This is a genomic window from Mycobacterium sp. FW102-FHT13B02 (genome assembly GCF_058790275.1).
This window is the reverse complement of the sequence record NZ_JBYTCM010000001.1, coordinates 173015-401031: the sequence shown is the minus strand read 5'-3', so window position 1 is coordinate 401031 and position 228017 is coordinate 173015. Positions and strand designations below refer to the sequence as shown.

Annotated in this window: 219 protein-coding genes and 2 tRNA genes (2 of these 221 running past the window's edge); 76 read left to right on the top strand and 145 right to left on the bottom strand. The window is 67.3% G+C overall.

Translation table 11 applies throughout. The features are described 5' to 3' along the window. The 7 genes from AC3WTE_RS01920 to rimP all read right to left on the bottom strand — a co-directional run. Window positions 1-695, bottom strand: the 5' portion of a protein-coding gene (locus AC3WTE_RS01920) for an MATE family efflux transporter (protein WP_492435173.1). The gene continues 604 nt to the left of window position 1, outside the view; 695 of the gene's 1299 nt are visible here — the first part of the coding sequence; it begins with the start codon at window positions 693-695; its stop codon lies off the left edge, out of view. An 85-nt stretch (window positions 696-780) separates the two neighbouring features. Next, a complete protein-coding gene (locus AC3WTE_RS01915) occupies window positions 781-1788 on the bottom strand; it encodes a DHH family phosphoesterase (protein WP_492435171.1) in 1008 nt (335 codons plus the stop codon). Then, window positions 1757-2233, bottom strand: coding sequence for a 30S ribosome-binding factor RbfA (gene rbfA, locus AC3WTE_RS01910; protein WP_459369688.1), 477 nt, complete (start codon window positions 2231-2233; stop codon window positions 1757-1759). The genes AC3WTE_RS01915 and rbfA overlap by 32 nt, the downstream gene beginning before the upstream one ends. Further along, window positions 2234-5098 (bottom strand): translation initiation factor IF-2, encoded by a 2865-nt coding sequence (gene infB, locus AC3WTE_RS01905; protein WP_492435168.1) that lies wholly within the window; start codon window positions 5096-5098, stop codon window positions 2234-2236. Window positions 5099-5231: 133 nt separating this feature from the next. Beyond that, a complete protein-coding gene (locus AC3WTE_RS01900; protein ID WP_492435166.1) occupies window positions 5232-5438 on the bottom strand; it encodes a DUF448 domain-containing protein in 207 nt (68 codons plus the stop codon). A 167-nt stretch (window positions 5439-5605) separates the two neighbouring features. Further along, a complete protein-coding gene (nusA, locus tag AC3WTE_RS01895; protein ID WP_492435164.1) occupies window positions 5606-6670 on the bottom strand; it encodes a transcription termination factor NusA in 1065 nt (354 codons plus the stop codon). Continuing rightward, window positions 6667-7221 carry a ribosome maturation factor RimP gene (gene rimP / locus AC3WTE_RS01890; protein WP_492435162.1) on the bottom strand — a complete coding sequence of 185 codons (555 nt, stop codon included), beginning with the start codon at window positions 7219-7221 and terminating at the stop codon, window positions 6667-6669. Before rimP ends, nusA begins: the two co-directional genes overlap by 4 nt. A 181-nt stretch (window positions 7222-7402) precedes the next feature. Here rimP and AC3WTE_RS01885 point away from each other — a divergent pair, with 181 nt between their 5' ends. From AC3WTE_RS01885 to AC3WTE_RS01875, 3 genes are all read left to right on the top strand, one after another. Next, entirely contained in the window at window positions 7403-7939 is a 537-nt protein-coding gene (locus AC3WTE_RS01885; RefSeq protein ID WP_492435160.1) for a hypothetical protein, read from the top strand. Beyond that, window positions 7936-8403 (top strand): ferritin-like domain-containing protein, encoded by a 468-nt coding sequence (locus AC3WTE_RS01880; RefSeq protein ID WP_492435158.1) that lies wholly within the window; start codon window positions 7936-7938, stop codon window positions 8401-8403. Before AC3WTE_RS01885 ends, AC3WTE_RS01880 begins: the two co-directional genes overlap by 4 nt. Before the next feature lie 120 nt (window positions 8404-8523). Next, window positions 8524-9228, top strand: a complete 705-nt coding sequence (locus AC3WTE_RS01875; RefSeq protein ID WP_492435156.1) for a putative endonuclease domain-containing protein — start codon at window positions 8524-8526, stop codon at window positions 9226-9228. A 116-nt stretch (window positions 9229-9344) separates the two neighbouring features. On the opposite strand, the gene AC3WTE_RS01870 is transcribed toward AC3WTE_RS01875, so the two are convergent. The 10 genes from AC3WTE_RS01870 to mqo all read right to left on the bottom strand — a co-directional run bounded on the left by AC3WTE_RS01870 (window position 9345) and on the right by mqo (window position 21850). Beyond that, window positions 9345-11090: a proline--tRNA ligase gene (locus tag AC3WTE_RS01870; RefSeq protein WP_492435154.1), complete on the bottom strand. Its 1746-nt coding sequence runs from the start codon at window positions 11088-11090 to the stop codon at window positions 9345-9347. Between the two features lie 79 nt (window positions 11091-11169). Further along, complete coding sequence (locus tag AC3WTE_RS01865; protein WP_492435152.1) at window positions 11170-11586, bottom strand: hypothetical protein; 417 nt, start codon at window positions 11584-11586, stop codon at window positions 11170-11172. Window positions 11587-11644: 58 nt separating this feature from the next. Next, on the bottom strand, window positions 11645-13069 hold the full coding sequence (locus tag AC3WTE_RS01860) for an alpha/beta hydrolase (RefSeq protein ID WP_492435150.1): 1425 nt from the start codon (window positions 13067-13069) through the stop codon (window positions 11645-11647). Window positions 13070-13131: 62 nt separating this feature from the next. Further along, window positions 13132-14667, bottom strand: a complete 1536-nt coding sequence (locus AC3WTE_RS01855; RefSeq protein ID WP_492435478.1) for an MFS transporter — start codon at window positions 14665-14667, stop codon at window positions 13132-13134. A gap of 55 nt (window positions 14668-14722) precedes the next feature. Then, entirely contained in the window at window positions 14723-15952 is a 1230-nt protein-coding gene (gene cobA, locus AC3WTE_RS01850; RefSeq protein WP_459369677.1) for a uroporphyrinogen-III C-methyltransferase, read from the bottom strand. Window positions 15953-15974: 22 nt separating this feature from the next. Continuing rightward, complete coding sequence (locus AC3WTE_RS01845; RefSeq protein ID WP_492435148.1) at window positions 15975-17381, bottom strand: cobyrinic acid a,c-diamide synthase CobB; 1407 nt, start codon at window positions 17379-17381, stop codon at window positions 15975-15977. 7 nt (window positions 17382-17388) lie between these two features. Beyond that, a complete protein-coding gene (gene cobO, locus AC3WTE_RS01840) occupies window positions 17389-18003 on the bottom strand; it encodes a cob(I)yrinic acid a,c-diamide adenosyltransferase (RefSeq protein WP_492435146.1) in 615 nt (204 codons plus the stop codon). A gap of 11 nt (window positions 18004-18014) precedes the next feature. Then, window positions 18015-19868 carry a magnesium chelatase subunit D family protein gene (locus AC3WTE_RS01835; RefSeq protein ID WP_492435144.1) on the bottom strand — a complete coding sequence of 618 codons (1854 nt, stop codon included), beginning with the start codon at window positions 19866-19868 and terminating at the stop codon, window positions 18015-18017. Further along, the gene (locus tag AC3WTE_RS01830; RefSeq protein WP_492435142.1) at window positions 19868-20335 is read right to left on the bottom strand and encodes a GNAT family N-acetyltransferase; all 468 of its coding nucleotides are present in this window, start codon (window positions 20333-20335) and stop codon (window positions 19868-19870) included. Before AC3WTE_RS01830 ends, AC3WTE_RS01835 begins: the two co-directional genes overlap by 1 nt. Before the next feature lie 18 nt (window positions 20336-20353). Beyond that, window positions 20354-21850 carry a malate dehydrogenase (quinone) gene (mqo, locus tag AC3WTE_RS01825; RefSeq protein ID WP_492435140.1) on the bottom strand — a complete coding sequence of 499 codons (1497 nt, stop codon included), beginning with the start codon at window positions 21848-21850 and terminating at the stop codon, window positions 20354-20356. Window positions 21851-21991: 141 nt separating this feature from the next. Here mqo and AC3WTE_RS01820 point away from each other — a divergent pair, with 141 nt between their 5' ends. Together AC3WTE_RS01820 and mtr are read left to right on the top strand one after the other, a co-directional pair. After that, window positions 21992-23023, top strand: a complete 1032-nt coding sequence (locus AC3WTE_RS01820; protein WP_492435138.1) for an alpha/beta hydrolase — start codon at window positions 21992-21994, stop codon at window positions 23021-23023. 4 nt (window positions 23024-23027) lie between these two features. Beyond that, complete coding sequence (mtr, locus tag AC3WTE_RS01815; protein WP_492435136.1) at window positions 23028-24404, top strand: mycothione reductase; 1377 nt, start codon at window positions 23028-23030, stop codon at window positions 24402-24404. Here mtr and nicT read toward each other — a convergent pair. The 3 genes from nicT to AC3WTE_RS01800 all read right to left on the bottom strand — a co-directional run bounded on the left by nicT (window position 24401) and on the right by AC3WTE_RS01800 (window position 29359). Then, the gene (gene nicT, locus AC3WTE_RS01810; protein WP_492435134.1) at window positions 24401-25504 is read right to left on the bottom strand and encodes a Nickel transporter NicT; all 1104 of its coding nucleotides are present in this window, start codon (window positions 25502-25504) and stop codon (window positions 24401-24403) included. The two genes, mtr and nicT, sit on opposite strands and share 4 nt — an antisense overlap. A gap of 15 nt (window positions 25505-25519) precedes the next feature. Further along, the gene (locus AC3WTE_RS01805) at window positions 25520-28756 is read right to left on the bottom strand and encodes a DEAD/DEAH box helicase (protein WP_492435132.1); all 3237 of its coding nucleotides are present in this window, start codon (window positions 28754-28756) and stop codon (window positions 25520-25522) included. Window positions 28757-28822: 66 nt separating this feature from the next. Then, window positions 28823-29359, bottom strand: coding sequence for an alpha/beta hydrolase (locus AC3WTE_RS01800; RefSeq protein ID WP_492435130.1), 537 nt, complete (start codon window positions 29357-29359; stop codon window positions 28823-28825). Window positions 29360-29495: 136 nt separating this feature from the next. Between AC3WTE_RS01800 and AC3WTE_RS01795 the strand changes: the two genes are divergently transcribed. Beyond that, window positions 29496-31076: an amino acid permease gene (locus AC3WTE_RS01795; RefSeq protein ID WP_492435128.1), complete on the top strand. Its 1581-nt coding sequence runs from the start codon at window positions 29496-29498 to the stop codon at window positions 31074-31076. Here the strand turns inward: AC3WTE_RS01795 and AC3WTE_RS01790 are convergent, their stop codons facing one another. From AC3WTE_RS01790 to dxr, 8 genes are all read right to left on the bottom strand, one after another. Next, window positions 31077-32567 carry a cobyric acid synthase gene (locus AC3WTE_RS01790; protein WP_492435126.1) on the bottom strand — a complete coding sequence of 497 codons (1491 nt, stop codon included), beginning with the start codon at window positions 32565-32567 and terminating at the stop codon, window positions 31077-31079. Window position 32568: 1 nt separating this feature from the next. Continuing rightward, window positions 32569-33426 (bottom strand): type I methionyl aminopeptidase, encoded by an 858-nt coding sequence (gene map, locus AC3WTE_RS01785; protein ID WP_492435124.1) that lies wholly within the window; start codon window positions 33424-33426, stop codon window positions 32569-32571. A 22-nt stretch (window positions 33427-33448) separates the two neighbouring features. Then, window positions 33449-34033, bottom strand: a complete 585-nt coding sequence (locus AC3WTE_RS01780) for a DUF1707 SHOCT-like domain-containing protein (protein ID WP_459369662.1) — start codon at window positions 34031-34033, stop codon at window positions 33449-33451. Between the two features lie 13 nt (window positions 34034-34046). After that, window positions 34047-35861, bottom strand: coding sequence for a penicillin-binding transpeptidase domain-containing protein (locus tag AC3WTE_RS01775; RefSeq protein ID WP_492435122.1), 1815 nt, complete (start codon window positions 35859-35861; stop codon window positions 34047-34049). 124 nt (window positions 35862-35985) lie between these two features. Further along, on the bottom strand, window positions 35986-36840 hold the full coding sequence (locus tag AC3WTE_RS01770; RefSeq protein WP_492435120.1) for a GNAT family N-acetyltransferase: 855 nt from the start codon (window positions 36838-36840) through the stop codon (window positions 35986-35988). 77 nt (window positions 36841-36917) lie between these two features. Next, complete coding sequence (gene ispG / locus AC3WTE_RS01765; protein WP_492435118.1) at window positions 36918-38084, bottom strand: flavodoxin-dependent (E)-4-hydroxy-3-methylbut-2-enyl-diphosphate synthase; 1167 nt, start codon at window positions 38082-38084, stop codon at window positions 36918-36920. A gap of 9 nt (window positions 38085-38093) precedes the next feature. Continuing rightward, window positions 38094-39329, bottom strand: coding sequence for a M50 family metallopeptidase (locus tag AC3WTE_RS01760; protein WP_492435116.1), 1236 nt, complete (start codon window positions 39327-39329; stop codon window positions 38094-38096). Next, window positions 39326-40525, bottom strand: a complete 1200-nt coding sequence (dxr, locus tag AC3WTE_RS01755; RefSeq protein ID WP_492435114.1) for a 1-deoxy-D-xylulose-5-phosphate reductoisomerase — start codon at window positions 40523-40525, stop codon at window positions 39326-39328. The genes AC3WTE_RS01760 and dxr overlap by 4 nt, the downstream gene beginning before the upstream one ends. 106 nt (window positions 40526-40631) lie before the next feature. Between dxr and AC3WTE_RS01750 the strand changes: the two genes are divergently transcribed. After that, entirely contained in the window at window positions 40632-40886 is a 255-nt protein-coding gene (locus AC3WTE_RS01750; protein WP_043393662.1) for a DUF2631 domain-containing protein, read from the top strand. Between the two features lie 63 nt (window positions 40887-40949). On the opposite strand, the gene AC3WTE_RS01745 is transcribed toward AC3WTE_RS01750, so the two are convergent. The 3 genes from AC3WTE_RS01745 to AC3WTE_RS01735 all read right to left on the bottom strand — a co-directional run bounded on the left by AC3WTE_RS01745 (window position 40950) and on the right by AC3WTE_RS01735 (window position 43911). After that, entirely contained in the window at window positions 40950-41690 is a 741-nt protein-coding gene (locus AC3WTE_RS01745) for a YoaK family protein (protein ID WP_492435112.1), read from the bottom strand. A gap of 209 nt (window positions 41691-41899) precedes the next feature. Continuing rightward, a complete protein-coding gene (locus AC3WTE_RS01740; RefSeq protein WP_492435110.1) occupies window positions 41900-43537 on the bottom strand; it encodes a SulP family inorganic anion transporter in 1638 nt (545 codons plus the stop codon). Continuing rightward, window positions 43534-43911, bottom strand: coding sequence for an ArsR/SmtB family transcription factor (locus AC3WTE_RS01735; RefSeq protein ID WP_492435108.1), 378 nt, complete (start codon window positions 43909-43911; stop codon window positions 43534-43536). The genes AC3WTE_RS01740 and AC3WTE_RS01735 overlap by 4 nt, the downstream gene beginning before the upstream one ends. Window positions 43912-44058: 147 nt before the next feature. Here AC3WTE_RS01735 and AC3WTE_RS01730 point away from each other — a divergent pair, with 147 nt between their 5' ends. Then, window positions 44059-45399, top strand: coding sequence for a wax ester/triacylglycerol synthase domain-containing protein (locus AC3WTE_RS01730; protein WP_492435105.1), 1341 nt, complete (start codon window positions 44059-44061; stop codon window positions 45397-45399). Window positions 45400-45424: 25 nt separating this feature from the next. Further along, entirely contained in the window at window positions 45425-45964 is a 540-nt protein-coding gene (locus tag AC3WTE_RS01725; protein ID WP_492435103.1) for a TetR/AcrR family transcriptional regulator, read from the top strand. A gap of 6 nt (window positions 45965-45970) precedes the next feature. Here the strand turns inward: AC3WTE_RS01725 and rlmN are convergent, their stop codons facing one another. After that, the gene (gene rlmN / locus AC3WTE_RS01720; protein WP_492435101.1) at window positions 45971-47068 is read right to left on the bottom strand and encodes a dual-specificity RNA methyltransferase RlmN; all 1098 of its coding nucleotides are present in this window, start codon (window positions 47066-47068) and stop codon (window positions 45971-45973) included. Window positions 47069-47162: 94 nt separating this feature from the next. Here rlmN and AC3WTE_RS01715 point away from each other — a divergent pair, with 94 nt between their 5' ends. Further along, window positions 47163-48128 (top strand): DMT family transporter, encoded by a 966-nt coding sequence (locus tag AC3WTE_RS01715; RefSeq protein ID WP_492435099.1) that lies wholly within the window; start codon window positions 47163-47165, stop codon window positions 48126-48128. On the opposite strand, the gene AC3WTE_RS01710 is transcribed toward AC3WTE_RS01715, so the two are convergent. From AC3WTE_RS01710 to AC3WTE_RS01695, 4 genes are all read right to left on the bottom strand, one after another. Further along, a complete protein-coding gene (locus AC3WTE_RS01710) occupies window positions 48019-48891 on the bottom strand; it encodes a phosphatidate cytidylyltransferase (RefSeq protein WP_492435476.1) in 873 nt (290 codons plus the stop codon). The two genes, AC3WTE_RS01715 and AC3WTE_RS01710, sit on opposite strands and share 110 nt — an antisense overlap. A gap of 21 nt (window positions 48892-48912) precedes the next feature. Further along, entirely contained in the window at window positions 48913-49470 is a 558-nt protein-coding gene (frr, locus tag AC3WTE_RS01705; RefSeq protein ID WP_492435097.1) for a ribosome recycling factor, read from the bottom strand. Window positions 49471-49511: 41 nt separating this feature from the next. Beyond that, a complete protein-coding gene (gene pyrH, locus AC3WTE_RS01700) occupies window positions 49512-50267 on the bottom strand; it encodes a UMP kinase (protein WP_492435095.1) in 756 nt (251 codons plus the stop codon). Between the two features lie 128 nt (window positions 50268-50395). Beyond that, the gene (locus AC3WTE_RS01695) at window positions 50396-51085 is read right to left on the bottom strand and encodes a class I SAM-dependent methyltransferase (protein WP_492435093.1); all 690 of its coding nucleotides are present in this window, start codon (window positions 51083-51085) and stop codon (window positions 50396-50398) included. Between the two features lie 45 nt (window positions 51086-51130). Between AC3WTE_RS01695 and AC3WTE_RS01690 the strand changes: the two genes are divergently transcribed. Continuing rightward, a complete protein-coding gene (locus AC3WTE_RS01690; protein WP_492435091.1) occupies window positions 51131-51559 on the top strand; it encodes a MarR family winged helix-turn-helix transcriptional regulator in 429 nt (142 codons plus the stop codon). 4 nt (window positions 51560-51563) lie between these two features. On the opposite strand, the gene AC3WTE_RS01685 is transcribed toward AC3WTE_RS01690, so the two are convergent. From AC3WTE_RS01685 to AC3WTE_RS01670, 4 genes are all read right to left on the bottom strand, one after another. Next, window positions 51564-52013 (bottom strand): DUF350 domain-containing protein, encoded by a 450-nt coding sequence (locus AC3WTE_RS01685; protein WP_492435089.1) that lies wholly within the window; start codon window positions 52011-52013, stop codon window positions 51564-51566. Window positions 52014-52031: 18 nt separating this feature from the next. Further along, window positions 52032-53195, bottom strand: a complete 1164-nt coding sequence (locus AC3WTE_RS01680) for a glutathionylspermidine synthase family protein (protein ID WP_492435087.1) — start codon at window positions 53193-53195, stop codon at window positions 52032-52034. Continuing rightward, window positions 53195-53776, bottom strand: coding sequence for a hypothetical protein (locus AC3WTE_RS01675; protein WP_492435475.1), 582 nt, complete (start codon window positions 53774-53776; stop codon window positions 53195-53197). Before AC3WTE_RS01675 ends, AC3WTE_RS01680 begins: the two co-directional genes overlap by 1 nt. Window positions 53777-54012: 236 nt before the next feature. Next, window positions 54013-55431, bottom strand: a complete 1419-nt coding sequence (locus AC3WTE_RS01670) for an amidase (protein ID WP_492435085.1) — start codon at window positions 55429-55431, stop codon at window positions 54013-54015. 302 nt (window positions 55432-55733) lie between these two features. On the opposite strand from AC3WTE_RS01670, the gene AC3WTE_RS01665 reads away from it, so the two are divergent. Further along, window positions 55734-57467, top strand: coding sequence for a purine-cytosine permease family protein (locus AC3WTE_RS01665; protein WP_492435083.1), 1734 nt, complete (start codon window positions 55734-55736; stop codon window positions 57465-57467). 50 nt (window positions 57468-57517) lie between these two features. Here the strand turns inward: AC3WTE_RS01665 and AC3WTE_RS01660 are convergent, their stop codons facing one another. Beyond that, entirely contained in the window at window positions 57518-58612 is a 1095-nt protein-coding gene (locus AC3WTE_RS01660; protein WP_492435081.1) for a substrate-binding domain-containing protein, read from the bottom strand. Between the two features lie 158 nt (window positions 58613-58770). Here AC3WTE_RS01660 and AC3WTE_RS01655 point away from each other — a divergent pair, with 158 nt between their 5' ends. Beyond that, window positions 58771-59229 carry a MarR family winged helix-turn-helix transcriptional regulator gene (locus AC3WTE_RS01655; protein WP_492435079.1) on the top strand — a complete coding sequence of 153 codons (459 nt, stop codon included), beginning with the start codon at window positions 58771-58773 and terminating at the stop codon, window positions 59227-59229. A gap of 64 nt (window positions 59230-59293) precedes the next feature. Here the strand turns inward: AC3WTE_RS01655 and fmdA are convergent, their stop codons facing one another. The 3 genes from fmdA to rpsB form a co-directional block, all read right to left on the bottom strand. Then, the gene (gene fmdA, locus AC3WTE_RS01650; RefSeq protein ID WP_459369638.1) at window positions 59294-60547 is read right to left on the bottom strand and encodes a formamidase; all 1254 of its coding nucleotides are present in this window, start codon (window positions 60545-60547) and stop codon (window positions 59294-59296) included. Between the two features lie 503 nt (window positions 60548-61050). Continuing rightward, the gene (gene tsf, locus AC3WTE_RS01645) at window positions 61051-61866 is read right to left on the bottom strand and encodes a translation elongation factor Ts (protein ID WP_492435077.1); all 816 of its coding nucleotides are present in this window, start codon (window positions 61864-61866) and stop codon (window positions 61051-61053) included. Between the two features lies 1 nt (window position 61867). Continuing rightward, on the bottom strand, window positions 61868-62698 hold the full coding sequence (gene rpsB, locus AC3WTE_RS01640) for a 30S ribosomal protein S2 (protein WP_492435075.1): 831 nt from the start codon (window positions 62696-62698) through the stop codon (window positions 61868-61870). A gap of 288 nt (window positions 62699-62986) precedes the next feature. Here rpsB and AC3WTE_RS01635 point away from each other — a divergent pair, with 288 nt between their 5' ends. Continuing rightward, a complete protein-coding gene (locus AC3WTE_RS01635; protein WP_492435073.1) occupies window positions 62987-63478 on the top strand; it encodes a M23 family metallopeptidase in 492 nt (163 codons plus the stop codon). A gap of 137 nt (window positions 63479-63615) precedes the next feature. Here AC3WTE_RS01635 and AC3WTE_RS01630 read toward each other — a convergent pair whose 3' ends face one another. The 5 genes from AC3WTE_RS01630 to AC3WTE_RS01610 form a co-directional block, all read right to left on the bottom strand. Continuing rightward, a complete protein-coding gene (locus AC3WTE_RS01630) occupies window positions 63616-64512 on the bottom strand; it encodes a tyrosine recombinase XerC (RefSeq protein WP_492435071.1) in 897 nt (298 codons plus the stop codon). A 250-nt stretch (window positions 64513-64762) separates the two neighbouring features. Beyond that, entirely contained in the window at window positions 64763-65929 is a 1167-nt protein-coding gene (locus AC3WTE_RS01625; protein ID WP_492435069.1) for a lactate 2-monooxygenase, read from the bottom strand. A 73-nt stretch (window positions 65930-66002) separates the two neighbouring features. Then, window positions 66003-66848 carry a siderophore-interacting protein gene (locus AC3WTE_RS01620; protein ID WP_492435067.1) on the bottom strand — a complete coding sequence of 282 codons (846 nt, stop codon included), beginning with the start codon at window positions 66846-66848 and terminating at the stop codon, window positions 66003-66005. Window positions 66849-66885: 37 nt separating this feature from the next. Next, entirely contained in the window at window positions 66886-67929 is a 1044-nt protein-coding gene (locus AC3WTE_RS01615; protein ID WP_492435065.1) for a cellulase family glycosylhydrolase, read from the bottom strand. A gap of 105 nt (window positions 67930-68034) precedes the next feature. Next, on the bottom strand, window positions 68035-68688 hold the full coding sequence (locus AC3WTE_RS01610; protein WP_492435063.1) for a TetR/AcrR family transcriptional regulator: 654 nt from the start codon (window positions 68686-68688) through the stop codon (window positions 68035-68037). A 106-nt stretch (window positions 68689-68794) separates the two neighbouring features. Between AC3WTE_RS01610 and AC3WTE_RS01605 the strand changes: the two genes are divergently transcribed. The 9 genes from AC3WTE_RS01605 (at window position 68795) to AC3WTE_RS01565 (ending at window position 78737) form a co-directional block, all read left to right on the top strand. Continuing rightward, a complete protein-coding gene (locus AC3WTE_RS01605) occupies window positions 68795-69925 on the top strand; it encodes a VOC family protein (protein WP_492435061.1) in 1131 nt (376 codons plus the stop codon). Beyond that, window positions 69922-70866: a fumarylacetoacetate hydrolase family protein gene (locus AC3WTE_RS01600; protein WP_492435059.1), complete on the top strand. Its 945-nt coding sequence runs from the start codon at window positions 69922-69924 to the stop codon at window positions 70864-70866. The genes AC3WTE_RS01605 and AC3WTE_RS01600 overlap by 4 nt, the downstream gene beginning before the upstream one ends. Then, a complete protein-coding gene (locus AC3WTE_RS01595) occupies window positions 70863-72752 on the top strand; it encodes an acyl-CoA synthetase (RefSeq protein WP_492435057.1) in 1890 nt (629 codons plus the stop codon). The genes AC3WTE_RS01600 and AC3WTE_RS01595 overlap by 4 nt, the downstream gene beginning before the upstream one ends. Then, the gene (locus AC3WTE_RS01590; protein WP_492435055.1) at window positions 72749-73525 is read left to right on the top strand and encodes a 1-acyl-sn-glycerol-3-phosphate acyltransferase; all 777 of its coding nucleotides are present in this window, start codon (window positions 72749-72751) and stop codon (window positions 73523-73525) included. Before AC3WTE_RS01595 ends, AC3WTE_RS01590 begins: the two co-directional genes overlap by 4 nt. An 18-nt stretch (window positions 73526-73543) precedes the next feature. Then, window positions 73544-75109 (top strand): bifunctional 3-(3-hydroxy-phenyl)propionate/3-hydroxycinnamic acid hydroxylase MhpA, encoded by a 1566-nt coding sequence (gene mhpA, locus AC3WTE_RS01585; protein WP_492435053.1) that lies wholly within the window; start codon window positions 73544-73546, stop codon window positions 75107-75109. 10 nt (window positions 75110-75119) lie between these two features. Beyond that, window positions 75120-76073, top strand: coding sequence for an amidohydrolase family protein (locus AC3WTE_RS01580; protein WP_492435051.1), 954 nt, complete (start codon window positions 75120-75122; stop codon window positions 76071-76073). Between the two features lie 77 nt (window positions 76074-76150). Beyond that, window positions 76151-77341, top strand: coding sequence for a cytochrome P450 (locus AC3WTE_RS01575; RefSeq protein WP_492435049.1), 1191 nt, complete (start codon window positions 76151-76153; stop codon window positions 77339-77341). A gap of 111 nt (window positions 77342-77452) precedes the next feature. Next, window positions 77453-77650, top strand: a complete 198-nt coding sequence (locus AC3WTE_RS01570) for a ferredoxin (RefSeq protein WP_492435047.1) — start codon at window positions 77453-77455, stop codon at window positions 77648-77650. Between the two features lies 1 nt (window position 77651). Then, window positions 77652-78737, top strand: coding sequence for an S-(hydroxymethyl)mycothiol dehydrogenase (locus tag AC3WTE_RS01565; RefSeq protein WP_492435045.1), 1086 nt, complete (start codon window positions 77652-77654; stop codon window positions 78735-78737). A 67-nt stretch (window positions 78738-78804) separates the two neighbouring features. On the opposite strand, the gene dprA is transcribed toward AC3WTE_RS01565, so the two are convergent. From dprA to AC3WTE_RS01545, 4 genes are all read right to left on the bottom strand, one after another. Next, window positions 78805-79938: a DNA-processing protein DprA gene (dprA, locus tag AC3WTE_RS01560; protein WP_492435043.1), complete on the bottom strand. Its 1134-nt coding sequence runs from the start codon at window positions 79936-79938 to the stop codon at window positions 78805-78807. Then, the gene (locus AC3WTE_RS01555; protein WP_492435041.1) at window positions 79935-81443 is read right to left on the bottom strand and encodes a YifB family Mg chelatase-like AAA ATPase; all 1509 of its coding nucleotides are present in this window, start codon (window positions 81441-81443) and stop codon (window positions 79935-79937) included. Before AC3WTE_RS01555 ends, dprA begins: the two co-directional genes overlap by 4 nt. Beyond that, window positions 81443-81799 (bottom strand): YraN family protein, encoded by a 357-nt coding sequence (locus AC3WTE_RS01550; RefSeq protein ID WP_492435473.1) that lies wholly within the window; start codon window positions 81797-81799, stop codon window positions 81443-81445. The genes AC3WTE_RS01555 and AC3WTE_RS01550 overlap by 1 nt, the downstream gene beginning before the upstream one ends. Before the next feature lie 255 nt (window positions 81800-82054). Next, window positions 82055-82459 (bottom strand): MerR family transcriptional regulator, encoded by a 405-nt coding sequence (locus AC3WTE_RS01545; RefSeq protein WP_492435039.1) that lies wholly within the window; start codon window positions 82457-82459, stop codon window positions 82055-82057. A 57-nt stretch (window positions 82460-82516) separates the two neighbouring features. Here AC3WTE_RS01545 and AC3WTE_RS01540 point away from each other — a divergent pair, with 57 nt between their 5' ends. The 4 genes from AC3WTE_RS01540 (at window position 82517) to AC3WTE_RS01525 (ending at window position 84676) form a co-directional block, all read left to right on the top strand. After that, window positions 82517-82984: an SDR family NAD(P)-dependent oxidoreductase gene (locus AC3WTE_RS01540; RefSeq protein WP_492435037.1), complete on the top strand. Its 468-nt coding sequence runs from the start codon at window positions 82517-82519 to the stop codon at window positions 82982-82984. Then, entirely contained in the window at window positions 82981-83472 is a 492-nt protein-coding gene (locus AC3WTE_RS01535; protein WP_492435035.1) for an SDR family NAD(P)-dependent oxidoreductase, read from the top strand. The genes AC3WTE_RS01540 and AC3WTE_RS01535 overlap by 4 nt, the downstream gene beginning before the upstream one ends. A 163-nt stretch (window positions 83473-83635) precedes the next feature. Further along, complete coding sequence (locus tag AC3WTE_RS01530) at window positions 83636-83803, top strand: hypothetical protein (protein WP_492435033.1); 168 nt, start codon at window positions 83636-83638, stop codon at window positions 83801-83803. A 105-nt stretch (window positions 83804-83908) separates the two neighbouring features. Further along, window positions 83909-84676: a maleylpyruvate isomerase N-terminal domain-containing protein gene (locus AC3WTE_RS01525; protein WP_492435031.1), complete on the top strand. Its 768-nt coding sequence runs from the start codon at window positions 83909-83911 to the stop codon at window positions 84674-84676. Between the two features lies 1 nt (window position 84677). Here the strand turns inward: AC3WTE_RS01525 and AC3WTE_RS01520 are convergent, their stop codons facing one another. Genes AC3WTE_RS01520 through AC3WTE_RS01510 form a run of 3 tightly spaced genes read right to left on the bottom strand, consistent with a single transcriptional unit; the run spans window position 84678 to window position 88301 of the window. Beyond that, entirely contained in the window at window positions 84678-86252 is a 1575-nt protein-coding gene (locus AC3WTE_RS01520; RefSeq protein ID WP_492435029.1) for an acetolactate synthase large subunit, read from the bottom strand. A gap of 43 nt (window positions 86253-86295) precedes the next feature. Next, complete coding sequence (locus AC3WTE_RS01515) at window positions 86296-87096, bottom strand: acyl-CoA thioesterase (protein ID WP_492435027.1); 801 nt, start codon at window positions 87094-87096, stop codon at window positions 86296-86298. Continuing rightward, window positions 87093-88301, bottom strand: coding sequence for a CoA transferase (locus AC3WTE_RS01510; protein ID WP_492435025.1), 1209 nt, complete (start codon window positions 88299-88301; stop codon window positions 87093-87095). The genes AC3WTE_RS01515 and AC3WTE_RS01510 overlap by 4 nt, the downstream gene beginning before the upstream one ends. Before the next feature lie 113 nt (window positions 88302-88414). On the opposite strand from AC3WTE_RS01510, the gene AC3WTE_RS01505 reads away from it, so the two are divergent. Further along, window positions 88415-89254: an alpha/beta fold hydrolase gene (locus AC3WTE_RS01505; RefSeq protein WP_459369618.1), complete on the top strand. Its 840-nt coding sequence runs from the start codon at window positions 88415-88417 to the stop codon at window positions 89252-89254. A 177-nt stretch (window positions 89255-89431) separates the two neighbouring features. After that, window positions 89432-90829 carry a WS/DGAT/MGAT family O-acyltransferase gene (locus tag AC3WTE_RS01500; RefSeq protein ID WP_492435022.1) on the top strand — a complete coding sequence of 466 codons (1398 nt, stop codon included), beginning with the start codon at window positions 89432-89434 and terminating at the stop codon, window positions 90827-90829. A gap of 7 nt (window positions 90830-90836) precedes the next feature. Here AC3WTE_RS01500 and AC3WTE_RS01495 read toward each other — a convergent pair whose 3' ends face one another. The 3 genes from AC3WTE_RS01495 to AC3WTE_RS01485 all read right to left on the bottom strand — a co-directional run bounded on the left by AC3WTE_RS01495 (window position 90837) and on the right by AC3WTE_RS01485 (window position 93620). Beyond that, window positions 90837-91637, bottom strand: coding sequence for a mycofactocin-coupled SDR family oxidoreductase (locus AC3WTE_RS01495; protein ID WP_492435021.1), 801 nt, complete (start codon window positions 91635-91637; stop codon window positions 90837-90839). Continuing rightward, window positions 91637-93244: a flavin-containing monooxygenase gene (locus AC3WTE_RS01490; protein WP_492435019.1), complete on the bottom strand. Its 1608-nt coding sequence runs from the start codon at window positions 93242-93244 to the stop codon at window positions 91637-91639. The genes AC3WTE_RS01495 and AC3WTE_RS01490 overlap by 1 nt, the downstream gene beginning before the upstream one ends. Window positions 93245-93320: 76 nt before the next feature. Further along, on the bottom strand, window positions 93321-93620 hold the full coding sequence (locus AC3WTE_RS01485; RefSeq protein WP_492435017.1) for a hypothetical protein: 300 nt from the start codon (window positions 93618-93620) through the stop codon (window positions 93321-93323). 365 nt (window positions 93621-93985) lie between these two features. Between AC3WTE_RS01485 and AC3WTE_RS01480 the strand changes: the two genes are divergently transcribed. The 6 genes from AC3WTE_RS01480 to AC3WTE_RS01455 all read left to right on the top strand — a co-directional run bounded on the left by AC3WTE_RS01480 (window position 93986) and on the right by AC3WTE_RS01455 (window position 100317). After that, the gene (locus AC3WTE_RS01480; RefSeq protein ID WP_492435016.1) at window positions 93986-95167 is read left to right on the top strand and encodes an acyl-CoA dehydrogenase family protein; all 1182 of its coding nucleotides are present in this window, start codon (window positions 93986-93988) and stop codon (window positions 95165-95167) included. 1 nt (window position 95168) lies between these two features. Beyond that, the gene (bphC, locus tag AC3WTE_RS01475) at window positions 95169-96077 is read left to right on the top strand and encodes a biphenyl-2,3-diol 1,2-dioxygenase (RefSeq protein WP_492435014.1); all 909 of its coding nucleotides are present in this window, start codon (window positions 95169-95171) and stop codon (window positions 96075-96077) included. Continuing rightward, entirely contained in the window at window positions 96074-97537 is a 1464-nt protein-coding gene (locus AC3WTE_RS01470; RefSeq protein ID WP_492435013.1) for an FAD-dependent oxidoreductase, read from the top strand. Before bphC ends, AC3WTE_RS01470 begins: the two co-directional genes overlap by 4 nt. A 179-nt stretch (window positions 97538-97716) precedes the next feature. Continuing rightward, complete coding sequence (locus tag AC3WTE_RS01465) at window positions 97717-98517, top strand: IclR family transcriptional regulator (RefSeq protein WP_492435012.1); 801 nt, start codon at window positions 97717-97719, stop codon at window positions 98515-98517. Continuing rightward, window positions 98514-99431, top strand: a complete 918-nt coding sequence (gene lipP1, locus AC3WTE_RS01460) for a LipP1 family hormone-sensitive lipase (RefSeq protein ID WP_492435010.1) — start codon at window positions 98514-98516, stop codon at window positions 99429-99431. Before AC3WTE_RS01465 ends, lipP1 begins: the two co-directional genes overlap by 4 nt. Before the next feature lie 31 nt (window positions 99432-99462). Beyond that, window positions 99463-100317 carry an SDR family oxidoreductase gene (locus AC3WTE_RS01455; RefSeq protein ID WP_492435472.1) on the top strand — a complete coding sequence of 285 codons (855 nt, stop codon included), beginning with the start codon at window positions 99463-99465 and terminating at the stop codon, window positions 100315-100317. On the opposite strand, the gene AC3WTE_RS01450 is transcribed toward AC3WTE_RS01455, so the two are convergent. Further along, window positions 100314-101255, bottom strand: a complete 942-nt coding sequence (locus AC3WTE_RS01450; protein WP_492435471.1) for an AraC family transcriptional regulator — start codon at window positions 101253-101255, stop codon at window positions 100314-100316. The two genes, AC3WTE_RS01455 and AC3WTE_RS01450, sit on opposite strands and share 4 nt — an antisense overlap. An 80-nt stretch (window positions 101256-101335) precedes the next feature. Between AC3WTE_RS01450 and AC3WTE_RS01445 the strand changes: the two genes are divergently transcribed. Then, the gene (locus AC3WTE_RS01445) at window positions 101336-101848 is read left to right on the top strand and encodes an anthrone oxygenase family protein (RefSeq protein ID WP_492435009.1); all 513 of its coding nucleotides are present in this window, start codon (window positions 101336-101338) and stop codon (window positions 101846-101848) included. A 69-nt stretch (window positions 101849-101917) separates the two neighbouring features. Beyond that, entirely contained in the window at window positions 101918-103345 is a 1428-nt protein-coding gene (locus AC3WTE_RS01440) for an amino acid permease (RefSeq protein WP_492435469.1), read from the top strand. A gap of 51 nt (window positions 103346-103396) precedes the next feature. Here the strand turns inward: AC3WTE_RS01440 and AC3WTE_RS01435 are convergent, their stop codons facing one another. Genes AC3WTE_RS01435 through AC3WTE_RS01425 form a run of 3 tightly spaced genes read right to left on the bottom strand, consistent with a single transcriptional unit; the run spans window position 103397 to window position 105623 of the window. After that, window positions 103397-104197, bottom strand: a complete 801-nt coding sequence (locus AC3WTE_RS01435; RefSeq protein WP_492435008.1) for an SDR family NAD(P)-dependent oxidoreductase — start codon at window positions 104195-104197, stop codon at window positions 103397-103399. Between the two features lie 26 nt (window positions 104198-104223). Next, window positions 104224-104493 (bottom strand): ferredoxin, encoded by a 270-nt coding sequence (locus AC3WTE_RS01430; protein WP_492435007.1) that lies wholly within the window; start codon window positions 104491-104493, stop codon window positions 104224-104226. Continuing rightward, window positions 104490-105623, bottom strand: a complete 1134-nt coding sequence (locus AC3WTE_RS01425; protein ID WP_492435006.1) for a 3-ketosteroid-9-alpha-monooxygenase, oxygenase component — start codon at window positions 105621-105623, stop codon at window positions 104490-104492. Before AC3WTE_RS01425 ends, AC3WTE_RS01430 begins: the two co-directional genes overlap by 4 nt. Before the next feature lie 145 nt (window positions 105624-105768). Here AC3WTE_RS01425 and AC3WTE_RS01420 point away from each other — a divergent pair, with 145 nt between their 5' ends. Beyond that, complete coding sequence (locus AC3WTE_RS01420; protein ID WP_492435005.1) at window positions 105769-107475, top strand: 3-ketosteroid-delta-1-dehydrogenase; 1707 nt, start codon at window positions 105769-105771, stop codon at window positions 107473-107475. A gap of 3 nt (window positions 107476-107478) precedes the next feature. On the opposite strand, the gene AC3WTE_RS01415 is transcribed toward AC3WTE_RS01420, so the two are convergent. The 3 genes from AC3WTE_RS01415 to AC3WTE_RS01405 all read right to left on the bottom strand — a co-directional run bounded on the left by AC3WTE_RS01415 (window position 107479) and on the right by AC3WTE_RS01405 (window position 109209). Next, window positions 107479-107865: a DUF2237 family protein gene (locus tag AC3WTE_RS01415; protein WP_492435004.1), complete on the bottom strand. Its 387-nt coding sequence runs from the start codon at window positions 107863-107865 to the stop codon at window positions 107479-107481. An 84-nt stretch (window positions 107866-107949) separates the two neighbouring features. Then, window positions 107950-108615, bottom strand: coding sequence for a PadR family transcriptional regulator (locus AC3WTE_RS01410; protein ID WP_492435003.1), 666 nt, complete (start codon window positions 108613-108615; stop codon window positions 107950-107952). Window positions 108616-108675: 60 nt separating this feature from the next. Then, a complete protein-coding gene (locus AC3WTE_RS01405; protein WP_492435002.1) occupies window positions 108676-109209 on the bottom strand; it encodes a TetR/AcrR family transcriptional regulator in 534 nt (177 codons plus the stop codon). 141 nt (window positions 109210-109350) lie between these two features. On the opposite strand from AC3WTE_RS01405, the gene AC3WTE_RS01400 reads away from it, so the two are divergent. Further along, the gene (locus AC3WTE_RS01400) at window positions 109351-110550 is read left to right on the top strand and encodes a cytochrome P450 (protein ID WP_492435001.1); all 1200 of its coding nucleotides are present in this window, start codon (window positions 109351-109353) and stop codon (window positions 110548-110550) included. On the opposite strand, the gene AC3WTE_RS01395 is transcribed toward AC3WTE_RS01400, so the two are convergent. The 5 genes from AC3WTE_RS01395 to rplS all read right to left on the bottom strand — a co-directional run bounded on the left by AC3WTE_RS01395 (window position 110541) and on the right by rplS (window position 113589). Then, complete coding sequence (locus AC3WTE_RS01395) at window positions 110541-111269, bottom strand: trimeric intracellular cation channel family protein (RefSeq protein WP_492435000.1); 729 nt, start codon at window positions 111267-111269, stop codon at window positions 110541-110543. The genes AC3WTE_RS01400 and AC3WTE_RS01395 overlap by 10 nt on opposite strands. Window positions 111270-111272: 3 nt before the next feature. Then, window positions 111273-111578, bottom strand: a complete 306-nt coding sequence (locus tag AC3WTE_RS01390; RefSeq protein WP_003893809.1) for a DUF2469 domain-containing protein — start codon at window positions 111576-111578, stop codon at window positions 111273-111275. A gap of 82 nt (window positions 111579-111660) precedes the next feature. Beyond that, a complete protein-coding gene (locus AC3WTE_RS01385) occupies window positions 111661-112344 on the bottom strand; it encodes a ribonuclease HII (protein ID WP_459369598.1) in 684 nt (227 codons plus the stop codon). Between the two features lie 8 nt (window positions 112345-112352). Further along, complete coding sequence (gene lepB / locus AC3WTE_RS01380) at window positions 112353-113204, bottom strand: signal peptidase I (RefSeq protein ID WP_492434999.1); 852 nt, start codon at window positions 113202-113204, stop codon at window positions 112353-112355. Window positions 113205-113247: 43 nt separating this feature from the next. Next, window positions 113248-113589, bottom strand: coding sequence for a 50S ribosomal protein L19 (gene rplS / locus AC3WTE_RS01375; protein WP_020103768.1), 342 nt, complete (start codon window positions 113587-113589; stop codon window positions 113248-113250). A 336-nt stretch (window positions 113590-113925) separates the two neighbouring features. Between rplS and AC3WTE_RS01370 the strand changes: the two genes are divergently transcribed. Continuing rightward, a complete protein-coding gene (locus tag AC3WTE_RS01370) occupies window positions 113926-114849 on the top strand; it encodes a serine hydrolase (RefSeq protein ID WP_492434998.1) in 924 nt (307 codons plus the stop codon). Here AC3WTE_RS01370 and trmD read toward each other — a convergent pair. The 5 genes from trmD to AC3WTE_RS01345 all read right to left on the bottom strand — a co-directional run bounded on the left by trmD (window position 114846) and on the right by AC3WTE_RS01345 (window position 117399). Beyond that, window positions 114846-115550, bottom strand: a complete 705-nt coding sequence (trmD, locus tag AC3WTE_RS01365) for a tRNA (guanosine(37)-N1)-methyltransferase TrmD (RefSeq protein ID WP_492434996.1) — start codon at window positions 115548-115550, stop codon at window positions 114846-114848. The two genes, AC3WTE_RS01370 and trmD, sit on opposite strands and share 4 nt — an antisense overlap. Window positions 115551-115555: 5 nt before the next feature. Further along, a complete protein-coding gene (gene rimM, locus AC3WTE_RS01360) occupies window positions 115556-116083 on the bottom strand; it encodes a ribosome maturation factor RimM (protein WP_455983373.1) in 528 nt (175 codons plus the stop codon). Window positions 116084-116085: 2 nt separating this feature from the next. Then, the gene (locus AC3WTE_RS01355) at window positions 116086-116328 is read right to left on the bottom strand and encodes an RNA-binding protein (RefSeq protein WP_003881089.1); all 243 of its coding nucleotides are present in this window, start codon (window positions 116326-116328) and stop codon (window positions 116086-116088) included. Beyond that, window positions 116325-116801, bottom strand: coding sequence for a 30S ribosomal protein S16 (gene rpsP, locus AC3WTE_RS01350; protein ID WP_492434994.1), 477 nt, complete (start codon window positions 116799-116801; stop codon window positions 116325-116327). The genes AC3WTE_RS01355 and rpsP overlap by 4 nt, the downstream gene beginning before the upstream one ends. Window positions 116802-116976: 175 nt before the next feature. Beyond that, on the bottom strand, window positions 116977-117399 hold the full coding sequence (locus tag AC3WTE_RS01345) for a nuclear transport factor 2 family protein (protein ID WP_492434993.1): 423 nt from the start codon (window positions 117397-117399) through the stop codon (window positions 116977-116979). Between the two features lie 72 nt (window positions 117400-117471). On the opposite strand from AC3WTE_RS01345, the gene AC3WTE_RS01340 reads away from it, so the two are divergent. Further along, window positions 117472-118350: a D-alanyl-D-alanine carboxypeptidase family protein gene (locus AC3WTE_RS01340; RefSeq protein ID WP_492434991.1), complete on the top strand. Its 879-nt coding sequence runs from the start codon at window positions 117472-117474 to the stop codon at window positions 118348-118350. A gap of 64 nt (window positions 118351-118414) precedes the next feature. Further along, on the top strand, window positions 118415-119272 hold the full coding sequence (locus AC3WTE_RS01335) for a D-alanyl-D-alanine carboxypeptidase family protein (RefSeq protein WP_492434990.1): 858 nt from the start codon (window positions 118415-118417) through the stop codon (window positions 119270-119272). On the opposite strand, the gene AC3WTE_RS01330 is transcribed toward AC3WTE_RS01335, so the two are convergent. Both AC3WTE_RS01330 and ffh read right to left on the bottom strand, forming a co-directional pair. Next, window positions 119266-120330, bottom strand: coding sequence for an amidohydrolase family protein (locus tag AC3WTE_RS01330; protein WP_492434988.1), 1065 nt, complete (start codon window positions 120328-120330; stop codon window positions 119266-119268). The genes AC3WTE_RS01335 and AC3WTE_RS01330 overlap by 7 nt on opposite strands. 4 nt (window positions 120331-120334) lie before the next feature. Then, complete coding sequence (gene ffh, locus AC3WTE_RS01325) at window positions 120335-121909, bottom strand: signal recognition particle protein (protein ID WP_492434987.1); 1575 nt, start codon at window positions 121907-121909, stop codon at window positions 120335-120337. Window positions 121910-122016: 107 nt separating this feature from the next. Here ffh and AC3WTE_RS01320 point away from each other — a divergent pair, with 107 nt between their 5' ends. After that, window positions 122017-124191 (top strand): molybdopterin-dependent oxidoreductase, encoded by a 2175-nt coding sequence (locus AC3WTE_RS01320; RefSeq protein ID WP_492435467.1) that lies wholly within the window; start codon window positions 122017-122019, stop codon window positions 124189-124191. Window positions 124192-124198: 7 nt separating this feature from the next. Here AC3WTE_RS01320 and AC3WTE_RS01315 read toward each other — a convergent pair whose 3' ends face one another. The 9 genes from AC3WTE_RS01315 to AC3WTE_RS01275 all read right to left on the bottom strand — a co-directional run bounded on the left by AC3WTE_RS01315 (window position 124199) and on the right by AC3WTE_RS01275 (window position 136288). Continuing rightward, on the bottom strand, window positions 124199-126688 hold the full coding sequence (locus AC3WTE_RS01315; protein ID WP_492434986.1) for a [protein-PII] uridylyltransferase: 2490 nt from the start codon (window positions 126686-126688) through the stop codon (window positions 124199-124201). Between the two features lie 17 nt (window positions 126689-126705). Then, window positions 126706-127044, bottom strand: coding sequence for a P-II family nitrogen regulator (locus tag AC3WTE_RS01310; protein ID WP_043393419.1), 339 nt, complete (start codon window positions 127042-127044; stop codon window positions 126706-126708). 51 nt (window positions 127045-127095) lie between these two features. Continuing rightward, a complete protein-coding gene (locus tag AC3WTE_RS01305) occupies window positions 127096-128415 on the bottom strand; it encodes an ammonium transporter (RefSeq protein WP_459369587.1) in 1320 nt (439 codons plus the stop codon). Between the two features lie 217 nt (window positions 128416-128632). Further along, window positions 128633-129967 carry a signal recognition particle-docking protein FtsY gene (ftsY, locus tag AC3WTE_RS01300; RefSeq protein ID WP_492434984.1) on the bottom strand — a complete coding sequence of 445 codons (1335 nt, stop codon included), beginning with the start codon at window positions 129965-129967 and terminating at the stop codon, window positions 128633-128635. A gap of 113 nt (window positions 129968-130080) precedes the next feature. Continuing rightward, window positions 130081-130425 (bottom strand): hypothetical protein, encoded by a 345-nt coding sequence (locus AC3WTE_RS01295; RefSeq protein ID WP_492434983.1) that lies wholly within the window; start codon window positions 130423-130425, stop codon window positions 130081-130083. A gap of 125 nt (window positions 130426-130550) precedes the next feature. Continuing rightward, a complete protein-coding gene (locus AC3WTE_RS01290) occupies window positions 130551-131834 on the bottom strand; it encodes a DUF222 domain-containing protein (RefSeq protein ID WP_492434982.1) in 1284 nt (427 codons plus the stop codon). Window positions 131835-131939: 105 nt separating this feature from the next. Then, complete coding sequence (gene smc / locus AC3WTE_RS01285; protein WP_492434981.1) at window positions 131940-135527, bottom strand: chromosome segregation protein SMC; 3588 nt, start codon at window positions 135525-135527, stop codon at window positions 131940-131942. A gap of 51 nt (window positions 135528-135578) precedes the next feature. After that, window positions 135579-135884, bottom strand: a complete 306-nt coding sequence (locus AC3WTE_RS01280) for an acylphosphatase (RefSeq protein WP_492434980.1) — start codon at window positions 135882-135884, stop codon at window positions 135579-135581. After that, the gene (locus AC3WTE_RS01275; protein WP_492434979.1) at window positions 135881-136288 is read right to left on the bottom strand and encodes an OsmC family protein; all 408 of its coding nucleotides are present in this window, start codon (window positions 136286-136288) and stop codon (window positions 135881-135883) included. The genes AC3WTE_RS01280 and AC3WTE_RS01275 overlap by 4 nt, the downstream gene beginning before the upstream one ends. A 185-nt stretch (window positions 136289-136473) precedes the next feature. Here AC3WTE_RS01275 and AC3WTE_RS01270 point away from each other — a divergent pair, with 185 nt between their 5' ends. Together AC3WTE_RS01270 and AC3WTE_RS01265 are read left to right on the top strand one after the other, a co-directional pair. Further along, window positions 136474-137187, top strand: coding sequence for an Rv0361 family membrane protein (locus AC3WTE_RS01270; protein ID WP_492434977.1), 714 nt, complete (start codon window positions 136474-136476; stop codon window positions 137185-137187). A gap of 95 nt (window positions 137188-137282) precedes the next feature. Further along, window positions 137283-138020 carry an Rv0361 family membrane protein gene (locus AC3WTE_RS01265; protein WP_492434975.1) on the top strand — a complete coding sequence of 246 codons (738 nt, stop codon included), beginning with the start codon at window positions 137283-137285 and terminating at the stop codon, window positions 138018-138020. Between the two features lie 9 nt (window positions 138021-138029). Here the strand turns inward: AC3WTE_RS01265 and mutM are convergent, their stop codons facing one another. The 10 genes from mutM to AC3WTE_RS01215 form a co-directional block, all read right to left on the bottom strand. Further along, window positions 138030-138890 carry a bifunctional DNA-formamidopyrimidine glycosylase/DNA-(apurinic or apyrimidinic site) lyase gene (gene mutM, locus AC3WTE_RS01260; protein WP_492434974.1) on the bottom strand — a complete coding sequence of 287 codons (861 nt, stop codon included), beginning with the start codon at window positions 138888-138890 and terminating at the stop codon, window positions 138030-138032. Next, window positions 138883-139614: a ribonuclease III gene (rnc, locus tag AC3WTE_RS01255; protein WP_492434972.1), complete on the bottom strand. Its 732-nt coding sequence runs from the start codon at window positions 139612-139614 to the stop codon at window positions 138883-138885. Before rnc ends, mutM begins: the two co-directional genes overlap by 8 nt. Beyond that, complete coding sequence (locus AC3WTE_RS01250) at window positions 139611-140183, bottom strand: YceD family protein (protein WP_492434970.1); 573 nt, start codon at window positions 140181-140183, stop codon at window positions 139611-139613. Before AC3WTE_RS01250 ends, rnc begins: the two co-directional genes overlap by 4 nt. Before the next feature lie 56 nt (window positions 140184-140239). Then, window positions 140240-140977, bottom strand: a complete 738-nt coding sequence (gene sepIVA / locus AC3WTE_RS01245) for a cell division protein SepIVA (RefSeq protein WP_492434969.1) — start codon at window positions 140975-140977, stop codon at window positions 140240-140242. 89 nt (window positions 140978-141066) lie between these two features. Then, window positions 141067-141543, bottom strand: coding sequence for a pantetheine-phosphate adenylyltransferase (gene coaD, locus AC3WTE_RS01240; RefSeq protein ID WP_492434967.1), 477 nt, complete (start codon window positions 141541-141543; stop codon window positions 141067-141069). 36 nt (window positions 141544-141579) lie between these two features. Next, on the bottom strand, window positions 141580-142137 hold the full coding sequence (rsmD, locus tag AC3WTE_RS01235; RefSeq protein ID WP_492435465.1) for a 16S rRNA (guanine(966)-N(2))-methyltransferase RsmD: 558 nt from the start codon (window positions 142135-142137) through the stop codon (window positions 141580-141582). Next, window positions 142134-145517 (bottom strand): pyruvate carboxylase, encoded by a 3384-nt coding sequence (locus AC3WTE_RS01230; RefSeq protein ID WP_492434965.1) that lies wholly within the window; start codon window positions 145515-145517, stop codon window positions 142134-142136. The genes rsmD and AC3WTE_RS01230 overlap by 4 nt, the downstream gene beginning before the upstream one ends. Before the next feature lie 34 nt (window positions 145518-145551). Continuing rightward, complete coding sequence (locus tag AC3WTE_RS01225; RefSeq protein WP_492434963.1) at window positions 145552-146157, bottom strand: vitamin K epoxide reductase family protein; 606 nt, start codon at window positions 146155-146157, stop codon at window positions 145552-145554. Further along, window positions 146154-146969 carry a DsbA family protein gene (locus tag AC3WTE_RS01220; protein ID WP_492434961.1) on the bottom strand — a complete coding sequence of 272 codons (816 nt, stop codon included), beginning with the start codon at window positions 146967-146969 and terminating at the stop codon, window positions 146154-146156. Before AC3WTE_RS01220 ends, AC3WTE_RS01225 begins: the two co-directional genes overlap by 4 nt. 49 nt (window positions 146970-147018) lie before the next feature. Continuing rightward, entirely contained in the window at window positions 147019-148170 is a 1152-nt protein-coding gene (locus tag AC3WTE_RS01215; protein WP_492434959.1) for an alpha/beta hydrolase, read from the bottom strand. Here AC3WTE_RS01215 and AC3WTE_RS01210 point away from each other — a divergent pair. Both AC3WTE_RS01210 and AC3WTE_RS01205 read left to right on the top strand, forming a co-directional pair. Continuing rightward, the gene (locus tag AC3WTE_RS01210; protein WP_492434958.1) at window positions 148169-149017 is read left to right on the top strand and encodes an aldo/keto reductase; all 849 of its coding nucleotides are present in this window, start codon (window positions 148169-148171) and stop codon (window positions 149015-149017) included. The genes AC3WTE_RS01215 and AC3WTE_RS01210 overlap by 2 nt on opposite strands. 5 nt (window positions 149018-149022) lie before the next feature. Beyond that, entirely contained in the window at window positions 149023-149859 is an 837-nt protein-coding gene (locus AC3WTE_RS01205) for an aldo/keto reductase (RefSeq protein ID WP_492434957.1), read from the top strand. Window positions 149860-150267: 408 nt separating this feature from the next. Here the strand turns inward: AC3WTE_RS01205 and AC3WTE_RS01200 are convergent, their stop codons facing one another. Further along, on the bottom strand, window positions 150268-150462 hold the full coding sequence (locus AC3WTE_RS01200; protein WP_492434956.1) for a hypothetical protein: 195 nt from the start codon (window positions 150460-150462) through the stop codon (window positions 150268-150270). A 10-nt stretch (window positions 150463-150472) separates the two neighbouring features. Between AC3WTE_RS01200 and AC3WTE_RS01195 the strand changes: the two genes are divergently transcribed. Further along, on the top strand, window positions 150473-150730 hold the full coding sequence (locus AC3WTE_RS01195) for a hypothetical protein (RefSeq protein ID WP_492434954.1): 258 nt from the start codon (window positions 150473-150475) through the stop codon (window positions 150728-150730). Window positions 150731-151149: 419 nt separating this feature from the next. Here AC3WTE_RS01195 and AC3WTE_RS01190 read toward each other — a convergent pair whose 3' ends face one another. From AC3WTE_RS01190 to AC3WTE_RS01180, 3 genes are read right to left on the bottom strand one after another with little or no spacing between them, the layout of a single operon-like run. Beyond that, window positions 151150-151857 (bottom strand): HNH endonuclease family protein, encoded by a 708-nt coding sequence (locus tag AC3WTE_RS01190; protein WP_492434952.1) that lies wholly within the window; start codon window positions 151855-151857, stop codon window positions 151150-151152. Between the two features lie 28 nt (window positions 151858-151885). Further along, entirely contained in the window at window positions 151886-154105 is a 2220-nt protein-coding gene (gene recG, locus AC3WTE_RS01185) for an ATP-dependent DNA helicase RecG (protein WP_492434951.1), read from the bottom strand. A 2-nt stretch (window positions 154106-154107) separates the two neighbouring features. Next, window positions 154108-155781, bottom strand: coding sequence for a DAK2 domain-containing protein (locus AC3WTE_RS01180; RefSeq protein ID WP_492434949.1), 1674 nt, complete (start codon window positions 155779-155781; stop codon window positions 154108-154110). A 250-nt stretch (window positions 155782-156031) separates the two neighbouring features. Between AC3WTE_RS01180 and rpmB the strand changes: the two genes are divergently transcribed. After that, window positions 156032-156226, top strand: a complete 195-nt coding sequence (gene rpmB / locus AC3WTE_RS01175; protein ID WP_459369564.1) for a 50S ribosomal protein L28 — start codon at window positions 156032-156034, stop codon at window positions 156224-156226. Between the two features lie 139 nt (window positions 156227-156365). Here rpmB and AC3WTE_RS01170 read toward each other — a convergent pair whose 3' ends face one another. Together AC3WTE_RS01170 and AC3WTE_RS01165 are read right to left on the bottom strand one after the other, a co-directional pair. Continuing rightward, a complete protein-coding gene (locus AC3WTE_RS01170) occupies window positions 156366-157049 on the bottom strand; it encodes a uracil-DNA glycosylase (protein ID WP_492434947.1) in 684 nt (227 codons plus the stop codon). A 31-nt stretch (window positions 157050-157080) separates the two neighbouring features. Beyond that, window positions 157081-158043, bottom strand: a complete 963-nt coding sequence (locus tag AC3WTE_RS01165; protein WP_492434946.1) for a thiamine-phosphate kinase — start codon at window positions 158041-158043, stop codon at window positions 157081-157083. A gap of 130 nt (window positions 158044-158173) precedes the next feature. Here AC3WTE_RS01165 and AC3WTE_RS01160 point away from each other — a divergent pair, with 130 nt between their 5' ends. Beyond that, window positions 158174-158752, top strand: a complete 579-nt coding sequence (locus AC3WTE_RS01160; protein WP_492434944.1) for a DUF3515 domain-containing protein — start codon at window positions 158174-158176, stop codon at window positions 158750-158752. On the opposite strand, the gene AC3WTE_RS01155 is transcribed toward AC3WTE_RS01160, so the two are convergent. Genes AC3WTE_RS01155 through AC3WTE_RS01145 form a run of 3 tightly spaced genes read right to left on the bottom strand, consistent with a single transcriptional unit; the run spans window position 158749 to window position 161975 of the window. Further along, window positions 158749-159858: a D-alanine--D-alanine ligase family protein gene (locus AC3WTE_RS01155; RefSeq protein ID WP_492434943.1), complete on the bottom strand. Its 1110-nt coding sequence runs from the start codon at window positions 159856-159858 to the stop codon at window positions 158749-158751. The genes AC3WTE_RS01160 and AC3WTE_RS01155 overlap by 4 nt on opposite strands. Window positions 159859-159878: 20 nt before the next feature. Beyond that, window positions 159879-160991: a cystathionine gamma-lyase gene (locus tag AC3WTE_RS01150; RefSeq protein ID WP_492434941.1), complete on the bottom strand. Its 1113-nt coding sequence runs from the start codon at window positions 160989-160991 to the stop codon at window positions 159879-159881. 3 nt (window positions 160992-160994) lie between these two features. Beyond that, window positions 160995-161975: an NAD(P)H-dependent glycerol-3-phosphate dehydrogenase gene (locus tag AC3WTE_RS01145; protein WP_492435463.1), complete on the bottom strand. Its 981-nt coding sequence runs from the start codon at window positions 161973-161975 to the stop codon at window positions 160995-160997. A gap of 62 nt (window positions 161976-162037) precedes the next feature. Here AC3WTE_RS01145 and cofC point away from each other — a divergent pair, with 62 nt between their 5' ends. The 3 genes from cofC to mutT1 all read left to right on the top strand — a co-directional run bounded on the left by cofC (window position 162038) and on the right by mutT1 (window position 165968). Next, window positions 162038-162703 carry a 2-phospho-L-lactate guanylyltransferase gene (cofC, locus tag AC3WTE_RS01140; RefSeq protein ID WP_492434939.1) on the top strand — a complete coding sequence of 222 codons (666 nt, stop codon included), beginning with the start codon at window positions 162038-162040 and terminating at the stop codon, window positions 162701-162703. 78 nt (window positions 162704-162781) lie between these two features. Further along, window positions 162782-164974, top strand: coding sequence for an RNA degradosome polyphosphate kinase (locus tag AC3WTE_RS01135; RefSeq protein ID WP_492434937.1), 2193 nt, complete (start codon window positions 162782-162784; stop codon window positions 164972-164974). A 64-nt stretch (window positions 164975-165038) separates the two neighbouring features. Next, complete coding sequence (gene mutT1 / locus AC3WTE_RS01130) at window positions 165039-165968, top strand: 8-oxo-(d)GTP phosphatase MutT1 (RefSeq protein WP_492434935.1); 930 nt, start codon at window positions 165039-165041, stop codon at window positions 165966-165968. Between the two features lie 92 nt (window positions 165969-166060). On the opposite strand, the gene AC3WTE_RS01125 is transcribed toward mutT1, so the two are convergent. The 3 genes from AC3WTE_RS01125 to leuC all read right to left on the bottom strand — a co-directional run bounded on the left by AC3WTE_RS01125 (window position 166061) and on the right by leuC (window position 168963). Further along, window positions 166061-166672, bottom strand: a complete 612-nt coding sequence (locus AC3WTE_RS01125) for an HU family DNA-binding protein (protein WP_492434934.1) — start codon at window positions 166670-166672, stop codon at window positions 166061-166063. Window positions 166673-166920: 248 nt separating this feature from the next. Next, window positions 166921-167514, bottom strand: a complete 594-nt coding sequence (gene leuD, locus AC3WTE_RS01120; protein ID WP_138229916.1) for a 3-isopropylmalate dehydratase small subunit — start codon at window positions 167512-167514, stop codon at window positions 166921-166923. Between the two features lie 12 nt (window positions 167515-167526). Then, window positions 167527-168963, bottom strand: a complete 1437-nt coding sequence (gene leuC / locus AC3WTE_RS01115) for a 3-isopropylmalate dehydratase large subunit (protein ID WP_492434932.1) — start codon at window positions 168961-168963, stop codon at window positions 167527-167529. A 74-nt stretch (window positions 168964-169037) separates the two neighbouring features. Between leuC and AC3WTE_RS01110 the strand changes: the two genes are divergently transcribed. From AC3WTE_RS01110 to AC3WTE_RS01100, 3 genes are all read left to right on the top strand, one after another. Continuing rightward, window positions 169038-169739, top strand: a complete 702-nt coding sequence (locus AC3WTE_RS01110; protein WP_492434930.1) for an IclR family transcriptional regulator — start codon at window positions 169038-169040, stop codon at window positions 169737-169739. A 115-nt stretch (window positions 169740-169854) separates the two neighbouring features. Next, window positions 169855-171171, top strand: coding sequence for a DUF1800 domain-containing protein (locus AC3WTE_RS01105; protein ID WP_492435461.1), 1317 nt, complete (start codon window positions 169855-169857; stop codon window positions 171169-171171). Window positions 171172-171189: 18 nt separating this feature from the next. Continuing rightward, window positions 171190-172404: a DUF1501 domain-containing protein gene (locus tag AC3WTE_RS01100; protein ID WP_492434929.1), complete on the top strand. Its 1215-nt coding sequence runs from the start codon at window positions 171190-171192 to the stop codon at window positions 172402-172404. 53 nt (window positions 172405-172457) lie between these two features. Here AC3WTE_RS01100 and AC3WTE_RS01095 read toward each other — a convergent pair. The 5 genes from AC3WTE_RS01095 to AC3WTE_RS01075 all read right to left on the bottom strand — a co-directional run bounded on the left by AC3WTE_RS01095 (window position 172458) and on the right by AC3WTE_RS01075 (window position 176254). Further along, window positions 172458-172530 (bottom strand) — tRNA-Glu (locus tag AC3WTE_RS01095). 60 nt (window positions 172531-172590) lie between these two features. Continuing rightward, a tRNA-Gln gene (locus AC3WTE_RS01090) sits at window positions 172591-172662 on the bottom strand. A 127-nt stretch (window positions 172663-172789) separates the two neighbouring features. After that, on the bottom strand, window positions 172790-174247 hold the full coding sequence (gltX, locus tag AC3WTE_RS01085; protein WP_492434928.1) for a glutamate--tRNA ligase: 1458 nt from the start codon (window positions 174245-174247) through the stop codon (window positions 172790-172792). 1 nt (window position 174248) lies between these two features. Further along, complete coding sequence (locus AC3WTE_RS01080; protein ID WP_492434926.1) at window positions 174249-175031, bottom strand: fumarylacetoacetate hydrolase family protein; 783 nt, start codon at window positions 175029-175031, stop codon at window positions 174249-174251. 26 nt (window positions 175032-175057) lie between these two features. After that, entirely contained in the window at window positions 175058-176254 is a 1197-nt protein-coding gene (locus AC3WTE_RS01075) for an alpha/beta hydrolase family protein (RefSeq protein WP_492434924.1), read from the bottom strand. Window positions 176255-176328: 74 nt separating this feature from the next. On the opposite strand from AC3WTE_RS01075, the gene AC3WTE_RS01070 reads away from it, so the two are divergent. Beyond that, window positions 176329-177549 carry an MFS transporter gene (locus tag AC3WTE_RS01070; protein WP_492434923.1) on the top strand — a complete coding sequence of 407 codons (1221 nt, stop codon included), beginning with the start codon at window positions 176329-176331 and terminating at the stop codon, window positions 177547-177549. Between the two features lie 28 nt (window positions 177550-177577). Here the strand turns inward: AC3WTE_RS01070 and AC3WTE_RS01065 are convergent, their stop codons facing one another. From AC3WTE_RS01065 to serA, 8 genes are all read right to left on the bottom strand, one after another. Next, window positions 177578-179656: a hypothetical protein gene (locus AC3WTE_RS01065; RefSeq protein ID WP_492434922.1), complete on the bottom strand. Its 2079-nt coding sequence runs from the start codon at window positions 179654-179656 to the stop codon at window positions 177578-177580. 268 nt (window positions 179657-179924) lie between these two features. Continuing rightward, entirely contained in the window at window positions 179925-180209 is a 285-nt protein-coding gene (locus AC3WTE_RS01060; RefSeq protein WP_492434920.1) for a hypothetical protein, read from the bottom strand. Window positions 180210-180433: 224 nt separating this feature from the next. Further along, the gene (locus tag AC3WTE_RS01055) at window positions 180434-181060 is read right to left on the bottom strand and encodes a dihydrofolate reductase family protein (protein WP_492434919.1); all 627 of its coding nucleotides are present in this window, start codon (window positions 181058-181060) and stop codon (window positions 180434-180436) included. Between the two features lie 79 nt (window positions 181061-181139). After that, a complete protein-coding gene (locus tag AC3WTE_RS01050) occupies window positions 181140-182414 on the bottom strand; it encodes a DUF7373 family lipoprotein (protein ID WP_492434917.1) in 1275 nt (424 codons plus the stop codon). Window positions 182415-182423: 9 nt separating this feature from the next. Then, entirely contained in the window at window positions 182424-183326 is a 903-nt protein-coding gene (gene bla / locus AC3WTE_RS01045) for a class A beta-lactamase (RefSeq protein ID WP_492434916.1), read from the bottom strand. Further along, a complete protein-coding gene (locus AC3WTE_RS01040) occupies window positions 183319-183921 on the bottom strand; it encodes a hypothetical protein (protein ID WP_492434915.1) in 603 nt (200 codons plus the stop codon). The genes bla and AC3WTE_RS01040 overlap by 8 nt, the downstream gene beginning before the upstream one ends. 4 nt (window positions 183922-183925) lie before the next feature. Next, the gene (locus tag AC3WTE_RS01035) at window positions 183926-184939 is read right to left on the bottom strand and encodes a 3-isopropylmalate dehydrogenase (protein WP_492434914.1); all 1014 of its coding nucleotides are present in this window, start codon (window positions 184937-184939) and stop codon (window positions 183926-183928) included. After that, on the bottom strand, window positions 184936-186522 hold the full coding sequence (serA, locus tag AC3WTE_RS01030; RefSeq protein WP_492434913.1) for a phosphoglycerate dehydrogenase: 1587 nt from the start codon (window positions 186520-186522) through the stop codon (window positions 184936-184938). Before serA ends, AC3WTE_RS01035 begins: the two co-directional genes overlap by 4 nt. 87 nt (window positions 186523-186609) lie before the next feature. Between serA and AC3WTE_RS01025 the strand changes: the two genes are divergently transcribed. Further along, window positions 186610-188070 (top strand): phytoene desaturase family protein, encoded by a 1461-nt coding sequence (locus AC3WTE_RS01025; RefSeq protein ID WP_492434912.1) that lies wholly within the window; start codon window positions 186610-186612, stop codon window positions 188068-188070. Between the two features lie 14 nt (window positions 188071-188084). After that, complete coding sequence (gene wrbA, locus AC3WTE_RS01020; RefSeq protein ID WP_492434911.1) at window positions 188085-188684, top strand: NAD(P)H:quinone oxidoreductase; 600 nt, start codon at window positions 188085-188087, stop codon at window positions 188682-188684. 96 nt (window positions 188685-188780) lie between these two features. Here the strand turns inward: wrbA and ilvC are convergent, their stop codons facing one another. The 3 genes from ilvC to AC3WTE_RS01005 form a co-directional block, all read right to left on the bottom strand. After that, window positions 188781-189782, bottom strand: coding sequence for a ketol-acid reductoisomerase (ilvC, locus tag AC3WTE_RS01015; RefSeq protein ID WP_171024507.1), 1002 nt, complete (start codon window positions 189780-189782; stop codon window positions 188781-188783). Between the two features lie 83 nt (window positions 189783-189865). Further along, window positions 189866-190369 (bottom strand): acetolactate synthase small subunit, encoded by a 504-nt coding sequence (ilvN, locus tag AC3WTE_RS01010; RefSeq protein ID WP_459369536.1) that lies wholly within the window; start codon window positions 190367-190369, stop codon window positions 189866-189868. 6 nt (window positions 190370-190375) lie between these two features. Beyond that, entirely contained in the window at window positions 190376-192154 is a 1779-nt protein-coding gene (locus tag AC3WTE_RS01005; protein ID WP_492435459.1) for an acetolactate synthase large subunit, read from the bottom strand. Between the two features lie 332 nt (window positions 192155-192486). Here AC3WTE_RS01005 and AC3WTE_RS01000 point away from each other — a divergent pair, with 332 nt between their 5' ends. Continuing rightward, window positions 192487-192897: a PH domain-containing protein gene (locus tag AC3WTE_RS01000; RefSeq protein ID WP_492434910.1), complete on the top strand. Its 411-nt coding sequence runs from the start codon at window positions 192487-192489 to the stop codon at window positions 192895-192897. Window positions 192898-192932: 35 nt separating this feature from the next. Here the strand turns inward: AC3WTE_RS01000 and AC3WTE_RS00995 are convergent, their stop codons facing one another. Next, window positions 192933-193841, bottom strand: coding sequence for a DoxX family protein (locus tag AC3WTE_RS00995; RefSeq protein WP_492434909.1), 909 nt, complete (start codon window positions 193839-193841; stop codon window positions 192933-192935). Between the two features lie 139 nt (window positions 193842-193980). Here AC3WTE_RS00995 and AC3WTE_RS00990 point away from each other — a divergent pair, with 139 nt between their 5' ends. Then, complete coding sequence (locus AC3WTE_RS00990; protein ID WP_492434908.1) at window positions 193981-195156, top strand: PQQ-dependent sugar dehydrogenase; 1176 nt, start codon at window positions 193981-193983, stop codon at window positions 195154-195156. Between the two features lie 29 nt (window positions 195157-195185). Further along, window positions 195186-196295, top strand: a complete 1110-nt coding sequence (locus AC3WTE_RS00985; RefSeq protein WP_492434907.1) for a hypothetical protein — start codon at window positions 195186-195188, stop codon at window positions 196293-196295. Here the strand turns inward: AC3WTE_RS00985 and gatB are convergent. After that, complete coding sequence (gene gatB / locus AC3WTE_RS00980) at window positions 196292-197788, bottom strand: Asp-tRNA(Asn)/Glu-tRNA(Gln) amidotransferase subunit GatB (RefSeq protein WP_492434905.1); 1497 nt, start codon at window positions 197786-197788, stop codon at window positions 196292-196294. The two genes, AC3WTE_RS00985 and gatB, sit on opposite strands and share 4 nt — an antisense overlap. Window positions 197789-197846: 58 nt before the next feature. On the opposite strand from gatB, the gene AC3WTE_RS00975 reads away from it, so the two are divergent. Continuing rightward, window positions 197847-198848: a glycerophosphodiester phosphodiesterase family protein gene (locus AC3WTE_RS00975; RefSeq protein WP_492434903.1), complete on the top strand. Its 1002-nt coding sequence runs from the start codon at window positions 197847-197849 to the stop codon at window positions 198846-198848. Here the strand turns inward: AC3WTE_RS00975 and AC3WTE_RS00970 are convergent. Genes AC3WTE_RS00970 through gatC form a run of 3 tightly spaced genes read right to left on the bottom strand, consistent with a single transcriptional unit; the run spans window position 198845 to window position 201713 of the window. Continuing rightward, window positions 198845-199876 (bottom strand): ATP-dependent 6-phosphofructokinase, encoded by a 1032-nt coding sequence (locus tag AC3WTE_RS00970; RefSeq protein WP_492434901.1) that lies wholly within the window; start codon window positions 199874-199876, stop codon window positions 198845-198847. The genes AC3WTE_RS00975 and AC3WTE_RS00970 overlap by 4 nt on opposite strands. Window positions 199877-199932: 56 nt before the next feature. Continuing rightward, the gene (gene gatA / locus AC3WTE_RS00965) at window positions 199933-201417 is read right to left on the bottom strand and encodes an Asp-tRNA(Asn)/Glu-tRNA(Gln) amidotransferase subunit GatA (protein WP_492434899.1); all 1485 of its coding nucleotides are present in this window, start codon (window positions 201415-201417) and stop codon (window positions 199933-199935) included. Then, window positions 201414-201713, bottom strand: a complete 300-nt coding sequence (gene gatC / locus AC3WTE_RS00960; RefSeq protein ID WP_492434897.1) for an Asp-tRNA(Asn)/Glu-tRNA(Gln) amidotransferase subunit GatC — start codon at window positions 201711-201713, stop codon at window positions 201414-201416. The genes gatA and gatC overlap by 4 nt, the downstream gene beginning before the upstream one ends. 173 nt (window positions 201714-201886) lie before the next feature. Between gatC and AC3WTE_RS00955 the strand changes: the two genes are divergently transcribed. The 5 genes from AC3WTE_RS00955 (at window position 201887) to AC3WTE_RS00935 (ending at window position 205752) form a co-directional block, all read left to right on the top strand. Next, complete coding sequence (locus AC3WTE_RS00955; protein WP_492434896.1) at window positions 201887-202552, top strand: ACT domain-containing protein; 666 nt, start codon at window positions 201887-201889, stop codon at window positions 202550-202552. Between the two features lie 90 nt (window positions 202553-202642). Next, complete coding sequence (locus AC3WTE_RS00950; RefSeq protein WP_492434894.1) at window positions 202643-203254, top strand: DUF4178 domain-containing protein; 612 nt, start codon at window positions 202643-202645, stop codon at window positions 203252-203254. 5 nt (window positions 203255-203259) lie between these two features. Then, the gene (locus AC3WTE_RS00945) at window positions 203260-203676 is read left to right on the top strand and encodes a DUF4247 domain-containing protein (protein ID WP_492434893.1); all 417 of its coding nucleotides are present in this window, start codon (window positions 203260-203262) and stop codon (window positions 203674-203676) included. Window positions 203677-203713: 37 nt separating this feature from the next. Next, window positions 203714-204172 (top strand): DUF350 domain-containing protein, encoded by a 459-nt coding sequence (locus tag AC3WTE_RS00940; protein ID WP_492435457.1) that lies wholly within the window; start codon window positions 203714-203716, stop codon window positions 204170-204172. After that, window positions 204172-205752, top strand: coding sequence for a polyamine aminopropyltransferase (locus tag AC3WTE_RS00935; protein WP_492434891.1), 1581 nt, complete (start codon window positions 204172-204174; stop codon window positions 205750-205752). The genes AC3WTE_RS00940 and AC3WTE_RS00935 overlap by 1 nt, the downstream gene beginning before the upstream one ends. Here the strand turns inward: AC3WTE_RS00935 and AC3WTE_RS00930 are convergent. Then, window positions 205743-206459, bottom strand: a complete 717-nt coding sequence (locus tag AC3WTE_RS00930) for a hypothetical protein (protein WP_492434889.1) — start codon at window positions 206457-206459, stop codon at window positions 205743-205745. The genes AC3WTE_RS00935 and AC3WTE_RS00930 overlap by 10 nt on opposite strands. A gap of 5 nt (window positions 206460-206464) precedes the next feature. Beyond that, on the bottom strand, window positions 206465-208522 hold the full coding sequence (gene ligA, locus AC3WTE_RS00925; RefSeq protein ID WP_492434888.1) for an NAD-dependent DNA ligase LigA: 2058 nt from the start codon (window positions 208520-208522) through the stop codon (window positions 206465-206467). A 53-nt stretch (window positions 208523-208575) separates the two neighbouring features. On the opposite strand from ligA, the gene AC3WTE_RS00920 reads away from it, so the two are divergent. Next, window positions 208576-208971, top strand: coding sequence for an MmcQ/YjbR family DNA-binding protein (locus AC3WTE_RS00920; protein WP_492434887.1), 396 nt, complete (start codon window positions 208576-208578; stop codon window positions 208969-208971). Here AC3WTE_RS00920 and AC3WTE_RS00915 read toward each other — a convergent pair. Together AC3WTE_RS00915 and AC3WTE_RS00910 are read right to left on the bottom strand one after the other, a co-directional pair. Beyond that, on the bottom strand, window positions 208949-209608 hold the full coding sequence (locus AC3WTE_RS00915; RefSeq protein ID WP_492434885.1) for a class I SAM-dependent methyltransferase: 660 nt from the start codon (window positions 209606-209608) through the stop codon (window positions 208949-208951). The genes AC3WTE_RS00920 and AC3WTE_RS00915 overlap by 23 nt on opposite strands. Before the next feature lie 27 nt (window positions 209609-209635). After that, window positions 209636-210058, bottom strand: coding sequence for a hypothetical protein (locus tag AC3WTE_RS00910; RefSeq protein WP_492434883.1), 423 nt, complete (start codon window positions 210056-210058; stop codon window positions 209636-209638). Window positions 210059-210155: 97 nt separating this feature from the next. Between AC3WTE_RS00910 and AC3WTE_RS00905 the strand changes: the two genes are divergently transcribed. From AC3WTE_RS00905 to AC3WTE_RS00890, 4 genes are read left to right on the top strand one after another with little or no spacing between them, the layout of a single operon-like run. Continuing rightward, window positions 210156-210986: an SDR family NAD(P)-dependent oxidoreductase gene (locus AC3WTE_RS00905; protein WP_492434882.1), complete on the top strand. Its 831-nt coding sequence runs from the start codon at window positions 210156-210158 to the stop codon at window positions 210984-210986. Further along, window positions 210983-211645, top strand: coding sequence for a VOC family protein (locus tag AC3WTE_RS00900; RefSeq protein WP_492434881.1), 663 nt, complete (start codon window positions 210983-210985; stop codon window positions 211643-211645). Before AC3WTE_RS00905 ends, AC3WTE_RS00900 begins: the two co-directional genes overlap by 4 nt. A gap of 8 nt (window positions 211646-211653) precedes the next feature. Continuing rightward, entirely contained in the window at window positions 211654-212574 is a 921-nt protein-coding gene (locus tag AC3WTE_RS00895) for a fumarylacetoacetate hydrolase family protein (protein ID WP_492434879.1), read from the top strand. Continuing rightward, window positions 212574-213239 carry a TetR/AcrR family transcriptional regulator gene (locus AC3WTE_RS00890; RefSeq protein WP_492434878.1) on the top strand — a complete coding sequence of 222 codons (666 nt, stop codon included), beginning with the start codon at window positions 212574-212576 and terminating at the stop codon, window positions 213237-213239. The genes AC3WTE_RS00895 and AC3WTE_RS00890 overlap by 1 nt, the downstream gene beginning before the upstream one ends. A gap of 37 nt (window positions 213240-213276) precedes the next feature. Here AC3WTE_RS00890 and AC3WTE_RS00885 read toward each other — a convergent pair whose 3' ends face one another. Together AC3WTE_RS00885 and AC3WTE_RS00880 are read right to left on the bottom strand one after the other, a co-directional pair. After that, entirely contained in the window at window positions 213277-214602 is a 1326-nt protein-coding gene (locus AC3WTE_RS00885) for an ABC1 kinase family protein (RefSeq protein WP_492434877.1), read from the bottom strand. Between the two features lie 53 nt (window positions 214603-214655). Beyond that, window positions 214656-215780 (bottom strand): M24 family metallopeptidase, encoded by a 1125-nt coding sequence (locus AC3WTE_RS00880; RefSeq protein WP_492434876.1) that lies wholly within the window; start codon window positions 215778-215780, stop codon window positions 214656-214658. Between the two features lie 67 nt (window positions 215781-215847). Between AC3WTE_RS00880 and AC3WTE_RS00875 the strand changes: the two genes are divergently transcribed. After that, a complete protein-coding gene (locus tag AC3WTE_RS00875) occupies window positions 215848-216798 on the top strand; it encodes a 5'-3' exonuclease (RefSeq protein WP_492434874.1) in 951 nt (316 codons plus the stop codon). A gap of 69 nt (window positions 216799-216867) precedes the next feature. Here the strand turns inward: AC3WTE_RS00875 and AC3WTE_RS00870 are convergent, their stop codons facing one another. Then, entirely contained in the window at window positions 216868-217608 is a 741-nt protein-coding gene (locus tag AC3WTE_RS00870; protein WP_492434873.1) for a DUF4333 domain-containing protein, read from the bottom strand. 141 nt (window positions 217609-217749) lie between these two features. Here AC3WTE_RS00870 and AC3WTE_RS00865 point away from each other — a divergent pair, with 141 nt between their 5' ends. Beyond that, window positions 217750-218628, top strand: a complete 879-nt coding sequence (locus AC3WTE_RS00865) for an MBL fold metallo-hydrolase (protein ID WP_492434872.1) — start codon at window positions 217750-217752, stop codon at window positions 218626-218628. Window positions 218629-218657: 29 nt separating this feature from the next. Here AC3WTE_RS00865 and AC3WTE_RS00860 read toward each other — a convergent pair whose 3' ends face one another. From AC3WTE_RS00860 to AC3WTE_RS00830, 7 genes are all read right to left on the bottom strand, one after another. After that, window positions 218658-221528 carry a DEAD/DEAH box helicase gene (locus AC3WTE_RS00860; protein ID WP_492434870.1) on the bottom strand — a complete coding sequence of 957 codons (2871 nt, stop codon included), beginning with the start codon at window positions 221526-221528 and terminating at the stop codon, window positions 218658-218660. Then, entirely contained in the window at window positions 221512-222459 is a 948-nt protein-coding gene (gene tatC, locus AC3WTE_RS00855) for a twin-arginine translocase subunit TatC (RefSeq protein ID WP_492434868.1), read from the bottom strand. The genes AC3WTE_RS00860 and tatC overlap by 17 nt, the downstream gene beginning before the upstream one ends. A 60-nt stretch (window positions 222460-222519) precedes the next feature. Beyond that, window positions 222520-222795 (bottom strand): Sec-independent protein translocase subunit TatA, encoded by a 276-nt coding sequence (tatA, locus tag AC3WTE_RS00850; protein WP_459369505.1) that lies wholly within the window; start codon window positions 222793-222795, stop codon window positions 222520-222522. Window positions 222796-222826: 31 nt separating this feature from the next. Then, on the bottom strand, window positions 222827-223807 hold the full coding sequence (locus AC3WTE_RS00845; protein WP_492434866.1) for a helix-turn-helix transcriptional regulator: 981 nt from the start codon (window positions 223805-223807) through the stop codon (window positions 222827-222829). Next, on the bottom strand, window positions 223804-224799 hold the full coding sequence (locus AC3WTE_RS00840; RefSeq protein WP_492434865.1) for a helix-turn-helix transcriptional regulator: 996 nt from the start codon (window positions 224797-224799) through the stop codon (window positions 223804-223806). Before AC3WTE_RS00840 ends, AC3WTE_RS00845 begins: the two co-directional genes overlap by 4 nt. Window positions 224800-224868: 69 nt before the next feature. Further along, a complete protein-coding gene (pafA, locus tag AC3WTE_RS00835) occupies window positions 224869-226227 on the bottom strand; it encodes a Pup--protein ligase (RefSeq protein WP_459369502.1) in 1359 nt (452 codons plus the stop codon). Between the two features lie 30 nt (window positions 226228-226257). Beyond that, window positions 226258-226848, bottom strand: a complete 591-nt coding sequence (locus AC3WTE_RS00830) for a TetR/AcrR family transcriptional regulator (protein WP_492434863.1) — start codon at window positions 226846-226848, stop codon at window positions 226258-226260. A 115-nt stretch (window positions 226849-226963) separates the two neighbouring features. Between AC3WTE_RS00830 and AC3WTE_RS00825 the strand changes: the two genes are divergently transcribed. Further along, window positions 226964-227806 carry an alpha/beta hydrolase gene (locus tag AC3WTE_RS00825; protein ID WP_492434861.1) on the top strand — a complete coding sequence of 281 codons (843 nt, stop codon included), beginning with the start codon at window positions 226964-226966 and terminating at the stop codon, window positions 227804-227806. A 64-nt stretch (window positions 227807-227870) separates the two neighbouring features. On the opposite strand, the gene AC3WTE_RS00820 is transcribed toward AC3WTE_RS00825, so the two are convergent. After that, a protein-coding gene (locus AC3WTE_RS00820) for a hypothetical protein (protein WP_492434859.1) crosses the window boundary here: on the bottom strand, window positions 227871-228017 show its 3' portion. Its footprint extends 60 nt past the window's final position; 147 of the gene's 207 nt are visible here — the last part of the coding sequence; its start codon lies off the right edge, out of view — the gene reads right to left on this strand; it ends in the stop codon at window positions 227871-227873.

Sequence of the window (228017 nt, the reverse complement as noted above, 5' to 3'; positions counted from 1 at the left end):
ATGGTCAGTTGTGCGCGCAGCACATCGGGCCGTAGCCGCAGCGAAACCCGTTCGGAAAGCAGCGCATACCCGAACAACGCCGCGGCGACCCACTGCCCCACCAGGTTGGCCACCGCCGAACCCGCCAGCCCGAGCCGCGGCAACCCGAGCCACCCGAAGACCAGCAGCGGACACAGAATCGCCGAAATACCCACGCCGACAAGCACGTACCGCAGCGGACGGGCCGTGTCCTGCACACCGCGCAGCCAGCCGTTGCCCGCCATGGACATCAGGATCGCCGGGACGGCCAGAATCGCGATGCGCAGCCACGGCAGTGCCGTGACGGCGATGCCGCCACGAGACCCCGCGATGGCCGTCAGCAGAAACGGTGCACATGCCTGCACGGCGACCACGATGAGCAGACCGACGCCCAACGCCAGCCAGGTGGCCTGCACGCCCTCGCCGACCGCGCCGGACCGGTCACCGGCACCGAAGCTGCGGGCCGAGCGCGACGTCGTGCCGTACGACAGGAACGTCAGCTGTGACCCGACCAGACTCAGGATCAGGCCGCCGACCGCCAGACCGGCCAACGGCAGTGCACCGAGGCGGCCCACCACCGCGGTGTCCAGCAGGAGGTAGATCGGCTCGGCCGCGAGCACCCCGAGAGCCGGGAAGGCCAGTGCCGCGATGCGACGGCCGGTGACCTCGGTGGTCATGATGTGCACCGTCGTCGGCGACGAGCGTGCGCGACATGCACACCACATTCGGCGTGTCGGCGTACAAACACGGTCGCTCGCGGGATCAAGAGAGCGCGGCGATGAGGGCCGCGACGACGTCCTCGGTGGTTCCGGTCGGCGAGTAGCCCGCCGCGAACCGGTGACCGCCGCCGCCGAACGAACTGGCCAGCACCGACACGTCGACCTCGGTCTTGGCACGCAGCGACACCGACCACTCGCCGGGCGCGATCTCTTTGAGCACCGCCGCCACCTCGGCCTCGGACGTGGTCCGGACGATGTCGATGATGCTCTCGACCTCTTCCGACAGCGCACCCGCGAATTCGTGATGTGGCACAACGGCGTACACCAGCCCCTTGCCGCCGGCGGCCTCAGGCACCAGGCAAGCCGTGGACAGCACCCGGGACAGCATGGGCAGCCACGAGTACGGATGGGTGTCGAACAGCGCACGGCTCACCGCGCCATTGTCGACGCCGATGTCCAGCAGCCGCGCCGCCAACCGGTACGCCCGGGCACTGGCCCACCGGAACGAACCGGTGTCGGTCGTCAGCCCCGCGTACAAGCAGTGCGCCACCGGCAACTCGATCGGCTTACCCCAGGCGTCCAGCAATTCGGCCACCAGCATGGTGGTCGAATCTGCCGACGGATCAACGTAATTCGCGCTGCCGAACAACCGGTTCGAGGCGTGATGATCGATCACCAGCACCTGCCTGCCGGGGTCGGCCAGTTTCGCCAGCGAACCCAGCCGGTTGACGCTCGGAACGTCGACGGTGACCACCAGGTCGGCGTCGGTCCGCATCTGGTCCGGCGGCACCAACAGGTGCCCACCCGGCAGCGTCTGCAGCGAATTCGGCACGGTCGCCGGAGCGGCGAAGCCCACCTGGACGCCCTTGCCGCATTCCTCTAGGACCAATGCGAGCGCGAGGCCCGCCCCGATGGTGTCGGCGTCTGGGTACACGTGGGCAACCACGCTGACGCTGTCGACCGCACCGAGCAGATCAGCCGCAGCGCGCGCGTCAACCCGCGCGCCCTGCGGCCGGATCTCAATCGTCGGTTCGATCGCGGTCACCTGCATCCTCGGAATCGCTGTCCCCCACCACACGGTACGGATCGGCGTCACCGGCGTGCGTGGCACCTTCACGGATTCGAGCCACATCCGCATCCGCGGCACGAGCCCGGGCCAACAGCTCCTCCATCTTCAGAGCCGCATCGGGCACGGTGTCGCGCTCGAAAGTCAGCGTTGGGGTGAACCGAACTCCGGTTCCCGCACCGACTTTCGTGCGCAACGCACCCTTGGCCTTCTCCAGGGCAGCCGCGACGCCGTCGTAATCCGGCTCCTCGTCGAGGCTGGTCCCGATAACGGTGTAGTACAGCGTGGCGTCGTGCAGATCACCGGTCATCTTGGCATCGGTGATCGTCACGCCGTCGAGCCGCGGATCCTTGATCTCGTATTCGATCGCCGATGCGACGATCGTCGAGATGCGCTTGGCCAATCGCTTGGCGCGTGCTGGATCTGCCACCTACGTACGAGCCTTCTCAACGAGTTCGTACGTCTCGATGACGTCGCCTTCCTTGATGTCGTTGTAGGTCAGCGTCAGACCGCATTCGTAACCTTCGCGCACCTCGGTGGCGTCGTCCTTCTCGCGCTTGAGCGAGGACACCGTGAGGTTCTCGGCGATGACGATGTTGTCGCGCAGCAGGCGGGCCTTGGCGTTACGCCGCATGAGGCCCGACTGCACGAGGCAACCAGCGATGTTGCCGATCTTCGACGACCGGAAGATGGCGCGGATCTCGGCGCGGCCGAGCTCCTTCTCCTCGTAGATCGGCTTGAGCATGCCCTTCAGCGCACTCTCGATCTCGTCGATGGCCTGGTAGATCACCGAGTAGTACCGGATCTCCACGCCCTCGCGGTTCGCCAGCTCCGTCGCCTTGCCCTCGGCACGGACGTTGAAGCCGATGATGATGGCATCCGATGCCGACGCCAGGTTGACGTTGGTCTCGGTGACGCCACCGACACCGCGGTCGATGACGCGCAGTTCCACCTCGTCGTCGATCTGGATGCCCATCAAGGCCTCCTCGAGCGCCTCGACGGTGCCCGAGTTGTCGCCCTTGAGGATCAGGTTCAGCTGGCTGGTTTCCTTCAGCGCCGAATCCAGGTCTTCCAGGCTGATGCGCTTGCGCGAACGTGCGGCCAGCGCGTTGCGCTTGCGCGCGCTGCGCCGGTCGGCGATCTGCCGGGCGATGCGGTCCTCGTCGACGACCAGCAGGTTGTCACCGGCACCCGGCACCGACGTGAAGCCGATGACCTGAACCGGACGCGACGGCAGAGCGTCGTGGACGTCCTCGCCGTGCTCGTCGACCATACGACGGACGCGACCGTAGGCGTCGCCCGCCACGATCGAGTCGCCGACCCGGAGCGTGCCGCGCTGGATGAGCACGGTGGCCACGGGGCCGCGACCGCGGTCCAGGTGTGCCTCGATGGCCACACCCTGGGCCTCCATGTCGGGGTTGGCCCGCAGGTCCAGCGAGGCATCCGCCGTCAGCAGCACTGCTTCGAGCAGCGCGTCGATGTTGGTGCCCTGCTTGGCCGAGATGTCCACGAACATGGTGTCGCCGCCGTACTCCTCGGCGACCAGGTTGTACTCGGTCAGCTGCGCCCGGATCTTCTGCGGATCCGCGCCTTCCTTGTCGATCTTGTTGACCGCCACCACGATCGGCACGTCAGCGGCCTGAGCGTGGTTGATGGCTTCCACCGTCTGCGGCATGACGCCGTCGTCGGCGGCGACCACCAGGATCGCGATGTCGGTGGCCTTGGCACCACGGGCACGCATGGCGGTGAACGCCTCGTGACCCGGGGTGTCGATGAACGTCACCAGACGCTCGTTGCCGTCCAGCTCGGTCAGCACCTGGTAGGCGCCGATGTGCTGGGTGATGCCACCGGCCTCGCCCTCGCGGACGTTCGCCTTACGGATCGTGTCGAGCAGTCGGGTCTTACCGTGGTCGACGTGGCCCATGACGGTGACCACCGGCGGCCGGCTGGCCAGGTCGTCCTCGTCGCCGGCGTCCTCGCCGTAGGTGAGGTCGAACGACTCGAGCAGCTCGCGGTCCTCGTCCTCCGGGGACACGACCTGCACGACGTAGTTCATCTCGCCGCCCAGCAGCTCGAGGGTCTCATCGCCCACCGACTGGGTGGCGGTCACCATCTCGCCCAGGTTGAACAGCGCCTGCACCAGCGAAGCCGGGTTGGCGTTGATCTTCTCGGCGAAGTCGCTCAGCGACGCGCCGCGAGCGAGGCGGATGACCTCACCGTTGCCGTGCGGCAACCGCACGCCACCGACGATCGGGGCCTGCATGTTCTCGTATTCGGCGCGTTTTGCGCGCTTCGACTTGCGGCCACGACGGGGCGCGCCACCGGGACGCCCGAAGGCACCCGCGGCACCGCCGCGCTGACCGGGACGACCGCCGCCGCCACCGGGGCCACCGCCACCGGGAGCGCCGCCGCCACCGGGACGACCGCGGAAGCCACCACCGGCACCAGCACCGGCACCGGCACCGGCACCTGCGCCACCGCCGCGGTAGTTACCGCCGCCACCGGCACCGCCGGGACGAGGGCCACCACCGGCACCACCGGGACGCGGACCACCACCGGGACGCGGACCACCCGGACGACCGACGGCACCCGGACGGGCACCCGGCGGACGCGGGGGCATGTTGCCCGGCGTGACACCCGGACGCGGGCCACCGCCCGGACGCGGGCCACCAGCGCCGGGACCCGGACGCGGACCACCGGGACCGGGAGCCGGACGCGGGGCCGGGCGTTCGACCGGCTGCTGCGAAGAGAAGGGGTTGTTGCCGACGCGCGGTGCCCGCGGAGCCGGCTTGGGTGCGCCAGGTCGCGGACCCGGCGTCGCACCCGGAGTGGCCGGACGCGGCTGGGCCGGAGCGGCCGGTGCGGCCGACGCTGCGGGTGCCGGAGCGTCGGAAGCAGCCGGAGCAGCGGGCGCGCTCGGAACCTGGGGCCGCGGCACGCCGGGCTTGGGACCACCGGCCGCGGGAGCTGCCGGTGCGGGTGCCGTGGCCGCAGCCGCGGCGGGAGCCGCCGGTGCGACGGGCGCGGCTGGTGCCGCTGCCACGGGTGCCGGCTTCGGGGCACCGGGCTTCGGGCCACCGGACGGCCTGGCCGCCGCGGGGGCGGCCGGTGCCTCGGACTTGGCGGGCTTGCCGCCGCCGAACGCCTCACGCAAACGGCGTGCGACGGGCGCCTCCACAGTGGAGGACGCAGATTTTACGAATTCGCCCTGTTCGCTCAGCCGGGCGAGTACTTCCTTGCTGGTCACACCGAGTTCTTTTGCCAACTCGTGTACGCGTGCCTTACCTGCTGCCACTTCTCTCCTCATCGTGAGGCGTCAGCGGTGGGTAGGCCGCGCCTCGGTTTAGCTATGACGCATGGTCATCGGGACTTCACGGTGTGCTCATGTTCTTCGCTACCTGTTCTGTTGCTGTGGTGTTCAGGGTCCGTCAGGCGGATAAGGCACTGAAGAACTCTTCCACCTCAGAGGTGTCCGGCGAACCGGTGATGCGCAACGCTCGGGCGAATGCGCGCCGCCGAACTGCCGCGTCGAGGCACTGCTGAACCGGGTGCAACCACGCACCCCGACCCGGCAGGTTACCCGCTGAATCGACCGAGACGGCGCATTTACCATCCCCGTCGCGTACAGCTGCCACTCGAAGCAAGTCGACGGCCAGCTCTCGTTTCCGGCAGCCGATGCAGGTACGCACCGGAGCTGTCGGAGTCTCGTGCTGGATCACAGTGCAGTCTACCGTCTCGGGGCCCGTGAACTTCAATCGCGGTCGCGGCCCCGACACGCCGCCGGTTACTGCGGGTTTTTGCCTCAGCGGTCGCGACCGGCGCCATGGCCCGCCGACCGGCCGCCGGCGTCTGCCTCCCGGGCCCCGGTCGGTGCCCCCTGAACGTCGGCGTCGCTGCGGATGTCGATGCGCCAACCGGTGAGCCGGGCCGCCAGGCGGGCGTTCTGGCCCTCCTTGCCAATAGCCAGTGACAGCTGAAAATCAGGCACCACGACCCGCGCCGCGCGCTGCGCCTCGTCGATCACCGTCACCGACACGACCTTGGCCGGCGACAGGGCGTTGGCGACGAACTTCGCCGGGTCCTCGTCGTAGTCGATGATGTCGATCTTCTCGCCCGAGAGCTCGCTCATCACGTTCCGCACGCGCTGACCCATCGGCCCGATGCAGGCGCCCTTGGCGTTCAGCCCCGGGACGCGCGACGCGACCGCGATCTTGGACCGGTGCCCGGCCTCACGCGCGACGGCGACGATCTCGACCGACTCGTCGGCGATCTCGGGGACCTCCAGCGAGAAGAGCTTGCGCACCAGGTTCGGGTGGGTCCGCGACAGCGTGATGACGGGTTCGCGGGCGCCGCGGGTCACCCCGACCACGTAGCAGCGAACACGGTCGCCGTGCACGTAGCTCTCCCCCGGCACCTGCTCGGCGGCCGGGATCACGCCCTCGGAGCCCTTGGCTTCCGTACCGACCCGCACCACGACGAGGCCGCGGGCGTTGGCCCGGGCGTCGCGCTGGATCACGCCGGCGACGATGTCGCCTTCACGGGCCGCGAACTCGCCGTAGTTCTTCTCGTTCTCGGCATCGCGCAGCCGCTGCAGGATCACCTGACGCGCGGTGGTCGCCGCGATGCGGCCGAATCCCTCGGGGGTGTCGTCCCACTCGTGGATGACGGTCCCATCGGTGTCGGTCTGCCGCGCGATCACCCGCACGATGCCCGACTTGCGGTCGATGTCGATGTACGCGTCGGGCTCGTGCCCTTCGGTGTGGCGGTACGCCGTCAGCAGCGCCGTCTTGATGGTGTCGACGACGACGTCGACGGTGATTCCCTTGTCCGCCTCGATGGCATGCAGTGCCGCCATGTCAATGTTCATCCGTCGGCCCCCTCTCCGGTCATACCCGCCAGTTCCATTTCCCGGCGATTGGGTGGTGAAAATTCAACCTGTACAACAGCTTTCGCGATGTCCGCGAGTGCGACGGTGGTCACCGACAGCACTCCGCGGTTGGCGACGATCAGTTGGATCGCGTTGCCGTCGTGCTCGCCCAGCCGGCCCGTCAGCGACGTGCCGTCGGCCAGGGTGAGCTCGACCTTGCGACCACGGGCGCGGCGGAAGTGCCGCTCCGCGGTCAATGGACGCTCGACACCGGGCGAGGTGACCTCCAGCACATACGGCTCGGAATCGGCGGTCGCCTGGTCCAGCAGCTCGGATGCGGCGCGTGACAGGTCGGCGACCGCATCGAGGTCCAGACCCGCGTCACCGTCGGCCACCACGACGATCCGTGGCGGGCGCGCGGCGGCGTCCACCCGCACGTCCTCGATGTCGTATCCGGCATCCGCAAAAGCACTGCTGAGCAGCTCAAGCACCTGGCCTGTGGTCGGTAACCGACTGGGTGGCAGCGGTCGTTCCGGCGTGTCCCGGGCCACGGCGAGCTCCTCATCTTGAGTTGTGCGGACAGGGCCCCCAGAAGGGTGAACCCGGTACCAACGATACGCCAGCAGCGCATGGCCGAATGGCAATCCCGACCGCGGCACCGGAGAACATCCGGCCCGACGGTGCCGGGAAGCCGCTGTCGGCAGGGCAGGATGTGGCTGGCAGGATGTGCCTGTGCCGCACACCGAAACCACCGTCAGCCGACGGCGTGTCCTGCTGGGCACGGCGGCGCTGGCGCTGTTCGGCGGCGCGGTGTCGGCCTGTGGATCGACACCCCAGCGCGATCCCGCTCTGGACATCCTGACCGCCGAACTCGACCGCGCTCGCCGCGACAGTCAGCTGGCCACGTCCGCCGCCACCGGTGTACCGCCCCAGCTGGCGCCGGCACTGACTGCTGTCGCGGCACTGCGGGACGCGCATGCCCGGGTTCTCGCCGACGAACTCACCCGAATGGGCAGCCCGCCGGCGGCCACGCCGTCGTCGACCACCGAGACGTCGGCAACCGCGACGTCCTCGGCCACGCCGGGAGCCACGCCGGCACCCGCGCCTCCGACATCCCAGGAAGTCGTTGCGGCGCTGGAACAGGCAGCTGACAGCGCAGGCCGCGCCGCGGCCGGTCAATCCGGTTACCGCGCCGGGCTACTGGCCTCGATCTCTGCCGCCTGCACCGCGGCCCACACCGTGACGCTCGCCGGTCAGGCCACGCCATGACGAGTCCCCAGCCCACCCCGACGCGGCCGGGTAGCGCCTCCGACGCCGCGGTGTACGACGCGATTGCCGCCGAGCACGGCACCATCTACGGCTACGGCCTGGTGTCGGCACACACCACGCCGGACGTCAACGATCTGGTTGCCGAGGCCCTGGCCAAACACCGGGCCAACCGTGAGGCCGGGATCGCGGCGCTGGCGGCACGGTCGGTGCCGGCGCCACTGCCGGCCGCGGGCTATCAGCTCCCCGTCGACGCGAACAACCCGGGCGACGCGGCCAAGCTGGCCCTGCAGATGGAAGAGGAGACCGCCGTCGCCTGGCGCGCGGCGGCAGAGCAGGCCACCACCGCCGAGGACCGGACGCTGGCGGTCAGGGCCCTCACCGACTGCGCGGTGCTGGCCGCCCGGTGGCGTGCGGTGCTCGGCGCGACGCCGGTCGCCGTGGCATTCCCCGGCGGCAACGACTAGCCCCACCTAGGTTCGGCAGGCAGATACCGAATCAGCGTCAATGCCGAGGATTGCTGTCGCATAGCGACCGCAATCCTCGGCGTAACTGGGTTATCCACCGCGTTGTGTCTTGAGTCCGCTTTGTCGATCGAGGGCCCGCTTATCCATGTCGCAGTCTCGCGTCATCGGGCCATGCTGGTCGAACCGGAAGGCGTACGTATCCACCACATCGACCACTTAGACGGACGCGCGCTCTGGAACGTCGGGCCGCCGCGGTTGCGTTATGAGGAAGCTGCCCTTGACGTTGCTTCCCGCGCAACGGGTTTCGATGCCATCGCGGTATTGGCCGATGCCTGCCAGTCGAGACGCACCACCGCAGATCGGCTTCTGCGAGTTCTCGACTCCCGCCAGCGCATTCGCGGTCGGCGGCGACTGCGCGCGGTACTGGTCGACATTGCCGAGGGAACCTGCTCAGTTCTGGAGTACGGATACCGCAATCGCATAGAGCGGGCGCATGGCCTGCCTCGGGCCAAACGGCAGACGCGTTCCGTCTCCTCGGTCGGCGTGGTCTATCGCGACACCGAATACGCGGAACGGCTCGTGGTCGAACTCGACGGCCGCCTGTTTCACGACTCGGCATCCGCGCGGAACATGGACTTCGAGCGTGACCTCGACGCTGCGGTCGATGGCCGGTCAACCGTGCGGCTCACCTATCAACAAGTGTTCGACCGATCGTGTCAGACTGCCGCCAAGATCGCTCAAGTTATGCGACAGCATGGAATCGGCGTCAGTGGGCGTGCGTGCGGGCCGGGATGCGAATACACCCGCCTCGACCTCGCGGCTTGACCCGTCGTCATAGGCCACCGCCGAGGATTGCTGCCACAGAGTGACCGCAATCCCCGGCGTAGCGAGTTGTCCGTACGTACGTCACAGCACAGGCCGCCGATGCGCCGCCGGCCGGACTACCCGGCCAGTGCCGCCGCGATCGCTGCCGCGGCGCCGTCGACCGGCACCTCGGTCTTCTCACCGGTGAACCGATTCCGCAGCTCCACGGTGCCGCCGGCCCAGCCACGGCCGACCACGACGATCCAGGGCACGCCCAGCAGCTCGGCGTCCTTGAACTTCACGCCGGGCGAGGACGTGCGGTCGTCGAGCAGCACGTCGAGGCCGAGCCGGTCCAGCTCACCCGCCAGCTCGGTCGCGCCACTGCGTACTTCCGTGTCCTTGTTCGCGATGACGAGGTGCAGGTCGAACGGCGACACCGAGGACGGCCAGCGCAGACCCAGCTCGTCGTGGTGCTGCTCGGCGATCACCGCGACCATGCGCGAGACGCCGATGCCGTAGGAGCCCATGGTCAGGCGGATCGGCTTGCCGTTCTCGCCGAGCACGTCGGCGCTGAAGGCGTCGGTGTACTTGCGGCCCAGTTGGAAGACGTGTCCGATCTCGATGCCGCGCGCCGAGACCAAGGGCCCGGCGCCGTCGGGCGATGGGTCGCCGTCGCGGACGTCGGCGGCCTCGATGGTGCCGTCCGCCACGAAGTCACGGCCGGCCACCATCCCGACGATGTGCTTGCCCCGCTCGTCAGCACCGGTGATCCACGACGAACCGTCCACGATCCGCGGGTCCACCAGGAAGCGAATACCGTTGTCCAGCAAGGCCTTCGGTCCGACATACCCCTTTACCAGGAACGGGTTGGCGGCGAAGTCGGCATCGTCGAGCAGCGCGTACTCCGCAGGCTCGAGCGCCGCGCCCAGGCGCTTCTCATCGATCTCACGGTCACCCGGCACGCCGATACCCAGCAGTTCCCACTCACCGCCGGGCTGACGCACCTTCAGCAGCACGTTCTTGAGGGTGTCGGCGGCGGTGATCTCCCGGCCCAGACCGGCCGTGTTGGCCCAGTCCACCAGGGTGGCGATGGTCGGAGCATCGGGTGTGTCGTAGACGACGGCCTCGGGTTGGCCTTCGATCGGCAGCGATTCGGGAACCGCGGTGACGACGGCTTCCACGTTGGCCGCGTAGCCCGACTGCAGGCAGCGCACGAAGGTGTCCTCACCGACCTCGCTCTCGGCCAGGAACTCCTCCGAGGCGCTGCCGCCCATGGCGCCCGACACCGCGGACACGATGACGTACTTGACCGCCAACCGGTCGAAGATGCGCTGGTACGCCTCGCGGTGCGCGTGGTAGGCGTCCTTGAGACCGCTGTCGTCGATGTCGAACGAGTAAGAGTCCTTCATGATGAACTCGCGGCCGCGCAGGATGCCGGCGCGGGGACGCGCCTCGTCGCGGTATTTGGTCTGGATTTGGTAGAGCCGCAGCGGGAAGTCCTTGTACGACGAGTACTCCCCCTTGACCGTGAGGGTGAACATCTCCTCGTGGGTGGGCCCCAGCAGGTAGTCGTTCTTGCGGCGGTCCTGCAGCCGGAACAGGTTGTCGCCGTATTCGGTCCAGCGGTCGGTGGCCTCGTAGGGGGCGCGCGGCAGCAGCGCCGGGAACAGAATCTCCTGGGCACCGATGGCGTTCATCTCACTGCGGACGACGGCCTCGATCTTGCGCAGCACCTTGAGGCCCAACGGCAGCCAGCTGTACAGACCGGGCGCGATCGGGCGGACGTAGCCGGCCCGGATCAGCAGCTTGTGGCTCGGCACTTCGGCGTCGGCGGGGTCGTCACGCAGGGTGCGCAGGAACAGCTCGGACATGCGGGTGATCACGGGGGGCCAGCTTAATCGCGGCCCTGCCAGGTGCAGACACACACCTCGTTGCCTTCGGTCCACCCATTCGTAGCGGCCCTCAGAGCAGCGCCTTGTTCACCACCTGTTCGTAGGCAGCTCTGTCCTTCGCGGTGACACCCGGAGCGAACTGCAGCACGATGTTCATCACCTGGAACGTGCCGGGCGTCGCTCCCGCGTACCCTTCGCCGGCGCCGGTCGTGGAGAACACCAGCACGGTCACCGCGTCGGTCTCGATCGCCTCGATGCACCCGATGTCAGGGCATTTCTGGCTGGCGACGTCACGCGGGTTGGCCACCGCCAGGCCCGCGGCGCCCATGTCCCTCACCAGCGACTGAGCGGTGACGGTGTTGAGCATCGGGGCTCCGGTCAGCGTGCCGGCCTGCGGGCCGGGTGCGGGTGGACGCTGGCAGCCCGTGATCGCAGCAGCGACGAGCAAGGTCGCGGCGATCATGGTCCGCGCACCGGATGCAGTCATGCACCATGAATAACACCGGAAGCTGGCGGGCTGACCACCGGGCGGAGCCGTCGAGTGGCTAGAGCGTTGGGCTGGTATGCGGGCTCGCTGCCGCACTCGCCGGATCGGCACCGCCCGGCGAGCTGGGCGTCGCGGGAACAACCGGCGCACTCCCGGCTTTCGGCGTCCCGATCTTGCCCGCGATCCACGGCAGCGAGTCGGCGAATGACTCGTTGGCAAAGCCCCAGTCATGCAGTCCGAGCAACGCGCGAACCTCGGCGTCGATCCCGTGTTGCCGGGCGATCTCGCAGAGAGTGCCGGCGGCGATGTCCTGGCCTTCCGGGTTCGCGCGGGCGTCGCGCGGGACGCCGGGTCCGGGGGCGTTGCATGCGGCGGCAGTGCCGGGGATCTCGAACAGGCCGGAGATGCCGCGGTAGCGGCCGTACTGGCGCATCACGGTGCTCGGATCGAACTCGGCCCATTTGGCTGCGTCACCGCCGTACAACCGGGCGATGGTCTGGTCCTTGGTGCCGATGTTCGGGCTCAGGTCACCGGCGATGTCGACGAACGCGCTGAACAGGTTGGGATGGCGCGCGGTGAGCTGCACCGCGCAGGTGCCGCCCATGGACCAGCCGACGATGCCCCAGTTCTCGGGCTTGGGGCTGACGCCGAAGTTCGAGACCACGTAGGGCACCACCTCTTTGGTCAGGTGGACCGATGAGTTGCCATGGCTGCCGTTGACGCATTCGGTGTCGTTGTTGAACGAACCGGTGGCGTCCACGAACACCAACACCGGGGCATTGCCGTCGTGTTCGGCGGCGTACTTGTCGATGGTGGCCTTGGCGTTGCCCGCCCAGATCCAGTCAGCCGGGGTGTTCAACTGCGACCCGATCATCATGATCGTCGGCAGCTGTGGTGGTGGATTGGTGGCGAACCACGCCGGCGGGAGGTAGACGAGTTCGGCTCGATGCGCGAAATTCGACTCGCGGGAGCTCGTCGTCACCGGCACGACCACTCCTCGCGGCGGCCGAATACCTTTGAGCTGCATGGCCGTCACCGACCAGCGGTCGATCTCGTCGGGCACCTTGCCAACGGTGAACTTGTTCCACGCCACGTACGCGGTCGGGAAGTAGCCGACCCACAGATTCATCATCAACAGCGCGCACAACCCACAGAGCGGCACCGCCAGCGCGGCCAGTCCCCGGCGTCGCCAGCGCGATCCCCGCCAGCCGAGGATCAGCACGGCAATCGAGAAGCCGCCGAGTGCGGTCCAGATCCACAGCCGCACCGGCGCCGGGTCACCGGCGATGCCGAGCGATGTGATGTACCAGTACAGCGCACCGGCACACCCGACGCCGACGGTGAGGGCCACAGACAGCCGTCCGACGCTCCACTGCCGCGACCGGCGTCCGATCGCGCAGCACAGGACCACGCAGGTCACGAGCTGAATCAGGAGCGGCAACCACCCATGCATCAGCGATGCATGGGTGACGAACGAAGGCACGCCGATCCTCCAGGAAAACTACGTCGAGATCGAACTAGAGCTCGGCTACGACCACCGTCGAGCTAAAGCTCTCCAGCATCCAGCGCTTCCTTGGTCTCCTGCGCCGCCGCGACCTCATTGGCGCTGTAGCCGATGAACAGCGCCACCACACCGACGATGACTGCCACCGCGGCGACCCACAGCAGGCCGTAGGTGTAGCCATGGTCGAGGGCCGTGTGCTGCGCGGCGTTCATCTTGGCAACCGGGCCGGTGGTCCCGCCGAGGTACAGCGTGCGCGAGGTGATGACGGCCTGGATGACGGCCAGCACGACCGGCCCACCGAGGTTCTGCAGCATCAGCGCGATGGCCGACAACGGCCCGATGTCGTTGAGCGCGACCCCGGCGATGGCCGAGACGGTCAGCGGCACGACGATCATGCCGATACCGAAGCCACCGACCGTGATCGGGATGACCAGGTTCGGGAAGTACGGGATGCCGCCGTTGAGGGTGGAGCCGTAGATCATCGCGGCGAGCACCAGGATGCCACCGGCGATCACCAGCACTCGCGGTGAGAACATCGCCACGAGCTGCGACGACAGCCCCAGCCCGATGCCGAGCGCGATGACGAACGGAATGAAGCCGATGCCGGCCTTCAGCGCGCTGTAACCCATGATGTCCTGCACGTACAGGCCGATCAGTACGGTCAGCGTGAACATCACGCCACCGGCCAGGAAGACCGCGGCGAAGGTGGCCACGCGGTTGCGGTCGCGGAACAGGACGAACGGAACGACAGGGTGCTCAGCGGTGCGCTCGACGAACAGGAACGCCAGGAACAGCACCGCTGCCGCCGCGCCCGAACCCAGCGTCAGCGGGGACATCCAGCCCTTCTCCGGGCCCATCGAGAAGCCGAACACCGCCGCGGTGCAGGCCAGGGTCGCCAAGATGGCGCCGGCCGCGTCGAGCTTCATGCGTTCGCGGGAGGTCTCGGTCAGGGTGGTGCGGGCCAGATAGATCATGACGAGACCGATCGGCACGTTCACCAGGAACGCGTAGCGCCACGAGAAGACGGTCAGCGCACCGCCGACAACGAGGCCCATCACCGAGCCGACACCGGTCATGGCCGCGAAGATCGCGGTCGCGGCGTTACGGGCCGGACCCTTCGGGAACGTGGTGGCGACGAGCGCCAGGCCGGTCGGCGAGGCGATTGCCGAACCGACACCTTGCAGCAGTCGGGCGGTGACCAGGGTCGTCTCGTCCCACGCGACGCCACAGAGAATGGACGCGATGGTGAAGAGGGCGACACCGACAATGAAGGTGCGCTTGCGGCCGATGGTGTCACCGAGGCGGCCACCGAGGAGCATCAGACCGCCGAAAGTCAGCACATAAGCGGTGATCACCCAGCTGCGGCCGGCATCGGAGAGGCCCAGCTCGTCCTGAATCTTAGGAAGAGCAACAATCGCGACAGTGCTGTCCATCGTGGCCAGCAGCTGCATGCCACCGATGGCGATGACTGCGGAAAGGAATCGGGGGGACGGAAGCCAAGCTGGATACCAGCTCTTTCGTTCGTCGTCGGTCTGTCCCACGTGCATGGAGAGCGGTTCGCGGCGGCTGTGTGCCATGGCGGTGCGCTCAGCGTCGTTGAGAGCCGTCATGGAAAGCTACCTTACAGTAATCTTAAGATTTCTTTAACCCTGCGAACGCCGCGACGTCCCCGATCACGATGATCGCGGGAGGTCGGATGCCCTCCGAACGGATGTCTTCGGGCGCGTCGGCGAGCGTGGTCTGCAGTGTCTGCTGTGCCGCCGTCGTCCCGTGCTGAACCACCAACACCGGCGTTTCTGCAGGTCGGCCTCCTTGCAGCAACACCTTGGCGAAGAGTTCGATCCGCTCGACCGCCATCAGCAGCACGATGGTGCCGCGCATCGCGGCCAGTGCGTCCCAATTCACTAACGATTCCGGGTGTCCGGGCGCCAGATGACCGCTGACCACAACGAATTCGTGCGTGACGGCCCGGTGAGTGACTGGCACGCCGGCCAGCGCCGGAACCGCTATGGCACTGGTCACACCGGGTACGACGGTGATCGGAATGCCCGCATCGGCGCACGCCAGCACCTCTTCATAACCGCGCGCGAAGACGAACGGGTCACCGCCCTTGAGCCGGACCACGAACTTGCCTTCCTTGGCGCGGTCGATCAGCACGGCGTTGATCGCGTCCTGGGCCATCGCCCGGCCGTACGGAATCTTGGCGGCGTCGATGACCTCTACGTGCGGACCGAGTTCGGCCAGCAGCTCTTGCGGGGCCAGCCGGTCGGCCACCACCACATCGGCGTGCGCCAGCAGCCGGCGGCCGCGGACCGTGATGAGCTCGGGATCGCCCGGCCCGCCACCGACCAGCGCCACACCGCTGTAGTTGTCGGGTTCAGCAGCGTCACCGATGGCGCCCCGATGCAGCGCCTCGTGAATGGCGGTGCGCAGCGCCGCGGAGCGCCGGTGCGCACCGCCGGCCAGCACACCGACCGTCAGGCCGTCGTATTCGAAGGACGCCGGGGTCACCGCCGAGCCCTCCAGCCCGGCGTCGGCGCGCACGCAGAAGATGTGCCGACGGTCGGCCTCGTCGGCGACCGCGGCGTTGACGGCCTCGTCGTCGGTGGCGGCGAGCACATACCAGGCGCCGTCGAGGTCGTCGTTCTGGAATACCCGTGACGTGAGGGTGATGCCGGTCCCGTCGGGGTTGTCGACCAGCGCTTCGACCACCGGGGTGGCGACGGGCGCGACGACGTGGACATCGGCACCACTGGCGATCAGCAGGGGCAGCCGGCGCTGGGCGACGCTGCCGGCGCCCACGACCACGACCTTCTTACCGGACAGATGCAGCCCCACGAGGTAGGCATGCTGGGACGTCATTTCGCTCCTCGCGTGCGCAGTATCACCCGGCGAGTTTAGTTGCCGCCGACACGAACCGACGCACCGCGTGCGGGTGCGCGGCCGGATGGGTGTGCAGGTAGCCGGCATGCACGCCGCCGCGGACGGCCCCGTCGTGCACGGTGACGTGCCCGGCGCCCCGGAAAACCCAGGCCGGCGCCTGCTCGTCGGCGAATTCGACTGTGGTGCGGTGAAATTCGTGACCGGTGACGCGCTCCCCCGCCGCGTGCATGCTGGAGTCCACCGTCGCGACCGCATCTCGGTAGCCCAGGGTGAGCCGCTCGGTGAAGCGCGCCGAGCCGGGCAGCACCCCGCACATGGGGTGCCCGTCGAGGTCGTCGACCAGGTAGGTGAGCCCGGCGCACTCGGCGTGTACCGGTGCGCCGGTGGCCGCCAGCGCGGCAATCTGTTGCCGGACAACGGTATTTGCCGACAGCTCGGCGGTGAACTGCTCCGGGAAACCGCCGGGAATGACGAGCGCCCGGGTGCCGTCCGGCAGTGGATCGGTCAGCGGGTCGAAGGCCGCGACCTGGGCGCCGGCCATCCGCAGCAGCTCGGCGTGCTCGGCATACCCGAAACTGAAGGCCTTGCCCGCGGCCACAGCGACGGTCACAGCGGCGGTCGCCTTCTCCTCCGGCTCCAGTTCGGGGGCCCACGCCGGTGCCCGCGTCCCGATGCCGGCGCTGCGGGCGACAGCCGCCACATCGACGTGCCGGGCGACGAGTTCGGTCATGACGTCGACGGCCTCGTGCGCTCGGCGGCCGTGCTCGACGGCGGTAACCAGGCCGAGATGGCGGGACGGTATCTCCAGCCCGCTGTCCCGCGGGATCGCACCGAACACGGGAACACCCGCCTGCTCACAGGCCTGCCGCAGCACCTGCTCATGCCGTGGCGATCCCACCTTGTTGAGGATCACTCCGGTGATCCTCACCGGCGCTTTCCCCGTCGCTCCGCTCGCCCCGGCCTGGTCGAACGTCGAAAAGCCATGCAGCAAAGCGGCAATGCTCTGGCTCTGCCCACGCGCGTCGACGACCAGCACCACCGGCGCACCGAGCAGCCCGGCGACATGTGCGGTTGATCCCGGTGCCGGGGACATCGGCTGCTCGGTGATCCGGCCGTCGAACAGGCCCATGACGCCCTCGATGACGGCGATGTCGGCGCCCGCGCTGCCATGCCGGTAGAGCGGCGCGATCAGGTCGTCGCCGACGAGGACCGGGTCCAGGTTGCGGCCGGGGCGGCCCGTGGCCAGGGCGTGGTACCCGGGATCGATGAAGTCGGGGCCGACCTTGGCGGCGCTCACGCGGTGCCCGGCGCGGCGCAGGGCACCCATCAAGCCGGTGGCCACCGTGGTCTTGCCGCTGCCCGACGCCGGCGCCGCGATCACCACGGCCGGGACTGCATCAGCGGTCACATCACCCTCACCATTCGATGCCGCGCTGGCCCTTACGGCCGGCGTCCATCGGGTGCTTGACCTTGGTCATCTCGGTCACCAGGTCGGCGGCGTCGAGGAGCTGCGGCGGCGCGTCGCGGCCGGTGATGACGACGTGTTGGGTGCCGGGGCGCGATCGGAGCACGTCGACTACCTCTGCCACGTCGATCCAGCCCCACTTGAGCGGATACGTGAACTCGTCCAAGACGTAGAAGTCATGCCGCTCCTGCGCCAGCCGGCGAGAAATCTCGGCCCAGCCTTCGACGGCCGCGGCGGCGTGGTCCTCGTCGGACCCCTGCCGGCGGGTCCATGACCAGCCCGAGCCCATCTTGTGCCACTGCACCGATCCCCCGACGCCATGCTCATCGTGCAGCCGGCCGAGCGCCTGGAACGCCGCTTCCTCGCCGACCTTCCATTTCGCGCTCTTGACGAACTGGAACACCGCGACGTCGAAGCCCTGGTTCCAGGCGCGCAGCGCCATGCCGAACGCGGCGGTGGATTTCCCCTTGCCCGGGCCCGTGTGCACCGCCAGGACGGGTGCATTACGCCGCGCCTTGGTGGTCAGACCGTCGTTGGGGACGGTCAGCGGCTGTCCTTGTGGCATAGCAGTTTTCCTTACGCGGCGGCTTGCCCGGCCCGGACCACTCGGGCCAGATTGTCGGCGCGCAGCTGCGCCAGTTGCACGACGGGCGCGCCGAGTTGGCCGGCCAGCTGCTGCGCCAACCCCAGTCGAATATAAGAGGTTTCGCAATCGACGACGACGGCGGCCGTCCCCTCCGCGGCCAGCAGACCGGCGGCGGTCCGAGTCCGGCCCAGCGGATCGGGCCCGCCCGTTGCACGGCCGTCGGTGAGCACGACCACCAGTGGACGACGGGCACGGTCGCGGGCCTTCTCCCGCAGCACCACGTCGCGCGCGGCCAGGAGTCCTTGGGCCAGTGGGGTTTTCCCGCCGGTATCGAATCGCGCCAGACGCCGGCTGGCAATGTGCACCGAGGAGGTCGGCGGCAACAGCAGCGTGGCCTCGGCACCCCGGAACGTGATGACGGCGACCTTGTCGCGGCGTTGGTAGGCGTCACGCAGCAGCGACAGCGTCGCCCCGCTGACCGCGGACATGCGGTCCCGGGCAGCCATGGAACCTGACGCGTCGACCACGAAGATCACCAGATTGCCTTCGCGCCCTTCGCGGATCGCGTGGCGGACGTCGGTGGGCGCCAGCTGCAGCCGACCGGCCTGCGGACGACGGTCCGCCGCGGCGAGCAGCGTGCCGAAGACGTGCACACCGTGGCCCGCCTGGGCGTCGTCGGTGGCCGAGATGGGAGTGCCGGTGCGGTTCCGGGCCCGCGACCGCCGGCCGGGGGCACCCTCCCCGACGCCGGGCACGACGAGCGCACGGGTCCGGAACGTCGCCGATGGCGGCGCGCTGGGCTTTGCAGTGCCCGGTTGCGACGCACCGGTCCCCGCCGGGTTTCCCTGCGGTGCAGCCTCTCCCGAGCTGTCCGCGGAGACACCGCCACCAGGCGGGTCGGGATCGGGCTCGGGCTCGGACTGTGATTCGGCTTCCGCCTGCGCCATGGCGTCGTCGAGCTGCCCCGGGTCCAGGCCCGGGTCGTCGAACGGATCGCGGCGCCGCCGATGCGGCAGGGCCAATTCCGCGGCGACCCGGATATCTTCCTCGGCCACCTCGGCCGCGCCCCGCCAAGCGGCATGCGCGACAGCGGTACGTGCGACCACCAGGTCGGCGCGCATCCCGTCCACGTCGAACGCCGCACACAAGGCCGCGATCCGGCGCAACTCGTTGTCCGGCAACAAGACTGACGAGATCGCGGCACGCGCCTTGGCGATCCGGCCGGCCAGCTCCGCGTCGGCGGCGGCGTACCGGTCACCGAAACCGGCGGGATCCGCTTCGTAGGACATCCGGCGCCGGATCACCTCGACCCGGACGTCGACATCCCGCGAGGCGTACACGTCGACGGTCAATCCGAACCGGTCGAGCAACTGCGGACGTAGCTCGCCCTCTTCCGGATTCATGGTGCCTACCAACATGAATCGGGCCTCGTGCGAATGCGAGACCCCGTCGCGCTCGATGTGCACGCGGCCCATGGCGGCGGCGTCCAGCAGCACGTCGACCAGGTGGTCGTGCAGCAGATTCACCTCGTCGACGTACAGCACACCGCCGTGTGCGCGGGCCAGCAGCCCTGGGGAAAAGGCATGCTCGCCGTCCCGCAACACCTTCTGCAGATCGATCGAGCCGACCACGCGGTCCTCGGTCGCACCGATGGGCAGCTCCACCAGGCGGGCATCGGCATCCACAGCCGCCAGCACTCCGGCAAGACCGCGCACCGCAGTCGATTTCGCGGTGCCCTTCTCTCCGCGGATCAGCACGCCGCCGATATCGGGACGCACCGCGCACAGGATGAGCGCCAGCCGGAGCCGGTCCTGGCCCACCAATGCGCTGAACGGATAGGTCACTACTGCTGCCCCGCTCCCAGACCTGGTCTGATCATCGGCACATGCGGAATGCCGTCCTCCATGAATTCCTCACCGTCGCGGACGAATCCGTGCCGGGCGTACATCTCCTCGAGATACGTCTGGGCATCGATCCGGCAGGGATAGTCGCCGACCTCAGCGAGCGCCGCCTGCATGAGCCTGGTGGTGTGGCCATGGCCGCGGTCGGCGCGTTTGGTGCAAACCCGGCCGATCCGGAACACCTTCTCGCCCCCGGGATGCTCTTCCATCAGACGCAGCGTCGAGATGACCTGTCCGTCAGGGCTTTCCAGCCAGAAGTGCCGAGTTTCGGCGAGCAGGTCGCGGCCGTCCAATTCGGGGTAAGGGCAGGCCTGCTCCACCACGAAGACCTCGACCCGCAGCTTCAGCAGCTCGTAAAGCGTTGCGGCATCGAGATCCTTGGCCCAGCTACGCCTCGGCGCGACGCTCATGGGTGATCCGCCTCCGGATCAGGCCGACTGGTCGAGTTTGAGCACCTTGGTCCCCCAGTCCCACACCTCGCGGTACAGCTTCGGTTCGCCGGACAGGTTGACGCCCAGCGACGGCACCATCTCCTTGAGCTTGGGCAGCCAGGCCTGATAGCGGTCGGCGAAGCAGCGCTCCAGCACCTCGATCATGGCCGGCACGGCGGTGGAGGCACCCGGCGAAGCACCGAGCAGACCGGCGATCCGGCCGTCCTCGGCGGTCAGGACCGTAGTGCCGAACTCCAGCACGCCACCGATGCCCTTGCGACGGATCACCTGAACGCGCTGACCCGCGACGTCCAGCTCCCAATCGGAATCGACTGCGCTGGGGGCGAATTCGCGCAAGGAATCGACACGCTCGCCTTCACTGAGGGCCAGCTGCTCGAGCAGGTACTTCACCAGGCCTAGTTCGGTGACGCCGACGCCGAGCATCGACGCGAGGTTGTTGGGCTTGACCGACAACGGCAGGTCGGTGACCGAGCCCTGCTTGAGGAACTTCGGCGACCAGCCGGCGAACGGCCCGAACAGCAGCCAGGACTGACCGTTGATGATGCGGGTGTCCAAGTGCGGCACCGACATCGGCGGGGCGCCGACCGACGCCTGGCCGTACACCTTGGCCTGGTGCGCCACCGTCAGGTCCTGGTTGTCGGTGCGCAGGAAGGCACCGCCGACCGGGAACCCGCCAAAGCCCTTGGCCTCGGGGATGCCGGCCTTCTGCAGCAGATGCAGCGCGCCACCACCGGCGCCCAGGAACACGAACTTGGCGTTGATCTTCTGCCGGTCGCCGTTGCGCCGGTTCACCACGCCCAGCTTCCAGCTGCCGTCGGACTGCTTGCGCAGGCCCGTCACCTCGTGCCCGAACATGGTGTCCATACCGCGCTGCGCGGCGAACCCGATGAGCTGCTTGGACAGCGAACCGAAGTCGACGTCGGTGCCGTCGGTGGTCCAGTTCAGCGCCACCGGATCGCTGAAGTCGCGCTGCTCGGCCATGAACGGCAGCCGACGGGCGAACTCGTCCTTGTCGTCGATGTACTCCATGGTCGCGAACAACGGGTTGGCCACCAGCGTCTCGCGACGCTTGCGCAGATAGTCGACGCTGTCGGCACCGTGCACGAAGCTGACGTGCGGGATGGGGTTCAGGAAGCTCTTGACGTCCGGCAGGACCCCGTTCTCCACGGCGTAGGCCCAGAACTGGCGCGTCACCTGGAACTGCTCGTTGACGTGGACGGCCTTCTTGATGTCGATGGTGCCGTCGGAGTTCTGCGGCGTGTAGTTGAGCTCACACAGCGCCGAGTGGCCGGTGCCCGCGTTGTTCCAGGGATCGCTGCTCTCGGCGGCGGCGCCGTCGAGGCGCTCGATCATGGTGATGGACCACTCCGGCTCGAGCAGCCGGATCAATGCCCCGAGGGTGGCGCTCATGATTCCCGCGCCCACGAGGACGACGTCGGTCTGCGCGCTCCCAGCTACGTTTGCATTCGACACGTGATCGCTCGTCCTTCGCACTCGGGTTACCCGCCGGTATTGACGGATGCTCGGTGCTCAAGGTTATCGCGACCGAGTTCGGCGCCGACGCGCTATCTCCTCCCATCGACCATGATGTTCGTCGCAGTTAGGGTTGAGCACGTGACGCCGCAGGAGCCACAGGGACAACCCGAGTGGCAGCCGGACGCGCTGCCCGGGTACTGGCAGCAGACCATCGCGCTGGGACCCGATCCCGACGGCGAAGGCGACCTTGTCGCCACCGTCGTGCGGAGGGGTCAGCCGGGGCAAGTCGCGCAGGCGGTCGTGGTCATTCATGGCTACACCGATTACTTCTTCCAGACGGAACTCGCCGACCAGTTCGCCGCGCGGGGTTTCGCCTTCTACGCGATAGATCTGCACAAATGTGGAAGGTCGCGGCGGCCTGGGCAGACGCCCCACTTCACCACCGACCTGGCGTCGTACTACGACGAGCTCCGCCGGGCCCTGCAGCTCATCGTCGCGGACACCGCCGGAGCCCGGGTATGCCTGTACGGCCACTCCGCCGGCGGTCTGATCGCGACACTGTTCGCCGATCAGCTCCGGCGCGACAACACGCTGGGGACGCACCGGGTGACGGGCCTGATCCTGAACAGCCCCTTCTTCGATCTGCACGGGCCGGCAGTCCTGCGTTCGGCCCCGGTGTCCGGCACCTTGCGGGCGTTGGCCCGATTCCGCAAGCTGACGGTGGTCCGCCAGCCGACCGAGGGCGGCTACGGCACCAGCCTGCACCGCGACCACGGCGGCGAGTTCGACTACAACCTGGACTGGAAACCGGTGGGTGGCTTCCCGGTCACCGTCGGCTGGATCAATGCCATCCGGCAGGGGCAGCGGCGGCTGCATCGCGGACTGGACGTCGGGGTGCCGAACCTCATTCTGCGGTCCGACCACACGGTGGCCGAGACCTCCACCCCGGCCGGGATGGAGCGCGGCGACGCGGTGCTCGATGTCAGTCAGATCGCGCGGTGGGCGGGGTGCGTCGGCAACCGCAGCACCATCGTCCCCGTCACCGACGCCAAACACGATGTGTTCCTGTCGCTGCCGGCGCCACGCGCCGTGGCGTTCGCCGAGCTGCACCGCTGGCTCGACGGTTATCTCCGATCCGCTTCCCCCGCAACGCAACACGAACAGGCCTGACGCCATGGAGCACTACGACCTGACCATCATCGGAACCGGTTCGGGCAACAGCGTGCTCGACGAGCGGTACGACGACCTGAGGGTCGCGATCTGCGAGGAGGGCACGTTCGGCGGCACCTGCCTGAACGTCGGATGCATCCCCACCAAGATGTTCGTCTACGCCGCCGACGTGGCCCAGACCATCCGCCACAGCGCCACCTACGGCGTCGACGCCCACCTCGACGGCGTGCGGTGGCCGGACATCGTGAACCGGGTCTTCGGCCGGATCGACCCGATCGCGGCCGGTGGCGAGGAGTACCGACGCGGCCTGCCGAATGTCACCGTGTACGGCAGTCACACCCGCTTCGGCCCGACCCTGTCCGGCGGCACCTACACGTTGCGGACCGCCGACGGAGACGAATTCACGTCCGACCGCGTGGTGATCGCGGCCGGCTCGCGCAGCTGGATTCCAGAACTCATCGCCAAGTCCGGGGTGCACTACTACACGAGCGACGACATCATGCGCATCCCGGCACTGCCCGAACATCTGGTGATCATCGGTGGTGGCTTCATCGCGGTGGAGTTCGCGCATGTGTTCTCGGCTCTCGGGTCCAAAGTGACCATCGTGCTGCGCGGCGACCGGCTGCTCAAGCGGTGCGACGAGGAAATCTGCCGGCGGTTCGGCACCGTCGTCTCCAAGAAGTGGACGGTACGCACCCACGAGAACGTCGTCGACGCACGGCAGGACGGTCACGGTGTCGCGCTCGAGTTCGACGACGGCGAGACCCTCACCGCCGACGCCCTGTTGGTTGCGACCGGCCGGGTCCCCAACGGCGATCAGCTCGATGTGCACCTGGCCGGGGTGGCCCTCGACGACGATGGCTACGTCGTGGTCGACGAATACCAACGCACCTCGGCGCGCGGGATTTTCGCCCTGGGAGACGTGTCGTCGCACCACCAGCTCAAACACGTGGCGAACCACGAGGCGCGGACGGTGAAGGAGAACCTGCTGCGCGACTGGGACGGCGAGTTGGTGGCCAGCGATCACCGGTTCATCCCTGCCGCGGTATTCACCGATCCGCAGGTCGCGATGGTCGGCATGAAGGAATCCGACGCGCGGGCAGCCGGTTTCGATGTAGTGGTCAAGGTGCAGGACTACGGCGACACCGCGTACGGCTGGGCTATGGAAGACACCACGGGCATCGTCAAACTCATCGGTGAACGCGGCACCGGCAGGATCCTGGGCGCGCACCTCATGGGGCATCAGGCGTCGTCGCTGATTCAGCCACTGATCCAGGCCATGTCCTTCGGGCAGACCGCACAAGAAGTGGCCCGTGGCCAGTACTGGATTCACCCGGCCCTGCCCGAGGTGGTCGAAAACGCGCTGCTGGGCCTGATCTAACTCTCGGCCGGGCTCAGCCGGGCCGTCCACTTCTCCTCGATGCGGCCCCACCGCCACACCAGCAGCGCCCCCACCCAGGTGACGACGAACAGTCCGACGATGGCGAATCCGACCATGTTCAGGTCGATTCCACCGATCCAGTCCCAGACGCCCCCGGACCAGCCGAATTCCTCGGCCAGCAGACCGAGTAACTCGACGGTCCCGATCACCAGGGCCACCACGACGGACAGCCCGGTGATGGTCAGGTTGTAGTAGACCTTGCGCACGGGCCGGGCCAGCGCCCAGCCGTACGCGACGTTCATGAACGCGCCGTCGATGGTGTCCAGCAGGCTCATCCCGGCAGCGAACAGCACCGGTAGACAAAGCATTGCGTACCACGGTAATCCGGCCGAGGCCCCGGTTCCGGCCAGCACCAGCAGCGCCACCTCGGTCGCGGTGTCGAAGCCGAGGCCGAACAGCACGCCGAGCGGATACATCTGCCAGGACTTGCTGATGGTGCGGGTGAACCGGCGCAGGATGCGGTTCAGGAAGCCGCGATTGTCCAGCTGCAGTTCCAGCGCGGCCTCGTCGTACTCACCGGCGCGCATCCGCCTGAACACCTGCAGGATGCCCACCAGCACAACGACATTGATGGCGGCGATCAGATACAGGAAAACGCCCGAGACGCCGGCGCCGATCAGCCCCGTGTACCGGTGCAGCGTCGACGAGTCGTCCTGCAGCGGACCGACGATGGACGTGATGCCCAGCGACAGCAGTAGAGCCAGGCCGAACACGATGGTCGAATGCCCCAGGGAGAAGAAGAATCCCACGCCGAGCGAACGGTGGCTGCCGCGCGCATGCGGAGCAATGGAACTGTCGGCCATGAGCTTGCGGGTGGTGTTGTCGATGGCGGCGATGTGGTCGGCGTCGAACGCATGCCGCAGCCCTAGGGTGTACGCCGTGAGGCCGATCCCGATGCCGAGCGCGGTACCCCCGACAGTGTGATGCTCCGGTACGACGACGAGGATCAGAGTCCCCCAACCGATGACATGCAGAGCGGCGATGACGCCGAACATCGCCGCCAGCCGCCTCCAATCCTGACCGGACAACGAAAGCCGCATGCGGTTCAGTCTCCCTCAGCCCAGCAGTTCGCGAATGTCAGAGGCGGTGATCGCGGTGCCGAACATGTCGCCGTCGTCGATCACCGCGGCGAACAGCGCGCGTTTGCGCTCCTGCAGCTCGATCACCTTCTCCTCGATGGTGTTCTCGGACACCAGCCGATAGACGTTCACCGGGCGCAGCTGACCGATGCGGTGCGCGCGGTCGACGGCCTGCGCTTCGGCGGCCGGGCTCCACCACGGGTCGCACAGGAAGCAGTAGTCGGCGGCGGTGAGGTTCAATCCGAAGCCGCCGGCCTTCAGGCTGATGAGGAACACCTTCGTCTGCCCTGAGCTGAAGGCATCGATGGCCTCCGCCCGGCGGCGCGCGTCGACCGACCCGTCCAGGTAGCTGTACTCGATCCCCGCGGCATCCAGGCGGTCCCGCACGATCGCCAGAAATCCGGTGAATTGGCTGAAGACCAGCGCGCTGTGGTCTTCGGCGACCAGCTGGTCCAGTTGTTCGGTCAGGAAGTCCACCTTTGTGGAACCGGCCTCCATCGAGTCGGCGTCGACCAGGCCGGGATGCAGGCTGAGCTGCCGCAGCAGGGTGAGCGACCGGAAGATCTGGAAGCGGTTCTTCTCCCACTCCCCCAGCAGGCCGAGCACTTTCTGCCGCTCCCGCGCCAGCCGGGTGTCGTAGATCTTGCGGTGCTTGGCCGACAGTTCGATGGCCAGCACCTGCTCCTGCTTGGGCGGCAACTCTTTGACCACCTGATCCTTGGTACGGCGCAACAGCACTGGCTTGATGCGCTGACGCAGTACCGCCAGGCGGCCCGGCTCGCCGTCGGACTCGATGGGCTTGCGGAAGTAGCGCTCGAAAATCTTGGGGCTGGGAAACAAACCCGGCACCGTGATCGACAACAGCGACCACAGCTCCATGAGGTTGTTCTCCATCGGGGTGCCGGTGATGGCGAGTTTGAACGGCGCATCGAGCCGGCGCGCGCACTGGTGCGTCTTGCTGTGGTGGTTTTTGACGAACTGCGCCTCGTCGAGAATCATTCCCGCCCAGGCGATTTCCCGATACTTGTCGTTGTCGATGCGCAGCAGCGTGTAGGTCGTGACGACGATGTCGGCCGCGGCGACCAGCTCGGCGATGGGCACCGCGCCGCGGGCTTCGGTGCGGGGCACCACGACGGTGGTGAGGCCGGGCGCGAACTTCGCGCATTCGGCGGCCCAGTTGCCGGCCACGCTGGTGGGCGCGACGACGAGGAACTTGCCCGCGCCCTGCTCGACGGCCCGGCTGATCAAGGCCAGGGTCTGGACCGTCTTGCCCAGACCCATGTCGTCGCCGAGCACGCCGCCGAGCCCGTTGTCCCACAGGAACGCCAGCCAGTTCAGCCCGTCGCGTTGGTAGTCGCGCAGCTCGGCCTGCAGTCCGGCCGGCGTGGGCACCGGAACGGGTGGCTGTGCAGCGGCCAGCCGCGCCATGTTGTCGCGCCACTGCGCGAGTTCACGGTCGACGACGCCGAGGCCCAGGAGTTCGTCCCACAACGTCGCGTTCAGAGACGGGGCGTTCACCCGCTCGCCCTCGATTTCCCCCAGCGCCTGGGCTTCTTCGAGCAATGCCCGCAGCTTCAGCAGTTCGGGGGTGTCGAGCCGGAAGTACACGCCGCCCGGCAGCAGCATGTGTGTCGCGCCCGAAGCCAATTCGGCGACGACCGCAGACAGCGCCACCGGGTAGCCGTCGACATCGATGGTGATGTGCAGGTCGAACCAGTCCTGCGCCGGTGCCTCGTCGGAGGACGCGGTGCCGAACCCCAGCTGCGCGCCGGCCACCGAGCGCCGGAACGCCGCCACCCGCTCGTCGATGTCGATGATCAGCTGTTCATATTCGGCCAGCTGCGGCAGCACCTCGTGGCACAACACCGCGATCTGGGGCAGTGACAGCCGCCGCGACAGCAGCAGGGAGGCCAGTGGATCGTCCGCTGCCGACAATCCCGAGACAGCTTCCAGCGCCGGCGCGACCGCCCGCCACATCGCGTCCTCTGCCGCGCTGTCCCGGATACCGCTCGTGCGCGTAACACCCACCGCGTCGAACTCCTGACGCTGCCCGTTCACCTCGTAGCGGGTGCGCCACTTCACGTGGCCGTCAACGGCATCGGCCGTGATGCTCAGTACCGGCAGCGGTCCCACGATGTCGGGCTCGGCGAACAGTCCCTCCACCATGTCGACGGACACCGCCCGACGCAGCCGAGGCAACACGTCCACCGCGAACTCAGACAGCGATTCGGGCGGAATCTGCACCTTCTCGCCGGCCGCGACCAGCTTGAGCAGCGTGGGACCGGGCAGCGGCGAGAACGCCCCGAGATGCAGGATGCCGTCCACCAGTTGATGGATGCCATGCGGTGTGGGGGTGCCGACGAGCCCGGTCCCCTCGGGCGGTCGCGGCTCACCGTCGACTACGAGCACCGTCGACATCTGCGCGCCGCCCGTGTCGGAGGCGGTGAAGTCCAGCCGTAGCTGGACGTCCTTGGCGATCTGCACGGCCCGGATCCCAGGGCCCGGAAGCAGAGTGGCGCCCGCCTCCACGGCCAGCTGCAGATCAGACCAAAAACTCTGTCCGACACCGGAAAGCACCAATTGGTCGTTGCTGTAAGGGTAGTAGCCGGGCACACCGAGGACCAGCGCTCGCAGCGCGCCGTACTGGTTCCGGTCGAACTCGCCCGGGTCGGGTGTGTCGACCAGCCGCCGCCAGTTGATCCCGCTCTTGATCCAATGCCCGCGCTTGCCGACCGTCAGCGGCCGCAGCGTCGCGATGGGCGTCGTGTGGTACCGACCTGCCGGCAGCATCCCGAACTCCAGCGCCAACGGCTTGCCGCTGGCGTCGGCATCGGTCTCGGTCATCTCGTTCAGCAGCGAACCCAGCACCACTTGCCAACGTTGCGGCGCCGCCCGGTCGGGTGCACTCGGGATCGCCGCGATCAGCATGGCGACAGCGTGCTTGCAGTACCGCCCTACCGGGCAGGTGCAGACCGCGTACTCGATCTCCAGGCTGCTGCGCGCACCGGAGAGGGCCACCTCGACGTCGTAATACTCGGACTTCGAGCCCAGGCATGAGCCGATGAGCGTCCCGTCGAGCGGGTCGTACTTGGCCGTGACGACGCGCCCCTGGTTCGCATACGTCTCGCCGCGGGCCAGCGTCATTGCGTTGAACGCACGAAGCAACTCGTGTGGCGCGAGCGCTAGCCCGGCCGTCGAGTCCGTGCCGTCCATCTCGTCACGATAACGGCCGGGCCCGACAGGCTGCTCTCCCGTCGCTTCGCGGGCCTGAGCGGCCGATCACCAGGTGCTGCTGCGCAGCACGATCTCGTTGGCCACCTGGGCGGTGAACTCCTCGGCGCTGCGCCGGCCCACCAGCTCGGACATCCGGAATTCGCCGTAGATGAAGCGTTGCCCAGCCTGTGCCCGCGCCCGGGCATCGGCGGTGGTGACCACCACGGTGGTGTTGATCTCCACCGGCGGGCACGCATCACCCGAATCCTCGGCGGCTCGCGGATGGGTGCCGTCGACCGCCACCAGGGCGGTGAACCGGTCCAGCCGGGTGGCCGCCAGCCGCCAGGCCAGCGCACCCGCCCCACCGTCGGTGAACAGCAGCGCCCACCGAACCCCGAGCGTATCCAGAATGCCGACAACCGAATTCACGGTCAGCCGGTCATCGGCCTCGATCACCACGGTGCGCAGCGATGCGGTGTGCAGGAGCTCGCACAGGGCGCCCGTCGCCTGCTTCGTCGTCAGCATGACGACGGTCGTGGCGTCGTCGGGGCCAGACACGTCGACGGTGGCGCCGAAACCGTCGACGGTCGGGATGATTGGCATGACGCCACCGTAGCGAACGCCACCGGACCGCAGATACCGATTATCAGCAGCGACCGACCGCACCCGCGTTGGCCAGCGCGAAACCCGGATGCACCCTATTGTTCTTCAACATCCAGGGGCGCCTAAGGAGGTCGCAGTGCCAGAAGGACACGAAGCACTCACCGAGGACGAGCTGCTACTGGCCAAGCTCGGATACAGTCAAGAGCTGCAGCGCTCCTGGTCGGGATTCAGCAATTTCGCCATCTCGTTCTCCATCATCTCCATCCTCTCGGGGTGCTTCACCTCGTTCGGTCTGGGCTGGAACAACGGTGGGCCGGCCGCCATCGCCTGGGGCTGGCCGATCGTTGCGGCATTCATCCTCGTCATCGGGCTCTGTATGTCCGAGCTGGTGTCAGCCTTCCCGACGTCCGGCGGAATCTATTGGTGGGCAGCAAAACTCGGCGGCGCAAAGGCCGGTTTCTACGCGGGCTGGCTCAACCTCATCGGTCTGGTGGCCATCCTGGCGTCCGTGGCGTACGGCTGTGCGACATTCATCGACCTCACCTTGGGCACCCTCAGCGCCGACTGGTTGGCGGGGTACAGCCTCACGCGCACGTTCCTCATCTTCGTGGCCATCCTGGGTATCTCGGCGCTGATCAACATCTTCTCGAGCCATCTGCTGGCGATCATCAACAACGTGTCGGTGTGGTGGCACGTCTTCGGCGCGGCCGCCGTCATCGGCATTCTGGTCTTCGTGCCGAGCCATCATGCGAGCTTCTCGGACGTTTTCGCCAAGACGATCAACAACAGCGGCATGTTCGGTGGCGCCACGTCAGGCGCCGGTTGGCTGTTGGTGGTGCTGCCGATCTCGGTGATCCTGACGCAGTACACCATCACCGGCTACGACGCGTCGGCGCACCTCTCCGAGGAAACCAAGAGCGCGGCGGGCGCGGCCGCCAAGGGTATCTGGCGATCCATCTTCTACTCGGCCGTCGGCGGCTGGATTCTCTTGTTGGCGTTCCTGTTCGCGGTCCAGGACGCCGACGCGGTGTCCAAGGGCGGCGGCGCGGTGGCCGCCATCTTCAGCCAGGCGATGAGTTCGAAATGGGCGACGCTGGTGCTGTTCATCTCGACGGCCGGCCAGTTCTTCTGCGCCGTCGCCTGCCAGACCAGCGCATCCCGGATGTTGTTCGCGTTCAGCCGGGACCGCGCGGTGCCCGGCCATCGGTGGTGGGCGGCGGTCAACAAGCACCGAGTGCCCACGCACAGCGTGACGATCACCGCCGTCGCAGCCGCCGCGCTGACGCTGCCGGCACTGGTCAAGGTCGACATCAACGGCACCCCCACCCCGGTGGCGTTCTACGCCGTGGTCTCGATCGGGGTCGTCGGGGTCTACCTGTGCTTCGCGGTGCCGATCTACTACCGCTGGCGCGCCGGCGACGAATTCGAAACGGGCAGTTGGAATCTGCGCGGCCACCACCGGTGGATGGCCCCGGTCGCGCTGGCCGAGATCACGATCACCTCGATCATCGCCATGTTCCCGACCTCGTTGGGCGGCGTGCCGTGGGACCCCAGCTTCGAATGGAAATTCGTCAACTACACGCCGTTGCTGGTCGGCGGCGTCCTGGTGCTCCTGTACATCTACTGGCACGTGTCGGTGAAGAACTGGTTCACCGGACCCATCAAGCAGGTCGAGGAGCCCACAGAAACGGCAGAGCCCGTGGCCGAACCGAGCTGATCAGCGGAGCAGGCTGCTCGCGATAACCGGCCGCACCGGCGCACCGGATTCCACGAGCTTGAGCACCGCGTCGATATCCGCATGCGCGGCAAGCAGATCGGCCATCACGTCAAGCTGAGCGTCCCGCAATGCCGCGACGTCGACGTCATCGGCCACCACGAACCCCTGCTTGCCGCAGGCCACCGCAACCTCGGTGAGCCAGACCCGGCGCACGGCGTCGTTGTCCAGCAGCCCGTGCCAATGCGTGCCGTAGACCTGGCCGGTCCGGATGCCGACGCCGAGCCAGTCGGTTTCAGTGCTGCGCGCGACCCGGCCGTGGTGAATCTCGTAGCCGTACAACGGCATATCCCAGTGCTTCAGGGTCTTGTCGGCGTCGAACTCGATGTCCGCGTCGAGCAGCCCCAGCCCCGGCACCCGGCCCGCACCCGATTCAACAGTGTCGACGATCGTCGTACAGAGCATCTGGAATCCGCCACAGACACCCAGCACAGCACGACCGGACCGCGCATGCGCAGTGACGGCATCGGCCAGTCCACGCTCGCGCAGCCAGTTCAGATCCGAGACCGTCGCCTTACTTCCGGGCAGCACCACCACATCGGCGCCCGCGAGCTCGGCCGCGGTGTCGACCCACCGCACCTGCACGCCCGGCTCGCACGCCAGGGCCTCGACGTCGGTGGAATTCGAGATCCGTGGCAGTCGTACCGCGGCCACCACCAAGGCGTCGTGGCCGCGCGGCACCGTCGCGCGGCCCAGCTGCCCGCGCGCAGTGACCGACAACGAGTCCTCGGCATCGAGCCACAGATCGTCGCAGTACGGAATCACCCCGAATGTCGGGCGTCCGGTAAGCGATTCCAGTTGCCGCAGACCAGGTTCCAGCAACGCCGGATCGCCACGGAACTTGTTGACCAGGAAACCGGCGATCAGCTTCTGGTCCGCCGGTTCGAGCACCGCCACCGTGCCGTAGAGGTGCGCCAGCAGGCCGCCGCGGTCGATGTCGCCGACCACGACCACCGGCAGGTCCGCCGCACGCGCCAATCCCATGTTGGCCACGTCGGTGGCCCGCAGATTGATCTCGGCGGGCGATCCCGCACCCTCACAGATCACCACATCGAATTCGCTTCGCAGTGAGGCCAATTCGTCGGCCACCACGGTGGCGAGCTGCGTCCGCCGGGTGAAGTAGTCCCCGGCTGCCACCGTGCCGGCGACCTGGCCGCGCACCACGAGCTGCGAGGTGCGGTCCCCACCGGGCTTGAGCAGGATCGGGTTGAACCGCACACTCGGCGCCAGGCCGGCCGCGCGCGCCTGCATCGCCTGCGCCCGGCCGATCTCACCGCCTTCGATCGTGACGGCCGAGTTGTTGGACATGTTCTGCGCCTTGAACGGCGCCACCCGCACGCCCTTGCGGGCCAGCAGCCGGCACAGCCCGGCCACCACCATCGACTTACCGGCGTCCGACGTGGTGCCGGCGACCAGCAGAGCCCCGCCGGTCACGTCACCGCAGGGTCAGGATGTCGGCGCCGTCGTCGGTCACCACGAGGGTGTGCTCGAACTGCGCCGTCCACTTCTTGTCCTTGGTCGCGACGGTCCAGTCGTCGTCCCAGATCTCGTAGTCCAGCGAACCGAGGTTGATCATCGGCTCGATGGTGAAGGTCATGCCCGGCTCCAGCACCGTCTCGACCTCGGGCTTGTCGTAGTGCAGCACGATCAGGCCGTTGTGGAACGTCTCGCCGATGCCGTGGCCGGTGAAGTCGCGAACCACGTTGTAGCCGAACCGGTTTGCGTACGACTCGATGACCCGCCCGACCACCGACAGCTGCCGGCCCGGCTTGACCGCCTTGATGGCCCGCATGGTGGCTTCGTGGGTGCGCTCGACCAGCAGCCGGTGCTCCTCGGAAACGTCGCCCGCCAGGAACGTGGCGTTGGTGTCGCCGTGCACGCCGTCCTTGTAGGCGGTGACGTCGATGTTGACGATGTCACCGTCCTCGATCACCGTCGAGTCCGGGATGCCGTGGCAGATGATCTCGTTCAGCGAAGTGCAGCAGGACTTGGGAAAGCCCTTGTAGCCCAGCGTCGACGGATAGGCACCGTGGTCGAGCATGTACTCGTGCGCCACCCGGTCCAGGTGATCTGTGGTGACACCGGGCGCGACGGCCTTGCCGGCCTCGGCGAGCGCCTGGGCCGCGATGCGGCCGGCCACGCGCATCTTCTCGATCACCTCGGGCGTCTGCACCCATGGCTCGCTGCCTTCGCGCACGGTCGGCTTCCAGGCGTACTCCGGGCGCGGGATCGACTTGGGCACCGGCAGGGTGGCAGACACCTCGCCGGGGCGAAGCGCGGTACGAACAGACATCGTCCCAGCGTAGCGGGCGCGGCTAGGTGCGGTCGCCGCGCCCGAACCACGTCCGGCGCGGCCCGCGGATATCGACCGAGCCGAAGACCACCCGTCCGGTCAGGATCACGTGCGGGGTGCCGTCGGAGGGCGCGTCCTTGCGATGGTCGGTGGCACTGCCGACGGCCACCTCGACGTCGTCGATGGATGCGCTGGCGCCGTCCGGCAGCCGCAGATCCAGGGAGCTGAACTTCAGATCGAGCTCGATGACCACGATGGGGCCACCGAACCGGGCGCGGGTCAGGTCCAGGTCGATCGAGCCGACACGACGGACCAGCGACAGCCGGGTCGGCACGACCCATTCGCCCTGTCGCTTCAGCGACCCCATGACCCCGCGTAGCTCGACGCGGTCGGTCGAACCCGTGACGATGGCGTTCGGTGCGGGCAGATCGCCTACCAACACCGCCAATTCGGCCTGCTGACGGGCGAGGGCGACCAGCGCGGACCGCTCGGAGAACTCGTCCATGTCGATGAGCCCCAGGGCCACCGCATTGTGCAGCCGCCGGAGCGTGCCGTTGCGGTCGGCGTCGGAGACGCGCAGGACCGCGATCTCGTCGCTGTTGGTCACCCAAACAGGTTACTCAAGCCAGGTAATCGGGCGGCAGTCCCTTGAACATGTCGCGGCACATGCGAACCGCAGTCTCTGACCCACCGCCGCCGACGATCAGGGCCGCGAACGCCATATCGCCGCGGTAGCCGGCGAACCAGGCGTGCGAGCCGCCCTGGAATTCGGCCTCCCCGGTCTTCCCGCGCACGTCGCCGCTGCCCCGCAGGTCCTTGGCCGTGCCGTTGGTGACCACGAGCTGCATCATGGGCCGCAACCCATCCAGCATCTTCGGGCTGATGGGGGCCGTGTTGCCGGTGACCGTGGTCGAGCGGCCTTCGATCAGTTGCGGGAGCGGGGTCTTCCCGGCCGCGACGGTCGCCGCCGCCAGCGCCATCCCGAACGGGCTGACCAGTACCTTGCCCTGGCCGAAGCCGTCTTCGGTGCGCTCCGCCAGGTTCACGGTGGGCGGCACCTTCCCGGTGACGGTGTCGATGCCGGCGACCTGGTAGTCGGCACCGATGCCGTACTGGGCGGCCGCGTTGGTCAGCGCTCGCGGGGGCATCCGGCTGGCCAGCTCGGCGAAGGTGGTGTTGCACGAGTTGGCGAAGGCCTTGGCCATCGGGACGACGCCGAGGTCGAATCGGTCGTAGTTCGGGATGGTGCGCTGCCCGATGTCGATGGTGCCGGGGCAGCCGAGCAGCGTGTTGGGCCCGGCCATGTCGGTTTCGATGGCAGCACCGGCGGTGATGATCTTGAACGTCGACCCGGGCGGGTACAGACCCATGGTGGCGGTCGGGCCGTCGACATCAGCGGCTGCGTTCTGCGCGACAGCCAGGATTTCGCCGGTCGAGGGCTTGATCGCGACGATCATCGCCTTGCGGCCCACCATGTTCACCGCATCCTGAGCGGCGTTCTGCACGTTGCGGTCCAGGCTGATGGTGATCGACGGGGCCGGCTTGCCCGGCACCTCGTTGAGGACGTCGATGTCGGCACCGTTCTGGTTGACGCTCACGACGCGCCAGCCGGGCTGACCGACCAGCTGATCGGCCACCTGCTTCTTGACCTCGGAGACGATGGCCGGCGCGAAGTGGGGATCGGTGGGCACCATCTCCGGCTGCGGGGTGATCTCCACGCCCGGCAGATGGCCGAGTGCCGCAGACACCTTGTCGTTGTCCTCGCGGCGCAGGGTGATCAGGTTCAGCGGTGCGGTGGACGAGCTGGCCTGCTCCGCGAGCCGCTGAGCGTCCATGGTGTTGTCGAACTGCCGCAGCACGTCGGCGACCACGCGCGAAGTCCGCATCAGGTCACCGGCGGCAGAGCGTGCATTGAGCGCGTAGTTGTAGTGGTACCCAGGTACCAGAACGTTGCTGCCACCCAGCTCGTTGACCGAGGCCCGGACGGGCTGGTCGGCGCGCAGCTGGAAGCTCTGGTGCTCCCCCAGGTTCGGGTGCAGATCGGTACTGCCCCAACGCACTTGCCACCGGGTGTCCTGCCGGATCATGTTGAGCTGGCCGGTGTAGGACCAGGTGCGATCCTTGGGCAGGTGCCAGGTGTACCGATAGGTGATCTTGCCGGTGTCCTGGGTGTACTTGGAGCCGAGCACCTGCGCGTCGAGTTTGGTGGCCTGCAGACCGGCCCAGGCCTGGTTGATCGCGGTACGTGCGTCATTGGGCTTGTCGGCCAGGTCAGCGGCGGCGCCGGTGTCCCCGCGGCCGAGGGCGGCGAAGAACGCCTGCGCGGTGGGCTCGGGGCCGTTGGGTTTCGGAGTGCATGCCGTCATCGCTCCTGCGACCGCGACCACCGACAACAACGCGGCCGAGCGTGAAACGGATGATGTGTGCGTTGCCATTGAGGCTGATGTTAGAAGTGTGGCAAGCAAGTGGCACGGAGGCACACCGAGACGTAACCGTGACAGTTTTGTGAGCGCCCGGACGCAGGACGTCCGGTGTGAGGTCACGCACGCAGCGCGGGTGTCAGTCCAGCAACACCGTTGCGTAGGTGCCCAACTGGTTGAACCCGATGCGCCGGTAGATGGCGCGGGCCGGGGTGTTGAAATCGTTGACGTAGAGGCTGGGGGTCCGCCCGCTGCGCAAAACCGCCGACGCCAGGGCCGCCGTGCCCGCCGCACCGAGACCGTGGCCACGCCGATCCGGATGCACCCACACGCCCTGGATCTGACCGACCCGCGACGTCTGCGCCCCGATCTCGGCCTTGAACACGACCTGGCCGTCCTCGAAACGTGCCCAGGCCCGCCCGGCGGCGATCAGCCCCGCCAATCGGCGGCGGTAACCGCGACCGCCGTCGCCCATGCGCGGGTCCACCCCCACCTCGCCGATGAACATGTCCACTGCCGCAACGACATACGCGTCCAGCTCGTCCATCCGGACCGGGCGTACCGCAGGATCGAGCGCGCATTGCGGAGCGTCGGACAGCGTCAGCAGCGGCTGGCAGTCCCGCACCTCGCGGGCCGGGCCCCACACCTGGGCGAGTTGCTGCCACATCGGCAGGACCAGCTCGGCGCGACCCACCAGGGACGAACACCGCCGCGGCGCGCTCATCACCTTGTCCGCGAAGATCATCATGTCGGCCGCGGTCCCGCGCATCGGGATCAGATTCACCCCGGCGAAGCACAGCGACTCGGTGGGCAGACCGCGGGTCCACAGCTCGCCACCGATCGCCACCGGATCAAGGCCGTGATCGCCCACGCGGGCGGCCACCATGCAGGTGCCCACCGGGTCCTCGTCGAAGACCTGCTGCACCTGGGCGACTTCGCGTACCACTGAGATCCGGCGCGCATCTGCGATCCGGAACAGCGGAGGTGCCGACATTCACCGACCTTCTTGTGTGCGTGTGTGAGTGATGCGGTAGCTGGGCGTGCTAGGTGACCGGAGTCACAAGACTGAGCTCAGCTTACGGTCACGACGGGCGAACCGCTCGCATCGGTGCCGGACTCGGCCGCGATTCGCATGGCCTCTTCGATCAGGGTCTCGACGATCTGCGACTCGGGCACGGTCTTGATGACCTCGCCGCGCACGAAAATCTGGCCCTTGCCGTTGCCGGAGGCCACGCCGAGGTCGGCCTCGCGGGCCTCGCCCGGTCCGTTGACCACGCAGCCCATCACCGCGACGCGCAACGGCACGTCGAGCCCGTCGAGGCCCGCTGACACCGCGTTGGCCAGCTTGTAGACGTCCACCTGCGCACGACCGCACGACGGGCAGGACACGATCTCCAGGCCGCGCGGGCGCAGGTTCAGCGACTCCAGAATCTGGTTGCCGACCTTGACCTCTTCGACGGGCGGCGCGGACAGCGACACCCGGATGGTGTCGCCGATGCCCTCGCTCAGCAGCGCCCCGAACGCGACGGCGCTCTTGATGGTGCCCTGGAACGCGGGGCCGGCCTCGGTCACGCCGAGGTGCAACGGGTAGTCGCACTTGGCGGCGAGCTGGCGGTAGGCCTCGACCATGATCACCGGGTCGTTGTGCTTGACGCTGATCTTGATGTCGCCGAAACCGTGCTCCTCGAACAGCGAGGCCTCCCACAGCGCCGACTCGACGAGCGCCTCAGGAGTGGCCTTGCCGTATTTCTCGAGCAGCCGCGGGTCGAGCGAACCGGCGTTGACGCCGATGCGGATCGGGATGCCGGCGGCGCCGGCAGCCTTCGCAACCTCCTTGACCCGGCCGTCGAACTCCTTGATGTTGCCCGGGTTCACCCGCACCGCGGCACAACCGGCGTCGATGGCCGCGAAGATGTACTTGGGCTGGAAGTGGATGTCGGCGATCACCGGGATCTGGCTGTGGCGGGCGATCTCGGCCAGCGCGTCGGCGTCCTCCTGGCGCGGACAGGCCACCCGGACGATGTCACAGCCCGACGCGGTCAGCTCGGCGATCTGCTGCAGCGTCGCGTTGACGTCGTGGGTCTTGGTGGTGCACATCGACTGCACCGCGATCGGGTAGTCGCTGCCGATGCCGACGTCGCGCACCATCAGCTGGCGGGTCTTGCGACGTGGCGCAAGTGTCGGTGGTGCCGGCGGCTCACTGCCAACGCCTGGCATGCCCAAACCGATGGAGGTCATCACGGTCTCCTACTGGAAGATTCGAATGGGGTTCACAAGGTCAGCCGTCACTGTCAGCAGCATGTAGCCACCGATCACGACCAGCACCACATATGTGGCAGGCATCAGCTTGAGGTAGTTCACCGGCGCCGCGGCGACTTTGCCGCGGGACGCGCGAATCATATTGCGCAGCTTCTCGAACACCGCGACCGCGATGTGTCCGCCGTCGAACGGCAGCAGCGGGAGCAGGTTCACCGCACCCAGGACGAAGTTCAGCTGCGCCAGGAAGAACCAGAACATCACCCACAACCCGTGGTCGACGGTGTCGCCGCCGATGATGCTAGCCCCGACCACACTGATCGGGGTTTCCTTGTCGCGCTCGCCGCCGCCGATCGAATGGATCAGCGCACCGACCTTGGTCGGGATTTTCGCCAGCGACTTGCCCAGTTCGACGGCCAGGTCACCGGTGAACGTGAAGGTCGCAGGCACGGCGGTCAGCACGTTGTAGTGAGTCGGTCCGGGCTGCGCCGCAGCAGTGACGCCGATGGCGCCAACCGTGGCCGCGGTGTCGGAGTCCTTGGCGGTGAATCGTTGGGTCTGCTCGACGTCGACGGTGGTGGTGAACGTCCGGCCGCCGCGTTCGTAGACGACGGGGACAGCGCCGCGCAGGCCTCGGATGGCCTTCGCCATCTCCTCGAACGTGCTCACCGACTGGCCACCGACCTTGACCACGGTGTCCCCGGCCTTCAGTCCGGCCGCCGCGGCGGGCCCGGCACCCGGATGGGGGCACGGACCGAACGGGTTGTCCCCCGTCTTGGCGATCTGCGGGGCCACACAAGCGGTCTCACCGATCACCGCGGTGGTCGCCGGATGCAGGTTGGGCAGGCCCCACGTGACGGCGATGCCGTAGATCAGCACCAGCCCGATGACGAAGTTCATCGCGGGGCCGGCGAACAGCACGGCGACGCGCTTCCACACCTTCTGCTTGTACATCGCGTACGGCTCGTCCGCGGGCGCGATCTCGTCGACCGACGTCATACCCGCGATGTCGCAGAAGCCGCCCAACGGCACGGCCTTGAGTCCGTACTCCGTGGTGCCGAGCCGGTTGGGCCGGTGCGTTGACCACAACGTCGGGCCGAAGCCGACGAAGTACCGCCGCACCTTCATTCCGGTGGCCCGGGCCACCCACATGTGGCCGCACTCGTGCAGGGCCACCGACACCAGAATGGCCAGCGCGAAGAGCGCAATGCCGATCACGAACATCATCGGGCGGGCACAACCTCCTGTGCGATGGTGCGCCGTGCCCGGTCTCGGGCCCAATCCTGCGCATCAAGTACGTCATCCACGGTACTGGGTTCGGCGGCCCATTGATCCGCAGCGCCCAGCACGTCGGACACCGTCCGCACGATCGCCGGAAAGCCGATACGTCCCTGCAGGAAAGCTTCGGCAGCCTCCTCGTTGGCGGCGTTGTAGACGGCGGTCAGGCAGCCACCCCGCGTCCCGGCCGCGCGCGCCAGCCGGACCGCCGGGAAAACGTCGTCGTCCAGCGGCTCGAACTCCCAGGTCGACGCCGCGGTCCAGTCGCAGGCCAGCGCCGCGCCCGGGACCCGCCCCGGCCAGCCGAGGGCCAGCGCGATGGGCAGTTTCATGTCGGGCGGGCTGGCCTGTGCCAGTGTCGAGCCGTCGGTGAACGTGACCATCGAATGCACGACGGACTGCGGGTGCACGACGACGTCGATGCGGTCGTAATCGATGCCGAACAGCAGGTGGGTCTCGATGAGCTCCAGCCCCTTGTTGACCAGCGACGCCGAGTTCAGGGTGTTCATCGGCCCCATCGACCACGTCGGGTGGGCGCCGGCCTGCTCAGGTGTGACGTCCTCGAGCGCGGCGGCCGACCAGCCCCGGAACGGCCCGCCCGAGGCGGTGAGTACCAGCCGGGCCACTTCGTCACGCGTGCCGCCGCGCAGGCACTGGGCCAGCGCCGAATGCTCGGAGTCCACGGGCACGATCTGCCCGGGCTGCGCCGCCTTGAGCACCAGCGGCCCGCCGGCGACCAGCGATTCCTTGTTCGCCAGCGCCAGCCGGGCACCCGACTGCAGTGCGGCGAGCGTCGGCTTCAAACCGAGCGCACCGACCAGCGAGTTCAGGACGACGTCCGCCTCGGTCTCCTCGACGAGCCGGGTGGCTGCGTCGGTGCCCGCGTAGGTGACGTCGCCGATGCGCTCGGCCGCGGCGGCGTCGGCCACCGCGATGTTGGTGACGCCGGTCTCGACACGCTGCCGGGCCAGCAGTTCGGCGTTGCCGCCGCCGGCCGCCAGGCCGACGATCTCGAACCGGTCGGGGTTGACGGCGATCACCTCCAGGGCCTGGGTACCGATCGACCCGGTACTGCCGAGCACCAGGACTCGTAGCCGCTCACTCACGTCTCTATTGTGCCGCTCGATCGCAATATCCGAGTACATGGTGTGCCACTGGCGAAATACGCGGTCAGAACCCGGCCACCACCAAATACGACCGAGTGTCGTATGTAAGAATGTCGGCAATCCATCGGATCGTTAAGGAGTAGCCGTGGCCACCACCGAGGTCGAACGAAGCACCGGCGTCGATGTCGAAGACGTGCCCTCCGCCGAGTGGGGCTGGTCCAAGATGAACCGCGGCGTCATTCAGGCCGGCGGCATCCTGTCTGCTCTCTTCCTGCTGCTGATGCTGCGCGGCAACCACGTCGGCCACGTCGAGGACGCCTGGCTCATCGGGTTCTCCATCCTGCTGTTCGTCATCGTGATCCGCGGCTGGTGGCTGCGTCGTCGCGGCTGGATCCGCTGACCACAGTCCAAACGGCAAAGGCCACGAACTCTTTCGAGTTCGTGGCCTTTGCCGTTTGACCGCCTAGGCTGCTACGGGCTCACTGCGCCGCCGGTCGGTATGGAAGAAGGTGACGATCGTCGTTGCACCGCAGATCAGTCCGACCGTCCCGATCAGCTGCGGTCCGGTGATGCGGTCGGCCAGTCCACCACCGACCGCCGCGCCGATCATGAACGAACCCAACAGAGCGAAATATCCCAGCCAGTCGTACACGGTGCCGCTGCCACAGATATGCCGCTCCAGGCCTTGCCCCAGCTTGACCACAGTGCCGGTGACGTAACTGAGCGGCACCGCCACTTCACCGCGCTTGACGAAACTGGTGTTGAGCGCGCCGACCGAGAAACAGATGATCAAGATGCCCGTGAAGTTGACATCCTCGTAGTACCAGCCGTCTTCGAAGATTTCGACGACCGTCGCCACCAACAAGCCGACAGTGACCAACGCGGTGGCACCGTGCGGGTGGTTCTGCCAGAACTTGCGCCGCAAGAATGACGCGACGAACACGCCCAGCACGAACGCGGCCATCAACGACAGCGCCGCCTGCGGCCCGGCCCCGGCCACCTTCTGGCGTTCGGCGACGTCGAACCAGCCGAGCACCGCGCGTTCGGTATTGCCCGTCATGAAGGTGACGAAGTAGCCGGCGCTGTGCAAGAACGCGACCGCGCCGATCATGCCTGCCAACCACGACAACAGCCACGACAGCCGCGCCTCCGGTCCGACTGCGGCTTCCCTGCTTACAACCCTGTCGGGCGACTGCTCATCCACCGGCACATTATGTACGGCGCGGATGGCGATACAGCGCGCGCGAACAGGTCCGTACTCAGCGACTCTGTGACTGACAGGTGAAGGTCAGCCGGGCATTTGACAGGTTCACCGGTGATGCGGTGGATGGCAGTGGCGTCGACGGTGAGGCCATCGCTGAGGTGCGCGTGGTCGGTCAGGCTCATATCGGGCTTGCTTTGCCTAGATGGGCGTTACGTGACGGCGTGGCTGCGGGCATGGGCGATGGCGTCGTCCAGGGTGTCGATGAGATGGTTCTCATGGCGCAGGGAGTCGATGATGCCGACCCCCGCAAGGAGTTCGCGATGCTCGGGCCGGACGCCCTTGATGATCACCGTGATTCCCTGGGCCTCAAGGTCTTCGACGATCTGGGTGAGGGTGTGTGCGCCGGTGGCGTCGAGCATGCCGAGCTGAGACAGCCGAATGATGACGACCGACGTGTCGGGATGGTTGCCATCGGTGATGGCGGTTGAAATCCGTTCGGCCGCACCGAAGAACATGGCGCCGTCGAGCCGCAGCAACGCGATGCGCTCGTCGCCGGTCAGGTACGGCCCCGGCAGGTCCTCGCGCGTGACGCTGCTGCGTTGGGCCAGCGCGCGCAACGCGAACAGCGCCGTCGCCGCAATGCCGATCTCGACGGCCTGAATCAGATCGAAACAGACGGTGACGGTCACGGTCAGCAGGAAAGTCACCGCGTCCGAACGTGTGGACCGAAGAATCCGCATGACAGTCTGCGGTGCGATCATCCGGCACGCCGTCACCATCAACACCGCCGAGAGCGCCGCCAGCGGGATCGTCCCGACCAGTCGGCTGATCAGATACACCACGGCGAGGAGCACCACCGAGTGCACGATCGCCGCGACGCGAGTCCGCGCACCCGAGCGCACATTGACCGCGGTGCGGGCGATGGCTCCAGTTGCCGGCATGCCGCCGAACACTCCAGAGGCCACCGAAGCCAGGCCCTGCCCCACCAGTTCCCGGTTGGGGTCGTAGGGGCCGGTCGAGGACATCGTCGCCGCCACCCGCGCTGACAGCAGCGACTCGATGGCGGCCAGCGCCGCGATCGCCAGTGCCGCGCCGACCAGGGAGTGCAGCACCGCCAGATCGGCGTGTGGCCACACGGGTGCGGGCAACCGCGACGGCAGCGCCCCGATCCGCATCGCGCTCAATCCGGTACCCGCCACCACCACGGTCGCCACCACGACGGCCACCAACGACGCGGGCACAGCGCGATGCAGCCGGGGCAGCCCGATCATCAGCGCCGCCACCAGTGCGGTGACGAGGAGCGCCGGCCGCGCCACGCCCATCTCGATGTGCGAGACAACCACGCCTGCGGCAGCCAGCGGCGACCGTCCGGCAGGCACCGACTGCCCGAACGCGGCCGGGACCTGCTGCAGAAAGATGATGACGGCAATACCCAGGGTGAAACCCTCGATCACGGGCCACGGGATGAACGTCACCGCACGCCCGACGCCGGTGACACCAGCCACCACGACGATCACCCCGGCCAAGATGGTGACCACGGCGACGCTGCCCAGTCCGTATTGGGCCACGATCGGCGCGAGTACCACCGTCATGGCCCCGGTCGGCCCCGACACCTGTACGTGCGAGCCGCCGAATACCGCGGCCACCAATCCCGCAACGACCGCGGTGACCAGCCCAGCCGCCGCACCGACACCCGAACTGATGCCGAACGCCAGCGCCAACGGCAACGCCACCACCCCGACCGTCACCCCGGCCAGGACATCACGCCGCCACGAGCGGCGCAGGCCCGCATAGTCCTTGCGGGATGGCAGCAAGCGAGCGATCCGGTCGGCGGCGATATTGATCATCGGTTGGTTCCGATCGGCGGCAGCGAGTCGACAGCATCGAGCTGATCGCGTTGGGCGGCAAGGGTATCGGCGAGGAAGGTGCGCGCGATGAGCAGCAGTTCGGCGATCTTCGGATGCGCCAGCGTGTAGTGCACCGCGTTGCCGGTCCGATACCTGGTGACGACGTGATGGCGTTTGAGCACGGCCAGATGCTGCGAGAGCAGCGTCGGTTCGATGTCACTGGCCGCGAGGATGTCACTCACCGGAGTCGGGCCGTCGGAGGTCGACAAAATCTCCAGCATCCTGATGCGAGCCGGATGCGCCAGCGACTTGAACAGATTCGCCTTGATCTCGTGCAGCGGCCGTTCGGGGCCATCGAGCACGCTGTCGACCATTACCACACCTCTAATTGATGGATTGATGAAATTCGCAATCCATCATAGCGCGTCAGACCCATCGAACCGATTCACGTGATCGGCGGGCGCCCAGACAACCCACAGGCTCGCGCAGCAGAAAATTGTGGGCTGGGTAACATTCGCGACATGACCGTCGCCGACAACACGATCGATCTGGGCGATCAAGCCTCTTTTACTGGCTTACGGGCACTGGGCCGCGGTCCGCTCATCCAGTACACCTGGATCTACGAACGTCCGGTCGACCTCGATGGATTGCGCCGCCTACACCGCAACTTGGGATCCGGCGGACTGCTGGGCCGCCGGATCGAACGGTCGCCATTGCCGTTCGGACGGCACCGGTGGGTCCGCTCGACCGGACCGATCGATCTCGACATCGCCACCGAGACGCGGCCTGTCGCCGAGCTGGACGACTGGATCAACGAACGCGCATACCAACCGGTCGACCCGGAACACGGCCCGCCCTGGCACCTCGGGGTGCAGCCGCTCGAAGGCGGCGGTGCCGCCGTGTCGCTCGTGGTGTCGCACACCGTCGGTGACGGCCTGGCCATCGCCGAAGCCGTCACCGAAGCGGTCAATGGCGAACCACGCGACCTCGGCTACCCGGCACCCGGCGCCCGGCCCCGGCGCCAGGCGCTGCGCGAAGACCTCCGCCAGACGGTGCGTTCGGTACCCAGTTGGTTCAAGGCGGTGGTCGGGGCCGTGAAGATCGCCCGTGACCAGAAGGGCGACCTGGCCGCGTCGGCCAAATCGGTGAAAGCACCCGTCTCCAGCGGGATCACCACGCCGGTGTCGCCGCCGTTCGTCACGGTCCATGTCGAGATCGACGAGTGGCACCAGCGCGCCAAAGCCCTTGGCGGCACCAGCAACGTCATGTTCGCCGCCCTGGCCGCACAGATCGGTCAGGTCGTGGGACGGTTGGGCGAGGACGGAAAGGCCATGCTCTCGTTCCCGGTGAACATCCGGACCGAAGGTGACACCCGGGGCAACGCGCTCAGCACCATCACCGTGATGGCCGACCCGGAGAAGGTCAGCACCGACCTGGGCGAGTTGCGGGGCGACATCAAGCGCGAACTGGCCGGTGTCGACGAGTGGACCCGAATGATGCTCACGCCACTTCCGCTCACTCCCCTGGTGCCGAAGTTCGCGGTGCGACGCCTGGAGAAGATGGTGCTCAAGGTCGGCAAGCCCATCGGCTGCTCGAACCTCGGCCTGTTCCCCGCCGCGTTCAACCGGCCCGACGGCACCGAGGCCGACAACTTCCACGCCCGCCTGGTCGAGCCGGGACTGACGCCGGTGGACCTCGAGCGCCTGAACGGCCACCTGTTCCTGGTGTTGTGCCAGACACCGACGTCGATCATCGTGACGGTCACCGCATGGGAGCCGGGCGAGTCGAACACCAAAGCGGCACTGGCAGATTCCACTCGAAAGGCGCTGGACGAGCTCGGCCTCACCGGAACCGTCGACTAAGTTACCGAGTAGTACCATCGGTTTCGTGGACAGTACCGCGAGCGCCCAGAACGGCTCCGTCGAGGATGCCTCGACCCCCAGCCGCATCCTGGTGGCGACGGCGGAAGTGCTTGCCCGTCAGGGACAAACCAAGCTCAGCCTGTCCGAGGTCGCCATGCAGGCCGGCGTCTCGCGCCCCACGCTGTACCGCTGGTTCGCTTCCAAAGATGCGCTGCTCGAGTCGTTCGGGCGGTACGAGCGCGACTTGTTCGTCGACGGCATGACCGCCGCCACCGAAGGGCTGCGGGGCAACGAAAAGCTCGATGCCGCACTGCGATTCATCGTGCAATATCAGAAGACCTACTCCGGGGTGCGAGTCATCGACATCGAGCCGGAGGCCGTGTTGGCGCAGCTGCCCAACGTCGTCCCGATCATGCGAAGCCGGTTGCAGAAGCTGCTCTCGGGGCCGAACGCCGAATTGAAGGCCGCGACCGCCATCCGGATCGCGGTGTCGCACTACCTCGTCCCGAGCGACGACACCGAGCAGTTGCTGGCGCAGCTGCGCCACGCCGTCGGCCTGCGCTGACCGGTCTCAGCCCTCGGCCGCCAATTGCCCACAGGCAGCGGCGATTTCACGCCCGCGGGTATCACGCACCGTGCACGACACGCCGGCCGCCTGCACCCGGCGCACAAATTCGCGCTCGACAGGTTTCGGGCTCGCGTCCCACTCACTGCCCGGGGTGGGGTTCAACGGAATCAGGTTCACATGCACCAGCGGACCGAGCGCTCTGTGCAGCTTCTTGCCCAAAAGGTCGGCCCGCCAAGGCTGATCGTTGACATCGCGGATCAGCGCGTACTCCACCGACACCCGCCGACCGGTCACGTCGGCGTAATACCGCGTGGCGTCAAGGACTTCGGAGACTTTCCACCGGTTGTTCACCGGCACCAGGGTGTCGCGCAGTTCGTCGTCCGGGGTGTGCAGCGACAAGGCGAGCGTGACGCCCAGCTTCTCGTCGGCGAGCTTGCGGATCGCCGGGGCCAGGCCGACGGTCGAGACCGTCACCGACCGGGCGCTGATCCCGAAACCGTCAGGAGGTGATGCAGTAATTCTTCGAACGGCCGCCACCACGCGGTTGTAGTTGGCCAGCGGCTCCCCCATACCCATGAAGACGATGTTGGACAGCCGGCCGTCATGCTCATTGCGCATCGCGGCCGACGCCGCCCGCACTTGCTCCAGGATCTCGGCCGTCGAGAGGTTCCGCTTCAGACCGCCCTGGCCGGTGGCGCAGAACGGGCAGGCCATGCCGCAACCGGCCTGCGACGAGATGCAGACGGTGTTGCGCTGCGGATAGCGCATCAACACCGACTCGAACGTCGTGCCGTCCACGGCACGCCACAGCGTCTTGCGGGTCTCCCCCGCATCGCACTGCACTTGACGGGCCGGGGTGATCAGTTCGGGGAACAGCGCGTCGGCCACCTGCGTCCGCACCGCGGCGGGCAGGTCCGTCATCTCCTGCGGGTCGGCGATGAGGCGGCCGTAGTACTGGTTGGCCAGCTGCTTGGCGCGGAATTTCGGCAGTCCCAGCTCGGCGACGGCCGAGACGCGGCCGTCGGCATCGAGGTCGGCCAGATGGCGCGGCGGCATGCCGCGCCGCGGCGCATCGAAAACCAGAGGAAGGGAAACGGCCATAACGGGCTCCAGTATCGCATCGACCGGACCCCGCAAGAGAAATCACAGCCGAAAATCGTTGGACGGGGCCGCCGTAACCGGTCACCATGGCGCCATGCCACCCCGCCCCGCGTCACTCCTGGCCTTCATCTACGCGTTGGGTTATCCCATTGGCGCCCTTGCCGTTTCGGCCCTGGCGCCCATGGCAACACTGGTGTTCCGGTTCGGTCTGGCGGCCGCCATCCTGACCACATGGGCGCTGGCCGCGCGTGTGAAATGGCCCACTGGCACCCGGCTGGTGCACGTCGTCATCAGTGGTCTGCTCACCCAGGCCGTGCAGTTCATCTGCTTGTATCTGGCGCTGATGCACGGCGCCCCGGCCGTGTTGGGCGCCGTGGTCATCTCGATGAACCCCGTCGCCACCGCTCTGCTCGCGGCCGTGTTCCTGGGCGAACGACTGACGGCCATGCGCGTCGCCGCTCTGGTTCTGGGCGCGCTGGCGGTGCTCGCGGCGTGTGCCCAGCGACTACTCATGGTCGGCGGGGTCGACGCGGTGATCGTGCTGCTGGCCGTCTCGCTGCTGGCGCTGGCCTCGGGCGGCGTCTACCAGCAGCGGTTCTGCCGCGGAGTGGATTTCCGCGCCACCGCGGCGCTGCAGAACGCGGCGTCGTTGATTCCGGTGGCGATCCTGGCCGCCGTCATGCCGTGGACCGTTACCAACCCGCACACCGCCGTCTTGGCGGTCGGCGCCGTGGTGCTGCTCAACGCCACCCTGTGCATGACGCTGTACGTGCGGGCCATCGATCGCTACGGCGCCGCCGCGGTGGCCATGCTGTTCGCCGTGATCCCCGCGATTGCGGGTGTGTTGTCGTGGCTGCTGCTGGGCCAGCGGCCCGACCTGGGTGTGGTGGTCGGCCTCGCGCTCGGCGCGCTGGCCTGTTGGCTCAACTCGCGAGCTGTTGCGCGGACCGTCAGGCCAGCAACTCCAGCACCAGCCACGCCGCCACGGCAGACGGCAGAATCGAGTCGATCCGGTCCATCAGACCGCCGTGACCAGGCAGCAGAGTGCCCATGTCCTTGATCGCGAGGTCCCGCTTGACCTGCGACTCCACCAGGTCACCCAGGGTGCCGGTGATGACGAGCATGATGCCGAGCGGCACGCCGACCCACAGCGGCCTGCCGGCCAGGAAATGCACCGACAGCACCGAGACGATGATGCTGAACAACAGCGACCCGCTGAAGCCCTCCCAGGACTTCTTCGGGCTGATCGCCGGCACCATCGGGTGTTTACCGAACAGCACGCCGGCCGTGTAACCGCCGATATCCGAGGCCACGACGCCCAGCATCATGCAGAACACCTGCATGGCGCCCTCGTGGTAGCCGCCCTGGTTGGGGTGGATCAGGAGCGCCGTGAAAGCGCCGAACAGCGGCACCCAGGCGGCCAGGAAGATCGTCACCGAAACGTCACGCGTGTAGTTGACCGGCGCGGCTTTCAGACCTCCCGACAGCAGCCGCCAGATCATGCACAACGCCACCGTGGCGCCGAACGCGCCGAGCGCACCGGCTTCCCGGTACGGCCAGGTCAGCCAGATCATCGCCTGGCCACCGATCAACAGCGGAATCACCGGGACGGCGTAGCCGCCTTCACGCAGCCGCCGCACCACTTCGTGGGTGGCCAACGCGACGGCCAGGGCCACCAGCGCCACCCACAGCTGCGGGGCCCACAACAACGTCGCGATGACGGTGCCGCCGAGGACGACGCCCACGGAGATGGCCGCGGGCAGGTTGCGGCCGGCGCGCGATGTCTTCTTGGGCTCCCCGGTCGGAGCGGTATCGGTGGTCACGAAAGTCACGGCTGGGAGGTGCTAGACCTCCAGCAGCTCGCCTTCCTTGTGCTTCACGAGGTCGTCGATCTGAGCGGTGTAGGTGGCGGTGGTCTTGTCCAGATCCTTTTCGGCGCGCGCGACCTCGTCCTCGCCGGCCTCGCCGTCCTTCTTGATCCGGGACAGCTCGTCCATCGCCTTACGACGGATGTTGCGCACCGACACCTTGGCGTCCTCGCCCTTACCCTTGGCCTGCTTGACCAGTTCCCGGCGGCGTTCCTCGGTCAGCTGCGGGATGGAGATGCGGATGACGCTGCCGTCGTTGCTCGGGTTGACGCCGAGGTCCGAGTTCCGGATGGAGTCCTCGATGGCCTTGAGCTGATTGGCCTCGTAGGGCTTGATGACCACCAAGCGCGCCTCGGGGACGTTGATGCTCGCCAGCTGGGTGATGGGCGTCATCGAGCCGTAGTACTCGATGTTGATCCGGTTGAACATGCCCGGGTTGGCCCGGCCGGTGCGGATCGACGCCAGGTCGTCACGCGCCACCGAGACGGCCTTGTCCATCTTCTCTTCGGCATCGAAGAGGGTTTCCTCGATCACTTGTTATCTCCCGTCGCTCCCGCTCGCCCGGCCACCCAGCTCTAGCTGGCGACCAGCGTTCCGATCTTCTCACCCGCGACCGCGCGTGCGATATTGCCTTCAGTCAGCAGATTGAAGACCAGCATCGGCATGCCATTGTCCATGCACAGGCTGAACGCGGTGGCATCGGCGACCTTCAGGTCGCGTTCCAACACCTCACGATGGGTGATGGTGGCGATCATCTGGGCGTCGGGAACCTCACGCGGGTCTGCGGTGAAGACACCGTCGACGGCCTTGGCCATCAGGACCACCTCGGCACCGATCTCCAGCGCGCGCTGCGCGGCGGTGGTGTCGGTGGAGAAGTAGGGCAGCCCCATACCGGCGCCGAAGATGACGACGCGCCCCTTCTCCAGGTGCCGGCGCGCCCGCAACGGGATATAGGGCTCGGCGACCTGTCCCATGGTGATGGCGGTCTGCACGCGGGTGTCGATGCCTTCCTTCTCCAGGAAGTCCTGCAGCGCAAGGCTGTTCATCACGGTGCCGAGCATGCCCATGTAGTCACTGCGCGTCCGCTCCATGCCGCGCTGCTGCAGCTGCGCGCCGCGGAAGAAGTTGCCGCCGCCGATGACCACGGCGACCTGCACACCGCCGCGCACCACCTCGGCGATCTGTCGGGCGACAAGAGCCACGACGTCGGGGTCCAGGCCCACCGCACCGCCGCCGAACATCTCGCCACCGAGCTTGAGCAGTACTCGTGTATAGCCCGGCCGGATCACACTCTGGCCACCGTTGTCTGCCTCGTTGTCTGGGCTGGCCATCAGACTCCTTCGGTCCCCACACGTCACAGCTGCCCCGGCGATCGGCAGCGGCTCCATCCTGCCTCATGACGATCGGGCCGGAGGCAAGGAGGGTGGAACCCGATGGATAGACCCGGCTACCCGGCCGGCTACCCCAGGTGCGCCTGCAACAGCCAAGCGCGAACCGACTTGAGGCCGCTCGGCTCGTCCCTGACGTCGACGTCGGCGAAACCGGCACCGGGTGACCCGGACCCGCCGAAACCCTCGGGCATGTTGCCGTGGATGCGGGCCGGTGAGATGTCGTCGATCACCCAGTACTTGCCGACCACCTCGCGCAGCTCCTCTTCGGTCACCGGGTTCGCCGGGCCGGCGGGCATACCGCCGCGGTCGAAGACGAGAACGATGTAGGTGGCGCCGGGAGCGGCGGCCCGCACGATCGACCGCTGGTAGCCGTCGCGGAGTTCGACCGGCATGGAGTGAAAAAGGGTGCTGTCGATGATGGTGCCGAAGCGCCCGTCGTATCCGGTGAAGTCACTGATGTCGGCCACTTCGAAGCTCGCGCTGTGCGCCCCGCGTTTGGCGGCTTCGGAGCGGGCCAGTTCGATGGCGGTCGGTGACTGGTCCAGGCCCACCGTGGTGAAGCCACGCTCGGCCAGGTAGATGGCGGTGGCGGCTTCGCCGCATCCGGCATCGAGCACATCGCCGTGCACCTTGCCGGCGTCGATCAGCGCAGCGATCTCGGGCTGCGGCACTCCGATGCTCCACGGCGGGCGGGCTCCCATCTCGGGGGCCTCACCGCGGTACGCGGCTTCGAACATTTCATCAGTTGATCCGGTCATACCTCCGGTTTATCAACGGCGTTGATACATGTCAATATAGTTGACATGTTCGACGACGTTGAGGACGCTCCCCTGGGCTACCTGCTGAACCGCATCGCCACCGCGCTGCGCAGCAACATCACAGCCGACGTACTCGAACCACTGGGCCTGACCTTCCCACAGTTCGTGTGCCTACGCATCGTCGACAACCAGCCCGGCATGTCCAATGCCGAGATGGCCCGCTTCATCGGGGTCTCACCGCAGGCCATGAACATCGTGGTGCGCGCGCTTCAGGAGCGCGAACTCATCACGCGACCGTCGACCGTCGCAGCCGGAAGATCGCGACCCACCGAACTGACCCGGGCCGGGCGCACCCTGCTGGGCAAGACCGTCGCCGGCATCCGCGCCGCGGACGACGCCCTGTTGGCCGGCCTCACCGAGGGTCAGCGCCGCGAGTTCCGCCGTACGCTGGTCACCCTGCTGCCGCCCGACTAGGGAGTCAGAGGATCGCCGCGGCGACGATCAAGCCGACCGCCAGGTACGACGCCGCGACGTCGAGCACGACCGGGGTGAACTTCTGCTCCGCGAGCATGTCGCCGATGTCGAGGCCCTTGACGAAGCCGATCAGCCGCACCGACAGCGCCTGCGCCGCAATGCCAACCAAGCCGAACGCCACCGTCTTGATGAGCCCGCCCGTCAGGTCGCCAGATGAGCTGTAGATCGCCAGCACCACGATGAAGGCCATCGACACCACGCCCGAGGCCGCCACCGCGGCGGCATTCGGGTGTCCCGTGCGCACCAGTTGGCGCAGCGGTCCGGGTGTGGTCCAGTCGATCACGAAGAAGCCGAGGATCATCAGCGCGACACCGACGATGGCGTACATCGCGATGGCCGTGGCGCCGTGCCCGACGATCGACCAGTAATCGGTACCCAGAGCGGTGAGGGTCATGACGTTAGTTCCTTCCGGTCACTGCGGGATGCGGTGGGGCACAAAGGCTGCGCCGTTGTCGGTAACCAGGCCCGAGGTCTCCCGGATACCGAGTCCGGCCGATTCGTCGCCGACGATCCAGGCGCCCAACGCGGGCCGCATGTCGTCGAACTGCGGTAGCGGATCGAGTAACTGGTACACGTAGCCCTCTTCGCCGTACACGCCGCCGGTCTGCGTCTCGAACCCGGCACCGACGATCGTCACGTTCGCCCCCTCGCGGCCGAGCTTGGGCTTGCGGACGTATTCGGTGAGCTCGTGTGGGTCGTCGACATATGCCGGCAGCAGGTTCGGGTGCCCCGGATACATCTCCCACAGCACCGCCAGAATGGCCTTGTTGCTCAGCAACGACTTCCACAGCGGCTCGACCCACATGGTTTCCGGCAGGGATTCGACTGCGTAGCGGCCGAATTCGTCGTCGAGCACCCATTCCCACGGGTAGAGCTTGAACAGCGTCGAGATCGGCGCCTCTTCCAGGTCGACGAAGCGCTTGAGGTCCCGGTCCCAGCCCAGCTGCTCGATGGCCAGGCCCACGGTGTGCAGCCCGGCCTCGGCGGCGCACTCCTGCAGGTAGGCCAGCGTCACGTTGTCCTCACCGCTGGTGTCGGCGGACGACCAGGTGAAATGGGTTTCGTTGCCGGGCAATCGATCCCGGATTTCCTTCCACCGTTCCACCAGCTTCTCGTGCAGCGAGTTCCACTGGTCGTCGTTCGGGAAGACGTCGGTCTTCCAGTACCACTGCAGGATCGACGCCTCCAGCAGCGACGTCGGAGTGTCGGCGTTGTACTCCAGCAGCACCGGCGGCCGGCGGCCGTCGTAGCGCAGGTCGAAGCGGCCGTACAGGTGCGGATCGCTGCGCCGCCAAGACTTTTCGATGTGTGGCCAGCTCCATTCCGGGAGCCCGAAGTCGCGGTAGCGCTCCGTCAGCACCACCTGCTCGACCGCCTCCAGGCACATGGAATGCAGCACCTCGACCGACGCCTCGATCGAGAGCACCTCGTCCATGTCGAAGACGTAGTGCACCGACTCGTCCCAATACGGGCGGGCATTGCCGCGCGCATCGGTGGCGGGCGTGTCGAAACACATGCCCTGCTTGGCGATGATCTGCTGCCACCCCGGCCTCGGGGTGCTGCGTTCGCGCCGCATCAGCTACCCGAGCTTCCGTGGCTCGACGAGCCAAAGCCGCCGCGGGAAACCGACGAGCCGCCCTTGGAAATGGACGTGCCGGATTTCGTTGTGGCCGTGGTGCCTTTCGGCAGAGTCAGGGTGCCACCATGCGCGATGCTGCCGATACCGCCGTTGGAACCACCGTAGTAATAGCGGTACGACGATCCGGCATAGAAGAACGTGCTGCCGCCCGAACTGCGCCCACTGTCGCAGTAGCTGTCCGGGACCACCTCGTTGGTGCCGTCCTTGACGCAGCTGGCACTCGTCTGATCGTCATCGTGGAAGATCGCGTAGCCGGCCGCGACGACCGCCACCACGCCGACGCCGACCGCCGAACCGATCAGTACCTTCTTGCCGGTGGCCGCGCGCTTGCGGGCCTTCTCCTGCTTCAGCGCCTCGATCTTCTCCGCAGCCTCACGGGCTCGCTGCGCCTTATCTCTGGCGCGCGCCTCGGCGACGCTCGGCTCGCGCGGTTTGGCCGTGGCCGGGTCCTGCCAGCGAACAGAGCCATGGGGGGCTTCCGGCGCCGGACTCGGCTGAAACTCCAGATCGGGATTCAGCTCGGGTTCCGGCGTGAAGCTCGGCTCGGAACCCGGCGCCGGGTCAGGCCCCTTACCGTCAGCCGACGCTCGCCACGGCTGTCCCTGCGCCCCGTTATCGGGCCCGACAGTCATGCACACCCCCAATTGGACGCAACCTGTGAGACAGCATAAGGGTGGCTGCTTCGCAAAGTTGCCGTTGACTCTGCTTCGGCGCCGCAAAAATCGGCGCGGTAACCGGCGCCCTCAGCGCGGCGTCAACGTGCCGCGAGCGACGGCCAGCCGATCGCCTGCTCCAGCTCGAAGGCCAGCGCCAGCAGCGTGGCCTCCTGGCCTGCCGCGGCCCCGAACATCATGCCGACCGGCAGGCCCGATGCGGACTGGGCCAGCGGCAGCGAGACGGCCGGTGCTCCACTGGCGTTCTGTAGTGGGGTGAAGCCGACCCAATCGATCAGCCGCGACATCACCTGGTCGTAGTCCGCCGTCGGGTCCAGATGCCCGATGGGTGGCGTGACCTCGCTGAGGGTCGGGGTGAGCACCACGTCGTAGTCCCGGGCCAAGCGCGCCGGGATGCGCCGCGATGCGGCCAGGCGGGCGATGGCGCCCGGCACCCGGTGCAGGTTGCGGGCGGCCTTGCGCTCCAGACCGAGGGTCAGGTTGTCCAGCTTGGCGCGGTCGAAGGTTGGGCCGAACGTGTGTTTTCCACCGCGGACCAGGGCAAAGGCCAGGAAGGCCCAGTACAGCACGAAGTCGTCCCGAAATCGTTCCGGAGCCGGATTGCCGATCTCGGTGACGCGGTGGCCGAGCTCTTCCAGCCGGGCGGCGGTCCTCATGGTCAGCTCTCGGACCTCGGGGCTGGCGTCACGTCCGATCGAGCTGGTGCACACCGCGATGCGCAGCCGGTGCCGTCCCGGCGCAGTGACATCGCCGATGGCCGGCAGTTTGGGGTTGCGGTAGACGCGCTCGGCCTCCCGGTAGAACGCCGCGGTGTCCCGGACGCTGCGGGTGAGAACGCCGTTGGCGACGATCTGCAGCGGCATCCGGGTTTCGCGGTCCAGCGGCAGCCGCCCACGGGTGGGCTTGAGACCGACCAATCCATTGCAGGAAGCCGGGATTCGGATGGACCCGCCGCCATCGTTGGCGTGCGCGATGGGCACCACGCCGGCCGCGACGAACGCGCCCGACCCGGACGACGACGCACCCGCGGTCACCGTGGTGTCCCACGGGTTGCGCACGGGGCCGAGGCGGGGATGTTCAGCCGACGCGCTGAACCCGAACTCGGACATCTGCGTCTTGCCGAGCGCCACCAGCCCCGTCGACAGGTACAGGCGCGCCCACTCCCCGTCGGCGGGCATCGGCCGGGGCGACCAGGCGTCGGTGCCCTGCATCGTCGGCCAACCACCGACTGCGACGTTGTCCTTGATGAACGTCGGCACGCCGTCGAAGAAGCCTCCGAAAGGCCTACCGAATCTGCTTCGCGCGCTTGTCCTTTCGACCGCCTGCTCGAAGGCTTCATACGCCATGCCGTTCAGTTCCGGCTGCGCCTTCTCGGTACGGGCGATGGCCGCCTGTACGACCTCGGCCGCCGACACCGCACCGCCGCGGATCGCATCGGCAACACCGACCGCGTCGAGGTTGCCGAGGGCGTCGTCACCGAATGTGCTGATGCGCGTCATGGCGCCACGGTACCAAGCGGTACCACGGTTGCCCAGGGTCCGCTCGCGGCTTACTTCGAGATTTCACGTTGTGAGTCCGGACACTGGCTTATCCGCCATTGCCCCGTGCCGTGTAAACACGTAGTTTCCCGGCCGTAACGTTCCATTTGAACTAGTGCCATCTGGAAGTATTTGGTGTTAGCTTTTCCCGACCCGGCTGCTGCAAGTCGGGGACCGGTCCGGTCATCGGCGCCCGCACCAGACCTGATCGCCTGATGCGTTGCATCACTGGCGATTACGACGGATTCGACAGGAAATGCTTCATGACAACCGAGCAATCCCTAGACGAAGTTCAGGGCAACCCGATGGCCGGGGCACGCGGCGGCCCGTGGTCCCGCTTCGTCACCTGGGCCAGCCAGGAAACCATCGAGGACTTCTCACTTCGCTACGCGCCCAAGTCTTTTCGCAAATGGTCGCCCATGGCGTGCGCCGTGGCCGCCTTGGGCGGCATCGCATACCTCGCCGACTACTCGATCGGCGCCTCGATCGCCGTCACCCACGGCGCGGCCAGCGCCGTCGTCGCGATCCTGGTCGCCGCGGTCACCATCTTCCTCACCGGCATCCCGATCGCCTATTACGCCGCCAAGTACAACATCGACATGGATCTGCTCACGCGCGGAGCGGGTTTCGGATACTTCGGATCGACCCTGACCAGTCTGATCTACGCCAGCTTCTGCTTCATCTTCTTTGCGCTCGAAGGCTCGATCATGGCGCAGGCGATGAAGCTGGCGTTCGGTATCCCGCTGGCGCTCGGCTACATCATCGGCTCACTGATCATCATCCCGCTGGTGCTCTACGGCATGACTGCCCTGGCCAAGTTCCAGGTCTGGACGCAGCCGTTGTGGCTGATCCTGTTCGTGGCTCCGATCGCCTTCATCGCGACTGCGGATCCCGCCGGCTTCCACGGATTTCTGAGCTGGGCGGGTGACGGCGGTACCGAGCGGGTGACCGCCATCGGAGTGGGCGCCGGGGCCGGCGTCGCGTTGTCGCTCATCGCCCAGATCGGTGAACAGGTCGACTACTTGCGTTTCATGCCCGAGAAGTCGGAAACACCGCCGTTGCGGTGGTGGGGTGCGGTGCTCGCCGCCGGACCGGGGTGGGTCATCCTCGGTGCGGCCAAGCAGATTTGCGGCGCCTTCCTGGCGTTCTACGTCGCGGGAAAGGTCGGTTTCTCGGCGGCCACAGAACCCATCGAGCAGTTCCTGGGCGGCTTCGGTTCCGTCATCCACAACGACGTCGCCGCGCTGGCCCTGGCGACTCTGATGGTGCTGCTGTCGCAGGTGAAGATCAACGTGACAAACGCATACTCGGGATCGTTGTCCTGGTCGAATTTCTTCAGCCGGATACTGCATGTGCACCCCGGCCGCGTGGTGTACCTCGGTCTGCACATCGCCATCGCGTTGGCACTGATGCTCAGCAACATGTTCGCCGTGCTCAACACGATCCTGGGTTTCTACTCCAATGTCGCAATCGCCTGGGTCGGTGCGATCGTCGCCGACCTGGTGATCAACAAGCCGCTGCTCAAGCTCAGCCCGTCGTACGTCGAGTTCAAGCGTGCCTACCTCTACAACATCAATCCGGTCGGATTCGTCTCGATGCTGGTGGGCTCGGTGTTCTCGATCTTGGCCTTCTACCACGCCTTCGGTGATTTTCTGGCGGCCTGGTCGCCCTATCTCGCGCTGACATTGGCGTTCGTGCTGTCGCCGGTGATCTGCATCGCAACCAAGGGAAAGTACTATCTGGCGCGGCGTAATCCGCTCCGTGAGGAGATCGAGAAGGAGCCGCTGTGGGCCGGACAGACGCTGCTGGACGTCGTCGACCAGAAGCGGTACGAGCTGCCGGATATGGTGCACGACTGTCCTTTTCATCACGGCACTGTTTCCTCACTGACTTGCACGCTGACCAAGGACTGCCATGACATGTGCAAGAAAGACGGATACACCGACTCGATGACCACCGATCTACTGAAAACCGCGGCCACGCCGCAATCGAGCTGACGGACCGCCATGGCCCCGCCCGGATCGCCGGACGGGGCCATGGCAGTCGCTCAGGGTGTCAGCTCGGCGATCACGTTGAATTCGAGTTGGTCGGCACTGGCGAGGTACACGGGTTGACGAGTATGAGCACCATGCATGACGACCTCGCCGCGTGGCCCCTGGTATGCGACATTGGCGCGCGCCCGGTCGATCGCGGCCACCTCCAGGCTGCCCGCCGTCTGCGACAATGCCGTGAGCAACAACAGCCCCTCGTAACAGGATTCACCGATGTTGTTGAGCGCAGGGGCCGCACTGCCGAACCGTTGCACGTAGTGCGAGCCGAATCCCATGTTCACCTCAGTGGGCAGGCTCTCGAAATAGCCGCACGCGGTGTACAAGCCGGTGGTCGCCCCACTTCCGCTGGCGGACAACACATCCTCACCGATCATCAACGACAGCCGCACGACACTCTGGTCCAGACCGGCCCGGGCGAAGGCCCGGTTGAATGCGGCGTTGTCCGCACCCACCATCAACACCAGCACGCCGTCGACGTCCGAGCTACCGATGACATCGAGCATGGACCCGAAATCCCGTCCGCCCAGCGGAACAAATGCCTCACCGACGAACTCGACTCCGGATCGCCACATGTACTCCTTGGTCACCTGGGCGGTCTGCCGCGGCCAGATGTAGTCATTGCCGACGATGCACCAACGCCTGAGCCCGAGGTTTTCACGCAGCCACGACAGCGCCGGAAAGAGTTGTTGCTGAGGCGTTTCCCCCACCATGTACACGCCGTCGGCGCTCTCTCCGCCTTCATAGAACGTGGTGTACACGTAGGGCACCCGGCCGGCCGTCTGCGGGGTGATGACGCGTCGCGCGTTCGACAGGTGCCACCCCACCACCGCGTCGATCCGCTGCTCGGACACCAGGCGGCCCAGCTGGTCCGCCAGATCGCGCAACGGCGCCCCGGCGTCGACCGCATGAATCCGAACCGGCCGGTCCAGGATGCCACCGGCTGCGTTGATGTCCTCGGCAGCCAGCTCGGCGCTGGCCTCGCACGAAGGTCCGAACATGCCGGCCGGGCCGCTCAACGGCACCACGAGGGCGATGTCCACCACATCCCGGTCGGCGCGCGCGGGGACCGTCGCAGGATTCGGATCCACCATCACCTCACTTTGGGAGACCGGCCCGGCTCCGCCACACCAATCACGACGACTACGACGTCCGTTGCCCGGGTGACGAGAATTCATTTTGAACATACCTGCCGATCACCGCTGTTTCACGGCAAGATGACAGCTCCCGTCGCGGTAGGCTTGGCGCCACCATGGACATGAAGCCGGGCGCCCGTGCCGACACCATCGAGGAACTCGCTCGATTGGTGAAGTTGGTCGCCTTCGAACTCGACCGCGTGGTGACCGACCATCTGGCCGGTTTGACGGTGCGCCAATGGCATGTGCTGGCCGCGCTCGAAGGCGGCGTCGGAAAACCGATGACGGCGCTGGCCGAGGTGACCTTGTTGCCCGGTCCGAGCCTGACCCGGCTCGTCGACGGAATGGTCGACGACAACCTGGTACTGCGCAAGGCGGATGTGGTCGATCGCCGACGGGTGCTCGTCTACCAGACCCGGCGCGGCGCTGCGCTGTACCGCCAGATCCGCGAGCGCCTGGGCAAGTCCGAACAGCTGGCCGAGCTGTGCATGTCAACGTCTCTGCAGCCGGAAGCACTGACCGAATTGCTGAGCACGCTGCAGCGGCCGGGCTCCCCGGCGGATCTCCGCGGCTGACCGCAACACCCGCCAAACAGCCAGTCCCCCAACCAACTCGAGGGACTGCCTGTCGGCTGCGGGATCAGAAACTGGCGTGTGGCGCGCCCATTCCCGGATCGATCTGGTACGGCCCGGACGCGGACGGCGCCACCGGGAAATCGAAGATCGCCGTGGGGATATATACCGTCGCACACGAATTCGGGATGTCCACCACTCCGGAGAGCCGCCCCTCGATCGGCGCGGACCCGAGCAGCAGATAGGCCTGCTCCGGGCTGTACCCGAATTTCGTGAGGTAGTCGATGGCATGCAGACATGCGCGCTGGTAAGCCAGATCCGAGTCGAGGTACTTCTGTTCGCCATCGAGTGTCACCGAGGTGCCGGAGAACGCCAGCCATTCCGAGTACTGCGGGTCTGTGTTACCCGGCATGAAGATCGCGTTCTCATGCACACCGTAGGTGTCCATGCCACCCTTGATCAGATCCACGTGCAGGTCCAGGAAGCCGCCCATCTCGATCGCCCCGCAGAACGTGATCTCCCCGTCGCCCTGCGAGAAGTGCAGATCACCGAACGACAAATTCGCACCGGGAACGAACACCGGATAGAACACCCGGCTGCCCTTGGTGAGGTTTTTGATGTCCTGGTTTCCGCCGTTCTCGCGGGGTGGTGCGGTCCGGGCGGCCTCGGCCGCTGCCTTGACGAAGGCGTCACCGCTCAGCGAGCCGAGGATCGCGTCCTGCGGTTCAGGCGGCAACGCCAGCGGCGGCACGCGGTCAGGATCGGTGGCGATCAAGGCGCCCTCGCGCGCATTCCACTTGGCCAGCAACGCCGCTGATGGCGCGGTGCCCATCAGGCCGGGATGCACAATGCCCGTGTATTTCACCCTTGGCACGTGCCGTGAGGTGGCCTGTTGGCCGGAGAAATCCCATATCGCCTTGTAGGCGTCGGGGAACTGATCGGTGAGGAACCCGCCGCCGTTCTGCTTGGCGAAGATGCCGGTGTATCCCCAACCTTGGCCCGCCAGCGGCCCCGAATCTTCCTGCGGGATCGGGCCGACGTCGAGGATGTCGACGATCAGCAGGTCACCCGGTTCGGCGCCCTCGATCGCGAACGGCCCGGACAGGCAGTGCACGCCCTTGAGCGGGGCATTGAGAATGTCCTCCGCCGAGTCGTCGTTGTGGATGGCGCCGTCGAACCACTCCCGGCAGTGTGCCCGGAAGCTGTCCCCCGGCTTGACGGTGACGGCCGGCGGGATATCCGGGTGCCATCGGTTGTGGCCGACCAGTTGTTGGTCGGTGAACTTCTTCGTCGAATCCAAGGGGAACAGCAATTCGGGCACATTGACCTCCATAGCGACACACAAACACTTGCTTCCGAATGGAAGTATTCAATAGTGAAGGTGTCTCGTCTGCGGATCGGGCAAGTTACATCCGGATGACGTTGCCAGAGAGGGCTTATGGTGTCGTTGTGCCTACCTATCTATTCCGGTGTGGACGGGGTTGCCCGGATTTCACCGAACAGCATTCGATGGCGACCGCGCCCGACGACACACCGTGCCCGGGCTGCAGCGGCCCGGCCAAACGCAGAATCGGGGCGCCTGCCTTAGGTGCCGGCAACACGCCGGGCATGCGGGTGCAGGACGCCACCCGCGCCACGGCAGACCGCCCGGACGTCGTCCGCAGCCTGCCTGCGAGCCGCCGTCGCGCGCAGGTGACCGCAAATCCGTTGCACCGCAGGCTCCCCCGGCCCTAGCCGGAGAAAAGCAAAACCCCGCGCACTCCGGGATCGCCGGGATTGTGCGCGGGGTTTTGTCGATGGGCGCCAGGTATGGCGCCCAAGTTCTTACTGCTGGCCGACCTCGAACCGCACGAAGCGGGTCACGGTGACGCCGGCCTCGTCCAACAGGGCCTTGACGGACTTCTTGTTGTCGGACACCGACGGCTGGTCGAGCAGCACGACGTCCTTGTAGAAGCCGGTGACGCGGCCTTCGACGATCTTCGGGAGTGCGGCCTCGGGCTTGCCCTCTTCCTTGGCGGTCTCCTCGGCGATGCGACGCTCGTTGGCGACCAGGTCGGCGGGCACGTCCTCACGGGTGAGGTACTTGGCCTTCAGCGCGGCGATCTGCAGCGCGACCGCGTGAGCGGCCTCTTCCGAAGCACCGTTGTACTCGACCAGCACACCCACGGCCGGCGGCAGGTCCGCGGCGCGCTTGTGCAGGTAGGTCTCGACGGTGCCGTCGAAGTAGGCGACCCGGCGCAGTTCGAGCTTCTCGCCGATCTTCGCGGACAGGTCCGCAACCAACTGCTCGACGGTGGTGCCGTCGACCGTGGCGGCCTTGAGGGCCTCCACGTCGTTGGCCTTGGCCGCGACAGCAGCGGTGAGGATCTGGTCCGCGAGAGCCTGGAATTCGGCGTTCTTGGCGACGAAGTCGGTCTCGGAGTTCAGCTCGATCAGGGCGCCGTCCTTGGCGGCGACCAGGCCCTCGGCGGTGGCGCGCTCAGCGCGCTTGCCGACATCCTTAGCACCCTTGATGCGCAGGACCTCGACGGCCTTGTCGAAGTCACCCTCGGTCTCAACCAGTGCGTTCTTGCAGTCGAGCATGCCGGAGCCGGTGAGCTCCCGCAGTCGCTTTACGTCAGCAGCGGTGTAGTTAGCCATCTCAGCTTTCTGTGGTGGTTTCGGTGGCGGCTTCCGGAGAATCCGCCGGAGACGTCACAGCCTCGGTTCCTGCCGTGGCGCCGGCGAGCAGTTCCTGCTCCCACTCGGCGAGCGGCTCGGCGCCTTCGGCCTCGGTCTTGGCACCCGAGCGGGCCTGCAGACCCTCGGCAACCGCGGAGGCGATCACCTTGGTCAGCAGCGCAGCGCTGCGGATGGCGTCGTCGTTGCCCGGGATCGGGTAGTTGACCTGGTCGGGGTCGCAGTTGGTGTCCAGGATCGCGAGGACCGGGATGCCCAGCTTGATGGCCTCGGAAACGGCCAGGTGCTCCTTGTTGGTGTCGACGACCCAGATTGCCGAAGGCACCTTCTGCATGTCGCGGATACCGCCGAGGCTGCGCTCGAGCTTGTTCTTCTCACGCGTCAGCATGAGGATTTCCTTCTTGGTGCGACCCTCGAAGCCACCGGTCTGCTCCATCGACTCGAGTTCCTTCAGGCGCTGCAGGCGCTTGTGGACGGTCGAGAAGTTGGTGAGCATGCCGCCCAGCCAGCGCTGGTTCACGTAAGGCATGCCGACGCGGGTGGCCTCGGCAGCGATGGACTCCTGGGCCTGCTTCTTGGTACCGACGAAGAGCACGGTGCCGCCGTGGGCAACGGTCTCCTTGACGAACTCGTACGCCTTGTCGATGTACGTCAGCGTCTGCTGCAGGTCGATGATGTAGATGCCGTTGCGGTCGGTGAAGATGAACCGCTTCATCTTGGGGTTCCAGCGACGGGTCTGGTGCCCGAAGTGCGCGCCGCTATCCAGCAGCTGCCGCATGGTCACTACGGCCATGGTTGTGCCTCACTTGTTTTCGGTTGTCGTCCGATATCGGGTGATACCGGACCCTGGCGTCTGCTGCGTGCCGGACCCAACTCGGTTGTCCGAGATGGGACCGCCCGGCATGCGATGGCGACCCGAGATCGAGCCGCTGTGCAGGCGCGCGAAGTCAACCCACGAATGCGGATTGCAGGTGGAAGTTTACACGCTCCCGAGGTGTGCTTTTGTCCACAGCGCGCCGGTTATCCACAGATCGGGGTTCGCGGGGTTCCCAAGCCGCTGACGGAGCGCTGAACTGGGGTGATGCGGATCGGTCTGCTCGTAGTGCTCATCACCGTCAGCTCGACCGGCGTGGCGCACGCTGCCGATGACCGGCTGGATTGGCCACTGCGGCCGCGCCCCGCCGTCGTGAGGACTTTCGACGCGCCGCAGCCCAACTGGCAGCGCGGCCATCGCGGCGTCGACCTCGCGGGTTCCGCCGGCCAGACCGTGTACGCCGCGGCCCCGGGCACCGTGGTGTTCGCCGGGGAGCTCGCAGGCCGGCCGGTGGTATCGGTGGCGCATCCGGGCGGGCTGCGGACCAGCTATGAGCCGGTCCGTGCGGCGGTGCGGCCGGGTGCCGCCGTCTCCGCCGATAGTGCCCTCGGCACCCTGGTGGCCGGGCACCCCGGGTGCGGCAACTGCCTGCATTGGGGCGCGATGTGGGGTGCGTCGTCCAATGCCGACTACGTCGATCCCCTCGGCCTGCTCGCCGCCACCCCGATTCGCCTCAAGCCCCTCAACCCCGCCCCCTGACCGCGAGCGTGCGTGTTTGCGCGCGCCACGCCGCCCGAAGCGAGCAGTATGTGCACGCTCGCGGGCCTCGAGCGTGACGCAATCGCACGCAGGACACGGCATGTCGCGCGCAAACACGCACGCTCGGCGGAAGTGAGTCAGGCGCGGGGATGGGCCTGGTCGTGGACGGCACGCAGCCTGGCAACGGTGACGTGCGTGTAGAGCTGCGTGGTCGCGAGCGACGAATGTCCCAGCAGTTCCTGCACCACCCGCAGATCGGCGCCGCCCTCCAGCAGGTGAGTCGCCGCGCTGTGCCGCAGCCCGTGCGGCCCGATGTCGGGAGCACCGTCGACGGCGGAGATGGTCTGGTGCACGACGGTCCGCGCCTGCCGGGGATCGAGACGTCGTCCGCGCGCGCCGAGGAGCAGCGCAGGCCCGGACGTCGCCACCGCCAGCGCAGGGCGGCCGTCCGACAGCCAAGCCCGCAGCGCCTTGAAGGCCGGCTCACCGAACGGCACGGTGCGCTGCTTGTCGCCTTTACCCAGCACCCGCAGCACCCGCCGGCTCTGGTCGACGTCGTCGATGTCCAGGCCGCACAGCTCACTGACGCGAATACCGGTGGCGTACAGCATCTCGACGATCAACCGGTCCCGCAGGGCCATCGGATCCCCTTGCTCCGCACCCGAACTCGCTGCGGACATCGCGTCGACGGCCTGGTCCTGGCGCAGCACGGCGGGCAGGGCGCGACGGGCCTTCGGGGTCTGCAGCCGCACCGCCGGGTCGGTCTCGAGCAGCCCCCGTCGCAGCGCCCATGCGGTGAAGGTCTTGACCGCCGAGGTCCGGCGGGACAGCGTGGTGCGCGCCGCGCCCCTGGCAGCTTGTTCGGCGAGCCAGGACCGCAGCGTCGTCAGGTCCAGGTCGCCGATGGCCGCGTCATCGCCGAGGAATTCACTTAACGACCGCAGGTCGCCCCGGTAGGCGCGCCGGGTGTGCTCGGAACGGCCGCATTCGAGTTCGAGGTACTGATCGAACTCGTCGAGAACTGCCGGGTGCACTCCCCTACGTTGGCAGAGCCACCGCCCGATCGCCCGGCACGCCACCCGCCGGTAGCCGAGCTGTGACCTCAAGCGTCGACGCGCCTGCCCGCACGTTCGGCGAACGCATCGAGTGCGGCAAGAACTTCCGGGGATCGCCATACGCGGTTGCGACGGCCGGCGGTGGTCTCGATGATCACACCTCTTACATCCATTTACGCCATAAGTGGATGTAAGTCGAATCGCTACATCCACTTATCAGACACGCGCATCAATGCGCGTCGACGCGGCGCAGGGCGTCCGGGTTGAGTTCGGCGAGCGAGCGGTACCCGTCGACGGCCATGGTCAGGTCGGCCTCGGCCAGCAGGGACCGCACCACGTGCACGACGCCGGCGGTGCCGGCCAGTGCCATCCCGTATGCGTACGGCCGGCCGATGCCGACGGCGGTCGCGCCCAGGGCCAGCGCCTTGACCACGTCGGCACCGGTGCGAACGCCGGAGTCGAACAGCACCGGCATGCCGTCCACCGCCGCGACGACGCCGGGCAGGCAGTCGATGGCCGGAATTCCGCCGTTGGCCTGTCGACCGCCATGGTTGGAGCAGTAGATGCCGTCGAAGCCGGCATCCCGGATACGCCGCGCGTCGTCGGGATGACAGATGCCCTTGACCAGCAGCGGCAACTTCGTCAGTGAGCGCAGCCATGGCAGGTCATCCCAAGTCAGCGGGTTCCCGAAGTCCTGCACCCATTGCATCACCACGCCCTGCGGGTTCTGCTCGGGTGGCGCCGGCAGCTTGGCCCGGAACACCGGGTCGCTGGTGTAGTTGGACAGGCAGTGACCGCGCAGCTGCGGGAAGTTTGCCGTCGACAAGTCGCGAGGACGCCAGCCGGGCACCCAGGTGTCGAGGGTGACGACGATGCCCTTGTATCCAGCGGCTTCCGCCCGGCTGACCAGGCTGGCCGCCAGCTCCCGGTCTTTCGGGGTGTACAGCTGGAAAAAGCCTGGGGTGTCACCGAATTCGGCGGCGACGTCCTCCAGCGGATCGCTGGTGAGCGTCGAGACCATCATCGGTACGCCGGTCTGGGCCGCGGCCTGTGCGGCATGCAGGTCACCGTGGCCGTCCCGCGAGCAGATGCCCATGACCCCGATGGGCGCGAGGAAAAGCGGCGACGGCAGCTTGAGGCCGAACAGGTCGACGGTCAGGTCACGCTCGGTGGCCCCGACCAGCATCCGTGGCATGAGGCCCCAGCGATCGAAGGCGCTGACATTCACGCGCTGCGTCCGCTCATCGCCGGCGCCGCCTGCGACGTACGACCAGATCGACGGCGGCATCGCGGCCTGCGCGCGCTCCTCGAGTTCCGCGAACGAAATCGGCAGCGTCGGGACGACACCGCCCAGCCCCTGCAGATAAATCTCGAGTTGGTAGTCACCGAACGCCATCGGGCCCGCCCTTCTGTTGCAACTTCGGCTGAGGATCGCACACTAGCGTCGGCCTGCGCGCCGGCTTTTCGGCCTATGCCCCGGCTTCGGTCTTGGCGAGTTCGGCCTTCCACTGCCGGAAGGTCTCCTCGGTGCGCCCACGACGCCAGTACCCGGAGATGGACGCCCATTCGGCGCCGACACCGCGCTCCTTGCGCAGGTACGGACGCAGGTTGTGCATGACGGTCTGGGCCTCGCCGTGGACGAACACCTGGACCTGGCCGGGCAGCCAGTCGGCCGCCCGGACCGCCGCGATGAGCGGCGCGTTGTCGCCGGCCTGGTCGTCGGGCACCAGATCGGCACGGCCGCCGCGGTGGATCCACTGGACCTTCACGCCCGCGGGCGCCGTCAGGTCCAACTCGTCGTCGGGTCCCCCGACCTCGATGAAGGCCTGGCCGATTGCATTGGGCGGCAACGCTTCCAGCGCGGTGCTCAACGCCGGCAGCCCTGCTTCGTCACCGGCCAGCAGGTGCCAGTCGGCGGCAGGGTTCGGCCTGTAGGCCCCATTGGGCCCCATGAGATACGCCGGGTCACCGGGAACCAGCGACGCCGCCCACGGCCCGGCCACGCCGGTGTCGCCGTGCACCACGAAGTCGACGGTGAGTTCGCGCTGCTCCACATCGACGCGCCGCGCGGTATAGGTCCGCACCGTCGGCCGCTGGTCGGCCGGTAGCTCCTCGAAGCTGTCCAGGGTCAGCGGCTGCGCGAGGCCGGCCACGTGGACGTTCGCGGGCACGATGACGAACTTGACGTAGGAATCGGTGAATTCCTTGGGACTGAAGGTGTCGAACCCGTTGCCGCCGAACACAACACGAATCATGTGCGGGGTCAGGCGCTGGGTGCGCAGTACTTCGAACGTATGTATCGGACGGCCTGCCACGCCTCGACTATACGAGCGGGCCGCCCGCCATGGTGGGCTACCGGGCCAGCACCGCCGCGGTGTACTTGGGCTTCCAGTCCGACGTGAGCAGCGCACCGAAGTTGGATTCGAGGTCATCGCGCTTGGCAGTGTCGGTGTCGCGCACGGCGAAGATGAACGCCGGCCCGCTCCAGCCGGTTCCCGCCACGCCCGACAACACCTGCAGGATCTGCCGTGCCTGTTCGTCCTGGCTGACCCCGCGGGCCTGCGGCGCACAGGTTGAGGCGCCGAGTTCGGTCATCCATACCTTCTTGTCGCCGTCACCGTTGACCGTCATCAGATCGTGCACACGCACTAGATCCGACCAGCCGTTGTCGCCGTCTTCGGCGATGCCACCCGGGAACACGTACGGATGCATCGCGGTGGCATCGAAGAACTTCCGCGCCCCATTGGCATACATGTCGGCGAGGAACTTCGCCGGCGCGTCCGGGCCGGTGGCGCGGCTCAGCCCGGCGGCGATGACGGTGGCGTCGGGCTGGATGGCCTTGATCGCCGGGTACGCCGCCTTGAGCAGCTCGGTGTAGACCGCAGCGCGGTTGTCGGTGAATCCGAAGAACAGCGGCAGGTTCGGCTCGTTCCAGATCTCCCAGTCCGCGACCCGGTCGCCGTAGCGCTGCACGACGGCCGTGACGAACGCGGCGTAGTCCGCCGGATTTATCGGTGGCGCACTGAAATACGAGCCCGGTGGCCGAGCCCAGGTCGGACTGTACGCGACCAGTCCGAGCACCTTCAGACCCCGCTTCTTGGCGCCACTCACCCAGTGGTCGACGTAATGCCAATTATATTGACCTTTAACGGGTTCCACGATGTGCCAATCGATCAGCACCCGCATCCACTCCGCCCGGGTTCGGGCGACGGCATCGAGTTCGCGGTCGGCGTCGGAGTCGCTCATCCAGGACTGGGGCGCACCGACGCTGAATCCGTAGCCGCCGGGCACCACCGGCATCGCGACGGGCGAGGGACGCACCCACAGACAGCTGCCGGCCGCCAGCGCGCAGACCAGCCCGACGACGACCGCAAGTCGGCGGAATGGGCTGGTCATGACAGCGAACGTACCCGAGGTAATTGTGAATCTCATTGCTGCTGTTCGCCTCTGGCCAGCCCGCCGCGGGTACCCGAAATCACGCACGGACACCGAGGGGCCGGCTCACGCAACCGGTGCTACACCATCAAGACCAGGAAGTGCCCGCTGGCAGACCTGATGCGCTTCCTCGGCGGGCAATCCGAACAGTCTTAGTACGTCTTCAGTGACCCGATCCGCGGCCGCCGCGTCGTCGCGTTCGGGCTCTTGCTGCAGCAGCTTGCCGAGCCCGAGGAGCGCCCCAGCTGCGACGGCCAGGGCCAATTTGGGATCGTCGACGGTGAATCGGCCGGCGGCGACGGCCGCCGTGATGTCCCGCAATGCGCGTGGAGCCAGGCCGCGGTCCGAACCCATGAGGCTGAGGCCATTGACGAGCAGGATCTGGCTCTCCTGCGGGCGGCGCCGAAACATGCGACCAGTCATCCGAAAGCTGCAGGCGAAGGCTTCGGCCGGGTCCTCGATCGATGCGGTGAGTACATCGAGCAACGCGCCGTGATTGTCGAGCACATCGGCCACGGCCGCCTCAAACAGCGCTTCCTTGCTGTCGAAGTGGTTGTAGAACGACCCCATTCCGACGTCTGCCGCCTGTGTGATTTCCAGAACCGGCACGTTGAGTCTGCCCTCGGCGATCAGCGCCTGCGCCGCCTGGATCAGCGCTGCCCGGGTGCGCTGTTTCCGCCGTTCCAGGCGGTTGACCGGCTCATCCTGCAGTGCGCTCACCGCCCCAGAATAGCAGCAGCTATCAGTTTTGATGATTTCGTCAGAATCTCTTGACTGAGTGTCACGTCGCATGTGACGATTTCGTCAGAATGAAAGGTGGTCCGGGATGAACGACCTGGTCGGCGCACATAACGAGCTCCACAGCGAGCAGGGCGTCCGGAAAGGCGAGCACTGCGGGCGTTCGCGCAACCCCGTGATCAAGGTGGCTGATATCGCCTGGCTGGAATTCGAGAAACCGGACCTCCAACGCGCCGAGGCGTTCGCGGTCGCCTTCGGTTTCGCCACCTCACTGAGAACCGACGATGAACTGCATCTGCGTGGCAGCGATTCGACCGCGCCGTGCGTGATCCTGCGCCGCGGCACGCGGAGCAGGTTCCTCGGGGTCGCGTTCGCCGCTGCCGACGAGGCGGACCTGCTGCGGCTGGCCACCGCGACCGGCGCACGGACCAGGCCGCTGCCCGCGACCATCGGCGGCATGGCGGTCGATCTGATCGACCCGAGCGGTGTGCCGGTGCACGTGGTGGCCGGAATGCACGCCCTCGACGCGCTGCCGTCGCAGACGCCGCACCGCTACAACATGGGACACGAGATCCACCGCATCAACACCACCCAACGCCCGCGTCGGGAACCGACCACGGTGCAACGGCTCGGTCACCTCGTCATGCAGTCGACGAAATACCTCGAGACGCTGAACTGGTATCTCGACACCCTCGGCATGATCGTCAGCGACTTCCTGTACTTCCCGGGTCAGCGCAGCCGGGGACCCACCATGAGCTTCATTCGATGCGACAGGGGTGCGACGCCCGCTGATCACCACACGCTGGCGCTGGCCCTCGGACCACAGAACCGCTATGTGCACTCGGCCTACCAGGTATGCGATCTCGATGCGCTGGCCGCCGGCGGCGAATATCTCACGGAGCAAGGCTATTTCCGGTCCTGGGGAATCGGGCGGCACATCCAGGGCAGCCAACTCTTCGACTACTGGCGTGACCCTGACGGCTTCATGGTCGAGCACTTCACTGATGGCGACCTGTTCGACTCGACCCTGCAACCGGGTTGGGCACCGTTCACCGCCTCGGGCCTGGCCCAATGGGGACCACCGGCGAGCAAGGACTTCCTCGGCACCAACCCGAAATCCCTACCGCACGAAGCACAGTCGATCTTCGCAGCCCTGCGAGGCGACAACGAATTCGACATCAACCGCCTCATCGGCCTGCTGAAAGTAGCGAACTCATGACCATCTCAATCCTGCGCACCGCCGACGCCTGGTGGGTGCACACCGCCACCGGTGCCGCAAAGATCGCCACCACCGATGTCTATGCCACCACGGCCGAACTTCTTGCCGACCGCGCCGCCATCGAGGCCGCCGCCTCAGACACCGCGACGGTGCCTGTCGACAGCCTCGATTTGCTCTCCCCCGTGACCGCACCCTGCCGGGTGGTCGCCCAGATGACCAACTTCGCCTCGCATGTCAAAGACGCCGGTATGGACCCAAAGACCATCCCGCTCACGTTTTTTCGCAAGACGTCCGGCTCCATCAGTGGGCCGTTCGACGACATCGTCAAGCCGCAGCACGTCAAATTCCTCGACTACGAGGTGGAGATCGGTCTGGTCATCGGACGCGAGCTGCCCGTCGGCACCGAGATCACCGAGGCGAACCTCGCCGACTACGTCGCCGGCCTGGTCGTCACCAACGATGTCTCCGCCCGGGATATCCAGCTCCCGCAAACGCAGTTCTACGAAGCCAAGTCGTACCCGACGTTCACACCGGTCGGCCCCGCGCTCGTCTTGTTGACGGCCGACGAGCTCAAGCGGTTCGGCGACCTGCGCCTCGAGCTGCGGGTGAGCGGCGAGATTCGCCAGAACATGCTGGTCGATGGCGACATGATCTACAAACCTCTACAGGCACTGCAGTCTTTGGCCCGGTTCCAGCACCTCGCACCCGGTGACCTCGTCTTGACCGGCACGCCTGCGGGTACGGCCTTGAGCGCGCCGCCCAAGCCTGTCGAGATCATCGGATCGCTGCTGCCGCCTGCCATCAAATGGAAGGCGTTCTTCCGGCGCCAAGCCGGCAATCCCAAGTATCTGCAGCACGGGGATGTCCTCGAACTGTCGGTGGCTACCGACGACGGCGCCATCGACCTCGGCACCCAGCGCACCTCGGTGCGGTACGCATGAACGCGGACCTGCTCTGGCCGCGCTATGCCACACCCGGCGACCTCGACGCCATCGAACGCATTCCACTGGCCGACCGGGGCCTGCCGAACTCGACATATGCGGCGCTGCAGCGGGCAGCCGCGCTGTGGCCCGACCGCGCCGCGATCACCGTCATGCCCGACGCCGATCGATGGCGGCAGGCGACCACGCGGACTTTCAGCGAACTGCTGGCAGACGTGCACCGATCCGCAAATATGTTGCGCCAGAACGGCATTCAGCGACACACCCCGGTTGCCCTGATCAGCCCCAACTGCGACGAGCTGATCACGGCCACGCTGGCCGCGCAACTGGCGGGCATCGCCGCGCCGGTCAACGGCGCACTGTCGAGCGATCACATCGCCCATCTGGTCGAACGCTCGGGGGCACGAACACTGGTGGCCGCCGGTCCCGAACTGGACGAGGCGAGCTGGCGGGCTGCCGAGCATCTGGTGGCGGCAGGGGTGATCGACACCGTCCTCGTGTTGCGCCCCACCGGAAGTCAGGATGCGTCGCCGACCGTCCCGGCGATCGAGGGCGCCACAGTGCGCTACTTCAGCGACTTCCGGCCCGGAGATGACGGTTCGATCTTCGACGGTGAAGCCCCGGGAGCCACAGATTTGGCGGCCCTGTTCCACACCGGTGGAACAACCGGCAAGCCGAAACCGGCCGCCCATACCCATGCCAACGAAGTCACCGACGCCTGGATGATCGCCGCGAACACCATGCTCGACCAGGACGCCGTCATGTTCGCGGGCTTGCCGCTGTTCCACGTGAACGCACTCGTGGTGACATTGCTGGCGCCGATGCTGCGCGGCCAGCACGCGGTGTGGGCCGGCCCGCTCGGATACCGGGACCCGGCCCTGTATGCGAACTTCTGGAAAATCGTTGCGCACCATGGCATCAGCGCTATGAGCGCGGTGCCCACCGTCTACGCCGTGCTGTCGCAATGCCCCGTGGACGCCGACATCTCCAGCCTGCGCTTCGCGCTGGTGGGTGCCGCAGCGCTGCCGGCGGCGGTTCGCACCGACTTCGAATCACGCACGGGGGTGCCCCTGCTCGAAGGCTACGGACTGACCGAAGGAACTTGCGCCAGTGTGCGCAGTTTTCCCGACCGCCCTCGCCCCGGCGCGGTGGGCCAGCGGTTCCCCTACCAGCAGGTCAAAACGGTCAGGATCGACGACGACGGCCAATGGCACGACCTGCCGGCCGGCGAGGTGGGAAACCTTGCGATCAGCGGGCCCACCGTTTTTCCCGGCTACGTCACCGGCCGAACCGGCAACGGCTATGTGCTCGACGGGCTCGGAAAACTGAACGGCGGCTGGCTGGACACCGGCGATCTGGCCTGGGTTGACGGCGACGGCTTCGTCCATCTGACCGGTCGGGCCAAAGACCTCATCATCCGCGGCGGGCACAACATCGACCCGGCGATGATCGAAGACGCCCTCCTGGCCCACCCCGACGTCACAGGCGCCGCGGCGGTGGGACGTCCCGACGTCCATGCCGGCGAGGTGCCAGTGGCCTATGTGACACTGCGCCCCGACGCTGCCGTCACTCCGGACTCGTTGCGGCAGTGGGCCGTCGAGCACGTCAGCGAGAGCGCGGCCGCGCCGAAATCCGTGATCGTCATCGACACCATCCCGGTCACCGCCGTCGGCAAGCCCTACAAGCCCGGGCTGCGCGCGGATGCCACCCGCAGCGCGGTCCGTGACGCGCTGGTCGCTGTGCCCGGCGTCGCCGACGTCGAGGCAACAGTCGACGACGGCGCCATCGTGGTGACCGTGGCCGTCGACGCCGGCACCGATACCGACGCCATTGCCGCGAACCTGGGTCGCTATGCGCTCACCTGGGACATCAAGGAACGATCGTGACCGACGACTCCTCGACGTCCTCGACACTCAAATCCGTTGTGCGCGTGGCAGTACCGAGCTATCTGCGGTGGTACCACCGACACGAAATCCAGATCGACGCCGAAATTCCCGAACCTGCGCTACTGGTCGCCAATCACGGCTTCGGCGGCCTGGTGGATCTCAATGTGCTGGCGATGATCGCCGTGCGCGAGAAAGCGGCGCTGAAACGACCGACCACCGCCCTCGTTCACCAGGTCGTTTGGACAATCGGCGCCGGCCGCATCGCCGAATTTCTCGATGGCCGGCCCGCGAGCCGGGAATCAGCAGATGCCGCCTTCGCCGCGGGTCACAACGTTCTGGTTTTTCCCGGCGGCGACGTCGACGCCGGGAAGTCCTGGCGCGACCGCAATCACGTGCATTTCGATGAGCGCTGTGGTTTTGCCCGCCTGGCCATGACCCACGGGGTACCGGTCGTCCCCGTCGTGACGGCAGGCGCCGGTGACTCATTGTTCGTCGTATCTGACGGTCGACGGCTCGCACGACACCTGGGTCTACCCCGGCGCCTGCGCATCAAGGCACTGCCCATCAGCGTCACCGTCCCGTGGGGACTCAATATCGGTGTCGCCGGCATGCTCCCCTACGTCGCGCTGCCGACCAAACTGGTGACCGCCGTCCTGCCCCCGATGACGCCGCATCCCGCGGAGACCGCCGAGGACTTCGCGTCCAGAATCGAGAGCGCCATGCAAGCGCGCCTCGACACTCTCGTCGCCAACCGCAAGCCGATCATCGGCTGATCCGAGTCGAGGACCGAAATGCCTGATCCTGTAACGAAATCCGTTCCCGTGATCGTCGTCGGAGCGGGGCCCACCGGCGTCACCGCGGCGACGTTGCTCGCCGACCACGGCGTGCCGACACTCGTTCTCGACCGCTGGGAATCGGTCTATCCCCAGCCGCGCGCGGTACATCTCGATGACGAGATTCACCGCATCCTCGCCCGCCTCGGTGTGGCCGAAGAGTTCGCCGCCATTTCCCGGCCGGCGCTCGGCTTGCGACTGCTCGACCAGAACCACCACACGCTGGCACAGTTCGACCGCGACCCGGCCCGCAGCAGGCACGGCTTCCCGCAGGCCAACATGTTCGACCAACCCGAGCTGGAGAAGCTGCTGCGCGCCAACCTGGCCAAGCGTCCAAATGTCGAGCTGCGCGGCAATTCCGAGGTCACCGGCATCACCCAGCACGATCCCGGCCGCGTGCGGGTGACCTACGCCGACCGTGCCACCGGAACGGCACATGTCGTCGAAGCCAGTTACGTGCTGGGCTGCGATGGGGCCAACAGCATCGTGCGCGCCGCCATCGGTGCCGCCATGGAAGACCTGCGTTTCGAGCAGCGCTGGCTGGTGGCCGACGTGGTCACCGATGCCGAGCTCGATCAGTGGGATGGCGTGCACCAGGTGTGCGATCCCGTCCGGGCTGCGACGTACATGCGGATCGGGCCCAACCGCTACCGCTGGGAATTCCGGCTGTTGCCTTCGGAAACCGCGGCCGACTTCGGCACGGTGGCGACCCTACGGCCCCTGGTCGCGCCCTGGGTCGGCGATATCGCTGACGACGACCTCGAACTCGTGCGGGTCACCGAGTACAACTTTCGCGCACAGATCGCCGACAAATGGCGGGAACACAACGTGTTCCTCCTCGGCGACGCCGCCCATCTCACTCCCCCGTTCATCGGGCAGGGCATGGGCGCGGGCCTGCGCGACGCGATGAACCTGGCGTGGAAAGTTGCCGGCGTGACCAACGGGGAACTGCCCGAGGCACTGCTGGGAACCTACGAACAGGAACGGAAACCGCACGCGCGCAGCATGATCAACTTGGCATTGGCCATGGGGTGGGCAATGACAGCCGGTGGACACGTCGGAAACGTGGTGCGGCGCACCGTCGCACCTCGGCTGCGGTTGATACCCGGCCTTCGCGACAAGCTCACCGACGGCACCACCCCCCGCCTGCGCGAGTCGGCCTTGGTCGTCAAAGGCCGGACACCCCGCCACCTTGCCGGAACCTTGTGCCCCAACCCGCTGCTGGTCGATGGACAGCGCCTGGACACGTTGTCGGGCAACAGCTTTGCGCTCGTCACCATGACGCGTCCGCTGGCGTTCCAGTGCGCCGAACTCGCTGAGCAGGGCGTCGTGGTTCACATTGCCGAACCCGGCGGCGAATTGGAGCAGTGGCTACGCCGCGGCCACGCCACCGCCGCTGTCGTCCGGCCAGATCGGACGGTCATGTGCGCGGGCCACGATGTGTGGAAACTGTGCGCGGCCATACCGGCTTTCAGGTCATCCGCTCGGACACGCAGCGCCCAACCACCCATCCAGACCAGTTAGGCGATCGCTCATGTCATCCGCTCCCGTGGTGGACGTCCACGCCCACTTCCTCACCGACGAATACGTCGCCACCGCAATAGCTGAAGGCATAGACCAGCCCGACGGCATGCCGCAATGGCCCTCCTGGAACGCCGAACAGCACCTAGCACTGATGCAGGACAACGGGATTCGGCACACCATCCTGTCGCTCTCCTCTCCTGGCGTGTCCTTCGCGGCGACGGCCGACGCCCCCGCACTGGCGCGGCACGTCAACGACTTCGCAGCAAAGACGGTCGCCGCGCACCCTGAGCGCTTCTCCTTCTTCGCCTCCCTTCCGCTCCCCGACGTCGACGCCGCCATCAGCGAAGCCATCCGCGCAACGGATGTCCACGGGGCGGCAGGTGTCGTACTGATGAGCAACAGCGGCGGACGCTACCTGGGCGACGAATCGCTGGACCCATTGTGGGAATGCCTCGACAAGCGGCAATCGATCGTCTTCGTCCACCCAACGTCACCACCAGCCGCGGACGTCATGTCGCTGGGGCGGCCCGCGCCAATGATCGAGTTCATATTCGAGACAACGCGAACGGTTACCGACCTGATCTTCGCCAGTGTCATGAATCGCTATCCGCACATCCGTTTCCTGATCCCGCACTGCGGTGCCGCCCTGCCGCTGCTTGCCGCACGCATCGAGCTGTTCCGCGGGCTGTGGCCGGCCACCAACGGGGACGCCCCAGGGCCGCTGACAACCGATGCCCAGCTGCAGCACATGTGGTTCGACACTGCCGGGCATCCGCTGCCGACCCACGCTCGTGTGCTTCGGGACGTGGTCGGGCCGAACCGCATCCTCTACGGCAGCGACTACTGCTGGACGCCAGCGTTTGCCGTGGGCCAACAGATCGCCGCCCTCGAGGCCGATCCCGAAACCGACTGGCGGGCAGTGACGTCCGCGAACACACAACAGTTCCTTCAGCGCCGATCGTGAGCAACAGCCACCACTCGCCGTCCTACCGAACGCTCCGCGCACAACCATCCACCGCCAAAGTCACGAGAGGAACATCAATGCGACGTCCACCCGCCGGCCTGCCCACCTACGAACCCGACATCTACGCTGTCGACGCCATCATCGATCCCTACCCCCACTACGAAAGAATGCGTGACCTCGGTCCGGTGGTCTGGCTGACGAAGCAACGGACATATGCGCTGCCGCGTTACGCCGAGTGCAAATCGGTGCTCCGCGACGACAAGACTTTTCTGTCGGGTCATGGTGTGGCACTCAATCCGATCACCAACCGAATGTCGCGAGGCACCACGCTCAACAGCGACGGTGCCGAGCACGAACAACGCCGCAAGCGCGTCGCGCACCGCATGCTGCCGCGCGCTCTGCGGGCCATCAGTGACACCGTCGACGACACGGCCCGCAGCGTCGTCGACACTGCGCTGGCCAAGGGCGATATCGACGGTGTCAGCGACCTCGCGGCCGCGCTGCCGTTGGCCGTCGTGCCCGACCTCATCGGCTGGCCGCGCGATCAGCGCGACCACCTGGTTGCTTGGGCTGGAGCAACATTCGATGTACTCGGCCCACTCAACTGGCAGGCGATCAAAGCGGTACCCAACACTGTGCTCATGCTGCGCTTCGCCCGGCGCGTGGTTCGCGAGCGCAACGTCATCGAGGGCAGCATGGCAGATGAGCTACTCACCGCCGCAGACGAAGGCCAACTGGCGCAGCACGAATGCGCGCCACTACTCGTCGACTACATCGCCCCGTCGATCGATACCACCATGAGTGCCATCGCCAACGCGTTGAGTCTCTTCGCCACCCACCCCGACCAGTGGCAACTGCTCAAGGACGAACCCGCCCTCCTGCCAAACGCCGTCAATGAGATCGTCCGCTGCGAGCCACCGCTGCGCGCTTTTGCGCGGTGCACGGCGCAGCAGACTGAAATCGCCGAAATACGAATCCCTTCGGGAGCACGGGTCCTGGTGATCTATGCCTCCGCCAACCGCGACGAACGCGAGTGGGAAAACCCGACGGTTTTCGACATCCGACGCGACGCCGGCCGGCACATCGGTTTCGGGCACGGCGCCCACGCTTGCGCCGGACAGGGCCTGGCGCGCTTGGAAACAACCGCGATGTTGCAGGCGCTGCTCGAGCGTGTGGAACGGATCGAGCTGAGCGGTACGCCGGTCTGGGCGATCAACAACATCATTCGGCGCCATGAACGCTTGCCTCTCAAGCTGATTGCCGCTTAGCGCACGTAACTCGGGGCAGCGAACTACCTCACCGCTGCGTCGCCATCATCACAACTCGCCGCTTCGAGCGACTCCCGCTCGCGCTCGCCACCACCACCAGTTAGGACAACCATGAAAGTTAACGTCGACTACAACCGCTGCGAGGGCCACGCCGTGTGCGTCGCCCAAGCACCCGACGCCTTCGAACTCGACGACGATGGAAATCTGCACTACCACTTCGAGGGGCGAGAGGTTCCGGCCGGAATCGAAACAGCGGTTCGCTCGGCCGTCGACGCGTGCCCGGTCGCGGCACTCAGCGAGGCGCCCTGAGATGAGTCAGATAGTGCGTGGTGTGATCTCCCGGACCAAGAAGCAGCCCATCGAGCTGGTCGACATCGTCATCCCCGATCCCGGCCCCGGTGAAGTCGTCGTCGACATCACCGCCTGCGGCGTATGCCATACCGACCTCACCTACCGCGAGGGCGGCATCAACGACCAATACCCGTTCCTGCTCGGCCACGAAGCCGCCGGCACCGTCGAATCCGTCGGCACCGGCGTCACCCACGTCGCCCCCGGCGACTTCGTCATCCTCAACTGGCGCGCCGTCTGCGGCGAATGCCGCGCCTGCAAACGCGGCCGCCCCCACCTGTGCTTCGACACCTTCAACGCCACCCAGAAGATGACGCTGACCGACGGCACCGAACTCACCCCCGCCCTGGGCATCGGCGCCTTCGCCGACAAAACCCTCGTCCACGAACGCCAATGCACCAAAGTCGACCCCGAAGCCGACCCCGCCGTGGCCGGCCTGCTCGGCTGCGGCGTGATGGCCGGCATCGGCGCCGCCATCAACACCGGCAACCTCACCCGCGACGACACCGTCGCCGTCATCGGCTGCGGCGGCGTGGGCGATGCAGCCATCGCCGGCGCCGCACTCGTCGGCGCCAAACGGATCATCGCCGTCGACACCGACAACAAAAAGCTGCACTGGGCCCGCGAATTCGGCGCTACCCACACCATCAACGCCCGCGACCTCGACCCCGTCGACACCATCGCCGACCTCACCGACGGCTTCGGCGCCGACGTCGTCATCGACGCCGTCGGCCGCCCCGAAACCTGGAAACAAGCGTTCTACGCCCGCGACCTCGCCGGCACCGTTGTCCTCGTCGGCGTTCCCACCCCCGACATGACCCTCGAAATGCCCCTGGTCGACTTCTTCTCCCACGGCGGCGCACTCAAATCATCCTGGTACGGCGACTGCCTACCCGAACGCGACTTCCCCACCCTCATCAACCTCTACCTGCAAGGCCGCCTCCCACTGGACAAATTCGTCAGCGAACGCATCCGACTCGACCAGATCGAAGACGCCTTCCACAAAATGCACACCGGTGAGATCCTGCGATCAGTGGTGATCCTCTAATGGACGCGATACAGCGAGTGGTCACCAGCGGCACCTTCAGCCTGGATTTCCCCCTGCTGCTTCAACCTCATCCCGCCCTCCTGATCCGCCACTGGCCATCCTGCTTCTCCACCAGACCGCTGATCTCCAGCAGCGCCAACGGTCCGAGAACCCGCTCCGGCGGCAGCGCCGCGCCGACCGAAATCTGGTCCAGGCTGCGGAACCCGCGCGCAGGCAGCGCCTCGTACACCTGAAGCTGGTCGGGGGTCAGGTCGTCCAGCGGCGTCTCGGGATGCTCGGGCTCATCGGCGAGTTCACCTATGCGCCCGATCAATTCGACGACCTGCTCCGCCCGGTCGACCAAGGCGGCGCCGTTGCGTATGAGGACATGGCATCCTGCCGAGGCGGCCGACGTCACGGGACCCGGCACCGCACACACCTTGCGGCCCATCGCATGCGCCCACGCCGCTGTGTTCGCCGCACCACTGCGCAGCCCCGCCTCGACCACCACGGTGGCACCGGACAGCGCCGCCGCCAATCGGTTTCGAGTCAGGAATCGGTATCTGGTCGGTCGCTCCCCCGGTGGATACTCACTGAGCAGCAACCCGGAAGTGGCCACCCGGTGCAGCAGCGCCGAATGTCCGGACGGGTAGGGCACGTCAACGCCGCCGGCCAGCACCGCCACGGTGACACCGTCCGAAGCGAGCACAGCGCGATGAGCCGCCCCGTCGATACCGTAGGCGCCGCCAGAGACCACGGCCGCGTCGCGTTCGACGAGCCCTGCCGCGATCTCCGCGGTGACGTGCTCGCCGTACGACGTGCACGCCCGAGTGCCGACGATCGCGGCGGCGCGTTCGGCGACATCATCGAGCCGGGCGGGGCCGAGTGCCCACAGGACCATGGGCGGATCACCCGATGGCCGATCCCTCACCGCTTTGTTCGCGAACGCGACGAACGACAGGTACGGCCACTCATCGTCGTCGGGGGTGATCAGCCGCCCGCCCCGTCGATCAAGGATTTCCAAATCCCGGGCCGCACAATCGACCTCACGCCGGGCGGCGACGCTCCCGGTGAGGTCTGCGTCCTCACGACCGCTTCGGATCATGTCCGCCACCTCTACCGGGCCGTGAGCGGCCACCAACGCGGTCAGCCGGGGGCACGGCGGTTCAGCCACCCGCGACAAATACGCCCACGCACGCCGTTCCACGTCGTCGCCACTCATCGCACATCTCCCTCGCGGAAGCCCAGCGCCGTACTGACGTCCTCGAGATTGGGTGAGTCGCGGCCCGCCAGGTCGGCCAACGACCACGCCACGCGCAACGTGCGGTCGACGCCGCGGATGCTGAGTCGTCCCGAGTCGAGCGACTTGCGCAGCGGCGCCATCGCCTCCCGGCTCGGCCGGAATCTGCGGCGCAGCACCGGTCCCGGCACTTCGGCGTTGGTCCGCACGCCGACCTCCTGCCATCGTTCGGCGGCGGCCGTCCGGGCCGCGGCCACGCGAGCACGGACATCGCTCGTGGATTCGGCAGCGTGGTCGCCGAAGGCTCCGGCGAGCACCGGATGCATGTCGACGCGCAGGTCGACCCGGTCCATCAACGGGCCCGACAACTTGCCCAGATACCGGCGACGGTCAGCCGACGGACAGACGCAGTCCCTCGGGTTCGGTGGGGCGCATGGGCAGGGATTTGCGGCCAAAACGAGCTGGAACCGAGCCGGATAGCACGCCACGCCGTCACGACGGGCCAACCGAATCTGGCCTTCCTCCAACGGGGTTCGTAATGCCTCGAGCACACTGACCCCGATCTCGGCGCACTCGTCGAGGAACAGCACGCCGCGGTGTGACCGGCTGATCGCACCGGGCCGCGCCATCCCCGAGCCACCGCCGACCAACGCCGAGACGGTCGAGGTGTGATGTGGCGCCACGAACGGCGGTCGGGTGATCAGCGGCGTGTCGCCCGTGAGCAGACCCACCACCGAGTGGATGGCGGTGACCTCCAGCGCCTCGTCGTCGGTCAGGTCGGGCAACAATCCCGGCAGCCGTTGCGCCAGCATCGTCTTTCCGATGCCTGGTGGCCCGGTGAGCATCAGATGATGGGCGCCCGCAGCAGCGATCTCCACTGCCCATCGGGCTTGGGTCTGACCGACCACGTCGGCGAGATCGACGCTGTCGTCGGTGGCCGGCGCCGCGGTGTCAACGCGCTCGTCCAGGGCGGCCTTCCCGTTGAGCCACGCCTGCATCTGTCCGAGCGTGCGAACGCCCCACACCTCGATACCGTCGACCAGACTCGCTTCGGCCAGATTCTCCGCAGGGACCACCACCGACGGCCACCCTTCACGCTTGGCAGCCATGACCGCTGGCAGTACACCCTTGATCGGGCGCACCCGACCGTCCAGCGCCAGTTCACCGAGCAGGACCGTCTTCTCCAGCCGCCCCCAGTGCGTCTTCAAATGCGCCGACAACACCGACGCGGCGATCGCCAGGTCGTACATCGACCCGCCCTTGGGCAGCGTGGCCGGCGACAGCCCGAGTGTGAGTCGCGACATCGGCCAGCTGTTGCCGCAGTTGGTGATCGCCGCGCGGACCCGATCCCGCGACTCCTGTAGTGCCGCATCGGGCAAGCCGACCAGATGGACTCCTGGCAGTCCCGAGGTGATGTCCGCCTCGATCTCGACCATGACGCCGTCGAGACCACGGATGGCCACCGAGTAGGCCCTTCCCAGCGCCATCAGCCGATACCTTTCAGGTGGACCAGCTCCGGCTCCCGGCCGCCGAGCCGCACGCCGACCACATCGATACGAACGTCAGGCCACCGAGAGTCCTGCTCGGCGAGCCAGACACTGGCCAGCCGGCGCAGGCGCCGGGCCTTCTCGGGGGTCACCGCTTCCTCGACGCCGCCGAATTCCGTGGTGGTTCGGGCCTTCACCTCGACGAAAACCACGGCACTGTGGTCCCTTTCAGTGGCGATGACGTCGAGTTCACCCCACCGACAGCGCCAGTTCCGGGCCAGGACCGTCATCCCGAGGGAGATCAGATGGTCGACCGCGAGTTGTTCGCCGAGCGCTCCGATCTCGGCGCGGGTCATGCGTGGTGGTGTGTTCATGCCGCCACCGTGGCCGGTGCCACCGACAGATCACGCGGCGAAGACCCCTGGATCCGGCGCCCCGAAGGCAGTTGTCCACAGTGCGCGATTCATCCACAGGTCGGGCAACTCGTCAGGATGTCGATGTGTTGAACAGGGTTGGTACTGCGGACGGCGGTGATTTTTCGGCGCTCTCCCGACGATTGTCTGCTGGCTGACCGACTAGGCCGCGGAAAGGCTCTCTTGCTGATCGCTGGGTCAGCGCTGGGGTCCCACAGCCCGCGCGCCGAGGAATCTTCGACTTGCGTTTGGTAGATCGCCACTTTCATCTCGATGACGTCGAGGCAGTGCTGAAGGCTGGCCAGTTGCGCTCGGACGTGAGTCTTCATGTTTCCGGAGGAGCTCGAGGCGTTGGGCTTCGTTACCTGGCCCTTGCCGTACCAGGGCGGCGAATTCGGCGAGCTGGGCAAGTGGCATTCCGGATTCGCGCAGCCGTACGCAGATGGCGAGCCATTCGACGTCGGTTTGCGTGTAGCGGCGGCGGCCGGAGCTGGTTCGCGCGACGTTGCTGACCAGTAGATTCTCACGTTCGTAGAACCTGAGGGTGTGGATGCTCAGGCCGGTGCGTTCAGCTACTTGCCCGATCGTAAAAGTCTGTGTCATAAGAGTATTCATCCCCGGGGTTGACCTAGAGGGCACTCTAGATTCTAGCGTCGTGGCATGACCGAAACCATCACACAGCGCCCCATCCTGTCTGGATTCGGGCGTGAATCAACTAGCCAGGACGTCATGGCCGGCGTGGACCTCACCGGCACCGTGGCCGTCGTCACGGGTGGCTATTCAGGCCTGGGCTTGGAAACCACCAGTCATCTGGTCCGGGCCGGGGCGCGCGTCATCGTCCCCGCCCGCCGGGCCGATGCCGCCGCCCACGCAGTCGATCACCTCGGGAATGCCGTGACCGTACTGGGCGCCGATCTGGCCGACCTCGATTCGGTGTCCGTATGCGCGCGGCGCATCCGGGATACCTGGTCACAGATCGACCTGTTCATCGGCGCTGCCGGCATCATGGCCACTCCCCTGCAGCGAGTGGGTCCGGGTTGGGAGAGTCAGTTCGCAGTCAATCACCTCGGCACTTCTCGTTCGTTGCGGAATTGTGGCCCGCGCCGGTGCGCGGTAACGCGCGGGTGATTGCGTATTCTTCTGCCGGCCACCATATTTCGGATATCCGGTGGGACGATCCGCATTTCACCGCCGAATACGACAAGTGGGAGGCCTACGGTCAGGCGAAAACGGCCAACATCTTGTTCGCTTTGCACCTGGACTCGCTCGCGGCGGGCACGGGCGTGCGCGCATTTTCTCTGCATCCGGGTTCCATCCTCACTCCGTTGCAAAGACACCTCGAGTCAGCCGAAATGATCGATCGCGGCTGGATTGACGAGCAGGGCAACGCCGCAGACCCGACGTTCAAGACCCTGTCCCAGGGCGCCGCAACAGGTCTATGGGCGGCGACCGGCCCGCAGCTGGCAACCCGCGGTGGTCTGTACCTCGAGGATTGCAACGTCGCGGGCCCGGCCGGCGCGGACGGCACCGGGGTGAAGTTCTACGCGGCGGACCGCGACAACGCAGCCCACCTCTGGGACCTCAGCGTGGCGCTGACGGGCCGTGACCTGAACTGACCTCTGCCCGAACGGCTCTGCCCCCAGTCGGCTTCGTGCCCGCAAAGACTGATTACTGCCGGAGGACGATCAATTGCTGCCAACGCCCCATCTGCAGAAATACCCCGAGCGCCTGTCCCGTTGAACCGAGCATCAAAGCTTCGGATACAAGGAGTTGGGGACAATGAAGAAGCTCAGAATCGCCGCACTGGTGGCAAATGGATTGGCAGCAGCCGTCTTGGGTTTGGCCGCGCCGGCATCGGCGGACTACTCACACCACGACTGGGTCAACGACATCCATCCGCGCGCCGAAGCGCCGCAGGTCGACAACAGCGTGCACCAAAGCCGCTGACCATCAGAGAAATTCGGGGCCTCGCACAACGGGGCCCCGAATTTTTTTGCTTATCGGCCCCAGGTTCGGCGTTCACCGAACCAATTGCGGGGTACCGATGGACGTATGGACACCGTCGACACCGACCGCTTCCCCGAATGGGGACCTTTCGCCGAGGCCGTACAACGACGCAGCCCCGAGACCGGCACCTGGTGTGAGGCTTGGACCGTGCGCGACATCGTCATCCACCAGACCGGCAACGCCGAAGAACTCGCCCGGGTGCTTGAGGGTCACCTCGCCGGTGAACCCGTCGACACCCGGAGGTTCGAGGAGCGTGAGCGGCCGTACCGCGCGATGGACGATGCCAATCTGTGGACGGCGTTCAACGAACGCATGGCGCGCCTCGGAAGAGCCGCTGCCGCCGCTGACGAGCTACCCGCTGACACCGACGTTGCCTGGACCGGGCGCACCATGAAGGCACCGTGGTTCGCCGAGCACATGCGCGAAGAACTGGTCCTGCACGGCTGGGACATCACGGGCGACGACGCAGCCGTGCGAAGCCGACTGGCCGAGCAATGGATGACAGACCACAGCGTCCGCGCCGTCGGCGTGCCCTTGTTGCGGCGCGGCCGCGAGAGCCTGGCGCTGCACGACAGGGAACGGATCGAGGCACGAATCCGGGTGCATGGCGAGGACGACGTCGTAATCAACGCCGACGCCGAGAACACCGCGATCGCGCTGGCCCCGCCCGCGGGAGCGGCGACCATCGAGACGGACGCGGCGACCCGGGTGCTGCTCCTGTGGGGCCGCCGTCCCGCAGACCCGGGACGAATCCGCAGCGCCGCCGGCCCACGCGAACTGGGCCGGCTCCGCACGCTGCTCAGTGGCTACTGAACTACACCAGCGCAGGCACCGCAGCGTCGATCAGGTACGGCCCCGCGGTGGCATAGCCGACGCGGAGCTGGTCCGCCAGCTCCGCGGTGGTCGTCGCCCTGGCCGAGGGCACGCCCATGGCCGCCGCCAACGCGGCAAAGTCCGTCGTCGGGCCCGAGAGATCAAGCATCGCAGCGGCTTTCGGCCCGCTGGCCATCCCGACCTCAGTGGCGCCTACGCGCTGCAGCTCCATCCGCAAGATCGCGTAGGCGGCATTGTTGAGGATCACCGTCACCACATTGAGCTGCTCGTGCGCCATGGTCCACAACGCCGAAATCGTGTACATCGCACTGCCATCGGCCTGCAGACAGAGCACCGGGCGGTCAGGGCAGGCGACCGCGGCACCCACGGCATTCGGCAATCCGAAACCGATGGCCCCACCGGTCAGGGTCAGCAGGTCGTGCCGCGGCGCACTCATCGTCGCCTGTGGCAGCAGGAACCCGCTGGTGTTGGCCTCGTCCACCACAATGGCGTTGTCGGGCAGCGTCGCCGCCACCACCTCGACCCAGTTCTGCGTCGTCAGCGCTGAATCATCGGGCACCGCGACGGTCTTCAGCTCGGTCAGTGCGGGCGCACTTCCCGGTGCCACCGCGTCGGCCAGCGCTTCCAGCCGCGCGACGACGTCGCCGCTCACCGTGTGCACCCGACAGCCCGCGGGCACCAGGTCGCTCGCCTTGCCGGGGTAGGCGAAGAACGACACCGGGGACCGCGCACCGGCAAGGACCAGGTTCTCGGCACCGGTCAGCTGAAATTGGGCAGCTTCGGCGAGATACGCCAGCCGTTCGAAGTTGGGCCGTCCGGCGCCGCGTTCCAGTCTGGCCGGGAAGGTCTCGATCAGCACCTTGGTCCCTGTCGCCTCGGCGATCCGGCTGGCGGCACGAAGACCGCGCTCACGGCACGCCGCGCTGCCCAGCAGCATGACGGTGCCCGTTCCGAAGACGTCAGCACCGGCGTCGAGCAGTTGATGCTCTTCGGAGTCGACACCGGCCTGGTAGTCGAACGACAACGGGCTCGTGGCCGGCTCCCCCGCCGCCGGCTCGGCGCCTTCGGTCCAGGAGACGTCAGCGGGCAAGATCAGCGTGGCGACCTGGCCCTGTTGCGCGGCCTCGATGGCGGCCACCGCATCAGTGGCGATGTCAGCCAGCTTTTCGCACCGGCGCACCCAGCCCGACACCGTGCCGGCCATGGCGTCGATGTCGGATTCCAGTGGTGCGTCGTATTTCTTGTGGCCCAGCGCGTGGTCACCAACCACGTTGACCATCGGCGAATAGGCGCGACGCGCGTTGTGCAGGTTGGCGATGCCGTTGCCCAGACCGGGCCCCAGGTGCAGCAGGGTGGCCGCCGGCTTGCCGGCCATGCGCGCATACCCGTCGGCGGCTCCGGTCACCACACCCTCGAAAAGGCAGAGCACGCCCCGCATCTCGGGCACCGAGTCCAGTGCCGCGACGAAGTGCATCTCGCTGGTTCCGGGGTTGCCGAAGCAGACGTCGACGCCGGCGTCGACCAGTGTGCGGATCAATGCCTGTGCGCCGTTCATGGTTCTCCTTCGGGTGTTTCTCACCAGCCTGCGGACGACGGTACTACCGGTCCGCGATCAAGCCTTCCTGCACCAATGTCGCGACCCGGGTGCCGTTCGCGTCAACCAGACTCCCGGTGATCACACCGCGCCCCCGGCCCGCCGCAGGCGAGCACGATTCCAGCAGGTTCCACCGGTCGGCCCGGATCGGGTGGTGGAACCAGATCGAAAAATCGGTGGTGCCACTGCGGTGGGTACGCGCCTGCATGGAATGGCCGTGCACCTGCAGCGCCGGGTCAATCCCGTACAGATCGGTGATGTAGCAGGCAATCATCATGTGCGGCAGCTGTTCTGGTGGCATCGGTACGGTGGCCCGCCACCACATGCGTCGCACGAACTCGCCTGACGACCGGTCGTCGACGATCCGGATGTCGAGTTCACCCGGCGGTATCGCCGGCGCGGGCCCGGGCGGGCCCGTCAACCGCAGCAGCTCGGGATCGTCTGGGAGCGTCCGTGATTCATCATGTTCGGGGCCCGCCAAGTCCACCGAGAAAGACACCGTCGCCACAGTCAGCAACCGCCCGGCCTGCAAGGCCTCGACCCGCCGCGCCGCTGCGGTCCGGCCGTCGTACACCCGGGCCACCGTGTACTCGGTGGCCTCACCGGCTTCGCCTCCGCGTAGGTACTGCAGGTGCATGGCGGTCGGGCGCATCTCCGGATTCACGGTGTGGCATGCGGCAGACAGGCTCTGCGCCATCAACAGGCCACCGAAGGCCCGCTTGCCGTCCGGTCCCCCGGCCCTGCCCAGCCAGGTGTCAACCCCGTCCCCGGGCGACACCACCAACAAATCAGGCAACACGCTCACGCCACAACCCCCGCTTGCGTGAGGCGGGCGACGTCGTCACCGGTCAACCCGAGCCGCTCGGTCAGCACTGCGGTGGTGTCGTCGCCGAGCGCCGGCGCCGGGCGCGCGGGTGGGTACTCGCCGTCGATGCGCAGCGGGAGCCCCGGTGCCAGATAGCGGCCGATGCGCGGCTGGTCGAGTTCGGTGAACAACGGGTTGTCGGTCACTTTCGGGCTCGCAGCCACCTCGCTGAAATCGCGGTAGCGCTCCCACAGGATGGACGTCGCCCCCAGCGCCGCCGTGATCTCCGCTGCGGTGTGCGCGCAGAACCAGACCGTGAACAGGCCCGTGAGCGCGTCGCGGTGCAGGTACCGCTGCCCTTCGTCGGCAAAGTCGGCGCCGAGCGATTCCGACAGCGCGGCAACAGCTTTCGCCGTCTCCGTCACCTCGACCAGGTCCCGGAAATGCCGACCGGTCAGCGCCACGATCATGAACGCCGCCCCGTCGGCGCTGCCGAACTGCTGTCCGTACTGTCCGAAGATCGAGTTGCCGATGCGTTCCCGCCCCACGCCGTTGACCATCACCTCGGTCAGAAAGCTCAGATTGCCGGCCGTGGCCAGGGCGACGTTCTCCAACGGGATGCCGACCCGCTGCCCCTCGCCGGTGCTGTCACGGTGCCGCAGCGCCGCCGTCACCGCCAGCGCGAGGTACAGGCCGCACGACACGTCCCAGGCTGCCAGCACGTGGTTCACGGGGGTCTGTAGCTCCGGCGGGCCGGTGACCAACGGAAAGCCCAATCCCGCGTTGACGGTGTAGTCGACGGCCGTGCCGCCGTCGGCCCGGCCGGACACTTCGGCGTGAATCAGGTCTGGCCGCAGCGTGGAGAGCGTCTCGTACGAATGCCACTGCCGGCCCGCCACATTGGTGATGAAGACGCCGGCGTCGACGATCAGCCGGGTCACCAAGTCCTGCCCCTCCGGCGAACGCAGGTCCACCGCGACCGACCGCTTGCCCTTGTTCAGACCCGCCCAGTAGATGCTCTCGCCACCATCGGTGACCGGCCAGCGGTGATAGTCCGCGGCGCCCCCGACCGGATCAACCCTGATCACCTCGGCGCCGAGCTGCGTCAGCGTCATCCCTGCCAAGGGCACGGCGACGAAGCTCGAAATCTCGACGATGCGTACACCCGCCAGTGGACGCGAGGAGCACGATGAATCAGCCGTCATCTGGACACCATAAAGGCCCTATGCAGCACAATCGGGTGCCCCCGGGCTCCTCGCGTCCCGCCGGACGGGAGCCGGTCGTCGCCGCGTGACAATCACGCCGTAATTTGGAACGCATGACTGAGCTGAAGGAAGTCCAGACCGAGCGCGGCACGCTGCGTTATTACGACGAGGGAACCGGCCCTGTAGTGCTGTTTCTGCACGGTTCGGGCCCGGGCGTCACCGGCTGGCGGAACTTCCGCGGCATCCTGCCGACCTTCGCGGCACACTTCCGCTGCCTGATCCTCGAATTCCCCGGCTTCGGCGTCAGCGATGACTTCGGCGGCCACCCGATGATCGACGCCCAGTCCGCCGTGGTGCCCTTCCTCGACGCGCTCGGCATCGAGAAGGTGGACATCGTCGGCAACTCGATGGGCGGCGGCGTCGGCATCAACTTCGCCATCAACAACCCTGACCGCATCGGCAAGCTCGTCACCATCGGCGGTATCGGCACCAACATCTTCAGCCCCGGCCCGAGTGAGGGCATCCGACTGTTGCAGGAGTTCACCGAGGACCCGACCCGGCAGCGTCTGATCGACTGGCTCAACTCCATGGTCTACGACGAGAAGATCGTCACAGAGGAACTGATCGAAGAGCGCATGAAGCTGGCCTCCGATCCGGAGACGCTCGAATCGGCCCGCCGGATGTATGGCAAGGCCGCGTTCAACATGATGATGAAGTTCATGCGATCGGATGCCGCACCGCCGCAGCCGTGGGCGCAGATGCACAAGGTGAAGGCCCCGACGCTCCTGACCTGGGGCCGCGACGACCGCGTCAGCCCGCTGGACATGGCGCTGATCCCGATGCGCACCATCCGCAATGCCGAGCTGCATGTGTTCCCGAACTGCGGGCACTGGGCCATGATCGAGGCCAAGGAGGCCTTCGAGAGCACGGTGCTGGGCTTCCTGCAGCGCTGATCTTCTGATCCGGGCGGCCGCGGCCGCACACTGATGGTGTGCGGTTCGCGGCAGTCCGCGTCAGCAAGCCGATCCATCGCATTCGCGGAATACATTGTCAGACTTACCAATTGACCGGTTCGTACCAAAAGGCTGATTTCGAACCAGCCCCTGCGCGAGCACCTTAGGATCACCCCCATGAATCGCTTGTCCGGTGCCGATGCAACCTTCTGGTTCGCGGAAACCAACAGTTGGCATATGCACGTCGCCGCCTCATCGATCTACGACCCCACCGACGCACCGGATTTCAGCTTCGAATCGGTGAAAGCGCTTATCGCCGCCCGCTTGCCGGAGATGCCGCAACTGCGCTGGCGGGTCACCGGCGCACCGCTGGGCCTCGACCGGCCGTGGTTCGTCGAGGACGAGGAACTCGATCTCGACTTCCATGTGCGTCATATCGCGGTCCCGGCGCCCGGCGGCCGCCGCGAACTCGACCAGTTGGTGGGACGGCTCATGTCCTACAAGCTGGACCGCTCCCGGCCACTGTGGGAGCTCTGGTTCATCGAGGGCGTCGAGGGCGGCCGGGTCGCGGTTCTGATGAAGATGCACCACGCCATCATCGACGGCGTGTCCGGGGCCGGACTCGGGGAAATCCTGCTCGACATCACGCCCACACCGCGGCCGCCGGCCGCCGAGCCGAGCGGATCATTGGTCGGCATCAAAGCTCCTGGGCTGGAGTTGCAGGCATTGGGCGGGCTGATCAACATCGGCATCAAGACGCCCTACCGTGTCGTGCGCTTCGTGGAACAAACCGTACGCCAACAGATTGCGGCGCTCGGCGTTGCCAACAAGCCGCCCGGCTACTTCGACGCACCGCGTACCCGGTTCAACGGCCCCATCTCGCCGCACCGTCGGGTCAGCAATTCCGGCGTGCCCCTGGAGCGCGTCAAAGCGGTCAAGGAAGCGTTCGGGGTGAAGCTGAACGACGTGGTCCTCGCGCTGGTCTCGAGCGCCATGCGGACGTATCTGGAGGACCGCGGCGAGCTGCCCGAGAAATCACTCATCGCCCAAGTCCCGGTGTCGACCCGGACCGAGAGCTCCAGCGACAAGGTGGGCAACCAGGTCAGCGCCATGTCGGTATCGCTGGCTTCCGACATCGTCGATCCCGCCGAGCGGATCAAGGCCATCTACGCGAGCTCCCAGAGCGCCAAGGAAATGGCGAAAGCGTTGACGGCACACCAGATCATGGGTCTGACCGACACCACCCCACCCGGCCTGGTGGCCCTGGCCGCCCGGGCGTACACCGCGAGCAAGCTCGGCGGCACGCTGAAGCCCATGAATCTGGTTGTCTCCAATGTGCCGGGACCGCCCGTGCCGCTTTACATGGACGGCGCGGTCCTCGAGCAGATGATGCCGATGGGCCCCTTGGTGATGGACGTCGGACTCAACGTCACCTGCTTCAGCTACCGGGACCGCATCGACTTCGGCTTCGTCACCACCCCCGAGATGGCGAACGACATCGACGCCATGGCCGACGCCATCGAACCGGCGCTGGTGGAACTCGAGATCGCCGCGGGCCTGGCCGAGCGCCCCTAGCCCAACGTCATGCCTTCTGCGTCAACCCCGCGTCGACGACCAGTTGCGTGCCGGTGATGTAGCGGGCCTCGTCGGAGGCCAGGAACACCACCGCATTGCTGACGTCCTCGGGCTCCACCCACGGCACCGGTAGAAGATTGCGCGCGGACAGGACTTCCGCGACGTCGTCTTCCGTCGGGTTCTCCAGGTCGGGCCGGATGCGCTTGAAGGTCTCCGGGTTCAGCACCATCGCAGTGCCGACGGCCCCGGGATGTACGGTGTTGACCCGGATCCGCTTGGGCCCCAGTTCATTCGCCAAGGTGCGCGCCAGGCCGACGACCGCGTGCTTGGTCGCGGTGTAGGCCGAGGTGTTGGCGGTGCCGCGCAGTCCGTTGGTGGAGCTGATGATGACCACGGATCCGCCGCCCGGGCCGAAATGCGGAACGCTGGCCTTGACCGTGTGCCACACGCCGGTGAGGTTGACCCCGATGACGCGTTGCCAGTCTTCGGCACTCACCTCCCAGGCGGGTGCCGACGCCGAGTGAATTCCGGCATTGGCGACGACCACGTCCAGGCGGCCGAATTCCCAGACCCCCTCGTCGACCGCGGCCAGCACCTCGTCGAACGACGACACATCGGCCACGCCGGTGTGACAGCGCTGGCCGCGCAGCTTCACGGCGTCGGCAACATCGGCCAAATCCGCTGCAGCACTGGTGACATCGAGAGCGATGATGTCGGCGCCCGCGTCGGCGAACCGCTCGCAGTGCACCCGGCCGGTACCGCGGGCGGCACCGGTGACGAGGACGACCTTGTTCAGCAGCCCTGACATCAGCCGGCCTTGGTCAGTTCGAATCCCTTGTACCCGGCGGCGGCAACCTCGGCGCAGATGTCGTTGTACGCGGCGAAGCCACCGATGAACAACATGAAAACCCGGGGCTTGCCAGGCACATTCGCGCCCATGTACCAAGAATTCGCCTTCGGGAACAGCGTCTGGTCGGCCCGGCGGACCAGTTCGGCGTTCCAGTCGTCGACCGACTCGGTGGTGGCCTCGATGGCCGAGTAGCCGTGCGAGCCGACGTACTCGATGGCATCGGCGATCCAGTTCACGTGTGCTTCGGCGTGCAGCACCATGTTCGCCAGCACAGCCGGCGCGCCAGGCCCGTTCACCAGGAACATGTTCGGGAAGCCATCGACGCCCAAACCCAGGTAGCTGCGCGGACCGTCGGCCCAGTTCTGCTTGAGCTTCTCGCCACCGCGACCGGTGATGTCGATGCGTCCCAGCGCACCGGTGAGCGCGTCGAACCCCGTGGCGAAGATGATGGCGTCCAGGTCGAACCGGGCCTCGGTGGTGGTGATGCCGGTGGCATCGATCTTCTCGATCGGCGTCTGCTTCACGCTGACCAGCTTCACGTGCGGCTGGTTGAACGTCTGGAAATAGTTGGTATCGGTGCAGATTCGCTTGGCGCCGATCGGGTGGTCGGTCGGGATCAGCAGATCAGCGACAGCGGGATCGTCGATGACCGCGCGCACCTTCTCGTCGTAGAACCTCTTGGCCTCGGCATTGGCCACCGGGTCGACCATCTGGTCCAGGAAGGTCTTGCTGAACAGCACACCGCCCAACTGCCAACGCTTTTCGAACTCGGCACGGCGCTCTTCGTCCGACAGTTCCATGGTGAGCTTCGGATGCGCCACGTGCGGCGAGCCGCCGCCGCTGCGCCACGACAGCTCGCGCCGCTCGTCGTAGTTGGCCTTGACCTCGGCTTCACGCTCAGCCGTCAGTGGCTCGTTGCCGGCCGGTACGGAGAAGTTCGGCGTGCGTTGGAACACAACGAGTTCGGCGGCTTGCGCCGCCACGATCGGGGTGGTCTGGATGCCGGATGATCCGGTGCCGATAAGGCCGACCCGCTTGCCCGCGAAGTCGACGCCTTCGTGGGGCCAGTTCGCCGTGTGGTACGTCTCGCCGGCGAAGGTCTCGACCCCCGGAATGTTCGGCAGCAGCGGATCCGACAGCGCGCCGGTGGCCATGACGCAGAACCGTGCATCCACCGTTTCGCCGGTATCGGTCGTCACGATCCAGCGCAGCCGCTCCTCATCGAGGGTCGCCGAGGTGACCCGGGTACCCAGCCGGATATCGCGGCGCAGGTCGAACCGGTCGGCGACATGGTTGATGTACGTGAGGATTTCGGCCTGGGTCGCGTACTTCTCCGTCCAGGTCCACTCCTGCTGCAGGTCCTTGTCGAAGGAGTAGCAGTAGTCGACGCTCTCGACGTCGCAACGGGCGCCCGGATAGCGGTTGAAGTACCAGGTGCCGCCCACGTCCGCGGCCGCCTCGAACACGACCACAGAATGGCCTTCCGACCGGAGCTTGTGCAGTGCGTAAAGACCGGCGAACCCGGCACCGACAACGACGACATCGACCTGTTCTGCGCTGCTCATAGTGCGAAGTTAGCCGTCCGCGGAATGAGCGAGTACGAGCCGTCCCGGTGACCGGACGCCGTCTGGTGGGCAGCCGCTATTCGCCCCGATATCCGGAAGCTGTCACGGCAGGCCCCGGCAATTCGGGATCGGGATATCCAGGATTGACCATGGGGCCGGGTCCCGCCGTTGCCGGTGGCGGACCCCACTGGCCGTGCCCGTACGGCCCGGGCCCCAGGCAGTCGGGGTCCACTCCGTTGGGCCCCCAACAGCCGGGCGGCTCCTCGGCCAACGACTGCGCCCAGACCGTCGCAGCGGTGCCGCCGAGCAGTGAGGCGGTCACGGCACCGACCGCAGCCAGAGCGGTCAGCATGTGCGCCGCGCGTTCAATGACCATGACCACTCCGCCCTTCAGTCGCGCATGTCCGGGTCTCACACGTCTTGCCCGCTCTGCGTCGTCAACCGTCGTGATCCACGATCCGCCGGCGCCGGACCGGCGGATAGGGCCCATCGGTCCGTCGTCAAGAGTCACAAGTCCCGTACGCGTCGGGGATCACCTCACCGCGCCGAGACCGGCTAGGCCCACGCCGATGGAAAAAACGATGGGACACAATCCAATCCACCTCGAGCTGGACACCGATCACCGCGCGGTCATTCCGCCGCGCCGAAGGAATTTCGCCCGCTGACCGGGAACCGCCTCCCGGTGCACCGCGGGTGCGGTAAACCATTGGTTAGCCCATCACAGGAGTTAGGAAAACGACCATGACCCAGCGGGTTATCGACAAACTCGGTGAGATCGCCGACCAGCTTCGCGAACAAGCCTGGGAAGCAGAGAAGTTGGGACAGCTGCCCGACGAAACGGTGAAGCTGATGAAGGCCGCCGGCAACATCAAGCTGCTGCAGCCCGAGGAATACGACGGCCTGGAGGTACATCCGCGCGAGTTCGCGGAAACCGTGATGGCGACCGCCGCCCTGGACCCGGCAGCCGGCTGGATCAACGGCGTTGTCGGTGTGCACCCGTACCAGCTCGCCTACGCCGACCCGAAGGTCGCGGCCGAGATCTGGGGATCCGACACCGACACCTGGGTCGCTTCTCCGTACGCCCCGCAGGGCGTGGCCCGGCCCGTCGACGGTGGCTATATCTTCAACGGTCGCTGGCAGTTCAGCTCTGGCACCGACCACTGTGAGTGGATCTTCCTGGGCGCCATGCTCGGTGACGCCGAGGGCAAGCCGCTCATGCCGCCACAGATGCTGCACATGATCTTGCCCCGCAGCGACTACGAGATCGTGCAGGATTCCTGGAACGTGGTCGGCCTGCGCGGCACCGGCTCCAAGGACGTCATCGTCAAGAATGCGTTCGTCCCCACCTACCGCACCATGGACGCCACCAAGGTGATGGACGGCCGGGCTCAGATCGAGGCCGGCATGACCTCGCCGCTGTACCTGATGCCGTGGTCGACCATGTTTCCGCTGGGCATCTCGTCAGCCGTCATCGGTATCGCCGAGGGCGCGCTGGCCGCCGCACTCGACTACCAGCGCGAGCGCGTCAACGCCAGTGGCGTGGCCATCAAGGACGACCCGTACGTCATGTACGCCATCGGCGAGGCCGCGGCCGACATCAACGCCGCGCGCCAGGAACTGCTGGCCAACGTCGACCGCATCTACGACATGGTCGAGGCCGGCAAGGAGGTGTCCTTCGAAGACCGCGCGGCCGGCCGGCGCACCCAGATCCGGTCGGTGTGGCGCGCGGTATCGGCCGTCGACGAAATCTTCGCGCGGTGCGGCGGCAATGCCACCCGTATGGACAAGCCGCTGCAGCGGTACTGGCGCGACGCGCACGTCGGCCAGGCCCACGCCATCCACGTCCCGGGCACCACCTTCCACGCATCGGCGCTGAGCAGCTTGGGTGTGGACCCCCAGGGCGCGCTGCGAGGCATGATCTGACGTGACCGATCTGAAGAGCCTGGGCTATGTGAAGGTCCAGACCGCCGACATCGAACGCTGGCGCCAATTCGCTTTTGACGTATTGGGTTTCGCGACCGGCAGCGGTCCCGATCCGGATGCGCTGTACCTGCGGATGGACGAGCGGACCGCGCGCATCATCGTGGTGCCGGGCGATGCCGACCGCATCGTCACCGTGGGCTGGGAGGTCCGGGACGGCGCCGCGCTGCGCCGGGTGCAGGCCACCCTGGACGGCGTCGGCGTGCCATGGAAGCAGTTGTCTCTGGAGGAAGCCGACGCCCGACGGGTCGACGAGGTCATCGCCTTCGTCGACCCCGCCGGCAACGACGTCGAGGTGTTCCACGGTGCGGTGCTGGACCACAGCCCGGTGGTCACGCCGTTCGGCGCCCGCTTCGTCACCGCAGGCCTCGGACTGGGCCACGTGGTGCTGCCCGCCCAGGACGCGGACGGGTTGACCGTGTTCTATACCGACGTGCTGGGCTTCCTGTCCCGCGGCGCCTTCCGGGTGCCCGCTCCCCCGGAGTTCGGCCCGCTGCGGGTGCGATTCCTGGGCATCAACGAACGGCATCACAGCTTGGCCATCTGCCCGGCCGCGACACTGCGCGACCCGAAGCTGATTCACCTCATGGTCGAGGTCGACACGCTCGACGCCGTCGGCCAGGCCCTGGACCGGGTGAACCGCGACGGCTTCCAGTTGTCCTCCACACTGGGCCGGCACACGAACGACAAGATGGTTTCGTTCTACGTGCGGTCACCCGGCGACTGGGACATCGAGTTCGGCACCGAGGGCATGAAGGTCGACGAGCGGTATTACACCGCCGAGGAGATCACCGCCGACAGCTACTGGGGCCATGAGTGGATGGGCCTTCCCCCGCGGGCGATGCTGCCATGAGCGCCGAGCTGAAACCGGTCCCGGCGTCGTCGATCACCGCCTGGGACGACGAAGCTGACGTGGTCATCGTCGGCTACGGCATCGCCGGCGCCGCCGCCGCGGTGGCAGCCTCGGCCGCCGGCGCCGACGTCCTGGTCGTCGAGCGCACCGGGGGCTGGGGCGGCGCCGCCGCCATGGCCGGTGGGTTCATCTACCTCGGTGGCGGCACTGCTATCCAAAAAGCGTGCGGCTTCACCGATTCCGTCGAGAACATGGCCGCCTTCCTCAAGGTGGCCATGGGTCCGGGCGCCGACGACGTCCGGATCGACGACTACTGCGCGGGCAGCGTCGCCCACTACGACTGGCTGGTGAGCTGCGGCGTGCCCTTCAAGCCGGCGTTCTGGGGCGAACCCGGCTGGGAGCCACCGAGCGACGAGGGCCTGATGTTCACGGGCGGCGAGAATGCCTTTCCGTACAACACGATTGCCTCTCCCGCGCCGCGCGGTCACGTGCCGCAGATGACCGACAAGGTGGCCGGCGAACGCAGTGGCGGCTACATGCTCATGAAGCCGTTGGTAGATACCGCCACCGCGCAGGGCGTTCGGTCCGTCTACGACACCGAGGTGCAGACGTTGATCACCGAGGCCGACGGCCGGGTGGTCGGCATCGTCGCGCGCCGGTACGCCGACACTGTGGCGATCAAAGCCCGCCGCGGCGTGGTGCTGGCCTCGGGCAGCTTCGCGTACAGCGACGCCATGGTTGCGCAGTACGCACCACGCATCGCGGGCCGTCCCGCCGCAAGCATCGAGCAGCACGACGGGCGGGCCATCCGGATGGCCCAGGCCCTCGGTGCCGATCTGGCGCACATGGACGCGACCGAAGTGGCGTTCTTCTGCGACCCCCAGCAGTTGGTGCGCGGCATCCTCGTCAACGGTTTCGGCCAGCGGTATATCGCCGAAGACACCTATCCGGGACGCATCGGCCAGCAGACGCTGTACTACCAGGACAACACCGCCTACCTGATCATCGACGGCGACGCGCAAGAGGAGGCGATGGCCGCGACGTCGGCGACGCCATTCCTGCGTCGCCCGGCCACCTGGGTGTGCGAGACGGTGGCGGAGCTCGAAGCCGAGATGGGGCTTCCCGAGGGCGTGTTGCAGAACACCGTCACCTATTACAACCAGCACGCCGCGAATGGCGAGGACCCGCTGCTGCACAAGAAGCGGCAGTGGCTGCGTCCGATCGCGTCCCCGGTCGGCGCGGTCGACCTCCGGGGCAGCACCGGCGGGTTCACCCTCGGTGGCTTGCTGACGACACTGGATGGCCGGGTGCTGCATGTCAGCGGCGAGCCGATCCCCGGCCTGTTCGCGGCCGGGCGGAGCGCGGCCGGCCTGTCCGCATGGGGTTATGCCAGTGGCGTGTCTCTGGGCGACGGCAGCTTCTACGGACGGCGTGCCGGGAGGTCCGCGGCGCAGAGCTGACACCCGACCAGCAGAACTCATCCACGAAGCGCCCCATGCCACCCGGCTTGGGGCGCTTCGTACTGCACATATTCCGCCGCGCCCCGGCCAAATGTGTGACACGGCCCACCTTTGTGTGATACAAACAGGAATATTACTAATAGTAATAAGACACGGAGCAACGGAGCCTGGAGGCCGACATGACAGCAGCAGTCGAATCCACCACCCCCAGCGCGGTCATCGACCGGGTATCGCTGGTCCTCGACGCGTTCGACGGCCCCGGCCGCCTGACCCTGGCGCAGATCGTGCGCCGCACCGGCCTGCCCCGCTCCTCCGCACATCGCATGCTCGAGCGGCTGGTCCAGCTGCGCTGGCTGCGCCGCAACGGCCGCGACTACGAACTCGGAATGCGCCTGGTGGAGCTCGGCTCGCTGGCCGTGCACCAGGACCGCATACACCGTGCCGCCGGCCCGCTGCTGCATGAGCTGCACCGCGCCACCGGGCTCGTCGTCCACCTCGCCGTGCTCGACGGAGGTGACGTCGTGTACCTGGAGAAGGTCGGCAACGGCATGATGACCGTGCTGCCGTCACGGGTGGGCGGCCGCCAGCCGGCGCACTGCACCGCAGTCGGCAAGGCCATCCTGGCCTACAACCAGGACGCCGAGGTTGACCTCATGAGCCGCAAGACCAAGTACTCGATTGCGGGCCGCACCCAGCTCGCCACCGAGCTGGCCAAGGTCCGCGCCCACGGTGTCGCCTTCGAACGCGAGGAGTCGGTGCCCGGATTCGGTTGCGTCGCAGCACCGATCGGTCGCCAGGGTGAGGCTGTCGCCGCTGTTTCCGTGTGTGGTCCAATGAACCGTATGGCCTTCGAGCAGCTGACCGCGCCGGTGCGCATGACCGCCATGGGCATCTGGCGCAACGCCGAGGATTCCCGCGTGGCACCGACGCTGCAGCCGATGCGCCCGCTGCGCATGGGCCCGGCGCTGCAGTACGCATGAGTCTCGACCCGCAGATCGCCGGACTCCTCGGCGCACTCAACGGCGGCTTCCCCGATCTGTCGAGCATGACCGGCGCCGGGGCGCGCGCCACCATCCGCTCACGCTTCGTCCCGCCCGCCGAACCCGAGCCGGTCGCGTCGGTCACCGAGACTGAGGTCGACGGCATCCGCGTCAGGATTTACCGGCCCGCCACCGACGGGCCAGACGGCCGGCTCCCGATCTTCGTGTTCGCCCACGGCGGCGGCTTCGTCTTCTGCGATCTGGACTCGCACGACGGCCTCTGCCGCAGCTTCGCGAACTCGATTCCCGCCGTGGTGGTTTCAGTCGACTACCGGCTGGCGCCCGAGCACCCGTGGCCGGCGGCGGCCGAAGACGTCTACACCGTCACCCAATGGGCCGCAGCTCATGCCGACGAACTCGGCGGAGACCCGACGAAGCTCGTGGTCGGCGGCGACAGTGCCGGGGGCAACCTTTCGGCGGTCACCGCATTGATGACCCGTGATCGCGGCGGCGCGCCGCTGGCCGCTCAAATACTGCTCTACCCGGTACTGACCGCCGACTTCACCTACGGGTCCTACCACGAGTTCCGCACCGGCTACTACAACACCACCGCTGCCATGCAGTGGTACTGGGACCAGTACGTGCCCAACACCACCGACCGCGAAAACCCTTACGCGGCACCGCTGTCCGCGTCGGTCGACGGAGTGGCGCCGGCCGTGCTGGTGGTCACGGGCTACGACCCGATGCGGGACGAGGCCCTGGCCTACGCCGAGGCGTTGCGCGAGGCGGACGTGCCGGTCACCGAGCTGTATTACGGTGCCATTCACGGCTTCCTGACCATGCCGGTGCTCGACCTTGCGCACCGCGCCCGCCGTGACGTGGCCGACGCAGTGACCAAGTTGCTCGCCGGCTAGACCGCGATTCCCACCCATCGAGGAGGTCATCATCAGTACCTACGCTGTGACGGGCTCGGCATCCGGCATGGGATACCAAGCGGCGGAGCAATTACGCGCTCAGGGCCACACGGTGATCGGGGTCGACCTCAAAGACGCCGACGTCATCGCCGACCTGTCCACCGCGGGCGGCCGGCGCACCGCTGCCACCCGCGTCCTGGAACTGTCCGAGGGCAAGCTCGACGGCGCCGTCCTGGCCGCGGGGATCGGGCCCGGCGCCGGCGCCGACCGCGCCCGGCTGATCGCCCAGATCAACTACCTCGGCACCGTCGAGCTGCTGACTGCCTGGCGCCCGGCGCTCGCCGCCGCCGGGAACGCGAAAGTTGTTGCATTGGGCAGCAACTCGAGCACCACGGTGCCCGCAGTCCCGCACCGCGCCATCAGAGCCCTGCTAGCCGGTGACGCCGACCGCGCGGCCCGTGCGGTGCGATTCTTCGGCCCCGGTGCCTCAGCGCTCATGTACGCCGCTTCGAAGATCGCGGTGTCCCGCTGGGTCCGGCGGGCCGCGGTGACGGCCGACTGGGCCGGCCGCGGCATCCGGCTCAACGTCCTGGCGCCCGGCGCCATCATGACCCCGCTGCTGCAGGCCCAGCTCGATTCGCCGCGCGAAGGCAAGGCCGTGCGCGCCTTCCCGATCCCGGCCGGCCACTTCGGCGACCCGGTGCACCTCGGCAACTGGATCACCTTCATGCTGTCGGACTCCGCCGATTTCCTCTGCGGCAGCGTCATTTTCGTCGATGGCGGCACCGACGCCTATTTCCGGGCCGACGACTGGCCCAAAGGTGTCCCCTGGCGCGGCATTCCGAATTACCTGTGGCGATACCGCCGGTTCGCCAAGACGCGTTAACCACCCGGCGAGCTACCCTGGGCGCGAATCACCTTGGGGCTCATGCCGTAACGGCGCTTGATCGCGGCGCTCAGCGCGAAGGCGGTGCCATAGCCGACGTGGCGCGCCGCGGCTTCGATCGTGGCATCGGATCCACGCAGCAGGTCGACGGCCAGCGCCAGGCGAATCTCGGTCAGCAGCGCCATCGGTGGTTCGCCGACGAGTTGGGTGAATCGCCGCGCGAGCGCCGCCCGGGACAGCCCGACCTCGGCAGCCAGCGAGCCGACGGTCCAGGGATGCGCCGGGTTGTTCTCGATGAGCCGAAGAGCCTTGCCCACCTGAGGATCTCGATACGCGCGATACCAGGCCGGCGCCTCTTCACGAGAGAACCAGCTGCGCAACGCCGCGATGGTGAGCAGATCGAGCATTCGGTCCAGCACCGCACCTTGGGCCGGCTCGTCGCGCGACATCTCGTCGAGCAGCAGATCGACCAGCATGCTGTTGACCTCGCCCCGCCGAACCACCACGAGCGGCGGCAGCGCGGTCAGCAGTCTGCGGCAGACCGCTCCGACTTCCTCGTAGGCCCCGGTGATCAACAGGGTCTGCGCATCGGGGCGGGTGCCCCAGCTGCGGATCCCCAGACTCAGCGCCTCGCACAGTGATTCACCATCGATGGTCGTGGTGACCTGTCCCGGGTGCACGATGACTCCGGGTGCGGTGGCGGCGTCATCGGCGACGGTGTAGCCGTCGGGTCCGCGGAAGATCGCGATGTCGCCCGCCTCGAGGTGCCGCTCGACGGCGCCGTCAGGGAGGACGGTCGCCGACCCGCGGGCCACCACCACGATGGTGAGGGGAGCGTGATCCTCGACCCGCAGCGACCACGGCGGGTCGAGCAATGACCGCATCAGAAATGCGCCACGCGCACGTGGCCCTTCCAGTAACCCGGCGAGGGCATCCACAGTGAAAGCGTAGACGCTCACGTATGGAAGTGAGCCTTTTGACGATGGATCGTCCAACCCTCGATCAATACATTCAGCTCATGACTCTCAGCAAGCTGCCCCCGCCGCTCGGCACGACGGCGCTCATCGTCGCTCTGCTGTCCTCCGGGCTCCTCGCCGGCCTCTACTACGCGTACGCGGTGTCGGTGATGCCCGCGCTCGGCGCGTTCGACGACCGGACCTTCATCGACGTCATGAACAAGATCAACGTCGTCATCGTCAATCCGCCGTTCCTGCTGACCTTCCTCGGATCGGTCGGCTTCACCGCACTGGCCGGGGCGGGCTACCTCAAGCCCGGCGCGCGCCCGGTCCTGGTCTGGATCGGCATCGGCTTGGCGCTCAACATCGCCAGCCTCGCCATCACATCGGGGATCAACGTGCCACTGAACGACAAGCTCGCCACCGCGGCCGGCTCGGCCAACCCTGCCGATCTCGCGTCGCTCCGGCAACAGTTCGAGTCGACCTGGGTGCGCTGGAACATCATTCGCGCGTTGGCCAACACCGCGGCCACCGGTGTCCTGGCCTGGGCGCTCGCCGTACCGGCCAGGGGCTGACGCCTGATAAACGCACGGTGACCACAACGGTGGGCCCGCGCGCGAAACTGCGGCATCGTCGCTTCGGTGGTGAGTTCAGAGAGCAAAACCCGTGACGCACAGCTGGGAAAAGGCCTGCAGCGCAGGCATTTGAACCTGATCGCGCTGGGTGGGGTGATCGGTGCCGGGCTGTTCGTCGGCAGCGGCGTGGTCATCGGGAGTGCCGGCCCCGCGGCCATCGTGTCGTTCCTGATCGGCGGCCTCATCACCTTGCTGATCATGCGGATGCTCGCCGAGATGGCCGTGGCGCGGCCGGTGGTCGGGTCGTTCTACGTCTACGCCCGGGAAGCACTCGGTCGCCGCGGCGGTTTCGTCACCGGCTGGATGTACTGGTACTTCTTCGTCATCGTCGTCGCCGTCGAAGCCGTAGCCGGCGGACGCATCCTGCATCTGTGGCTCCCCGCCGTGCCACTGTGGGTGCTCAGCCTCGGCCTGATGCTGGCGCTCACCGCAAGCAACCTGGTCTCCGCACGCTCATTCGGAGAATTCGAGTACTGGTTCTCGTCGGTGAAAGTCATTGCGATCGTGGTGTTCCTGGCCATGGGTGCCCTCTGGATCACCGGACTCTGGCCGCATTCGACGCCCGGCCTCACCAACCTGATCAATCACGGCGGCTTCGCGCCGCTCGGTTGGGGTGCCGTGCTGGCCGCCGTGGTGCCCTGCGTCGCGTTCTACACGGGCGCCGAGATCGTCACCATCGCCGCCGCCGAATCCGATGAGCCCGAACGCGCGGTGACGCGCGCGATGAAGTCGATTGTGTTCCGCATCATCGGGTTCTACGTCGGTTCGATCCTCGTGGTGGTGGCCATCCAGCCATGGAACACCAAGAGCGTGAACATCAGTCCCTACGCTTCGGTGCTGACGGTGCTCGGGATCCCCGGCGTCGCGACGATCATGAACTTCATCGTGCTGACCGCGGTGCTGTCGTGCCTCAACTCTGCGTTGTACACCACCTCGCGAATGTTGTTCGCGCTCACCACCTCCGGCGATGCCCCTCGGTTCTTCACCAAGCTCTCCCCCAGCGGCGTCCCGCGGCGCGCGATTCTGCTGGGTACCGCGGTCGGCTATGCATCGGTGGCCGCGACCTACGTGTGGGGTGACGTGGTGTTCAACTTCCTGATCAACTCGTACGGCGCCGTCGCGCTGTTCGTCTATCTGATCATCGCGATCTCCCAGGTAGTCCTGCGCCGCCGCGTCGAGGGGACCGCGCCGAGCACGCTGAAACTGAAAATGTGGCTGTTCCCGTGGCTGAGCTACGCCACCATCGTCCTGATGGCGACCGTCATCCTGGCGATGGCGTTCCTGCCGGGCACGCGATCCCAGTTCCTCATGAGTGGTGTCACGCTGCTGGTCATCCTGGGCGCCTTCGAGGTGGTTCGGCGACGTGCCGCACCCGTCGCCGAGGACGACGCCCCGGCCCCGGCCGAAGACGAATGCCTGGTGCACACACTCGAGTAGACCTCCGCGGGTACTCAGCTTCCGCTCAGCGAACTGTGTCCGACTGCCCGCTCAGCGGACGACGACGTCGCTGGGCACCCGTGGATCACCAAGCATCGCCCGATGCGAAGGCGGCGTCCGGCCGTCGACGTCGGTGATGCCGTATCGCTGGGCTTCTTCCGCGGCGATCACGGTCTGCCCGCTGATGCCCTCCAGATCCGGGTCCTGGTACAGCGCATTGATCACATGCCCGACGAATTCCGGGGTCTCGAAATTGCCGGCAGCCTTGGCCAGCGTCTCGGCGTCGAACGCCTCCTTGAACTTGTCGGTGAGCAGGATGCCCATCCAGATGGACAGCGTCGACACCCCAGTGCCATGGAAGTCGACGGCCATGTCGGCCGCCATCTTGTCCACGCCGGCCTTCTGCGCACCATAGGCGGGCCCGTGCATGTAGCACACCGCGCCGGGCGAGGACGTGAACGCGATCAGCCCGCGCTCCTGGGCCACCAGCAACGGGGCGGCGTACCAGGACGCGACATAGGCCGACCGCAGGCCCACATCGAGTACGTCGCCCAAACCAATCGGCTTCTCCCAGAACGGCTTCGGGTCCACGAGATTGTCGTGCACCACGGCGGCATTGTTCACCAGCAGATCCAGCCGGCCGGCCTCGTCGGCCACCCGGCCGAACAGCGCGGCCACCGCATCGTCGTCGCGGTGATCCACCGGAACCGCGATGCCGCCGTCACCGGGATCGGTTACGGTGCGGCCGGTCAGGTAAACCGTCCATCCGTCGGCCACCAACGCCGCGGCAATCCCCTTGCCGGCACCCCTGCTGGCACCGGTGACGACCGCGACCCGCTTGTCTGAGCTCATGCGGCTATGGTGCCACGCCCGGTTCGTCAGTCCGATTCCGCTTCGACGACGTGCACGACACCGGCCGCCACCGCGGCGGCGATCGACTCCTTCAGCCGGCCACAGGCCAGGAAGATCCGGCCCGGCAATTGCTCAAACGTCCGGCGTTCCGCACACATCGCAGCCGAGTCGCGAGTCCACTGCACACTGGTCTGCTGCCAGCTGCCTTTGCGCGCCAAAACCTCTGCGCCACAAGCGCGACAGGCGATGGGCACCATCGGCATGTCGGCCAACCGCACGTCCGGCCGCGCAGTCATCGGACCGACTCCGCGGCCCGCGCGGCGACGTTGGCTGCCATCTCCTTGGTCCAGGCCTCGCGGGGGACGGTGGTGTCCAGTTCGTATTCGAATCGATCGGTCATCTCCGGCACCACGTCCACGACATCGACGTAGAACTGCTCGTACCACCGGCGTAGCTGGTAGACCGGGCCGTCCTCTTCCACCAGCAGCGGGTTGTCGATGCGGGTCTTGTTCTTCCAGATCTCGACGTCCTGCTCGAAGCCCCGTGCCACCCAGTCACCGAGCGCGACCGCGGTCGCCATGGCGGCGTCCTCGGGCAATCCCTCAACCTTCTTCACGATGATTCCGTACTGCAGCACAAAGGAATTCGCATCGATCGGGTAATGACAGTTGATCAGGATGGTCTTGTGATCGGCGTCCGGGTAGTGGTATGTCAGGTCGTCGATCATGAAGGACGGTCCGTAGTACGACGCCACCGACGTCGTGCCCAGCATCTTCGCGCTTTCGGTGCCCTGCATGTCCTCACGGCCACCACCATTCATGTACTGCGTCGCGATCTGGCCTTCGAAGATGTTCTTGAAGTGCGACGGCACCGAGCCGTGGATGTAGAAAAAGTGCGCCATGTCGACGACGTTGTCGATGATCTCGCGGCAGTTGACGTTGACAACCGTTGTGTACCAGTGCCAATCGGTCCACTCGTCGCTGCTCGCCTGCTCGATGCGCGGGATGTAGTTGTCCTCCGGCGGCGCGTTGCCCTCGGGGTCATTCCAGACGAAGAGCATCCCGTCCTGCTCGAGGGTCTTCCATTGCACAGTGCGCGCGAGCCGTGGCGTGCGCTTGGAGTACGGCACCAGCTTGCACTTGCCGTCGCCGCCCCAGCGCCAGTCGTGGAACGGGCAGGCGATCTCGTTGCCCTTGACGGTGCCCTGGCTCAGGTCGCCGCCCATGTGCCGGCAGTAGCTGTCCAGCACATTCAGCCGGCCGTCGTCGCCGCGGAACACCACGAGTTTCTGGCCGAACGCGTTGATCGAGTGCGGCTTGCCGTCACCGAGGTCTTTGGTCAGGCCGAGGCAGTGCCAACCGCGGGCGAACCGGGTCGGTGCATCGCCGGCTTCGATCTGGCGAACGTCGACATCATCCAGCCTCATCTCAGGCGACCATCCTCACGTAGAAATCTGGGCTGCAGTTTTGATCTTTCAGGTCTAACAGCAACGGGGTGGGCAATCCACGTGTTCTCCCACTGGTAGGGACGCCTGAGGCCGGAAAGCCATCTGCCGCAATACGGTAGCGGCCGTGACGACATCTGCCGCGGCCACGATTCCGGCCGGCCTCGACATCACAGACACGACCGTCGATCTGCTGGTGATCGGTTCCGGCACCGGCCTGGCCGCGGCGCTGAGCGGTCATGAATCCGGGCTGAACGTCCTCGTCGTCGAGAAGGCCTCCGATGTGGGCGGTTCCACCGCCCGCTCGGGCGGCGCCCTCTGGCTGCCGACCACTCCGCTGCTGACCGACAAGGGCACCGCCGATACCGCCGATCGCGCTGCGACCTACCTCGACGCGGTGGTGAACGGGACCGCACCGGCGGCCCGCTCCACCGGCTTCCTGAAGCACGTCAATGCGACGGTCGACATGCTCGGGCGCACCACGCCGATGCGATTGTTCTGGGCCCGCGAATACTCGGACTACCACCCCGAGCTTCCGGGTGGCCGGGCCACCGGACGCACCTGCGAGTGCCGCCCACTCAATGCCCGCGTGCTCGGCAAGTACCGCGACCGGTTGCGCGGTGGCGTCATGGAGGTCACGGTGCCGATGCCGACCACCGGCGCGGACTACAAGTGGATGAACCTGATGACGCGGGTGCCACGAAAAGGCCTACCGCTCATCGTAAAACGGCTGGCGCAGGGCGTCGGCGGCAAGCTGCTGGGCCGCGAGTACATCGCCGGCGGCCAGGCACTGGCGGCCGGGCTGTTTGCCGGCGTGCTGCAGGCCGGTATCCCGATCTGGACCGATACCGCACTGGTTCGGCTGACCGCCGACGGCCGGCGGGTCACCGGCGCCGTGCTGGCGCACGCGGGCCGCGAGGTCACCGTCACTGCCCGGCGTGGTGTGGTGCTGGCGGCCGGTGGCTTCGACCACGACATGGCGATGCGCCACAAGCACCAGTCCGATTCGCTCGGCGACCACGAGAGCCTCGGCGCCGACTCCAACACCGGTGAGGCCATCCGGGCCGCCACCGACCTGGGTGCCGCCACGGCACTGATGGACCAGGCCTGGTGGTTCCCCGCGGTCGCGTCCGCGGGCGGCCGTCCGCCGGCCGTGCTGCTGGCCGAGCGCTCGCTGCCGGGCTCTCTCATCGTCGATCAGAACGGCAAGCGCTTCGTCAACGAGTCGACCGACTACATGTCGTTCGGCCAGCGCGTGCTCGAGCTCGAGCATGTGGGGACCCCGATCGAGTCGATGTGGATCGTGTTCGACCAGAAGTACCGCAACAGCTATGTATTCGCCGCCGGATCGTTCCCGCGGATGCCGTTGCCCACGTCCTGGTACGAGGCGGGCATTGCCGTCAAAGCCGGCACCTTCGCCGAGCTGGCCGCCCGCATGGGCGTCCCGATCGCCGATTTCGAGCAGACCATGATGCGGTTCAACGAGAGCGCGGCTGCCGGCATCGATCCTGATTTCGATCGCGGCCTCAGCGCCTACGACCGCTACTACGGCGACCCCACGGTCACTCCCAACCCGAACCTGCGACCGCTGGTCAAGGGCCCGTTCTACGCGGTGAAGATGACGCTGAGCGACCTCGGCACCTGCGGCGGCGTAGTGGCCGACGAACGTGGCCGCGTACACCGCGAGGACGGCGGCATCATCGACGGGCTGTACGCGCTGGGCAACACAGCGGCCAACGCCTTCGGCGCGGTGTACCCGGGTGCGGGCGCGACCATCGCACAGGGGCTGGTGTACGGCTACATCGCCGGACGGGATGCTGCGGGGAAGCTGTAGCGCTCAGAGAGAGCCGAGATCGTCGGGCACGTCGACGGCGTACGCCCTGAGCACCTCGAGCGGCACGACCTCAAGGGTCCGCTCGTGTGTGGAGGCGAGCACCACCGGTGCCGCGTATCCGTCAGTGTGCGCCCGGAGCCAATTCACCGCGGTCACGCACCAGCGGTCTCCAGGCGACAGGCCCGGGAAGCGGTATTCCGGCATCGGCGTGGACAGGTCGTTGCCTATGGAGCGCTGGTGCGTCAGGAATTCGGCCGTCACGACCGCGCAGATGGTGTGCCGGCCGGCGTCCTCGGGTCCGGTCGAGCAGCAGCCGTCGCGGTAGAAGCCGGTCAGCGGTTCGGTGCCGCACGGTTCCAGCGGGGCACCGAGCACATTGCGATCTGCCACCGATCCATCCTTCTGTGCGCCGAGGCCATGAAAGCGAAATCGTCGAGATTCTCCAGCGAAGGACGACAGCGCGCAAACAGCCGGTTATTCGTGGTAGCCCTGCACTTCGCGCTCGACCTCGCGCCACAGGCCCGGCATGGAACGTGGCATACCCGCAACGCCTTTCGCCGCGGTCTGCAGGACCGCGTCGGCCTCGTCGATATCCTTCATGAGCTCGAGCGCCAGTTCCCGCTCGGCGGCGTAGTACTTGGCGGCCCACCGCAGCGCGATCACCGAATACGCCCACACCGGCTGAGCTTTGGCACCATCGGAGTCCTCGGCAGCCTGGCGCTCCATGGCCTCGCAATAGGCGACGTGCTGCTCCAACAGCTCCCGCAGCCGGGTCGGGTTGCTCAGATGACCGAACGTAACCCGCAGCAGCACACTGTGTTTGAGCACCGGAGGGTCGACAGGCGCGTTGTTGGTCCAGTCGGTCACCGCCGCCATGCCGGACTCGGTGATCTTGTAGAGGCGGCGAGAGCGCAGACCTTCGTCCTGCTCGACGCGGGACTCCAGATAACCCAGTCCCTCAAGCTTTTTCAGCTCGGTGTAGATCTGACTGTAGGACGGGCTCCAGTAGTAGAAACCGACGCTCCAGTCGATCCACTTCTTGATATCGTAGCCGCTGAGTTCCTCTTCATACGACAACATGCCCAGCAGCGTCCAACTCGTCGCCGCCAGCGACGGTTTGCTCTGCGGCTTGTTTGCCATCTGCTCAGCCTAACAATCCACCGCCACAAAGGCCGCAGTCATGACCGCCTGTCGGAACGGTCATCGGGACCCACCCGGCCCGGCTACGGCGGCCACGTACCGACGTACCACCAGCTCTTCGGCCGTTTCGTCGGCCAAAGGCCAACATAGCAACGACAGCACGACACGGACGATCCAGTCCGCCAGCAGCGGATCGGCGGTCCCGGACAGCTCGCCTGCCGCCTGTGCCAGCCGGGGTGAGTCGAAGTCGGCCAAGGCGCCGCTGCGCACCAGATTCGAGGCCACCGGATCGGCCCGGACCACCCGCACGGCGGACAGCACGGCCGCCGCGATCCGCTCCTGCCCGGTGAGTCCGGACACGGCCTGGGCTATCTCCCGACCAACCCGAGCGATGGCGCGGACCAAGACCCCGTCCCGCAACGCCTGTTTGCCACCGACGTACCGGTACACCGTCGCGCGCGAACAGCCCACGCGGGCGGCGACCTCGTCGATGTTCAACCGGTCCAAGCCCCGGGCTGCGGCACTGGCCGCCGCGACGGCATAGATGCGTTCGATACCCGCATCGCGGCGCTCGGTGCCGATCAGCCAGTCCATTTACCGATACTAATCAACGAATATGTCTCATAGCGAGACATATATTCCGGAATCGTCCGCGTCGGCGCAGCTCATGGACCGTGAGTGAGACAGCCCAAGATCACCCTTGACACGGCAATTCTTGCACCCAAAACTCAAGGCGTGCAACTGATTTCAGATCCTCTCAGCCGGTCCACGCTGGACGATCCGTATGCCTGGTACGCGCAGCTCCGACTCGCCGGTCCGGTGCACCAGGTGCCCGGCACGGCCTTCTACCTGGCCACCACCTGGGACGCGGTCCAGGAGGCCGTCAGCCGCCCGGAGGATTTCTCGTCGAATCTGACCGCCACGCTGGTAACTGCGGGAACACAGCCGTCGACCTTCGACATGGGGGCCGTCGATACCGCTGGACATGTCCTGGCCACCGGCGACGACCCGCGGCACGCGCACGAACGCAAGCTGGTGCTGCCGGCCCTGGTGGCCAAACGAATCCAGGCCCTCGAGCCGGTGATCGACCATGTTGCCCGACGGCTGTGGCGCGATGCGGCGGTGGACAGTCACATCGAGTGGATGTCCGCCATCGGTGACCGCCTGCCGATGACGTTGGTGGCCAGGCTCATCGGGCTGCCCGACGACGACGTGCCGCAGCTGGTGCAGTGGGGCTACGGCAGCACCGAACTGCTCAGCGGCGTCTTCGATCTCGAACACATCAGCACCGCGGTCGAAACCTCGACACAGCTGGCCTGCTACCTGCACGCCAAATTCGCCGAGGCCCAGACCAACCCGCGCGACGATCTGCTCGGCGACCTCGCCCGCGCCGTCGCCGCCGGCGCCCTCGACGGCGACGCGGCGGTGCTGATGCTGCTCCAGCTGGTGGGTGCCGGTGGCGAATCCACGGCCGGGCTGATGGGCAACGCCGTCCGGCTGCTGGCCACTCTGCCCGACGTCCAGGAGCAGGTGCGGGACGATCGAGGACTGGTGCCCGCCCTGTTGGAGGAGACGCTGCGGCTGGAGTCGCCCTTCCGCAACCATCACCGGCACGTCCGCAGGGACACCACGCTCGCCGGCGTACCACTGCCCCAGGACGGGCATCTGCTGCTGCTCTGGGGTTCGGCCAATCGCGACCCGGCGGCGTTCGACGATCCCGACCTGCTGCAGCTGGGCCGGCCGAACCTGCGCAATCACCTGGCGTTCGGGAAGGGCCTGCACTTCTGTGTCGGGGCGGCCCTCGCCCGCACGGACGCCCGCATCGGGATCACCACATTGCTGGAGGCCACCGACTGGTTCGAGCTCGTCGAGGCCGAATGGGTGCCCAGCCTCATGGTGCGCAGGCACCGCCGCCTGGAGCTGCGCTACCGCTGACCGTCGCCGGCGCTGCCGCTCGAACCACCGGCTTCGTCACGCAGCATCCGTACCGACACGTGCGGCAGCCGCTGCCCCGGCTTCCGGCCGAAGCTGTACTCCCACGACAGACCACCCCACAGTTGCCAACCACGGCGGCGGGAGATCAGGCACAGGCCGGCGCCGACCGCGGTGCCGACCAGCACGCCGGTTTGCGCCAGCCCGACATACCAGAAGCCGGTGACCACGGCGCTGGCCGCCAGCGCACTGGTCGCGTAGAGGGTGTTGCCGCCGAAAATCTGCGGCACCCGGTGCGTCGTGAGGTCCCTCAGCGCGCCGCCGCCGACCGCGGTGACGGTGCCCAGCAGCAGCGCGGGCACCCAGCCGAGGCCGATTGCCAATGTCTTCTGTGCACCGGCCGTCGCCCAGCAACCGAGGGCCAGTGCGTCCACGTAGGGAAACACCGCATGCCAGCCGCGGCCGCCGATGGGCATCAGGAAGGCGATCGCGGCACCGATCACCGCGCACAGCGCGTAGCGAAAATCGGTGAGCGCCACCGGCGGTCCGTGTTGCAGCAGGGTGTCACGGATGATGCCGCCGCCGAGCCCGGAGAGCAACGCCAGGGTCAGAAAGCCGATGGGATCCATGCGCTCGTCGCGGGCGACGATGCCACCCAGGACCGCGTTGGTCAGGACGCCCGCCAGGTCGATGACGGCGAACAGCTCGCCGATGGTCGACACGGGCTATTCGGGCAGGCGCAGCTCGGGCTTCTCGACCTCTTCGATGTTGACATCTTTGAAGGTGATGACCCGGACCTGCTTCACGAATCGCGCCGGCCGATACATGTCCCAGACCCAAGCGTCGGCCAACCGAAGCTCGAAGTAGACCTCGCCGTCGGCATTGCGCGGGATCAGCTCGACGCTGTTGGCCAGGTAGAAGCGGCGCTCGGTCTCCACGACGTAACTGAACTGCCCGACGATGTCCTTGTACTCGCGGTACAGCGAGAGTTCCATCTCGGTTTCATACTTCTCGAGATCCTCGGCACTCATCGGCACAGACTCATCAGTTCAACGGTCCTTCGGTTCTTGCGGGCCATGTCTTCTTCGGATTGCGACTAGTTCCCATTTTTCCTCACCCGGATCGGCAGCGCTGCCCTATCGCCGGGTTGGCAGCCAGCTTGCGCACATTGGCGAACGAGAACCGGTGCTCGGGGCACGGCCCAAGTTCCGCCAGTGCCGCGGTGTGCGCGGCGGTGCTGTACCCCTTGTGCACCGCGAACCCGTAGCCCGGATGCACGGTATCCATCTCGACCATCAGGCGGTCGCGGCTGACCTTGGCCAGCACGCTCGCCGCGGCGATACAGGCAGCCGCGGCGTCTCCGCTGACCACCGGCAGCGATGGCACCGACAGGCCCGGCACCCGGAACCCGTCGGAGAGTACGTAGCCCGGCCGCAGAGACAGCCCCGCGACAGCACGGCGCATGCCTTCGATGTTCGCGATGTGCACCCCGCGCCGGTCCACCTCGGTCGAGGGAATGAACACCACGTGGTACGCGAGGGCGTAGCGCCGGATCAACGGGAACAGCCGTTCCCGTTCGGCTTCGTTCAGCTTCTTCGAATCATCAAGGGCCGCCAGGCTTTCCAGTCGATTCGGCCCCAACACACAAGCCGCCACAACGAGCGGGCCGGCACAGGCCCCGCGGCCCACCTCGTCCACTCCGGCCACCGGGCCCAACCCGCCGCGGTACAGCGCGGACTCCAGGGTGCGCAGACCCGTGGACTTGCGGATCACCGTGCGAGGTGGCCAAACGGGCAAGGCAAAACCTATTGACCGGTCTGCGGATTGACCGTGACCACACCGCCCCAGCGCGACGGCGGCCACGCGATGAACCGGGCCTTCCCGATCACATTGGCTACCGGCACGGTGCCCGCCATCGGGTCACCGGTGCACATCAGCGCGTTGATGGCGTCGGCCGGCGTGTTGGTGCAGTGGGCCCGCGAGTCAGCCGAGTGGGTGCGGTTGTCCCCCATCACCCACAGCCGGCCGTCCGGCACCTTCACCGGGCCGAACTCGTTGCCCAGGCACGGGTCGGTCGCGGGGTCGACCATCATGGTCGCCGGATCCAGGTACGGCTCTTTGAGCTTCTTGCCATCCACCGTCAGCCCCGTCGAGTTACGACATTGCACCGTCTGGCCGCCTACCGCGATCACGCGCTTCACCAGATCGTTCTCATCGGGCGGCACGAAGCCGATCACCGAGAGCGCATTCTGGATCCAGCGCATGGTCGGGTTGTCCGAACGGATCGACTTGTAGCTGATGTTCCAGTTCGGCGGGCCCTTGAAGACCACGACGTCACCGGGCTCGGGCGCGCCGAACCGATAGGTCAACTTGTCGACCATGATCCGGTCGCCGACGCAGCCGCTACATCCGTGCAGCGTGGGCTCCATGGACTCCGACGGAATCAGGTACGGCCGCGCGACGAAAGTCAGCACGACGTAGTACAGCAGCACCGCGGTGAGGACGAGAACGACGCCTTCGCGCAGCGCGGCCAGCTTCGACTTCGGCTTCTCGTCGACCGAGTCAGCCTTGCCGGCCGAGTCAGCGGTCGCGGTGGTGTCGGCGTCGTCCGTCGTCGGACTGTCCGGGGTGGTGCTGTCTTCGCTTGGGCCGGTCACGGCACCAGGCTAATCAGTTCGGCTGAAAGGTCGCCGAACAAGCTCAGCGCTTTTCCTTGATCTTGGCCTTCTTGCCACGGAGCTCGCGCAGGTAGTACAGCTTGGCGCGACGCACGTCACCGCGGGTGACGACATCGATGTGGTCGATGTTCGGCGAGTGCACCGGGAAGGTCCGCTCGACGCCGACGCCGTAGCTCTCCTTGCGGACGGTGAAGGTCTCACCGATGCCGCCACCCTGGCGACGGATCACGACGCCCTTGAACACCTGGATGCGGTGCTTGTTGCCCTCGATGACCTTGACGTGCACATTGAGGGTGTCGCCGGGGTTGAAGGCCGGGATGTCGTCGCGCAGCGACGCCTGATCGACGAAGTCCAGCGTTTTCATCGGTGACACTTCCTTGCTAACTCGCGGGCTACAGCCGCCGGACGCCATGCGGCGCGACGGAACAGCCATTCTCTTTACGGACGTACTTGGCGGATGCCACAGCGGGCGGGGACACATCCGAAACAGACGCCGACCCCGCGCCCAGCGCGGACAACTGCTCAATTGTGCCAGACGGCCGCCGGGTGACGAAATCGTGACCCCACCGGGCCCGGTGCAGCAGACATCACACTCGGCGCAGTCACAGACGCCACACCCAACACAGCTTTACCCGTTACGCTAATCAACCAGAATTTTATCCGTCGTGACGTTTTGTTCGTCATCAGGCTTAGGAGAACCATGCGCCCGCAGCCGTTGAAGCTGCTGACCATCACCGCTGCCGCGGCAGCAGCGGTGATGCTCACAGCCGGCTGTGAGGCGAAGGTGTACGGAGCGCCGCCGCCTAATCGGATCGCGCTGACCGTCGTACCAGTGGTCACCGCGCTGGAGATGCCGGATGCCCCGGCCGCCGAACCCGCTGCGGCCATGACGGGCCTCGACGGCCGCGAACGCAGTGCCAGCAGCGATGCCTCGGCAGCCGGGGCGTCGATCAGCGCCGCGGTGCTCGATCGCAACACCGGCCAGCTGATCGCCACCGGCGACGGGTCCCCGATGCCCATCGCGTCAGTGGCCAAGCTGTTCATCGCCGACGACCTGCTGCTGCAGGAAGCCAAGGGCCAGATCGAGCTCACCGCGACCGACCGCCAGGCACTGGACACCATGCTGCGGTCGTCCGACGACTCCGCGGCCGAGGTCTTCTGGAACCGCAGCGGCGGCAACAGCGTCATCACCCGCGTCGCAGCCCGCTATGGGCTGACCGGAACCTCGGTGCCCTACGACGGCAAGTGGTGGAACACCATGAGCACCCCCACCGATCTCGTGCACTACTACGACCAGTTGCTCAACGGTTCCGGTGGGCTGCCTCCGGAGCAGGCCAGCATCATCCTGTCTGATCTCGCCGCGTCCACGCCCTCCGGCGCCGACGGCTACCCGCAGCGCTTCGGCATCCCGGATGGCCTGTATGGCGAACCGGTTGCGGTGAAGCAGGGCTGGATGCCGGAGTGGAACGGCAACAACTGGATGCATATGTCCACCGGTGTGATCGGCGCCGACCGACGCTACGTCATGGCGATCGGCTCGCTGCAGCCCACTGATGACGCCACGGCCCGCGCGACCATTACCAACGCCGTCAAGACGATGTTCCCGGGCGGGCGAATCAGCTAGTCCCCCAAGCGATCCGGATTCAGCAGGTCCGGCCGGCGCTCGCGCGTCCGCTGCAGACCCTGTTCGCGACGCCACGCCGCCACCTTGGCATGGTCGCCGGACAACAACACCGGGGGCACTTCGAGGTCACGCCAGACCGGTGGCCGCGTATAGCTCGGCCCCTCCAGCACTCCCCCGACATGCGCGGAATGTGAATCATCTTGGTGCGAAACCGGATTGCCCAAGACATCGGGGAGCAACCGCACCACGGCTTCGATCATGACCAGCGCCGCGGACTCACCGCCGGGCAACACGTAGTCGCCGATGGACACCTCTTCGACCCGCATCCGCCGCGCAGCATCATCGGCGACCCGCTGGTCGATGCCCTCGTAGCGACCACAGGCGAACACCAGGTGCTTCTCGCCGGTCCAGCGGTGCGCGTGTTCCTGCGTGAACAACCGGCCCGCCGGCGTCGGGACTACCAAAACGGTTTCCGGCGTGCAGATTTCGTCGAGGGCGGCGCCCCAGATCGGCGCTTTCATCACCATGCCGGGACCCCCGCCATACGGGGAATCGTCGACCGACTTGTGGACGTCATGCGTCCAGTTCCGCAGGTCGTGCACACCGAGTTCGACCGTGCCGTTGGCGATGGCCTTGCCCGGCAGGGACTGTTGCAGCGCGTCGAGATACGCCGGAAAAATGGTGACGACGTCAATCCGCATGGATGTCAGTCCAACTCGAGCAGGCCGTCGGGCGGATCGATCTCCACCAGACCGTCGGCCAGCGACACCGTCGGCACCATGTGGGTGACGAACGGCACCAGCAGCTCGGCGCCGGACTCTCTTTTGATGGACAGCAATTCGCCGCCTGGAGTGTGCAGCACCTCGGTCACCACACCCACGTCGACACCGTCGACAGTGCGGACCTTGAGGCCCTCGAGTTGGTGATCGTAGAACTCGTCGGGTTCTTCGATGGGCGGCAGACTGGCGGAGTCCACCAGAAACAGGGTGCCGCGCAACGCATCTGCCGCGTTGCGGTCGGTCACGCCATCGAGGCGCACCAACAGCCGGCCGCCATGCTCGCGCATCGATTCGACGACGTAGGTGCGTTCGGGACCGGGATTCCGGGCTCCCGGCTTGCCACGCAGCGATGATCCCGGCGAGAAACGCTCGCCGGGATCATCGGTACGTACTTCGACGACTACCTCGCCGCTGATGCCATGCGCCTTGACGACGCGGCCGACCACGAGGTCCATATTTACTGGTCGGTGTCCACCACGTCGACGCGGATGCCCCGGCCGCCGATACCGGCGACCAGCGTCCGCAGCGCGGTGGCCGTGCGGCCCCCGCGCCCGATGACCTTGCCCAGGTCATCGGGGTGCACGTGCACCTCGACGGTGCGACCGCGGCGGCTGGTCACCATGTCGACCCGGACATCGTCGGGGTTGTCGACGATCCCGCGGACCAGGTGCTCTACCGCGTCGACGACGACGCTGCTCATTCGGCGGGCGCTTCGGCCTCAGTTGCAGAAGCCTCGGTGTCGGCGGCAGGAGTCTCGGCGGCGACCTCGGCGGCCTCTTCCGTCTTGTCCTTGCGCTTCTTCAGCGTCACCGCCTCGCCACCGGGGGCGGCGTCGGCGTTCGCCAGCGCGGCGTTGAACAGATCCAGCTTGGAGGGCTTGGGCTCCTTGACCTTCAGGGTGCCCTCGGCGCCCGGCAGGCCCTTGAACTTCTGCCAGTCACCCGTGATCTTCAGCAGGGCAGCGACCGGCTCGGTCGGCTGTGCGCCGACGCCCAGCCAGTACTGCGCGCGCTCCGAATCGATCTCGATCAGGCTCGGCTCTTCCTTCGGGTGGTACCGGCCGATGACCTCGATGGCGCGGCCGTCGCGGCGGGTGCGCGCGTCGGCGACGATGATGCGGTACTGGGGGTTGCGAATCTTGCCAAGCCGAGTGAGCTTGATCTTGACAGCCATGTTCTGCACTTCTCCTGATGATTGCCACGCTGCAATTCAGCGACTCGGGCGGATTGCCCGGTCCGGTCTTGCCTCACGTGTGTGACCGCCGCGCGGCGCATTGAACGAGTCGCGGACAGACAGCCGACCATTCTGCCAGAGCGGCTGCGAGCGGCCCAAATCCCGCGGTGCGGGATCAGACCACCCGGTCGAAACACTTCGTCTCGACACGGCGCGTCATGCGCCAGCCCTCTGGCGTGCGGAGGAACTCGTCCTCGTACCAGAGACCGCAGAACAGCACCTGAGGCGGCTCCGAACCGGGCAACACCATGGGGTTGAAACAGATGGTCCGTGACGTCGCGGTATCCCCGGTAATGGTCACGTCGAAGTTGCCGAGCATGTGCGCATAGGCGGGGAAATTCGGCAGCACCTGGGACAGCCATTCCTTGACCTCGGGGAAATGCCCGTCGATGCCACCCATCGCGCGGTAGTCGATGTAGGCGTCAGGCGTGAAAACCTGCGCCAGATCGTCGAATCGGCGGGTGTCGATGGCCGTCGAGTACGCGATCAACAGTTGTTGGATTTCCAGACGGTCCGAGATCTCTTCCAGACTCAACATGGTCCGATTGAACACCACCGCGGCGCCGCAGAGACGGCACCGTCCAGGTTCGGACAGTAGGCTGCTGGCTCCATGGGAAGGTTCGCAACGGCCGTCATGGCCGCGCTGACGCTCGTGGTCCTGGTCGTGCCGCCGGTGGCGGCCGCTGATCCCGACATCCAGCCGGTCGGCACCGTGCCGATTCCGGCGGGACCGGCCCCGGCCTGGATCGTCGCCGACATGGATTCAGGCCAGATTCTCGCCGGCCGCGACGTCGACCTGCGGCACCCGCCCGCCAGCACCATCAAGACGCTGCTGGCGCTGACCGCGCTCAGTGAGCTGCCGAGCCTGGACGCGACCGTGGCCGGCACCGTCGCCGACACCCAGGTCGAGTGCAATTGCGCCGGCATCGTCCCGGGCCACGTATACACCGCCCGCCAGCTGCTGGACGCGGTGCTGCTCACGTCGGGCAACGACGCCGCCGACGCCCTGGCCGACATGATCGGCGGCTACGACGTCGCGGTCGCCAAGATGAACGCCAAGGCTGCCTCCATCGGCGCCGTCGACACCCACGCGGCCACCCCGTCCGGGCTGGACGGCGCCGGCGGCTCGGGCTGGACCACGCCCCGCGATCTGGCGATCATCTTCCGCGCCGCCATGGCCAACCCCTACTTCGCGCAGATCACCGCGCAGCCCGCCGCGACGTTCCCCGGCAAGAACGGCACCGAGCAGATCGTCAACGAGAACCAGCTGTTGCAGCGGTACCCGGGCACCATCGGCGGCAAGACCGGTTTCACCGACGCCGCCAAGAAGACCTACGTGGCCGCCGCCGACCGCGGCGGACGCCGACTGGTCATCGCCATGATGTACGGCATGGTGCACGAGGGCGGCCCGACCTACTGGGATCAGGCCTCGCAGTTGCTGGACTGGGGCTTCGCGCAGGAGCGCTCGGTCAGTATCGGTTCCCTCTAACCGATACCCGACCGGAATCTCGGCGCGAGCTCATCGCAGCCTCCGGTCCGTAGCGTCGGCGCTCGTGCGCAGACTGTTCACGGCAGCGGTACTGGCCCTCAGCACGGCACTGGCGGCCCCGATCGCCGCCGTCGGCGGTGCCGACAATCGAGCCGCAGCCGAACCCACCGGGCAGCCCACGGGCGCGCAGGCGCTGGCCAATGGTCCTGCCAAAGCCTGGCTGGTGGCCGACCTCGACACCGGGCAGGTGCTGGCATCGCAGGACCCGGGCGGGTCGTACGCCCCGGCCAGCACCATCAAGCCACTGCTGGCCATGGTCGTGCTGGACAACCTGCGTCCGGATGCCCTGGGCCGGGCCAACGAGTCACACACCAAGGTCGAGTGCTCGTGCGTCGGGCTCAAACCGGGCCAGGTGTACTCCGTGCGCCAGCTCTTGGACGGGTTGCTGATGGTGTCTGGCAATGATGCCGCCAACATGCTGGCCGACATGCTCGGCGGGCAACGCGTCACGGTGGCCGCCATGAACCGCAAGGCGGCCGCGCTCGGGGCCCGCAGCACGCACGCCGGCTCGCCCTCCGGGCTCGACGGCCCCGGCTGGGAGTCGATCACCACGCCGCGCGACCTGGGAGTGATCTACCGCGCCGCACTGACGTATCCCGTGATCGCCGAGATTTTCCGACAGACGTCCGCGCAGTTCCCCGGCCGTACCCTGACCAGTCAGAACGAGCTGTTGACGGGGTATCCGGGCGATTTCGCCGGCAAGACCGGCTATACGGACCGGGCCCGCAAGACGTACGTCGGCGCCGCGCAGCGCGGGAGCCACCGGCTGGTCGTGGTGCAGATGTACGGCACCGGCGACCTCTACCCGCAGGCAAGACAGTTGTTCGACTGGGGTTTCAGCCAGTACCCCGCAAGTCAGTAGACGCGGCCGCGCAGGACCACCAGCGCGGGGTGGTCGAGCACACCCAGCAACCGCGGGTCGTCGTGGTAACAGACGAGGTCAGCCGACGCGCCGTGCTCGAGTACCGGACGCCCCAACCACTTTCGCGCGTCCCAACTGGCCGCCCCCAGTGCCTCCGTCGGGCTCAGCCCCACGCGGCCGAGGGCGGTGACCTCGTCGGCGATCCGGCCGTGGGCGATCATGCCGCCGGCGTCGGTGCCCGCATAGATCGGCACCCCGGCCTCGTGCGCGGCCCCGACCCGCTGCGGGCACGTCGCGTACAGATCGCGCATGTGCTTGGCGTACGCCGGGAACTTGGCCGCCTTCTCCGCGATGCCGGGGAAATTCTCGATGTTGATCAGGGTCGGGACCAGCGCCGTACCGTGGGCCAGCATCAGTTCGATGGTGTCGTCGGTGATCCCGGTGCCGTGTTCGATGCAGTCGATTCCCGCGTTGATCAGCCCCGGCAACGCTTCCTCACCGAACACATGCGCCGTCACCCGCGCGCCGTTGGCATGCGCGGCCGCGATGGCTTGTTTGAGCACGTCGTCGGACCACAGCGGGGCCAGGTCGCCCACTCCCCGGTCGATCCAGTCGCCGACGAGCTTGACCCAGCCGTCACCACGGCGGGCCTGTTCGGCGACGTACTGCGGCAGCTGCGACTCGTCCTCGATGTCGATCGGCAGCCCGGGCAGGTAGCGCTTGGGCCGGGCCAGGTGCCGACCTGCCCGGATGATCCGTGGCAGGTCATCGCGGTCGTCGAAGGCGCGGGTGTCCACCGGCGAGCCGGCGTCGCGTAGGAGCAACGCACCGGCCTGTCGTTCGGTCTCGGCCTGCCGCTGTGCCTCGTCGAGCTCGACCGCACCACCCGGCCCCAGGCCCACATGGCAGTGCGCGTCGACCAGGCCGGGGATGATCCAGCCACCGTCGAAGATGGTCTCGGCGCCTGCTAGCGGTTCAGCCGACAGCACTCCGCTGTGTATCCACCACTGCACCTGTTCGCCATCGGGCAACGCCCGGCCGCGCACGTGCAGGATCACGCGCTTACTTCTTCGGGAATTTCAGCTGCGACAGATCGAAGTCGGCAAGCCCCGGCGGTAGCTCGTTGAGCCCCTGCGGCATGTTGGACAGGTCCGGGAAGCCGCCCGGCAACGCGCTCGGATCGAGGCCGAACGGGTTGGCGACCTTCGGCGGCGTCGGGCCCCGTCCGCCCTTCTTGCCCTTGCCCGCCTGCTTGTTCTTGCCCTTGGCGGCCTTACGGGTGTTCTTGCGGCCGAACGGCATTCCCATCTGGCCGGCCATCTGCGACATCATCTTGCGGGCCTCGAAGAAGCGGTCGACCAATTGGTTGACGTCCGCCACCGTGACGCCGGAGCCGTTCGCGATGCGCAGTCGCCGGGAGGCGTTGATGATCTTCGGGTCGGACCGCTCGGCGGGGGTCATACCGCGGATGATCGCCTGAATCCGGTCCAGGTGGCTGTCGTCGACGGCGGCCAGCGCCTCCTTCATCTGACCGGCACCGGGCAGCATGCCCAGCAGGTTTCCGATGGGACCCATTTTGCGGATCATCAGCATCTGCTCGAGGAAGTCCTCGAGCGTGAGCTCACCGGACCCGATCTTGGCCGCGGCTTCTTCGGCCTTCTTCTGGTCGAAGACCTGCTCGGCCTGCTCGATGAGGGTGAGCACGTCACCCATGCCCAGGATGCGCGACGCCATGCGGTCGGGGTGGAAGACGTCGAAGTCTTCGAGCTTCTCGCCGGCGGAGGCGAACAGGATCGGCGCGCCGGTGACCTCACGCACGGACAGCGCGGCACCACCGCGGGCGTCGCCGTCCAGCTTGGTCAGCACGACACCGGTGAAGCCGACGCCCTCACGGAAGGCGTTGGCGGTGGTGACGGCGTCCTGACCGATCATCGCGTCGAGGACGAACAGCGTCTCGTCAGGCTTGACGGCGTCGCGGATCGCGGCGGCCTGGGCCATCAATTCTTCATCGATACCGAGTCGGCCGGCGGTGTCGACGATCACGACGTCGAAGTGCTTGGCCTTGGCCTCGGCCAGACCCGCGGCGGCAACCGAAACCGGGTCACCGGTGGTCATCTGGTCGATGGTCACGCCGTCGGGCGAAACTCCCGGGTGCGGGGCGAAGACGCTGACGCCCGCCCGCTCACCGACGATCTGCAGCTGGTTGACCGCGCCTGGACGTTGCAGGTCGCAGGCCACCAGCAGCGGTGTATGTCCTTGCTCGGCAAGCCATTTCGACAGCTTTCCGGCCAGGGTGGTCTTACCGGAGCCCTGCAGACCGGCCAGCATGATGACCGTCGGCGGGGTCTTGGCGAATGCCAGCTGACGCGTCTGCCCACCGAGGATGCCGATGAGCTCCTCGTTGACGATCTTGACGACCTGCTGCGCCGGGTTCAGCGCACCGGAAACCTCGGCGCCCTTGGCGCGGTCCTTGATCCTGCCGATGAACTCGCGCGTCACCGCCAGCGACACGTCGGCCTCGAGCAGTGCCAGGCGGATCTCGCGGGCGGTGGCGTCGATATCGGCGTCGGTCAGCCGGCCTTTGCCGCGCAGACCCGACAGCGCACCGGTCAACCGGTCGGACAGGGATTCAAACACGGGACAAGCCTAACGGGCGGCCGGGTCTGGCCTGGAGCGCACTGTCGTGGATAGTCTGGTCACGCACGTAGCCAGATCGTCCCGGAGGCCCTGTGACAGCGATCGACATGCCCCTACCCGGAGTACACCGCGCTACAGACGATGCGGTCGCCACCACGCACGTCAGCCAGTGCACGCTGTGTGAGGCGCACTGCGGCATCCACGTCACGGTCACCGACGGCAAGGTCAGCCGCATCGAGGGCAACCCCGACGACGTCTTCTCCAAGGGCTATATCTGTCCCAAGGCCACCGCCATGGGTGCCCTGCACCACGATCCCGACCGGCTGCGCACGCCGATGCGGCGGGTCGGCGACAGTTTCGAACCGGTCACTTGGGACGACGCCTTCGCCGAGATCGGGGTCCGGCTGCGCCGCATCCGCAAGGAGCACGGGGCTCGCTCGGCCGGGATGTACCTGGGAAACCCGGCAGCGCACAGTTCGGGCGCGTTCTACGGTCTGATGTTGCGAGCGGCCCTGCTGACCCCGAACTTCTTCTCGGCATCCACGCTCGACCAGATGCCGCACGAATATGCCGCGTGGCGGGTCTTCGGCTCCAACGTCCTGGTCCCGATCACCGATATCGACCGCACCCAGCGGCTGGTGATCCTGGGCGCCAACCCCGCGGTGTCGAACGGTTCGATGTCGATCATGCCGGGCGCCAAACGCCGCCTCAAGGCGGTCCGCGAGCGCGGCGGCACAGTCGTCGTCATCGACCCCCGCCGGACCGAGACCGCCCGGATGGCCGACCAGCACGTGTCGGTACGCCCGGGCGGCGACGCGTACCTGCTGCTGGGCATGCTGCATGTGCTGATCAATGAAAACCTTTGCGATACCGCGGCTCTCGATCAGATCGCGACCGGATGGCACGAACTCAAGGGATTGGTCGGCGGCGCCAGTCCGGAGGCTGTCGCACAGCGCGCCGGGGTGGACGCGGACACGATCCGCAGCCTGGCCCGCGAGCACGCGGCCGCGGAATCGGCCGCCATCTACGCCCGGATCGGAATCTGCCAGCAGCGGACCGGGACCCTGGCGAGCTGGCTGGTCATGGTCCTCAACACAGTCACCGGCAACCTGGACCGCGCGGGCGGGACCATGTTCTCCACGCCGATCGTCGACCTGCCACGGCTGGCCAAGTACGTCCCGGTGGGACACGGGGCGTGGACCGACCGGTCCGGCCGCTACCAATCCTTCCGCGCCGAGCTGCCCGCCGTCGCGATGGCCGACGAAATCCTCACCCCCGGGGACGGCCAGATCCGCGCGATGATCACCTACGCCGGCAACCCGGCGTCCTCCGTGCCACAGAAGGGCCGACTGGGTGAGGCGCTGGCATCGCTGGATCTGTATGTGGCAGTGGACATGTACGTCACCGAAACCACCCGGCACGCGGACTTCATCCTGCCGCCGGTGTCACCACTGGAGCGCGAAGATGTCGGGCTGTTGACGACGATCTTCAGCGTACGCAACAACATTCGCTATCAGCACCGGTCCTTCGACCCGCCCGCAGGCGCTTTGGAGGACTGGGAAATCCTCAGTCGCCTGACCATGGAACTCCTCCCGGCTCCACTGCGACAATTGACCGCACCGCTGCGCACCGCGCTGATCGGGTTCGCCAACCCGATGCGCATGGCGGCGGTAGCGCTGGCAACCGGACCGCATGGACGAATCCGTAAGGGCCGCAAGGGCAAGACCATGGACGACCTGAGGTCCAGCGCCGGCGGGCTGGACCTCGGCCCCCTGCAACCGCGGCTGCGCGAGGTGATCGCCACCCGCGACCGCAAGGTGGCCCTGGCGCCCCCCGAATTCATCGCGGCCGCTGTCCAGCTGCTCGACGAGGCCGCCAACGCCACCGACGAATCCGGCCGCGACCTGCAGCTCATCGGGCGGCGTCAACTGCGCAGCAACAACTCCTGGCTGCACAACCTGCCGTCGATGACCGGCGGCTCCAACAAGTGCACGCTGCTGATGCACCCCGACGATGCGAGCGCCCGCGGCCTTGCCCAGGGCGAACAGGTGCGCGTCACCTCAGCGGTAGGGCAGATCGAAGTGCCGCTGGACATCAGCGACGATATCCGCCCTGGCACCGTTGCGGTTCCGCACGGCTGGGGACACACGAACACCGGCTGGCGTCACGCCGAAACCCTGCCCGGCGCCAATGTCAACGACCTCCACGATCCTGCGTTGGTGGACCCCTTCACCGGGACGGCGGCCGTCAACAACACGTGGGTGAAAGTCAGCGCCGGCTGAACCGGTATCAGCTGGCGGCTGTAGCCGGCTTGACCGGTAGCGGGGCAGGCAGCACCGCATACAAGTCCTGCTCGAACGCGGCCTGCGCCTCTGCGGTGGTGAAGGCCTCGGAAACCACCAGACCGAAGGCGTCGACGACGGTCGCGCCGAGCGTCGTCACCTTGGCCCAGGCGACGTCCACGCCCTTGCGCTCGACCACGGCGGCCAGCCGGGCGAGCAGGCCGGGCCGGTCGGCGCTGCGAATCTGCACCACCAGCTCACCGGCCGAGGACCCGGCAAACCACCGCACGCGCGGCGGCGCGATCGTGTGATAGCCGGGCACGGCTGCTGGAATCTCACCGGCGCGCCGGGTCGGGGCCGGTGTTTCCTCGTCGCGCTGCTCCAGCGCGGCGAGCACGTCCAGCTCCCCGTCGAGCGCCAGGATGAACTGCTGGCGCAACAGTTCGGCGGCCGGTGGCGAGCCGAAGTGCGGCGACACCACGAACGTGTTGATGGCGAGTCCTTCGTGACTGTTGACCGACGCCGAGTGCACACGCAGCGAGTGCAGCGCCAGCACCCCGGCCGCTTTGGACAGCAGGCCCCGCCGGTCCGGAGCGATCATCGTGACGTTGAACAGGTGCGCACTGTCGGCCGCCGCCAGCTCGACATGGACCCCGGTTTGGTTGGCCTGCGAAAGTAGTTTCGAATCAATGGGATCAGGGTGCGGCAAGCTCTCCCCCGCCATCACCAGCCGGCACCGCCGCACCAGATCGCCGATCAGGGAGGCTTTCCAGTCACCCCACACGCCGGGGCCGGTGGCCAGTGAATCCGCCTCGGCCAGCGCATGCAGCAGCTCCAGCAGCACAGGGTCGCCGCCGAGTGCGTCGACCACGGCGGCAATGGTGTTGGGATCCTGCAGGTCTCGGCGAGTCGCGGTATCGGGCAGCAGCAAGTGGTAGCGGACCATCTTGACCAGCACTTCGATGTCGGCCGGCCACAGTCCCAGCCGCAGACCGATCTGGTTGGCCAGCTCGGCACCGATCCTGCTGTGATCGCCGCCTCGCCCCTTGCCGATATCGTGCAGCAGCGCGCCCAACACCAGCAGATCGGGTCTGTCCACCCTGGTAGTGAAAGCGCTTGCCCGGGAGACGGTTTCGGTCAGATGCCGGTCGACGGTCCAGATATGGACGACGTCGCGTGGCGGCAGGTCGCGGATCGCGCCCCACTCCGGGAACAACCGGCCCCACAACCCGGTTCGGTCGAGGGCCTCGACGGTGGCCACCGTGCCCGGCCCGGCCGTCAGCATCACGAGTAGGTCGTTGAGCGCTTCCTTGGGCCACGGAGCCCGCAGTTCGGGCGCCGACTCGGCCAGCCGCGCCAGCGTCGAGCCCGCGATGGGCAGTCCGTTGGTGGCCGCAGCCGCAGCCACTCGCAGAATCAGGCCTGGGTCGCGCTGCGGTTTGGCGTCGCGAGCCAGGATGACCTCACCGCCGAACTCGAGCACGCCCTCGTCGAGCGGCCGTCGTACCGGTCGCTTGAGTGCGGCGAAGCCTCTGCGCGGCAAGGCATTCCCCGCGGTACGCACGCCGGCGTCCACATAGAAGGTGATGGTTCGGGCGGCATCGCTGATCATCCGGGCCAGATCGAAGCGGTCACCGATACCCAGCGCACCGCCGACCTCGTCGGCGTACTGGGCCAGCACCATCTCGCGCCCCTTGTGAGAGACCCGATGCAGCTCGGTGCGAACGTTGAGCAACGCCAGATGCGCGTCGGCCAGGGTGCCGATCGGTGATGCCACCGAACGGCTCGGGTAGACGTCGGCCAGCTGCGCCATGGCCAGCGCGTTCAGCAGCTGCACATCACGCAGGCCGCCGCGGCCGTTCTTCAGATCCGGCTCGGCGCGGTGCGCGATCTGACCGGAACGCTCCCACCGCGCCGCGGCATGCTCGATCAGTTCGGTGAAACGGGAGGCGATCCCGGTCCGCCATTGCCGCCGGGCACCGCCGACCAGTAGGGACGACAGATCCGAATCGCCGGCGATGTGCCGCGCATCGAGCATGGCCAGCCCCGCGGAGATGTCGCCGGCCGCGGTCTTGAGTGCCTGCGGCACGGTCCGGACGCTGTGGTCCAGATGAATGTTGGCGTCCCACAACGGGTACCAGAGCGCTTCGGCGACCTCGGTGACGACGTCCTGCGGCAGATCGTCGTGCAACAGCATCAAGTCCAGGTCCGAGTACGGCAGCATTTCCCGCCGTCCGAGGCCGCCGGTCGCCACGATGGCGAAGCCGCTGGTCTCAGTGATGCCGATCTCGGTTGCCTTTGCGGCAAGCCAAAATTCATACAGATCAACCAGAGCCTCGCGCAACGCCGCCGAATCGAGCCGGCGCGCGCCACCGGCGAGCAACTGCTCGACAGCGGCGCTCAGGTCGCTTGCCGGACGGGGTGATCCCGCTGCCGAAGCCTGCGAAACCGAAGTGTCGTCGGCCCCGGCAGCGGAATCTGGTGTCTGCTTGGTCATCTGGTGGTCAGCCGCCGTCAGATGGCGTCGCTGCCCCGCTCGCCCGTACGGACGCGCACCACGGTTTCGACGGAGGTGACCCACACCTTGCCGTCACCGATCTTGCCCGTCCGCGCGGCCTGCACGATGACATCCACGACCTTGTCGACGGAAGAGTCGTCGACGATTACCTCGACCCGCACCTTCGGCACGAAGTCCACTGAATACTCGGCGCCACGGTAGACCTCGGTGTGGCCCTTCTGCCGCCCGTAGCCCTGTACCTCGCTGACGGTCATCCCGAGGATGCCCATCTGCTCCAGGCCGGTCTTGACGTCTTCGAGCGTGAACGGCTTGACGATCGCCGTGATCAACTTCATTTGGTTGAGTCCTTCCAAATACCCGTGGATGTCATCGTGAATCCTTCCCGATCACGCGAATTCATAAGCGGTTTCCGCGTGCTCGGCCTCGTCGATACCGTTGGCTTCGTCCTCCTTGTCGAGGCGCAGGCCCACGGTGTACTTCACGATCAACGCCAAGATAGCGGTACCGATCGCCGAGTACGCAAGCACCGCGAACGCGCCGACGGCCTGACGCCACAACTGATCGAATCCGCCGCCGTAGAACAGGCCCTTGACCGCAGCCGGAGCCTCGGGTGCGGCAACCAAGCCGACCATCAGCGTGCCGAACAGACCACCGACCAGGTGCACGCCCACGACGTCCAGCGCGTCGTCGAAGCCCAGCTTGAACTTCAGACCGACGGCCAGGGCACACACCACACCGGCGCCCGCACCGATCGCCAGAGCGCCGAGGACGTTGACCGACGAGCAGGACGGGGTGATCGCAACGAGACCGGCCACGATGCCCGACGCCGCACCCAGCGAGGTGGCGTGACCGTCACGAATCTTCTCCGTCAGGAGCCAGAACAGCATCGCGGCGGCGGTCGCCACGGTGGTGGTGATGAAGGTCGAGGCTGCGACACCGTCAGAGTTCAGCGCAGAGCCGGCGTTGAAGCCGTACCAGCCGAACCACAGCAGACCGGCGCCCAGCATGACGAACGGCAGGTTGTGCGGGCGCATCATGGTGCCCGGCCAGCCGGAACGCTTGCCCAGGATGATGGCCAGCACCAGACCCGCGGTACCGGAGTTGATGTGGACCGCGGTACCACCGGCGAAGTCGATCGCCTTGAGGTGGTTGGCGATCCAGCCGCCGTGCTCGCCCGTGATGCCGTCGAAGGCGAACACCCAGTGCGCGACCGGGAAGTAGACGAAGGTCGCCCACAGTCCGGCGAACAGCAGCCAGCCACCGAACTTGAGGCGGTCGGCGACCGCACCGGAGATCAGGGCGACGGTGATGATCGCGAACATCAGCTGGAACGCGACGAACACCAGCTGTGGAATGGTTCCGGCCAGCGGAATCTTCACCGCCGCAGTGGCACCCGCGGCAAGGTGCGGAACCAGCGAGTTACCGCCGATCAAGCCCTTGAGCCCCCAGTACTGCGTGGGATCCCCGACGATGTTCCATTTGTCATTGCCGAACGCCATCGAGTAGCCGAACAGTACCCACAACACCGTGACGACACCCATGGCACTGATGCTCATCATGATCATGTTGAGCACACCCTTACGGCGCACCATGCCGCCGTAGAAGAACGCCAGACCCGGTGTCATCAACAGGACAAGCGCTGAGCTCGCCAGCATCCATGCTGTGTCACCGGTGTCCGGCGTGCCCAAGATCGGGAATCCATCCACTGGCCGCTTCCTCCTTAACCCATGTCACGGGCAGATGCCAATGACCTAGGCCAGAACTTTGCGCATCGGTTGTTTCGCCGACGGCGCGCGGGCGTTTCGCATATGTGAACGGATTGACCAGTTACGTTTCGGCGCGGTTAATGACGTCTCTCACCCCTGCTGAGCAGACGTGAGAACCCCCGCAACCGCGAGGTATGCCCAGCTCGCGGGAGTCCTGTTAACCCAAGAGAGCGTCGACGAAGGCCGCGGGCTCGAAGGGCGCCAGGTCGTCCGGGCCCTCGCCGAGGCCGACGAGCTTGACCGGCACACCGAGCTCCTGCTGCACGCGGAACACGATGCCACCCTTTGCGGTTCCATCGAGCTTGGTGAGCACCACGCCGGTGATGTCGACCACCTCGGCGAAGACGCGGGCCTGCGGCAGGCTGTTCTGTCCGATGGTGGCGTCGAGGACCAGCAGCACCTCGTCGACCTTGGCGCGCTTCTCAACCACGCGCTTGACCTTGCCCAGCTCGTCCATCAGGCCGGTCTTGGTGTGCAGGCGGCCCGCCGTGTCGACCACGACGACGTCAGCGCCCGCTGCGATGCCCTTGTCGACGGCGTCGAACGCCACGGAGGCGGGATCGGCGCCCTCTGGACCGCGCACGATGTCGGCGCCGACGCGGGCGCCCCAGCTCTGCAGCTGGTCGGCAGCGGCGGCGCGGAAGGTATCGGCCGCCCCGAGCACGACGCGGCGACCGTCCGCGACCAACACGCGGGCCAGTTTGCCGACGGTGGTGGTCTTGCCGGCTCCGTTGACCCCGACCACCAGCAGTACCGACGGCTTGTCGGCGTGCGGCAGTGCCTTGATGGACCGGTCCAGGTCGGTCCGCAGTTCCTTGATCAGCACCTCGCGCAGCACCGCGCGGGCATCGGCCTCGGTGCGCACGTTGGCCTCGGCCATCCGGCTGCGCAGCGCGGTGACGACCGATTCGGTGGCGACCGGCCCCAGGTCGGCGATCAGCAGGGTGTCTTCGATGGACTCCCACGAGTCCTCATCGAGGTCGCCGCCGCCCAACAGGCCCAGCATGCTGCGGCCCAGCGTGGTCTGCGACTTGGCCAGGCGGCCGCGCAGCCGCTCCAACCGGCCGGCGGTGGGCGCGATTTCGTCGCGCGGCGTGACCTCGGCTTCTGGCTCGGGTTCGGGAGCGAGAGCCGGCTCGGGCGCCACGATGACGTCCGGTTCCGGTTCGGCCACGACTCCCGGCTCAGCCACGACTTCCAGCTCGGCCACAACTTCCGGCTCCGGGAGCTGGACATCGGCGATGGTGCGCTTACGCGAGTCACGCGGAATCTCGGCGTCGTCGCCTACGGTCGGCAATTTCTCCGCGGTGTCAGAACTACTGAACGTGAAACCCGACGACGCCCTGTAGCCACCGGAGCGGTCCAGCTTCGGCGTCTCCTCCGGCGCGGCGAGGGAGATGCGGCTGCGCCGGTAGCGGACGAATCCGACGACCAGGGCAGTGACAACGAGAACTGCGACGACCGCTAGCGCGATCCAGAGACCTTCCGACACCGTGCCATTCTGTCAGCCGCACCAAGTCCCGCCGCGCATGGCAGACGTCCGCCCGGCTGGCGCAGATCGGCACAACGATCGGCTCAGGCGGGGATATCAATCCATCCGAGTGTTCACGGCGGTGGTGGGATGTCGTTTTCTGCGGGTGCATGTTGCTCGCCGGACGCCGTTGCTTCGCCTGCCCGACGACCGGCTTCGCGGGCGGCTTGCAGCTCCTCGCGGCGGCGGGCGGCGGCTTCTTGGGCGGCCTCTCGAGCGTGGATGTCGGCTTCGTTGAGGGCGCGTTCGTAGGCGATCTGTTGGGCCTGGTTTTGGGCGCGGGTGCGGCGCCGAACGGGCATCATGACACCCCGCCCCGGCGCTGGTGGGGTGTCCAGATCAGTGGCATCCGGCGGCGGCGGATCCGGGAGCGGCGTGTCGGTGACCTTGCCGGGGAACAAGATTCGACTAGTGGGCACGCTGGTATACGTGTGGCCAGTAGGTGCAGTCCACACAATCGTCCCATCAGCGAGCTGACGGTCACGCCAGCCCTCGGGCCCACCGTAAAAGGTCTTGAGTAAATGGTGTTTGCGGCACTTAGGACTCAAGTTGCCCGGATGGGTCGGCCCGCCCGGCCACGGCACCGTGTGGTCCAGGTCGCAGGCGGTGGCCGGCTGATCGCAGCCCGGAACATGCACGTCATCGCCCGCATCCGCACGAACTCATCGATCGCGGCCGACGGCCGGTACCGCGACACCCCACCCAGACCGATCGCCGAGGCGACGGTGCGGACCTTCGCGCCGCGGGCCACCAGATCGGCCAACATCGCCGGCGGCACCACCGCGCCACCCACGATGTAGCCGACCGGCGTGCGCACGGGGGCCGGGACTTTGGCCGCAGCGGTGGCCGCGACAGGCGTCGCTGCCGCGTCGGGCACCGGCGTGGGCGCGACATCTGCCGCGGCTGGAATGGCGGGTGTCGTCTCGACGACCGACTCAGCCTCGGGCTCAGGCACCGGCGGGGTCAGGGGTGCGGCCGGGTCCCCGCTGAGCAACCGATCAGCCACCGGCGCCGGCAGCGCATCGGTCAGCACATGGATCACCACCGCCGCCGCCCGCACATCAGGCCCAGCGGCCGGACACTCGGCGGTGCCACACTGGCAGACCAACCGGTCGCCGCGCACCGCCAGCACCCCCAACGCATCGGCGCGGCGCTGTGCGAACGTGCGCGGATCGTTCTCGCAGACCTGGCTCGCCAGGGCAGTCAAGGCCCGATCGAACAGTTCTGCATCGGTGGCCAGCAGCGCACCCCAGATCGACGCCACCCCAGTGTCATCATCGGGCTTGCCGACCCCAATCCCACGCGAGCGGGCCACCGACCGGACCTTCAGCACCGCAGCCGGGTCGAACTTATGCACCCAACCGTCGATCTTCTTCTCAATCTTCTTGCGGGACAACCCCGCCCACTCCGACAACGCCCCCGCCAGCGCAGCATCGATCACGGCCAGGGTGTTGGCGTCCTCCACCAGACGGGTGCGCCAACAGATCATCCCGACCGTCCGCGCCGAGACACCACCGTCGGCGAACACCGCCGCCACCGCGCGCAGACGATCGCGCAGCGCGACCGCGGTAGCCATCTGCCCGCACGCTTCCCTGGACCCGATCCCCAAGGCAGCACCGACCTCAGCGGCCGCGGCATCCCAGCCGTCACAGGCCCACCACTGCCGATCGCCCTGACCATCGACCCGCAACGCGACCAGGTCGGCGATCGCGGCGAAGCGGATGCTCGCGGCCCGCGCTTCCACCCGGGCACTGTGAGTGATGGCGTCGACCACGCCGGCATCGTGGACCAGCACACCGCCGGCCCCGATCCCCACATGTTCGAACACATGTTCTACTATGCCAGGCTGGTCTGACACGCGCCATCTGACACGCGCCACCGAAGTCGAGATGCAGATCGACCGTGAAGACCGCCCGCAACCAAAGGCCCTCGTCTAGGAGGGGTTCGAGACCAACTCCTGGCCGCGCATGCGCTGCGAGATCACCTGTGTGATGCCGTCGCCCTGCATCGTGACGCCGTACAGCGCGTCGGCGACCTCCATGGTCGGCTTTTGGTGCGTGATGACGATCAGCTGCGACTTCTCCCGCAGTTGCTCGAACAGGCTGATCAGACGGCGCAGGTTCACGTCGTCCAGCGCGGCCTCGACCTCGTCCATGACGTAGAAGGGTGACGGGCGCGCCCGGAAGATCGCCACCAGCATCGCGACCGCGGTGAGCGACTTCTCGCCACCGGACAGCAGGGATAACCGCTTGACCTTCTTACCCGGCGGCCGGGCCTCGACCTCGATGCCGGTGGTGAGCATGTCGCTGGGGTTGGTCAGCAGCAGCCGGCCCTCGCCGCCGGGGAACAGCGTTTGGAACACCTGGCTGAACTCCGCTTCCACGTCGGCGTAAGCCTCGGTGAAGACCCGCAGGATGCGCTCGTCGACGTCCGCGATGACGTCCATCAGGTCCTTGCGGGCACCCTTGACGTCCTCCAACTGGGTGGACAGGAAGTTGTAGCGCTCCTCGAGCGCGGCGAACTCCTCCAGCGCCAGCGGATTCACCCGGCCGAGCTCGGCCAGTTCCTTCTCGGCTTTCTTCGCGCGCCGCTCTTGGGCGGGCCGGTCGAAGGCCATGGGCGCGGGCGCGGTGACCTGCTCGCCTCGTTCTTTGGCCTGCTCGTATTCGGCCATCTCGAGTTCGGTCGGCGGCAGCGGCACATCCGGGCCGTACTCGGCGACCAGGTCGGCCACCGCCATCCCGAACTGCTCGAGCGCCTGCTGCTCGAGTTGCTCGATGCGAAGGGCCGCTTGCGCTTTCGCGACCTCGTCGCGATGCAGCGCCTCGGTCAGCGCGCCCGCGCGGGCACTGAGTTCGGACACTTCCGCCCTGACGCGCGTCAATCCCTCGGAGCGTTGGGCCCGCTCGGTGGCCAGTGCGTCGCGCTCGCGTGCCGCCAGCGCCACTGTGGCAGCCAGCTTTTCGGCAACCAGCCGGCCGGAGTCGGCAACCGCGGCGGCGACCTTCGCCGCGTTCTCCCGTGCTTCCCGGGCCCGTGCGGCCCGCACTCGGGCCTCACGCTCGGCCGCCGCGGCTCGGCGCAATGAATCCGCCCGGCCGCGAACGGCGTTCGCTCGTTCTTCGGCGGTCCGCACCGTCAGCCGGGCCTCGACCTCGACCGCTCGCGCCTCTTCTGCGGCCGCCGTCGTCTCGGAGCGGTCGACGAACTCAGCGTCGAACATCGGCTCCTGCTGCGCGTTGTGGAGGCGATCTTCCAACTCGGCCAGCTCGGCCAGGGTACGACTGCGGCCGGCCTCCAGCTCATCGCGCTGCGCCATCAGCTGCTGCCATTCGGCATCGGCCGTCCGGGCCTCCTGCCCCAGCCGTGCCAAGTGCTCATAGACGGACGAGATGGTGGCATCAGACTCGTGCAGCGCGGCCAGCGCGTGTTCGACGGCGTCCCGCCGCGCCGACTGCTCGGCCAGCGCACCCGCCAACGCGGCACCGAACTCGCTGGTCTGGCGCTCGGCGTCGATCAGCGCGGTGCGTGCCTTCTCGATCTCCGAGGTGATCTCCAGGGCGCTCGGCTTGCGATCGGAGCCACCGCTGACCCAGCCGGCGCCGACCAGATCGCCGTCGGCCGTCACTGCCCGCAGTTCCGGACGCGCGGCCACCAGATCCAACGCCGCAGGGAGATCAGCGACCACCGCAACCCGCGCCAGCATGGCGCTCATCGCGCCCGAGAGCCGGGCCGGCACCTCGACCAGATCCAGCGCCCATTGGGCGTTGGACGGCAATTCGCCACGCGGCGAAGCAGTTTCGGCAGGCCAGTCACCGAGCACAATGGCCGCACGGCCACCGTCGCCCTGCTTGAGCGCGGCCACCGCGGCGCGTGCGGCTTCGAAGCTGTCGGCCGCCAAGGCGTCAGCAGCGGCACCCAGTACGGCCGCAATTGCGGTTTCATGACCGGACCGCACCTTGAGCAACTCCGCCACCGAGCCGAAAAGCCCTGAGCCGTCATGGTTTTTCTGCAACCACGCCGATCCGTCTTTGAGGTCGAGGGTCACCGACAGGGCGTCGATGCGGGCCCGCAAGGAAGCCACCTGCTTCTCGACAGCACGCTCGGCCGCCTGCAGCTCGCTGACCCGTTCGTCGGCTTGGCGCATGGCCGCGATGGTCCGCCCGTGATGTTCATCGAGCCCGTACTCGCCGGCGTCCAGTTCACCGACCTTGCCCTGCACGAGCTCGAACTCGGCTTTCGCCTGCTCGACCCGGGCGGCCGCTTCCTCGATGCTGCCGCTCAGCCGGACCGTGCGCTCGTCGATCGATTCGATGCGGGTGCGCATGGTGTCGACCTGGCCGGACAACCGTGCGAGGCCTTCGCGCCGGTCAGCCTCGGCGCGGGCCGCCGCCATCTGGGCACGTTCGGCGTCGGCCGCGGCACGTTCGCATTCGGCCAGCGCGCCACGGGCGGCCTCCAGCCGGGTCCTGGATTCGGCGAGTTCGGCGAGCAACTGTTCCTCGTGCTCGGCAACGGCGTCGGCCTCGGCGTCCAGTGCGTCGGGGTCCGGTCCCGTCGACACCTCCGGATCGGAGTCCAGCAGGTTGGTGCGCTCGGTGGCGATGCGCACGGTGGCACTGACCCGCTCGGCCAGCGCGGACAGCCGGAACCAGGTCTGCTGGGCAGCCTCGGCCCGGCCGGACAGGCCCGACACCGCGGCTTCGTGGCCGGCCAGTTCGGCCGACGCGGCCTCGAGGCGTTCGGCCACCTCGCCGTGCTCACGCCGCAGTGTGGTCTCGGTCTGGTTGGTGTCATCGAACTCGGCCTGCCGGGTCACCAGGTCGTCGGCGGCGAGCCGCAGCCGGGCATCACGCAGGTCGGCCTGGATGGTCTGCGCGCGCCGCGCCATCTCGGCCTGCCGGCCCAGTGGCTTGAGCTGACGACGCAGTTCGGTGGTCAGGTCGGTGAGGCGGGCCAGGTTGGCCTGCATGGCGTCGAGCTTGCGGACCGCTTTTTCCTTGCGCCGGCGGTGCTTGAGCACGCCGGCGGCTTCCTCGATGAAAGCGCGACGGTCCTCGGGGCGCGATTCCAGAATCTCCGACAGCTTCCCCTGGCCGACGATGACGTGCATTTCGCGGCCGATACCGGAGTCGGACAGCAGTTCCTGCACGTCCATCAGCCGGCAATTGCTGCCGTTGATCTCGTACTCGCTGGCGCCGTCGCGGAACACGCGGCGGGTGATCGACACCTCGGAGTATTCGATCGGCAGGGCGTTGTCCGAGTTGTCGATGGTCAGCGTCACCTCGGCCCGGCCCAGCGGGGCCCGCGAGGAGGTGCCGGCGAAGATGACGTCTTCCATCTTGCCGCCGCGCAGCGTCTTGGCGCCCTGCTCGCCCATCACCCAGGTCAGGGCGTCGACGACGTTCGATTTGCCCGAACCGTTCGGCCCCACCACGCACGTGATACCGGGTTCGAAGCGAAGAGTCGTCGGCGACGCGAAAGACTTGAAGCCCTTCAACGTCAGACTCTTCAGATGCATGGGGTGAAACCCTACCGTCGCGACGGTTAAATGCCGGGGACCCCTGGGCGTCTAACGCTCGGAAAAGCCGTCGATCGGGTCGCCCGCGGCGGCCCAGTCCTCGACGACGGTGGTCACCGTGCCCGGGGTCGTGCCACCGCGCAGGAGCTCCAACAATCGCTCACAGTCGGCGCGCGGACCCCGCGCCACGACGTGCACGCGGCTGTCGGGCTTGTTACTGGCGTAGCCGGTGAGGCCCAACTCCAGCGTCCGGGCCCGGGTCCACCACCGGAAGCCGACGCCCTGCACGTGGCCGTGCACCCAGGCCGACAGCCGGACTACGTCGGCGGAGCCGGCATTTGGACCGTCAGTGGTCACTTGTCGGTGAACTCGAAGGTGACCTCGGTGCCCGCCTTCAGCGTGCGGCCCACCGTGCAGACCTTGTCGATGGCCCGCTCGACGACGATCTTCAGTCGCTTGATCTCGTCCTCGGACAAGCTCGAGAGGTCGAGTTCCATGGACTCCTGCAGCAGCGGATAGACCTCGTTCTCCCGGTCCGGAGCTCCCGAAACCCGGATGGTGGCGCCGTAGTCGTCGCCGAGCCGGGTACGCAACGGTGCGTCGCTGCTCATCCCGCTGCACGCCGCCAACGCGATCTTGAGGAGTTCACCGGGGGTGAAGACGCACTCGACGTCCTCGGATCCGACGAGGACCTCTGCTCCGCGCGAGCTGTGCCCGGTATAGCGGCGCACCCCGGTGCGTTCGACCCACAGTTCCGTCATGCGTCATTTGTACCGTGCGTGCGCGACCCCTTTGCTGCCGGTGATCCTGGCGAGCTCGCCGGAGATGCAGAAGATTCAGCAGCTGCGCGGGATGAAGTAGGGCCGGGCCGACCGGCGTTTCCGGTGGTAGGCGGCCCGCGGTGTTACGTTGGACTGCAAGCACAGTTCACAGGGAGCGACCACACATGACCTATCCCCCGCTCGGGCCGCAGCCGGGCTCTCAGCCGTGGCAGCCGCCGCAGCAGCCTGCCCCCGGGTTCCCGCCGAGCGGCTACGGCCAACCGGGATACAGCCAACCCCAACCCGGACCCGCGTACGGCCAGCCCGCCTACGGGCAGCCGACATATGGACAACCGGGGTACGGCCAACCGGGGTACGGCCAACCGGGGTATGGGCAGCCGCCGGGCTACCCGGCAGGTCCGGGCTTCCCCGGTGCACCGCAACCCAAATCGAATGGCCCGAAGTGGGCGCTGATCGGCGGCCTCGCGGTCATCATCGTCGTCGGCATCGTGCTCGCCGTGGTGCTCCTCTCGAACTCCGGTGGCGGGCTCAGCGCTCTGGGCGGCAACTCCGACGAAGACCAGATTCGGAGCCTGATGAGCTCCGGACCGTCGTCGATCAAAGAACGAGCCTGCGCCAACGACCAGAAGTTCTTCAGCAAGTTCCCCGGCATCGCCGACAGCACGGGCACCAATCCGACCGGTGCCAAGAGCAAAGCGACGGTCGACAGTGTCAACGTGACCGGTGACACCGCCACCGCGGAGGTAACCGCAACGTCGAGCACCGGCCTGGAACGTTCCGGCACGCTGTACTTCCGCAAAGAAAGCGGTGAGTGGAAGATCTGTTTCACCGACTCACCGCAACTGAAGCAGCTGCAGAACCTGCCCGGCATGAAGTGACCGACCTGTGACTTGCCCGGCCGCGGTTGGCATTTCGGGCAGTCAAGCTGGTGTTACGTTGGACACCAGGCACATTTCACAGGGAGCGCGCAGACATGACCTATCCCCCGTCCGGCTCGGATCCGGGCGCTCAGCCCTGGCAGCCGCCACAGCAGCCGCCCGAGGGATACGGCCAGCCCGCGTACGGGCAACCGCAGTACGGGCAACCCGCGTACGGGCAGCCGCAGTACGGACAACCGGCCTACGGCCAGCCGCAGTACGGGTACCCGGGCGGCTACGGCCAGCCCGGATACGGTCCGGTCCCCGGGTATCCGATGGGTCCGGGATACCCCGGCCAGCCCGGATTCCCGCCGCCCACTCCGCCCAATCGGAACCGGACGTTCGCGCTCATCGGTGCGGGAATCTTCGCCGTCGTCCTGGTCATCGTGGTCGTCATCCTCATCGCGATGTCAGGTTCGGACTCGCAGTCGGCATCCGGCAGCAGCGGAGTGACGGCCGCCGGCCCGACGTCGGAAGAGGACCAGATTCGCGACCTGATGACGTCGCGCATCGATACCTTCGACGATTTCAAGGCGCACTCCTGCGCCAATGACGTAAAGCTCTACGACAAGCTGCCCTCGATAGCGGGCAAATTCGACAAGGGCAGCGACAGCCCTGGTCCAACCGGCGGCGCCGAGATCACCGATATCAACGTCAACGGCGATCGAGCGACGGTGGACGTCAAATCGTCGAGCGGAACGACCACGAACGTCCCGCTGCGCAAAGAAGGCGGCGAGTGGAAGTTCTGCATGACCGATTCGCCGAAGTTCAAAGGCCTGCCCGGACTGAAGTAGCTTGGGCTGTCAGATCCCGCGCGGGATCCGTGGCCGCGGTTGACATTTCGGGCAGTAGTACGACGAGCGGTTCATAAACTTCTCCCGCCGGATCGCCGTGCCACAGCGGCGGCACGGCTCGCCCTCCTGGCCGTAGGCGTCCAGTGACCGGTCGAAGTATCCGGATTCGCCGTTGACATTGACGTACAGCGAGTCGAACGACGTGCCGCCCTGCGCCAGTGCCGAATTCATCACGTCTGCCGCGTGGCCGAGCAGTTCCCCGAGCCGGCGCCTGGCCAACGCCGAGGCCGGCCGAAAGCCGTTGACCTGCGCGCGCCACAGCGATTCATCGGCATAGATGTTGCCTACACCCGACACCACGGTTTGGTCCAGCAGCTGACGCTTGATCTCAGAGTCCTTGCGCCGCAAGACGTTCACCACCGAGTCCGGGTCGAATGCGGCATCCAGCGGATCGCGGGCGATGTGCGCCACGGGCAGGGGGACGACGCTGCCGTCGACCTCTACGAGGTCGCAAACCTGCCAACCGCCGAAGGTGCGTTGGTCGACGAAGCTCAGCTCGGTGCCGTCGTCGAGCACAGCCGCGATCCGCAGGTGCGACGGTCGCGCGGGCGGCCCGATCAGCATCTGGCCGCTCATCCCCAGGTGCACCACCAGTGCCTCGTCACTGTCCAGAGTGAGCCACAGGTACTTGCCGCGGCGCCCCGTCCCAGTGATCCGGCGTCCGGCCAGCCGGCCCGCCAGATCCGCGGGACCGTTGTCGTGCCGTCGCACCGCGCGCGGGTGCAACACCGTGACAGTGGTGAAGCCCTTTGTCACGACATGTGCTTCGAGGCCGCGCCGGACAACCTCGACTTCGGGGAGTTCAGGCATTGCTGACGGCGTCAGCGTCAGGGTCGACGTCGGCACTGGCTTCCAGCGCCTGGTACGCCGCCGCGGCAGCACGCTGTTCGGCTTCCTTCTTGGTGCGCCCGGTGCCTTCGCCGTAGTCGATGCCGCCCACCACCGCGCGTGCGGTGAACTCTTTGTCGTGCTCCGGGCCCGTGGACGTCACGACGTACGACGGGACGCCGATCCGGCGGGCTGCGGACAGTTCTTGCAGGCTGGTCTTCCAGTCCAGACCCGCGCCCAGACTCGCCGCGGTGTCGAGTGCGGTGCTGAACAGTCCTATCACCACGGTCTGGGCCACCTCGTGTCCATGTTCGACATAGGTTGCGCCGAGCAGGGATTCGAGTCCGTCAGCCAGCAGATTGGCTTTCTGCGCGCCGCCGCTGGCCATCTCGCCCCGGCCCAGCAGCAGGTAGCTGCCGAGCCCATCGGGGGGCATGCTGCGCGCGATCTCCGCCAGCGCCTGAGTGTTGACGACTGCCGACTTGAGCTTGGCCAACTCGCCCTCGCTGCGGTCCGGATACCGGCGGAAAATCTCGGCGGTGATCACCAGACCCAGCACGGCGTCGCCCAGGAACTCCAACCGTTCGTTGGTCGGCAGACCGCCGTTCTCGTACGCGTAGCTGCGATGAGTCAGAGCCACAGTCAGCAGATCGTCGGGCAACGGCACGCCCAGCGCTGCGAGCAGCGGCGCACGATCTACCGTCACGGACCGTCCTCCGGCGCAGCGCCGTCGACGTCGGGACCGTCCGGCATCAGTGCCTGCAACTTCGCCCACCGCGGGTCGATCTTGTCGTGGTGATGGCCCGGTTCGGCGTCGAGCAGGCGCACTCCGCAATCCGGGCACAAGCCCGGGCAGTCCGGGGTGCACAGCGGCGCGAATGGCAGCGTCAGCCCAACCTCGTCGATGATCGACTGCTCGAGGTCGACGGTGTCATCGACGACGTGGCCGACCTCGTCTTCCTCCGTGGTGGCCTCGGTCGTGCTGTCCGGGTAGGCGAACAGCTCGGTGAGGTCGACCGTGACGTGCCCGGACAGCGGGTTGAGGCACCGCGAGCACTCGCCGGATGTCGGTGCGGACACCGACCCCGTCACCAGCACGCCTTCGGACACCGACTGCAGTTGCAGGTCGAGATCGATCGGCGCGCCGGCCTCGATCGCCATCAGATCCAGGCCGATTCGTCCGGGACTGGGCACGGTTTCGACGTACGTGATCCTCGACCCGGGCCGTCGGCCCAATCGCACAATGTCAATGGTCAGCGGACTCGGGCCAGGCATTGGTCAATCCTACGTCGGCGCCGATCGCCGACCGGACGCCATTCCCGCTAACCGATTCAGCGCTGGGCGTAGTCGTGCGTGCCTGCCGCGGTACGCAGCTGGTGCCGGCCCCGGCTGACCGAGCGCAGCGTGCCCTGGAGGTGTTCCTCGAACTCGGCGAGCTTGGTGTCGACGTAGATGTCGCATTCGCCCCGCAAACGGTCGGCCTCGGCATGCGCCGAATCGACCATGCGGGTGGCCTCGGCGTGGGCGGTCTGGACCACCTCGGTCTCGGACACCAGGCGCTGCTGCTCCTTGATGCCCTCCTGCACGGCCTTCTCATATGAGAGATTGCCGCTCTCCAGGAGCCGGTCGACCTCGGCCTTGGCCCGGTTGGTGCTGGCCTCGTACTCGCGCTTGGCGGTGGCGGAGATCCGATTGGCCTCTTCACGAGCCTCCCCGACCATGTGCTCGCTGTGCGCACGGGCCTCGGCGACCATGCGGTCGGCCTGAGCCTTGGCGTCCGCCAGCAGCCGGTCGGCCTCGGACCGGGCGTGATTGACCAGGGAGTCGGCTTCGGCCGTGGCCGACGACACCATCGCGTCGGCGTGCTGCTTGGCCTCGCGCAGCATCCCGTCGCGGGCATCCAGAACATCCTGGGCGTCGTCCAGTTCACCCGGGATCGCGTCCTTGATGTCGTCGAGAAGTTCCAGGACATCGCCCCGCGGCACCATGCAGCCCGCGGTCATCGGCACTCCACGCGCCTCTTCCACGATCGCGCCGAGCTCGTCCAGCGCCTCAAATACTCGGTACACGGCAACATCCTCCAGGCGTAGTTGTTGTTACCAGTGTGCCTGGTGTTACTCGTGTGACTCCGCTTTGGCGGTCGGTGTGTCGCGCAGAACTATCCGGACAGCTTGGCCTGCAGCCGCTTGTTCACCGCCGCCGGTAACAGGTCGGTGACGTCGCCGCCGAGGGCCGCCACCTCCTTTGCCAACGACGACGACACGAACGAGAATTGTGGCTTGGTGGCGACGAAGAAGGTATCGACACCGGCTACGTGCCGGTTCATCTGCGCCATTTGCAGCTCGTACTCGAAGTCGGTGCCGGTGCGCAGGCCCTTGACGATGGCCGTCAGCCCGCGCGCCCGGGCGAAGTCGACGACGAGCCCCGATCCGGTCTCGGCACGCAGGTTCGGCAGGTGCGACGTCGCCTCGGTGATCATCGCGATGCGCTCCTCGGCGGTGAACATGCCCTTCTTGTTGGGGTTCACCAGCACCGCCACCACCACCTCGTCGAACTGGGCCGCCGCCCGCTCGAAGACATCGAGGTGACCAAGGGTTACCGGGTCGAAGGATCCCGGGCAGACCGCACCGCTCATAGCCCAAGACGGTACAAGGCCGGGCAATGCCAGTGCTCAGCCTGCCCACTCCGCCATCTCCAGCCGGGTGTCGCCGTACCGCCGCTCGCGCAGCACGGTCCAGCCGTCCGGCCAGACGAGCGCCGGGCCTGACGTCGGGCGCTCGATCACCGCGATCGCCCCCGGCGCCAGCCAGCCACCTGAAACCAGCTGTCCGACAATGGCTTCCACGTCGGCGGCCGGCACGTCGTACGGCGGGTCGGCGAATACCAGGTCCACCGGCCGCGTCGCGGACGTCCCCGCCACGCTGGACGCCGTGGCGCACCGCACCGCCGCGCCGTCGACACCCAGCTCGGCGATGTTCCGTGAGATCACCGCCGCGGCACGCCGGTCGGCCTCGACGAACAAGGCCGAGGCCGCGCCGCGGGACAGTGACTCCAGTCCGAGCGCTCCCGACCCGGCGTACAGATCGAGCACGCGCGCCCCATCGAAATCCACCCGGGCCGCCAGCACGTTGAACAGCGACTCGCGTACCCGATCCGTCGTCGGCCGAGTCCCTTTGGCCGGCACCGAGATCCGGCGGCCGCCGTGGCGGCCGCCGATGATCCGGGTCAGCTGATCACCACGAGCAGATCGCCACCTTCCACGCCCGCGGTAGGCGTGACGGCGATCCGCGCGACGGTGCCGGCCTTGGGTGCGGTGATGGCCGCCTCCATCTTCATCGCCTCGATGGTGGCGATGGTCTGACCGGCGTCGACCTGGTCACCAACCGCAACGCCGACCGTGACCACGCCCGCGAACGGAGCCGCCACATGGTCGGGGTTGGTGCGGTCGGCCTTCTCGGCAGCCGGCACGTCCGCGGCGATGGCGCGGTCACGCACCAGCACTGGCCGCAGCTGTCCGTTGATGAGGCACAGCACCGTACGCATGCCGCGCTCATCGGGCTCGGACACCGCTTCCAGGCCGATCAGCAGCTCCACGCCCTTCTCCAGCTGCACGCGATGCTCTTCCCCGCGGCGCAGACCGTAGAAGAACTGGTTGGCGCTGAGTCGCGAGGTATCGCCGTATTCCTCGCGGTGCGCCAGGAACTCCTTCGTCGGTCCGGGGAACAGCAACCGGTTCAGCGCACCCTGGCGCACCAGGCCCGGCGTCGCCAGCTGGGCCTCGTCCTCCTCGGTCAGCTGCTGCTCGGGCCGGGCCGGGCCGCGTCCCTCCAGTGCCTTGCTCCGCAACGGCTCCGGCCAACCGCCGGGCGGGTCGCCCAACTCGCCGCGCAAGAATCCGATGACGCTGTCCGGGATGTCATAGCGGGACGGGTCGGCCGCGAAGTCGTCGGCTGTGACGTGGGCACCGACCAGCGAGAGGGCCAAGTCGCCGACCACCTTGCTCGACGGCGTCACCTTCACCAGGCGGCCGAGGATCCGGTCGGCCCCGGCGTAGGCGTTCTCGATCTCCTCGAACCGGTCCCCCAGGCCCAGCGCGATCGCCTGGGTGCGCAGGTTGCTGAGCTGGCCACCCGGGATTTCGTGGGTGTAGACGCGGCCGGTCGGCGATGGCAGGCCGGACTCGAACGGCGCGTACACCCGACGCAGCGCTTCCCAGTACGGCTCCAGGTCGCAGACCGCCGTGAGCGACAGCCCGGTGTCGTACTGGGTGTGCGCCGTCGCCGCGACGATGGACGACAGCGCGGGCTGGCTGGTGGTGCCGGCCATCGGCGCCGAGGCACCGTCGACCGCATCGGCACCCGCCTGCCAGGCGGCCATGTAGGTCGCCAGCTGGCCGCCCGGGGTGTCGTGCGTGTGCACATGCACCGGCAGATCGAAGCGAGACTTCAGCGCCGACACCAGCTTTGCCGCGGCCGGGGGCCGCAGCAGGCCGGCCATGTCCTTGATGGCCAGCACGTGGGCGCCGGCCGCGACGATCTCCTCGGCGAGCCCCAGCCAGTAGTCCAGCGTGTAGATGTTCTCGCCGGGATCGGTCAGGTCGCCGGTGTAGGACATCGCGACTTCCGCTACCGCAGAACCGGTTTCGCGCACCGCCTCGATGGCTGGACGCATCGACGAGACGTTGTTCAGCGCGTCGAAGATGCGGAAGATGTCGACACCGGTGGCCGTGGCCTCTTCGACGAAAGCCGACGTCACCAGTTCGGGGTACGGCGTGTAGCCGACAGTGTTGCGGCCGCGCAGCAGCATCTGCAGGCAGATGTTCGGCAGGGCCTCACGCAATGCGGCCAGCCGCTCCCACGGGTCTTCCTTCAAAAAACGAAGGCCCACATCGTAAGTGGCGCCGCCCCAGCACTCCACCGACAGCAATTGCGGCGTCGACCGGGCGATGTACGGAGCGATCTCCAGCAGCCCGGTGGACCGCACGCGGGTGGCCAGCAGCGACTGGTGCGCGTCACGGAAGGTGGTGTCGGTGACCCCGACGGCCGGGGTGTCGCGCAGCCAGCGCGCGAAGCCCTCCGGGCCCAGCTCCACCAACCGCTGCTTCGAGCCCGCGGGCGGCGCCGCCTTGAGGTCGACGGCGGGCAGCTTGTCGCGCGGATATACCGCCGACGGACGCGGTCCGTGCGGCTGGTTGACCGTCACGTCGGCCAGATAGTTGAGGATCTTGGTGCCACGGTCGGCACTGGTGCGCGCGGTCAGCAGCTGCGGACGTTCGTCGATGAACGACGTCGTCACCTTTCCGGCGACGAAATCAGGGTCATCGAGCACCGCCTGCAGGAACGGGATGTTGGTCGAGACGCCGCGGATGCGGAACTCGGCCAGGGCCCGCTTGGCGCGCGCCACCGCGGTCGTCAAATCCCTTCCGCGACAGGTCAATTTGACCAGCATGGAGTCGAAGTGCGCCGACACCTCGGCGCCCAGGTTGGTGCCGCCGTCGAGCCGGATGCCGGCGCCCCCCGGGGTGCGGTAGGCGGTGATCCGGCCGGTGTCGGGACGGAAGCCGTTGGCCGGGTCCTCGGTGGTGATGCGGCACTGCAGCGCGGCGCCGCGGGTCTGCATGGTCTCCTGGCTCAACCCCAGCTGCTCCAGCGACGAGCCGGAGGCGATACACAACTGCGAGGCGACCAGGTCGACGGCGGTGATCTCCTCGGTCACCGTGTGCTCCACCTGGATACGCGGGTTCATCTCGATGAAGACGTGCTGGCCGCGCTCGTCGACGAGGAATTCGACGGTGCCGGCGCACGAGTAGCCGATCTGCCGGGCGAAGGCCACCGCGTCGTTGCACATGCGCGTCCGCAGTTCGGGATCCAGGTTCGGCGCGGGCGCCAGCTCGATGACCTTCTGGTGGCGGCGCTGGACGCTGCAGTCGCGCTCGAAGAGGTGCATGACGTTGCCGTGGGTGTCGGCGAGGATCTGTACCTCGATGTGCCGCGGGTTGACGACGGCCTGCTCCAGGAACACCGTCGGGTCACCGAAGGCCGAATCGGCCTCGCGGGACGCGGCTTCGATCGCCTCTCGGAGGTCGGCCGGGTCTGCCACCCGGCGCATGCCGCGGCCGCCACCACCGGCGACGGCCTTGACGAACAATGGGAATTGCATCTGCTCGGCAGCCGCGAGAAGGTCGTCCACCGACGACGACGGCTCCGACGAGGCCAGCACAGGCAGCCCCGCAGCGCGGGCGGACGCGATGGCCCGCGCCTTGTTACCGGTCAGTTCGAGAATGTCGGAGCTGGGTCCGACGAATGTGATGCCCGCGGCGGCACAGGCTGCCGCCAGTTCGGGGTTCTCCGACAGGAAGCCATAGCCCGGGTAGATCGCGTCGGCGCCGCACGCCACTGCGGTGGCGACGATGTCATCGATATTCAGGTACGCCCGTACCGGATGGCCTTTCTCGCCGATCTGGTACGACTCGTCAGCCTTGAGCCGATGCAGCGAATTGCGATCCTCGAACGGGTACACCGCGACGGTGGCGATACCCAGTTCGTTGGCTGCGCGAAAGGCCCGGATCGCGATCTCACCGCGATTGGCCACCAGGAGTTTGGAAATCACCCAGTGACCCTAGCGGCTATGGCCGACTGGTGCGCTAGATCAGCGTGGACCAGTAACTCCAGAATCGATCAAGGATCAGCAACGCAATCGCGGTGACCCACACGGCGTACAGCGGCCACCGCCACTGGTACACGACGTCCAACACTTTGTTACCGGCCAAGGGCCGCAAGGCAATTGATGACACCACGACCAGCAGCGCCATGGTGACGACCCACACCACCATGCAGTAGGGGCACAAAGCGCCGATCACGTACAGGCTTTGGTAGATGAGCCAGTGCACGAACACCGCGCCGAGCAGCGTGCCACCGGCCAGACCGGCCCAGTACCACCGCGGCAGCCGAATCCCCGCCACCGCCAGCACACCCGTGACGATGACGACGCTGAAGGCAGCGATGCCGATCAATGGGTTGGGAAACCCGAACACAGAGGCCTGTTTGGTCAGCATCACCGACCCGCAGGACAGCACCGGGTTGATGCTGCACGACGGGACGTACGACGGGTTCTGGATCTGCCGGATCTTCTCGACCGTCAGCACGAACGCGGCGAGCTCTCCGATGAGGCCCGCGAGCAGGACCCAGACGGCGGCGGGGCGGCTGACCGCTACCCCGGCCGGCCGCTCGGAGGTCTCGACGTCGGTCACTGGTGTGGTGCCGGAGCGGCGGGCGCAGGTGCGGCGGGTGCCACCGATGCCGTGGACAGGTTCGGCAGATCGGGCGCGATGGCCTTGATCTTCTCGATCAGGCTGCCCGGGTCGCCGTTCGGGACCAGGCTGGTCTCGGTGCCGTTGATCTTGATGGTCGGGGTGCCCTGAATCTGCGCGTTGCGGGCCATGTTGTTGACCATCTCGGTGTAGACGCCGTTCTCGACGCACTTGCTGAGCGGGTCGTTGGGGCCGACGGCGACACCGGACTGGCGCGCGTACTCCAGCAGCTTGGCGTTGTCCGGGAAAGTGGCCGCGGTTTCCTCGGGCTGGTTCTTGTACAGCGCCTCATGGAAGCGCCGGAACGCGGTCTTGTCCTCGTCGGCGACGCAGTACGCCATGGCGCCGGCGCGCGTCGAGTACGACTTCGGGTCGCCACGGCCGATGATCGAGACGATGTTGTAGTCGACGGCGATGTCGCCGTTGTCGACCAGCTTGGCGATGGTCGGGCCGTAGGTCTTCTCGAAGACGCCGCAGACCGGGCAAAGGAAATCCTCGTAGATCGTGAGGGTGACCTTCGGGTCCTTGGTGCCGGGATTGGTGACGACATTGCTGGCCGCGATCTGAACGGCCTGGACCTTGTGCGGGTCGGCCTTGGGCTTGCCGTTCATGACGATGTACGCCACCAGTACCACGGCGAAGACGATGACAAGCGCGGTCAGGCCGCCCTTGACCACCCAGTCCCGCTTCCGGTCCGCGGCCTTCAGGTCGTAGCTGGCGTTCTTCGATGACTTCGACGATTTCGACGGCACGGCGTCAAGGGTACCGACGCGGTCGCCGAAGTCGGCCGGACCCGTGCCCTCAGCGGCTGAGGTGAGCCCGAAACGCGGAGACGAAGTCCGCGGTCGCCGTCGCGCTGTCGCCGCCGAGCGGGAAGAAATTCGCGAACGCGTGGACGAGCGAGCCGTACCTGCGGTGATCGACCGGCACCCCGGCTGCGGCCAGCGCCGCGGCGTAGGCATCACCCTCGTCGCGCAGCGGGTCGAAGCCGCCGGTGAGCACCAGCGCCGGGGGCAGCCCCGACAGATCGTCGGCCAACAGTGGTGACACCCGGGGGTCCGACGGCTCGAGCGCCGACTCGGCCAGGTAGTTCGCCCGGAACCAGTCCATGTCGATCTTGCTGAGGAAGTAGCCGTCTGCGAACAGCACCTTCGACCGGGTGTCCCCGGCGAAGTTGGTCACGGGATAGATCAGCAACTGCACAGCCGGCAGCGGCTTGTGATTGTCGCGGGCCAGCTGAGACACCACGGCCGCCAGGTTGCCGCCTGCGCTGTCCCCGCCGACCGCGATCTTCGCCGGGACCGCGCCCAGACGCGCGGCGTTCTCCACGCACCAGAGGTAGGCGGCGTAGCAGTCGTCGGAGGCGGCCGGCGCCGGGTGCTCGGGAGCCAACCGATACTCGACGGACACGACGTGCACGCCGGCGTCACGACAGATCAGCCGGCACAGCCCGTCATGTGACTCGATGCCGCCGACGACGAATCCGCCGCCGTGGAAGAAGACCAGCATCGGGGCGGGCCCGGTGACATCCGGTTGGTAGTGCCGGGCGCGCAGCGGTTCGACCGGACCGGGGATGGTGAGGTCGGCCGTCGTCACGGCGATGGCCGGGTCGAGGTACTGCGACAACGCGGTCAACTGCTTTCGCGAGACGTCGATGTCACTGCTGACGATCAGGCCGCCGGCGCCGCTCGCGTTCTGCGCCGCCAGCATCAGCTGAAGGGTGGTGTCGAGGGTGTTGCCGTCGATCGTGACCCGGCGCCCGCCGAGCAGGACCCGCTTGAGCCAGTCGGGGATCTTGGGCAGCAGCCGAAGGGCGACGCCGCCGATCTTGGTCATGACCGTCAAGCGGAGTCGGCTGGGTCGCCCCGCGACCGGATGCTCCGGTCGGACGACCAGTTCGGCGTGACTTGTCACCGCGGACTGCACAGCATCGCCTGGCATGCTCATGGTCATGGCTGATCCTTCAGGTGTTCCGAATCCATCGCTGATGCTCAACGACGGTACGTCCATCCCGGTGGTCGGCCTCGGAGTGTGGCAGACACCTGCAGAGGACACCGAACGCGCCGTCACGGCAGCATTGCACGCCGGATACCGACATATCGACACCGCCGCGGCATACCGCAACGAAACCCAGGTCGGCCAGGCCATCGCCGCGTCCGATGTCGCACGTGAGGACATCTTCGTCGTCACCAAGCTGTGGAACTCCGATCAGGGCTACGAGAAGACCCTCGCCGCGTTCGACGCCAGCATGCAGCGATTGGGGCTCGACCACCTGGATCTCTACCTGATTCATTGGCCGACGCCCGCGCAGAACCTGTTCGTCGATACCTTCAAGGCGTTCGCCCACCTGCGTGACCAGGGCCGGATCCGGGCGATCGGCGTCAGCAACTTCGAGCCCGAGCACCTGAAACTGCTCATCGACGCCACGGGAATCGTGCCGGCCGTCAACCAGATCGAACTGCATCCGCGCCTGCCGCAGGCGGAGCTGCGCGAGACCCATGCCCGGTACGGCATCGCCACCGAGGCCTGGAGCCCACTGGGGCAGGGATCCCTGCTTCAGGACCCGGCCATCACCACCATCGCCGAGCGACACGGAAAATCGCCAGCACAGGTCCTGATTAGGTGGCATATCCAGCTGGGTAATATCGTCATCCCGAAATCGGTGAACCCAGAGCGGATTGCGAGCAATTTCAACGTGTTTGATTTCGAGCTGAACGAAGCGGACATCGCGTCCATCGCGACCCTCGACGACGGCACCCGCCTGGGCCCGGATCCACGAACATTCAACTTCACAGGGTAGGTGACATGGCCTCCGCAGAGATTCCCAATGTGGCGCTCCACGACGACAACACGATTCCGGCGCTCGGCCTCGGTGTTGCCGAGCTGTCGGACGCCGAGACCGAGCGCGCCGTCTCGGCTGCGCTCGAGATGGGTATCCGTCTGATCGACACCGCAGCCGTCTACGGCAACGAAGAGGCCGTCGGCCGGGCCATCGCCGCGTCGGGCATCCCGCGTGCCGAGATTTTCGTCACCACCAAGCTGGCCAACGCCGACCAGGGCTTCCAGGCCGGCCAGGACGCCCTCAAGGTCAGCCTCGACAAGCTCGGCATGGAGTACGTGGATCTCTACATGATCCATTGGCCCGCCGGCGACATCAGCAAGTACGTGGACAGCTGGGGTGCGCTGATCAAGGTGCACAACGACGGCAGCGCCAAGTCGATCGGCGTGTGCAACTTCACCGACGAGGACCTGTCCACCATCATCGACCTGAGCTACGTCAGCCCGGTGGTCAACCAGATCGAGCTGCACCCGCTGCTCAACCAGGCGGCGCTGCGCGCGGTGCACGCCGAGCGCGGCATCGTCACGCAGGCCTACAGCCCGCTGGGCGTCGGCAATCTACTGACCAACCCGACCGTGCAGTCGATTGCCGGCGAGTACAGCAAGACCCCGGCGCAGGTGCTGATCCGCTGGAGCCTGCAGCTGGGTAACTCGGTCATCCCCCGCTCGTCGTCGCCGGAACGCATCGCGGAGAACATGGACGTGTTCGGCTTCGAGCTGGCCGCCGAGCACATGGATGCCCTGAACGGTCTCGACAGCGGCACCCGGTACCGCCCGGACCCCGCCACCTATACGGGCATCTAGGCCACCGGGGTTTCCTGCGTAAACCCAACACAAATGGTCGTCCTCCCATCGGGAGGACGACCATTTGTGTTTAGCCCGAACGAGTTTGGGTAGCAACGGAGGCGACCCTCGCTCGACTGTCACAGATGTGTCCAGTGCGTCGCATGTGTCAGTTGTAGAGCAACTCGCAGCAATTGATTTGCATTAACTATCCCGCTATTACCTCTGGTGCGTTAATTTGATATTGCGTCCGCTAATCCGACGCAACCATGCAGCATCAAAGAGGGGGTTCAAGAAAGTGATCCGTCCATTTGGTAGCACCTCAGAATTAACGAAACCGACAATTGTCGTCATCTCCCGTCGCTTGGCAATAGGCGCGGCAACAATGGGATTCGGCGCCTTGATAATCAGTGGGGCAACTGGCACCGCCTATGCCGACAAATCGCATTCGGGGAGCACCACCCACAGCACGACGGCCAGCGCCGGTGCGGCGAAGTCAACGCCGAAAGCCGCCGCGGCCACCCCGAAGGCGGCAGCAGCCACACCGAAGGCAGCAGCCGCCACACCGAAGGCAGCAGCGGCCGGCAGCCCAGTGTCCGGCATCGCGGGCGCACTGGACGGCACGGTCAAGACCATGGCAGGCGCACTCAACGGCACCACCCACACCCTCGCGGGCGACCTCGACGGCACCACTCACACCGTCGCGGGTGCGCTCAATGGCAGCACCAACACCCTCGCCGGCGATCTCGACGGCACCACCAAGACCGTCGCCGGTGGCCTCAACGGCACCACCCACACCGTCGCCGGCGCGCTCGACGGCACCACCAAGACGCTCGCGGGCGACCTCAACGGCACGTTGTTGACCATCGGAGGTCTTTTTGGGCGCCACTGACAGCGCTTAGGCGCGAATTCGATATCCAGAGCGCGGCCAATATGGCCGGTTACTGAATGGCGCCATTCTGTCGGCGAAATTCGGTTTCCGCTATCGGTTATTCGCCGTGTTCGCCAAAATGCGTGACCGGGGATTGGTTGCCGAGGTGCATTAGCTCGGCAACCAATACCCAAACAATCGACGCCGACTACGCCCAGATTAGCGGCGCCGCCGCCGGTCGGCTTTTCAGCAAACAATTCAGCACCGGTTTTCGTGCAGAGTCATCCCCGTAGGCAACAAAGGCCCGAAGATTGCGTTCTGTTCTGGCGATCAGTGCCGGAGCACTGTGCGATGGCGGTCACCGCACCCTCGAACACTCGCGCTCAGCAGGTATCCCCTTTGCCATGGCTGCGCCGGCGCGTTGCCTGGCGGGCTGCTGCCTAGCCTGTCGGGCAGGCCGCGGCCGCATCGCGGAGAACGGGCACCGACGGCTCGTCGACCGGGAGTCCGTAGCCGCGCAGCACCGCGATGTACTGCACCGCATATTGGCACCAGAACCCGTGGTTGGGCGGCATCCAATCGGACGGCTGCTTGTCCCCTTTGTCCTGGTTGGATTTCCCGGACACGGCAAGGAGATTCGCCGGGTCATTGGCAAATCGGAGCCGAAGCTCGTCATTCCAGTCCCGGGCGCCCAGGTCCCAGGCCAGTGCCAGCGGCACGATGTGGTCGATCTGCACCGACGCGCCGAGCTGGTTACCACGCGTGAATGCGATGGTGTCGTTGGTATACGGGTCGTGCAGCACTCCCGTCTTCACGGCCTGCGGGCAGCGCTTGAGCGACACGATGGTCTTGTCCGTGAGATCGCGGTTCAGGATGTCGTTGCGGGTGTCGCAGCCGTTGTGGCCGTCGGGCGCCGGGTTGTCGTCTGTCCAGGGCTCGCCGAACGCCGCGCGCCGGTAGTTGGGGTCCCGCACGCGCCGCGGAATGACGACCACTCCGGCCAGGACGTCGGTACCGGGCGCGACGGTCGGTACCGACGCGCCGTCAGGGCCGTCGGCGACTGCTGGGGGTTCGTCGGCCGTACCCACCTGGATGGCCACCACGACGGCCAGCACCACCGCGGCCACCAGCCACAGCAGGCGCTTCACCACAACCCCCGTCGCTGCGCTCGCCTGGTCACGCCTTGTCCAGGTACTCGACGCGATCGGTGTCGACGAATTGGGCGGCCAGCGCGGACATCCCGGGATCATCCGGATTCTGCGCATAAGCCGCCTGACAGAACGCGCGGGCCGACTCGATGACTTCCTGGTGGTCGGCCAGCGACAGGAACCGCAGATGCCCGGCCCGCCCGGACTGGTTGAGGCCCAGCACATCGCCCTCGCGGCGTTCCTGCAGATCCAGGTCGGCCAGCTCGAAACCGTCGAGGGTGCCGGCGACGGCCTGCAACCGCGCGCCGGCCTTCGATCCCTCCGGCAGCCTCGTCGCGAGCAGGCACAGGCTGGCATGCGAGCCGCGACCGATGCGGCCCCGCAGCTGGTGCAGCTGACTGATCCCGAAGCGGTCCGCGTCCATCACGACCATGACCGTCGCGTTGGGCACGTCGACGCCGACCTCGATCACCGTGGTGCACACCAGCACATCGATCTGACCGGCCCGGAAGGCCGACATGATCGCGTCTTTCTCGTCGCCCGGCAGCCGGCCGTGCATCAGTCCCAGGCGCAGGTTCTGCAGGGGGCCGGTGCGCAGCTTGTCGTACAGTTCGACGACGGTCACCGGCGGCGGCCCGGCCTCGTTGTTCTCGGTCTGCTTGTCGTTCTCGTCGATCCGGGAGGCCACCACGTACGCCTGCCGCCCCGCCTGGACCTCTTCGCGGATCCGGGCCCACGCCCGGTCGAGCCAGGCCGGCTTCTGGCTGACGAAGATGGTCTTGGTATCGATCGGCTGGCGGCCGCGCGGCAGCTCCCGCATGGTCGAGGTCTCCAGATCGCCGTACACCGTCAGCGCCACGGTGCGCGGGATCGGCGTCGCCGTCATTACCAGCAGGTGCGGTGTCAGGCCGTCGGGAGCCTTGGCGCGCAAGCGATCTCGCTGCTCTACACCGAACCGGTGCTGCTCGTCGACCACCACCATGCCGAGCCGGTCGAATTCCACGGCGTCCTGCAGCAGCGCGTGGGTGCCGATGACGATGCCCGCCCGTCCGCTCGATACTTCCTCACGAACCTGGCGCTTCTGTTGCGCCGTCATGGATCCGGTGAGCAGTGCCACTGAGGTCGCGTCGTCGGGCGCACCGAGCTGGCCTGCCATGGCCAGCGGCCCGAGTACGTCGCGAACCGACCGGGCATGTTGCACGGCAAGCACTTCCGTCGGCGCGAGCAGCGCGCACTGGTAGCCGGCATCGACCATCTGCAGCATGGCCAGCACCGAGACGATGGTCTTGCCCGAGCCGACCTCGCCCTGCAACATCCGGTTCATGGGCCGGGACTCGGACAGCTCGGCCGACAGCACCTCGAGGACATCACGTTGGCCCGCCGTCAATTCGAACGGCAACCGGTCGCGCAGCGCGGCGGCCAGACCGTCGTCCCGCGGCGGTGCCGCCGGGCCGGATTGCGACTGCGCGCTGTGCCGACGGGCAGCCAGCGCCCACTGCAGGCCCGCGGCCTCATCGAAAGTCAGGCGCTCCCTGGCCTGTTCGCGGTCCGCTTCGCGCTCACCGAGGTGGATGTCGCGCAGCGCCTGATCTTCAGAGATCAGACCACGTTGCCCCCGGATCGATTCCGGCAGCGGGTCGGGTACCGGGTCCAGCACGGCGAGCACCTGCAGGATGCAGGCGTAGATGTCCCAGCTCTGCACCTTGGCGCATGCCGAGTAGATCGGGAAGAACTCCCGCTCGAACGCCGACATCTGCAGCTCGCCGTGCATCTTCTCGGAGGCGTCGGCGATCTTCTTCAGCGCCGGGGAACCGAACGTGCGGCCCGCACCCGAATTGAGGACCAGATGCGCGGGATGCGTCAATTGCATTGTGCGCCCATAGAATCCGACGACACCCGACAACATCACCCGGGTGCCTTCGACAAGGGATTTCTTGAGGAATTTGGCGTTGAAGAAGGTTGCGGTGACCTTCGGATTACGGTTACCGAGGGTGACCACCAGGTATTCGCGCTTGGGCGCCCGGTTGGTCCAGCGCGTCTCCGCCTTGGTGATGACATCGACGAACGTGACGTGATCGCCTTCCTCCGGCAACTCGGTGTCCTCGCCGAGCACCGTCATACCCTGGCTGTACTTGCGCGGATAGTGCCGCAGGAGATCATTGACGGTGCGGATCCCGAAGAATTCTTCGAGTGGCGCAGCGGATTTGGCGCCCAGTACGTGCACCAGTGAGTCGGTCAGCGCGACCACCGCTACTCCACTCCGATCAGTAACGCATCCCCACGGTGACCGGTGTGATAGGTCACCAGCTCGGCAGCCAGGTGTTCCTGGCGCACATGTTCGGCCAGCGCGGCGCCCACCTCGGCGTCGACCCCCGCGCCGGTCAGCACCGTCACCAGTTCTCCGCCCGACGACAGCAACAGGTCGATCAGCCCGCTGGCCGCACTCACCAGATCGTGGCCGACGATCAGCACCTCGTCACCGGCGATACCCAGCCCGTCGCCGGGACGGCACCTGCCGGCCCAGGTCAACGCTGCCTCGGTGGCGATCCGCACCGAACCGTGCCGGGCGCCCGCCGCCGCGCGCGCCATGGTGTACCCGTCGTCGACCGCCTGACGAGTGGGGTCGTGCACGGCCAGCGCCGCCAATCCCTGCACCATGGACCCGGCCGGTACCGGCACCACGTCCATGCCCCAACTGATCGCCGTGGCGCAGCCGGCCACCAGCTCCTCGGCGGCGAGAAAACCGTTGGGCAGCACCATGATCTGGGCGGCGCCGGTGCCGACCAGCCCGGCGAGGAACTGCTGTGCGCTGACGGGCCCGCCGTCCGGCCGCAGCACGTGCGCGCCTTCACCGCCGAACAACTCCTCCGCACCGTCGCCGTCGACGATCGCGAGCACGGCGCGGTCCCGGCTCCAGCCGCCCGACGGCCGGGCACCGGCCGCCCCGATCAGCGCGGTGACCTGAATTCTGCTGACTGCGCCCAGGTCGAGGGCGGCCTCGATCGCGGCGCCGGCATCGTCGGCGTGCACATGCACGCTGTACTGGACACCGGCGATCGCGGCGGCGATGGCCACCGATTCACCCAGCCGCAGCAACCGGGCGCGCAGCACTTCGACGCTGTCCGGGTGGCAGTCGCCCAGCAGGTACATCACCTCGAATTGTGGTGGTGCGCCGTTGATCTCATGATGCCCGCGGTCGTGGTCCGCGGGCGGGCGCGCGGCGTCCGGCTGGTACTGGGGCCGCGGGGCCGAGGCACCGGACAGCGTCGCGGTCAGCGCGTCGAGCAGGACCAGCAACCCGCGTCCGCCGGCGTCTACGACACCCGCTTCGGCCAGCACGTCGAGCTGATCGGGGGTGCGCTCGAGCGCCACCGCGGCGGCATCCGAGACCGCGGCCGCGATGGTCGCAAGGTCGGTCACGCCGTTCTGGTTCTCGGCTTCCACTGCGGCTGCCTGGAGCACCGAGACGATGGTGCCGGGCACCGTCTGCCCGACGGACGCGACGGCCAGGACCTGCGCGTGGCGCAAGGCCGCGGCGAATTCCGGCGCGGTGATCTCACCGCACTCTCCGTCCTCGCCGCGCTGCAGCGCAGCCTCGGCGACGACGTCGGCCACCCCACGCAGGATCTGGGACAGGATGACCCCGGAGTTGCCCCGGGCGCCGCGCAAGGCCCCTGCCGACAACGCGGCCGACACTGCCGCCACGTCGTTGCCCGCCGCCTTAGCCGCCTCGTCAGCCTGAGCTGCGGCAGCACGCATGGTGAACAACATGTTGGTGCCGGTGTCGGAATCGGCGACGGGGTAGACGTTGAGCCGGTTGATCTCGTCGGTGTGGGCAATCAGATGCAGGACCGCGGTGTGAGCCCAGTCGCGTAACGCGATCCCATCCAGCGGACGGGGTGTGCGACCCACGCCAGCTGACATGTGACCTCCATCGCGTTCACCCGGGTGCACCCCGATTCTGCAGTCGCCCGCCCGGCAACCCTCGGTGCCCGCCAGCCTAGCCAGTGGCACCGACAGATCTCCTGACCAACTCCTACGGAACACCCCGCCACCAGACCCATTTTGGTGATCGTCAGGCTGCCCGGTATCCTGGTCAGGTTGTCTGTTCGCGCCTCGCAAGTCTGTGGCCGTCGGACTCAGACCCCAAGTACTGATTTTCGAGGAGTTCTTCATGGCCGCCGTGTGCGACATCTGCGGAAAGGGACCGGGCTTCGGTATGTCCGTCTCGCACTCCCACCGTCGGACCAACCGCCGCTGGGATCCGAACATCCAGACCGTGCGTGCCGTCGACCGTCCGGGCGGTAACCGCAAGCGTGTCAACGCCTGCACCTCCTGCATCAAGGCCGGCAAGGTCACCCGCGGCTAGTTTCGGCTACCCGGGGCGGATTGATTCCGCTTACCACTGAAGCTGTACACCGAGGCGCTGCGCGAAACCCGCGCAGCGCTTTCGTGTGTCTTCAGTCCCAAGACGCCGGGCACGGTCTCGACCGTAACGTGATGGCGGCCTAAGGCAGCCGCCAGTCGATCGACTCCGCGCCGAGACCCGTCAGCAGCTCGTTGGCCCGGCTGAACGGACGAGACCCGAAGAAGCCGCGGGACGCCGACAACGGCGACGGGTGCACCGACTCGATGCTCGCGCACCGCTCACCTGTGAGCATGGGCTTGAGGGTCTGCGCGTCGCGCCCCCACAGCACCGCCACGAGCGGCTGGGGCCGCGCGATCAGTGCCTTGATGGCGCACTCGGTGACGGCCTCCCAGCCTTTTCCGCGGTGCGACGCCGGATTGCCCGGCCGCACCGTCAGCACCCTGTTCAGCATCATGACGCCCTGCTTCGACCACGGGCTCAGGTCGCCGCAACCGGGCGGCTCGTAGCCGAGGTCGGCGGTGTACTCGGTGAAGATGTTGGACAGGCTGCGCGGCAGCGGACGTACCTCGGGAGCCACCGAGAAGCTGAGCCCGACGGCGTGTCCAGGGGTCGGATATGGGTCCTGCCCCACGATCAGCACCCGCACCTCGTCGAAGGGGAAGGTGAAGGCGCGCAACACGTTCTCCCCCGCCGGCAAGTAGCCGTGGCCCGCCGCGTTCTCGGCGCGCAGAAACTCACCCATCGCGGCGACCTGCTCGGCGACCGGTTCGAGCGCGCGGGCCCAGCCGGGCTCCACCAGTTCCGATAGCGGGCGGGCGGTCATGCGGGCACCTGAGATCTCACGGGTAGCCACCCTACTGACCGAACGATTCCCAGCCGCCGACTCCTTGCCATGACGCGCCGTCAAGCGTCACGCGCGGCGCGCCGGGCAGGACGGTCCCGATGGCGCGCCACCCGTCCGGCAGTGCGCCGCCGAAGGTGCCGACCAGCACGTGGTCCTCGCCGCCGCCGAGCACCCAGGAGCGGGCGTCGCCCCCGACCATCGCGGCCGCCGGCATCAGCGTGGCCACGTCGGCCTCGAGCGCCGCCGTCGAGAGGTCGACGGCTACGCCGGAGGCCTCCGCGATGTGGCCGACGTCGGCGATCAATCCGTCGGACACGTCCGTCAGCGAGGTCGCGCCCGCCGCTGCGGCAGCCGCCCCTTGCCCGTACCGGACGTGCGGCACCAGATGCCGCCGGCGCAGCTCATCGAATTCGTGGATACCCTTGTGCCACAGGGCATATCCCGCACCTGACCACCCCAGGTCACCGACCACCGCGACGGTGTCTCCCGGCCGCGCACCAGACAGCAGCACCGGTGGACGGCCGCCCAGATCCCCGAGTACGGTCACCGAGACCACCCACTGCGGCGCCGCGACCAGGTCACCACCGACGATGCCGGCGCCGAATCTCGTTGCCTCCGACCACATTCCGTCGGACAGCTCTTGCGCGTCCGCGGCCGCGGTGTCGACCGGCGCGCCGAAGCCGACGACGAACGCGTACGCCCGTCCTCCCATGGCCTCGATATCCGCGGCGTTCTGCGCAATAGCCTTTCGCCCCACGTCATGCGGCGTGGACCAGTCCCGGCGGAAATGCCGACCCTCCACCAGCATGTCGGTGGAGACCACAGCCCGGCCGTCGGGGACGGACACGAGCGCGGCATCGTCACCCGGACCGACGACGACCTCGGCGGGCTGGGTACGGCGGGCGGTCAAGCGCCCGATCACCGCGAACTCGCCGAGCTCCGCCAGGGTCTCCCCGGATTCAGCGCTGGTCATGGTGGTGGAGTCTAGGGCGCACGACGATCAAGCGGCGAGGCACGAGCCGCGTTGAAGAGTGCGGCAAGTCGATGATGCCGGTTGACCGCCGTCGGCCTGCCGGGGCGACCGGCGCTCTAGAGTTGCCGTCATGACCGAAACCGGTGACCCCGATGATCTGGATGGCCCGCCGCGCGGCGCCATCATCGCGGCCATCGTGGTGGCGGTCGCGGCGATCGTCGGGTTGCTCGCGTATGCGGCGCTGCGGCAGGCGCCGGCGGACAGGCCGGTTGCCCTCCCGCCGGCCGACGCGCCGGCACCACAAGCCGACAGCGAGCAGTGCCGCGCACTCCTCTCGGCGCTCCCGGATACCATGGGCGACTTCCGGCGGGCGACACTCGCCGACCCGGCCCCCACGGGAGCCGCCGCCTGGCTGGGACCGACCGGTATCGACACCGTGGTGCTGCGCTGCGGTGTCGAGCGCCCCGACGGCTTCGTGGTCGGCGCACCGCTGCAGATGGTGAACACGGTGTCGTGGTTCGAAGCCAGCGGCCCCTCGGCCAGCACCTGGTACGCCGTCGACCACGGCGTAGCCGACGGCGGAAAAGGGGCCACTTACGTGGCGCTGACGCTGCCGCAGGGCTCCGGTCCGACGCCGATCCAGACCGTCTCCGAGCTCATCGAGAAGGTGATGCCGGCCCGCCCGCTGGACCCGGCGCCGGCCCGCTAACGCAGGCCGGTCCCCCGTCCGACCGCCGTATCCACCATGACGCTCAGCAAGGTGGCGTAGTCGACACCGCTGGCGGCCCACATCTGCGGGTACATCGAGATGGTGGTGAAGCCGGGCATGGTGTTGATCTCGTTGATCACCGGCCCGTTCTCGGTCAGGAAGAAGTCCACGCGGGCCAGGCCCTGGCAGTCCAGCGCCTTGAACGCGCGAATGGCCAATTGTCTTATCTCGTCGGCCATTTCGTCATCGACCTTGGCCGGCACGTCCAGCTCGGCGGCGTCCTCGAGGTACTTGGTGGCGAAGTCGTAGAACCCGCCACCCACGCGAATCTCGCCCAGCTCGCTGGCCGCGACACGGCCGTCGGGGTACTCCAGCACCCCGCATTCCACTTCCCGGCCCGGCATCGCCGCTTCGACGATCACCTTCGGGTCGTGTTGGCGCGCATAGGCGATGGCCTGATCGAGCTCGTCCCACGAAGCGACGCGGCTCACACCGATGGACGATCCGCCGCGGGCCGGCTTGACGAACACCGGCAGGCCCAGGCGTTCGCGGTCATCCAGGCTCAACGTCACATCGCGCGGCCGCAGCACCACCTGGTCGCCGATCGGCAGACCGTCGGCAGCCAGCAGCTTCTTGGTGAATTCCTTGTCCATACCCGCGGCGCTGGCCAGCACGCCCGCGCCGACATACGGCACACCGGCCAGTTCCAGCAGGCCTTGGATGGTGCCGTCTTCGCCGTACGGGCCGTGCAGCACCGGGAAAACGACGTCGACGGCCGTCAGGACCTGCGCGACACCGTCCTGCAGAGACAGCAGTTCACCGCGGCGGTTCGGGTCGGCGGCCAGCGTCAGCGCGGTGCCGGACGCGGCGGTGACGCCGGGCAGCTGCCCGTCGGTGATGGCAAGGGTCTCGGGGCGACCGTCGCCCAGCACCCACGAGCCGTCCGGGGTAATGCCGACAGCGACGACCTCGTAGCGGGCCGGGTCCAGGTTGCGCAGGATGCTCCCGGCCGAAACGCAGGAGATGGCGTGCTCCGAACTCCGTCCGCCGTAAACGACGGCGACCCGGGTACGGCCGGCGGCTCCTGAGGAATGAGGGGCAGTCACAACCTAGAGAGGCTACCTGGCTACTCGAGGGCACCTGTGATGTCGGCCAGTAGGTCATCGATGTCCTCGATGCCGAGCGAGATCCGCGCAAAACCCGGCGACACCGCATCGCCCCAGCGTGCACGCCTGTCGACCGAGGTGTGGATGCCGCCGAAACTGGTGGCGGCGACCAGCAGCCGGCTGCGGTTCACCAGATCGTGCACGGCGGCGGCGTCGGCCAACTCGATCGCGAGCAGCCCGCCGAATCGCCGCATCTGATCTCGGGCCACGGGATGCGCCGCATCGGTGGGCAACCCGGGATAGCGGACGGCCCGCACAGCCGGGTGGGCGTCGAGCGTCATGGCCAGCGCGAGGGCGTTGCCGCACTGCCGTTCAAACCGCAGACCGGCGGTGCCCAGGCTGCGCAACGCCAACCAGGCCTCGAAATTCCCGAGGATCGCACCGGCCAGCAGCCGTTCCCGCTCGATGGCCGCCATCAGCTCCCGGTGGCATCCGGCGACGTAGCCGGCCAGCAGATCGCTGTGCCCGGACAGGCCCTTTGTGGCACTGGCGACCACCAGATCGGCACCGAGCGACAGCGGCTGCTGACCCAGCGGGGTCGCGGCGGTGTTGTCCACCACCAGGGTCGCGCCGCGGGAGCGGCAGATCGTGGACAACCGGTGCAGGTCGACGACATCGAGCGTGGGGTTTACCGGAGATTCGGCGAGCACGACGTCGGCATGGGACAGCTGCTCGGCGGCGTCACAGATTTCCGTGGCGGTCGCCTCGATCACGGTGACGCCACGGACGGCGAGATACTCGGCCGCGTACCGGCGTACCTGGTAATAACCATCGGCTGGGACCACCAGAGTGGTACCCGGGGCCGCCAGCACCCGCAGTGCGGACGAGATGGCGGCCATCCCCGACGAGAACGTCAACGCCGAGATGGCGCCTTCCAGTTCGGCCAGGGCCGATTCCAGTTGGCGCCAAACTGGATTGGAGTTGCGGCCGTAGAAGTCCAGACCGTCGGCTTCGTCGTCGGACAGGTGATACGCCGCCACCGGAACCGGCGGCGGCGCCACCGGCTGCCCTGGAACCCGCTGTGATGCAGTCGCTTTGACGCTACGGGTGGAATCGCCGAACTGGCCGTCCATTGCTCACTCCGGCTTGGTGCTGCGGCCGAGGACCAGTGCGAAGGCTTCGTCGACCGATAACCCCTTGTGGCACACCCGGTTCACGGCGTCGGTCAGCGGCATCTCGACGTCGTAGCTCTCGGCGAGGGCCAGCACCGACTGGCAGGAGGTGACGCCCTCGGCGACTTTCCCGCTGGCCGCAGCCATCGCCGATTCCATGGTGCCGCCGCGGGCCAGGCGCTCACCGAAGCTGCGATTGCGGGACTGTGGCGAAGTGCAGGTGGCGACCAGATCGCCGACGCCGGCCAGGCCGGCCAGCGTTACGCCTTTGGCACCCAGCGCGATTCCCAGCCGCATGATTTCGGCCAGGCCGCGGGTGATGATCGCGGCGGCGGTGTTCTCGCCGAAACCGACGCCGGCAGCCATTCCACACGCCAGCGCGATGACGTTCTTGCAGGCCCCGCCGATCTCGGCGCCGATCACGTCGGCGTTGGTGTACGGCCGGAAATATCCTGTCGCGAACGCGCGCTGCAGGGCGACCGCCCGACCCGAGTCGGTACACGCGATGACAGTGGCGGCGGGCTGTTCGTCGACCACCTCACTGGCCAGGTTGGGCCCGCTGAGCACGCCGACCCGGCTCGGATCAGCACCGGTCACCTGGACGATGACCTGGCTCATGCGCAGCAGGCTGTCGAGTTCGATGCCCTTGGCCACGCTGACCAGCGTGGTGTCGCCACCCAGGTGGCCGGTCCAGTCGGTCAGGTTGGTGCGCAGCGTCTGGGACGGCACGGCCAACAGCACCGTGCAGGCACCCGTCAGCGCTTCGGCGGGATCCGCGGTCGCTTTGATGGACGCCGGTAACGCCCGGTCACCGAGATATTTCGAGTTCCGGTGCGTCTCGTTGACCTCGCGCGCCACCTCCGCGCTGCGCGCCCACAACGTCACATTGTTGCCCGCGTCCGCCAGGACTTTTGCCAGTGCCGTCCCCCACGCTCCGGCACCCATCACCGCTGCCTCCACCACGGCGTCAACAGTAGTCCCGCCGACCCTTTGGCAGTATGGCGGTCATGAGCATCGACCCGAGTGTGGACACGGCCGACGGCGGCACCGGTGTCGGGTTGATCATCGCGGTGAAGCGGCTGGCCGCGGCCAAGACGCGGCTGGCCCCGGTTTTCGCCGGCGATCTGCGCGAGCAGGTCGTGCTCGCGATGCTCCTGGACACCATCACCGCTGCCCTGGCCGTGCCCGCCGTCGGCTCCGTCACCGTCGTCACCCCGGACGCGGAGGCGGCCGCCGCGGTGCGCGAGCTCGGTGCCGACGTGCTGGTGGACCCCACTCCGGCGGGACACCCCGACCCGTTGAATCACGCACTCGCGGCCACGGAGCGGTCCTTGCGGGACCGGGTGACGAACATCGCGGTATTGCAAGGCGATCTGCCTGCGCTGCGCACCGCGGAACTGGCCGACGCCATCGCCGGCGCCAGTCGGCATGCGCGCAGTTTCATCGCTGACCGGCACCGCACCGGCACCGCGGCGCTCTTCGCATTCGGCGCCCGCCTCGACCCCGAATTCGGTGCCGATTCCGCACGGCGCCATGCAAATTCGGGTGCGGTGGAGCTGTCGGGCGAATGGCCGGGACTGCGCTGCGACATCGACACCCCGGACGATCTGGAGACAGCGCGCAGACTCGGCGTGGGTCCCGCGACGACCCGGATCGTCAGCGCCGCACGGTGAGGGCAGACGCCCCGGTCTGACGATCGAGCATCACCAACCATGTGGCCTGCACCCTGCCGATAGGGAATGATCGTCTGGGTGACCGAAGCCGACACCCGATCAATGCAGACCGAGCGGGCCTCAGTCGACGGCCCGCGTGCGCGGGCGGCTGTCGACTCCGACCCGGAGCCGCTGCCCGCGGCCACCGCGGATCCGACAGACGGCGCGCTACCCGATGACCGCTACCTCAACCGTGAGCTGAGCTGGCTGGACTTCAATGCCCGGGTGCTGGCGCTCGCCGCCGACCGGTCGCTGCCGCTGCTGGAGCAGGCCAAGTTCCTGGCGATCTTCGCGTCGAATCTCGATGAGTTCTACATGGTTCGGGTGGCCGGGCTGAAGCGCCGCGACGAGACCGGTCTGTCGGTCCGGTCGGCGGACGGCCTGTCCCCTCGCGAACAACTGCGCCGGATCGGTGAACGCACCCAGCAGATCTCGACCCGGCACGCCGCGGTGTTCGGTGAGGTGGTGCGCCCGGCGCTGGCAGAGCAGGGCATCACGATCGTCAACTGGAGCGAGCTCGACGAGAACGAGCAGTCCAAACTCTCGACCTACTTCCACGATCAGGTGTTCCCGGTGCTGACGCCGCTGGCCGTCGACCCCGCGCACCCGTTCCCGTTCGTCAGCGGGCTGAGCATCAACCTGGCCATCACCGTGCGCAACCCCGACGACGGCACTCGGCACTTCGCCCGAATCAAGGTGCCGGACAACGTCGATCGTTTCGTCGAGCTGCCCGATCCGGAGTCGATGGGCGACGGCGTCAAGTTCCGCGTGCGGTTCCTGCCGATGGAAGAGCTGATCGCCGCATTCCTGCCGGTGCTGTTCCCGGGGCTGGACATCGTCGAACATCACGCATTCCGGATCACCCGTAACGCCGACTTCGAGGTCGAAGAGGACCGCGACGAGGATCTGCTGCAGGCGCTGGAACGCGAACTCGCCCGGCGCCGATTCGGTTCCCCGGTGCGGCTCGAGGTCGCCACGGACATGACCGAGAACATGCTCGACCTGCTGCTGCGCGAGCTGGATGTGCACCCTGGCGACGTCATCGAAGTTCCTGGACTGCTGGATCTTTCGTCGCTGTGGCAGATCTACGGCGTCGACCGGCCCGACCTGAAAGACCGGCCGTTCGTACCGGCCACTCCCCCGGCGTTCGGCGAACGTGAGACACCCAAGAGCATTTTCGCGACGCTCCGCGACGGCGATGTCCTGGTGCACCACCCGTACGACTCGTTCTCCACCACGGTGCAGCGCTTCATCGAGCAGGCCGCCGCCGACCCGAATGTGTTGGCCATCAAGCAGACCCTGTACCGGACTTCGGGCGACTCCCCGATCGTCAACGCGCTGATCGACGCCGCCGAGGCCGGCAAGCAGGTGGTGGCCCTGGTCGAGATCAAGGCCCGCTTCGACGAGCAGGCCAACATCAAGTGGGCCCGGCAACTGGAGCAGGCAGGCGTGCACGTGGTGTACGGACTGATCGGTCTCAAGACGCACTGCAAGACGGCGTTGGTGGTGCGACGCGAAGGTTCGACCATCCGCCGCTACTGCCACATCGGCACCGGCAACTACAACCCGAAAACCGCGCGCCTGTACGAGGACGTGGGCCTGCTGACCGCGGCACCCGAGATCGGTGCCGACCTCACCGATCTGTTCAACTCGCTGACCGGGTACTCGCGCAAGGTCTCGTACCGCAATCTGCTGGTGGCCCCGCACAGTGTGCGGCGCGGCATCATCGAGCGCATCGAGCGCGAGATCGAAGCCAAACGGGCCGGCGGCGACGGCCGTATCCGCATGAAGATGAACGCCTTGGTCGACGAGCAGGTCATCGACGCGCTGTACCGGGCGTCGCAGGCCGGGGTGCGGGTGGAGGTCGTGGTCCGGGGCATCTGTGCGCTACGTCCGGGTGCCGAAGGGTTCTCCGAGAACATCGTGGTGCGCTCGATTCTCGGCCGCTTCCTTGAACATTCACGCGTTATTCACTTCAACGCCATCAATGAATTCTGGATCGGCAGCGCCGACATGATGCATCGTAATCTCGACCGTCGCGTCGAGGTGATGGCTCAGGTGAAGGATCCGAGACTGACCGAAGAACTGAGCGGGGTGTTCGATTCCGCGATGGATCCCGCGACCCGCTGCTGGGAGCTGGGTCCCGACGGGCACTGGACGGCGCTGCCACGGGAAGGCGAGAAGGTACGGGATCACCAGGTGTCGATCATGGAGCGGCACCGGACACCGTAGTTTTTCGCCCGGCAAGCCACGCCCCGCGAAAACCTGATCCCGACGACCACACCCAGGAGCACAGGTGCCGAACAAGACGGCGCACGACACCCCCGCGACGCCGGTGTTCGCGGCCGGAGCGGTGTTGTGGCGCCCCGGCGAATCCGGGGATCCGCTGATCGCCGTCATCCACCGCCCGCGTTACGACGACTGGTCACTACCCAAGGGCAAAGTGGATCCCGGTGAGACCGAACCGGTTACCGCCGTGCGCGAAATCTTGGAAGAGACCGGCTATGAATCGGTACTGGGCCGGCGGCTGGCGTCCGTCACCTATCCGCTGGAGTACGGCACCAAGAAGGTCCGCTACTGGGCGGCCCGCACGACCGGTGGTGGGTTCAGCCCCAACGCCGAAGCGGACAAGCTCGACTGGCTACCGGTTGCCGACGCCATGCTCCGGCTGCAGTATCCCCATGATCGAAAGGTACTGCGGCGCTTCGTCCGTCGACCTGCCGATACCCGCACGGTGCTGATCGTCCGGCACGCCACCGCGGGGCGCAAAGCCCGGTACAAGGGCGACGATCGGCTGCGACCGCTCGACATGACGGGCCGGGCACAAGCGGAATCGCTTGTCGGCCAACTGCTCGCCTTCGGCGCCAGCGATGTCTACGCGGCATCGCGGACCCGGTGCCACCAGACGATGGAGCCGCTGGCGCAGGAGCTCGGTGTCCAGATACGGGACGAGCCGACCCTCACAGAAGAGGCCTATGCAGCTGACGCCGATGCGGCACGGAAGCGGGTGCTGAAGATTGCCGCGAAAAGCGACAGCGAAACAGTCCCCGTCATCTGCACCCAGGGCAAGGTGATCCCGGGCCTGATTTCGTGGTGGTGCGAGCGCAGCGGTATCCGGCCCGACAAATCACGTAATCGCAAGGGCAGCATGTGGGTGATGACGCTGCACGGTGACGCGCTGGTCGCCGCGGACCACATCGGCAGCCCCCTACCGACAAAGCTTTAGCGGCCGCCCGTTCCGATGGGCCCAGCCCACACACAGACACGCCGTGGATCGCATGATCCACGGCGTGTCCGAGTCGGACCTATCGGTAGGGCTTAGCGGCGACCCTTCTTGGCGGGCGCAGCCTTCTTGGCCGGTGCGGCCTTCTTGGCCGGAGCGGCAGCCTTCTTAGCCGGTGCGGCCTTCTTGGCGGGTGCGGCCTTCTTGGCCGGAGCCTTGGTGGCGGCCTTCTTGGCCGGAGCCGCGACCTTCTTGGCCGGAGCGGCGGCCTTCTTGGCGGGAGCGGCCTTCTTGGCCGGAGCCTTGGTGGCGGCAGCCTTCTTGGCCGGAGCGGCCTTCTTGGCGGGGGCAGCCTTCTTGGCGGCACCACGCTTGGCCGGAGCTGCGGTCGCGCCGCGCTTGACCGCGGGACCTTCGGCCGAAAGACGCTGCGCACCAGACACAACAGCCTTGAACTGGGCGCCCGGGCGGAACGCCGGAACCGACGTCGGCTTCACCTTGACGGTCTCACCGGTGCGCGGGTTGCGCGCAACACGGGCAGCACGGCGACGCTGCTCGAAGACGCCGAAGCCCGTGATGGTGACGCTCTCGCCCTTGTGCACGGCGCGCACGATGGTGTCCACGATGTGCTCGACGGCCGCGGTGGCCTGACGACGATCGGTGCCCAACTTGTCTGTCAGGGCATCGATGAGTTCTGCTTTGTTCATCCAAAACCTCCGATGTCAGTGGCCCTGGGTGGACCGACTACTGCACACGGTAAACCCAGTACCCGCCGATTTCCAAGAGCCACGCCCGGTTTCGGGCATAGCTATCGCGAATTTCGGCAATCCGGTTGGCCCACTTGGGAGGTGGTTAACAGGTTTCGAAAGGTGGTTGCGGGGGCAGGGATTCGAGCTGCACCCGAGTGCCGAAATTGCTCCGCAGGCCCTCAGACGGGACCTGCGGAGCGCCTGCTTCAGGCCGGCAGCGTGCGGGGTTTGTAGCTCGGACGGCGCTGCTCGTACGCTTCGATCTCATCGCGTTTCCGCAGCGTAAGGCCTATATCGTCGAGTCCTTCGAGCAACCGCCACGCGGTGTAATCGTCAATCTTGAAGGGCAGCACGACCGTTCCGGCGGTCAAATTCCGATCTTGAAGATTCACAGTGATTTCCAGGCCTGGATTCTGCTCGATGAGCTTCCAGAGCAGTTCGACATCGTCCTGCGCGACCTCCGCGGCGAGCAATCCGGCCTTGCCGGAATTGCCGCGGAAAATATCTGCGAATCGCGACGAGATGACGACCCGGAATCCGTAATCCATCAACGCCCAGACCGCGTGTTCGCGCGAGGAGCCGGTGCCGAAGTCGGGGCCGGCGACCAGAACCGAGCCCCGGTCGAACGGCGGGAGGTTGAGAATGAACGACGGATCGGTGCGCCACCCGGCGAACAGTCCGTCCTCGAAACCCGTTCGGGTGACCCGCTTCAGGTACACCGCCGGGATGATCTGGTCGGTGTCGACGTTCGACCGGCGCAGCGGAACGCCGATTCCGGTGTGGGTGCGAAAAGCTTCCATGATGATGCGCTCCTAGCTCAGAACAGGGCTCAAGTCAGAGGGTGAGGACAGGGTTCCGCGCACCGCCGTGGCGGCGGCGACGGCGGGTGACACCAGATGGGTGCGGCCGCCCTTGCCTTGGCGGCCTTCGAAATTCCGGTTCGACGTGGACGCGCTGCGCTCGCCCGGAGCCAGCTGATCCGGGTTCATGCCCAGACACATCGAGCAGCCGGCCTGCCGCCACTGCGCGCCCGCAGCGGTGAAAACCTCGCCCAACCCTTCGGATTCGGCCTGCGCCCGCACCGCCATCGACCCGGGTACCACCAGCATCCGCACCCCGTCGGCGACCTTGCGACCACGCAGCACATCGGCCACCACGCGCAGGTCCTCGATCCGGCCATTGGTGCAGGAACCGACGAACACCGTGTCCACCGCGATGTCCCGCATCGGCATATTGGCCTGAAGGTCCATATAGGCCAACGCTTTTTCAGCGGCCAGCCGCTCGCTCTCATCGAACATCTGTTCTGGATCCGGAACATTCGCGGACAGCGGCACGCCCTGTCCGGGGTTGGTGCCCCAGGTGACGAACGGGCTCAACGTCGCCGCGTCGATGTGGACCTCGGTGTCGAATTCGGCACCCTCGTCAGTACGTAACGCGGTCCAGGCTTCCACAGCCGCGTCCCAATCGGCGCCCTTCGGCGCGTGCGGCCGGCCCTTGAGGAACTCGAACGTCGTCTCGTCGGGGGCCACCATGCCGGCACGGGCGCCGGCTTCGATGCTCATGTTGCAGATCGTCATCCGGCCTTCCATCGACAGCGATTCGATGGCGCTGCCGCGGTATTCGATGACATGGCCCTGACCGCCGCCGGTGCCGATCTTGGCGATGACCGCCAGGATGATGTCCTTGGCGCTGACGCCCGGCGGCAGCACGCCGTCGACGTTGACCGCCATGGTCTTGAATGGCTTGAGCGGCAACGTCTGGGTGGCCAGCACATGCTCGACCTCGGACGTGCCGATGCCCATGGCGATGGCACCGAAGGCGCCGTGCGTGGACGTGTGGCTGTCACCACACACCACCGTCATGCCGGGCTGGGTCAAACCCAGCTGCGGACCGATGATGTGCACGATGCCCTGCTGCGCGTCACCCATCGAATGCAGGCGGATGCCGAATTCCGCACAGTTGCGCCGCAGCGTCTCAACCTGAGTGCGCGACACGGGGTCCGCGATCGGCTTGTCGATGTCGACCGTCGGGACGTTGTGATCCTCGGTGGCGATGGTGAGGTCCGGGCGGTGCACGGGCCGACCGGCCAGCCGCAGGCCGTCGAACGCCTGCGGGCTGGTGACCTCATGCACCAGATGGAGATCTATATAGATGAGATCGGGTTCGCGGGCAGCGCCTTCGCCGGCGCCCTCGACCACCACATGGTCCGCCCAGACTTTCTCCGCCATGGTGCGTGGCTTGTTCGTCATGACTGTGCAGTTCCTTCCGCGATACCCGGGAGGCTGACCTACCGTCTCACGATGCGGAACGCTAGTATCTCCCTGTGAGACAGGATAGCGGCATCGGCGTCCTCGACAAAGCGGTGGGCGTGCTGCATTCGGTGGCTGACTCCCCGTGTGGACTGGCCGAACTGTGCGCCCGCACCGGGCTGCCCCGGGCCACCGCCCACCGGCTGGCAGCCGGGCTTGAGGTTCACCGACTTCTGGCCCGCGACAACGAAGGACGATGGCGGCTGGGCCCAGCCCTGACCGAACTGGCGGGGCAGGTCAACGACCCGCTGCTCAGTGCGGCAGGCGCGGTGCTCCCCCGACTGCGCGAGATCACCGGCGAGAGCGTGCAGCTGTACCGCAGGGAAGGCCTGGTGCGGGTGTGCGTCATGGCGCTCGAACCGCCGTCCGGCCTGCGCGACACCGTGCCGGTGGGCAGCCGGCTGCCCATGACCGCCGGCTCCGGCGCCAAAGTACTGCTGGCGTACAGCGATCCCGCAACCCAGCAGGCGGTGCTGCCGACGGCGAAGTTCACCGATCGCGTGCTGGCCGAGGTCCGCCGGCGCGGTTGGGCGCAGAGCGCGGCCGAGCGCGAACCCGGCGTCGCCAGCGTTTCGGCACCGGTGCGGGACAACCGGGGCGCGGTGATCGCGGCAGTGTCGGTGTCCGGGCCGATCGACCGGATGGGCCGCCGTCCCGGTGTCCGCTGGGCGAGCGATCTACTGGCTGCGGCCGAAGCGCTCACCCGCCGGCTGTGACGCAGACCAGCCAACCTTTGAATCCGCTGCATACGTCGACGACGACGGCGCCGATCACCTAAGTTCTTAGGGGACCCCGCGGGGTCGGGTCGCCCCTTGCCGGAAAGTAGGTTTCATCGTGTCGCAGCCACCACAGTGGCTGGCAACCGCACGGATGCTGCGCCGCACGGGCTTCGGAACCACCGGAGCCCAGGTGGACGCTGTGGTCAACCAGAACTGGTCGGCCTACCTGGACACCGTGCTGAATCTCGATCCGAACGCCGACCCCGGCGCGATCGCGACCCCGATGCCGAGATCCGCCATCCCGCAGTATCCGTCGTCGGGTGCGTCGGCCACCGAGATCGCCGCCTTCGGCCAGGAACTCGTGGCGCGCATGCAGGTGCTTTCCGGCTGGTGGCTGCGCCGCATGGCCGCGGTGCAGCAGCCCATCCACGAGAAGCTGACCCTGTTGTGGCACAACCACTTTGCCACTTCCGCGGAGAAGGTCAACGCGGCACAGCTGATGGGCGAGCAGAACGAGAAGCTCCGCACCCTGGCGCTCGGCGACTTCCACACCCTGGCGTACGCCATGCTCACGGACGGGGCCATGCTGCACTGGCTGGACGGTGACGTCAACACCGCCGCGGCGCCGAACGAGAACCTGTCCCGGGAATTCATGGAGCTCTTCACCATGGGGCATGCCAACGGCTACACCGAGTTCGACGTCAAGGAAGGCGCCAAGGCACTCACAGGACGACACCTGCGGCCCGACGGCAGCACCGTCGTCTACCCCGAACACCACGACGAGTCGAGCAAGACCGTGCTCGGAGTGACGGGCAACCTGACCGATACCGACTTCTGCGACATCGTGCTGCGCCAGCCCACCTCCGCCGCTTTCGTCGCCGGAACCCTGTGGCGCCTGCTGGCTTCGGACCAGCCGGCCTCCCCCGACACCGTGGCCCGCCTGGTTGCGGCCTACGGCCCGAACCGGGATCTCAAGGCACTCACCAAGGCGGTGGTGCTCGATCCCGAATTCACCAAGGCCGCCGGCACGGTGGTCAGCACGCCGGTGGAATGGCTGATGGGCATCGTCCGGTCGCTGGCGGTCCCGCTCGACGACGACCACGTGCTCGCCGACCTCGACCAGGTGCTCCGCGTGATGGGCCAGCGCCCCTTCTACCCGCCGGACGTCGGCGGCTGGCCCCGTGGGCAGCTCTGGCTGTCGACCAACAGTGCCGCAGCGCGAGTCTGGGCCGCGAACCGGCTGCTGGCCCTCAGCGATATCAGCGCGGTCGAGAAGATGTCATCCAGTGAACGGATCGACGGCGTGGGTTACCTGTTCGGCATCGGCGCCTGGTCGGATCGCTCGGCGGCCGCACTCAAACCGTTGGTCTCCGATCCGCACCGGCTGGTGGCAGCGGCCGTCATCGCCCCCGAATACGTGACGTCCTGAGGAGATCGCGCAGATCCCATGCCCGAGTTCAATCGCCGCAAGTTCTTGATCGCCAGCGCCGGGGTCGGCGCGGCCGGTCTGCTCGGCGGCGTCGCCGCCGTCACGCTGCCTGATCTGCTCCACGAAGCCCGGGACCGCCCGCTGCAGGCCAATCAGGGCATCCTGGTGATCGTCACCCTCTACGGCGGCAACGACGGCCTCAACACCGTTATCCCGTACGCGGACAACGCCTATCATGACGCCCGCCCCGAGCTGGCCTACAAGCCGGAGGAAGTGCTGCGGCTCGACCCGGCATTCGGGCTCAATCCCGCATTGACCGGGATGTCGAAGCTGTGGCAATCCAACAAGCTCGCAATCGTGCGCGGTGTCGGCTACCCGAAGCCGGACCGCAGCCACTTCCGCTCGATGGACATCTGGCAGACGGCCAATCCCGTCGACGCGGTCACGAGCGGCTGGATCGGCCGCTGGCTGGACACCAGCGGTGACGACCCGATCCGGGCCGTGAACATCGGCACCGTGCTGCCGCCGCTGGCCGTCGGTCAAAAGCACGTCGCGGCATCGCTTTCCGACTTCGTGCCGGCCATCCCGCCCGATGTCGCGCGCACGTTGGCCGCGCTCAGCGCCGACGACCCGCACGACACCACCGCCATGAGCCAGGTATGCGAGTCCTACCGGTCCAATCACTCCACCAACAGCCGCTTCGCCCCGGTGATCAACGGCGGCCTGCAGACCATCGGCCAGGCCGACAACCAGTTGGCCAGCGACCTCGAACTGGTGGCCCGCTGCATCCGGGCCGGCGTGCCCACGCAGGTGTACATGACGCAACTACTGGGCTTCGATACCCACGCCGACGAGCGCGCCCCTCAGCAGGCGTTGCTCAAGACCCTCGACGATGCCCTGACGCCCTTCTTCCACAAACTCCAGGGCACGCCCTACGGCCGCAACGTCGTCGTCCTGATGTACTCCGAATTCGGGCGGCGCGTGGCCGCCAATGCCTCGCAGGGCACCGACCACGGCACGTCGGGCCCGGTGTTCATCGCGGGCACTCCCGTCAAGGGCGGCTTCTACGGAGACGAGCCGAGCCTGACCGACCTCACCGACGGCGATCTGAAGACAACCGTCGACTTCCGTGACGTTTATCACGAACTGCTCCACGGCACCCTCGGCGCGGATCCGGAGCCTTCGGTGGGCCGCGGACGGCGGGACATCGGATTCCTGGCCGGCGGAAAGTAATACCCCGGTAAAGACAAAACGCCGGACCTGTTGTCAGGTCCGGCGTTCGTACGTACCCCCGATGGGATTCGAACCCACGCTACCGCCGTGAGAGGGCGGCGTCCTAGGCCGCTAGACGACGGGGGCTAGAACTTCCGGAGCGATAGCTTAGCTCAGTCGCGCTGACTGACCTAATCGCTCCGGCAGCTGGGGTACCAGGACTCGAACCTAGAATGGCGGTACCAGAAACCGCTGTGTTGCCAATTACACCATACCCCATTTGATGCCCATCACCGCAGGTCACGGGCATCTTCGGACCGAAAGCCTCAGCGGATGTTCGCCGCTTCTGCTTTCCGGGCCGACGAGCAGACTACCAAACAGTTGGCCCTGTCTTTAAATCGCCCGCTCACAGCCCGTTTCGGGCCGCTTGCAGCCGCGCCAGACTGCGCTCACGTCCGAGCAGTTCCATCGACTCGAACAGCGGCGGGCTGATGGCGGCGCCGGTGACCGCCACCCTGATGGGACCGAACGCCTTGCGCGGCTTGAGTTCCAGACCGTCGAGTAGCGCTGCCTTGAGCGCGGCCTCGACGTTGGCGGTGTTCCAGTCCGTGACGGCCTCCAAAGCGCTCAGCGTGGCGTCCAGGACCTCTGCAGCCTCCGGCTTGAGTTCCTTGGCCGCCGACTTCTCGTCGATCACGTAGGCGTCGTCGTTGAAGAACTTCACGAGGTCCCACGCGTCGCCGAGCACGACGATCCGCGTCTGGATCAGTTCGGCCGCCGCGGCGAAACCCTTGGCGTCCAATGTGGTGTCGTGGCCGTGCTGTTTCAGGTAGGCGTCGAGTCGTTTCGCGAAGTCGTCCGGGGCCAGCCGGCGGATGTGCTCGGCGTTGATGGCGTCGGCCTTCTTCTGGTCGAAACGTGCCGGGTTCGAGTTGACGTTGACCACATCGAAGGCGGCCACCATCTCATCGAGGCTGAAGATGTCGTTGTCGTCGGCGATACCCCAGCCCAGCAGCGCCAGGTAATTCAGCAGGCCTTCCGGAATGAAGCCACGATCACGATGCAGGAACAGGTTCGACTGCGGATCGCGCTTGGACAGCTTCTTGTTGCCGTCACCGAGAACACTTGGCAGGTGCGCGAATTGGGGCACCGCGTCAGCGACACCGATCCGCATCAGTGCCTGGTACAGCGCAATCTGCCGTGGCGTCGACGGCAGCAGATCCTCGCCGCGAAGCACATGGGTGATCTTCATCAACGCGTCGTCGACCGGATTGACCAAGGTGTACAACGGATCTCCGCTCGCGCGGGTGATCGCGTAGTCCGGAACCACGCCGGCGGCAAAGGTCGTCTCGCCACGCACCAGGTCCACCCAGGTGATGTCCTCGTCGGGCATCCGCAGGCGCAGCACCGGCTTTCGACCCAGAGCCTCGAAGGCGGCCTTCTGCTCGGCAGTGAGGTCACGGTCGTAGTTGTCGTAACCCAGCTTCGGGTTGCGGCCGGCCGCTATGTGCCGTGCCTCGACCTCCTCGGGTGTCGAGTAGGCCTCGTAAACCTCGCCCGCGGCAAGCAGTTTCGCGATGACGTCGCGGTAGAAGTCGCTGCGCTGCGACTGCCGGTAGGGCTCGTACGGGCCGCCGACCTCTGGACCCTCATCCCAGTTCAAGCCCAGCCAGCGCAGCGCGTCGAGAATGGCGTTGTAGCTCTCCTCGCTGTCGCGCGCGGCGTCGGTGTCCTCGATCCGGAAGACGAAGTCGCCACCGGTGTGTCGCGCGTAGGCCCAGTTGAAGAGCGCGGTGCGGACCAGGCCGACGTGTGGGGTGCCGGTCGGTGACGGGCAGAAGCGAACCCTGACAGGTGTGGTCACGTTATTTCCCTTTACGTACAACAGGATTGGAGAGGGTGCCGATGCCGTCGACGGTCACGGTGACGGTGTCGCCGTCTTCGATCGGGCCGACGCCCTCGGGGGTTCCGGTGAGGATGATGTCGCCGGGCAGCAGCGTCATGACCGCCGAAACCCATTCGACGATGGCACCGACGTCGTGCAGCAGTAGCGCGGTATTGCTGTCCTGACGCTTCTCGCCATTGACCTCGGTGCGGATGTCCAGATCGGCCGGGTCCACGGCGGTCTCGATCCATGGGCCGACGGGGCAAAAGGTGTCATGTCCCTTCGCCCGCATCCACTGGCCGTCCTTCTTCTGCTGATCACGTGCGGACACGTCGTTCGCGATGGTGTAGCCGAGGATGAAGTCTTTGGCCTTGGCCGCCGGGACGTCCTTGCACGGGCGCTCGATGACGACCGCCAGCTCGCCCTCGTGGTGCACCGGGTTGGCATCGGCGGGCAACTGGATCGGGATGTTCGGCCCGATGATCGCGGTGTTGGGCTTGAGGAAGATCACCGGATCCTCGGGCGGTTCGCTCCCCATCTCGCGGGCGTGCGCGGCGTAGTTCTTGCCCATGCAGACCACCTTGCTGGCCAGGATCGGCGCCAGCAGCCGGACGTCGGCCAGCGGCCACGAGCGTCCGGTGAAAGTGGGGTTGCGGGACAGGTACTGCTCGGCGATTTCTTTGCAGACCGCATCGGAGTTCGGGTCGCCCTCGATCACCACAAAAGCGACACCGTCTGGACTGGCAATTCGACCTAGACGCATCCGCCCAGCCTAGTGAGGGCCGCTGGTCAGCCCGCGAACTGGGCTTGAAGGAACGGGGTGGAGTCCGCCATCGAGGTCAGCACCGCGCTGGAATGGTCGTCCTCGGGATAGACCTGCAGCGTCACATGCTGGCCGTTGGCCTTGAGCCGGTCGGCGAACTTCAGCGTCGACGACGGCGGCACGTCGCGGTCCTTGAGGCCGACGCCCAGGAAGATCGGCCGGTCGTAGTCCGCGACCGGGGTGCCCATGAAGTCGGCCAGCGCGCCGCGCATGCCGGGTAACGACGCGAGCGGCGCGGCGAAGAACTGTTGTGGAGTCAAGCCATCGAGCGACGCGCTGAGCGGTGCGGTGCACAACGTCTCGGCTTTGTCAGCCGCGGCCAGCCCCGCCGGCGTGAGCACACTGTTGACGGCGAGGTCGGGTCGCGCTTCACGGAAACCGGCCAGAATGTAGGCGGTGTAGGCCGACGCTATGGGTCCCAAGCCGGGTGGCAGCACCATGTCGGGACCGGCGGCGATGACCACGTCGTCGATATTGGCCGGTGTCCCGGTGGCGACTACTCCGCGGTAGTCCAGGCCTGTCCCCCGGCTGAATTCCGTCGCCCACCGGGCACTCGCCACTGCGGCGGCACCGCCCTGGGACTGGCCGACCAATGCCCACTTCGGCGACAGCGGCACGTCCAGGTGGTGCGCGGCGATCACCGAATCGATGATGGCGTGTGCGGTGGCGACGCTGTTGAGGTAACTCATCAGGCCCGGCGTGCCGAGGCCGGTGTAGTCGGATCCGACGACGGCGTATCCCTGCTCGAGCCAGTGGGACAGATACTCGTTGTCACGTTGACTGCGAGGCTGCGCGGAGGGCGTGCAGTCATCACCGAGGCCGACGGTGCCGTGCGCCCAGGCGAGGACGGGCCATCCGCCCTGTGGCACCGACCCCTTGGGGACGAACACCACTGCGGTGCTCACCGCGGACGAATCGTGTTGGTCGGTGGTCGAATACAGGATTCGGTAGGCGTGAGCCGCCGCGGTGACCGACAACAGCGGATCCAGTGGGACCGCCCTGATGAGCTCCCCCGACCGCGGCACCGGGGCTGTGAATGCCCGAGTATCCAAGCCTGACCAGTTCGGCGCGGCCGCCGATGCCCTTGGTGCCGGTGCCGCCACCAGGATCAAGCCGGCAGTGAGGGCCGCCGTCGCCCGGGAAAGGTTCGCCCGCAAAGCCATGCGCCCAACTCTAGCCGTCTTATATAGTGAGATATTCATTCATATTTTGAGAAGTCCGGTGGCACCATGGGCCTATGGCCACTTCCGTCTCCGCCGTCCGCCGCTGGTCGATGCTGGCGATCGCCCTCGGCTCGACGATGTGCGCCAACGTCTTCATCAACGGGGCCGCCTTCCTGATCCCGACGCTCCACGGGGAGCGCGGTCTGGATCTGTCTCGCGCCGGGCTGGTGTCGGCCATGCCGAGCTTCGGAATGGTGCTGACCCTCATCGCCTGGGGCTGGGTCGTCGATCGGGTCGGTGAGCGATTCGTGCTCACGGCCGGGGCGTTGCTGACCTCACTGGCGGCGTTCGCGGCGGCGTGGGCTTCGTCGTTGGTGGCGGTCGGTGCGTTCCTGCTGCTGGGCGGCATGGCGGCCGCCAGCTCCAATTCCGCGAGCGGCCGGCTGGTCGTCGGCTGGTTCCCGCCGGAACAGCGTGGACTGGTGATGGGCATTCGGCAGACGGCGCAACCACTGGGAGTGGGGTTGGGCGCCTTGGTGATTCCACGACTGGCCGAATCGTCGGGAGTCTCCGCCGCACTCTTGTTTCCCGCCATTGCGTGTTTGGTCGCGGCTGTGGTGACCGCCGTCGGCGTCATCGATCCGCCGCGGCCACCCCGATCATCGGCCCCCGCAACCGATCTGGCCAACCCGTATCGCGGGTCCTCGGCGCTGGCCCGCATCCACGCGGTGTCGGTGCTACTGGTCGTGCCGCAGTGCCTGGTGTGGACTTTCTCACTGGTGTGGCTGATGACCGCACACGGCTGGTCGGCCGGGGCTGCCGGCACGATGGTGACGGTTGCCCAATTGTGCGGCGCTGCAGGGCGAATCGGCGCCGGGCGGTGGTCGGATCTGGCGGGTTCGCGGCTACATCCGGTCCGGGTGATTGCCGTCTTGGCGGGTGTCACCATGGGGCTGCTCGCTGTGTGCGATTACCTGCACTGGCCCGTGGCGGTATTCGTCATGGTGGTGGCATCCGTTGTCACGGTCACCGATAACGGCTTGTCCTTCACCGCAATTGCCGAAATCGCCGGGCCATTTTGGAGCGGACGCGCATTGGGTGTGCAGAACACCACACAATTGCTGACGGCGGGCATCGTACCGCCGGCATTCGGTGCGCTGATCGGAGCCTTCGGCTTCCCCGCCGCGTTCGCGGTGTGCGCACTATTCCCGGTGCTGGCCGTGCCACTGGTCCCGGTGGCCGCAGATCCCTTGCGCACCAACTTTGTTGACGAGGACGAGCGGTCAGGGGTGTAACTCGGATACAAGTCGACTGCCGAACCTGCTACGCAGGCGGGCACATGGGGCCGACACACTTGCTGGATCCCCGCTGCGGCTCGGGTGCCTGACGGGGCGCAGGTGGCGGCGGGGGCGCTTCATGTACCGGTGGCGGCGGGGCCGCCTCGTGCACCGGTGATGGCGGCGGAGCCTCGTGGACCGGCGGCGGTGCCTGTCGCACCGGAGCCTGCTCCTGCGGCGCCGGGGCTTGACGTACGGGCGCCTGGCGAACCGGAGCAGGTGGAGCCATGGCCTCAGGCGCCGGCCCTTCGGGCACCGGCGCATGTTTCATCGGTGGCCCGGCCGCGGGCTGCCGCCGAAGTGACTCCTGCGGAATCGGATTCGCCGCCCCTTGCGGCAGCGGTGCCGCGCTGGGCGGCGCGAGATCCGGTACGGAAGGAGTCGCGGCCTTCGGCTCGGCCGGCGGCACCACGACGGGCTTCGGCACGGCAACCGGGCTCGGCGAACCGTCCTTGGGCACAACAGCCGTGGCTCCAGGAACGTTGCTCAGGTCAGTGCCGGCTGTGCGACCACTCGGCGCAGTCTGCGGCTTGCCTTGCGGTGCCGGCATGGGTACCGGCGCGAGCTCGGGTGCGGCGAATCCGGCCGGCACCTTCGACGGCGGCGCACTGGGGGCGACCGCCGTCAACGCCGGCGGCGCAGCAGGTGTTCGGTAGTTGTCCACGCGCGCACCAATGCCCGGAACCGGCGTCGCGGGCGTCACCGCGGCAACCTTGGCCGCGGTCGCATCGAGGTCTTTGGCGACGTCGCGGGCAGGCTTTCGCGCCAGGTCCGTCATCAGCGACCCGGAGGCAGCCGTCGCCTTGTCAGTCGAGATGAACTGAGCCAGCGAGACATTCAGCTTCACGACCGGAGACGAGGCATGCGTTGTCACATCAGTGATCGAATGTGCGGCAGTCACGGCGGTGGCCGGCGGTGCCCAGTCACGGCTGCGCGGATCGTGCCAGTCCCGGCTCATGTTCCAGTTCTGGTACTGGTTCGGGTTGAAGCCGTGGGCATGATCCCACTGTGTGCGTTCGTACACCGGATCGTCGTTCCGGAACTTCCACTGGTAGTACTGCTCGTACGGGTGGTGGTTGTCGTACCAGGCCTGATTGCGCAGGTCGTCGGGATGGTCGCGCCGCTGGCCCCATTCGTTGCGGCCGCCTCGATCCCAACCGTCGCGGTCATAGCCGGACCAGTTGTAGCCGCCCCAGTTGTAGCCCCAGCGGTCATATCCCCACCGGTCGTAGCCCCAGCGGTCATATCCCCACCGGTCGAACCCGACGACGTCGTAGCCGTACTGGTTGTAGCCGCCGAGGTCGTAGTTGTACCAGTCACCGGCGTTGTAGCCGTAGAGCTGGCCCCAGGACGGGTCGTAGTAGCCGAGGTCTTGGAGGTTCGGCGTCAACGGCGGATTCACCGGCTGCGACCAGTCCGCGGCAGGCGCGTCGGGCACGTCTGGCGGCGGCGGGACGAAGGTGTCCGACATCTGATCGATGGGTGCCGCGCTCCCGGCCGAGTCCTGGTATCCCCAGGTGGGTGCGGTGGCGCTCATCAGTGCCACTGCGGGTATCTGCGCGCCGCTGCCCGGGTCCGCGGCCTGCGGCTCGGCGGGTGGCGTGGGCAACGCCGGCAACTGCTGCGCCGAATCAGGGGTGTATTGCAGAAGTTGTTGCGTCAGTTGTAGGTAGAGGTTCTGCAGACTCGTCCGCTGTGGCGAGGGCGACAGGTAGTCCAGACCCTGTTTGGCTTCGTTGAGCGACGTACGAGCGGCTGTCAACTGGTCGGGCGTGGGCTGCTGTCCACTGCCCAGGATGTCCTGGGCCGCCTTCAGGTAGTTCACGACGGCCGTCAGCGCGACGTCCTGCGCGTGACCCGGGAACATCGTCTTCTCGACGCCCCAGAGCGTGCCTCCGGGTGTGGCCTCGTAGGACGCGCCCAGCACGCCCGCGACCAGTACCACCGTGACTCCGGCGGCGACGGCCGCTTTGCGCCTGCGGGTCCGCGGCAGGAATCTGTGCCACCGCGGTGCGGGCGCGGGAGGCGGTACGACGTGGATGGGTGGGGAACTGAAAGTCGTCATGTCGACCTCCTCAACTACGACCGGTGGCCGTCGTCGCGTCGCTCCCGACCCGCGCGATTTCGGATACAAGTGCCCGCTGGTCCGGCCGGCATTCAGGCCGGCCAGAACTACTAAGCACAACTAAAGGCTACGCAGCCGCGGTGCTCTCGCCAGTGTCTGAGCGGGATTCTCATCAACCCATAGCGCGTACACAGCGACGCACAGAAAGCTGTGGCGCCCAGCCACTTTCGGCGCAGCAGTCACACGCGCGCCCGATCGTGGGCATCAGTCAGCGCTGTGCGTCGACGAAGAACAGCACGAGCACCGCCACCAAGCCGAACAGCGCTGCGAAGAAGGCGCCGTACGCCGCATCGTCGAACCGTGGCCGCACCGTCGCGACCAGCACGGCCACCGCGGCGACCAGCACCGCTCCCGCCGGGGCGAAGAGCCAGTAATACGCCAGCGGCGCCAGCGACATTGCCGCCAGCCCAGCCGCGTAACCACCGAGTAGATACCGCGGATCGGTCTTCCGCTCGGTGCGTGGGTCAAGTGAGCTTTCATGCTCGAAAGACATGCGCACCCCCTTCCGCTATCGGTGAGCCCCCGCTCGCGGGAGTACCCCCGAAACCACCAGACATATCAACGAAATAACCACCGCAACAGGCAAATTCGTGCCACTGGGCCGGCTCATGTGCACGTCGTGAGCGGCTGCGCCTACCGCATCGACCGCCACCAGGCCCCAGCCGACTCCGCCAGAGACTGCGCCGGCGAGCACGCCGCGAGTCCAGTCCGTATCCGTCAAACGTCCCCCCGATCCGGTGCGCTCATGTCCCCCGTCGCCGGCACACCTGCTGCCAACCCGTACTGCAGATGCACGATGCCCGCCGGGCTGGACACCGGCGGCGCGAGCAGCGTCAGGTTGGCCGGCACGGCGCCCCCGTCGAACACCTTTTTTCCGACTCCCAGGACAACAGGATGCACCCAGAGATCCATCCGATCAAACAGTTTTTCGCGCAACAGGGTTTGTACGAAGTTCAGACTGCCGACCACTTTGACGTGCTCGTGCCGCTGCCGGAGCGCCCGCACCTCGGTCACCAGGTCCGCGCCGATTCGCGCAGAACCGGCCCACGACAGATCGGGTTTGCCCCGGGACGCCACGTACTTGGGGATGCGATTGAACATTTGGCCGAATGCGTCGTCCTGGTGCGGCCAATAGCCCGCGAAGATGTCGTACGTCCGCCGGCCGAGCAGCAGCGCGTCGGTGCCCTCGTAAGCCGCGCCGACCTGCTCCCCCGAGACGTCGTCGATCAGCGGCGCCTGCCAGCCTTCGAACGGAAATCCACCATCAGGGTCTTCACCGGGACCGCCCGGAGCCTGCCCGACGAGGTCGAGGGTGGCGAACAATGCGAGGCGAATCTGGCCCATTTCCAGCTCCTGACGAGTCGACGGTGTCTGTCGGTGAGATAGACCACCGACCGCCGCCAAACTCATCGGGGCAGTCCGGCTACTTCCCCGACAGAACCCGGTACTGCGCCGAAATCTGTTGGTCCACAGCAGTTTCATCGTCCCCGAAGACCTGAAACACGAATCTCTCGGTGCGCGCGAGACAGCTGAAGTGCCAGCCGAGGATGCGCCACGTCACGGTTGCGTCCGGGCGCGCATAGTCCTGCATGTGCTCGAAACACCGTGCGCCCGGGAATCCCGGAACCGGACCGGCCATCTGCACGTCCGGGTTCTTCATGATCTCGGCGCTGGTGAAGTCCAGCAGCTGCGCGGCCGAATCGGCGTTGGGGGCCTGATACACGCGTCCCCACCGCTGAGTCACCCATTGGACACCGGCCCGCTCGAACTGGGTGGTCATGCTCACCGGGTCGACCTCGAAGTGCAACCACGCCCGCGGCCGCCAGGTCCCGATCAGCACTCCTTGCTGACGGTCCGGAGTGGTGATCGTCTTGGACAACAACTGGTCGTCGCTCGGATCCTTGGGCAGGTCCGCGAGTTTCGCCGGCTCGGTCGGCACGAAGCCCTTGAGCAGCGATTGCTGCCTGCCGAGCAGGTTGGAAACCATCAGCTCGGCCCGCAACGATGCCCGGGTGGACTTGGTGGCCTTGGCCGTCACGAACTGGTACAGCACAAACCGTCCTTGCACGGTGTAGGCCGCAACTGCGCTGGCCCCGGCGCCGAAGTCCATGCCGACCGCCGGCACCGAAGTTGCACCGAGCGAGAGCTGAACGGGATACGTCGGGAACGGGGCGGCGATCAAAGGGCCGATCTGGGCCGTGAATTCGCCTGCCGCCGCGGCAGCTTGGGCGTCGTCGGGGAACATGAGGACGGCATTCTGGATTTCCAGATCGGCTTCCTTGCTCCCTGACGCCCGGAATGAGCCGAAACCGGCGACGAGCTTGTGCGCCCTGGCAATACCCTGCATGACATTGTCCGTGGATACGCCGAGCGTGTTGTCGACGCCGAACTCCGACGTCATGGTGCCCGTCCCGAGCGATCCCAACGTCGTCACCGACGAGTCGATTTCCCAAGGGCCGACCACGAATTCGGCCAGCCTGGTCGATTCGACGATCGACTGCGTAAGCGGGTTGGGCCCGGCGCTGAAGAACGGGGTGCTCGGCTTGATCTGGTAGTTACCGGTCCGCAGCTGACTGACGGCGGGTTCCGGGTCGCTCAGGGACCCTCCGAACCGCGCCGTGCCGGCGGTGGTCGTCGAACACGCCGTCACCACAGACCAACAGGTGGCCACCACGAGCGCCAGCTTCCGGATCCCCACGATCCAACACTAGCTGTGGCCGAGGCGTGCCAGCACGGATCGCACGCTCTCCGCCACCGCCTCGTTGAACGGCCCGGCGTCCCGCCGCAGGGTACGCGTCCGGATCAGAACTGTGAGCATGACCCGCTCATGTTTGGGGCCGATGAGCATGCCGGCGTCGTTGGTCGAGCCGTAATCGCCGCTGCCGGTCTTGTCCGCGCTGGTCCACTCCGCCGGCAGACCTGCGCGAAAGCGTCGGGTCGACGTGGTGGTCTCGGACATCCACCGCTGCAGCTGATATTGGCTCACCTCGGGCAGCGCGTCGCCGACGAGGATGGCACGGTACCCGCCGCAGAGAGCCCGCGGCGTGGTGGTGTCCCGCAGGTCGCCGGGCGCCGCGGTGTTGAGGTCCGGTTCCCAGCGATCCAGCCGCGTCTGCGAGTCCCCGATCGAACGGGCGAAATCGGTGACGGCGGACGGCCCACCGATGGTGCGCAGCATGATGTTTCCTGCTGCGTTGTCGCTCTGGGTCAGGGCCGCGGCGCAGATGTCCCGCAGCGCCATCCGCGCACCCACCGCCGGACTCAGTACCGGCGAGTTGACCACGATGTCTGCCGAGGTGATGGGCACCATGGCATCGAGATTCGCGTGACCGGCCTTGGCCATCTGCAAGATCCGGGCCGCCGCATACGCTTTGAAGGTCGAGCAGATCGCAAACCGCTCGTCGGCGCGGTGCTCGACCGTCGCCGATGATTCCAAATCCACTGCATAGACGCCGATTAACGCCTGGTAGCGATCTTCCAGATCCTCAAAGCTGGTTGGCTCTTCCGACTTGGCGGGCTGGCATCCGGCCAGTACACCTGTCGCGGCCAACCCGACGATGAAATCCCGTCGGCTCAGCTGTACCCCCACACATACCAGCCAATCATGCATCGGCACCCGACGCCAAGCGGGATTTTTGCGGATCACCCTTGGGCCGCACCAACAGGGCGGCCACCAGGAAGCACAATGCCCCGACGAACGTCCCGAAGTTGGCCAGCCACTCGTCGACCGTCACGCCGGTCTTGCGGACGAACGCCGCCAGCGCCGAGATCTCGAACGCGACACAGCCCATCATGTTGATCCAAGAGGCCTGCCAGTCAACGGATTTCGGCGACCACAGGCCGACGACCATGACCGCCAGCAGACCACTGAGCAGGAAGGCCAATGACCCGGCGGCATCGGGCGCCCACACGTAGCGGCGCTCGGCAAGGACAGCATGCGCCCACACCGCCGCACCGGTGCTCACGTTGAACAGGACGGTGCCCATGAATTGGATTGCCGCCGACCACCACTGAATCCCCGGCGCAGCCAGCATGTACTGCATCAAGGCGGCAGTGGTGAAGAACCACGACCCGATGAAGCACAGCACATTCGTCGCACCGGCTCCGGCCACCGAGGGAAACCCGGGGACCGTGGCAAGCGCGAAGAACGACGACCCGACCGCGAACAGCCAACACTGCCTGGTGAGAGTGGCGAAGCCGGTCACGGCATTACAGGTAGCTGCGGATCCGCTCGCCGGTCTCCGACGTCGCAAGCTTGGCATCGCCGCGCGTCGAAAGGTGCTCGGCCACGGCCTTGTCCACGCGGGCCGCGGCTTCGCTCTCACCGAGGTGAGTCAGCAGCAGCGCCACGCTCATGATGGCGGCGGTCGGATCGGCCAGGCCCTGGCCGGCGATGTCGGGCGCACTGCCGTGCACCGGCTCGAACATCGACGGGTTGGTGCCCGTCGCATCGATGTTGCCCGATGCCGCCAGGCCGATGCCGCCGGAGACGGCCGCCGCCAGGTCGGTGATGATGTCGCCGAACAGGTTGTCGGTGACGATCACATCAAACCGCTCAGGAGCGGTCACCATATGAATGGTCGCAGCGTCGACGTGCTGGTACGCGGTCTCGACGTCCGGGTACTCGGTGGCCACCTCGTCGACCGTGCGCTTCCACAGCGAACCGGCGTACGCCAGCACGTTGTTCTTGTGCACCAGGGTCAGGTGACGACGAGGCCTTCCCTGCGCCAATTCAAACGCATAGCGCACGACGCGCTCGACACCGAACCGCGTGTTGGTGGACACCTCGGTGGCCACCTCGTGCGGGGTGCCGACGCGGATCGCGCCGCCGGTGCCGGTGTATGGCCCCTCGGTGCCCTCGCGCACGACGACGAAGTCGATGTCCGGGTTTCCGGCCAGCGGGCTGTCGACGCCCGCGAACAGCCGCGACGGCCGCAGGTTCACGTGGTGATCCAGGGCGAACCGCATGGTCAGCAGCAGGCCGCGCTCGAGCACGCCGCTGGGCACCGAAGGATCTCCGATGGCGCCCAACAGGATTGCGTCGTGCGTCTTGAGCTCGTCGACCATACCCTCGGGCAGGGTCTCCCCGGTCTCGTGGTAGCGCTTGGCACCCACGTTGTACTCGGTGCGCTCGACACCCGGCAGCACGACGTCGAGGACCTTCAGCGCCTCACCGATGACCTCGGGGCCGATGCCGTCACCGGCGATGACGGCGAGCTTCACGACAGGTCCACCAGTTCCAGCGTGGTCGCGCCGACGGCCTCGCCGATCGCGCCGAGCACGTCGGCCGGCACCTCGCGGTCCAGGCGCAGCATGACCGTCGCTCCGGAGCCGTCGGAGTCCTGCGACATCTGGGCGGCCAGGATGTTGACGTCGGCGCCACCGAGGAGGGTGCCGATCTTGCCCAGGGCACCCGGCTGGTCACCGTAGTTGAGGATCAGGTTGACGCCCTGGGCGCGCAGATCCAGGTTGCGGCCGTTGACCTGGACGATCTTCTCGACCAGCTGCGGGCCGCTCAAGGTGCCCGACACGTTGACAACCGAGCCATCTGCCAAAACCGCGCGCACATCGACGACGCTGCGGTGGTTGGGGCTCTCGGTCTCGGTGCTGAGGTTGGCTTCGACGCCACGCTCGGCGGCCAGCGCCGGGGCGTTGACGAACGTCACCTGGTCCTCGATGACGGCCGAGAACAGCCCGCGCATCGCCGAAAGCTTCAGAATCTCAACGTCCTCCGACGCCAGCTCACCGAGGACCTGGACGTCCAGCGATGTCGGCAGCGCCGGTGCCAGGGCACCGACCAGCAGACCCAGCTTGCGCACCAGGTCGAGCCACGGCGCGACCTCTTCACCAACGGCACCGCCACCGACGTTGACGGCGTCCGGCACGAACTCGCCGGCCAGCGCCAGCTTCACGCTCGCGGCGACGTCGGTGCCGGCGCGGTCCTGCGCCTCTTCGGTGGAGGCACCCAGGTGCGGGGTGACGACGACCTGCGGCAGCTCGAACAGCGGGCTGTCGGTGCAGGGCTCGGTGGCGAACACGTCGAGGCCGGCGCCGCGCACGTGGCCGCTGGTGATCGCATCGGCCAGGGCCTGCTCGTCGATCAGGCCACCGCGGGCCGCGTTGACGATGATGACGCCGGGCTTGGTCTTGGCCAGCGCGTCCTTGTTGATCAGGCCGGCGGTTTCCTTGGTCTTGGGCAGGTGCACCGAGATGAAATCGGCGCGACCCAAAAGCTCATCGAGGCTCAGCAGCTCGATGCCCAGCTGGGCGGCACGCGCCTGCGAGACGTAGGGGTCGTAGGCGACGATGTGCGCGCCGAAGGCGGCGAGACGCTGCGCGACGAGCTGGCCGATGCGGCCCATGCCCACGACGCCGACGGTCTTGCCGAAGATTTCGGTGCCGGAGAACTTCGAGCGCTTCCAGGTGTGTTCGCGCAGGGTGGCGTCGGCGGCCGGAATCTGCCGGGCCGCGGCCAGCAGCAGCGCCAGGGCGTGTTCGGCGGCGCTGTGGATGTTGGAGGTCGGGGCGTTGACGACCAGCACGCCACGCGCGGTGGCGGCGTCGACGTCGACGTTGTCCAGGCCGACGCCGGCGCGGGCGACGATCTTGAGCTTGGGTGCCGCGGCCAGCACCTCGGCGTCCACCGTGGTGGCCGAGCGCACCAGCAGCGCGTCGGCGTCCGGGACGGCGGCCAGCAGTTCGGCGCGGTTGGGGCCGTCGACCCAACGGACCTCTACCTGGTCGCCGAGGGCGGCGACGGTCGATTCGGCGAGTTTGTCAGCGATGAGTACGACAGGAAGGCTCACGCGCACAGACTAGTGGTCGGTATGGCTGTCGCTCCAATCGCGGTTGCCTCGATCTGGGTTGTCACCACGCGTCACTACGATCGAGTGGTGGACGTCACCGTCGTCGGTAGTGGGCCCAACGGACTGGCCGCGGCCGTCATCTGCGCCCGAGCCGGACTGTCGGTCCGGGTCATCGAAGGCCAGCCGACCCCCGGCGGCGGCGCCCGAAGCGCCCCCGATCCCGAATATCCAGGCATTTTGCACGACGTCTGCTCAGCGGTGCATCCACTGGGGGTGGCGTCGCCGTTCTTCGCGGAATTCGACCTGGCCGCCCGCGGCGTCCAGATGGTGACGCCCGAGATCTCGTACGCCAATCCCCTGCCTTCCGGGGCGAGCGAAGCGACGGAAAAGGCCTCCGGCTGCGCAGCCATCGCATACCGCTCGCTGGATCGCACCTGCGCGGAGCTGGAATACGGCTCGTCCTGGCGGCGACTGCTCGGCCCACTGGTCGAACACGTCGATGGCGTCCTCGGCTTCTTCCTCGGCGACAAGCGTTCCCTGCCGCCGGACCTGCCGAGCACCGTCCGTGCCGGCCTCCGGGTGCTGGTTCAGGGCAGCCCGGCGTGGAGTCTTCTGCGTGGTGACGACGCGCAGGCCCTGTTCACCGGCGTCGGCACCCACGCCATCCATCCCATCCCGTCGCCCGTCAACAGCGGCGCGGGCATCATGCTCAGCACCGTCGCGCACACCGCGGGCTGGCCCGTCCCGATCGGCGGCACACAGACCATCACCGATGCGTTGATCGCCGATCTGCGGGCGCATGGTGGCGAGCTGATCACCGGTTTTCCCGTGACGAGTCCACCGGACGGCGTGGTCGTCTACGACACCTCGCCGACGGCCCTGCTCGACATCTACGGGTCCGCGGTACCGGACCGCTATGCAAACGCGTTGCGGCGCTACAAATTCGGCCCCGGCGTCTGCAAGATCGACTTCGTGCTGTCGGGCGACATCCCCTGGCGTGATCCGCGGATGGCATTGTCGCCGACGGTCCACCTGGGCGGCACCCGAGCCCAGATGGCGCACGCCGAACGCGAGATCTGGCAGGGCCGCCATGCCCACCACCCCATGACGCTCGCCTCGCTCCCCCACCTGGCCGACCCGACCCGCTTGGACACGCAGGGCCGGCGGCCGCTCTGGACGTACTGCCACGTGCCCGCGGGTTCGACCGTCGATCAGACCGAGACCGTCATGGCATTGTTCGAGGACGCCGCGCCCGGTTTCCGTGATCTGGTGGTGGCGGCCCGCGCGGTGCCGGCCGCCGAAATGTCGCGCTACAACGCAAATTACGTCGGCGGCGACATCATCGTCGGCGGCGCGACGCTCAAGGCCGCGATGATCGGTCCGACGCTGCGGGCCAACCCGTGGACCACGCCGATCCCCAAGGCCTACCTCTGTTCGTCGGCCACCCCGCCGGGCACCGGCGTGCACGGCATGGCCGGTCTCTACGCCGCCCGGACCGTGCTCCGTCGTGAATTCGGAGTGAAGACGCTGCCGTCGCTGGCGCCATAGTGTTGGCTTGGCGCATGGCCAAGCTTTCTGTGATCTATTACTCGGCGACCGGGCACGGCACTTCCCTGGCACAGCGGGTCGCGAGTACCGCCGAATCGTTGGGCGCCGAGGTGCGGCTGCGGCCCGTAGCCGAGACCGCAGCCCCTGAATCGTTCGCCCACAACGCGGCCTGGACCGCGAATTACGAAGCGACCAAGAATCTTCCGGCCGCCACGGGTGACGACATCGTCTGGGCCGACGCGGTGATCTTCGGCTCGCCGACCCGATTCGGCTCGGTTGCGTCGCAGTTGCGGGGGTTCCTGGACTCGCTCGGCGGACTCTGGTCGCAGGGCGCACTGGCGGACAAGGTCTACGCCGGGTTCACCTCGACCAACACCGCGCATGGCGGGCAGGAGACCACGCTGCTGTCGCTGTACATCACGCTGATGCACTGGGGCGGCATCATCGTCCCACCCGGCTACACCGACCCACTCAAGTTCGCCGACGGCAATCCGTACGGCGTGAGCCTGCTGGCCAACCACGACAACATCCGCCAGTTCGACGACAACACCTATGCGGCGCTGGATCACCTGGCCCGACGCGTGGTCTCGGTGGCGGACCGGTTGGGCGAATAGCCGCCGCGTTGCCCTGAAACGCCGAAAGGCCAGTTACTGCACGCTTTTTCGTGAATCGCGTGCGGCAACTGGCCAGTCGGCGTTGGGAACTGGAGACTAGGCGGTCTCGGTGATCGGCCGGTCGACCCAGCTCATCAGGTCACGCAGCTTCTTGCCGGTGACCTCGATCGGGTGCTCGGCGTTGGCCTTGCGCAGACCCTCGAGCTCCTTGTTGCCGCCCTCGACGTTGGCGACCAGGCGCTTGACGAAGGTGCCGTCCTGGATGTCCTTCAGGATGGCGCGCATGCGCTCCTTGGTGTCGGCGTCGATGACGCGCGGGCCGGACAGGTAGCCACCGAACTCCGCGGTGTCGGACACCGAGTAGTTCATGCGGGCGATGCCACCCTCGTACATCAGGTCGACGATCAGCTTGAGCTCGTGCAGCACCTCGAAGTAGGCCATCTCCGGTGCGTAGCCGGCCTCGACCATGACCTCGAAACCGGTCTTGACCAGTTCCTCGGTACCACCACAGAGGACGGCCTGCTCACCGAACAGGTCGGTCTCGGTCTCTTCCTTGAAGGTGGTCTTGATGACGCCGGCGCGGGTGCCGCCGATGCCCTTGGCGTAGGACAGCGCCAGCGCCTGGCCCTCGCCCTTGGGGTCCTGGTCGATGGCAATCAGGGCCGGGACGCCCTTGCCGTCGACGAACTGACGACGCACCAGGTGGCCGGGGCCCTTGGGGGCGACCATGCCGATGGTGACGTTGGCCGGGGGCTTGATCAGGCCGAAGTGGATGTTGAGGCCGTGGCCGAAGAACAGCGCGTCGCCGTCCTTGAGGTTGGGCTCGATGTCGTTCGTGAAGATCTCGGCCTGCGCGGTGTCGGGCGCCAGCAGCATGATGACGTCGGCCCAGGCGGCGACGTTGGCCGGGGTGTCGACCTCGAGGCCCTGCTCGGTGACCTTCTCGCGGGACTTCGAGCCCTCCTTCAGACCGACCTTGACCTGCACACCCGAGTCGCGCAGCGAAAGCGAATGCGCGTGACCCTGGCTGCCGTAGCCGATGACGCCGACCTTGCGACCCTGGATGATCGACAGGTCCGCATCGTCGTCGTAGAACATCTCAACTGCCACTTGCTTTTCCTTACCCTTGTTTCTGTTGTTGAAGCTGTGTTGTTCGAAGTCTTGCTCGGGGTCCAGCTCGGTTACTTGACCGCGCCGATGCCGCGCGGGCCGCGCGCCAACGAGACCACACCGGACTGCACCAGCTCGCGAATACCATACGGCTCCAGCACTCGCAGCAGTGCTTCGAGCTTCTCCTGGGTGCCGGTGGCCTCGACTGTCAGCGATTCGGTCGACACGTCGACGACCTTCGCCCGGAACAGGTTGACCGCCTCGATCACCTGACCACGGGTGGTGGCGTCGGCGCGCACCTTGATCAGCGCCAGCTCGCGGGAGACGGAGTTGTCCGGCTCTTGCTCGACGATCTTGATGACGTTGATCAGCTTGTTGAGCTGCTTGGTGATCTGCTCGAGCGGCAGGTCCTCGACCGAGACCACGATGGTCATGCGGGACATGTTCTTCTGCTCGGTGGCGCCGACCGCCAGCGACTGGATGTTGAAGCCGCGCCGGGAAAACAGCGCCGCCACGCGGGCGAGCACACCCGGGGTGTCCTCGACCAGGACCGACAATGTGTGGGTAGTGGTCATGGGCGCTTACACCTGATCCTCGTTGTCGAACAGCGGCCGGATATCGCGCGCCGCCATGATCTCGTCATTGCTGGTGCCGGCGGCGACCATCGGCCACACCTGGGCGTCGGCCCCGACGATGAAGTCGATGACGACGGGGCGGTCGTTGATCTCGCGGGCCTGCCGGATGACGTCCTCGACGTCCTCGGCACGCTCACAGCGCAGACCGACGCAACCCAGCGCCTCGGCCAGCATCACGAAGTCCGGGATGCGGTGCGAGTGGGTGGAGAGATTGGTCTGGCTGTAACGCTCCTCGTAGAACAGCGTCTGCCACTGCCGCACCATGCCCAGGTTGCCGTTGTTGATCAGCGCAACCTTGATCGGCGCCCCTTCGAGGGCACAGGTGGCCAGCTCCTGGTTGGTCATCTGGAAGCAGCCGTCACCGTCGATGGCCCACACCTCGGCCTCCGGGCGGGCGAACTTGGCGCCCATCGCGGCGGGGATGGAGAAGCCCATGGTGCCCAGACCGCCCGAGTTCAGCCAGGTCTTCGGGTTCTCGTACTTGATGAACTGCGCGGCCCACATCTGGTGCTGGCCGACGCCCGCGACGTACAGCGCGTCCGGTCCGGCGATCTGCCCCAGCTTCTCGATGACGAACTCCGGCGAGAGGCTGCCGTCGCTCTGCGGGCCGTAGCTCAGCGGGTACGTCTCCTTGATGCCGCCCAGGTAGGTCCACCAGTCGGCCAGGTCCAGCGTGTCGGCGGAGACGCCGTCGCGGCGCAGCGCCTCGAGCAGGTCGACGATGACGTTCTTGATGTCACCGACGATCGGCACGTCGGCATGCCGGTTCTTGCCGATCTCGGCGGGGTCGATGTCGGCGTGGATGACCTTGGCATCGGGCGCGAACGACGACAGCTGGCCGGTGACCCGGTCGTCGAAGCGGGTGCCGAGGGCGATCAGCAGGTCGCTCTTCTGCAGTGCGGCCACCGCGGACACCGTGCCGTGCATGCCCGGCATACCCATGTGCTGCGGGTGGCTGTCGGGGAACGCACCGCGCGCCATCAGGGTGGTGACGACGGGGATGCCGGTCAGTTCGGCGAGCTCCAGCAGCTCAGCTGACGCCTCACCGCGGATGACACCACCACCGACGTACAGCACGGGCTTGTGCGACGCGGCGATCAGCTTGGCGGCCTCGCGGACCTGTCGGCTGTGCGGCTTGGTGTTCGGCTTGTAGCCCGGCAGGTCGATGACCGGCGGCCAGCTGAAGGTGCACTGCGCCTGCAGCACGTCCTTCGGGATGTCGACGAGGACGGCGCCGGGACGGCCGGAGGCCGCGATATGGAACGCCTCGGCGATCACCTTGGCGATGTCGTCGCCACTGCGGACCAGGAAATTGTGCTTCGTGATCGGCATGGTGATGCCGGAGATGTCGGCTTCCTGGAACGCGTCGGTGCCGATCAGCCCGCGGCCGACCTGGCCGGTGATCGCGACCACCGGGATCGAGTCCATCTGCGCGTCGGCCAGCGGCGTGACCAGGTTGGTGGCACCCGGACCCGAGGTGGCCATCATCACGCCGACCTTGCCGGTGGCGTGCGCGTAGCCCGACGCGGCGTGGCCCGCACCCTGCTCGTGCCGGACCAGGACGTGGCGGACCTTCTTCGAGTCGTACAGCGGGTCGTAGACCGGCAGCACGGCACCGCCGGGGATGCCGAAGATGGTGTCGACGTCGAGTTCCTCGAGCGACCGGACGACCGCCTGTGCACCGGTCATCTGCTGCGGGGCAACGGCTTTGGAAGAACCGTTCACCGCACCGCTGAGGCCACCGGGGCCGTTGGGCTGCTGCGTCGACTCTGGCGGTCGCGTGGTGGGTGCGCTCACTCTTGTCCTCTTGATCGTGTTGCGGTTTTGGCGTTCTCGGGCAAACAAAAAACCCCCGTCAGCGTGGGTGGCTGTACGAGGGTTGCGCGTCGATGCTTGTAGTCGGCTTACTCAGCCTGGTCACGCACCAACGCGCCCAGTTACTACAAGCAATCCCGAGTTCTGCATAAGCAAGGACGGTAGTCCTCACGGCGCACGCAGGTCAAATCAGATCCCTTGCCGGACACACCCGGCAACCCGCTGACCCGCCGCCTGGGAAGATGGATGACGTGAGCCGCCGAACCGCATCGACCGCAGCCCGACCCCTCGTGATCAAGATTCCGGGGGTCGCCCATCTGGCGGTGGGGTTCTTCGCCATCGGACTGCTGGCCCTGGTGTTCGCCGGACCGACCTGGTGCGCGGCACTGCTCGTCATCCCGATCCTGTTGTCTGCGATGGTGATTCGCTACCGCACAGTGGCCGACAAGACGGGTGTCACCGCGCGGTCGCTGCTCGGCAGCCGGACCGTGACGTGGCAGGACATCAAGGGCCTGCGCTTCGACGGCTCGAAATGGGCCAAGGCCGAATTGACCGACGGCACCGATCTGCGCCTGCCGGGTGTGACGTTCGCGTCACTGCCGCTGCTGACCTCGGCCAGCGGTGGCGTCGTGCCCAACCCCTACAACGAATGAGCCGGCCCGCTCAACATCGATCGAGCGGACGCCGCTCAGTGCAGCGGGTTTGATCCGTTCAGCAGCATCCACACACCGATGCCCGCGCCGATGCCGATCAGCAGGCACAGGAACGACCCGATGAAGGGCCGCCGCGCCCACCCGCGGCCGGCGTCGAAGCCGTAGAGCCCCGGACCGGTCAGGGTCAGCCCCGCCGCCAGCACGATCATGGTGACCAGGTATTCGTGGCCTTCGGGCAGGAAATACGGGAAGTAACCGTGGACGGGCTGTGCGGCGACCTCCACGGCCAGCGCGTTGACGAGATAACCCAGGGCGACAGCGGCGGCCACCGGCGTGAAAAGCCCCAGCACCAGGAGGACGCCGGCCCCGATCTGCGCTCCGGTGGCGAGGTAGGTCAGTATCCCGGCGTGCTGGAAGCCGGCCGCGGCAAGTGCGTGCTGGTACCCGTTCAGCCCCTGACCGCCCCACCAGCCGAACGCCTTCTGCAGCCCGTGGACCACCAGCCAGGCGCCCAGACCGACACGCAACACCATGAGCCCGAGATCCTGGGAGCCGCGGCGTTTGGCCACGCGCACGCGCGCGTCGGTCTCCGGGTCGGGCTCAATCTCTGCCGGCTCGACGGCTTGCTGCGAGCCCCGTTCGCGGGGTTGGACGTACGGGAGCGGCTCGGGTTCGTGCATGAGATCGAACGCCATCGAGGACGGCGCCCCGGACGACATCGCCGACGGTGTAGCGGTGACCTCGGTTGCATCGTCGGACGACGCGGTGTCGAACCGCGGGATCGCGGTGGTAGCCGCCGTCTCACTGCCATCCGCACCGCCACTGCCGCGATAGGTCGTGATGGGCAGGTCGTCTTCGGGATCGACCAGGCGTGCCGACGCGGGCCTGGCGGCCGACTCATCGGGCCGTTTCCATGCGCGCGGGTCATGGGAAGTACTGGTCATAGTTGCCAGGGTAAGTGCAATTGCACTGCTGACCGTGGATTTAAGCGGTGGTTTGACCGGCTTGTTGACGGGATTTGCCCGGTCCGGCGCGCGGCCCCGACGTGGCGAGCACTGTCGAACAGTCCGTAACCTGGCGGGCATGACATTGCGGCGGTCGAGGCGGACTGCGCTGACGAGGCCCGAACGCCGGCCGGAGCGTCCCAGCTCTGCATCCGCCCGACGGGTCCTGGCGCTGTGCGCCATCGCTTTGCTGGCGTTGCCCGGCTGCGCCCGTTTCGACTCGGCCGCGTCCGAGCCGTTCACCATCGAGCCGGACCTCGGAGGGGCGCCGAGCTCGACCCCGCCGCCACCGCCTCCGCTGCCGCCGACCCCGTTCCCGAAGGCCTGCCCGGCACCGGCCGTCATGCAGGGCTGCCTGGAGAGCACCAGCGGCCTGATCATGGGCGGCGACAGCAAGACGGCGATCGTCGCCGAGCGCGTCACCGGCGCCGTCAAGGACATCGCCTTGAACGCCGAACCCAAGGTCAAGACCGTGATTCCGGTCGACGCATCGGGCGACGGCGGGCTCATGGACATCGTGCTGTCACCGAGCTACCAGCAGGACCGGCTGATGTACGCGTACATCACCACGCCCACCGACAACCGGGTGGTCCGGATAGCCGACGGCGACGTGCCGAAGCCCATCCTCACCGGCATCCCCAAGGGCCCCACGGGTAACACCGGGGCACTGATCTTCACCAGCCCGACGACCCTCATGGTCCTCACCGGCGACGCCGGCAACCCGGCGGCAGCTGCCGATCCGGCTTCGCTGGCGGGCAAGCTGCTACGCATCGAACAGCCGACGACGGTCGGCCAGGCACCACCGACCACCGCACTGTCGGGCATGGGCGCCGGCGGCTCACTGTGCATCGACGGCGCCAGCGGCGCGCTGTATGTCACCGATCGCACCCCGACCGCCGATCGGCTGCAGAAGATCACCAAGGACTCCAAGGTGTCCACGGTGTGGAGCTGGCCCGACCGTCCCGGCGTCGCCGGCTGCGTGGCGACCGACAACACCGTCATGGTCAATCTGGTCAACACCAAGAAGACGGTGGCGCTGCGGCTGTCGAAAGACACCGGCGCCGTCACCGGCGACCCTGAGGCCCTCCGCACAGACACCCACGGCCACGTCTTCGCGCTGAAGCTCTCGCCCGACGGCAACGTCTGGGGCGCCACCGTGAACAAGACTGCCGGCGACGTGGAGAAGTTCGACGACGTCGTGTTCCCGCTGTTCCCGCAGGGCGGATTCCCGCGTAGCACCGACGACAAGACGTAATTGGCGACCAACGTGCGAGGGGTCGCTCGATGATGCGCTCGTGCCCGGCCGACTTCGCGCGGCTGGCCGGCTATCTGGGTTTCGCCTGCGATGACGATTCGTGGGTCAAGCTGCGCAACCCACTGACCCTGACCAACTGGACCATGCCGGTCGTCGAGCTGCTGATGCTGATCGGCGCGGCGCTGGCCCTGGCGTACGCGCTGCGGCGGGTCCGCCGGGATCCGACCGGGATCGCCATCTGGCTGGCATCGGTGGCCTATGCCCTGGTGACCGAGCTGCCCCGCCATCCACCGGACATCTTCGCCGGCACCCGGCTCGGGGTCATGATGGTGCACAACGTGTTCAGTGTGGATTTCGTCGACGGACGGCTGCCGCTGTACATCGTGGCGTTGTATCCGGCGACCATCACCCTGGCCTATGACATCGTCCGCGCCACCGGAGTCTTCGAACGGCGCGGTGCCGTCATCGGCGCCATCTGCGTCGGCTTCGTGCACGGCTGTGTCTACGGCGTGTTCGACCATCTCGGTCCGCAGCTGCGCTGGTGGGTCTGGAACACCGCCAACCCGCTGAATCACCCGACGCTGGGCTGCGTGCCGGTCAGCAGTTGGGTCAGCCTGGCGGTGGTCGGACCCGCGGCGGTCGCGTTCCTGGCGCGGGTACTGGTCGGGCGTCGGGCGGACGCGGGCGAACCTCCCGGGCCGCGGTCGCTGGCGTGGCGCATACCGGTCATCAGCGTGCTGGCCCCCGTCATCATGGGCCTGCTCAGCCTGCCGACATTGCTCTCCGCCCACCACAGCGCGACGCAGTACGCGGTCCTCGGCGTCGAGGTGACGGTGTTCACCCTCGTGGCGGTGCCGGTCCTGATACAGGACTGGCGGATCACGCGGCGCGTCGGCACGCGGCACCCGAGCCCGTACGTCCGCGTGTTCGGCGTGCTCTATCTACTCACCTTCACGGTGCTCTGGCTGGCCGCGCTGCCGGACTTCGCCGGTGCCATCGACGGCGTCACCGGCACTGGCACGCCGACCGGCAATCTGCCCTGCGCCGCGGTGTGTTTCGTGATCGCGGGCTACTGCGTCGCGGGCGTGTCGTCACTGCGTCCGAGGACGACGCCCGCGCCGCAGGAGGCGCTGCACTAACTGCAGGCCGCGATCACCAGTTCGCGGACGCGCGCCGCGTCGGCCTGGCCCTTGGTCGCCTTCATCACCGCACCGACGATTGCGCCCGCGGCCTGGACCTTGCCACCGCGGATCTTCTCGGCGATGTCCGGCTGAGCGGCCAACGCCTCGTCGATGGCCGCCTGGATGAGCGAATCATCGCGCACCACAACAAGTCCGCGGTCGTTCATCACCTGCTCGGGCTCACCCTCGCCGGCCAGCACACCCTCGAGTACCTGACGGGCCAATTTCGCCGTCAACTTCCCTTCATCAACGAGCTTGACCACCGCGGCGACCTGGGCCGGGGTGATGGCCAGCTCGTCGAGCGTCACCTCCGACTCGTTGGCCTTCTGCACCAGGAAGTTGCCCCACCACGCGCGGGCCGCCTCGCTGGACGCGCCGTGCTCGACGGTCGCCGCGACGAGTTCCACCGCGCCGGCGTTGACGAGGTCGCGCATGACCTCGTCGGAGATGCCCCAGTCGTCCTGAATCCGCTTGCGTACCAACCACGGAAGCTCGGGAATGGTGCCGCGCAGCCGCTCCACCAACTCGGCCGACGGAGCGATGGGCTCCAGGTCCGGCTCCGGGAAGTACCGGTAGTCCTCGGCGGTCTCCTTGCTGCGGCCGGGCGTGGTGTGCCCGTCCTCATGGAAGTGCCGGGTCTCCTGCGTGATGGTGCCGCCGGCTTGCAGCACGGCAGCCTGCCGGCGCATCTCGTAGCGGACCGCGACCTCGACGCTCTTGAGTGAGTTGACGTTCTTGGTCTCAGTACGGGTACCGAACTCCGTGGCGCCCTTGAGCTTGAGCGAGACGTTCGAGTCACACCGCATCGATCCCTGGTCCATGCGCACGTCCGAAACGTCCAAGCCGCGCAACAGATCCCGCAGCGCCGTCACGTAGGCGCGGGCGATCTCCGGGGCACGTTCGCCGGCACCCTCGATGGGCTTGGTGACGATCTCGACGAGCGGCACACCCGCGCGGTTGAAGTCGGCCAGCGAGGTGGTGGCGCCCGCGATGCGGCCGGTGTCACTGCCCAGGTGGGTCAGCTTGCCGGTGTCCTCCTCCATGTGCGCGCGCTCGATCTCGACGCGCCAGGTGCTGCCGTCCTCCAACGGGACATCGAGGTAACCGTTGACGGCGATGGGCTCGTCGTACTGGCTGATCTGGTAGTTCTTCGGCTGGTCCGGGTAGAAGTAGTTCTTCCTCGCGAACCGGCCCCACGGCGCGATGTCGCAGTTCAGCGCCAAGCCGATCCGGATGGCGGACTCCACGGCGGCCCCGTTGACCACCGGCAATGCGCCCGGCAGGCCCAGGCACACCGGGCAGACCAACGTGTTCGGCTCGGCGCCGAACCGGTTCGCACAGCCACAGAACATCTTGGTCTCGGTGGACAGCTCGACATGGACTTCCATGCCCATGACGGGCTCGTACGTCGCGAGGACGTCGTCGTAGTCGAGAAGGTCTGCGTCAGCCATGCGTTGAATCCTAGTTGTCGTTCACCGGCCATTTCCTCGGCCCGGTTACCCTCCGCGGATGCTCGCACGTATCGGCGCCCTGCTGACCACCTTCGCGCTGACCACCACGCCTGTCGCTGCGGCCGCCCCAGACGGTTTCGACCTGCAAGCGCACCGCGGCGGCCGGGGCGAGACCACCGAGGAATCGCTACGTGCCTTCACCAAGGCCATCGAACTCGGCGTCAGCACGTTGGAGCTCGACATCGTCCTTTCCAAGGACGGTGCGCCGATGGTTTGGCACGACCCGACCATCCAGCCCGACAAGTGCACCGACACCGGCCCCGCCTTCCCCGGCGACCCGCAGTACCCCTATGTGGGCAAGCTCGTGCACGACCTCACCCGCGCGCAGCTGCACACGTTGGACTGCGGCCGGCTGCTCAGCGGATTCCCGGCTGCAGAGGTGGTGACCGGGAACAAGATCGCCACCCTGGATCAGGTCTTCGCGCTGGCCGACTCGCATCACGCCGGCGTCCGGTACAACATCGAGACCAAGATCGAAGCCGACAAGCCCGAATCCTCGGCCACCCCACAACAATTCATCGACGTCATCCTCGGCACCGTGCGGGCTGCGGGCAAGGCCGACAAAGTGGAGATCCAGAGTTTCGACTGGCGCACACTGCCGCTGGTCCGTCGGCAAGAGCCGCGCATCCCGCTGGTGGCGCTGTGGGACGAGACGACCTGGGTGCCGAACTCGGTGTGGACGGCCGACGTGAACCCGGCGGTGGTCACCGATCCCATCGCTGGGGCAGCGTCGGTCGGCGCGAACATCCTGTCCCCCGGCTACTCCGTCCCCTACGGACTGACGCCGAAGGATCCAGGGTTCGCGCTCGTGGCCGACACTGCGTTCATCGACCGCGCCCATGCCCTCGGGCTCACGGTGATTCCGTGGACGATCAACGACCCCGACACCATGCGGGCCCAGATCGCCGCCGGCGCCGACGGCATCATCACCGACTACCCGAGCCGGCTACGCGCGGTGGAGTCCGAACTGGGCATGCCACTGCCGCCGGCCTACCGCTAGCCGAAGAATTCCGCGGCGTCGTCGTACCGGGTCTGCGGCACCAGCTTCAGGTGACGCACCGCATCAGCCAACGGCACCCGGCCGATCTCCTGGCCCCGCAGCGACACCATCATCCCGTACTCCCCCGAGTGCGCGGCGTCGGCGGCGTTGATCCCGAACCGGGTGGCCAGCACCCGGTCATGCGCCGTCGGGGTGCCGCCGCGCTGCACGTGGCCGAGCACGGTGGTGCGGACTTCCTTGCGGATCCGCTTCTCGATCTCGATCGCCAGTTGCTGGGCGACGCCGGTGAACTTCACATGCCCGAACTCGTCAATTCCGCCGTCGCGCAACTGCATTGACCCCTCGGCCGGCCGCGCCCCTTCGGCGACGACGCAGATGAAGTGCGAATCACCCCGCACGAAGCGCTGCTTCACCAGTCGGCACACCTCTTCGACATCGAACGGCTGTTCCGGGATCAGGGTCATGTGGGCGCCGGCGGCCATGCCGGCGCCGAGCGCGATCCAGCCGGCATGGCGACCCATCACCTCGACGAGCATCACCCGCTGATGCGATTCGGCGGTGCTGTGCAGCCGGTCGATGGCCTCGGTCGCGATCATCAGCGCGGTGTCGTGGCCGAAAGTGACGTCGGTGCAATCGATGTCGTTGTCGATGGTCTTGGGCACGCCCACGACGGGCACGTTCTCCTCGGCCAGCCAGTGCGCCGCCGTCAGCGTGCCCTCCCCGCCGATCGGGATCAGCACGTCGATGCCGTTGTCCTCGAGCGTCTGCTTGATCTGGTCCAGCCCGGCCCGCAGCTTGTCGGGATTGACCCGCGCGGTACCCAGCATGGTGCCGCCCTTGGCCAGCAGCCGGTCGTTGCGGTCGTCGTTCCTGAGTTGTTCCCGACGGTTCTCCAGCAGGCCGCGCCAGCCGTCGCGGAACCCCACGACCGTCGAGCCGTACCGCACATCGCACGTGCGGACCACCGCCCGAATCACCGCGTTCAAGCCAGGACAGTCACCGCCACCGGTCAGTACGCCTATCCGCATGCCCCCATACTGCCCGCTCGCGCGCTCTCGCTCTCGCCGAACGGGCTCGCTCGGCGCTACAGCGCGGTCGGCAGCGCGCCGCGGGCGGCTTCGTAGGCCGCGCCGACGCGGTACAGCCGATCGTCCGCCAGAGCCGGCGCCATGATCTGCAGACCGACCGGCAGGTTGTCGTCGGGCGAGAGGCCCGACGGCACCGACATACCGCAGTGCCCGGCCAGGTTCAGCGGCAGCGTGCACAGGTCGAACAGGTACATCGCCAGCGGGTCGTCGACCTTCTCGCCGATGCCGAAGGCGGTGGTCGGGGTGGTCGGGGTGACCAGTACGTCGACCTTCTCGTAGGCCCGGTCCAGGTCGCGGGCGATCAGGGTGCGCACCCGCTGGGCCTGGTTGTAGTAGGCGTCGTAGTAACCCGACGACAGGGCGTAGGTGCCGATCATGATGCGGCGCTTGACTTCCGGGCCGAAGCCGGCGGCGCGAGTCAGCGCCATGACCTCTTCGGCGCTGCGCGTGCCGTCGTCGCCGACGCGCAGGCCGTAGCGCATCGCATCGAAGCGGGCCAGGTTCGAGGACACCTCGGACGGCAGGATCAGGTAATAGGCCGCCAGCGAGTAGTCGAAGTGCGGGCAGTCGACCTCTGTGATCTCGGCGCCGAGCTCGGTCAGCTGGTCCACCGCGGTGTTGAACGAGGACAGCACACCGGGCTGGTAGCCCTCGCCGGTGTGCAGCTGCTTGACCACACCGATCCGGACGCCCGACAGGTCACCGGTGGCGCCGGCGCGGGCCGCCCCGACCACGTCGGGCACGGGAGCGTCGACCGAGGTCGAATCACGCGGATCGTGACCGGCGATCACCTGGTGCAGGAGCGCGGTATCCAGCACCGTGCGAGCGCACGGCCCGCCCTGGTCCAGCGACGACGCACAGGCGATCAAGCCGTACCGCGACACCGTCCCGTAGGTGGGCTTGACGCCGACGGTCGCAGTCAGCGCGGCAGGCTGACGGATCGAGCCGCCGGTGTCGGTGCCGATAGCCAGCGGCGCCTGGAACGCCGCGAGCGCCGCGGCGCTACCGCCACCGGAACCACCCGGCACGCGGTTGACGTCCCACGGGTTGCGGGTGGGGCCGTAGGCCGAGTTCTCGGTGGACGACCCCATGGCGAACTCGTCCATGTTGGTCTTGCCGAGGATCGGGATTCCGGCCGCGCGCAGCTTGGCGGTCAGGGTCGCGTCGTACGGCGACCGCCAGCCCTCCAGAATCTTCGAGCCGGCCGTGGTCGGCGCGTCGATCGTGGTGAAAACGTCCTTGAGCGCCAACGGAACTCCGGCAAGCGGCGACGCCAGCGGCTCGCCCGCGGCCACCTGCTTGTCGACCGCGGCGGCGGCGGCCAGCGCCTCGTCGGCGCCGACATGCAGGAACGCGTGGTAGCGCTCGTCGGTGGCGGCGATCTGGTCCAGGTGCGCCCGCGTGACCTCGGTCGCCGACACGTCGCCCGCAGCGATCTTCTCGCCGAGGGTGGCCGCGTCGAAACGGATCAGGTCGCTCATTCTGCCTCTCCCAAAATGCGCGGCACGGCGAACCGGCCTTCTTCGGCCCGCGGCGCTTCAGCCAGCGCCTGGTCCTGCGTGAGGCTCGCCACCTCGACGTCCGGCCGCGTGATATTGACCTCTTTGAGAGGGTTACCGGTCGCCTCGATCCCCGTGACGTCGACGGCCTGAATCTTGCCGACGTGCGCCAGGATGGCATCGAGCTGGCCTGCGAAACTGTCCAGCTCACCGTCGGTCAGGGCGAGCCGGGCCAGATTCGCCAGATGGGCGACATCGTCCCGGGAAATCTTCGACACAGCGAAACAGCCTAGTGGGGGCCGGGACGAGCGCAGCCACGGGGAATGCATCTGAGGCGAGCGCAGCCACGGGAAATGCAGCTGAGGCGAGCGCAGCGACGGAGAATGTAACCGTGACGCGCACCGCACCCGCCCGTCCTGCCGTAGCCACGACGCTGTGCCACAGTTGTGGCGTGTCCTCCTATCTGCTTCGGGTCCAGCTCGAAGACCGCCCCGGTAGCCTCGGCTCGCTGGCGGTGGCTCTCGGCTCGGTGGGCGCCGACATCCTGTCGCTCGACGTTGTCGAGCGCGGTACGGGCTACGCCATCGACGACCTGGTGGTCGAGCTGCCGCTCGGGTCCATGCCCGACACCTTGATCACCGCCGCCGAGACCCTCAAGGGCGTGTATGTAGACAGCATCCGGCCCCACACCGGGCTGCTCGAGGCTCATCGCGAACTGGAATTGATCGACCATGTGGCCGCCGCCAAGGGCAAGGCCGCGCGCCTGCAGGTACTGGCCGACGAAGCACCGCGGGTTCTGCGGGTCGGCTGGTGCGTCGTGGTGACCGGCGGTAAGGAAGGTGTGCTGCCCCACCGCATCACCGGCAGCCCCGGTGCGCCCGAGACGCTCGCCGATTCGGCGCCGTGGCTGCCGCTGGAACACGCTGCTGCTCTGGACGCCACCGGCGACTGGGTGCCGCAGTTCTGGCGGGACATCGACACCACCCTGGCCGCGGCGCCGCTGGGCGACCCGCATACCGCGATCATGCTCGGGCGCCCGGGCGGACCGGCCTTCCGGCCGTCGGAGGTCGCCCGGCTCGGCTACCTCGCGGGCATCGTCGCGACCATCGTGCGCTAGCTGATCGCTCTCAGCCACTTCACCTGCGGGAATACGGTTCCTACAGCGCCGAAACTGCTAGCGTGAGCCGACATCTCGCTGGAGGCGCACGTGAGCACATTTCTGATCGTCATCGGTGTCCTGCTGATGATCGCGGCCATCGTCGTGGTGGTGCTCGCCTTCACCCGAGCCAAGAAGCCCGAGAAGCCCGGCGCCCGCCAGGACCCGCTCAAATCCGGCGAGGTGCCGGTGTTCGGCCCCAAACAGCTGGGCCCCGGCGCAATCGTCAGCTACGGCGGCGTCGACTACGTCGTGCGGGGCTCGGTGACCTACCGCGAAGGGCCCTTCGTCTGGTGGGAGCATCTGCTGGAAGGCGTTCAGGGCGAACCGATCTGGTTCAGCGTCGAGGAGGACGAGGGACGTCTGGAACTCGCGTTCTGGACCAAGCGGCCCGACCTGCTCCTGCAGCCCGGCGGCCCCCACACCGTCGACGGCGGGCAGTACAGCGAGGTCGAGCGCGGCACCGCGCGATACGCCTGCGAGGGCACGACGGGCCTGCCGGCGCAGGGCGAGATGAACTATGTCGACTACGCCACCGCGGGCCGCGCCGCCCTGCTGAGTTTCGAGCAGTGGTCACCGAATTCACCGTGGGAGGTGTCGACCGGCAAGGTCATGTCGCCCGGTGAGCTCACGGTGTACCCGGCTCCCCCCGCGGGTTCGTAGGCGCCATGACCCGGGGCAAGATGCTGATCCTCGCCGGAGTGCTCGCGGTCGCATCGGTGATCTGCCTGGCGATCGGCATCAGCACGGGCCGCACGATCCAGTCCTACGTCAAAGACCACTATCAGCATGTCGGCAACAACACCTACCGATGCGACGGGTCGCCGAGCGACGTGGCCGACGACCTCGCCGAGGCCCACGCGCCGCAGGCACGCGCGACGGACAGCGGCAACTACTACCTGCGGTACAGCGACTCCATCGCGATCGTCGGGCCCGGCTCAGGTCAGTCGTGCTCCATCCGGCTGGAGAGCCTGAATTCCGGATACAACCACGGCAGCTACTTCTTTCTGGGCCCTGGCTTCAGTCCGGGTTCGCCGTCGCACAGTTCCGGTGGCAGCTCGGGCGGACCGGGCGGCGTCAAGTGATACATCAGGCAATCAAATGAAACCCGAGGAGACTCCGATGTACCTGGCCGCCATCGACTTCGGCACCGTCCACACCGACGCCATCATCCAGAACATCGTCGGTTCAGTGCTGTACTTCTTGGTGGGAGTGCTGGTGCTGGCCGCCGGCTTCCTCATGGTCGACGTGTTGACACCCGGCAACCTGCGCCGGCAGGTGTTCGTCGAACGGCGGCCCAACGCGGTGGCGGTCACCGCCGCGATGGATGTCTCGCTGGCCGCCATCATCATCACCGCGATCCACTCGAGCTCCGACCGGCTCGGGCAGGGCTTGATCGACACGTTGATCTACGGGCTGATCGGCGTCGCCCTTCAGGGCCTGGCCCTGGTGGCCGTGGAGTTGTTGGCGCCCGGCCACTTCCGGGGCGACATCCACGCCGAGAACTTCCACCCCGCCGCCGTGGCGGTCGCCGTGGTGCTGCTGGCCGTCGGCGGCATCAACGCCGCCGCTCTCACCTGATGGTGACGGAAACCCCAGAGGCCCAGGCGGCCCCTGGACCCGCGGTCGGAACGCGTTGGCGTGCGCTGCTTTTGGCGGCGGTGGCGGCGTGCGCCGCGTGCGGCATCGTCTATGAGCTTGCGCTGCTGACCCTTTCGACGAGCCTGAACGGCGGCGGCGTGGTGTCGACGTCACTGATCGTCGCGGGCTACGTCGCAGCCCTGGGCGTCGGTGGGCTGTTGGCCAAGGCCCTGCTGGCCCGCGCGGCGATCGGCTTCATCGCGGTGGAGACGGCACTGGGTGTCGTGGGCGGCCTGTCGGCGACGGTGCTGTACGTGACGTTCGCATTCCTGGGTGATTCCGATTGGGTGCTGGGTGTCGCGACAGCCCTGATCGGCGGTTTGGTCGGCGCGGAAGTACCGCTGCTGATGACGTTGTTGCAGCGGGGCCGGGTCGCCGGGGCCACCGATGCCGGCCGGGTGCTGGCCAACCTCAATGCCGCCGACTATCTGGGCGCCCTGCTGGGCGGCCTGGCGTGGCCATTTCTGGTCTTGCCGTACCTGGGCATGATCCGCGGCGCGGCCGCCACCGGAATGATCAACCTGGCTGCCGCAGCGGTGGTTTCGGTTTTTCTGTTGCGCCGCATCCTGAGCCGGCGGGAATTCATCGGCGCGCTGAGCGCACTGGTGCTGGCGTTCGCGGTGCTGGCCGGGTTGATGGCAGCCGCCGACGGCATCGAGACCACGTCGCGACAGCGGCTGTATGCCGATCCGATTGTGGCCTATCGGCATTCGGCCTACCAGGAGATCGTGGTGACCCGCCGTGGCGATGACACCCGGCTGTATCTCGATGGCGGATTGCAGTTCTCGACCCGCGACGAGTACCGGTACACCGAATCGCTGGTGTATCCGGCGTTGGGCCACGGCGCCCACTCAGTGCTCGTGATCGGTGGTGGCGACGGCCTGGCAGCGCGGGAATTGTTGCGTCAGAAAGGTATCGACCGAATCGTCCAGGTCGAACTGGACCCCGCGGTGGTCACGATTGCGCGCACCACATTGCGGGACGCCAACGCCGGTGCGCTCGACGATCCGCGCCTTCATCTGATTCTCGATGACGCCATGACATGGCTGCGGGTCCCGCACCCCGATGTCGTGCCGGCGGGCGGATTCGATGCGGTCGTCGTCGATCTGCCGGATCCCGACAACCCGGTGCTCGGCCGGCTGTATTCGACGGAGTTCTACAGCCTTGCCGCCCGGGCACTGGCGCCCCAGGGACTGTTGGTGGTGCAGTCCGGCAGTCCGTACTCGACGCCGACGGTGTTCTGGCGCACGGTGTCCACCATCGCGTCCGCGGGATTGGCCGTGACGCCCTACCACGTCGAGGTGCCGACATTCGGCGACTGGGGTTTCACGCTGGCCCGACGCGGTCCGGTACCACCAGCGCCGATGATGCCCAAAGACGCTCCCCCGCTGCGCTTTCTGAATCAGCAGGTGCTCGACGCCGCCATGGTCTTCGCGCCCGACACTGCGCCACAACACCTGCCGCCGTCGACCCTCGAGCATCCACTGATCGTCGACGACATGCGCCGTGGTTATCGGTAGAGCACCGAACCGACGAGCACCGCGGCCAACACGGCGCTGACCACAGGCCGGCCCAAGCCGAGTCCGCCGGCCGCGCTTTCGTTCGTCAACAGATAGGCCACCGCCGCGCCCAGTGGGCGCGTCAGGACGAAGCAGCCCCAGAAACCTGCTGTCGACATCCCGCCGAACCGGCGGCACGCCAGCGCCACACCGCCGATCAGAGCCGCCCACAGCACGACCTGCAGCGCCGGATGCGGCAATATCGACATCGGCGTCATATGGGTCAGCGCAGTCCCGATCCCGAACGCCGCCAAGGTAATCGCCCAGAACCAGCCTTCGGATCGGCGGGTGCCCACAGCGAGCAACGCCGTCATCCCCACGTTGGCGCGACCCAGCGCCAGCAGCCCTAGTGAACCGGCGAGGCACACGGCGGCGATTGCCGGGTACGGGAGCCCGAGCGCGACGTGCAACCCGTTTGCGATCTCCGTTCCCACGGCACCGGCCATCAGCATTGCGGACCAGAACGCCAGCGGCCTCAAGCGGTCGGCGCGCAGTTGAACCACAAAGGCTATGGCCAGGGCCGCCATGAGCAGCGCCGTCGCAACCGCCCGGCCAAGGTGGTCATAGAGGTAATCCGGCCAGAACACCGACGCGGCGGTGATCAACGTCTTGCTCACCCAGAACCGCGCGGTGATTGCCGGGATTCTGCGGGACGCTGCCGCCGCCATCGAGATCAGAGCGCGTCCGGCCCATCCTCCAACAACCGCCGGAAGCCGTCCTCGTCGAGGATGGGCACACCGAGCTCAACGGCCTTGTCGTACTTGGACCCTGGTGCGTCACCGGCCACCACATAGGCGGTCTTCTTCGACACCGAGCCGGCCGCCTTGCCGCCGCGGACCAGGATCGCTTCTTTGGCCTCGTCACGCGAGAACCCGGTCAACGAGCCGGTCACCACAATGGACAGGCCTTCCAGCGTGCGCTCGATGCCGGCGTCACGTTCGTCGGCCATGCGCACACCTGCGGCCCGCCACTTGTCCACGATGGCGCGGTGCCAGTCGACGGTGAACCAGTCGATCACCGCCGCGGCGATGGTCGGACCGACGCCCTCGACCGCGGCCAGCTGTTCCTCGGAGGCTTCGGTAATCGATTGCAGGTCGCCGAATTCCGCGGCGAGCGCGCGGGCCGCTGTCGGGCCGACGTGCCGGATGGACAGCGCCACCAGCACTCGCCACAGCGGCTGCTGCTTGGCCCTGCCGAGGTGGGCCAGCAGGCGAGCGCCGTTGGCGGAGAGTTCGCCCTTCTGGGTCTTGAACAGGTTGGTGCGCAATAGGTCGTCGGCGGTGAGATCGAAGATGTCGCCCTCGTCGGTGATCACACCGGCGGCCAGCAGCGCGGTGGCCGCCTCGTAGCCGAGGCCCTCGATGTCGAAGGCCCCGCGGCCCGCGACGTGGAACACGCGCTCACGCAGCTGCGCCGGGCATGACCGGGTATTGGGGCAGCGAATATCGGCGTCGCCTTCCTTCGACGGCGCCAGCGTGCTGCCGCACTCGGGACATGTTGCGGGCATGACGAATTCGCGCTCGGTGCCGTCACGCAGGTCGACCACCGGGCCGAGCACCTCGGGGATGACGTCACCGGCCTTACGGATCACCACGGTGTCGCCGATCAGCACGCCTTTGCGCTTGACCTCGGTGGCGTTGTGCAGCGTCGCCAACCCGACCGTCGATCCCGCCACGGTGACGGGCTCCATATAGGCGAATGGCGTGACGCGGCCGGTGCGCCCCACGCTGACCCGGATGTCGAGCAGCTTGGTGGTGACTTCCTCGGGCGGGTACTTGTAGGCGATGGCCCACCGGGGCGCGCGACTGGTGGCCCCGAGCCGCCGCTGCAGCGTCCGGTCATCCAGTTTGACCACCACACCGTCGATTTCGTGATCGACATCATGACGATGCTCGCCCCAGTAGGCGACGCGTTCGGCCACCGCGGCGATGCCCGTGACGCGGGTGGTGTGGTCCGATACCGGCAGCCCCCAGCCCTTCAGCGCGCGATACGCGTCGTGCAGCGACGCCGGCTCAAAGCCTTCGGTAAGGCCCAGACCGTGGCAGATCATGTGCAGCCGACGGCGTGCGGTGACGGCCGGATTCTTCTGCCGCAACGACCCCGCGGCGCTGTTCCGCGGATTGGCGAACGGCGGCTTGCCTTCCTCCACCAGGCTGGCGTTGAGCGCGGCGAAGTCCTCGAGGCGGAAGTACACCTCGCCGCGGACTTCCAGCACGGCGGGCACCGGGAACTCATCGGTGCCGGTGAGCACCTCGGGCACGTCGGTGATGGTGCGGGCGTTGAGCGTCACATCCTCACCAGTGCGGCCGTCGCCACGGGTGGCGCCGCGGACCAGTTTGCCGTCGCGGTAGACCAGCGCGAGCGCGACGCCGTCGACCTTGAGCTCGCAAAGGTACTCCAGATCCCTGCCGAGCTCGTTGGTGAGCCGGGCCGCCCATGCCGTCAGCTCGTCGCTGTTGAACGCGTTGTCGAGCGACAGCATGCGTTCCAGGTGCTGCGCCTCCCCGAACTCGGTGGCGAACCCGGCGCCGCCCACGAGTTGCGTCGGCGAATCCGGGGTCCGCAGTTCGGGGTACATGTCCTCCAGCTGCTGCAGCTGCCCCAGCAGCTTGTCGAACTCACCGTCGGAGATGACCGGTGCGTCCTTGACGTAGTAGCGGAACTGATGGCCGCGAACTTCTTCGGCCAGTTCCAGCCATTGCCGGCGCACGTCGGGATCGGGTGAGCTCACCCGGTAAGGCTAGCGAAGGGGTCGGACACGGCGAGTGTCGATAGGCTGGGCATGTGCCGCATCCGATCATGTTCGACGATGACGACCCCGGCCTGGCGGAGTTGCGGACGGCGGCACTGAGCTTCCCCGAGGCCTTCGAGAAGGTGTCCTGGGGCCGGCCCGTATTCTGCGCGCCCAAGATGTTCGCGATGTACGGCGGCAACTCGAAGACGACGGGCGAAATGGTCGCGTATCCGCATTCGGTCCTGGTCAAGGTCGACGAGTCCGACCGCGCCGCACTGGAACAGGATTCGCGCTTCTACTACCCCGCCTACCTGGGCCCGTCGGGCTGGCTCGGGCTCGATTTCACCGTGGCGAAGGTCGACTGGGACGAGGTCCGCGAACTGGTGGACGCATCGTTCCGGCTGATCGCGACGAAACGGTTGGTCAAGCTGCTCGACGAGCGATGAGGTACGCCTGCGGGGTGCACTCGATTCCGTCGTCGGGTTGCCGAACCAGTTCGGCGTAGACGCGCAGTCCACTCTTCGACAACAGGTCTGCGACGGCATCCGGTCGACGTCGGATGAACGTCAAGTTCACCTGCGCACCATCGAAGTCCGTCAGCACCCGCGGTTGCTCGCCGATCTGGAACGCCACAAGCACCACCCCGCCGGGCGCCAGCACCCGGTGAAACTCGGCAAACACTGCCGGCAGATGCGTGTCCGGGACATGGATGATCGAGTACCAGGCGCAGAGCCCGCCGACGCTGCCGTCGGCCACATCGAGGTCCAGCATCGACCCAACCCGAAAAGACAGACCCGGGTTGTGCTGTCGTGCCTGCGCAATCACGTTGGGCGACAGATCGATTCCGGTGACGTCCAGGCCGGCGGCGGCAAGTGCCGCGGTGGCCACGCCGCTACCGCACCCCACATCGAGCACACCGGCCGCGGGGTCCACGAGCGCGGCGAAGGCGCCGATCATGGCGCGGTCCACCGGCCTGTCGTCGAGATGGCGCTGGAAGCGCGCGACGTAGTGCGCGGCACTGCGGTCGTAGCCGTCACGGGTCATCGCGACAAATTCGGGCTCCACGGCAGCACTGTCACGCACGCCGAAACCACCTCCGCTTCACGCCATTCAGTCAGGACTCGATGCTAGCCGCGCCCGCCGGTGCAGGAGCCATACTCCACCGAGGCCCAGCGCAGCATCCTCCACGACGGTGGCGACATTCCACGCCCCTGCGCGATCGCCGCTGACGATCGCCCACAGCCGGACGACGGCCAGCAGCAGCGCGGCCGCTGACCAGGAGCTCACGAAAGCATCCCGATCCCGACCCCTCGCGTACACCACCAGGCCGTAGCCCAATCCAGCGTTGAGAGCACCGATCTCCCTTTGGTACCACCGGTTTCGCTCCCATCCGTAGTGGTCCGCGACCTTGTCGGGCGCGAGCAGGTGGCCGCCGAAGGCGCCGACGGCCATGGCGAGAGCGCCAGTCCCGATAAACCACTCGCCCGAGCTGAGGCGCGATTCCGGCCGCACCTTGCCTGCGATATCGAACATTGTTCCTCCTATTGACTGATTATCAGTCAATCTGCCACAGTAGAACCGGTCAGCCGGAAAGGTCAACGCTTCCGGCCCAATTCAGTCGGAGGACTCCATGACCACAGACGGCCGAATGACTCTGCGGGACAAGCGAATAATTCTCACCGGCGCATCAAGCGGGATCGGGCGAGCGCTTGCCGGCGCCCTCGCAGACGAGGGTGCGCTGCTGGTCTTGGCCGCCCGCCGCAAACCGCTGCTCGACGAACTCGCCACCGAGATCAACGATCGCGGCAATGCTCGCCCCACCGTCATCACCGCCGACCTGTCCGAGCCCGGCGCGGCATCAGTTCTGGGCGCAGCGGCGCTGGAGACGTTCGGCGGTACCGCTGACATCCTGATCAACAACGCCGGCACCAATCTGACCGGCGCCCAGTCGCGCATCGCGGACGCACCGGAAGCACGTGCCGTCTTCGAAACCAACGTCTGGTCGCCCCTCGCGCTGACGGCTGCGGTGTTGCCCGCGATGCACGCCGCCGGCTCGGGCACCATCGTCAACGTCACCTCGACTGTGCAATCGGTGCCGTTACCGCTTCTCGGCTACTACGCAGCATCGAAAGCCGCCCTGGCACAGGCAACCCGTTCCTTGTGCCGGGAACTCGCCGAAACTCCGATCAACGTCATGGAAGTGATACCCGGAGCCACCGACACCGCACTTCGTGACATCGATGAACTGCCGTGGAAGACCACGCCGCCACGCACTCTGCCACCCGTCGCACCTACAGCGACCGCCACAGTCATCGTTCGCGCCCTCAAGCGCGGCGCCGACCGCGTCGTCTACCCGGCGTACTCGCTGGTCCCGCTGGAGGTGCCGGCGTTCGGACGCCTGGTCGCGACCATCGGCGGGCGCCGCGTCGACACGCTCGGGGCCATCGGGGCCCCGGCATGACGTCGCCGACGCGCTGCGCCGGTCTCAGAATCGACGCAGCTGACCTCGATCAGACCCGGGCGGGTGCACCGAACCGGTTGGCGCACATCGTATTCAAGACCCCGCGCCCTGCCGAGATGACCGACTGGTACGCCACCGTTCTGGATGCCGTAGTGGTGTTCGCCGACAAGCGGATCGCCTTCTTGACCTACGACCAGGAACACCACCGGGTGGCATTGATCAAAGTTCCCGGCGTGCTGCGTTTTCCGGGAACGGTCTGGAAGTTGCACCGCAAGGTGTACGGCGTCGACCACGTCGCCTTCACCTACGACCGGCTCGATGATCTGGTCGCAACGTACCGACGTCTGTCTGATGCCGGTATCGCACCGGTGTGGTGCATCAACCATGGGCCGACCACATCGATGTACTACGAGGACCCGGACGGCAATCGAGTCGAGCTGCAAGTCGACAACTTCGCCACCAACTCCGAACTGCTCCAATGGTTGTCGAGCGGCGAGTTCGACGAGAACGCCATCGGCGTCGAATTCGACCCCGAGGTACTCGAACGCCGGCTCTCAGCCGGTGTGCCCGCGACGACGTTGGCCGAACGGGGATCCGCGCCGCCCGACGGCCGCAGGCCCCGGTCCGGACTGCGCACGCTGCGCTGGAAAACTCTCTGAGGACGACAATGCGCCTGGCCACCTTCTCCACCGATGACAGGTCGATGCACGTCGGCGTCGTGATCGCCGACGAAATAGCCGATCTGACCGCCGCCCCGGGAGGTCCGCGGAGCATGCTGAGCGTGCTGGCGCGCCCGGATTGGCGCGAGTCGGTCACATCGCTGCTCGGCGCGGCGCCCCGAATCGCGCTGTCAGCGGCGAAACTGCATGCACCGGTTCCCGCACCGCCGAAGTTCATGGCGATCGGACTCAACGCCCGCGACCACCGCAAAGACGTCAATGCCCGGTGGTTGATCCGCGAGCCCAAACTCATCCTGCTTGCGGCGGGCTATCTACTGGCCCATCCCCGGCCGAAGCACCCGTTCTTCTTTGCCAAGGCCACGTCGAGCGTTGTCGGCCCCACTGATCCGATCTTGTTGCCGGGCAGCACCTCTCGCGTCGACTGGGAGGGTGAGCTTGCCGTGGTCATCGGTGCCACCATCCATGATGTCGATCGCGAAACGGCGCGTCGGAGCATTGCCGGGTACCTCGTCGCCAACGATGTCTCCGTGCGCGACTGGCAGTTCGACAACCCGACATCCGCGGCGCTCGCGAAGAGCTACCCGAGCCACGGTCCCCTGGGACCGTGGCTGGTCACCGTCGACCGCGTCGATCCAGCCGACATGGAACTGCGTACCTACCTCAATGGCGAACTGCGGCAACGAGGCCGCATCGCCGACCTCATCCTGTCCCCTGCCGAGATCGTCAGCCGGCTCAGTCGATTCTGCGTGCTACAACCCGGCGATGTCATAGCCTGCGGCACCTTCGCCGGTACCGGATGGCCCTCCGGGCGATTCCTGCAGTCCGGCGACACCGTTCGGGTGGAAATCGACGGCATCGGACACCTCGCCAACCCAGTCGTTGCAACCTCACCGGCTAGCCTGCAGTGATGACCGCCGACAACGCCGCCGCAGCCACCGTCGACCGCAGGCAGGCGATCATCGACGCGGCACGGGCACTGTTCGCGACTCGGCCGTATGACCAGGTGACCACCATCGAAATCGCCAAGAAGGCCGGGGTGGCCTACGGGCTCATCGCCCACCACTTCGAAAACAAGCGCGGCCTCTACCTCGCGGTGATGAGTCAGATCGCCGACGAGATCGCCGCGGTGCAACTCGCGCCGCCTCCGCCCGGCTCATCGCTGGCCGACCGGCTGCGGCACGGTCTGCGCCATCAGATCGCCTATATCGACACCCACGCCGACACCTTCATTCCCCTGATGCGCGGAGCGCTCGGCGCCGACCCTGAACATCAAGCTGCCATCGCCAATCTGCGTTGGATTGGGGCACAACGGATCCTGCTCGCCCTCGGCATCACCGAACCCGTGCCGCCCACTTTGCGCACCGCCATGCGGGGCTGGGTCGGGTACCTCGATGAGATGATGATCGACCGCATCACCCACCGCGACACCGATGCAGATGCCCTCGTCGAACTCGCGACCGCAGCGCTGGCGAGCACCCTGCTCACGGCCGCGGCGATCGAGCCGGCAATCGTCTACCCCGCTGAGGCGCACCGCGAACTCGCCGCCCTGGCCACGCATGTGACCGCAGACTGATCCGGCCCGTCAACCCGAGCCGTGCTGCGCCACACCGTCAGTCCTCGTGGAATCCGGGCACCCACTTCTCGACGATCTCGGCATAGTTGATGGTCGCGTCGAGCTGCGCGGCGATACCGAGCAGGCCACCCAGTACCCGGAACATCATCAGATAGTTGGGCGGCAGGTTCAGCTGACGGCTGGTCTTGAACGTCGCGGCGAACTGTTCACTGCGGATGTCTGCCGCGGTGGCGGCGACGCCCTGCAGCCACCTGCGGCTGAAGTGGAAGCTCTTGTGCCGCAACGGTTCGATGTACGGCAGCAGGTAGGCGTTGATCTCTTCGTGAGAGACGGTGGCCCCAGCGGGAATGAAGCCCTCTTCCCTGAGGTAGGCCGTCATCTCCTCCCACTTCTCATCGCGCGCGAGTCGCAGGATGGGACCGGTCGCGCGCGGCAGACCGCCCTCGTGGACCGCGACGGCGCCGAAATCCATGACACCGAACCGGCCGTCATCGAGCAACATGAAATTGCCGGGATGGGTGTCGACATGGAGCAGGCCGCAGCGATACGGAGCGCTGATGGTGACTTCCAACAGCAGGTGCGCGCAGTTGTTGCGCTCTTCCTCGGTGCCATTGGCGATGATCTCGGAGAGCTTGCGGCCCTCCATCCACTCCGTGATGACCACCTTCGGCGACGACGCGACGACCGCCGGGACGTAGAACTGCGGATCCCCCGCAAACGCCTTGGCGAACGCACGCTGATAGTCCGCCTCAATGCGGTAGTTCAGTTCTTCCTCGGTGCGCTCGATGAGCTCGTCGATGATGCTCTTGACGTCGGCACCGGGAACCACCTGTTTGAAGAGCGACGTCAGCATTCGCAGCGTCTTGAGGTCGGCGCGCACCGCCTCCTCGGCACCGGGGTACTGCACCTTCACCGCCACTCTGCGGCCGTCGCTCCACACGGCGCTGTGCACCTGGCCGATGCTCGCGGAGGCGACGGGCTTGTCGTCGAAGGACTGGAAGCGCTCGCGCCATTTGGTGCCCAGCTGGGCATCGAGCACTCGGTGCACCTTGTCCGCCGGCAGCGGCGGGGCGTCACTCTGCAGTTTGGTCAGCGCTTCGCGATAGGGCTCGGCGTACGCCGGCGGGATGGCGGCCTCCATGACCGAAAGCGCTTGCCCGAGCTTCATGGCGGCGCCCTTGAGTTCCCCCAGCACCTGGAACAGCTGCTCGGCAGCCTTCTCGACCAGCTCGGCGTTGACGTCCTCTTTCGACTTGCCGGCCATGCGTTTGCCGACGCCCAGGACGGCGCGGCCGGCGATACCGGCCGGAAGGGTTGCCAGTTTGACGGCACGCCCGGTGCGGCCACGGCGAATTTCAGCCATGGCGTCGATCTTGGCTTTCTTAGCCGATCTTGACAACAACCCCGGCCAGAACCCTACGAAACCGGCACAACCACCAGTTCGTGCGGCTGGTTGTTCATCGACACACAGCCGTCGTCCGTGACCACGACGATGTCCTCGATCCGGGCACCCCACTGCCCCGCGAAATACACGCCGGGCTCGATGCTGAACGCCATGCCCGGCTCGAGCGTGAGCGCATTACCCGCCACGATGTAGGGCTCCTCGTGGACCGACAGCCCGATGCCGTGGCCGGTGCGGTGTACGAACGCCTCGGCAAGCCCTTCCGCCGCAAGCACGTCGCGGGCCGCGGCGTCGATCTGTTCGGCGGTCATCCCGGGCCGCACGGCCGCCACTGCTGCCGCCTGTGCCCGCTGCAGCACCGAATACTGTTGCGCCACGACCGGATCGGGTTCGCCGATGCTATAGGTCCTGGTGCAATCCGAGTTGTAGCCGGGCTCGACCGGCCCGCCAATGTCGACGACGACGATGTCACCCACCTGCAATTGCCGGTCCGAGCATTCGTGGTGCGGGTCCGCGCCGTTCGGGCCGGAGCCGACGATGATGAACGCCACCTCTGAATGACCCTCGGCGACAATCGCTTCGGCGATGTCGGCAGACACGTCGGCCTCGGTGCGGCCCGGCACCAGGAACTCCGGTACCCGCGCGTGCACCCGGTCGATGGCCGCGCCGGCCTTCATCAGGGCGTCGATTTCGCTGGGGTCCTTGATCATTCGCAACTGCCGCAGCACGTCGGTGGCCAGCACCGGCACGGCCCCGAGGACCGACGCCAACGGCAGCAGATGCAGTGCGGGCATGGCATCGGTCACCGCGACGGCACTGCCCGGCAACGCGGCAGCCACCAGCTCGTAGGGGTTGTCGCCGTCGACCCAATCCCGAACCGTCAGGCCCAGTTCCAGGATGGCCGACTCTTTCAGCGACGCCAGCTCCAGCCGCGGCACCACGACCGTCGGCGTCGACCCGTCAGCCGGCACCACGAGGGCCGTCAACCGCTCGAAGGTCTGCGCGCGCGAGCCCACCAGATACCGGAGGTCATACCCCGGGGTGATGACCAGCCCGGCCAGCCCGGCGGCGTGCGCAGCCGCGGCGGCCGAGCGCAGGCGCGCGGCATAGACGTCGGTGTTGAATCGGCCTGAGCTCATGGCAATAGGCTAGTGCGATGCTGATCGACATCCGTGACAGGCGGGCCCGAGGATGAATGAGCCGAGCGTGAGCCAGCCGATCCTGCTCCTCGACGGCGCCAGCATGTGGTTCCGGTCGTACTTCGGGGTGCCGTCCTCGATCACCGCACCCGACGGCCGCCCCGTCAACGCGGTCCGCGGCTTCATCGACAACATCGCCGCCCTGGTCACCCAGCATCGCCCCAGCCGCCTGGTGGTGTGCCTGGACCTGGATTGGCGTCCGCAGTGGCGCGTCGACCTGATCCCGTCGTACAAGGCGCACCGGGTCGAGGAGATCACTCCCGGCGACGCCCCTGACATCGAGGAAGTGCCCGACGACCTCACCCCGCAGGTCGCCATGATCATGGAGCTGCTCGACGCATTCGGTATCGCCACCGCCGGCGCACCGGGTTTCGAAGCCGACGACGTGCTCGGCACGCTGGCGACCCGCGAACAGACCAGCCCCGCAATCGTGGTCAGCGGCGACCGTGACCTGTTGCAGTTGGCCAGCGATGACGGACCGGGAATCAGGGTGTTCTACATCGGCCGCGGTCTGGCCAAGGCGGTGCTCTACGGGCCCGCCGAGGTCGCCGAGAGCTACGGCGTCCCGCTGCATCGCGCCGGCGCCGCGTACGCCGAGCTGGCATTGATGCGCGGCGACGCGTCCGACGGGTTGCCGGGCGTCGCCGGCATCGGCGAGAAGACGGCGGCGACCCTGCTGCAGACCTACGGCTCGCTGACGGCGATCGAGGCCGCCGCACAGGACCCGACCTCGAAAATGGCTGCGGCACAACGCAAGAAACTTCTTGCCGCTGCCGACTACATCACCGCCGCACTGCCCGTCGTCCTTGTCGCGACTGATGCGCCGGTGTCGATCTCAACCGAGTCCGACGCGCTGCCGCTCGCAGCCCGCGATCCACAAAGCGTGACCGACCTGGCCGCCAAGTACGGCGTCACCAACTCGATCGCGCGGCTGCAGAAAGCCCTCGACAAGCTCTAGCCCACCAAAAAATGTCCCCCCACACGCTCGGCGTGTTGGGGGGACATTGGGGACTGGTGGCGAGAAACGCTACTTCGGGCGGCCGACCTCGTAGGTGCCGCTGTCGTCTTTGAAGGTGACCTTGACGGTGCGCTTGGTGCCGTCGATGTTCACGTCGCAGTCGAACGTCTGCCCGGACTTGACCTCAGGGTCGGTGCCGTTGTTGCACTTGACGTCCTTGACGTTCTTGGCGCCGTAACCGTTGGTCTCGTCGGTCAGGACCTTCTGCACGCCGGACTGCGCGGCATTGACGTCGAGCTTGGTGGTGACGAAGAAGCCCGGCCACAGGAAACCGAGCACGCCGACGACCGCGACGATGATCGCGGCCACGACCCCACCGATGATCAGCAGTGTCTTGTTCGACTTCTTGGCTGCCGATGCGCCGAACTGCTGGTCGAACTGCTGCCCTGCGGCGCCTTCACCGAACTGCGGCTGACCGTACTGTCCGGGCTGGCCGTACTGGGGCTGGCCGTACTGCGGTTGTCCGTACTGCGGCTGACCGTAGGCGCCCGGCTGGGGGTAGGCCTGCTGCGGATAGCCCTGCGGGTACTGCTGCTGCGGGTAACCGGGAACCTGCTGCGCTCCGGGCTGCGCGGCACCGGGCTGAACTCCCGGGTACTGCTGCTGGTACTGCTCCGGGTTGTAGGCCGGCTGCTGCCCCCACGCCGGGGCGGCAGTGGTCGGCTGCTCGGCGCCGGACGCCGGCTGCCCCCAAGCGGGCTGCTGACCTTGCCACTGCTGTGACGGATCAGTTCCCTCTGGACCGCTCATCGTCTCTCCTCGGTGCTCTACTGCTCGGACATCATCCGGGCTGCTGGTCAACCACACTACCGGTGCCGCCGTTCCTGGATGACCTGCACGCGGGGCGCGTGTCTGGGCATTACCTGACCCGGCCGGCCTTAGTGTCGCGGTATGACGGACCAAATCCGGCTCGGTAACGCCATCTTGACCCGCGTCACGGAAACCCAGGTTCAAATCCCCACGTCGCTGTGGCCGTCGACACCGCCGGAGGCCTGGCACGCCGAGGCCGAACTGCTCGCCCCGCGGTTCTGGAACCCCGAGACCGACCTGTTCCGGATCGCGATCCAAAGCTGGGTGTTGCAGGTCGACGGGCTGACCATCGTCATCGACACCGGCGCGGGCAACGACCGGCACCGCCCGCACATGCTGCCGCTGGATCACCTCAGCACCCCGTTTCTCGACAACATGCGCGCTGCCGGCATCGACCCGGCCGATGTCGACGTCGTCCTGAATACGCATCTGCACACCGACCATGTCGGCTGGAACACCCAATTGGTCGACGGCGCCTGGGTCCCCACTTTCCCCAACGCCCGCTATCTGATGTCCGAGGCCGACTACCGGTTCTTCGCCCCCGACAATCCGGAAACCACGGACGAGATGCGAACGGTGTTCGAGGACAGTGTCATTCCCGTGGCGGACCAGACCGAGCAGTTCTCCGGTGACTACCAGCTGAGCGACTCGGTGTGGCTGCGCCCGGCCCCAGGCCATACGCCGGGTTCGTCGGTGCTGTGGCTCGATGCCGGCAAGCCGGCCGTGTTCGTCGGCGACCTGACCCACTGCCCCATCCAGATTCCCCGACCGGATGATCCGTGCGCCTTCGACGTCGACGCGGCCGAGGCGACCGTTACCCGCAAGCGGGTGTTCACCGAGGCATCCCGGCGGCGGGCGGCGGTGGTCCCGGCGCACTATGCCGGCCATGGCGGCGCGACCATCGTGGCGCGCGGCGACCGGTTCATGGTCGACGACTGGCTGGACCTGGGTCTAGCCTGACCAACCCTGCGGTCACAACAACCCTGCGATCACATGGTGTCTATGGCAACGACGCCCCGACGTACCGCGCCGATGGCCCGTTTGGCCGTGGCGCGCAACTGCGGCGATGGCGCAGCGGTGCGCACCTGGTCCAGCAGATCCAGCACCTGACGACACCAGCGCACGAAATCGCCTGCGGGCAAAGCATTTCCATTGCCGTTGTCGGACATCAACAGCGCCGCGGTCAGGTCTCCGTAGGTCGCCCAGCTGTACATCGCTGCGGCGAACCCGGCGTCGGGTTCCCGGCTGAACGGCAGCCGATGCCGACGCTCGTCACCCCGGATGTCGGTCCACAACCGGCGGGTCTTCGCCAGCGCCCGCCGCACCTCGTCGGTGACCTGCTCGGAGCCCGGCGGCACCGTCGGGCCGTCACCGCGCGACTCGAAAAGCACGGCCGACAGCACCGCGGCCAGCTCGGCCGGGTTGAGTCCGTCCCACGCACCGCCCCGTAGGCACTCGGCGACCAGAAGGTCACTCTCGCTGTAGATCCGGGCCAGCAGGCGGCCGTCGTCGGTGACCGCGGGTTCGCCCTCGGCCCCCTCGATGAAACCGCGCTCGCTGAGCAGCGCCGTGATCCGGTCGAAGGTGCGAGCCAGCGAGTTGGTGGCCGCCGCGACTTTCTGCCGGGTCTGGTCGTTGTCACGTTCGATGCGTAGATAGCGCTCGGCGGCACGCACTTTGGCCTCGCGGTCGGGCAGCTGATGTGCGGGGTGGCGGCGCATCTGCTCGCGCAGACCCGCCAATTCCGGATCGATATCCGGCGTCGTTGCTTCCCCGGCACCGCGGCTGCGCCGCACTGACGGCACGTCGAGCGCTTCGGCCGCTGACAGCAGCGCCGACGCCAGGTCGCGGCGCACCTTCGGCTGCCGGTGTTCCACTCGCTTGGGCAGCGACATGCTGCCCAGACGCTGTGATGTGCCCGCGTAGTCGGCAGCGGAAATCCTTCCCGCCCAGCGATGTTCGGTGAGCACCAGCGGCCTGGGGTCGTCGGCATCGAATGCCGGCTCCAGCACCACGGCCAATCCGCTGCGGCGGCCGAGGCCGATGGCGATGACGTCGCCCCGCTTCAGCGCGGCCAGCGCGTCGTTGATGCCCTTGCGCCGCGTCAGGCGGCCGGCCCGGGACTGCGCCCGCTCACGTTCGGTGATGCTCGCCCGCAGCCGGGCGTACTCCAGCACGGACTCCCAGTCGTCACCCTGCGCTGAATCCGAACTCTCGCGTTGCTCGGCTGCAATCTCGGCGAGCATCCGCTCACCGCGCTTGATGCCGCGCACCAGTCCGGTGACCGACCGGTCCGCCTGGTACTGCGCGAACGACTGCTCGAGCAGCCGGTGCGCCGCCGCCGGCGTCATGTGCTGAACGAGATTGATGGTCATGTTGTACGACGGCGCAAAGGAACTGCGCAGCGGAAACGTTCGCGTCGACGCCAGGCCGGCGACCTGGGCGGGGTCGGCCATCTCGTCGGTGGCATGCCACAGCACGACAGCGTGGCCCTCGACGTCGATACCGCGGCGCCCGGCACGGCCGGTCAGCTGGGTGTACTCCCCCGGCGTCAGCGGGGCGTGTTGTTCGCCGTTGTACTTGACCAGCCGCTCGAGCACGACGGTGCGGGCCGGCATGTTGATACCCAACGCCAGGGTCTCCGTGGCGAACACGGCCTTCACCAGCCCCGCAGTGAACAACTCCTCGACGGTGTGCCGGAACACCGGCAGCAGGCCGGCGTGGTGGGCGGCCAGGCCGCGCAGGAGCCCTTCGCGCCACTCGTGATAGTCGAGCACCGCCAGATCGGACTCGGCCAGATCGGCGCAGCGCCGGTCGACGATCTCGGCGATCCGGTCGCGTTCGGCCTTGTTGGTCAGCCGCACCGCCGACCGCAGGCACTGCTTGACCGCGGCGTCGCAGCCGGCGCGGGAGAACACGAACGTGATGGCCGGGAGCAGGCCGGCCTGATCCAGCGTGCTGATCACATCGGGACGGCTCGGTGGCCGGTACATCGCGGGCCGGCCGCCAGAACGTCCGCGTCCGTCTCCGCTTCGCCCCCGCGGCTGCCAGTCCATCAGCCGGTCCGCCTCGCGGCGGTGCGCGATGTGCCGCAACAACTCCGGGTCGACGCGAGCAGCCTGTTTGCCCGAGCCCTTACTGCCACCTGCCCCCTTGGACAAGTCGAACAGGTCGAAGAGCCGCTTGCCCACCAGCATGTGCTGCCACAACGGGACCGGGCGATGTTCGTCGACGACGACCGTGGTGTCACCGCGGACGGTCTGGATCCAGCCGCCGAACTCCTCGGCGTTGCTCACCGTCGCCGACAGGCTGACCAACCGCACTTCCTCCGGCAGGTGCAGGATCACCTCTTCCCACACCGCGCCGCGCATGCGGTCGGCCAAGAAATGCACCTCGTCCATCACGACGTAGGACAGGCCGTGCAGCGCAGGGGAATCGGCGTAGAGCATGTTGCGCAGCACTTCGGTGGTCATCACCACGATGTCGGCGTCACCGTTGATCGCCTGGTCACCCGTGAGCAGGCCGATGCGGTCAGGCCCGTAGCGGGCCACCAGATCGTTGTGCTTCTGGTTGCTCAGCGCCTTGATCGGCGTGGTGTAGAAACACTTCCGGCCGGCGGCCAGCGCCAGATGCACGGCAAACTCGCCGACGACGGTCTTGCCGGCACCGGTCGGGGCGCAGACCAGGACGCCGCGACCGTTCTCGAGCGCCACACAGGCCTTTGTCTGGAAATCGTCCAGGGTGAACGACAGGCCCGCGGCGAAGTCGCGCAGCTGCGGGCCGGGCTCGGTTTCGACGGATACGGCCGCGCCCGTCGGGATCGGCGGCTCCGCCGCCCGAAACTCAGGTGGCGTCGTCATCGATGGTCAGCCGGGTCGGGGCGGGCACGGCAGATGGCGCATCGATGGGTTCCACCGACCCGATCGGGGCGGCCTCGTCGTCGGGAACGGCCTCGGCTTCGAGCCGGGCCTTGCGCCGGTCGTGGAGCCGAGCGACCTGGATCGACAGCTCCAGCAGGACCGTCAACGCCAGGGACAGCGCCAACATGGAGAACGGGTCCGAGCCGGGCGTCACGAACGCGGCGAACACGAACAAGCCGAAGATCAGGCCGCGGCGCCAGGCCTTGAGCTTGTCGTAGGTGAGCACTCCGACCAGGTTCAGCATGATGATCAGCAGCGGAAACTCGAAGCTGATGCCGAACACGATCAGCAGATTGATCAGGAAACCGAAGTACTGCTCACCCGACAGCGCGGTGATCTGGACATCGCTACCGACGGTCAGCAGGAACGACAGCGCCGTCGACAGCACGACGTACGCCATGACCGCGCCCGAGACGAAGAGCAGCGCGCCGACCCCGACGAACAGCGACGCGAACCGGCGTTCCTTCTTGTACAGGCCGGGGGTGATGAACGCCCAGATCTGGTAGAGCCACACCGGGCAGGCCATGACGACGCCCGCCGCCATGCCGACCTTGAGGCGCAGCATGAACTGGTCGAACGGCGCCGTCGCGAGCAGCCGGCACGCGCCGTCCGGAGCGATGGACGCACGTGATGAGGCAGGGAGCGAACAGTACGGGCCGCGGAGCCAGTCACCGAGGCTCGGTAATCCGAAGAAACTGTGCTCGTACCAGAGGAAGCCGACGACTGTGGTCAACAAGATCGCGATGACAGCGATCAGCAGACGGGTCCGGAGCTCTTCGAGGTGATCGACGAGCGACATGGTGCCGTCAGGATTGACCCGCGACCGTCGACGGCGCGGGTCAAGCTTTCGGAGAATTCCAGGTGCTGGCACGTGTGTATGTAGGAGCCAACCGCCGCGTGCGCTGGGCCTGCGGCGGGATCACGGCAATGGTCAGGCCGGGTGCTTGTCGGTGGCGTCCGGCGCCGGCTGCGGTGCGGGTGCCGGATTCTCGACGCGCTCAGCAGTGATGGGCCTCGGACTTGGGTGTGCGCCGGGCTGCACGGTCGATTCCCCGGAACCGTCCGACTGCATCTCCTTCAATTCGGACTTGAAGATGCGCATCGACTTACCAAGCGAACGCGCGGCGTCCGGCAGCTTCTTCGCGCCGAAGAGCAGCACGAACACCGCGATGACGATCAACCAGTGCCACGGTTGCAAACCGCCCAATTTGGGTCACCTCCAGATGTTGAGGCCGAGTCTACTCGCCGAGACCCGGTTCATATGCCGCCAGCGCCGCTACCGCGGACTCCCGCACGCGGTCGGCGAGCGCCGGCGGGTCCAGGACCCGGACCGCTGAACCGAAACCGAGCACGAAACGGGCCATCCACTCGTCCGACGCGTAGGTCATGGTGGCTTCCCAGCTGCCGTCGGGAATCTCTCGCTGCACCGCCAGCGGGTAGTAGTCGAACATCCACGACGCCGACGAATCGATCAGCAGCGTCGCCACCGGCAAGCTCGGGTCCGCGGTCTCCGGGGAGAACAGCGACGTGTCGGGCTCGGCCTGCACTGCGGGCGCCGGGGGTGCCGCGGGTTCGTCCAGGGCGGTGGCGTCGACGATCCGGTCGAAGCGGAACAACCGCACGCCCTCGGCGGTGCGACACCACGCCTCCAGGTAGCTGTGATCGCCGATGAGCGCCACCCGGATCGGGTCGACGACTCGCTGCGAGATGGTGTCGTGTGAAGCGGAGTAGTACTCCAGGGACAAGGCCCGCTTGTCCCGGACCGCGGCCCGCACCGCCGCGGTGGCCTTGTTCTCGACATCTCCGGTGACTTCTGGCGCCGGGACCGCCGCCGCGGTTGCCCCGGCGGTACCGGCCGCGGCCTCGATCTTGGCGATGACGCTGCGTGCCACGTCGGGGTCGACGACGCCGGGTACGTCGACCAGCGCGCGCAGCGCCATCAACACGCCGGTGGCCTCCGGCGAGGTGAGCCGCAACGCGCGGTCCATCCCGGCCGAGAAGATCACCTCGATGGTGTCGCCCTCGAAGTCGAGGTCGATCAATTCGCCGGGACCTCCGCCGGGCAGCCCACAGACGAACAGCTGCCAGAGGTCGGCCTCCAACTGCTTGCGCGTCACGCCCAGATCGGCAGCGGCCTTGGTGTGGCTGACGCGCGGGTTGGCCTGGAAATACGGGACCATGTTCAACAGCCGCACGAGGCGGGTGGACACGTTACTCATGATTGAAGGCTCTCCCCCGCCTGCGCACGTAACCGACCGATCACGTTGTCCCGCAAAGACTTCGGCTCCAGCACCACAGCGTCGGCACCATAGCCGGCGATCTCACGGGCCAGCCGGTCCACCATGCCGATGTCGACGACGATCTCGTCGCCGTCGCGCCCCCCGCGCGCGCTGGGTGACGTGGCGACGGCCTGCCGGCGCAACGCCGTCGCACGGCCCGCGGCCACCCAGATCCGGGCCTGCTCGCCGGCCGGCCATTCCGCGACCGCGCGGTGCACGATGTCCCGCAGGTTGACGCCGTCGGGCCGGGTGAACGCGCGGTCGGGCCCCACGGCGCGCACTCCGTCGGCGATGCGGGACACCCGGAAGGTGCGCGCGTCGTCGCGGTCCCGATCGTGGCCGACGACGTACCAGCGGCCGCGGTAGGTGACCACGCCCCACGGCTCCAGCGTCCGGTCGACGTACGGCGCGCTCCGGTTGGGGCGATGTGCGAACTGCACTGCGCGACCGGAGTCGATGGCGGACAAGAGAATTCCCAATGCCTCTTCGGAGCCGCGCAGCCCCGGGGTGGCGCCGGTGGTGATCGCGACACCGGCATCGGGCGCGTCGACGTCCACGCCCGCCGCGCGGAGCTTGAGTAGCGCGCTCTGGGTGGCGGTCACCATCTCCTGCGACTCCCAGAGCTGGGTGGCGATCGCGACGACGGCCGTCTCGTCACCCGTCAGTTCGACCGGCGGCAGCTCGTAGGCGGTGCGGTTGATGCGGTATCCGTCGTTGACGTCCATCATCGAGGCGCGTCCGGTCTCCAGCGGGATACCGAGGTCACGCAGCTCGTTCTTGTCCCGTTCGAACATCCGGGAGAACGCCTCGTCGGTCGGCGGGTCCTGGTAGCCGGTGACGTTGGCCCGGATCTGCTCCGCGGACAGGTAGCTACGGGTGGACAGGAGCGCAATGACGAGGTTCATCAACCGCTCAACCTTGGACGTCGTCACGACCAACAGACTAAGTGGTTGCTGTGGGCCGGCAGCTCACCGCCGCGCCTACATACGCGACGGCGCCTGTCACATGCTGGCGATCAGCCGGTTCACCCGCTCGTCGACCGACCGGAACGGGTCCTTGCACAGCACCGTGCGCTGCGCCTGGTCGTTGAGCTTGAGGTGCACCCAGTCGACGGTGAAGTCACGCCCGGCTTCCTGTGCGGCCGTGATGAATTCGCCGCGTAGCTTGGCCCGGGTGGTCTGCGGCGGGATGTTGACCGCTGCGTCGATCTCCTCGTCGGTGGTGATCCGGGCGGCCAATCCCTTGCGCTGCAACAGGTCGAACACCCCGCGTCCACGCTTGATGTCGTGGTACGCCAGATCCAGCTGGGCGATCTTGGGATCGGACAGCTCCATGCTGTAGCGATCCTGGTAGCGCTGGAACAACTTCCGCTTGATCACCCAGTCGATCTCCGTGTCGACCTTGGCGAAGTCCTGGCTCTCGACGGCGTCGAGCTGGCGGCCCCACAGGTCGACGACCTGCTCGAGCTGCACGTTGGGCTCCCGGGTCTGCAGGTAATCCACGGCGCGCGAGTGGTATTCGCGCTGGATGTCCAGTGCCGAGGCCTGCCGTCCACCGGCCAGTCGCACGGCGCGGCGTCCGGTCAGGTCGTGGCTGACCTCGCGGATGGCCCGAATCGGGTTGTCCAGCGAGAAGTCCCGGAACGGGACGCCCGCCTCGATCATCTCCAGTACCAGCGAGGCGCTGCCCACCTTGAGCATGGTGGTGGCCTCGCACATGTTGGAGTCGCCGACGATGACGTGCAGCCGGCGATACTTCTCGGCGTCGGCGTGCGGCTCGTCACGGGTGTTGATGATCGGCCGGGACCGGGTCGTGGCGCTGGAGACGCCCTCCCAGATGTGCTCGGCGCGCTGGCTCAGACAGAACGTCGCGGCCTTCGGGGTCTGCAGCACCTTGCCGGCACCGCAGATCAACTGACGGGTGACCAGGAACGGCAGCAGCACATCGGAAATCCGGGAGAACTCGCCGGCCCGCACGATCAGGTAGTTCTCGTGGCAGCCGTAGGAGTTGCCGGCCGAGTCGGTGTTGTTCTTGAACAGGTAGATGTCGCCGCCGATGCCCTCGTCGGCCAGCCGCTGCTCGGCGTCGACCAGCAGGTCTTCCAACACGCGCTCGCCCGCGCGGTCGTGGGTGACGAGCTGCGCGAGGTTGTCGCATTCGGCAGTCGCGTACTCGGGGTGGCTGCCCACGTCGAGGTACAGGCGTGCACCATTTCGCAGGAAGACGTTGGAGCTGCGCCCCCACGACACCACTCGCCGGAACAGATACCGCGCTACCTCGTCAGGGCTGAGTCGGCGGTGACCATGAAACGTGCAGGTCACGCCAAACTCGGTCTCGATTCCCATGATCCGTCGCTGCACATGATCGAGCTTACGGGTTGGGAAGAACTATTAGGTGGGCAACGGGCCGGGCTTCACCCGAGAGATACCGGCGGCCTGCCGCGCGGCCCGCACGAAGGCGGCCCTGGTCGTGTCGATTCCGTCGAGGTAGCCACCCACCAGTGCGGCGTCCCGCAGCAATACCAGCGACGCCGCAATCTGCTCAGGATTGTCCCGTCCGCCGGCCGCTTCCTGCAGCGCACCGCGAAACCAGTTGCGATGCGCCGCGATGAGTTGCCGAACCGGACTGTCCGGCGCGGGGTACTCCGCCGCGGCGTTGATGAACGGACAACCCCGGGTGTGGTACCGCCCGATGTCTTCGGCGATGCCGTCGATCACCAGTTCCAGCATGTCGGTGTCAGGCCCGGCATCGGCGGCGGCATCACGGAAGTAGCCGCGGATGGTCTCGTCCTCGAGCCCGAGGTACGCCTCGACGAGGCCTTCCTTGCCTTTGAAGTGCCGGTACATGGTGGCGCGCGTGACGCCCGCTTCGGCGAGAATCCGGTCGACGCCGACCGCGTGGATTCCTTCGCGATAGAACAGCTCCGCCGCAACCCGGAGCAGTCGCTCGCGTGGGCGCCGGGCCGGTTCGGCGGTGTCCATGACGCCATCCTAGCCATGAGGCAGAACGTTCTTTCTGATTTAGGGAACACATCGGGACGGGCACTGGTTCACAGTGAGAGAAAGACCGTTCTATCTACCCCAAGGAGACGTTCAGATGCCCACCACGATCACCCCTCGCGAACAGGCCGACATCGACCGCGCCAACACCTCCGGGCAACAGCCCGTCGTGTTCGTACACGGCTTGTGGCTACTGCCGACCAGCTGGAACGACTGGCGTGCGCTGTTCGAGGAGCACGGCTTCGTGACCTTGGCCCCCGGCTGGCCGGATGACCCGGCGACCGTGGCCGAAGCCCGCCGCGATCCATCGGTGTTCGCGCGCAAGAGCATCGGCGAGATCACCCGGCATCACGCCGACGTCATCCGCGCCCTGGACCGCAAACCCATCGTCATCGGCCACTCGTTCGGCGGCTTGATCGCCCAGAAGCTCGCCGGCCTGGGGCTGGCCGAGATAGCGATCGCGATCGATCCGGCGCCGTTCCGCGGCGTGCTGCCGCTGCCGGTATCGGCACTGCGCGCAGCCTTCCCCGTCCTCAAGAACCCGGTCAACCGCGGACGGGCAATCACCTTGACCCCCAAGCAGTTCCGGTTCGCGTTCGCGGGCGAGGTCTCCGAACAAGAAGCGAGCAGCTTGTACGAGCGCCACTCGGTCGCCGGCTCCGGTGTGCCGCTGTTCCAGGCCGCGACCGCCAACTTCAACCCTGCCACCGAGGCCAAGGTGAACACCAAGAATCCCGAACGCGGTCCGCTGCTCATCATTTCGGGAGAGAAGGACAACACGGTGCCATGGGCGGTCGCCAACGCCTCCTACAAGCGGCAGAAGAAGAACCCGAATGTCACCGAGATCGTCGAGATTCCGGGACGCGGACACTCGCTGACCATCGACAGCGGCTGGCGCGAGGTGGCCGACGTCGCACTGAATTTCGTCCGGCGCTTCTGACTCAGAAATGGTTCTGCCCGCCCCCCTGATCGGGGGCGGGCAGAACCAGGCCGGGTCGCAGGAATCAGAACGGCGTGTCCAGAGCGCCCGCGCTCTGGTTGGCCTCGTCGTGGTTGGAGAAGTGCTCTCCCAGCGCATACGACGAGTGCGGGTCGGTCCCGCCCGGCACCAGGGGGTCAGTGTCCGCGCTGGCGATCGGCGCCAGCAGCAG

Excerpts from the sequence above, each read along its gene's own strand:
- AC3WTE_RS01915 (WP_492435171.1), bottom strand. The coding sequence starts at position 1,788 with ATGCAGGTGACCGCGATCGAACCGACGATTGAGATCCGGCCGCAGGGC.
- nusA (WP_492435164.1), bottom strand. The coding sequence starts at position 6,670 with ATGAACATTGACATGGCGGCACTGCATGCCATCGAGGCGGACAAGGGA.
- AC3WTE_RS01880 (WP_492435158.1), top strand. The coding sequence starts at position 7,936 with ATGACGAGTCCCCAGCCCACCCCGACGCGGCCGGGTAGCGCCTCCGAC.
- AC3WTE_RS01865 (WP_492435152.1), bottom strand. The coding sequence starts at position 11,586 with ATGACTGCATCCGGTGCGCGGACCATGATCGCCGCGACCTTGCTCGTC.
- AC3WTE_RS01855 (WP_492435478.1), bottom strand. The coding sequence starts at position 14,667 with ATGGCACACAGCCGCCGCGAACCGCTCTCCATGCACGTGGGACAGACC.
- cobA (WP_459369677.1), bottom strand. The coding sequence starts at position 15,952 with ATGACGTCCCAGCATGCCTACCTCGTGGGGCTGCATCTGTCCGGTAAG.
- cobO (WP_492435146.1), bottom strand. The coding sequence starts at position 18,003 with ATGCCACAAGGACAGCCGCTGACCGTCCCCAACGACGGTCTGACCACC.
- AC3WTE_RS01830 (WP_492435142.1), bottom strand. The coding sequence starts at position 20,335 with ATGAGCGTCGCGCCGAGGCGTAGCTGGGCCAAGGATCTCGATGCCGCA.
- mtr (WP_492435136.1), top strand. The coding sequence starts at position 23,028 with ATGGAGCACTACGACCTGACCATCATCGGAACCGGTTCGGGCAACAGC.
- nicT (WP_492435134.1), bottom strand. The coding sequence starts at position 25,504 with ATGCGGCTTTCGTTGTCCGGTCAGGATTGGAGGCGGCTGGCGGCGATG.
- AC3WTE_RS01805 (WP_492435132.1), bottom strand. The coding sequence starts at position 28,756 with ATGGACGGCACGGACTCGACGGCCGGGCTAGCGCTCGCGCCACACGAG.
- AC3WTE_RS01800 (WP_492435130.1), bottom strand. The coding sequence starts at position 29,359 with ATGCCAATCATCCCGACCGTCGACGGTTTCGGCGCCACCGTCGACGTG.
- map (WP_492435124.1), bottom strand. The coding sequence starts at position 33,426 with ATGTCTGTTCGTACCGCGCTTCGCCCCGGCGAGGTGTCTGCCACCCTG.
- AC3WTE_RS01775 (WP_492435122.1), bottom strand. The coding sequence starts at position 35,861 with ATGGCAACGCACACATCATCCGTTTCACGCTCGGCCGCGTTGTTGTCG.
- AC3WTE_RS01770 (WP_492435120.1), bottom strand. The coding sequence starts at position 36,840 with ATGTCGGCACCTCCGCTGTTCCGGATCGCAGATGCGCGCCGGATCTCA.
- ispG (WP_492435118.1), bottom strand. The coding sequence starts at position 38,084 with ATGACCTCCATCGGTTTGGGCATGCCAGGCGTTGGCAGTGAGCCGCCG.
- AC3WTE_RS01760 (WP_492435116.1), bottom strand. The coding sequence starts at position 39,329 with ATGATGTTCGTGATCGGCATTGCGCTCTTCGCGCTGGCCATTCTGGTG.
- dxr (WP_492435114.1), bottom strand. The coding sequence starts at position 40,525 with ATGTACTCGGATATTGCGATCGAGCGGCACAATAGAGACGTGAGTGAG.
- AC3WTE_RS01740 (WP_492435110.1), bottom strand. The coding sequence starts at position 43,537 with ATGATCAATATCGCCGCCGACCGGATCGCTCGCTTGCTGCCATCCCGC.
- AC3WTE_RS01735 (WP_492435108.1), bottom strand. The coding sequence starts at position 43,911 with ATGGTCGACAGCGTGCTCGATGGCCCCGAACGGCCGCTGCACGAGATC.
- AC3WTE_RS01730 (WP_492435105.1), top strand. The coding sequence starts at position 44,059 with ATGACCGTCGCCGACAACACGATCGATCTGGGCGATCAAGCCTCTTTT.
- rlmN (WP_492435101.1), bottom strand. The coding sequence starts at position 47,068 with ATGGCCGTTTCCCTTCCTCTGGTTTTCGATGCGCCGCGGCGCGGCATG.
- AC3WTE_RS01715 (WP_492435099.1), top strand. The coding sequence starts at position 47,163 with ATGCCACCCCGCCCCGCGTCACTCCTGGCCTTCATCTACGCGTTGGGT.
- pyrH (WP_492435095.1), bottom strand. The coding sequence starts at position 50,267 with ATGGCCAGCCCAGACAACGAGGCAGACAACGGTGGCCAGAGTGTGATC.
- AC3WTE_RS01695 (WP_492435093.1), bottom strand. The coding sequence starts at position 51,085 with ATGACCGGATCAACTGATGAAATGTTCGAAGCCGCGTACCGCGGTGAG.
- AC3WTE_RS01690 (WP_492435091.1), top strand. The coding sequence starts at position 51,131 with ATGTTCGACGACGTTGAGGACGCTCCCCTGGGCTACCTGCTGAACCGC.
- AC3WTE_RS01685 (WP_492435089.1), bottom strand. The coding sequence starts at position 52,013 with ATGACCCTCACCGCTCTGGGTACCGATTACTGGTCGATCGTCGGGCAC.
- AC3WTE_RS01680 (WP_492435087.1), bottom strand. The coding sequence starts at position 53,195 with ATGCGGCGCGAACGCAGCACCCCGAGGCCGGGGTGGCAGCAGATCATC.
- AC3WTE_RS01670 (WP_492435085.1), bottom strand. The coding sequence starts at position 55,431 with ATGACGCGCATCAGCACATTCGGTGACGACGCCCTCGGCAACCTCGAC.
- AC3WTE_RS01665 (WP_492435083.1), top strand. The coding sequence starts at position 55,734 with ATGACAACCGAGCAATCCCTAGACGAAGTTCAGGGCAACCCGATGGCC.
- AC3WTE_RS01660 (WP_492435081.1), bottom strand. The coding sequence starts at position 58,612 with ATGGTGGATCCGAATCCTGCGACGGTCCCCGCGCGCGCCGACCGGGAT.
- AC3WTE_RS01655 (WP_492435079.1), top strand. The coding sequence starts at position 58,771 with ATGGACATGAAGCCGGGCGCCCGTGCCGACACCATCGAGGAACTCGCT.
- tsf (WP_492435077.1), bottom strand. The coding sequence starts at position 61,866 with ATGGCTAACTACACCGCTGCTGACGTAAAGCGACTGCGGGAGCTCACC.
- rpsB (WP_492435075.1), bottom strand. The coding sequence starts at position 62,698 with ATGGCCGTAGTGACCATGCGGCAGCTGCTGGATAGCGGCGCGCACTTC.
- AC3WTE_RS01635 (WP_492435073.1), top strand. The coding sequence starts at position 62,987 with ATGCGGATCGGTCTGCTCGTAGTGCTCATCACCGTCAGCTCGACCGGC.
- AC3WTE_RS01625 (WP_492435069.1), bottom strand. The coding sequence starts at position 65,929 with ATGGCGTTCGGTGACTACCAACTCGAGATTTATCTGCAGGGGCTGGGC.
- AC3WTE_RS01615 (WP_492435065.1), bottom strand. The coding sequence starts at position 67,929 with ATGACCAGCCCATTCCGCCGACTTGCGGTCGTCGTCGGGCTGGTCTGC.
- AC3WTE_RS01605 (WP_492435061.1), top strand. The coding sequence starts at position 68,795 with ATGAACGACCTGGTCGGCGCACATAACGAGCTCCACAGCGAGCAGGGC.
- AC3WTE_RS01600 (WP_492435059.1), top strand. The coding sequence starts at position 69,922 with ATGACCATCTCAATCCTGCGCACCGCCGACGCCTGGTGGGTGCACACC.
- AC3WTE_RS01595 (WP_492435057.1), top strand. The coding sequence starts at position 70,863 with ATGAACGCGGACCTGCTCTGGCCGCGCTATGCCACACCCGGCGACCTC.
- mhpA (WP_492435053.1), top strand. The coding sequence starts at position 73,544 with ATGCCTGATCCTGTAACGAAATCCGTTCCCGTGATCGTCGTCGGAGCG.
- AC3WTE_RS01580 (WP_492435051.1), top strand. The coding sequence starts at position 75,120 with ATGTCATCCGCTCCCGTGGTGGACGTCCACGCCCACTTCCTCACCGAC.
- AC3WTE_RS01575 (WP_492435049.1), top strand. The coding sequence starts at position 76,151 with ATGCGACGTCCACCCGCCGGCCTGCCCACCTACGAACCCGACATCTAC.
- AC3WTE_RS01570 (WP_492435047.1), top strand. The coding sequence starts at position 77,453 with ATGAAAGTTAACGTCGACTACAACCGCTGCGAGGGCCACGCCGTGTGC.
- AC3WTE_RS01565 (WP_492435045.1), top strand. The coding sequence starts at position 77,652 with ATGAGTCAGATAGTGCGTGGTGTGATCTCCCGGACCAAGAAGCAGCCC.
- dprA (WP_492435043.1), bottom strand. The coding sequence starts at position 79,938 with ATGAGTGGCGACGACGTGGAACGGCGTGCGTGGGCGTATTTGTCGCGG.
- AC3WTE_RS01555 (WP_492435041.1), bottom strand. The coding sequence starts at position 81,443 with ATGGCGCTGGGAAGGGCCTACTCGGTGGCCATCCGTGGTCTCGACGGC.
- AC3WTE_RS01550 (WP_492435473.1), bottom strand. The coding sequence starts at position 81,799 with ATGACCCGCGCCGAGATCGGAGCGCTCGGCGAACAACTCGCGGTCGAC.
- AC3WTE_RS01545 (WP_492435039.1), bottom strand. The coding sequence starts at position 82,459 with ATGACACAGACTTTTACGATCGGGCAAGTAGCTGAACGCACCGGCCTG.
- AC3WTE_RS01540 (WP_492435037.1), top strand. The coding sequence starts at position 82,517 with ATGACCGAAACCATCACACAGCGCCCCATCCTGTCTGGATTCGGGCGT.
- AC3WTE_RS01530 (WP_492435033.1), top strand. The coding sequence starts at position 83,636 with ATGAAGAAGCTCAGAATCGCCGCACTGGTGGCAAATGGATTGGCAGCA.
- AC3WTE_RS01525 (WP_492435031.1), top strand. The coding sequence starts at position 83,909 with ATGGACACCGTCGACACCGACCGCTTCCCCGAATGGGGACCTTTCGCC.
- AC3WTE_RS01520 (WP_492435029.1), bottom strand. The coding sequence starts at position 86,252 with ATGAACGGCGCACAGGCATTGATCCGCACACTGGTCGACGCCGGCGTC.
- AC3WTE_RS01510 (WP_492435025.1), bottom strand. The coding sequence starts at position 88,301 with ATGACGGCTGATTCATCGTGCTCCTCGCGTCCACTGGCGGGTGTACGC.
- AC3WTE_RS01505 (WP_459369618.1), top strand. The coding sequence starts at position 88,415 with ATGACTGAGCTGAAGGAAGTCCAGACCGAGCGCGGCACGCTGCGTTAT.
- AC3WTE_RS01500 (WP_492435022.1), top strand. The coding sequence starts at position 89,432 with ATGAATCGCTTGTCCGGTGCCGATGCAACCTTCTGGTTCGCGGAAACC.
- AC3WTE_RS01495 (WP_492435021.1), bottom strand. The coding sequence starts at position 91,637 with ATGTCAGGGCTGCTGAACAAGGTCGTCCTCGTCACCGGTGCCGCCCGC.
- AC3WTE_RS01490 (WP_492435019.1), bottom strand. The coding sequence starts at position 93,244 with ATGAGCAGCGCAGAACAGGTCGATGTCGTCGTTGTCGGTGCCGGGTTC.
- AC3WTE_RS01485 (WP_492435017.1), bottom strand. The coding sequence starts at position 93,620 with ATGGTCATTGAACGCGCGGCGCACATGCTGACCGCTCTGGCTGCGGTC.
- AC3WTE_RS01480 (WP_492435016.1), top strand. The coding sequence starts at position 93,986 with ATGACCCAGCGGGTTATCGACAAACTCGGTGAGATCGCCGACCAGCTT.
- AC3WTE_RS01470 (WP_492435013.1), top strand. The coding sequence starts at position 96,074 with ATGAGCGCCGAGCTGAAACCGGTCCCGGCGTCGTCGATCACCGCCTGG.
- AC3WTE_RS01465 (WP_492435012.1), top strand. The coding sequence starts at position 97,717 with ATGACAGCAGCAGTCGAATCCACCACCCCCAGCGCGGTCATCGACCGG.
- lipP1 (WP_492435010.1), top strand. The coding sequence starts at position 98,514 with ATGAGTCTCGACCCGCAGATCGCCGGACTCCTCGGCGCACTCAACGGC.
- AC3WTE_RS01445 (WP_492435009.1), top strand. The coding sequence starts at position 101,336 with ATGACTCTCAGCAAGCTGCCCCCGCCGCTCGGCACGACGGCGCTCATC.
- AC3WTE_RS01435 (WP_492435008.1), bottom strand. The coding sequence starts at position 104,197 with ATGAGCTCAGACAAGCGGGTCGCGGTCGTCACCGGTGCCAGCAGGGGT.
- AC3WTE_RS01430 (WP_492435007.1), bottom strand. The coding sequence starts at position 104,493 with ATGACTGCGCGGCCGGACGTGCGGTTGGCCGACATGCCGATGGTGCCC.
- AC3WTE_RS01425 (WP_492435006.1), bottom strand. The coding sequence starts at position 105,623 with ATGAGGCTGGATGATGTCGACGTTCGCCAGATCGAAGCCGGCGATGCA.
- AC3WTE_RS01410 (WP_492435003.1), bottom strand. The coding sequence starts at position 108,615 with ATGGCAAACAAGCCGCAGAGCAAACCGTCGCTGGCGGCGACGAGTTGG.
- AC3WTE_RS01405 (WP_492435002.1), bottom strand. The coding sequence starts at position 109,209 with ATGGACTGGCTGATCGGCACCGAGCGCCGCGATGCGGGTATCGAACGC.
- AC3WTE_RS01390 (WP_003893809.1), bottom strand. The coding sequence starts at position 111,578 with ATGAGTGCCGAGGATCTCGAGAAGTATGAAACCGAGATGGAACTCTCG.
- rplS (WP_020103768.1), bottom strand. The coding sequence starts at position 113,589 with ATGAAAACGCTGGACTTCGTCGATCAGGCGTCGCTGCGCGACGACATC.
- AC3WTE_RS01370 (WP_492434998.1), top strand. The coding sequence starts at position 113,926 with ATGCGCCCGCAGCCGTTGAAGCTGCTGACCATCACCGCTGCCGCGGCA.
- trmD (WP_492434996.1), bottom strand. The coding sequence starts at position 115,550 with ATGCGGATTGACGTCGTCACCATTTTTCCGGCGTATCTCGACGCGCTG.
- rimM (WP_455983373.1), bottom strand. The coding sequence starts at position 116,083 with ATGGACCTCGTGGTCGGCCGCGTCGTCAAGGCGCATGGCATCAGCGGC.
- AC3WTE_RS01355 (WP_003881089.1), bottom strand. The coding sequence starts at position 116,328 with ATGAGCAGCGTCGTCGTCGACGCGGTAGAGCACCTGGTCCGCGGGATC.
- rpsP (WP_492434994.1), bottom strand. The coding sequence starts at position 116,801 with ATGGCTGTCAAGATCAAGCTCACTCGGCTTGGCAAGATTCGCAACCCC.
- AC3WTE_RS01345 (WP_492434993.1), bottom strand. The coding sequence starts at position 117,399 with ATGTTGAGTCTGGAAGAGATCTCGGACCGTCTGGAAATCCAACAACTG.
- AC3WTE_RS01340 (WP_492434991.1), top strand. The coding sequence starts at position 117,472 with ATGGGAAGGTTCGCAACGGCCGTCATGGCCGCGCTGACGCTCGTGGTC.
- AC3WTE_RS01320 (WP_492435467.1), top strand. The coding sequence starts at position 122,017 with ATGCCCCTACCCGGAGTACACCGCGCTACAGACGATGCGGTCGCCACC.
- AC3WTE_RS01315 (WP_492434986.1), bottom strand. The coding sequence starts at position 126,688 with ATGACCAAGCAGACACCAGATTCCGCTGCCGGGGCCGACGACACTTCG.
- AC3WTE_RS01310 (WP_043393419.1), bottom strand. The coding sequence starts at position 127,044 with ATGAAGTTGATCACGGCGATCGTCAAGCCGTTCACGCTCGAAGACGTC.
- smc (WP_492434981.1), bottom strand. The coding sequence starts at position 135,527 with ATGCATCTGAAGAGTCTGACGTTGAAGGGCTTCAAGTCTTTCGCGTCG.
- AC3WTE_RS01275 (WP_492434979.1), bottom strand. The coding sequence starts at position 136,288 with ATGACGGAACTGTGGGTCGAACGCACCGGGGTGCGCCGCTATACCGGG.
- AC3WTE_RS01270 (WP_492434977.1), top strand. The coding sequence starts at position 136,474 with ATGACCTATCCCCCGCTCGGGCCGCAGCCGGGCTCTCAGCCGTGGCAG.
- AC3WTE_RS01265 (WP_492434975.1), top strand. The coding sequence starts at position 137,283 with ATGACCTATCCCCCGTCCGGCTCGGATCCGGGCGCTCAGCCCTGGCAG.
- mutM (WP_492434974.1), bottom strand. The coding sequence starts at position 138,890 with ATGCCTGAACTCCCCGAAGTCGAGGTTGTCCGGCGCGGCCTCGAAGCA.
- AC3WTE_RS01250 (WP_492434970.1), bottom strand. The coding sequence starts at position 140,183 with ATGCCTGGCCCGAGTCCGCTGACCATTGACATTGTGCGATTGGGCCGA.
- coaD (WP_492434967.1), bottom strand. The coding sequence starts at position 141,543 with ATGAGCGGTGCGGTCTGCCCGGGATCCTTCGACCCGGTAACCCTTGGT.
- AC3WTE_RS01210 (WP_492434958.1), top strand. The coding sequence starts at position 148,169 with ATGGCTGATCCTTCAGGTGTTCCGAATCCATCGCTGATGCTCAACGAC.
- AC3WTE_RS01215 (WP_492434959.1), bottom strand. The coding sequence starts at position 148,170 with ATGACCATGAGCATGCCAGGCGATGCTGTGCAGTCCGCGGTGACAAGT.
- AC3WTE_RS01205 (WP_492434957.1), top strand. The coding sequence starts at position 149,023 with ATGGCCTCCGCAGAGATTCCCAATGTGGCGCTCCACGACGACAACACG.
- AC3WTE_RS01195 (WP_492434954.1), top strand. The coding sequence starts at position 150,473 with ATGGCAGGCGCACTCAACGGCACCACCCACACCCTCGCGGGCGACCTC.
- AC3WTE_RS01180 (WP_492434949.1), bottom strand. The coding sequence starts at position 155,781 with ATGTCAGCTGGCGTGGGTCGCACACCCCGTCCGCTGGATGGGATCGCG.
- rpmB (WP_459369564.1), top strand. The coding sequence starts at position 156,032 with ATGGCCGCCGTGTGCGACATCTGCGGAAAGGGACCGGGCTTCGGTATG.
- AC3WTE_RS01170 (WP_492434947.1), bottom strand. The coding sequence starts at position 157,049 with ATGACCGCCCGCCCGCTATCGGAACTGGTGGAGCCCGGCTGGGCCCGC.
- AC3WTE_RS01165 (WP_492434946.1), bottom strand. The coding sequence starts at position 158,043 with ATGACCAGCGCTGAATCCGGGGAGACCCTGGCGGAGCTCGGCGAGTTC.
- AC3WTE_RS01160 (WP_492434944.1), top strand. The coding sequence starts at position 158,174 with ATGACCGAAACCGGTGACCCCGATGATCTGGATGGCCCGCCGCGCGGC.
- AC3WTE_RS01150 (WP_492434941.1), bottom strand. The coding sequence starts at position 160,991 with ATGGACGGCCAGTTCGGCGATTCCACCCGTAGCGTCAAAGCGACTGCA.
- AC3WTE_RS01145 (WP_492435463.1), bottom strand. The coding sequence starts at position 161,975 with ATGGGTGCCGGAGCGTGGGGGACGGCACTGGCAAAAGTCCTGGCGGAC.
- cofC (WP_492434939.1), top strand. The coding sequence starts at position 162,038 with ATGAGCATCGACCCGAGTGTGGACACGGCCGACGGCGGCACCGGTGTC.
- AC3WTE_RS01125 (WP_492434934.1), bottom strand. The coding sequence starts at position 166,672 with ATGAACAAAGCAGAACTCATCGATGCCCTGACAGACAAGTTGGGCACC.
- leuD (WP_138229916.1), bottom strand. The coding sequence starts at position 167,514 with ATGGAAGCTTTTCGCACCCACACCGGAATCGGCGTTCCGCTGCGCCGG.
- leuC (WP_492434932.1), bottom strand. The coding sequence starts at position 168,963 with ATGACGAACAAGCCACGCACCATGGCGGAGAAAGTCTGGGCGGACCAT.
- AC3WTE_RS01100 (WP_492434929.1), top strand. The coding sequence starts at position 171,190 with ATGCCCGAGTTCAATCGCCGCAAGTTCTTGATCGCCAGCGCCGGGGTC.
- AC3WTE_RS01080 (WP_492434926.1), bottom strand. The coding sequence starts at position 175,031 with ATGCGTCTAGGTCGAATTGCCAGTCCAGACGGTGTCGCTTTTGTGGTG.
- AC3WTE_RS01075 (WP_492434924.1), bottom strand. The coding sequence starts at position 176,254 with ATGGCTTTGCGGGCGAACCTTTCCCGGGCGACGGCGGCCCTCACTGCC.
- AC3WTE_RS01070 (WP_492434923.1), top strand. The coding sequence starts at position 176,329 with ATGGCCACTTCCGTCTCCGCCGTCCGCCGCTGGTCGATGCTGGCGATC.
- AC3WTE_RS01065 (WP_492434922.1), bottom strand. The coding sequence starts at position 179,656 with ATGACGACTTTCAGTTCCCCACCCATCCACGTCGTACCGCCTCCCGCG.
- AC3WTE_RS01060 (WP_492434920.1), bottom strand. The coding sequence starts at position 180,209 with ATGTCTTTCGAGCATGAAAGCTCACTTGACCCACGCACCGAGCGGAAG.
- AC3WTE_RS01055 (WP_492434919.1), bottom strand. The coding sequence starts at position 181,060 with ATGGGCCAGATTCGCCTCGCATTGTTCGCCACCCTCGACCTCGTCGGG.
- bla (WP_492434916.1), bottom strand. The coding sequence starts at position 183,326 with ATGCATGATTGGCTGGTATGTGTGGGGGTACAGCTGAGCCGACGGGAT.
- wrbA (WP_492434911.1), top strand. The coding sequence starts at position 188,085 with ATGGCCAAGCTTTCTGTGATCTATTACTCGGCGACCGGGCACGGCACT.
- ilvC (WP_171024507.1), bottom strand. The coding sequence starts at position 189,782 with ATGTTCTACGACGACGATGCGGACCTGTCGATCATCCAGGGTCGCAAG.
- ilvN (WP_459369536.1), bottom strand. The coding sequence starts at position 190,369 with ATGACCACTACCCACACATTGTCGGTCCTGGTCGAGGACACCCCGGGT.
- AC3WTE_RS01000 (WP_492434910.1), top strand. The coding sequence starts at position 192,487 with ATGGATGACGTGAGCCGCCGAACCGCATCGACCGCAGCCCGACCCCTC.
- AC3WTE_RS00995 (WP_492434909.1), bottom strand. The coding sequence starts at position 193,841 with ATGACCAGTACTTCCCATGACCCGCGCGCATGGAAACGGCCCGATGAG.
- AC3WTE_RS00990 (WP_492434908.1), top strand. The coding sequence starts at position 193,981 with ATGACATTGCGGCGGTCGAGGCGGACTGCGCTGACGAGGCCCGAACGC.
- AC3WTE_RS00985 (WP_492434907.1), top strand. The coding sequence starts at position 195,186 with ATGATGCGCTCGTGCCCGGCCGACTTCGCGCGGCTGGCCGGCTATCTG.
- gatB (WP_492434905.1), bottom strand. The coding sequence starts at position 197,788 with ATGGCTGACGCAGACCTTCTCGACTACGACGACGTCCTCGCGACGTAC.
- AC3WTE_RS00975 (WP_492434903.1), top strand. The coding sequence starts at position 197,847 with ATGCTCGCACGTATCGGCGCCCTGCTGACCACCTTCGCGCTGACCACC.
- AC3WTE_RS00970 (WP_492434901.1), bottom strand. The coding sequence starts at position 199,876 with ATGCGGATAGGCGTACTGACCGGTGGCGGTGACTGTCCTGGCTTGAAC.
- gatA (WP_492434899.1), bottom strand. The coding sequence starts at position 201,417 with ATGAGCGACCTGATCCGTTTCGACGCGGCCACCCTCGGCGAGAAGATC.
- AC3WTE_RS00945 (WP_492434893.1), top strand. The coding sequence starts at position 203,260 with ATGACCCGGGGCAAGATGCTGATCCTCGCCGGAGTGCTCGCGGTCGCA.
- AC3WTE_RS00940 (WP_492435457.1), top strand. The coding sequence starts at position 203,714 with ATGTACCTGGCCGCCATCGACTTCGGCACCGTCCACACCGACGCCATC.
- AC3WTE_RS00935 (WP_492434891.1), top strand. The coding sequence starts at position 204,172 with ATGGTGACGGAAACCCCAGAGGCCCAGGCGGCCCCTGGACCCGCGGTC.
- AC3WTE_RS00930 (WP_492434889.1), bottom strand. The coding sequence starts at position 206,459 with ATGGCGGCGGCAGCGTCCCGCAGAATCCCGGCAATCACCGCGCGGTTC.
- AC3WTE_RS00910 (WP_492434883.1), bottom strand. The coding sequence starts at position 210,058 with ATGTTCGATATCGCAGGCAAGGTGCGGCCGGAATCGCGCCTCAGCTCG.
- AC3WTE_RS00905 (WP_492434882.1), top strand. The coding sequence starts at position 210,156 with ATGACCACAGACGGCCGAATGACTCTGCGGGACAAGCGAATAATTCTC.
- AC3WTE_RS00900 (WP_492434881.1), top strand. The coding sequence starts at position 210,983 with ATGACGTCGCCGACGCGCTGCGCCGGTCTCAGAATCGACGCAGCTGAC.
- AC3WTE_RS00895 (WP_492434879.1), top strand. The coding sequence starts at position 211,654 with ATGCGCCTGGCCACCTTCTCCACCGATGACAGGTCGATGCACGTCGGC.
- AC3WTE_RS00890 (WP_492434878.1), top strand. The coding sequence starts at position 212,574 with ATGACCGCCGACAACGCCGCCGCAGCCACCGTCGACCGCAGGCAGGCG.
- AC3WTE_RS00885 (WP_492434877.1), bottom strand. The coding sequence starts at position 214,602 with ATGGCTGAAATTCGCCGTGGCCGCACCGGGCGTGCCGTCAAACTGGCA.
- AC3WTE_RS00880 (WP_492434876.1), bottom strand. The coding sequence starts at position 215,780 with ATGAGCTCAGGCCGATTCAACACCGACGTCTATGCCGCGCGCCTGCGC.
- AC3WTE_RS00870 (WP_492434873.1), bottom strand. The coding sequence starts at position 217,608 with ATGAGCGGTCCAGAGGGAACTGATCCGTCACAGCAGTGGCAAGGTCAG.
- AC3WTE_RS00865 (WP_492434872.1), top strand. The coding sequence starts at position 217,750 with ATGACGGACCAAATCCGGCTCGGTAACGCCATCTTGACCCGCGTCACG.
- AC3WTE_RS00860 (WP_492434870.1), bottom strand. The coding sequence starts at position 221,528 with ATGACGACGCCACCTGAGTTTCGGGCGGCGGAGCCGCCGATCCCGACG.
- AC3WTE_RS00845 (WP_492434866.1), bottom strand. The coding sequence starts at position 223,807 with ATGAGTAACGTGTCCACCCGCCTCGTGCGGCTGTTGAACATGGTCCCG.
- AC3WTE_RS00830 (WP_492434863.1), bottom strand. The coding sequence starts at position 226,848 with ATGGACACCGCCGAACCGGCCCGGCGCCCACGCGAGCGACTGCTCCGG.
- AC3WTE_RS00825 (WP_492434861.1), top strand. The coding sequence starts at position 226,964 with ATGCCCACCACGATCACCCCTCGCGAACAGGCCGACATCGACCGCGCC.